This is a genomic window from Stygiolobus sp. CP859M (assembly GCF_037389975.1).
In the GTDB taxonomy this organism is placed as follows: domain Archaea; phylum Thermoproteota; class Thermoprotei_A; order Sulfolobales; family Sulfolobaceae; genus Stygiolobus.
The window spans coordinates 56812-268421 of the sequence record NZ_JBBHKS010000024.1; the positions used below are offsets into that span (position 1 = coordinate 56812).

263 protein-coding genes, 17 tRNA genes, 1 other RNA gene and 6 pseudogenes are annotated in these 211610 nt (G+C 36.8%); 173 read left to right on the forward strand and 114 right to left on the reverse strand.

The window, feature by feature from the left end; translation table 11 throughout:
* Positions 1 to 29 precede the first annotated feature (29 nt).
* Positions 30 to 119: transfer RNA gene (locus WIW72_RS11620), tRNA-Cys, on the reverse strand.
* A gap of 65 nt (positions 120 to 184) precedes the next feature.
* Here WIW72_RS11620 and WIW72_RS11625 point away from each other — a divergent pair.
* Positions 185 to 745: a nucleotidyltransferase gene (locus tag WIW72_RS11625; RefSeq protein WP_337699664.1), complete on the forward strand. Its 561-nt coding sequence runs from the start codon at positions 185 to 187 to the stop codon at positions 743 to 745.
* Here the strand turns inward: WIW72_RS11625 and WIW72_RS11630 are convergent.
* A complete protein-coding gene (locus WIW72_RS11630) occupies positions 742 to 912 on the reverse strand; it encodes a 50S ribosomal protein L40e (RefSeq protein WP_156004993.1) in 171 nt (56 codons plus the stop codon). The genes WIW72_RS11625 and WIW72_RS11630 overlap by 4 nt on opposite strands.
* Positions 913 to 980: 68 nt before the next feature.
* Here WIW72_RS11630 and WIW72_RS11635 point away from each other — a divergent pair, with 68 nt between their 5' ends.
* Both WIW72_RS11635 and aspS read left to right on the forward strand, forming a co-directional pair.
* Positions 981 to 1487 (forward strand): transcription elongation factor NusA, encoded by a 507-nt coding sequence (locus WIW72_RS11635; protein ID WP_156004994.1) that lies wholly within the window; start codon positions 981 to 983, stop codon positions 1485 to 1487.
* Between the two features lie 3 nt (positions 1488 to 1490).
* Complete coding sequence (aspS, locus tag WIW72_RS11640; protein WP_337699662.1) at positions 1491 to 2780, forward strand: aspartate--tRNA(Asn) ligase; 1290 nt, start codon at positions 1491 to 1493, stop codon at positions 2778 to 2780.
* Here aspS and truD read toward each other — a convergent pair.
* Positions 2777 to 3898, reverse strand: a complete 1122-nt coding sequence (truD, locus tag WIW72_RS11645) for a tRNA pseudouridine(13) synthase TruD (protein ID WP_337699660.1) — start codon at positions 3896 to 3898, stop codon at positions 2777 to 2779. The two genes, aspS and truD, sit on opposite strands and share 4 nt — an antisense overlap.
* Before the next feature lie 8 nt (positions 3899 to 3906).
* Positions 3907 to 4272 (reverse strand): peptidyl-tRNA hydrolase Pth2, encoded by a 366-nt coding sequence (gene pth2 / locus WIW72_RS11650; RefSeq protein ID WP_337699658.1) that lies wholly within the window; start codon positions 4270 to 4272, stop codon positions 3907 to 3909.
* 51 nt (positions 4273 to 4323) lie between these two features.
* Here pth2 and WIW72_RS11655 point away from each other — a divergent pair, with 51 nt between their 5' ends.
* The 5 genes from WIW72_RS11655 (at position 4324) to fen (ending at position 8490) form a co-directional block, all read left to right on the forward strand.
* Complete coding sequence (locus WIW72_RS11655) at positions 4324 to 4521, forward strand: zinc finger domain-containing protein (RefSeq protein ID WP_156007908.1); 198 nt, start codon at positions 4324 to 4326, stop codon at positions 4519 to 4521.
* Between the two features lie 12 nt (positions 4522 to 4533).
* Positions 4534 to 4809, forward strand: coding sequence for an elongation factor 1-beta (locus WIW72_RS11660; RefSeq protein ID WP_337699657.1), 276 nt, complete (start codon positions 4534 to 4536; stop codon positions 4807 to 4809).
* 83 nt (positions 4810 to 4892) lie between these two features.
* Complete coding sequence (locus WIW72_RS11665) at positions 4893 to 7196, forward strand: CDC48 family AAA ATPase (protein WP_443295042.1); 2304 nt, start codon at positions 4893 to 4895, stop codon at positions 7194 to 7196.
* Positions 7197 to 7201: 5 nt separating this feature from the next.
* Positions 7202 to 7432, forward strand: a complete 231-nt coding sequence (locus tag WIW72_RS11670) for a hypothetical protein (protein WP_337699656.1) — start codon at positions 7202 to 7204, stop codon at positions 7430 to 7432.
* Positions 7429 to 8490, forward strand: a complete 1062-nt coding sequence (gene fen, locus WIW72_RS11675) for a flap endonuclease-1 (protein ID WP_337700052.1) — start codon at positions 7429 to 7431, stop codon at positions 8488 to 8490. Before WIW72_RS11670 ends, fen begins: the two co-directional genes overlap by 4 nt.
* 78 nt (positions 8491 to 8568) lie before the next feature.
* On the opposite strand, the gene WIW72_RS11680 is transcribed toward fen, so the two are convergent.
* The 3 genes from WIW72_RS11680 to WIW72_RS11690 all read right to left on the reverse strand — a co-directional run bounded on the left by WIW72_RS11680 (position 8569) and on the right by WIW72_RS11690 (position 10445).
* Positions 8569 to 8671 (reverse strand) — tRNA-Leu (locus WIW72_RS11680).
* 76 nt (positions 8672 to 8747) lie between these two features.
* The gene (locus tag WIW72_RS11685) at positions 8748 to 9512 is read right to left on the reverse strand and encodes a hypothetical protein (protein ID WP_337699653.1); all 765 of its coding nucleotides are present in this window, start codon (positions 9510 to 9512) and stop codon (positions 8748 to 8750) included.
* 18 nt (positions 9513 to 9530) lie between these two features.
* Positions 9531 to 10445 (reverse strand): glycosyltransferase family 2 protein, encoded by a 915-nt coding sequence (locus tag WIW72_RS11690; RefSeq protein ID WP_337699651.1) that lies wholly within the window; start codon positions 10443 to 10445, stop codon positions 9531 to 9533.
* Between the two features lie 14 nt (positions 10446 to 10459).
* Between WIW72_RS11690 and WIW72_RS11695 the strand changes: the two genes are divergently transcribed.
* Positions 10460 to 11515 (forward strand): glycosyltransferase, encoded by a 1056-nt coding sequence (locus tag WIW72_RS11695; protein ID WP_337699649.1) that lies wholly within the window; start codon positions 10460 to 10462, stop codon positions 11513 to 11515.
* Positions 11516 to 11519: 4 nt separating this feature from the next.
* On the opposite strand, the gene WIW72_RS11700 is transcribed toward WIW72_RS11695, so the two are convergent.
* Both WIW72_RS11700 and WIW72_RS11705 read right to left on the reverse strand, forming a co-directional pair.
* A tRNA-Leu gene (locus WIW72_RS11700) sits at positions 11520 to 11620 on the reverse strand.
* Positions 11621 to 11666: 46 nt separating this feature from the next.
* Positions 11667 to 11936: a UPF0147 family protein gene (locus WIW72_RS11705; protein WP_156005005.1), complete on the reverse strand. Its 270-nt coding sequence runs from the start codon at positions 11934 to 11936 to the stop codon at positions 11667 to 11669.
* A 73-nt stretch (positions 11937 to 12009) separates the two neighbouring features.
* Between WIW72_RS11705 and WIW72_RS11710 the strand changes: the two genes are divergently transcribed.
* Entirely contained in the window at positions 12010 to 12366 is a 357-nt protein-coding gene (locus tag WIW72_RS11710; protein WP_337699647.1) for an Sjogren's syndrome/scleroderma autoantigen 1 family protein, read from the forward strand.
* On the opposite strand, the gene tmk is transcribed toward WIW72_RS11710, so the two are convergent.
* The 3 genes from tmk to WIW72_RS11725 are packed head-to-tail and all read right to left on the reverse strand — an operon-like array spanning position 12338 to position 14522.
* Positions 12338 to 12919: a dTMP kinase gene (gene tmk / locus WIW72_RS11715; RefSeq protein ID WP_337699645.1), complete on the reverse strand. Its 582-nt coding sequence runs from the start codon at positions 12917 to 12919 to the stop codon at positions 12338 to 12340. The genes WIW72_RS11710 and tmk overlap by 29 nt on opposite strands.
* Positions 12907 to 13998 carry a Clp1/GlmU family protein gene (locus tag WIW72_RS11720; RefSeq protein WP_337699643.1) on the reverse strand — a complete coding sequence of 364 codons (1092 nt, stop codon included), beginning with the start codon at positions 13996 to 13998 and terminating at the stop codon, positions 12907 to 12909. Before WIW72_RS11720 ends, tmk begins: the two co-directional genes overlap by 13 nt.
* Positions 13995 to 14522 carry a hypothetical protein gene (locus WIW72_RS11725; RefSeq protein WP_337699641.1) on the reverse strand — a complete coding sequence of 176 codons (528 nt, stop codon included), beginning with the start codon at positions 14520 to 14522 and terminating at the stop codon, positions 13995 to 13997. The genes WIW72_RS11720 and WIW72_RS11725 overlap by 4 nt, the downstream gene beginning before the upstream one ends.
* Before the next feature lie 33 nt (positions 14523 to 14555).
* On the opposite strand from WIW72_RS11725, the gene WIW72_RS11730 reads away from it, so the two are divergent.
* From WIW72_RS11730 to WIW72_RS11745, 4 genes are read left to right on the forward strand one after another with little or no spacing between them, the layout of a single operon-like run.
* On the forward strand, positions 14556 to 15095 hold the full coding sequence (locus WIW72_RS11730; RefSeq protein ID WP_337699639.1) for an AAA family ATPase: 540 nt from the start codon (positions 14556 to 14558) through the stop codon (positions 15093 to 15095).
* Positions 15086 to 15583 carry a CDP-2,3-bis-(O-geranylgeranyl)-sn-glycerol synthase gene (locus WIW72_RS11735; RefSeq protein WP_337699636.1) on the forward strand — a complete coding sequence of 166 codons (498 nt, stop codon included), beginning with the start codon at positions 15086 to 15088 and terminating at the stop codon, positions 15581 to 15583. The genes WIW72_RS11730 and WIW72_RS11735 overlap by 10 nt, the downstream gene beginning before the upstream one ends.
* Before the next feature lie 9 nt (positions 15584 to 15592).
* Positions 15593 to 15931 carry a hypothetical protein gene (locus tag WIW72_RS11740; protein WP_337699634.1) on the forward strand — a complete coding sequence of 113 codons (339 nt, stop codon included), beginning with the start codon at positions 15593 to 15595 and terminating at the stop codon, positions 15929 to 15931.
* Positions 15932 to 15952: 21 nt separating this feature from the next.
* On the forward strand, positions 15953 to 16189 hold the full coding sequence (locus tag WIW72_RS11745) for a hypothetical protein (protein ID WP_337699632.1): 237 nt from the start codon (positions 15953 to 15955) through the stop codon (positions 16187 to 16189).
* Positions 16190 to 16208: 19 nt separating this feature from the next.
* Here the strand turns inward: WIW72_RS11745 and mcm are convergent, their stop codons facing one another.
* Together mcm and WIW72_RS11755 are read right to left on the reverse strand one after the other, a co-directional pair.
* Positions 16209 to 18260: a minichromosome maintenance protein MCM gene (gene mcm, locus WIW72_RS11750; protein ID WP_337699630.1), complete on the reverse strand. Its 2052-nt coding sequence runs from the start codon at positions 18258 to 18260 to the stop codon at positions 16209 to 16211.
* A complete protein-coding gene (locus WIW72_RS11755; RefSeq protein ID WP_337699627.1) occupies positions 18250 to 18786 on the reverse strand; it encodes a hypothetical protein in 537 nt (178 codons plus the stop codon). Before WIW72_RS11755 ends, mcm begins: the two co-directional genes overlap by 11 nt.
* A 20-nt stretch (positions 18787 to 18806) precedes the next feature.
* Here WIW72_RS11755 and WIW72_RS11760 point away from each other — a divergent pair, with 20 nt between their 5' ends.
* From WIW72_RS11760 to moaC, 4 genes are read left to right on the forward strand one after another with little or no spacing between them, the layout of a single operon-like run.
* A complete protein-coding gene (locus tag WIW72_RS11760; RefSeq protein WP_337699625.1) occupies positions 18807 to 19301 on the forward strand; it encodes a THUMP domain-containing protein in 495 nt (164 codons plus the stop codon).
* Positions 19302 to 19357: 56 nt separating this feature from the next.
* Positions 19358 to 20608 carry an ORC1-type DNA replication protein gene (locus WIW72_RS11765; protein ID WP_337699623.1) on the forward strand — a complete coding sequence of 417 codons (1251 nt, stop codon included), beginning with the start codon at positions 19358 to 19360 and terminating at the stop codon, positions 20606 to 20608.
* A 26-nt stretch (positions 20609 to 20634) separates the two neighbouring features.
* Positions 20635 to 20847: a hypothetical protein gene (locus WIW72_RS13300; RefSeq protein ID WP_443295078.1), complete on the forward strand. Its 213-nt coding sequence runs from the start codon at positions 20635 to 20637 to the stop codon at positions 20845 to 20847.
* Entirely contained in the window at positions 20844 to 21302 is a 459-nt protein-coding gene (gene moaC / locus WIW72_RS11770) for a cyclic pyranopterin monophosphate synthase MoaC (protein WP_337699622.1), read from the forward strand. The genes WIW72_RS13300 and moaC overlap by 4 nt, the downstream gene beginning before the upstream one ends.
* Here moaC and WIW72_RS11775 read toward each other — a convergent pair.
* Genes WIW72_RS11775 through WIW72_RS11795 form a run of 5 tightly spaced genes read right to left on the reverse strand, consistent with a single transcriptional unit; the run spans position 21274 to position 25908 of the window.
* Complete coding sequence (locus tag WIW72_RS11775; RefSeq protein WP_337699620.1) at positions 21274 to 22593, reverse strand: replication factor C large subunit; 1320 nt, start codon at positions 22591 to 22593, stop codon at positions 21274 to 21276. The genes moaC and WIW72_RS11775 overlap by 29 nt on opposite strands.
* Positions 22594 to 23571 carry a replication factor C small subunit gene (locus WIW72_RS11780; RefSeq protein WP_337699618.1) on the reverse strand — a complete coding sequence of 326 codons (978 nt, stop codon included), beginning with the start codon at positions 23569 to 23571 and terminating at the stop codon, positions 22594 to 22596.
* A gap of 5 nt (positions 23572 to 23576) precedes the next feature.
* Positions 23577 to 24026: a YbhB/YbcL family Raf kinase inhibitor-like protein gene (locus WIW72_RS11785; protein ID WP_337699616.1), complete on the reverse strand. Its 450-nt coding sequence runs from the start codon at positions 24024 to 24026 to the stop codon at positions 23577 to 23579.
* Positions 24027 to 24056: 30 nt separating this feature from the next.
* Complete coding sequence (gene psmB, locus WIW72_RS11790; protein WP_337700050.1) at positions 24057 to 24674, reverse strand: archaeal proteasome endopeptidase complex subunit beta; 618 nt, start codon at positions 24672 to 24674, stop codon at positions 24057 to 24059.
* Positions 24675 to 24723: 49 nt separating this feature from the next.
* Positions 24724 to 25908 carry an amidase gene (locus tag WIW72_RS11795; RefSeq protein WP_337699614.1) on the reverse strand — a complete coding sequence of 395 codons (1185 nt, stop codon included), beginning with the start codon at positions 25906 to 25908 and terminating at the stop codon, positions 24724 to 24726.
* Between the two features lie 214 nt (positions 25909 to 26122).
* Here WIW72_RS11795 and WIW72_RS11800 point away from each other — a divergent pair, with 214 nt between their 5' ends.
* The 4 genes from WIW72_RS11800 to WIW72_RS11815 all read left to right on the forward strand — a co-directional run bounded on the left by WIW72_RS11800 (position 26123) and on the right by WIW72_RS11815 (position 28501).
* Complete coding sequence (locus WIW72_RS11800; RefSeq protein ID WP_337699612.1) at positions 26123 to 27127, forward strand: acryloyl-coenzyme A reductase; 1005 nt, start codon at positions 26123 to 26125, stop codon at positions 27125 to 27127.
* A 25-nt stretch (positions 27128 to 27152) separates the two neighbouring features.
* Positions 27153 to 27767: a hypothetical protein gene (locus WIW72_RS11805; RefSeq protein WP_337699610.1), complete on the forward strand. Its 615-nt coding sequence runs from the start codon at positions 27153 to 27155 to the stop codon at positions 27765 to 27767.
* 12 nt (positions 27768 to 27779) lie between these two features.
* Positions 27780 to 28274 (forward strand): hypothetical protein, encoded by a 495-nt coding sequence (locus tag WIW72_RS11810; protein WP_337699608.1) that lies wholly within the window; start codon positions 27780 to 27782, stop codon positions 28272 to 28274.
* Between the two features lie 127 nt (positions 28275 to 28401).
* Positions 28402 to 28501 (forward strand) — tRNA-Lys (locus WIW72_RS11815).
* Between the two features lie 220 nt (positions 28502 to 28721).
* Here WIW72_RS11815 and WIW72_RS11820 read toward each other — a convergent pair.
* The 12 genes from WIW72_RS11820 to argC all read right to left on the reverse strand — a co-directional run bounded on the left by WIW72_RS11820 (position 28722) and on the right by argC (position 36920).
* Positions 28722 to 29645 (reverse strand): NAD-dependent epimerase/dehydratase family protein, encoded by a 924-nt coding sequence (locus WIW72_RS11820; RefSeq protein WP_337699606.1) that lies wholly within the window; start codon positions 29643 to 29645, stop codon positions 28722 to 28724.
* A 74-nt stretch (positions 29646 to 29719) separates the two neighbouring features.
* Positions 29720 to 29813, reverse strand: a tRNA-Lys gene (locus tag WIW72_RS11825).
* A gap of 122 nt (positions 29814 to 29935) precedes the next feature.
* Positions 29936 to 30217 carry a signal recognition particle subunit SRP19/SEC65 family protein gene (locus WIW72_RS11830; RefSeq protein ID WP_337699604.1) on the reverse strand — a complete coding sequence of 94 codons (282 nt, stop codon included), beginning with the start codon at positions 30215 to 30217 and terminating at the stop codon, positions 29936 to 29938.
* Positions 30214 to 30600: a 30S ribosomal protein S8e gene (locus tag WIW72_RS11835; RefSeq protein ID WP_337699602.1), complete on the reverse strand. Its 387-nt coding sequence runs from the start codon at positions 30598 to 30600 to the stop codon at positions 30214 to 30216. Before WIW72_RS11835 ends, WIW72_RS11830 begins: the two co-directional genes overlap by 4 nt.
* 34 nt (positions 30601 to 30634) lie before the next feature.
* Entirely contained in the window at positions 30635 to 31423 is a 789-nt protein-coding gene (uppS, locus tag WIW72_RS11840) for a polyprenyl diphosphate synthase (protein ID WP_337699600.1), read from the reverse strand.
* On the reverse strand, positions 31405 to 32451 hold the full coding sequence (locus WIW72_RS11845) for an N-acetyl-lysine deacetylase (protein ID WP_337721478.1): 1047 nt from the start codon (positions 32449 to 32451) through the stop codon (positions 31405 to 31407). Before WIW72_RS11845 ends, uppS begins: the two co-directional genes overlap by 19 nt.
* Positions 32399 to 33562 carry a [LysW]-aminoadipate semialdehyde/glutamate semialdehyde transaminase gene (gene lysJ / locus WIW72_RS11850; protein WP_337699595.1) on the reverse strand — a complete coding sequence of 388 codons (1164 nt, stop codon included), beginning with the start codon at positions 33560 to 33562 and terminating at the stop codon, positions 32399 to 32401. Before lysJ ends, WIW72_RS11845 begins: the two co-directional genes overlap by 53 nt.
* The gene (gene lysX / locus WIW72_RS11855; protein WP_337699593.1) at positions 33559 to 34413 is read right to left on the reverse strand and encodes a lysine biosynthesis protein LysX; all 855 of its coding nucleotides are present in this window, start codon (positions 34411 to 34413) and stop codon (positions 33559 to 33561) included. The genes lysJ and lysX overlap by 4 nt, the downstream gene beginning before the upstream one ends.
* A complete protein-coding gene (gene lysW/argW, locus WIW72_RS11860) occupies positions 34410 to 34580 on the reverse strand; it encodes an alpha-aminoadipate/glutamate carrier protein LysW (protein ID WP_156005030.1) in 171 nt (56 codons plus the stop codon). The genes lysX and lysW/argW overlap by 4 nt, the downstream gene beginning before the upstream one ends.
* Before the next feature lie 66 nt (positions 34581 to 34646).
* Positions 34647 to 35069, reverse strand: coding sequence for an HTH-type transcriptional regulator LysM (lysM, locus tag WIW72_RS11865; RefSeq protein WP_337699591.1), 423 nt, complete (start codon positions 35067 to 35069; stop codon positions 34647 to 34649).
* Positions 35069 to 35869 (reverse strand): [LysW]-aminoadipate/[LysW]-glutamate kinase, encoded by an 801-nt coding sequence (locus tag WIW72_RS11870; RefSeq protein WP_337699589.1) that lies wholly within the window; start codon positions 35867 to 35869, stop codon positions 35069 to 35071. The genes lysM and WIW72_RS11870 overlap by 1 nt, the downstream gene beginning before the upstream one ends.
* A gap of 1 nt (position 35870) precedes the next feature.
* On the reverse strand, positions 35871 to 36920 hold the full coding sequence (argC, locus tag WIW72_RS11875) for an N-acetyl-gamma-glutamyl-phosphate reductase (protein ID WP_337699587.1): 1050 nt from the start codon (positions 36918 to 36920) through the stop codon (positions 35871 to 35873).
* 55 nt (positions 36921 to 36975) lie between these two features.
* On the opposite strand from argC, the gene WIW72_RS11880 reads away from it, so the two are divergent.
* Positions 36976 to 37404 carry a hypothetical protein gene (locus tag WIW72_RS11880; protein ID WP_337699585.1) on the forward strand — a complete coding sequence of 143 codons (429 nt, stop codon included), beginning with the start codon at positions 36976 to 36978 and terminating at the stop codon, positions 37402 to 37404.
* Positions 37405 to 37414: 10 nt separating this feature from the next.
* Here the strand turns inward: WIW72_RS11880 and cedB are convergent, their stop codons facing one another.
* Positions 37415 to 39202, reverse strand: a complete 1788-nt coding sequence (gene cedB / locus WIW72_RS11885; protein ID WP_337699583.1) for a DNA import protein CedB — start codon at positions 39200 to 39202, stop codon at positions 37415 to 37417.
* Between the two features lie 54 nt (positions 39203 to 39256).
* On the reverse strand, positions 39257 to 39859 hold the full coding sequence (gene hxlB / locus WIW72_RS11890) for a 6-phospho-3-hexuloisomerase (RefSeq protein WP_337699581.1): 603 nt from the start codon (positions 39857 to 39859) through the stop codon (positions 39257 to 39259).
* A gap of 132 nt (positions 39860 to 39991) precedes the next feature.
* Here hxlB and WIW72_RS11895 point away from each other — a divergent pair, with 132 nt between their 5' ends.
* Both WIW72_RS11895 and WIW72_RS11900 read left to right on the forward strand, forming a co-directional pair.
* Complete coding sequence (locus WIW72_RS11895; RefSeq protein WP_337699578.1) at positions 39992 to 40300, forward strand: hypothetical protein; 309 nt, start codon at positions 39992 to 39994, stop codon at positions 40298 to 40300.
* Positions 40284 to 41084: a hypothetical protein gene (locus WIW72_RS11900; RefSeq protein WP_337699576.1), complete on the forward strand. Its 801-nt coding sequence runs from the start codon at positions 40284 to 40286 to the stop codon at positions 41082 to 41084. The genes WIW72_RS11895 and WIW72_RS11900 overlap by 17 nt, the downstream gene beginning before the upstream one ends.
* Here the strand turns inward: WIW72_RS11900 and WIW72_RS11905 are convergent.
* Together WIW72_RS11905 and WIW72_RS11910 are read right to left on the reverse strand one after the other, a co-directional pair.
* On the reverse strand, positions 41047 to 41916 hold the full coding sequence (locus tag WIW72_RS11905) for an NAD(P)/FAD-dependent oxidoreductase (RefSeq protein WP_337699574.1): 870 nt from the start codon (positions 41914 to 41916) through the stop codon (positions 41047 to 41049). The two genes, WIW72_RS11900 and WIW72_RS11905, sit on opposite strands and share 38 nt — an antisense overlap.
* Positions 41917 to 41919: 3 nt before the next feature.
* Positions 41920 to 42201 (reverse strand): hypothetical protein, encoded by a 282-nt coding sequence (locus WIW72_RS11910; protein WP_337699572.1) that lies wholly within the window; start codon positions 42199 to 42201, stop codon positions 41920 to 41922.
* Between the two features lie 58 nt (positions 42202 to 42259).
* Here WIW72_RS11910 and WIW72_RS11915 point away from each other — a divergent pair, with 58 nt between their 5' ends.
* On the forward strand, positions 42260 to 42487 hold the full coding sequence (locus WIW72_RS11915; RefSeq protein ID WP_337699571.1) for a hypothetical protein: 228 nt from the start codon (positions 42260 to 42262) through the stop codon (positions 42485 to 42487).
* Positions 42488 to 42509: 22 nt separating this feature from the next.
* A tRNA-Val gene (locus tag WIW72_RS11920) sits at positions 42510 to 42599 on the forward strand.
* 296 nt (positions 42600 to 42895) lie between these two features.
* On the opposite strand, the gene WIW72_RS11925 is transcribed toward WIW72_RS11920, so the two are convergent.
* From WIW72_RS11925 to WIW72_RS11940, 4 genes are all read right to left on the reverse strand, one after another.
* Positions 42896 to 42979, reverse strand: a tRNA-Ser gene (locus tag WIW72_RS11925).
* Between the two features lie 67 nt (positions 42980 to 43046).
* The gene (gene rpsJ / locus WIW72_RS11930; protein WP_337699569.1) at positions 43047 to 43355 is read right to left on the reverse strand and encodes a 30S ribosomal protein S10; all 309 of its coding nucleotides are present in this window, start codon (positions 43353 to 43355) and stop codon (positions 43047 to 43049) included.
* Positions 43356 to 43380: 25 nt separating this feature from the next.
* A complete protein-coding gene (gene tuf / locus WIW72_RS11935) occupies positions 43381 to 44688 on the reverse strand; it encodes a translation elongation factor EF-1 subunit alpha (RefSeq protein WP_337699567.1) in 1308 nt (435 codons plus the stop codon).
* Positions 44689 to 44745: 57 nt separating this feature from the next.
* Positions 44746 to 45327 (reverse strand): 30S ribosomal protein S7, encoded by a 582-nt coding sequence (locus WIW72_RS11940; protein ID WP_337699565.1) that lies wholly within the window; start codon positions 45325 to 45327, stop codon positions 44746 to 44748.
* Positions 45328 to 45410: 83 nt separating this feature from the next.
* Between WIW72_RS11940 and WIW72_RS11945 the strand changes: the two genes are divergently transcribed.
* Positions 45411 to 45905, forward strand: a complete 495-nt coding sequence (locus WIW72_RS11945) for a bifunctional nuclease family protein (RefSeq protein WP_337699563.1) — start codon at positions 45411 to 45413, stop codon at positions 45903 to 45905.
* A 99-nt stretch (positions 45906 to 46004) separates the two neighbouring features.
* On the opposite strand, the gene WIW72_RS11950 is transcribed toward WIW72_RS11945, so the two are convergent.
* From WIW72_RS11950 to WIW72_RS11985, 8 genes are all read right to left on the reverse strand, one after another.
* Complete coding sequence (locus tag WIW72_RS11950; protein WP_156005045.1) at positions 46005 to 46448, reverse strand: 30S ribosomal protein S12; 444 nt, start codon at positions 46446 to 46448, stop codon at positions 46005 to 46007.
* An 11-nt stretch (positions 46449 to 46459) separates the two neighbouring features.
* Positions 46460 to 46891: a NusA-like transcription termination signal-binding factor gene (locus WIW72_RS11955; RefSeq protein WP_156005046.1), complete on the reverse strand. Its 432-nt coding sequence runs from the start codon at positions 46889 to 46891 to the stop codon at positions 46460 to 46462.
* Positions 46892 to 46904: 13 nt separating this feature from the next.
* Complete coding sequence (locus tag WIW72_RS11960; RefSeq protein ID WP_337699560.1) at positions 46905 to 47210, reverse strand: 50S ribosomal protein L30e; 306 nt, start codon at positions 47208 to 47210, stop codon at positions 46905 to 46907.
* 5 nt (positions 47211 to 47215) lie between these two features.
* Positions 47216 to 48394 (reverse strand): DNA-directed RNA polymerase subunit A'', encoded by a 1179-nt coding sequence (gene rpoA2, locus WIW72_RS11965; RefSeq protein WP_337699556.1) that lies wholly within the window; start codon positions 48392 to 48394, stop codon positions 47216 to 47218.
* Between the two features lie 6 nt (positions 48395 to 48400).
* Positions 48401 to 51043 (reverse strand): DNA-directed RNA polymerase subunit A', encoded by a 2643-nt coding sequence (gene rpoA1, locus WIW72_RS11970; protein WP_337699554.1) that lies wholly within the window; start codon positions 51041 to 51043, stop codon positions 48401 to 48403.
* Positions 51036 to 54413, reverse strand: a complete 3378-nt coding sequence (locus tag WIW72_RS11975; protein ID WP_337699552.1) for a DNA-directed RNA polymerase subunit B — start codon at positions 54411 to 54413, stop codon at positions 51036 to 51038. The genes rpoA1 and WIW72_RS11975 overlap by 8 nt, the downstream gene beginning before the upstream one ends.
* 5 nt (positions 54414 to 54418) lie before the next feature.
* Positions 54419 to 54673, reverse strand: coding sequence for a DNA-directed RNA polymerase subunit H (locus WIW72_RS11980; RefSeq protein WP_156005051.1), 255 nt, complete (start codon positions 54671 to 54673; stop codon positions 54419 to 54421).
* A gap of 62 nt (positions 54674 to 54735) precedes the next feature.
* On the reverse strand, positions 54736 to 56007 hold the full coding sequence (locus WIW72_RS11985; RefSeq protein ID WP_337700048.1) for an NAD(P)-dependent malic enzyme: 1272 nt from the start codon (positions 56005 to 56007) through the stop codon (positions 54736 to 54738).
* 117 nt (positions 56008 to 56124) lie between these two features.
* Between WIW72_RS11985 and infB the strand changes: the two genes are divergently transcribed.
* Complete coding sequence (gene infB / locus WIW72_RS11990) at positions 56125 to 57930, forward strand: translation initiation factor IF-2 (protein ID WP_337721492.1); 1806 nt, start codon at positions 56125 to 56127, stop codon at positions 57928 to 57930.
* On the opposite strand, the gene ndk is transcribed toward infB, so the two are convergent.
* The gene (ndk, locus tag WIW72_RS11995; protein ID WP_337721024.1) at positions 57920 to 58345 is read right to left on the reverse strand and encodes a nucleoside-diphosphate kinase; all 426 of its coding nucleotides are present in this window, start codon (positions 58343 to 58345) and stop codon (positions 57920 to 57922) included. The two genes, infB and ndk, sit on opposite strands and share 11 nt — an antisense overlap.
* Positions 58342 to 58530 (reverse strand): 50S ribosomal protein L24e, encoded by a 189-nt coding sequence (locus WIW72_RS12000; RefSeq protein WP_337699548.1) that lies wholly within the window; start codon positions 58528 to 58530, stop codon positions 58342 to 58344. Before WIW72_RS12000 ends, ndk begins: the two co-directional genes overlap by 4 nt.
* A gap of 64 nt (positions 58531 to 58594) precedes the next feature.
* Here WIW72_RS12000 and WIW72_RS12005 point away from each other — a divergent pair, with 64 nt between their 5' ends.
* From WIW72_RS12005 to WIW72_RS12030, 6 genes are all read left to right on the forward strand, one after another.
* On the forward strand, positions 58595 to 58846 hold the full coding sequence (locus tag WIW72_RS12005) for a 30S ribosomal protein S28e (RefSeq protein ID WP_221287243.1): 252 nt from the start codon (positions 58595 to 58597) through the stop codon (positions 58844 to 58846).
* Positions 58847 to 58850: 4 nt separating this feature from the next.
* Positions 58851 to 59501, forward strand: a complete 651-nt coding sequence (gene upp, locus WIW72_RS12010; RefSeq protein WP_337721023.1) for a uracil phosphoribosyltransferase — start codon at positions 58851 to 58853, stop codon at positions 59499 to 59501.
* Positions 59502 to 59539: 38 nt separating this feature from the next.
* Positions 59540 to 60967 (forward strand): Asp-tRNA(Asn)/Glu-tRNA(Gln) amidotransferase subunit GatB, encoded by a 1428-nt coding sequence (gene gatB / locus WIW72_RS12015; RefSeq protein WP_337721479.1) that lies wholly within the window; start codon positions 59540 to 59542, stop codon positions 60965 to 60967.
* A 66-nt stretch (positions 60968 to 61033) separates the two neighbouring features.
* Positions 61034 to 61762 (forward strand): phosphoribosyltransferase family protein, encoded by a 729-nt coding sequence (locus WIW72_RS12020; protein ID WP_443295080.1) that lies wholly within the window; start codon positions 61034 to 61036, stop codon positions 61760 to 61762.
* Entirely contained in the window at positions 61759 to 62301 is a 543-nt protein-coding gene (locus WIW72_RS12025; RefSeq protein WP_337721021.1) for an MBL fold metallo-hydrolase, read from the forward strand. Before WIW72_RS12020 ends, WIW72_RS12025 begins: the two co-directional genes overlap by 4 nt.
* A gap of 184 nt (positions 62302 to 62485) precedes the next feature.
* Positions 62486 to 63148, forward strand: coding sequence for a 2,5-diamino-6-(ribosylamino)-4(3H)-pyrimidinone 5'-phosphate reductase (locus WIW72_RS12030; protein WP_337721020.1), 663 nt, complete (start codon positions 62486 to 62488; stop codon positions 63146 to 63148).
* A 39-nt stretch (positions 63149 to 63187) separates the two neighbouring features.
* Here the strand turns inward: WIW72_RS12030 and tes are convergent, their stop codons facing one another.
* From tes to purB, 4 genes are all read right to left on the reverse strand, one after another.
* Entirely contained in the window at positions 63188 to 64936 is a 1749-nt protein-coding gene (gene tes, locus WIW72_RS12035) for a tetraether lipid synthase Tes (protein ID WP_337721480.1), read from the reverse strand.
* 69 nt (positions 64937 to 65005) lie between these two features.
* Positions 65006 to 65950: a thiamine-phosphate kinase gene (locus WIW72_RS12040; protein WP_337721481.1), complete on the reverse strand. Its 945-nt coding sequence runs from the start codon at positions 65948 to 65950 to the stop codon at positions 65006 to 65008.
* A 15-nt stretch (positions 65951 to 65965) separates the two neighbouring features.
* A tRNA-Thr gene (locus tag WIW72_RS12045) sits at positions 65966 to 66063 on the reverse strand.
* A gap of 31 nt (positions 66064 to 66094) precedes the next feature.
* Positions 66095 to 67444, reverse strand: coding sequence for an adenylosuccinate lyase (gene purB, locus WIW72_RS12050; protein WP_337721482.1), 1350 nt, complete (start codon positions 67442 to 67444; stop codon positions 66095 to 66097).
* Between the two features lie 47 nt (positions 67445 to 67491).
* Between purB and WIW72_RS12055 the strand changes: the two genes are divergently transcribed.
* The 5 genes from WIW72_RS12055 (at position 67492) to WIW72_RS12075 (ending at position 73165) form a co-directional block, all read left to right on the forward strand.
* Positions 67492 to 68496: a formate--phosphoribosylaminoimidazolecarboxamide ligase gene (locus WIW72_RS12055; protein WP_337721483.1), complete on the forward strand. Its 1005-nt coding sequence runs from the start codon at positions 67492 to 67494 to the stop codon at positions 68494 to 68496.
* Positions 68496 to 69551, forward strand: coding sequence for a formate--phosphoribosylaminoimidazolecarboxamide ligase family protein (locus tag WIW72_RS12060; protein ID WP_337699529.1), 1056 nt, complete (start codon positions 68496 to 68498; stop codon positions 69549 to 69551). The genes WIW72_RS12055 and WIW72_RS12060 overlap by 1 nt, the downstream gene beginning before the upstream one ends.
* A 143-nt stretch (positions 69552 to 69694) precedes the next feature.
* Complete coding sequence (locus WIW72_RS12065; RefSeq protein ID WP_337721484.1) at positions 69695 to 70708, forward strand: adenylosuccinate synthetase; 1014 nt, start codon at positions 69695 to 69697, stop codon at positions 70706 to 70708.
* A 4-nt stretch (positions 70709 to 70712) separates the two neighbouring features.
* Complete coding sequence (locus tag WIW72_RS12070) at positions 70713 to 72122, forward strand: NAD(P)/FAD-dependent oxidoreductase (RefSeq protein WP_337719941.1); 1410 nt, start codon at positions 70713 to 70715, stop codon at positions 72120 to 72122.
* Between the two features lie 74 nt (positions 72123 to 72196).
* A complete protein-coding gene (locus tag WIW72_RS12075) occupies positions 72197 to 73165 on the forward strand; it encodes an Lrp/AsnC family transcriptional regulator (RefSeq protein ID WP_337721485.1) in 969 nt (322 codons plus the stop codon).
* Here the strand turns inward: WIW72_RS12075 and WIW72_RS12080 are convergent.
* From WIW72_RS12080 to WIW72_RS12105, 6 genes are all read right to left on the reverse strand, one after another.
* Complete coding sequence (locus WIW72_RS12080) at positions 73128 to 73943, reverse strand: prephenate dehydratase (RefSeq protein WP_337721493.1); 816 nt, start codon at positions 73941 to 73943, stop codon at positions 73128 to 73130. The two genes, WIW72_RS12075 and WIW72_RS12080, sit on opposite strands and share 38 nt — an antisense overlap.
* 94 nt (positions 73944 to 74037) lie before the next feature.
* Positions 74038 to 75249, reverse strand: coding sequence for a threonine ammonia-lyase (ilvA, locus tag WIW72_RS12085; RefSeq protein ID WP_337719939.1), 1212 nt, complete (start codon positions 75247 to 75249; stop codon positions 74038 to 74040).
* Between the two features lie 27 nt (positions 75250 to 75276).
* On the reverse strand, positions 75277 to 75786 hold the full coding sequence (locus WIW72_RS12090) for an HIT family protein (protein ID WP_337699520.1): 510 nt from the start codon (positions 75784 to 75786) through the stop codon (positions 75277 to 75279).
* A 59-nt stretch (positions 75787 to 75845) separates the two neighbouring features.
* Entirely contained in the window at positions 75846 to 76817 is a 972-nt protein-coding gene (radA, locus tag WIW72_RS12095; RefSeq protein ID WP_337699518.1) for a DNA repair and recombination protein RadA, read from the reverse strand.
* Between the two features lie 60 nt (positions 76818 to 76877).
* Positions 76878 to 77438, reverse strand: coding sequence for a hypothetical protein (locus WIW72_RS12100; RefSeq protein ID WP_337699517.1), 561 nt, complete (start codon positions 77436 to 77438; stop codon positions 76878 to 76880).
* Complete coding sequence (locus WIW72_RS12105; protein WP_337699515.1) at positions 77417 to 78421, reverse strand: RsmB/NOP family class I SAM-dependent RNA methyltransferase; 1005 nt, start codon at positions 78419 to 78421, stop codon at positions 77417 to 77419. The genes WIW72_RS12100 and WIW72_RS12105 overlap by 22 nt, the downstream gene beginning before the upstream one ends.
* A 5-nt stretch (positions 78422 to 78426) precedes the next feature.
* Here WIW72_RS12105 and cyaB point away from each other — a divergent pair, with 5 nt between their 5' ends.
* From cyaB to WIW72_RS12125, 4 genes are read left to right on the forward strand one after another with little or no spacing between them, the layout of a single operon-like run.
* Entirely contained in the window at positions 78427 to 78981 is a 555-nt protein-coding gene (gene cyaB / locus WIW72_RS12110; protein ID WP_337699512.1) for a class IV adenylate cyclase, read from the forward strand.
* A gap of 31 nt (positions 78982 to 79012) precedes the next feature.
* Entirely contained in the window at positions 79013 to 79783 is a 771-nt protein-coding gene (locus WIW72_RS12115) for an SAM hydrolase/SAM-dependent halogenase family protein (protein WP_337700041.1), read from the forward strand.
* On the forward strand, positions 79738 to 80256 hold the full coding sequence (locus WIW72_RS12120) for a nicotinamide-nucleotide adenylyltransferase (protein ID WP_337700039.1): 519 nt from the start codon (positions 79738 to 79740) through the stop codon (positions 80254 to 80256). The genes WIW72_RS12115 and WIW72_RS12120 overlap by 46 nt, the downstream gene beginning before the upstream one ends.
* 42 nt (positions 80257 to 80298) lie before the next feature.
* Positions 80299 to 81222, forward strand: a complete 924-nt coding sequence (locus WIW72_RS12125; protein ID WP_337699510.1) for an acyl-CoA thioesterase — start codon at positions 80299 to 80301, stop codon at positions 81220 to 81222.
* On the opposite strand, the gene WIW72_RS12130 is transcribed toward WIW72_RS12125, so the two are convergent.
* Both WIW72_RS12130 and WIW72_RS12135 read right to left on the reverse strand, forming a co-directional pair.
* Entirely contained in the window at positions 81211 to 81765 is a 555-nt protein-coding gene (locus tag WIW72_RS12130) for an endonuclease dU (RefSeq protein ID WP_337700037.1), read from the reverse strand. The genes WIW72_RS12125 and WIW72_RS12130 overlap by 12 nt on opposite strands.
* Complete coding sequence (locus WIW72_RS12135; protein ID WP_337699508.1) at positions 81746 to 82936, reverse strand: Cdc6/Cdc18 family protein; 1191 nt, start codon at positions 82934 to 82936, stop codon at positions 81746 to 81748. Before WIW72_RS12135 ends, WIW72_RS12130 begins: the two co-directional genes overlap by 20 nt.
* A gap of 421 nt (positions 82937 to 83357) precedes the next feature.
* Between WIW72_RS12135 and WIW72_RS12140 the strand changes: the two genes are divergently transcribed.
* From WIW72_RS12140 to rnpB, 7 genes are all read left to right on the forward strand, one after another.
* Positions 83358 to 83445: transfer RNA gene (locus WIW72_RS12140), tRNA-Ala, on the forward strand.
* A 57-nt stretch (positions 83446 to 83502) separates the two neighbouring features.
* Entirely contained in the window at positions 83503 to 83868 is a 366-nt protein-coding gene (locus tag WIW72_RS12145; protein WP_337699506.1) for a hypothetical protein, read from the forward strand.
* Complete coding sequence (locus WIW72_RS12150) at positions 83865 to 84071, forward strand: hypothetical protein (RefSeq protein WP_337699505.1); 207 nt, start codon at positions 83865 to 83867, stop codon at positions 84069 to 84071. The genes WIW72_RS12145 and WIW72_RS12150 overlap by 4 nt, the downstream gene beginning before the upstream one ends.
* Positions 84010 to 84318 (forward strand): transcription elongation factor, encoded by a 309-nt coding sequence (locus WIW72_RS12155; RefSeq protein ID WP_156007918.1) that lies wholly within the window; start codon positions 84010 to 84012, stop codon positions 84316 to 84318. The genes WIW72_RS12150 and WIW72_RS12155 overlap by 62 nt, the downstream gene beginning before the upstream one ends.
* Positions 84284 to 85039, forward strand: coding sequence for a geranylgeranylglyceryl/heptaprenylglyceryl phosphate synthase (locus tag WIW72_RS12160; RefSeq protein WP_337699504.1), 756 nt, complete (start codon positions 84284 to 84286; stop codon positions 85037 to 85039). The genes WIW72_RS12155 and WIW72_RS12160 overlap by 35 nt, the downstream gene beginning before the upstream one ends.
* A gap of 2 nt (positions 85040 to 85041) precedes the next feature.
* Complete coding sequence (locus WIW72_RS12165) at positions 85042 to 85224, forward strand: preprotein translocase subunit Sec61beta (RefSeq protein WP_337699503.1); 183 nt, start codon at positions 85042 to 85044, stop codon at positions 85222 to 85224.
* Positions 85225 to 85231: 7 nt separating this feature from the next.
* Positions 85232 to 85545, forward strand: an RNA gene (gene rnpB / locus WIW72_RS12170) — RNase P RNA component.
* Position 85546: 1 nt separating this feature from the next.
* Here rnpB and WIW72_RS12175 read toward each other — a convergent pair.
* Positions 85547 to 86035 (reverse strand): annotated as a pseudogene (locus WIW72_RS12175) (DUF367 family protein); the annotation flags it as partial.
* A gap of 55 nt (positions 86036 to 86090) precedes the next feature.
* On the opposite strand from WIW72_RS12175, the gene WIW72_RS12180 reads away from it, so the two are divergent.
* The 3 genes from WIW72_RS12180 (at position 86091) to WIW72_RS12190 (ending at position 88449) form a co-directional block, all read left to right on the forward strand.
* On the forward strand, positions 86091 to 86342 hold the full coding sequence (locus WIW72_RS12180; protein ID WP_156005087.1) for an Lrp/AsnC ligand binding domain-containing protein: 252 nt from the start codon (positions 86091 to 86093) through the stop codon (positions 86340 to 86342).
* An 8-nt stretch (positions 86343 to 86350) separates the two neighbouring features.
* Positions 86351 to 87631: a TiaS agmantine-binding domain-containing protein gene (locus WIW72_RS12185; protein WP_443295082.1), complete on the forward strand. Its 1281-nt coding sequence runs from the start codon at positions 86351 to 86353 to the stop codon at positions 87629 to 87631.
* Between the two features lie 71 nt (positions 87632 to 87702).
* Positions 87703 to 88449 (forward strand): integrase, encoded by a 747-nt coding sequence (locus WIW72_RS12190; RefSeq protein WP_337700035.1) that lies wholly within the window; start codon positions 87703 to 87705, stop codon positions 88447 to 88449.
* A gap of 139 nt (positions 88450 to 88588) precedes the next feature.
* On the opposite strand, the gene WIW72_RS12195 is transcribed toward WIW72_RS12190, so the two are convergent.
* Positions 88589 to 88921 carry a C2H2-type zinc finger protein gene (locus WIW72_RS12195; protein WP_337699500.1) on the reverse strand — a complete coding sequence of 111 codons (333 nt, stop codon included), beginning with the start codon at positions 88919 to 88921 and terminating at the stop codon, positions 88589 to 88591.
* Between the two features lie 37 nt (positions 88922 to 88958).
* Between WIW72_RS12195 and WIW72_RS12200 the strand changes: the two genes are divergently transcribed.
* Positions 88959 to 89357 carry a hypothetical protein gene (locus tag WIW72_RS12200; protein WP_337699498.1) on the forward strand — a complete coding sequence of 133 codons (399 nt, stop codon included), beginning with the start codon at positions 88959 to 88961 and terminating at the stop codon, positions 89355 to 89357.
* A gap of 43 nt (positions 89358 to 89400) precedes the next feature.
* Here WIW72_RS12200 and WIW72_RS12205 read toward each other — a convergent pair whose 3' ends face one another.
* On the reverse strand, positions 89401 to 89550 hold the full coding sequence (locus WIW72_RS12205; RefSeq protein ID WP_012717009.1) for a ribbon-helix-helix domain-containing protein: 150 nt from the start codon (positions 89548 to 89550) through the stop codon (positions 89401 to 89403).
* A 70-nt stretch (positions 89551 to 89620) separates the two neighbouring features.
* Between WIW72_RS12205 and WIW72_RS12210 the strand changes: the two genes are divergently transcribed.
* The 8 genes and pseudogenes from WIW72_RS12210 to WIW72_RS12245 all read left to right on the forward strand — a co-directional run.
* A complete protein-coding gene (locus tag WIW72_RS12210) occupies positions 89621 to 89944 on the forward strand; it encodes a hypothetical protein (RefSeq protein WP_337700033.1) in 324 nt (107 codons plus the stop codon).
* Positions 89941 to 90144, forward strand: a complete 204-nt coding sequence (locus WIW72_RS12215) for a hypothetical protein (RefSeq protein ID WP_337699496.1) — start codon at positions 89941 to 89943, stop codon at positions 90142 to 90144. The genes WIW72_RS12210 and WIW72_RS12215 overlap by 4 nt, the downstream gene beginning before the upstream one ends.
* Positions 90145 to 90381: a cysteinyl-tRNA synthetase gene (locus WIW72_RS12220; RefSeq protein ID WP_337699494.1), complete on the forward strand. Its 237-nt coding sequence runs from the start codon at positions 90145 to 90147 to the stop codon at positions 90379 to 90381.
* Between the two features lie 128 nt (positions 90382 to 90509).
* Positions 90510 to 90671, forward strand: a complete 162-nt coding sequence (locus WIW72_RS12225) for a CopG family transcriptional regulator (RefSeq protein WP_337699492.1) — start codon at positions 90510 to 90512, stop codon at positions 90669 to 90671.
* Positions 90672 to 90724: 53 nt separating this feature from the next.
* Positions 90725 to 91102, forward strand: a complete 378-nt coding sequence (locus WIW72_RS12230; RefSeq protein ID WP_337699490.1) for a hypothetical protein — start codon at positions 90725 to 90727, stop codon at positions 91100 to 91102.
* Entirely contained in the window at positions 91083 to 93011 is a 1929-nt protein-coding gene (locus WIW72_RS12235; RefSeq protein ID WP_337721486.1) for a helix-turn-helix domain-containing protein, read from the forward strand. Before WIW72_RS12230 ends, WIW72_RS12235 begins: the two co-directional genes overlap by 20 nt.
* On the forward strand, positions 92995 to 93201 hold the full coding sequence (locus tag WIW72_RS12240; protein WP_337699486.1) for a hypothetical protein: 207 nt from the start codon (positions 92995 to 92997) through the stop codon (positions 93199 to 93201). Before WIW72_RS12235 ends, WIW72_RS12240 begins: the two co-directional genes overlap by 17 nt.
* Before the next feature lie 122 nt (positions 93202 to 93323).
* Positions 93324 to 93485 (forward strand): annotated as a pseudogene (locus tag WIW72_RS12245) (putative integrase); the annotation flags it as partial.
* Positions 93486 to 93513: 28 nt separating this feature from the next.
* On the opposite strand, the gene WIW72_RS12250 reads toward WIW72_RS12245, so the two are convergent.
* Positions 93514 to 93599 (reverse strand) — tRNA-Arg (locus WIW72_RS12250).
* Between the two features lie 222 nt (positions 93600 to 93821).
* Between WIW72_RS12250 and WIW72_RS12255 the strand changes: the two genes are divergently transcribed.
* Genes WIW72_RS12255 through WIW72_RS12280 form a run of 6 tightly spaced genes read left to right on the forward strand, consistent with a single transcriptional unit; the run spans position 93822 to position 99419 of the window.
* A complete protein-coding gene (locus WIW72_RS12255) occupies positions 93822 to 95642 on the forward strand; it encodes a ribosome biogenesis/translation initiation ATPase RLI (RefSeq protein ID WP_337700031.1) in 1821 nt (606 codons plus the stop codon).
* 32 nt (positions 95643 to 95674) lie between these two features.
* Complete coding sequence (gene fbp, locus WIW72_RS12260; RefSeq protein ID WP_337699484.1) at positions 95675 to 96835, forward strand: fructose-1,6-bisphosphate aldolase/phosphatase; 1161 nt, start codon at positions 95675 to 95677, stop codon at positions 96833 to 96835.
* A gap of 44 nt (positions 96836 to 96879) precedes the next feature.
* Positions 96880 to 97110: a 30S ribosomal protein S17e gene (locus WIW72_RS12265; RefSeq protein ID WP_337700029.1), complete on the forward strand. Its 231-nt coding sequence runs from the start codon at positions 96880 to 96882 to the stop codon at positions 97108 to 97110.
* A 3-nt stretch (positions 97111 to 97113) separates the two neighbouring features.
* On the forward strand, positions 97114 to 97377 hold the full coding sequence (locus tag WIW72_RS12270) for a MoaD/ThiS family protein (protein ID WP_337699483.1): 264 nt from the start codon (positions 97114 to 97116) through the stop codon (positions 97375 to 97377).
* A 53-nt stretch (positions 97378 to 97430) separates the two neighbouring features.
* Entirely contained in the window at positions 97431 to 97772 is a 342-nt protein-coding gene (locus tag WIW72_RS12275) for a hypothetical protein (RefSeq protein ID WP_337699480.1), read from the forward strand.
* Between the two features lie 48 nt (positions 97773 to 97820).
* Positions 97821 to 99419, forward strand: coding sequence for an ATP-binding protein (locus WIW72_RS12280; protein ID WP_337721487.1), 1599 nt, complete (start codon positions 97821 to 97823; stop codon positions 99417 to 99419).
* Here the strand turns inward: WIW72_RS12280 and thsB are convergent.
* Together thsB and WIW72_RS12290 are read right to left on the reverse strand one after the other, a co-directional pair.
* Positions 99416 to 101077, reverse strand: a complete 1662-nt coding sequence (gene thsB / locus WIW72_RS12285) for a thermosome subunit beta (RefSeq protein ID WP_337699476.1) — start codon at positions 101075 to 101077, stop codon at positions 99416 to 99418. The genes WIW72_RS12280 and thsB overlap by 4 nt on opposite strands.
* A gap of 68 nt (positions 101078 to 101145) precedes the next feature.
* A complete protein-coding gene (locus tag WIW72_RS12290; protein WP_337699474.1) occupies positions 101146 to 101766 on the reverse strand; it encodes a TFIIB-type zinc ribbon-containing protein in 621 nt (206 codons plus the stop codon).
* A gap of 64 nt (positions 101767 to 101830) precedes the next feature.
* Between WIW72_RS12290 and WIW72_RS12295 the strand changes: the two genes are divergently transcribed.
* The 3 genes from WIW72_RS12295 to psmB (WIW72_RS12305) are packed head-to-tail and all read left to right on the forward strand — an operon-like array spanning position 101831 to position 104052.
* A complete protein-coding gene (locus tag WIW72_RS12295; RefSeq protein WP_337699473.1) occupies positions 101831 to 102133 on the forward strand; it encodes a ribonuclease BN in 303 nt (100 codons plus the stop codon).
* Positions 102120 to 103421 (forward strand): histidine--tRNA ligase, encoded by a 1302-nt coding sequence (gene hisS / locus WIW72_RS12300; protein ID WP_337721489.1) that lies wholly within the window; start codon positions 102120 to 102122, stop codon positions 103419 to 103421. The genes WIW72_RS12295 and hisS overlap by 14 nt, the downstream gene beginning before the upstream one ends.
* 37 nt (positions 103422 to 103458) lie before the next feature.
* On the forward strand, positions 103459 to 104052 hold the full coding sequence (psmB, locus tag WIW72_RS12305; protein WP_337721490.1) for an archaeal proteasome endopeptidase complex subunit beta: 594 nt from the start codon (positions 103459 to 103461) through the stop codon (positions 104050 to 104052).
* 27 nt (positions 104053 to 104079) lie between these two features.
* Here psmB (WIW72_RS12305) and WIW72_RS12310 read toward each other — a convergent pair whose 3' ends face one another.
* Positions 104080 to 104466: a DNA-directed RNA polymerase subunit G gene (locus WIW72_RS12310; RefSeq protein WP_337699467.1), complete on the reverse strand. Its 387-nt coding sequence runs from the start codon at positions 104464 to 104466 to the stop codon at positions 104080 to 104082.
* 57 nt (positions 104467 to 104523) lie between these two features.
* On the opposite strand from WIW72_RS12310, the gene WIW72_RS12315 reads away from it, so the two are divergent.
* Both WIW72_RS12315 and tgtA read left to right on the forward strand, forming a co-directional pair.
* The gene (locus WIW72_RS12315; RefSeq protein ID WP_337699465.1) at positions 104524 to 104955 is read left to right on the forward strand and encodes an Lsm family RNA-binding protein; all 432 of its coding nucleotides are present in this window, start codon (positions 104524 to 104526) and stop codon (positions 104953 to 104955) included.
* A gap of 2 nt (positions 104956 to 104957) precedes the next feature.
* Positions 104958 to 106451 carry a tRNA guanosine(15) transglycosylase TgtA gene (gene tgtA / locus WIW72_RS12320; protein WP_337699462.1) on the forward strand — a complete coding sequence of 498 codons (1494 nt, stop codon included), beginning with the start codon at positions 104958 to 104960 and terminating at the stop codon, positions 106449 to 106451.
* On the opposite strand, the gene WIW72_RS12325 is transcribed toward tgtA, so the two are convergent.
* Genes WIW72_RS12325 through WIW72_RS12335 form a run of 3 tightly spaced genes read right to left on the reverse strand, consistent with a single transcriptional unit; the run spans position 106395 to position 108800 of the window.
* Positions 106395 to 107120 carry a proteasome assembly chaperone family protein gene (locus tag WIW72_RS12325; RefSeq protein WP_337699460.1) on the reverse strand — a complete coding sequence of 242 codons (726 nt, stop codon included), beginning with the start codon at positions 107118 to 107120 and terminating at the stop codon, positions 106395 to 106397. The two genes, tgtA and WIW72_RS12325, sit on opposite strands and share 57 nt — an antisense overlap.
* A complete protein-coding gene (locus WIW72_RS12330; protein WP_337699458.1) occupies positions 107113 to 107619 on the reverse strand; it encodes a PUA domain-containing protein in 507 nt (168 codons plus the stop codon). The genes WIW72_RS12325 and WIW72_RS12330 overlap by 8 nt, the downstream gene beginning before the upstream one ends.
* Complete coding sequence (locus WIW72_RS12335; protein WP_337699457.1) at positions 107616 to 108800, reverse strand: proteasome-activating nucleotidase; 1185 nt, start codon at positions 108798 to 108800, stop codon at positions 107616 to 107618. The genes WIW72_RS12330 and WIW72_RS12335 overlap by 4 nt, the downstream gene beginning before the upstream one ends.
* A gap of 69 nt (positions 108801 to 108869) precedes the next feature.
* Here WIW72_RS12335 and WIW72_RS12340 point away from each other — a divergent pair, with 69 nt between their 5' ends.
* The 10 genes and pseudogenes from WIW72_RS12340 (at position 108870) to WIW72_RS12385 (ending at position 116248) form a co-directional block, all read left to right on the forward strand.
* Positions 108870 to 109364: a multiprotein bridging factor aMBF1 gene (locus WIW72_RS12340; RefSeq protein WP_337699455.1), complete on the forward strand. Its 495-nt coding sequence runs from the start codon at positions 108870 to 108872 to the stop codon at positions 109362 to 109364.
* Complete coding sequence (locus WIW72_RS12345) at positions 109361 to 110428, forward strand: GTPase (protein ID WP_337699453.1); 1068 nt, start codon at positions 109361 to 109363, stop codon at positions 110426 to 110428. The genes WIW72_RS12340 and WIW72_RS12345 overlap by 4 nt, the downstream gene beginning before the upstream one ends.
* Positions 110429 to 110484: 56 nt before the next feature.
* Entirely contained in the window at positions 110485 to 110967 is a 483-nt protein-coding gene (locus tag WIW72_RS12350) for a tRNA methyltransferase (RefSeq protein ID WP_337700027.1), read from the forward strand.
* 16 nt (positions 110968 to 110983) lie between these two features.
* Positions 110984 to 111499 carry a transcription factor gene (locus WIW72_RS12355; protein WP_337700025.1) on the forward strand — a complete coding sequence of 172 codons (516 nt, stop codon included), beginning with the start codon at positions 110984 to 110986 and terminating at the stop codon, positions 111497 to 111499.
* Positions 111477 to 112463: a DNA cytosine methyltransferase gene (locus WIW72_RS12360; RefSeq protein WP_337699452.1), complete on the forward strand. Its 987-nt coding sequence runs from the start codon at positions 111477 to 111479 to the stop codon at positions 112461 to 112463. The genes WIW72_RS12355 and WIW72_RS12360 overlap by 23 nt, the downstream gene beginning before the upstream one ends.
* The gene (locus tag WIW72_RS12365) at positions 112435 to 112899 is read left to right on the forward strand and encodes a RecB-family nuclease (RefSeq protein ID WP_337699450.1); all 465 of its coding nucleotides are present in this window, start codon (positions 112435 to 112437) and stop codon (positions 112897 to 112899) included. Before WIW72_RS12360 ends, WIW72_RS12365 begins: the two co-directional genes overlap by 29 nt.
* 12 nt (positions 112900 to 112911) lie before the next feature.
* Positions 112912 to 113000 (forward strand) — tRNA-Val (locus WIW72_RS12370).
* Positions 113001 to 113253: 253 nt separating this feature from the next.
* A pseudogene (locus tag WIW72_RS12375) lies at positions 113254 to 114359 on the forward strand (transposase).
* A gap of 110 nt (positions 114360 to 114469) precedes the next feature.
* The gene (locus WIW72_RS12380) at positions 114470 to 115177 is read left to right on the forward strand and encodes a mechanosensitive ion channel domain-containing protein (protein ID WP_337700784.1); all 708 of its coding nucleotides are present in this window, start codon (positions 114470 to 114472) and stop codon (positions 115175 to 115177) included.
* Positions 115178 to 115237: 60 nt separating this feature from the next.
* The gene (locus WIW72_RS12385; RefSeq protein WP_337700783.1) at positions 115238 to 116248 is read left to right on the forward strand and encodes a potassium channel family protein; all 1011 of its coding nucleotides are present in this window, start codon (positions 115238 to 115240) and stop codon (positions 116246 to 116248) included.
* Between the two features lie 10 nt (positions 116249 to 116258).
* On the opposite strand, the gene ahcY is transcribed toward WIW72_RS12385, so the two are convergent.
* Positions 116259 to 117503, reverse strand: coding sequence for an adenosylhomocysteinase (gene ahcY / locus WIW72_RS12390; protein ID WP_337700782.1), 1245 nt, complete (start codon positions 117501 to 117503; stop codon positions 116259 to 116261).
* A gap of 433 nt (positions 117504 to 117936) precedes the next feature.
* Here ahcY and WIW72_RS12395 point away from each other — a divergent pair.
* Positions 117937 to 118023, forward strand: a tRNA-Ile gene (locus tag WIW72_RS12395).
* A 142-nt stretch (positions 118024 to 118165) separates the two neighbouring features.
* Here the strand turns inward: WIW72_RS12395 and WIW72_RS12400 are convergent.
* Positions 118166 to 118263, reverse strand: a tRNA-Leu gene (locus WIW72_RS12400).
* 171 nt (positions 118264 to 118434) lie between these two features.
* Between WIW72_RS12400 and WIW72_RS12405 the strand changes: the two genes are divergently transcribed.
* From WIW72_RS12405 to spn, 8 genes are read left to right on the forward strand one after another with little or no spacing between them, the layout of a single operon-like run.
* Entirely contained in the window at positions 118435 to 118743 is a 309-nt protein-coding gene (locus WIW72_RS12405) for a 50S ribosomal protein L21e (RefSeq protein ID WP_337700780.1), read from the forward strand.
* A 6-nt stretch (positions 118744 to 118749) separates the two neighbouring features.
* Entirely contained in the window at positions 118750 to 119094 is a 345-nt protein-coding gene (locus tag WIW72_RS12410) for a DNA-directed RNA polymerase subunit F (protein ID WP_337700778.1), read from the forward strand.
* A 33-nt stretch (positions 119095 to 119127) separates the two neighbouring features.
* The gene (locus WIW72_RS12415; protein WP_337700775.1) at positions 119128 to 119769 is read left to right on the forward strand and encodes a DUF655 domain-containing protein; all 642 of its coding nucleotides are present in this window, start codon (positions 119128 to 119130) and stop codon (positions 119767 to 119769) included.
* Positions 119759 to 120418, forward strand: a complete 660-nt coding sequence (locus WIW72_RS12420) for a 16S ribosomal RNA methyltransferase A (protein WP_337700773.1) — start codon at positions 119759 to 119761, stop codon at positions 120416 to 120418. Before WIW72_RS12415 ends, WIW72_RS12420 begins: the two co-directional genes overlap by 11 nt.
* Entirely contained in the window at positions 120370 to 120987 is a 618-nt protein-coding gene (locus WIW72_RS12425) for a HemK2/MTQ2 family protein methyltransferase (protein WP_337700771.1), read from the forward strand. The genes WIW72_RS12420 and WIW72_RS12425 overlap by 49 nt, the downstream gene beginning before the upstream one ends.
* Positions 120959 to 121687, forward strand: a complete 729-nt coding sequence (gene trmJ / locus WIW72_RS12430) for a tRNA (cytidine-2'-O-)-methyltransferase TrmJ (RefSeq protein ID WP_337700769.1) — start codon at positions 120959 to 120961, stop codon at positions 121685 to 121687. The genes WIW72_RS12425 and trmJ overlap by 29 nt, the downstream gene beginning before the upstream one ends.
* Before the next feature lie 37 nt (positions 121688 to 121724).
* Positions 121725 to 122315, forward strand: a complete 591-nt coding sequence (locus WIW72_RS12435) for a 30S ribosomal protein S3ae (RefSeq protein ID WP_337700768.1) — start codon at positions 121725 to 121727, stop codon at positions 122313 to 122315.
* Between the two features lie 7 nt (positions 122316 to 122322).
* Complete coding sequence (gene spn / locus WIW72_RS12440; protein ID WP_337700766.1) at positions 122323 to 123522, forward strand: bifunctional sugar-1-phosphate nucleotidylyltransferase/acetyltransferase; 1200 nt, start codon at positions 122323 to 122325, stop codon at positions 123520 to 123522.
* On the opposite strand, the gene WIW72_RS12445 is transcribed toward spn, so the two are convergent.
* The gene (locus WIW72_RS12445) at positions 123512 to 124714 is read right to left on the reverse strand and encodes a redox-regulated ATPase YchF (protein ID WP_337700764.1); all 1203 of its coding nucleotides are present in this window, start codon (positions 124712 to 124714) and stop codon (positions 123512 to 123514) included. The two genes, spn and WIW72_RS12445, sit on opposite strands and share 11 nt — an antisense overlap.
* A 62-nt stretch (positions 124715 to 124776) precedes the next feature.
* On the opposite strand from WIW72_RS12445, the gene WIW72_RS12450 reads away from it, so the two are divergent.
* The 13 genes from WIW72_RS12450 (at position 124777) to xpf (ending at position 132690) form a co-directional block, all read left to right on the forward strand.
* Positions 124777 to 125427, forward strand: a complete 651-nt coding sequence (locus WIW72_RS12450; RefSeq protein ID WP_337700793.1) for a 50S ribosomal protein L15e — start codon at positions 124777 to 124779, stop codon at positions 125425 to 125427.
* Positions 125424 to 125870 (forward strand): RNA-binding domain-containing protein, encoded by a 447-nt coding sequence (locus tag WIW72_RS12455; RefSeq protein ID WP_337700762.1) that lies wholly within the window; start codon positions 125424 to 125426, stop codon positions 125868 to 125870. Before WIW72_RS12450 ends, WIW72_RS12455 begins: the two co-directional genes overlap by 4 nt.
* Positions 125839 to 126399 (forward strand): RNase P p30-like protein, encoded by a 561-nt coding sequence (locus WIW72_RS12460; RefSeq protein ID WP_337700760.1) that lies wholly within the window; start codon positions 125839 to 125841, stop codon positions 126397 to 126399. The genes WIW72_RS12455 and WIW72_RS12460 overlap by 32 nt, the downstream gene beginning before the upstream one ends.
* A complete protein-coding gene (locus WIW72_RS12465) occupies positions 126377 to 126796 on the forward strand; it encodes an Rpp14/Pop5 family protein (RefSeq protein ID WP_443295055.1) in 420 nt (139 codons plus the stop codon). The genes WIW72_RS12460 and WIW72_RS12465 overlap by 23 nt, the downstream gene beginning before the upstream one ends.
* 93 nt (positions 126797 to 126889) lie before the next feature.
* A complete protein-coding gene (gene psmA / locus WIW72_RS12470; protein WP_337700758.1) occupies positions 126890 to 127618 on the forward strand; it encodes an archaeal proteasome endopeptidase complex subunit alpha in 729 nt (242 codons plus the stop codon).
* A gap of 18 nt (positions 127619 to 127636) precedes the next feature.
* A complete protein-coding gene (locus tag WIW72_RS12475; protein WP_337700756.1) occupies positions 127637 to 128338 on the forward strand; it encodes a ribosome assembly factor SBDS in 702 nt (233 codons plus the stop codon).
* Positions 128339 to 129094: an exosome complex RNA-binding protein Rrp4 gene (gene rrp4, locus WIW72_RS12480; RefSeq protein ID WP_337700754.1), complete on the forward strand. Its 756-nt coding sequence runs from the start codon at positions 128339 to 128341 to the stop codon at positions 129092 to 129094.
* Positions 129060 to 129791, forward strand: a complete 732-nt coding sequence (rrp41, locus tag WIW72_RS12485) for an exosome complex exonuclease Rrp41 (protein ID WP_337700752.1) — start codon at positions 129060 to 129062, stop codon at positions 129789 to 129791. The genes rrp4 and rrp41 overlap by 35 nt, the downstream gene beginning before the upstream one ends.
* A 5-nt stretch (positions 129792 to 129796) precedes the next feature.
* Positions 129797 to 130624, forward strand: coding sequence for an exosome complex protein Rrp42 (rrp42, locus tag WIW72_RS12490; protein ID WP_337700750.1), 828 nt, complete (start codon positions 129797 to 129799; stop codon positions 130622 to 130624).
* A gap of 14 nt (positions 130625 to 130638) precedes the next feature.
* Positions 130639 to 130851 carry a 50S ribosomal protein L37ae gene (locus WIW72_RS12495; RefSeq protein ID WP_156005136.1) on the forward strand — a complete coding sequence of 71 codons (213 nt, stop codon included), beginning with the start codon at positions 130639 to 130641 and terminating at the stop codon, positions 130849 to 130851.
* Positions 130832 to 131380, forward strand: coding sequence for a Brix domain-containing protein (locus tag WIW72_RS12500; RefSeq protein WP_337700748.1), 549 nt, complete (start codon positions 130832 to 130834; stop codon positions 131378 to 131380). Before WIW72_RS12495 ends, WIW72_RS12500 begins: the two co-directional genes overlap by 20 nt.
* Positions 131381 to 131580: 200 nt before the next feature.
* Positions 131581 to 131958 carry a prefoldin subunit beta gene (locus WIW72_RS12505; RefSeq protein WP_337700746.1) on the forward strand — a complete coding sequence of 126 codons (378 nt, stop codon included), beginning with the start codon at positions 131581 to 131583 and terminating at the stop codon, positions 131956 to 131958.
* Between the two features lie 27 nt (positions 131959 to 131985).
* Entirely contained in the window at positions 131986 to 132690 is a 705-nt protein-coding gene (gene xpf / locus WIW72_RS12510) for a 3'-flap repair endonuclease Xpf (RefSeq protein ID WP_337700744.1), read from the forward strand.
* A gap of 1 nt (position 132691) precedes the next feature.
* Here xpf and WIW72_RS12515 read toward each other — a convergent pair whose 3' ends face one another.
* Positions 132692 to 133687, reverse strand: coding sequence for an NAD(P)/FAD-dependent oxidoreductase (locus tag WIW72_RS12515; protein WP_337700742.1), 996 nt, complete (start codon positions 133685 to 133687; stop codon positions 132692 to 132694).
* A gap of 213 nt (positions 133688 to 133900) precedes the next feature.
* On the opposite strand from WIW72_RS12515, the gene WIW72_RS12520 reads away from it, so the two are divergent.
* Entirely contained in the window at positions 133901 to 136114 is a 2214-nt protein-coding gene (locus WIW72_RS12520) for an elongation factor EF-2 (RefSeq protein WP_337700740.1), read from the forward strand.
* A 6-nt stretch (positions 136115 to 136120) separates the two neighbouring features.
* Positions 136121 to 136846: an HAD family hydrolase gene (locus WIW72_RS12525; RefSeq protein WP_337700738.1), complete on the forward strand. Its 726-nt coding sequence runs from the start codon at positions 136121 to 136123 to the stop codon at positions 136844 to 136846.
* Here WIW72_RS12525 and WIW72_RS12530 read toward each other — a convergent pair.
* A complete protein-coding gene (locus WIW72_RS12530) occupies positions 136843 to 138243 on the reverse strand; it encodes a M28 family peptidase (RefSeq protein WP_337700736.1) in 1401 nt (466 codons plus the stop codon). The two genes, WIW72_RS12525 and WIW72_RS12530, sit on opposite strands and share 4 nt — an antisense overlap.
* A 4-nt stretch (positions 138244 to 138247) precedes the next feature.
* On the opposite strand from WIW72_RS12530, the gene WIW72_RS12535 reads away from it, so the two are divergent.
* The 35 genes from WIW72_RS12535 to WIW72_RS12705 all read left to right on the forward strand — a co-directional run bounded on the left by WIW72_RS12535 (position 138248) and on the right by WIW72_RS12705 (position 160413).
* Positions 138248 to 138856 carry a DUF447 domain-containing protein gene (locus tag WIW72_RS12535; protein ID WP_337700734.1) on the forward strand — a complete coding sequence of 203 codons (609 nt, stop codon included), beginning with the start codon at positions 138248 to 138250 and terminating at the stop codon, positions 138854 to 138856.
* 11 nt (positions 138857 to 138867) lie between these two features.
* Positions 138868 to 139881, forward strand: coding sequence for a 3-isopropylmalate dehydrogenase (leuB, locus tag WIW72_RS12540; protein ID WP_337700732.1), 1014 nt, complete (start codon positions 138868 to 138870; stop codon positions 139879 to 139881).
* 59 nt (positions 139882 to 139940) lie between these two features.
* On the forward strand, positions 139941 to 143087 hold the full coding sequence (gene ileS, locus WIW72_RS12545; protein ID WP_337700789.1) for an isoleucine--tRNA ligase: 3147 nt from the start codon (positions 139941 to 139943) through the stop codon (positions 143085 to 143087).
* On the forward strand, positions 143084 to 143848 hold the full coding sequence (locus tag WIW72_RS12550; RefSeq protein WP_337700730.1) for a putative RNA uridine N3 methyltransferase: 765 nt from the start codon (positions 143084 to 143086) through the stop codon (positions 143846 to 143848). The genes ileS and WIW72_RS12550 overlap by 4 nt, the downstream gene beginning before the upstream one ends.
* 56 nt (positions 143849 to 143904) lie before the next feature.
* Positions 143905 to 144939, forward strand: a complete 1035-nt coding sequence (locus WIW72_RS12555) for a 50S ribosomal protein L3 (RefSeq protein WP_337700728.1) — start codon at positions 143905 to 143907, stop codon at positions 144937 to 144939.
* 5 nt (positions 144940 to 144944) lie between these two features.
* Entirely contained in the window at positions 144945 to 145748 is an 804-nt protein-coding gene (gene rpl4p / locus WIW72_RS12560) for a 50S ribosomal protein L4 (protein ID WP_337700726.1), read from the forward strand.
* Positions 145745 to 145993: a 50S ribosomal protein L23 gene (locus WIW72_RS12565; RefSeq protein ID WP_337700724.1), complete on the forward strand. Its 249-nt coding sequence runs from the start codon at positions 145745 to 145747 to the stop codon at positions 145991 to 145993. The genes rpl4p and WIW72_RS12565 overlap by 4 nt, the downstream gene beginning before the upstream one ends.
* A 10-nt stretch (positions 145994 to 146003) precedes the next feature.
* Entirely contained in the window at positions 146004 to 146720 is a 717-nt protein-coding gene (locus WIW72_RS12570; protein WP_337700722.1) for a 50S ribosomal protein L2, read from the forward strand.
* A gap of 40 nt (positions 146721 to 146760) precedes the next feature.
* A complete protein-coding gene (locus WIW72_RS12575) occupies positions 146761 to 147183 on the forward strand; it encodes a 30S ribosomal protein S19 (protein WP_337700719.1) in 423 nt (140 codons plus the stop codon).
* Between the two features lie 3 nt (positions 147184 to 147186).
* Positions 147187 to 147660, forward strand: a complete 474-nt coding sequence (locus tag WIW72_RS12580; protein WP_337700717.1) for a 50S ribosomal protein L22 — start codon at positions 147187 to 147189, stop codon at positions 147658 to 147660.
* Between the two features lie 2 nt (positions 147661 to 147662).
* Complete coding sequence (locus tag WIW72_RS12585) at positions 147663 to 148334, forward strand: 30S ribosomal protein S3 (RefSeq protein WP_337700715.1); 672 nt, start codon at positions 147663 to 147665, stop codon at positions 148332 to 148334.
* 2 nt (positions 148335 to 148336) lie between these two features.
* Positions 148337 to 148585, forward strand: coding sequence for a 50S ribosomal protein L29 (gene rpmC, locus WIW72_RS12590; protein ID WP_337700713.1), 249 nt, complete (start codon positions 148337 to 148339; stop codon positions 148583 to 148585).
* Positions 148585 to 148815 carry a ribonuclease P protein subunit gene (locus WIW72_RS12595; RefSeq protein ID WP_337700711.1) on the forward strand — a complete coding sequence of 77 codons (231 nt, stop codon included), beginning with the start codon at positions 148585 to 148587 and terminating at the stop codon, positions 148813 to 148815. The genes rpmC and WIW72_RS12595 overlap by 1 nt, the downstream gene beginning before the upstream one ends.
* Positions 148815 to 149159: a 30S ribosomal protein S17 gene (locus tag WIW72_RS12600; protein ID WP_337700708.1), complete on the forward strand. Its 345-nt coding sequence runs from the start codon at positions 148815 to 148817 to the stop codon at positions 149157 to 149159. Before WIW72_RS12595 ends, WIW72_RS12600 begins: the two co-directional genes overlap by 1 nt.
* 5 nt (positions 149160 to 149164) lie before the next feature.
* The gene (locus tag WIW72_RS12605) at positions 149165 to 149581 is read left to right on the forward strand and encodes a 50S ribosomal protein L14 (protein ID WP_337700706.1); all 417 of its coding nucleotides are present in this window, start codon (positions 149165 to 149167) and stop codon (positions 149579 to 149581) included.
* A gap of 1 nt (position 149582) precedes the next feature.
* On the forward strand, positions 149583 to 149990 hold the full coding sequence (gene rplX / locus WIW72_RS12610; RefSeq protein WP_337700704.1) for a 50S ribosomal protein L24: 408 nt from the start codon (positions 149583 to 149585) through the stop codon (positions 149988 to 149990).
* Position 149991: 1 nt separating this feature from the next.
* On the forward strand, positions 149992 to 150723 hold the full coding sequence (locus tag WIW72_RS12615; protein WP_337700703.1) for a 30S ribosomal protein S4e: 732 nt from the start codon (positions 149992 to 149994) through the stop codon (positions 150721 to 150723).
* Entirely contained in the window at positions 150720 to 151253 is a 534-nt protein-coding gene (locus WIW72_RS12620) for a 50S ribosomal protein L5 (protein ID WP_337700701.1), read from the forward strand. The genes WIW72_RS12615 and WIW72_RS12620 overlap by 4 nt, the downstream gene beginning before the upstream one ends.
* Positions 151254 to 151258: 5 nt before the next feature.
* The gene (locus WIW72_RS12625) at positions 151259 to 151423 is read left to right on the forward strand and encodes a 30S ribosomal protein S14 (RefSeq protein WP_337700699.1); all 165 of its coding nucleotides are present in this window, start codon (positions 151259 to 151261) and stop codon (positions 151421 to 151423) included.
* A gap of 5 nt (positions 151424 to 151428) precedes the next feature.
* A complete protein-coding gene (locus WIW72_RS12630; protein WP_337700697.1) occupies positions 151429 to 151830 on the forward strand; it encodes a 30S ribosomal protein S8 in 402 nt (133 codons plus the stop codon).
* A 13-nt stretch (positions 151831 to 151843) separates the two neighbouring features.
* Positions 151844 to 152398 carry a 50S ribosomal protein L6 gene (locus WIW72_RS12635; protein WP_337700695.1) on the forward strand — a complete coding sequence of 185 codons (555 nt, stop codon included), beginning with the start codon at positions 151844 to 151846 and terminating at the stop codon, positions 152396 to 152398.
* The gene (locus WIW72_RS12640; protein WP_337700693.1) at positions 152388 to 152780 is read left to right on the forward strand and encodes a 50S ribosomal protein L32e; all 393 of its coding nucleotides are present in this window, start codon (positions 152388 to 152390) and stop codon (positions 152778 to 152780) included. The genes WIW72_RS12635 and WIW72_RS12640 overlap by 11 nt, the downstream gene beginning before the upstream one ends.
* A gap of 5 nt (positions 152781 to 152785) precedes the next feature.
* Positions 152786 to 153241 (forward strand): 50S ribosomal protein L19e, encoded by a 456-nt coding sequence (locus WIW72_RS12645; protein WP_337700691.1) that lies wholly within the window; start codon positions 152786 to 152788, stop codon positions 153239 to 153241.
* Positions 153242 to 153832, forward strand: a complete 591-nt coding sequence (locus WIW72_RS12650) for a 50S ribosomal protein L18 (protein WP_337700688.1) — start codon at positions 153242 to 153244, stop codon at positions 153830 to 153832.
* Positions 153832 to 154476, forward strand: a complete 645-nt coding sequence (locus WIW72_RS12655; protein WP_337700686.1) for a 30S ribosomal protein S5 — start codon at positions 153832 to 153834, stop codon at positions 154474 to 154476. Before WIW72_RS12650 ends, WIW72_RS12655 begins: the two co-directional genes overlap by 1 nt.
* Entirely contained in the window at positions 154473 to 154946 is a 474-nt protein-coding gene (locus WIW72_RS12660; RefSeq protein WP_337700684.1) for a 50S ribosomal protein L30, read from the forward strand. The genes WIW72_RS12655 and WIW72_RS12660 overlap by 4 nt, the downstream gene beginning before the upstream one ends.
* A 1-nt stretch (position 154947) precedes the next feature.
* Positions 154948 to 155382, forward strand: coding sequence for an uL15 family ribosomal protein (locus tag WIW72_RS12665; RefSeq protein WP_337700683.1), 435 nt, complete (start codon positions 154948 to 154950; stop codon positions 155380 to 155382).
* Between the two features lie 16 nt (positions 155383 to 155398).
* Entirely contained in the window at positions 155399 to 156790 is a 1392-nt protein-coding gene (gene secY / locus WIW72_RS12670; protein WP_337700681.1) for a preprotein translocase subunit SecY, read from the forward strand.
* 3 nt (positions 156791 to 156793) lie between these two features.
* Positions 156794 to 157378 (forward strand): adenylate kinase, encoded by a 585-nt coding sequence (locus WIW72_RS12675; RefSeq protein ID WP_156005171.1) that lies wholly within the window; start codon positions 156794 to 156796, stop codon positions 157376 to 157378.
* A gap of 98 nt (positions 157379 to 157476) precedes the next feature.
* Positions 157477 to 157824, forward strand: coding sequence for a hypothetical protein (locus WIW72_RS12680; RefSeq protein ID WP_337721491.1), 348 nt, complete (start codon positions 157477 to 157479; stop codon positions 157822 to 157824).
* A 23-nt stretch (positions 157825 to 157847) separates the two neighbouring features.
* Entirely contained in the window at positions 157848 to 158108 is a 261-nt protein-coding gene (locus WIW72_RS12685) for a 50S ribosomal protein L34e (protein ID WP_337700678.1), read from the forward strand.
* Positions 158108 to 158656: a (d)CMP kinase gene (gene cmk / locus WIW72_RS12690; protein WP_337700676.1), complete on the forward strand. Its 549-nt coding sequence runs from the start codon at positions 158108 to 158110 to the stop codon at positions 158654 to 158656. The genes WIW72_RS12685 and cmk overlap by 1 nt, the downstream gene beginning before the upstream one ends.
* A 26-nt stretch (positions 158657 to 158682) precedes the next feature.
* Complete coding sequence (gene cedA1 / locus WIW72_RS12695; protein ID WP_337700674.1) at positions 158683 to 158916, forward strand: DNA import protein CedA1; 234 nt, start codon at positions 158683 to 158685, stop codon at positions 158914 to 158916.
* A 3-nt stretch (positions 158917 to 158919) separates the two neighbouring features.
* Positions 158920 to 159696: a DNA import protein CedA gene (gene cedA, locus WIW72_RS12700; RefSeq protein WP_337700672.1), complete on the forward strand. Its 777-nt coding sequence runs from the start codon at positions 158920 to 158922 to the stop codon at positions 159694 to 159696.
* A gap of 288 nt (positions 159697 to 159984) precedes the next feature.
* Positions 159985 to 160413 (forward strand): archease, encoded by a 429-nt coding sequence (locus WIW72_RS12705; protein WP_337700670.1) that lies wholly within the window; start codon positions 159985 to 159987, stop codon positions 160411 to 160413.
* Here the strand turns inward: WIW72_RS12705 and WIW72_RS12710 are convergent.
* The 3 genes and pseudogenes from WIW72_RS12710 to WIW72_RS12720 form a co-directional block, all read right to left on the reverse strand.
* Positions 160390 to 160914, reverse strand: a complete 525-nt coding sequence (locus WIW72_RS12710) for an archemetzincin (protein ID WP_337700668.1) — start codon at positions 160912 to 160914, stop codon at positions 160390 to 160392. The two genes, WIW72_RS12705 and WIW72_RS12710, sit on opposite strands and share 24 nt — an antisense overlap.
* A gap of 60 nt (positions 160915 to 160974) precedes the next feature.
* Positions 160975 to 162165, reverse strand: a pseudogene (locus tag WIW72_RS12715) (glycosyltransferase).
* Positions 162162 to 162821, reverse strand: coding sequence for a DUF5752 family protein (locus WIW72_RS12720; protein WP_337700666.1), 660 nt, complete (start codon positions 162819 to 162821; stop codon positions 162162 to 162164). The pseudogene WIW72_RS12715 and the gene WIW72_RS12720 overlap by 4 nt, the downstream one beginning before the upstream one ends.
* Before the next feature lie 207 nt (positions 162822 to 163028).
* On the opposite strand from WIW72_RS12720, the gene WIW72_RS12725 reads away from it, so the two are divergent.
* Both WIW72_RS12725 and WIW72_RS12730 read left to right on the forward strand, forming a co-directional pair.
* Positions 163029 to 163118, forward strand: a tRNA-Gly gene (locus tag WIW72_RS12725).
* 288 nt (positions 163119 to 163406) lie between these two features.
* Positions 163407 to 163496: transfer RNA gene (locus WIW72_RS12730), tRNA-Phe, on the forward strand.
* Positions 163497 to 163760: 264 nt separating this feature from the next.
* On the opposite strand, the gene WIW72_RS12735 is transcribed toward WIW72_RS12730, so the two are convergent.
* The 6 genes from WIW72_RS12735 to WIW72_RS12760 form a co-directional block, all read right to left on the reverse strand.
* Positions 163761 to 163856 (reverse strand) — tRNA-Ser (locus WIW72_RS12735).
* Between the two features lie 38 nt (positions 163857 to 163894).
* The gene (locus tag WIW72_RS12740) at positions 163895 to 164467 is read right to left on the reverse strand and encodes a class I SAM-dependent methyltransferase (protein WP_337700664.1); all 573 of its coding nucleotides are present in this window, start codon (positions 164465 to 164467) and stop codon (positions 163895 to 163897) included.
* Positions 164454 to 165197, reverse strand: a complete 744-nt coding sequence (locus WIW72_RS12745) for an RNA-guided pseudouridylation complex pseudouridine synthase subunit Cbf5 (RefSeq protein ID WP_337700662.1) — start codon at positions 165195 to 165197, stop codon at positions 164454 to 164456. The genes WIW72_RS12740 and WIW72_RS12745 overlap by 14 nt, the downstream gene beginning before the upstream one ends.
* A 43-nt stretch (positions 165198 to 165240) precedes the next feature.
* Positions 165241 to 165492: a tRNA pseudouridine synthase A gene (locus WIW72_RS12750; RefSeq protein ID WP_337700660.1), complete on the reverse strand. Its 252-nt coding sequence runs from the start codon at positions 165490 to 165492 to the stop codon at positions 165241 to 165243.
* A gap of 1 nt (position 165493) precedes the next feature.
* On the reverse strand, positions 165494 to 165784 hold the full coding sequence (locus tag WIW72_RS12755; protein ID WP_337700658.1) for a 50S ribosomal protein L14e: 291 nt from the start codon (positions 165782 to 165784) through the stop codon (positions 165494 to 165496).
* Positions 165785 to 165825: 41 nt separating this feature from the next.
* Entirely contained in the window at positions 165826 to 168561 is a 2736-nt protein-coding gene (locus WIW72_RS12760) for a DEAD/DEAH box helicase (RefSeq protein WP_337700656.1), read from the reverse strand.
* A 40-nt stretch (positions 168562 to 168601) separates the two neighbouring features.
* On the opposite strand from WIW72_RS12760, the gene WIW72_RS12765 reads away from it, so the two are divergent.
* From WIW72_RS12765 to WIW72_RS12775, 3 genes are read left to right on the forward strand one after another with little or no spacing between them, the layout of a single operon-like run.
* Complete coding sequence (locus WIW72_RS12765; protein ID WP_337700654.1) at positions 168602 to 170314, forward strand: ATP-binding protein; 1713 nt, start codon at positions 168602 to 168604, stop codon at positions 170312 to 170314.
* The gene (locus WIW72_RS12770; protein ID WP_337700652.1) at positions 170307 to 170648 is read left to right on the forward strand and encodes an RNA polymerase subunit Rpo13; all 342 of its coding nucleotides are present in this window, start codon (positions 170307 to 170309) and stop codon (positions 170646 to 170648) included. The genes WIW72_RS12765 and WIW72_RS12770 overlap by 8 nt, the downstream gene beginning before the upstream one ends.
* Entirely contained in the window at positions 170645 to 171397 is a 753-nt protein-coding gene (locus tag WIW72_RS12775) for a DNA polymerase sliding clamp (protein ID WP_337700651.1), read from the forward strand. The genes WIW72_RS12770 and WIW72_RS12775 overlap by 4 nt, the downstream gene beginning before the upstream one ends.
* Here WIW72_RS12775 and WIW72_RS12780 read toward each other — a convergent pair.
* From WIW72_RS12780 to WIW72_RS12805, 6 genes are read right to left on the reverse strand one after another with little or no spacing between them, the layout of a single operon-like run.
* Positions 171364 to 172473 carry an amidohydrolase family protein gene (locus tag WIW72_RS12780; protein WP_337700649.1) on the reverse strand — a complete coding sequence of 370 codons (1110 nt, stop codon included), beginning with the start codon at positions 172471 to 172473 and terminating at the stop codon, positions 171364 to 171366. The genes WIW72_RS12775 and WIW72_RS12780 overlap by 34 nt on opposite strands.
* The gene (locus WIW72_RS12785) at positions 172455 to 173114 is read right to left on the reverse strand and encodes a GTP cyclohydrolase IIa (RefSeq protein WP_337700647.1); all 660 of its coding nucleotides are present in this window, start codon (positions 173112 to 173114) and stop codon (positions 172455 to 172457) included. The genes WIW72_RS12780 and WIW72_RS12785 overlap by 19 nt, the downstream gene beginning before the upstream one ends.
* A complete protein-coding gene (gene ribH, locus WIW72_RS12790) occupies positions 173111 to 173581 on the reverse strand; it encodes a 6,7-dimethyl-8-ribityllumazine synthase (protein WP_337700645.1) in 471 nt (156 codons plus the stop codon). The genes WIW72_RS12785 and ribH overlap by 4 nt, the downstream gene beginning before the upstream one ends.
* Complete coding sequence (gene ribC, locus WIW72_RS12795; RefSeq protein WP_337700642.1) at positions 173559 to 174032, reverse strand: riboflavin synthase; 474 nt, start codon at positions 174030 to 174032, stop codon at positions 173559 to 173561. The genes ribH and ribC overlap by 23 nt, the downstream gene beginning before the upstream one ends.
* Positions 174029 to 174688: a 3,4-dihydroxy-2-butanone-4-phosphate synthase gene (locus WIW72_RS12800; RefSeq protein WP_337700640.1), complete on the reverse strand. Its 660-nt coding sequence runs from the start codon at positions 174686 to 174688 to the stop codon at positions 174029 to 174031. Before WIW72_RS12800 ends, ribC begins: the two co-directional genes overlap by 4 nt.
* Positions 174689 to 174728: 40 nt before the next feature.
* On the reverse strand, positions 174729 to 175247 hold the full coding sequence (locus WIW72_RS12805; protein WP_337700638.1) for a hypothetical protein: 519 nt from the start codon (positions 175245 to 175247) through the stop codon (positions 174729 to 174731).
* A 101-nt stretch (positions 175248 to 175348) separates the two neighbouring features.
* Here WIW72_RS12805 and WIW72_RS12810 point away from each other — a divergent pair, with 101 nt between their 5' ends.
* Entirely contained in the window at positions 175349 to 176116 is a 768-nt protein-coding gene (locus WIW72_RS12810; RefSeq protein ID WP_337700636.1) for a DUF2208 domain-containing protein, read from the forward strand.
* Here the strand turns inward: WIW72_RS12810 and WIW72_RS12815 are convergent.
* Positions 176105 to 177397, reverse strand: a complete 1293-nt coding sequence (locus tag WIW72_RS12815) for a cobyrinate a,c-diamide synthase (RefSeq protein ID WP_337700632.1) — start codon at positions 177395 to 177397, stop codon at positions 176105 to 176107. The two genes, WIW72_RS12810 and WIW72_RS12815, sit on opposite strands and share 12 nt — an antisense overlap.
* 35 nt (positions 177398 to 177432) lie before the next feature.
* Between WIW72_RS12815 and pcn the strand changes: the two genes are divergently transcribed.
* From pcn to WIW72_RS12835, 4 genes are read left to right on the forward strand one after another with little or no spacing between them, the layout of a single operon-like run.
* On the forward strand, positions 177433 to 178173 hold the full coding sequence (pcn, locus tag WIW72_RS12820; protein ID WP_337700630.1) for a proliferating cell nuclear antigen (pcna): 741 nt from the start codon (positions 177433 to 177435) through the stop codon (positions 178171 to 178173).
* Positions 178173 to 179147, forward strand: coding sequence for a 5-methyltetrahydropteroyltriglutamate--homocysteine methyltransferase (locus WIW72_RS12825; RefSeq protein WP_337700628.1), 975 nt, complete (start codon positions 178173 to 178175; stop codon positions 179145 to 179147). The genes pcn and WIW72_RS12825 overlap by 1 nt, the downstream gene beginning before the upstream one ends.
* A complete protein-coding gene (locus WIW72_RS12830; protein WP_337700626.1) occupies positions 179140 to 180156 on the forward strand; it encodes a methionine synthase in 1017 nt (338 codons plus the stop codon). Before WIW72_RS12825 ends, WIW72_RS12830 begins: the two co-directional genes overlap by 8 nt.
* A 5-nt stretch (positions 180157 to 180161) precedes the next feature.
* Entirely contained in the window at positions 180162 to 180620 is a 459-nt protein-coding gene (locus tag WIW72_RS12835; protein WP_337700624.1) for a 30S ribosomal protein S15, read from the forward strand.
* Here WIW72_RS12835 and WIW72_RS12840 read toward each other — a convergent pair.
* Positions 180606 to 180959 carry a CbiX/SirB N-terminal domain-containing protein gene (locus WIW72_RS12840; protein WP_337700622.1) on the reverse strand — a complete coding sequence of 118 codons (354 nt, stop codon included), beginning with the start codon at positions 180957 to 180959 and terminating at the stop codon, positions 180606 to 180608. The two genes, WIW72_RS12835 and WIW72_RS12840, sit on opposite strands and share 15 nt — an antisense overlap.
* Before the next feature lie 63 nt (positions 180960 to 181022).
* On the opposite strand from WIW72_RS12840, the gene WIW72_RS12845 reads away from it, so the two are divergent.
* Genes WIW72_RS12845 through WIW72_RS12870 form a run of 6 tightly spaced genes read left to right on the forward strand, consistent with a single transcriptional unit; the run spans position 181023 to position 184597 of the window.
* Complete coding sequence (locus WIW72_RS12845) at positions 181023 to 181664, forward strand: 30S ribosomal protein S6e (RefSeq protein ID WP_337700620.1); 642 nt, start codon at positions 181023 to 181025, stop codon at positions 181662 to 181664.
* An 8-nt stretch (positions 181665 to 181672) separates the two neighbouring features.
* Positions 181673 to 182926 (forward strand): translation initiation factor IF-2 subunit gamma, encoded by a 1254-nt coding sequence (locus WIW72_RS12850; RefSeq protein ID WP_337700618.1) that lies wholly within the window; start codon positions 181673 to 181675, stop codon positions 182924 to 182926.
* Entirely contained in the window at positions 182905 to 183324 is a 420-nt protein-coding gene (locus WIW72_RS12855) for a PIN domain-containing protein (RefSeq protein ID WP_337700616.1), read from the forward strand. The genes WIW72_RS12850 and WIW72_RS12855 overlap by 22 nt, the downstream gene beginning before the upstream one ends.
* A gap of 12 nt (positions 183325 to 183336) precedes the next feature.
* Positions 183337 to 183888: a DNA-directed RNA polymerase gene (locus WIW72_RS12860; RefSeq protein WP_337700614.1), complete on the forward strand. Its 552-nt coding sequence runs from the start codon at positions 183337 to 183339 to the stop codon at positions 183886 to 183888.
* Positions 183888 to 184088, forward strand: coding sequence for a transcription elongation factor subunit Spt4 (spt4, locus tag WIW72_RS12865; RefSeq protein ID WP_156005208.1), 201 nt, complete (start codon positions 183888 to 183890; stop codon positions 184086 to 184088). The genes WIW72_RS12860 and spt4 overlap by 1 nt, the downstream gene beginning before the upstream one ends.
* Before the next feature lie 11 nt (positions 184089 to 184099).
* A complete protein-coding gene (locus WIW72_RS12870) occupies positions 184100 to 184597 on the forward strand; it encodes a GTP-dependent dephospho-CoA kinase family protein (RefSeq protein WP_337721494.1) in 498 nt (165 codons plus the stop codon).
* Positions 184598 to 184661: 64 nt separating this feature from the next.
* Here WIW72_RS12870 and WIW72_RS12875 read toward each other — a convergent pair whose 3' ends face one another.
* Together WIW72_RS12875 and WIW72_RS12880 are read right to left on the reverse strand one after the other, a co-directional pair.
* A complete protein-coding gene (locus WIW72_RS12875; RefSeq protein WP_337700610.1) occupies positions 184662 to 185906 on the reverse strand; it encodes a 2,3-bisphosphoglycerate-independent phosphoglycerate mutase in 1245 nt (414 codons plus the stop codon).
* Positions 185903 to 188158: a CDC48 family AAA ATPase gene (locus tag WIW72_RS12880; protein WP_337700608.1), complete on the reverse strand. Its 2256-nt coding sequence runs from the start codon at positions 188156 to 188158 to the stop codon at positions 185903 to 185905. The genes WIW72_RS12875 and WIW72_RS12880 overlap by 4 nt, the downstream gene beginning before the upstream one ends.
* A gap of 97 nt (positions 188159 to 188255) precedes the next feature.
* On the opposite strand from WIW72_RS12880, the gene rgy reads away from it, so the two are divergent.
* Both rgy and WIW72_RS12890 read left to right on the forward strand, forming a co-directional pair.
* The gene (gene rgy / locus WIW72_RS12885; protein ID WP_443295068.1) at positions 188256 to 191993 is read left to right on the forward strand and encodes a reverse gyrase; all 3738 of its coding nucleotides are present in this window, start codon (positions 188256 to 188258) and stop codon (positions 191991 to 191993) included.
* A gap of 6 nt (positions 191994 to 191999) precedes the next feature.
* Positions 192000 to 192890 carry a carbon-nitrogen hydrolase family protein gene (locus WIW72_RS12890; RefSeq protein WP_337700606.1) on the forward strand — a complete coding sequence of 297 codons (891 nt, stop codon included), beginning with the start codon at positions 192000 to 192002 and terminating at the stop codon, positions 192888 to 192890.
* Between the two features lie 31 nt (positions 192891 to 192921).
* Here WIW72_RS12890 and WIW72_RS12895 read toward each other — a convergent pair whose 3' ends face one another.
* Positions 192922 to 193248: a 30S ribosomal protein S25e gene (locus WIW72_RS12895; RefSeq protein ID WP_337700605.1), complete on the reverse strand. Its 327-nt coding sequence runs from the start codon at positions 193246 to 193248 to the stop codon at positions 192922 to 192924.
* Between the two features lie 52 nt (positions 193249 to 193300).
* On the opposite strand from WIW72_RS12895, the gene WIW72_RS12900 reads away from it, so the two are divergent.
* From WIW72_RS12900 to WIW72_RS12920, 5 genes are all read left to right on the forward strand, one after another.
* Positions 193301 to 194050: a TrmB family transcriptional regulator gene (locus WIW72_RS12900; protein WP_337700604.1), complete on the forward strand. Its 750-nt coding sequence runs from the start codon at positions 193301 to 193303 to the stop codon at positions 194048 to 194050.
* A 35-nt stretch (positions 194051 to 194085) separates the two neighbouring features.
* Positions 194086 to 194235 carry a ribbon-helix-helix domain-containing protein gene (locus tag WIW72_RS12905; RefSeq protein WP_156007926.1) on the forward strand — a complete coding sequence of 50 codons (150 nt, stop codon included), beginning with the start codon at positions 194086 to 194088 and terminating at the stop codon, positions 194233 to 194235.
* Positions 194236 to 194323: 88 nt separating this feature from the next.
* Positions 194324 to 195097, forward strand: a complete 774-nt coding sequence (locus tag WIW72_RS12910; protein ID WP_337700603.1) for a tRNA (adenine-N1)-methyltransferase — start codon at positions 194324 to 194326, stop codon at positions 195095 to 195097.
* Between the two features lie 16 nt (positions 195098 to 195113).
* Positions 195114 to 195443 (forward strand): hypothetical protein, encoded by a 330-nt coding sequence (locus WIW72_RS12915; protein ID WP_337700601.1) that lies wholly within the window; start codon positions 195114 to 195116, stop codon positions 195441 to 195443.
* A complete protein-coding gene (locus tag WIW72_RS12920) occupies positions 195444 to 196424 on the forward strand; it encodes a V0D/AC39 family V-type ATPase subunit (protein WP_337700598.1) in 981 nt (326 codons plus the stop codon). It abuts the gene before it with no gap.
* On the opposite strand, the gene WIW72_RS12925 is transcribed toward WIW72_RS12920, so the two are convergent.
* The gene (locus tag WIW72_RS12925) at positions 196401 to 196736 is read right to left on the reverse strand and encodes a hypothetical protein (protein WP_337700595.1); all 336 of its coding nucleotides are present in this window, start codon (positions 196734 to 196736) and stop codon (positions 196401 to 196403) included. The two genes, WIW72_RS12920 and WIW72_RS12925, sit on opposite strands and share 24 nt — an antisense overlap.
* Before the next feature lie 58 nt (positions 196737 to 196794).
* Between WIW72_RS12925 and WIW72_RS12930 the strand changes: the two genes are divergently transcribed.
* On the forward strand, positions 196795 to 197763 hold the full coding sequence (locus WIW72_RS12930) for an aldo/keto reductase (RefSeq protein WP_337700593.1): 969 nt from the start codon (positions 196795 to 196797) through the stop codon (positions 197761 to 197763).
* 8 nt (positions 197764 to 197771) lie between these two features.
* Here the strand turns inward: WIW72_RS12930 and WIW72_RS12935 are convergent, their stop codons facing one another.
* The 6 genes from WIW72_RS12935 to WIW72_RS12960 are packed head-to-tail and all read right to left on the reverse strand — an operon-like array spanning position 197772 to position 201337.
* Positions 197772 to 198368: an XTP/dITP diphosphatase gene (locus WIW72_RS12935; protein WP_337700591.1), complete on the reverse strand. Its 597-nt coding sequence runs from the start codon at positions 198366 to 198368 to the stop codon at positions 197772 to 197774.
* A complete protein-coding gene (locus tag WIW72_RS12940; protein ID WP_337700589.1) occupies positions 198337 to 198993 on the reverse strand; it encodes a Kae1-associated kinase Bud32 in 657 nt (218 codons plus the stop codon). Before WIW72_RS12940 ends, WIW72_RS12935 begins: the two co-directional genes overlap by 32 nt.
* Positions 198981 to 199982 carry a KEOPS complex N(6)-L-threonylcarbamoyladenine synthase Kae1 gene (kae1, locus tag WIW72_RS12945; RefSeq protein WP_337700587.1) on the reverse strand — a complete coding sequence of 334 codons (1002 nt, stop codon included), beginning with the start codon at positions 199980 to 199982 and terminating at the stop codon, positions 198981 to 198983. Before kae1 ends, WIW72_RS12940 begins: the two co-directional genes overlap by 13 nt.
* Positions 199979 to 200173: a 30S ribosomal protein S27ae gene (locus WIW72_RS12950; protein WP_337700585.1), complete on the reverse strand. Its 195-nt coding sequence runs from the start codon at positions 200171 to 200173 to the stop codon at positions 199979 to 199981. The genes kae1 and WIW72_RS12950 overlap by 4 nt, the downstream gene beginning before the upstream one ends.
* A complete protein-coding gene (locus tag WIW72_RS12955; protein WP_337700583.1) occupies positions 200154 to 200510 on the reverse strand; it encodes a 30S ribosomal protein S24e in 357 nt (118 codons plus the stop codon). Before WIW72_RS12955 ends, WIW72_RS12950 begins: the two co-directional genes overlap by 20 nt.
* A 26-nt stretch (positions 200511 to 200536) precedes the next feature.
* The gene (locus tag WIW72_RS12960) at positions 200537 to 201337 is read right to left on the reverse strand and encodes a sulfide-dependent adenosine diphosphate thiazole synthase (protein ID WP_337700581.1); all 801 of its coding nucleotides are present in this window, start codon (positions 201335 to 201337) and stop codon (positions 200537 to 200539) included.
* A gap of 93 nt (positions 201338 to 201430) precedes the next feature.
* On the opposite strand from WIW72_RS12960, the gene WIW72_RS12965 reads away from it, so the two are divergent.
* Both WIW72_RS12965 and WIW72_RS12970 read left to right on the forward strand, forming a co-directional pair.
* Positions 201431 to 201637, forward strand: coding sequence for a TRASH domain-containing protein (locus tag WIW72_RS12965; protein ID WP_337700579.1), 207 nt, complete (start codon positions 201431 to 201433; stop codon positions 201635 to 201637).
* Complete coding sequence (locus WIW72_RS12970) at positions 201583 to 202227, forward strand: UbiX family flavin prenyltransferase (RefSeq protein ID WP_337700577.1); 645 nt, start codon at positions 201583 to 201585, stop codon at positions 202225 to 202227. Before WIW72_RS12965 ends, WIW72_RS12970 begins: the two co-directional genes overlap by 55 nt.
* Here WIW72_RS12970 and WIW72_RS12975 read toward each other — a convergent pair.
* The 6 genes from WIW72_RS12975 to glyS form a co-directional block, all read right to left on the reverse strand.
* A complete protein-coding gene (locus tag WIW72_RS12975; RefSeq protein ID WP_337700785.1) occupies positions 202190 to 202519 on the reverse strand; it encodes a hypothetical protein in 330 nt (109 codons plus the stop codon). The genes WIW72_RS12970 and WIW72_RS12975 overlap by 38 nt on opposite strands.
* A gap of 105 nt (positions 202520 to 202624) precedes the next feature.
* A complete protein-coding gene (gene endA, locus WIW72_RS12980) occupies positions 202625 to 203185 on the reverse strand; it encodes a tRNA-intron lyase (protein ID WP_337700575.1) in 561 nt (186 codons plus the stop codon).
* A gap of 4 nt (positions 203186 to 203189) precedes the next feature.
* Positions 203190 to 203822 (reverse strand): DUF47 family protein, encoded by a 633-nt coding sequence (locus WIW72_RS12985; protein ID WP_337700573.1) that lies wholly within the window; start codon positions 203820 to 203822, stop codon positions 203190 to 203192.
* Positions 203823 to 203847: 25 nt separating this feature from the next.
* Positions 203848 to 204246, reverse strand: coding sequence for a hypothetical protein (locus WIW72_RS12990; RefSeq protein ID WP_337700571.1), 399 nt, complete (start codon positions 204244 to 204246; stop codon positions 203848 to 203850).
* Entirely contained in the window at positions 204243 to 204608 is a 366-nt protein-coding gene (locus WIW72_RS12995) for a hypothetical protein (RefSeq protein ID WP_337700569.1), read from the reverse strand. The genes WIW72_RS12990 and WIW72_RS12995 overlap by 4 nt, the downstream gene beginning before the upstream one ends.
* Positions 204601 to 206328, reverse strand: a complete 1728-nt coding sequence (gene glyS, locus WIW72_RS13000; protein ID WP_337700567.1) for a glycine--tRNA ligase — start codon at positions 206326 to 206328, stop codon at positions 204601 to 204603. Before glyS ends, WIW72_RS12995 begins: the two co-directional genes overlap by 8 nt.
* 39 nt (positions 206329 to 206367) lie before the next feature.
* On the opposite strand from glyS, the gene speB reads away from it, so the two are divergent.
* Positions 206368 to 207258 (forward strand): agmatinase, encoded by an 891-nt coding sequence (gene speB, locus WIW72_RS13005; protein WP_337700565.1) that lies wholly within the window; start codon positions 206368 to 206370, stop codon positions 207256 to 207258.
* A gap of 549 nt (positions 207259 to 207807) precedes the next feature.
* Here the strand turns inward: speB and WIW72_RS13010 are convergent.
* Positions 207808 to 207966 (reverse strand): hypothetical protein, encoded by a 159-nt coding sequence (locus tag WIW72_RS13010; protein WP_337700563.1) that lies wholly within the window; start codon positions 207964 to 207966, stop codon positions 207808 to 207810.
* Positions 207967 to 208288: 322 nt separating this feature from the next.
* Between WIW72_RS13010 and WIW72_RS13015 the strand changes: the two genes are divergently transcribed.
* Positions 208289 to 208379: transfer RNA gene (locus tag WIW72_RS13015), tRNA-Glu, on the forward strand.
* A gap of 36 nt (positions 208380 to 208415) precedes the next feature.
* Here the strand turns inward: WIW72_RS13015 and WIW72_RS13020 are convergent.
* Positions 208416 to 208505, reverse strand: a pseudogene (locus WIW72_RS13020) (putative integrase); the annotation flags it as partial.
* A 522-nt stretch (positions 208506 to 209027) separates the two neighbouring features.
* Between WIW72_RS13020 and WIW72_RS13025 the strand changes: the two are divergent.
* Together WIW72_RS13025 and WIW72_RS13030 are read left to right on the forward strand one after the other, a co-directional pair.
* Positions 209028 to 209297: a MarR family transcriptional regulator gene (locus tag WIW72_RS13025; RefSeq protein ID WP_337700561.1), complete on the forward strand. Its 270-nt coding sequence runs from the start codon at positions 209028 to 209030 to the stop codon at positions 209295 to 209297.
* A gap of 12 nt (positions 209298 to 209309) precedes the next feature.
* Positions 209310 to 209768, forward strand: coding sequence for a type II toxin-antitoxin system death-on-curing family toxin (locus tag WIW72_RS13030; protein ID WP_337700559.1), 459 nt, complete (start codon positions 209310 to 209312; stop codon positions 209766 to 209768).
* Here the strand turns inward: WIW72_RS13030 and WIW72_RS13035 are convergent.
* The 3 genes and pseudogenes from WIW72_RS13035 to WIW72_RS13045 form a co-directional block, all read right to left on the reverse strand.
* A complete protein-coding gene (locus tag WIW72_RS13035) occupies positions 209755 to 209967 on the reverse strand; it encodes a hypothetical protein (protein WP_009991957.1) in 213 nt (70 codons plus the stop codon). The genes WIW72_RS13030 and WIW72_RS13035 overlap by 14 nt on opposite strands.
* An 803-nt stretch (positions 209968 to 210770) precedes the next feature.
* Positions 210771 to 210998 carry a hypothetical protein gene (locus tag WIW72_RS13040; protein ID WP_337700557.1) on the reverse strand — a complete coding sequence of 76 codons (228 nt, stop codon included), beginning with the start codon at positions 210996 to 210998 and terminating at the stop codon, positions 210771 to 210773.
* Between the two features lie 511 nt (positions 210999 to 211509).
* Positions 211510 to 211610 (reverse strand): annotated as a pseudogene (locus tag WIW72_RS13045) (transposase); the annotation flags it as partial.

Sequence of the window (211610 nt, forward strand, 5' to 3'; positions counted from 1 at the left end):
ACGGCTTACAAAAGTATAAATTTTTTAAAAGCCGGGGGCGGGACTCGAACCCGCGAAAATAGCGGGTGACGGCTGTAAATCTCTGCGGCCCGCCGCCTTAACCGCTCGGCCACCCCGGCATTCAAATTAGGATATGTCATAAAAGTATTTTAAGGTTATTGTGATGATTGATTAACGTGAGATTTTGATAGCGTTTTCGAAAGTCGGAGAAGTTCTTAAAGAAATTAAGGAACTTACTGACTTCGTAATAATCGGGGATACTGTAGTTGATTTAGAATTAGGTAGAAAAGGTACTGAAAGTGATATAGACTTATTTATTCTTTCAGTTAGTGTTTTTATAGACGAGGATAAAATAAGGGAATTCGCATTTGATCGTGGTTGGGACTTTGGAAAAACACCTATTGATACTCCCAGACTAATAGTAGGTGTTGATGACGAGCAACTTCAGGTAGATATGTATGAAAATATTCAAGACTTCTTTGTACCACAAGACATTATAGAAAATGCACAAGAAAGAAAAATTGGTAACGAGTATTTCAAAGTGATCAGGATAGAAGACTATATTTTACTTAAGGCAAATGCTTTTAGAGAAGAAGACGAGGATGAACTGAAGACTTTAGTGTACTTAATAGGAAGTGGAAAAATAGAAATAGATAAAAATTACTTAAAATCACACATTCAGTCTTTTCAAGAAAATGCAAAAAGTATCGAGGATAGACTTAAAAGTATCGGTATTAAGGTCTAACCTTTCTTGGCTGGTAACTCTTTCTTCTTCGGCCTTAGATTTTTACTATGACATCTCCTGCATTTTGTTGCCCTAATTGAGTTTAGAGCTCCACATTCTCTACACACTTTCTTTAAAAATACTCTTTGTTGTACTATTTGTAGCTTCACGGGATCGGTGAGTGGCATTTTTAACCCCAATTCACATATATCAAACGGTTCAAAAAACTTTGTGTTAGAGGCGGAGTTGAATTAAGATGAAGATACCGTTAGACTATATTTGTGTTAAAAGCGGTCTTTTGTGTAACCGTTGCCAATCTATGATTGATCGTGGAGAGGTAGAAAGTTTTGAAGTAGAAGTAATGAAAATTTTGTTAGATTTAGAAGAGACACAATTCAAAGAGCTAAAAGATACTACCTACCATAAGGCGTTTAAATTGAACAACCTACTTATTCTGATAGTAACTAGCGGACCGTCTATGACTTACCAAAAGTGGATAAAAGTTGCTAAGATTCTTCAGGATAAACTTGGCGTAAAAGTGAGAATTTTAGAGAAGAGTAACAATATAAAGTCTACTGCAAGCCAACTTTTAACACCTGCGAGAGTTCTAGGAGTTAACACTGTATGGTTACCAGACGGAACCGTACAGTACGTTGTGAGAGTCTCAAAATATGAGAAGAAGTTTTTACCGGCTGACGAAACTTCCCTAGAAGCTGCACTATCAAAGATTCATTCAATACCAGTTAGAATAAGGGTGGAGTAAAAATTGCTTAAGAACTATTATAATAACCAAATATTACCCGAGTTAGAGGGTAAGGAAGTTGTAGTTGCCGGCTGGGTTCATAACATAAGAGACTTAGGTGGTAAAAAGTTCATAATACTTAGAGATGCTAGCGGAATAGGGCAAGTCGTAGTTGATAAGGACAGTCCGGCGTTTAAAGTAGCTAATGAATTAACTCAGGAAAGCGTAGTGAGGATTAAGGGAAAAGTGAAAGCCGACAAGAGAGCACCTAGAGGTGCTGAAATTCACGCTGAAGATATAGAGATTTTAAGTTTAGCAAAAGTGCCCCTGCCTCTTGACGTAAGCGGAAAGGTAAAGGCTGATATTGACACGAGACTTAGAGAAAGAGTATTAGACCTAAGAAGACCTGAAATGACTGCTGTAGTAAAAATTCAGTCAGTGGTGTTAAGGACTTTTAGAGAAACTTTATACAATGAGGGTTTTGTTGAGATCTTTACTCCAAAGATTATAGCTGCAGCTACAGAAGGAGGAGCCCAGCTCTTTCCAGTGATATATTTTGGCAAGGAAGCTTTCTTGGCTCAAAGCCCACAGTTATATAAGGAACTTATGGCGGGAGTAGTGGAGAAAGTTTTTGAAATCGGACCAGCATGGAGAGCTGAAGAGTCGGACACTCCATATCATTTAGCCGAATTTATAAGTATGGACGTTGAGATGGCGTTTGCTGATTACAATGACGTTATGAATTTAATCGAAAAATTGATCTATAATATAACCCAAAGAGTAAGTGAAGGCTGTAAGGAGGAATTAAAACTACTAAATTACACTCCGCCTACCGTAAAACTTCCTATAAAAAGAATTCCATATAAAGAGGCTATAGAGATACTTCAAAGTAAAGGATTAAACATTAAGTTTGGGGATGATATAGGAACCCCCGAATTGAGAATATTGAATGAAGTAATTAAGGAAGAGTTATACTTCATAACCGATTGGCCCACTATGGCTAGACCCTTCTATACTAAAGTTAAGGATAATGAACCTGAGGTAAGCGAAAGTTTCGATCTTATATATAAATGGTTAGAAATAGCTTCAGGCAGTACTAGGAATCATAGGAGAGAGATACTAGAGGAAGCTCTCAAAAAGAGAGGATTAAGACCAGAGAGTTTTGAGTTCTTCCTTAGATGGTTCGACTACGGAATGCCACCTCACGCTGGATTTGGAATGGGATTTGCCAGGCTTATGGTTATGCTAACTGGAATACAAAATGTTAAGGAGATAGTACTATTTCCGAGAGATAAAAAACGCCTAACGCCTTAGGTAAAGTTCCTAGGATCACCTCTGCTTATTTCTCTAATTACTAACGTAGCATACATACCCCGATCCAAGGAAAACGAGATTTTTTTGCTTTCGTTCTTAAGTTCAACCTTAACGTTTCTGAGCCTCATAAAAGCTTGTCTTTTTAAATCTCTCAAGTTAACTTTAATTTCTGGAATATTAAAAGAATAACCTACTATACCTTCTTCAATAGCTATTTGCCTAATTAAGGGATCCATGGGCTCAACAAACTTCTTCGGAACAGTAAGAATCACGTTATCAGCTTCTCTCCCTCTCAATTTATCCGCCATTAGAGAAAGATACTTGTTAAATAGATAAGATTGGTAAGCTTCAACGAAAAATCCTAGAGGGGTCTTAACCCTTTTAATTGCAGACAAACAGTCTTCCCCTCTAATTAGAGCTTTCAGTACTTCCCTTTCATCCCTGAACTTTTTAGGGAAAAGTTGGAGCGCCTTTTCATAGTCTCCTTTTTCATATGCTAATCTTGCCTCCTTTATTATCTCATGCTCCAATTCAAAAGGATGACCGATCAACCAATTAATTGCCTCACACCATTGCCTTAGAAATAAGTATTTCCCGACCAAGTGCGTATTAGGTCTCCTTGTGCCGAACCTTTGATAACCTATATAAGCAAATAGATATTTCACATTGCTCACAGTTGTCAATCTCTTGGCGAGTTCATTTTCGTCATCACTAACTAATTCTAACTCAAAAATATTACCCGTGTGGTTAAATTTTTCGTCTGAAAAACCAAGAAAATTTACCTCGAACTTTTCCTCCTTGTAATTGTCTATTTCAGGTTTACCTGAAAAGTAGATTATCTGTTGCGTTATTGCGTTAGTATCCTTTATTCCAATATAAATAGGTTTTCTACCGGTTAGTCTAGTTATTTTATCGATAACAGTGAAATGATCTATTCCGATCTTCTTTAATAGATATACAGCATATTTACCCTTGTCCTTTCCTCTCCACTCAGTTACGGGTTTATACGAAATCTCTTCGACTACAATAAATCCATCCGGTCTGGGTATTTTAACGTTTAACGGAGCCCATTCTTCGTTTATGTAATATTTCTCGAGTCCTAAAGAGAGATCTATCAAAGGAGGTGTTACAGTAATTTTAGGTCACCCGTTATTTTATCTATAATCTCTGAAGGAGCAGGCCCTATACCTACGCATGTAATAGTGCCAGGCTCTAATTGAGTCTTACCTGCATCCTGAATCACAACTGTAGGCAAATTGTAATCTTGTGCTAGCTTGGACCTTTTTAGTAATTCTTCAAGACTGTTAACCTTAACCACAATCTTGGGTTGTCCTTCAGATAGCCATTCTTCGAGCCATTCCCTCCAACTTTCTTTTCCTTTTTTTAATATATCCACAACTAAAGAAACCGCAGCGTGAGCTACTTGTGCGGCAGTTTTTCCTTTTCCCATTTCAATATCTGTCCTCACTATTATAACCATTTTAATTGGCATAAGCAAAGAGAGAATTTATAAGGTTATTAAAAAGTATTGTAAGCAATGAGTATTTCATTTAGGTTAAGCTTAAAAGAGGAAATAGAACCACCAGTATGTTCAAGTTGCGGAAAGATAATACATCCCAGAGAGAAAGGCGTAGAATTTCTGTGCCCTAACTGCGGAGAAGTAATTATAAGAAGGTGCTATGAATGCAGAAAGCAAGGCGTCACTTACGTTTGCCCAAAGTGTGGATTTGAAGGTCCTTGAGGTGTAAGAGGAATGGCAGATGTGTTAGTTATTTTGAAGGTATATCCTGATAGTGACGAAGTAAACCTTGACAATTTAACACAACAGATAAACAGTAGATTACCACAAGGATATAAAATAGTTAGAAAAGACACGGAGCCAATAGCATACGGCCTAAAGGCATTAGTAGTATATATACAAATGCCAGAAAATACGGAAGGAGGTACGGAATCCTTAGAGGAAATAGTTAACGGAATAGAAGGAGTAAGTCATGCCGAAGTACTGCAAGTAACGCGTCTAGGTTTTTAAGTATTTCCCTTTTTAATTAATTAAATAATAGTTGATGCTTAAGCTCTTATACCTCATTTTTTATATTACTTAATGGGATTGCGTTGAGTAGTGCTGAATTTACTCCTTCGAAGAAGGAGCTTATCTTGAGAGTTGTTGAAGCTAAGCAAAAAGACGTTGGAAGGGGAAAAGTAAGGATAGACATTGATCTATTATCACAAATAGGCGTTAGCCCCGGAGAAGTAGTCGAGATCGAAGGACAGAGAAAGACTGCCGCAATAGCATGGCCTTTGGCCCCAGAGGATACATTGAATGAGGAAGACAAATACATCATAAGAATGGATGGTATAACGAGAAAGAACGCAGGAGTCGCAATAGGTGACAAAGTAATAGTAAGAAAGGCTAATCCGAAGGTTGCAACAAGTGTCAGGCTAGCTCCTTCAAATTTTTCTATTACGGTTGATCCAGGTTTCATTTCTTATGTTAAGAAAAAACTCAAGGACACCCCCCTAGTTGAAGGCGATACAGTTTTAATACCAGTATTAGGGCAAGCTATTCCATTTAGTGTTATCCAAGTAAGGCCACAAGGTGTAGCAATAGTATCCGACGAGACCAGTATAACGATATCAGAGAAACCGTTCGAACAAGCGAAGTATCCGAGAGTTACTTATGAAGATATAGGAGGGATGAAACATATAATTCAGAAAATAAGGGAGCTTGTTGAGTTACCGTTAAGGCATCCGGAACTATTTAAGAGACTAGGTATTGAACCACCTAAGGGTATTTTACTGTACGGCCCACCTGGAGTAGGTAAAACACTTTTAGCAAAAGCCGTAGCTAATGAAACTGAAGCCTACTTCACATCAATAAATGGACCTGAAATAATGAGCAAGTTCTACGGTGAAAGCGAGCAAAGACTTAGGGAAATATTTGAAGATGCAAAGAAACACGCTCCAGCAATAATATTCATAGACGAGATTGACGCGATCGCGCCGAAGAGAGATGAAGTAATAGGAGAAGTGGAAAGAAGGGTAGTGGCACAATTACTCACGCTGATGGATGGTCTTGAAAATAGGGGTAATGTTATAGTTATAGCTGCTACTAACAGACCTAATGCGATAGACCCTGCTCTAAGGAGACCCGGTAGGTTTGATAGAGAATTAGAGATCCCCTTACCAGATAAGCAAGGTAGACTAGAAATATTACAAATACATACGAGGAGTATGCCGTTATCTAAAGATGTCGATCTACAGAAATTAGCCGATATGACCCACGGATATACTGGAGCAGACTTATCAGCATTAGTGAGAGAAGCTGCTATGAACGCCCTAAGAAGATATTTGCAAATGATAGATTTAAGCCAAGATAAAATCCCACCTGAAATCTTAGAAAAAATGGAAGTTAATATGGACGATTTCCTTAAGGCATTCAAGGATATAGTGCCTAGCGGTCTGAGAGAGATATATGTTGAAGTACCAGAGGTTCACTGGGACGATATAGGAGGGTTAGATGATGTAAAAGAGGAGTTGAGAGAGGTAGTAGAATACCCATTAAAGTATAGAGAGGCATACGAGAATGTAGGTATTGAACCACCTAAGGGTATTCTTTTATTTGGCCCACCTGGGACTGGTAAAACAATGCTGGCAAAAGCAGTAGCAACAGAAAGCGGAGCAAACTTCATAGCAGTAAGAGGACCAGAAGTACTATCAAAATGGGTAGGAGAAAGCGAAAAAGCAATAAGAGAAATATTCAGAAAAGCAAGACAAGCAGCACCAACAGTAATATTCTTCGACGAAATAGACGCAATAGCACCAATGAGAGGACTTTCAGTAGATAGTGGTGTTACTGAAAGATTAGTCAACCAGCTATTAGCTGAAATGGACGGAATAGAGAAACTTGAGAATGTTGTTGTTATTGCTGCTACTAATAGGCCTGATATCTTAGACCCTGCATTACTCAGACCAGGTAGATTCGACAGACTAATCTACGTACCACCACCGGACAAAAAAGCAAGACTAGAAATACTAAAAGTACATACAAAGAACGTCCCACTAGCCGAAGACGTAACATTAGAGGAGATAGCCGAAAAGACGGAAGGATATACTGGAGCAGACTTATCAGCATTAGTGAGAGAAGCTACTTTAAGAGCTATCAGGGAACAAATGTCTGATTGTATGAAAAAAGCTGATGATAACTGTAAGAGAGGAGATAGTGAGTGCAGAGAAAAGATTATAAAAGAATGTATGAGTGGAAAAGGAGCTTTAGTAGAAAGGAAGCATTTCGACTTTGCACTCAGAAAAGTGAGACCATCAGTGACACAAGATATGGTGCAATTCTATCAGAACTGGGTAGATAAAGCCAGACAGCAATTACCCAGAGCTAATGTAAAGCCAAGTACTTTCACGTGAAATATATGTGGAGGGAAATTCCTTTACATTATGTAGTTCTTGAAAGATTAAGAAAACATAATGGACCAGTGACAGATGAAGACTTATACGAAGAAGTAAAAAAGGCAACAAACTATGAAGTACCTTTTTCTGATTTTCTTAAAACACTCATGAAGCTTGAGATGAGAGGTTATATTACGGTAACACTAATAAAAGAGAATGTCAGAATGATCACTTATATAGGTGATAAAGAATAGGTGTAGACTTATCCGAGTTAGTAGAGGATATAAAGAGAGAGCTCAGTTTTGGAGAGTTGAAGGGGAAAAAAATAAGTATTGACGCGTATAATGCTCTTTACCAATTCCTCGCAGCTATTAGACAACCAGATGGAACACCTTTAATGGACTCACAAGGTAGAGTCACAAGTCACTTAAATGGAATTTTTTATAGAACTATAAGTATCTTAGAAGAGGGAGTCATTCCAGTTTACGTCTTTGATGGAAAGCCTCCTGAGCAAAAAAGCGAAGAACTGGAGAGGAGGAGAAAAATAAAAGAAGAGGCTGAGAAGAAACTAGACCAGTTAAAGAAAGAAGGAAGCAGTGAAGCAAAAGAGTTAAAGAAGTATTCTCAGATGTCTATAAGGTTGACTAACGAAATGGCCGGAGAGAGTAAGAAACTCTTAGAACTGATGGGTATTCCGACAATACAAGCTCCGAGTGAAGGCGAGGCTGAAGCTGCTTATGTTAATTCTTTGGGTCTCACATGGGCGACTGGGAGCCAAGATTATGATTCTCTGCTTTTCGGAGCTACACGTTTGGTTAGAAACCTAACTATAACCGGGAAAAGAAAATTGCCTAAAAAAGACGTGTACGTAGAAATTAGGCCAGAACTCATTGAGCTTTCAGATCTACTTAAGAAGTTAGGAATAACCAGAGAGCAGTTAATTGACGTTGCCATACTGATAGGTACAGATTACGATCCTGATGGAGTTAAGGGCATAGGTATAAAGACAGCATATAGAATAATTAAAAAGTATGGTAAGATAGAAAATGCTATAGAAAAAGGTGAAATACCTAAGCAAAAAATCACATTTAATGTTGAGGAAATTAGATCTCTATTTTTAAATCCAAAAATAGAAAAGCCGAATACAGACCTGGAATTGAAAGATTGTGACGAGAAAGGGATCGAGGAACTTCTTATTAAGCAGCACGACTTCAGTGAAGAAAGAGTAAAGAACGCTATAGAAAGATTGAAGAGGGCAAAAAGAGAGGCTAAAGGTGCTGAGAGGCAAAAAGGACTCGATCAATGGTTTTGAGTAAGGACCTTGATTTAACGCATTATTTTCACTCTCTAAGCACGCTTTATCTTCATGTTCTCTTTTTATTGAAGGTTATGCGGGGGGTGGGACTTGAACCCACGCAGGCCTACGCCAGCGGAGCATACTGCTCTGAATGAGTCTCAGTCCGCCCCCTTTGACCTTGCTCGGGCACCCCCGCACTTACATTATTAACTGATATACAATTAAAAGTTTACGATAATAGGTATTTTTATGTATCTCAGATCTTTGATTTTTTAGCTGGGTTTAAACGTTCCTACCTCCTCTGGTTCCTCATACCATTTAACTCTCCTTCCTATCTTAGCTCTCATTTTCCATTTAACGGACTTAGGCTCTTCATCAATTACTTTCCTAAGTTTAATAAGTTTATCAGCGATGCATTTTGGAGGATTAAATTCCCTGAGTAGTTTATCTATGTTATCTGTAACAGTAGTATAAAATCCCCAATCATCAGATAAAACTTTACTAATATATTTAACATCTATTGTCTTTTCATTATCCTTATCTCCAAGCTGTAGGTCATAAAGCAAAGCGAAAATATCCTTGACGTCGTTTTCTGTCATTTTAACTATTTGTAGCTTAGTTAATAGTAAGTCTGAGGGCGGAATCGTAATCTTCATAATACCAAGTCTGTCCTTAAATGACATTTTATGACACATCTCAAATTCATCTAGAAATACATCAACATTAGAATTAAGCTCGGGATCATAAAAGATTAGTCTCCTATCTCCGTGTAATGCATTAAATCTTTTGTTACTTTCCATTCCAAAATTCTCAAGTAATTCCGTTATTTTCTTGCTCTGTTTTGAGAGACCGAAAAAATCAATATCTTTATAATTTCTAGGGAATTTTTCAGCTCCTTTTGGTGCGAGTATAGCTACAGCAGCTCCTCCTATTAATCTCAATAGAATTTCTCGTTTATTTGCCTCCTCTACTATGGTTAGTCCTCTTTGTAATAATTTTTCTTTAGTTATGTTACCTATCCTACTCCACCTTCCCATCTTATTATAAGTTTAATCTTATTTATATCCGTTATACTTCTTCTTTAAACTTTTATTAATAACTGCATAAGCCAGACCGTAGGGTAACCCGAGCACTAAACTCAAACCTGGAATTAAATTAAGAAGATACTTTTTAGGCGATTTGTAATATTTCAGTCCAAATGCTATTACAGGCAAATATAGAAATAAGATTAAAGGAGATGTAAATAATGAAATTATTGGAATTACATAATAGCTTCCGTAATATGTATAACCAGTTAACATTTGAAATTGTGTTAAACCGTCAAGTACTAGCATCATATCATATTTTGATCTCCACAAATTTCTTCTTGCTTCCTTTAGTGAGGACATTAAATTCTCTCTAGCATGAACCTTATTAAGGTGCAAGCACCTACCTTTAGTTGGTTTAACAATATATCCTTCTTTTTTAAGCTTAGCATATAGCCAGACATCTTCATCTCTCTCATATCTCTCGTCAAAGTAACCTACTCTTTTAATTACATCTAAATTAAGTGCTGAACATCCTAGATTCGGGTTTTCTTCAAGAGAATCTGAATCAACTTCTATTTCCTTTTCATCATAAGCATAGTGCATCCAAGTAAACGTGACCCCGTTCTTAAGGTTTTCAATCATTCTCGGAAGAGCTTTTTCAGATGGTATCACATCACTATCCAACATTACAACGTAGCTTTCATTGGCTAACTTAAGCATTTCGTTTCTTAATTTAGCCATGTTTACTTTTTTGAATCTCTTTGCAGTTACATGGTTAACACTATATTGAGAAATAACTTTAGCTAGATCCTCTCTTTCGGAGTTATCGTAAACTATGATCTTGTAATTCAGACTATTAGCCAATGCGGAAACTTTTTTTAGAACAGAGTCCAGCCAATCAGCTCTGTCTCCCGGACCAACAGGTATAATTATTTCAACCACGAGTTTAGACTAAATTGAGTGGGATTAAAAGTATAGCCGTAATAGCTCACGGTTACTCCAATGAAAAATTCTCGGGAGAGGGAAAAGTATATCATGAAGTGATCAGGGCTCTACAAGACTCCAATTTAGGTAAAATACAGTTAGTAACTTTCTCTAAACCTAAGAGATATTTACCTTTCGAGGTGAAATATGTTGTTCCTTTTAGGATCACGAAACTTGACAAATATCAACGTCTTCTAACCCTATGGAAAGCTAGAAGCCTAACTCCTTCGATCTTCGTTAACCTCAGCGGTACGCTGTTAAAGTTATCAGACATAGCACCTCACTTAGCTTATTCTGCGGCACCAGCGTTCACCACACCCGGCAAGTATTCATCTTCTATATTTTGGCGATTATACCTTTACCCATTTGAAAAATATGTGAAAGCTCACTTGGATAAGAACGCTATTATAATATCTAACTCTCACTATTCTGCGAGAAAAATCGAGAGCTTAGGATTAAATGTAAGGACTGTAATTTACCCTCCCGTAGATGTTGAGGAGTTCATCACAAACAAACTTGATTCCAATAAGGAAGAAGCTATAATAACTGTAGCTAGGATAGAGAGAGGCAAAATGTTAGAAAATACTATAAATATAGCTAGATTAACTAAATTAAAAACGTATATAGTTGGTTCTTTAAGTGATAAAAATTACTTAGGAAAATTAAGAGAGATTTCTAAGGGCCTTGAGGTAGAATTCCTTACTGACCTTCCTAAAAGAGAACTGGTGTCACTAATGCAAAGGGTGTCTGTGTATTTCCATCCCACTGTAGGAGAGCACTTTGGTATACCGATTGTTGAGGCAATGGCTTCAGGGACGATCCCGATAGTTCCTTCTGAAAGTGGAGCTTCGGAAATTTTACCTAAAGACTTGAGCTATAGTTCATTAGAAGAGGCTGCAGAAAAGGTCAAAAAGTACGTCAAAGGATGGAATAATCTTAGAAAAGAACTCATAGAAAAATCAATGTCTTTTTCCTCTTCCAATTTTAGAACCAAAATTATTTCGATAATATCTGAGATAATAAAATAAGTTATGCGGGGGGTGGGACTTGAACCCACGCAGGCCTACGCCATCGGGGTACTTACCTTTGGGGTCCTAAGCCCGACCCCTTTGACCTTGCTCGGGCACCCCCGCACTTAATGAAATCGAGTATTCAGGTAAAAAACTTTATGCGAAAAAATTAGTCTTTAACTGTCTCCAACATGGACACAATGTTCCAGATAGAGATGCGAGTATGAGTAGGCATATTAGGATCCTGACTTATTTCCTCCAAAATTCCTATTGCATTAGCTGCCCTAACAGCGGGGCTCAACGTCTGATCTTGTAAGTTCCTTATCGCGTCAGTTGCTGCTCGCCTAATATTCCTTGGTACTCCAGTATCATTCACAATTTTTTGAAGCATAACTATTGCTTGTTTTATCTTAGCCTCGTTGTCGTAAAGTGATGCCATTGAAATCTCACCGATTCAATTATTAGTACTTATGGTTTTTTAGTTTATTACCCATTTTATATTATTGGTTAGTATGACAACCACAGATTCGGTAAAGAAAGCTGCTGACCTCCTGAGACAAGGAGCCACAATGTTAGATATGGCATGCCCTTTATGCCATATGCCTTTATTTAGGCTTAAGAACGGAGATATTGTATGTCCAACTCATGGAAAGGTTTATGTAGTAGAGAACGAGGAGGAAGAAAAGAAAATTACTGGTGCTATAACGTTAGATAAACTGGAAAACACTCTGTATAAGGGAATAGAATTCCTAGACCAACGGCTTAACAAAGATCCTCTTGATATTGATGCTATAAATCAAGTGATAAGATATTTAGAAGCTATTGAAAGAATAAATAGAATTAAAGGGTTAATAAATAAGAATAAATGATTGAATATACTTCTTCGACTACGTCATTTAACGACTTCTCCGCGTTAACCATTACTATGTTTTTCTCTCTTCTAGCAAGCTCAAGATACTTCTCCCTTACTATTGTAAGGCTTTCTATTTTTTCCTTAAAATTGAACTTATCGTTTTTCTGAATTCTTTGCAACGCTTTGTTAGGAGAGATATCCAAAAGGATAGTGAGAACTGGTTTCGGAAACTTTGAATTTACAGTTTCTATCCAGTTCTCCTCTATACCTAGGGCTGACTGATATGCAATAGAGGAATAAATATATCTGTCCATAAGAATAACGTCAGGATTCTGATTTATTAACTCTCTTAAATGATATGCCCTATCCGCAGCGAACAGTAACGTCAATGCGATTGGATCTTTCCAACCACTCTTCTCTATAAGACTTGTAATCTCATTAGTAAAAGGTTCCCTCGTGAGAACTATATTCTTACTACTAAACCGGTTTTTCAACCTCTGATAAACCATATTTGCTACTGTTGTCTTACCTGAGCCATCTATCCCTTCGAACGAGATTATTCTAAGCATTTTCTCACCCTTACTCTACTCTCGGTGAAGTTTTCGTTTAACCTAAATTCCCCCAATATCACCCCATCGAAATTTTCCACTGGTGTAAGAATTTCGACAATACCTAAATCCTCTTTTATATCTTTGATTAAACCAGCTCCTACTGTTTTCCCTTTATACGTTAAGCCCAAATAAAGTCCGAAGAGTTCGGCTCTGTCAACGTATAGCCCTTCACAAGGTTTTTCATCTATTAATTGTACATACTGGTTCCATGCCCTTATTAGGTTCTTAGAAATAGGTGTTCCGACAACTGTTCTCATATCGATCACATTTACTTTAGCGTTACTGAAATAATCTCTGTATTTCCTTGATCTATATTCTCTTCTCTTATTTCTGCTCCGATCTACGTTAAGCGGAAAAGGCTTTAATAACTTGACCTTTCTTAGTAAGTCTCTGGGCATATCTTTAATTATCCTTTGATCGAACGTGAGAATGTAATCTGGATCTATTGTATAGATTAGTTCAAGCTTATGCCTATAAGCGTGAAACCCCCTAACCCATCCATCGCTATCTATGACTACGTTGTCTGAATTGATTTCCTTAAGTGTAAGTAGTACTAGAAATATATGTAATCTCGGATTTGTTGATGGTGTTATACTTCCTAAAAATTCAATACCATCTATTCTACGTTGTGAAAGAAGTAACTTTTTCGAAACATCCTTAGAATATGCAATGAAAGCTGGCAAAAATATTGACGATTGTCCGACATCGGAATCTATTGTAGAACTTCCATATAAGTTTGCTAGAAAATTAGAAAAGTAAGTTTTTCCAGAATTTTCATCACCTAACACTATTATTTTTCCTCCAGATATTTCCTTTGCAATATTATACCATCCTAATGTTTTATATGACTGAATAATCTTACAGTTACTTTCTATCTCTGAGTTAGTTAAAGATGTCACAGTAAAGTAATTATCGGAGTTTATATCTAGCTTATCTCCTGCCCCTAACTCTATCCCTGATATCATTATTTTACCGTCTTTCACGTAGAGATCACAAGGACCTTGTATCACAACATCATAATCCGTTATTATTTTCATGAAGCTGACCTAAGTGCTATGATATAAGCCGCCCTAACATCTCTGTCTTTTATTTTGACAAACGGATTTCCAGAGGAACTACTTTTAGACTCATTAACCATCTTAGCTTGTTCAAAGTTCATCTTTACGATTCTGTAGACTAATTCACCTATTTTGTTACCTCCGCCTATTCCGATCTTAAGAGACTTATGAGGATAAGTTTGTATAATTTCTGATAATTGTTCATTTACATCTATTACATTAGCGTTTCTACTTTCTATTAGTTCACCGTCCCCTATCACTGCAATAGACAATTTATCCTTGTTAGTGTCTATTCCAATAAGTAGTTCATTAAAATATTGCTTACCCTTTATTTCACATAAAATTCTACCTAATAATACGTTCAATGGTACGAAATTAATATCTTCATCCTTAATTATTATTTCTCCGTCATCTGAGATTTTTATTCCCCTCTCTTTAAATACTCTAACTAAATCTCGATATTTCTTAGCATCAGATACCTTTATTGCAACCTTTTTTACCACAATTACTTAATTAATTCAGAGGAATTTAAAGATTTGAAGATTAGCGATTATATTTTCCAGAAGGGAAATATTGTTTCAATATACGGAGAGGCTGGTACTGGTAAGACTATTATAGGAGTACATGTAGCCTTAGAATTAGGAAATAGTCTTTATATTTCAACTAAGGACTCAAGCTATAAAGCAAGAGTGGAAAAATTAAAGGGAAGACCTGATGTTTATTTCACTCAAGCCCCTACCCAGCCTGAAATGATCTCAGCAATATTAAAAGCTTCTCAGCTGGGTTTACAATTAATTGTTATTGATCCCGTAAACTATTTGTATAAGTTATCTAGGAGAAAAAAGGATTTAGAATTACCACTAATTTTATGTCAAGGGTTTAGTAAAAATGGGATTAATAACAATAATAAAGTGTTATTATTATGGGATATTTCAGGAAATAACAGAGTAGCAGGTGAGTTATTTATGAGGAGGTTTTCTGACGAAGTACTGAGGATAACAAAAGGTGAAATCATTGGTAACTTGAGGGTTTGTAAATTTAGGATATTGGACTCTGGTGTTGTAGGGTGCTTATAGCCGCATTACTAGTAGGAATTGTATATTATTTACCCGCATTAGCTGCAAACGGTAGTGCACCCTTCGTCAAAAAGGGTACACCCATCGACTTTAGGAAAAAACTTAATGACGGTAGGAGAATTTTAGGAGATGGAAAAACCTTTGAAGGTTTACTATTAGCAGTCACTTTTGGTACGACTGTTGGAGCAATTATCTCCAGATTTTTAGGAGATGAATGGATATTTATTGCATTTTTTGAAAGCTTAGCTGCAATGATAGGGGATATGATAGGTGCTTTTATAAAGAGAAGACTCGGAATGGAAAGAGGACAGAGAGCTCCGTTACTAGACCAACTTGATTTCTTTGTATCTTCGACCTTAGTCTTAGTCTTAATGCACGTGAAGATCCAGATTGTTCAAATTTTATTTATAGGAATATTAGTAATATTTCTTCATTTATTTACCAACTACGTTGCTTTTCGATTAAAAATAAAAAGTGTCCCGTGGTAATTATTAATCATGCCAAAAAGAGGGAGTGAAAAAACTTATTCCACACTTAATAATGCTTATGTATTAATAATATTGATTGTCCTCATGGGAATCACTATATTAGGAGCGATAGCTTTCCCATATTATATTTCTCCGATAACCTACTCTAATGGAGGAGCTCCTCAGGCTGGTGGGATCGCTGTTCTTGCAGCAATTATAATTATGGGTGCTATTGCAGGTGTTTATTTCATAGAAAACAGAAATTATGAACTTGGTGGAATCCTTTTAATAATGTCACTACTTATCGTAGCAGTTTATGTATGGGTATCGTACGGTTCCAATGCAATTAAATTTATATTTAACATCTGACAGTGTGAAATGTGATTATCAATGGAACCAATAAAAATTACGCTCTCTAGTGGTAGGGAAATTATAATTGATGAAAACGCTGTTAAGATTCTTAATGAATATGTTAGAACACAAATGACACTAGAACAATTAGCAAAGAAATTAAATCTTACTGGATGGGAAGAGGCATACGATCTAATAAAACAGCTCCCATCTCATATAATGTGGACTCCTATATCTATCCTTAATAAAATGAGTAATTCCACAAAAGGAAGCTAAAATCTAACTTGTTTTTGAATCAAACTTTTCTGTAGCACTCAGGTCTTGATTCATATATTAAGCCCTGCTTTCTCATATCCGTAATTAGTTTTTCTATGCTTTGTTTATCTATACCGACGCTTTCACCTTCTTTAATTATATCTTTAACCTTAGCACACTCATTAATAGATAACGTATCAATTATTTCAAGGATTTTCGCCATTTTCTCTCTTGCACTCTTAGGCTTACCAGTCATTATAGTGTCTATATCAATTTTACCTGACTCCACATCTAATCCTACGTTTTCTAAGAAGATTCTCATAATATTAATAGCCCTCTCAGCGTCTTCTTTAGTTACCTCACTTTTCAACGCCATTTTAGCATAGGCCTCGGATATTCTTATTAACGCTTCCAACTGACGGGGTGTAATCATAATTGGGGAATCTACACTTTCTACACTTTTACGTCTCATCTCTACGAAGAAATCTTGCAATAATTTTTTCGCCTCTTCACTTAGCTTTGGTGAGACGTTCTTCCTAGCATAGGCTATATATTTCTTCAATAAGTCTATATCAATTACACTTTGTGTATTGTTTCTATTTCCATGAACATTAAGAATGTGTGATGCTAGATATACATCGGATTCCCCAGGGTTATCAATCAAGATAAATATCAGGTCGAACCTTGAGAGTATCGTAGGAGGTAGATTAATGTTCTCTGATATTCCTCTTTCCTTTATGTATCTTCCTAATTTAGGGTTACCTGCAGCAATAACCGTAGCTCTCGCATTTAACTTTGCTACAATACCAGCTTTAGCGATTGAGACTGTTTGTTGTTCCATAGCCTCATGAATAGCTACTCTATCATCATCTCTCATTTTGTCTATCTCGTCAATTACGGCCACTCCTCCATCCGCTAGGACTAAAGCACCTGCCTCTAAGTAAAAATCCCCGCTATTTTTATCTCTGGTTACAGTCGCCGTTAATCCCGCTGCCGTAGAACCTTTGCCAGTAGTATAAACTGCTCTGGGTGCGACCCTTGATGCAAACTGTAATATCTGTGACTTAGCTGTACCTGGATCTCCTATAATTAAAACGTGAATATCGCCTCTTATTCTAGTTCCGTCATTTAATAGTTTACTAACACCTCCAAATAACGCAAGGGCTATTGATTCTTTTATTTCCCAATGACCATATATAGATGGGGCTATTGAGGATATTATTTTCTCCCTTATCCATGGATCCTTAGCTAACTCCTTAATTTTCTTTTCATCTTCTTCGGATATTTTAACCTCGTCTAGTACTTTTTGAGATATCTCGATGCTATTAACTTTAAGGTAGAAATCAAATACGGACTTGCTTCCTCTTTTTATTTGTGAATCTTTCTTAATCTCTAAAATTCCTACAATTTTCACCCTATCACCTGGTCTTGCTACGTCCACTAAATCGTCTTCAAACACAACTTCCAATTGTCTTGGTAATTGTCCAGGTGGTATTTCTTCTGGTCTTTCTTGTACCACTGCTTTCTGATAATCAATGAAAGTTGATTTGTCTTCAATTAATCTAAATTGCCCAGCTTTACCACATACTGGACATGTGGAAGGTAATTCTATTATTTCACCCATATCGTCATCAGGCCATGAAAATTCTTGCATACAATCAGGGCTTATATGCTGATAAACAGCCTTGCTAAGTCGTTCCTTCACTGGTGTAGACTTTACTAAGATCCCTTCTATCGCGATAAGTTTACCAATATCATTACTTCTTATTTTCCTTAGTTCTACGACTCTAGGTATATTTGTTACCCTAAGGTGAATATTTGATATTTCGTATTGAAATTGCGGATCTTTTTCTATTATGTAATCATAAATTTTTCTTTCTAGAATTGGAATGATCTCTTTAGGAGAAGTTATTAAGAGAGTAGCCAGTTCTTGATTAAAAGAGAATAAGTCTGCAAAATTTACATAGAAGCTTTTCTTTCTATAAGCTATTATTTCATTAATTTGATTTAAATAGGATTTACCTCTGTTGTCCTTAAAGGTAGTAATAAATTCTATGAATAATTCTCCATAGTCAACTTGTTTAGCTTCCAATTATATCACCTATTCCGCGTTCAATTACACTCTTTATTGTTTTATACACTAAAAATTCTTCATTAGTCATTCTATCAATCAAACTTTCATCTGAAATATTGAGAAATGCTAACTGCATAATTTTCCTGATTCTGATAGAGACTATCTCATTTACCACTTGGTCTAATTTTCTAAGTAGCTCTAGTGCTTGTAAATCATTTTTTCTTTTTAATTCATCCCTTAAAAGTTGAACTCGATGATAAAAGTCCTTAGGAAGAGCTGAAAGAGATGCTGGGGTATTTATTGTTTGCTTCTCTTGGAATAGGATTCTGCCGAGTTCATCGATGCTAATCACATCAGTTATTTTAACAACGTTTCTCTCTTGTAATACTATACCTAACCACGTAGATACCTCATCTTCGCTACCTTTTGATAGCATAATTTCTTCAAACCCATTGTCATACGGACCCCAATCATCTAATACTAAGACCTTTTTTTTAGTAAGCATCATAACCCTATTAATAGCTTTTATCTTAGTAGTAATCACAAGTTAAGGTTTGTATAGTAGTGCTTAAAAGGTATACTATTGTGAACCCAGTTCTTTTAGTAACTGCTAGAAAGAACAAGGAAAATAAATGTATTATCGAGATCATGAACAGAATACTAATTAGAGATATAAATGCTAAGATTGAAGAAGTAGTAAAAAATGTGTTTTTAGTGTACTCTAGCTTATCCCCAATGGAGGCATATGGACTTTTATTTTCTGCTCGCCCATCATGTATTGCTAAAGTATATCCAATCCATTTCATGATTCCGAGTACTCAAGAGGAAGAAATTATTCGGAAGACTATTGAAAACGCTAAAAAGATTGTGAAGACTTCGTTTTACGTAGATTGTCACAAGAGGGGAATTGAAGTAAATTGCAGACAAATTGAGATAGGTATAGGGTTAGGTCTAAAGGGTTACGCTAAAGTTGATTTTAAGAAACCGGATTTTATAGTTGTTATTAACGTTATTCCTAATTTAGCTACAGTCTCGTATGTTAAAAATACTTTCGGCTAACTCTCTCAGTTATGAAATATATAGTATTACTCGAAAATTAGATTTAGGTGAAAGTTTTGGTTGACCTCAAAGACTTGATTGAAAATACCATTGAAGGTAGTACAGTGTTTAATAATCTATCAGTTCTTAATCCAGAACACATTCCTGCGAACTTACCCCACAGAGAGACACAAATAAAAGAACTTACTGTTTCGTTTAAAGATCTTATATTAAACCCTGGAGGAACTTCTATAAGGACAGTAATAGTAGGTAGAACCGGTACTGGAAAGACTGTAACCACCAAGAAATTCGGTAAGGAACTTCAAGATATTGCAAATAAAAAAGGGATAAGGTTATTCTACGTTCACGTTAATTGCCATAGGCAAAGAACTCTTTACCTTATGCTAATGGAGATAGCTCAGAGTCTAAGGTTACCATTACCTAACAGAGGGCTTTCCTCGCAAGAAACTTTCAAGTTAATTTACGACTACTTAGAGAGGAAAAATATACATCTACTATTAACCTTAGATGAATTTGACTATTTCATTAGTACATCTCCCGTGGAAGATATATATTTCTTGGTAAGGATATATGACGAATTAAATGTAAACGTAAAAAGACTTCACTATATCTTTATAGTTAGAGAACTGACAAGCCTTTCAAGTCTTGATAAGAGCATTAAAGACCACATAATTAAGAACGTTATAGAGTTTCCACCTTATAGTTCTTTCCAACTTTATGATATATTACAAGACAGAATAGTTAATGAAAAAGCATTTAAACAAAACGCCGTTACTGACGAAGCAGTCAAGTTCATTTCTGACATTCACGGAGCGGATAAAGGAGGAAGTGGAAACGCAAGACTTGCGATAGAAACATTGGAATTGGCTGGAAGAATAGCGGACGCCGAAAGTTCGCCTATAATAACAATTGAGCATGCAAAAAAAGCTAACTCAAAAATTAACCCAGAAATAAGCATTATCACAGATACGATAAGAGACTTGGACTTACATTACTTACTTTTACTAAAAGCAATCTCGTCTTTACATAAAAAATATGAAGAGGACTTCTTCTCTATGGGAAAAGTAGAAGAAGAGTACAGAAATATAAGCTCTTTATTGGGTGAAGAACCCAGAAGACATACACAGTTATTCGAATATATTAGGAGGCTAAAGCTAATGGGACTAATAATAACTCGACACAGTGGTAAAGGAATGAGAGGAAGAACTACACTTATATCCTTACCAGTTCCAGTCTCAGTAGAGTTAGAAAACCTTCTGGATCAGGAAATAAAAAGGAGGTTACAGAAATCACAAGTGAACTCCTAAATTCAGAAATTATAAGAATACTCTTTATCTTATTCAAGGAAGAAGAAACAAGCATAAGTAAGCTGTATAAAAAAACTAGAATTAATTATAAAAAACTAGAAAAAGATTTAGAATTGCTTGAAGACAAACACATCGTTGAGATAATAAAGGGTGATAAGTCTAAAATAATTAGACTGAACTACTCAAACCCAAAAGTGATAATATTAAAAAACTTGTTTGAGGAATTGGAAAATATATGACAGAAGCAAAAATAGTAGACATTTCTAAGAAAGACGTAATCTTAAGGGAAGCTATAGCAGAGGGTTTTATAAAACTTAAGAAGGAGACACTTTCTCTAATAAGAGATAGTAAAGTGGAAAAGGGAGACGTAATCAATACCGCTAAAGTTGCCGGCTTTCTAGCTGCCAAGAAGACTCCTGAATTAATCCCCATGTGTCATCCTGTCCCGCTAGAATTTGTAGATATTGACATAAAGATAGAAGACGAAGGACTAAGAGTAATTACAACCGTAAAAGCCAATTATAAGACTGGGGTAGAAATGGAAGCTCTTACAGCTACCTCGGTAGCATTATTAACTATATGGGATATGGTCAAGAAATATGAAAAAGATTCTCAAGGCCAATATCCAGAAACTCAAATATCTCATATCAGGGTTATTAGAAAGACTAAGATCTACGACGATAATACCTCCTAGTCCCTGTTTTACCCGCTTTTGATCCTGAAGCCTCACTTTCTTCACTAGGTTTCTCGCCCGATAAAGTCAGGATAATCTTCTTTTCTCCCTCTGTAAGTTCTAGTTCTTTATCTATCTTATCCTTATACTTCTTGTAATATTGAACTAAATAAGGTAAGATTCCTTCTAATGTTTTTGTTGAAGAATTATGTAGATGATTTGATATCTTTCTAAGTAGGTTATCTAGATTCTCCCTGTTTTCCTTGCTTTTAGCTAATAACTGGATATATTGTGGAAACTGATACTTAACCCATTTAGCCTTATAAGTAGGTTTCTTCTTTTCTAAAGATGCAAAAGCTACTCCAGGGCCCATCAAATCAAAGACATAAGATAAAAGATCCCATTCACCTTTCTTAGCTCTACTTAAAAATATAGACGCTCTACTAAGAGCGTCATAAGCTCTCCATATGTCTTCTAAAGCCTCATACTGTAAAGGAATGTTTTCATCTAACCATCTCATGAGGAGCTCATAATCAATTTGAGTACTAGTAGCGGCGTTCTTAGCTTGCCAATAATATTTAGCCCAAAATATATCTCTAAGTGCTTCAAAGGGATCAAGTTCTCTATCCTTCTTCCTTACTAATTCTTTTACAGTTTCGGCTGTTACTTTACCGTAACCTTCAGCTACTCCTTGTAACATATTTATTGCGTATCTTGCATCTCCTTCACTTTGTTCTACGATGTAGTCTAGTGCATCATCACTACATTGAATTTTTTCCGCGTCACAAATCTTTTTTAAAATCCTCCTCATGGGATACTTAGTAAGTCTCTTCAGCTCAATCATCTTTACAGCGTTCCTAAGAGGCCTTAGTGACGGATCCCACGGATCATTAGCAGTTAGAATTATAGGATATTTTGTCTTTTGAATTAACTCTAAAATCGCGTCTATTGCGCCAGCATCTTCTCTAGAACTAATTCCGTCAGCTTCATCCAAAAGTATAAGCTTACCTCTTACACCGAATAAAGAACCAGTAGTGGCTGCTTGTTCGGCTATACTCCTTATTTGCATGATGTTTCTTGTATCACTTGCATTCATTTCTATTAATTCGAGTTTGTAATCTCTAGCTAAGGCCTCCGCTATTGTCGTTTTACCTACACCTGGAGGCCCATAAAGTAAGATAGCTTTCGAAGTAGGGTTTTTACTGTTTAACCAACTTTCGATCCATTCCTTAATTTCCTTCTTTGCATCTTCCTGATTCTCTACATCTTGTATAGATTTAGGTCTATATTTTAAAAACCACTGTAAGGGCAATTATGAACCACCGTACTTCTGAGCATATAACGCCATTTTAGCTAGAAACGCATTCAATTGAATTTCATCGTCTGCTCCCTCTATAATTCTAAATTCTACCTCACCAGCGTAATCTACTAGAACTACCTTTAACTCATCAGGTATGTTTATTTCATTACCAGTTAGCTCTCTGTGAATCTGCTTAATAATGTCCTCTCCAGATAGCCCATAATTTACTAACAAGTTCCTTAGTTTCTCTCTGGCTTGCATGAACTTTCCTTGTAGAGCTAAATTTAACATTTCCCTAACTTCCTTAGGTTGTGCTAATCCCAAAACTTTATACACAGCTTCTACAGTCACTTTTCCGTAAGCGGAAGCAGCTTGAAGAATATTGATAGATTTTCTCATATCACCAAGAGTAATATCATAGATAGTTTCTAAAGCCTTCTGTTCAACATCTACTTTCTCGCTCTTCGCTATGTACATTAGCCTGCTTACTACGTCCTCTCTTTTCAATGGATAAAATCTAAATAAAGCCGTCCGTGACTGTATCGGTTCAATTATTTTGCTCAGATAGTTACATGCTAGTATAAACCTAGTAGTTTCTGTATATAACTCCATTGTTCTTCTTAGCGCTTGTTGTGCGTCTGCAGTCATATTATCCGCCTCATCAAGTAAGACAACCTTAAATGGAATTTCCCCAGCTACAATAGTTCTAGCGAACTCCTTTACCTTATTTCTTATAACGTCAATACCTCTTTCATCGCTTGCGTTAAGTTCTAAGAAGTATTGCCTATAATTATCACCATATAGATCATGCACAAGAGCTAATGCAGCTGTGGTTTTTCCAGTCCCAGGTGGTCCGGAGAATAACAAGTGCGGCATGTTTTTTTCTTTTACAAATTTCTTTAATCTCTCTACTATATCTTTTTGATTTACTATGTCGTCTAATGTTCTAGGTCTATATTTTTCAGCCCAAAGCACTTCTTCCTCTTGCATTTATTTCACCTTCTTTTATACTTGCCCATTATAACCCCTTTATCAATTATGTGTCCTTCCATCATACTTTTTAATTCATCAGCAGTAACCCCGTGCTTCTCGGGTAGCTCCACATCTAAAGCGTAAACGTTGAAGTAATATCTATGTGGAGGATGTGTCCTGGGCGGACAAGGACCTCCATATCCAACACGACCAAAATCATTTACCCCTTGAATCGTGGAAGAAAACTTTATCACTTTTGGTATGTTCTTAGGTAATTTATTATCCTTAATATTATAAATCACCCAGTGTATAAAAGTTCCTCCTGGAGCATCTGGATCTTCCACTATTATAGCATAACTTTTTGCACTAGTTACATTATCCCATTCTAGATCAGGAGAAATATCAGAGCCGTCACAAGTATATTCTTGAGGAATCATATCTTCATTTTTAAATGAACCACTTTTGACGTTCATATAGAGAATTACAAGTGCAAAAATAAAACACTAACTCTGCTTCTTGTTTAAGTAAAATTCTTGCTCCTGATGCCCTTGCTTAGTTATTTTTGCAACAATTACACCAGTACCGGTATAAGGATCTCTTTTTAACGACGAGAATATAGCCCTTTTAGCCAGTTCAGCTGCTTCATCTAAAGTGAGATCTTGCCTATAACTATCTTCTATAACACCAATGGCCTCTACGGAGCCAGATCCCGTAGCCGTATAATCTTCTTCTATGAAATCGCCTAGATAGTCAAGGTTATATAGCCTAGGCTTGTCGTCAACCCCTCCTATAAGTATTTGAACTAAGTACGGAAAATACTTAGACGTTGATAGTAAGGTAGCTAAGTATGTAGCTAAAGCCTTAACAGTAATAGGCCTAACGCTTGTTATTTTGTTGTAATGGTACAGATTTTTCAATATATTGTAAATATATTGTAAGTCAGCTACACTTCCAGCTGTTGTAATTCCAATATTGTCAGATATATATAAGACCTTCCTAACGTACTTATGTGCAACATAAAAACCTGCGCTAGCCCTTCTATCTGCAGCTAGGACAACTCCATCTTTAGTCTTTATACCTACTGTTGTAGTTCCTTTCAAGATTTTGTTATGAATATCGATATTCTGAGGCAATCTACTCATTTCACAAAACCCTAATTTTATTCACCTATCAGTTACTAATAAATCCAACAATGCCTAAAATACGTTCAGCGATATCAAGCACTACGCCGTCTTCATAAGGTAAACCGCTAATCATTAAACCTATAGGTAATCCATTAATTCTTTCAACTGGTATAGATATTGATGGAGCTCCCACAACGTTAAAGATTTCTGTATTACTAACCAAAATATCCCTATATTCTAGTTCTCGTCCTACTACGTCCGATATCTTAGGTGCAGAAGCTTTCGTGGTAGGCGAGATCAAAACGTCAACCTTGTTAAACATTTTAATATATTCTTCTATTATAATCCTTCTTATTCTCATAGCATCAACATACTCATACCCGGGGATTACGCTCCCCATCTCCAGTAATTTTTTGACATCGTCAAAGTATCTATTCTTATTTTGATTAAACCAGTTCTTGTGATAAGAATAAGCTTCTGAGAGAGCTATCACTTTCCTCACATAAGGAGAATATTTTCTAACGATTTGACTATCAATATCGACTATGTCATAATAACTGGATAATTTATTTATAAATCTTAGAAGAGTCTTAGATGCTTGATCTTCTCCAAATAGAAACATACCCAATCTGGGCTTTCTCTTTGCTTGATACGTAAAAGGTAGTTTATCCTCAACTACTGAATCTAAAACCTTATAGAGAACTTTCATATCTCTAACTAGAAAACCTATAGTATCAAAAGTCCAACTGAAGGGAATAACCCCGTCAGTCGGAATTAAGCCAGTTGTAGGCTTATACCCTATAACACCACAAAGGGATGCCGGAATTCTAATAGACCCACCCGTATCTGTTCCTACGCCTACGTCAGCTAAACCTAATGCTACGGCTACCGCAGAACCACCACTAGATCCTCCTGAAATTCTTTCAGGATCTATAGGGTTTTTAGCAGGGCCAATGACCGATGATGTGTTAGTTGCACCCATAGCGAATTCATGTGTGTTTGACTTCCCTACTATTTCTCCTCCTTCATCTGAAATTTTCTGTGTTATTGAGGCGTTTTTTGTAGGTATATGTTTAAAAAACCTTGAACCTGCAGTAGTAGGTAAACCTTGAACATTTATTATATCTTTTATTGCAAATTTAAGCCCGCTTAGTTTACCTCTCTCCTTACCCTTGACCCTTTGCAGCGTAATAAAGATATTGTACTTTGAATTTAAGCTTTCTAAACTCATCTTTGGTCACGCAAAATAACGGTTCTGGGAGTTCGATCTCGCTATTATTCTTCATAATATACACTTAATAATTTCCGCTGTGATATTTTAAAAATTTTATGTTGAAAATTTATTGTTTATTATTCACTTACTAATTTTTATTTCATTACATTTAATAAATTAATCTTTATGTGGTAGCTAAATATTTATATTGTTTGTACAATTTAAACTTATCATGAAGGCTATCGTTGTTCCAGGTCCAAAACAAGGTTACAAGTTACAAGAGGTACCAGATCCTAAGCCCGACAAAGACGAAGTGGTAATAAGAGTCGATAGAGCTGCATTATGTTATAGAGATCTACTTCAACTTCAAGGATTCTACCCGAGAATGAAATACCCAGTAATTCTAGGGCATGAAGTGGTAGGAACCATAGAAGAAAAAGGAGAAAATGTAGAGGGATTCGAAGTTGGTGACAAAGTAATTTCTCTTCTATACGCTCCTGATGGTACATGCGAGTATTGTAGAATAGGAGAGGAGGCTTATTGCCACCATAGGTTAGGATACTCAGAGGAACTAGACGGATTTTTCGCAGAAAAGGCTAAAATAAAAGTAACGAGTCTAGTAAAAGTACCTAAAAACGTTAGTGACGAAAACGCTGTGCTAGTACCTTGTGTTACTGGAATGATATATAGGGGAATCAGAAGGGCTGGTGGCATAAGGAATGGAGAATATGTATTAGTAACTGGGGCTAGCGGCGGAGTAGGCATTCACGCAATCCAAGTGGCTAAGGCTCTGGGGGCTAAGGTAATCGGCGTTACAACATCTGAGGAAAAAGCGAAGATAATAAAACAATATGCAGACTATATAATTGTAGGAACAAAATTCGCTGATGAAGCCAAAAAAATAGGCGATGTAACATTAGTAATAGATACAGTAGGAACTCCAACTTTTGATGAAAGCTTGAAGTCGCTTTGGATGGGTGGTAGAATAGTCCAAATAGGAAACGTAGATCCAACACAATCCTATAATCTAAGATTAGGCTACGTAATTTTAAAGGATATAAAAATAGTAGGACATGCGTCTGCAACTAAATATGATGCGGAGCAAACTCTGAAATTAGACGCTGAAGATAAGATTAAGCCAGTTATAGCAGGTACTGTCTCGTTAGAGGAGATCGATAAAGGATATCAGATGATAAAAGATAAAAACAAAATCGGTAAAGTACTAGTAAAACCATAAATGGTATTATAGTATAATCTACAATGTGGAGATAAAATTTTCATCAATTAAAGTACCGTCTAGCTTAATCCCCCATGAAAAGGAGGAAATCGATCAGACTAAACAGATTTCAGAATATATTTACGAAGCAGTCCGCAATTCGGATGTGATTGATTTAGATATAGATGAAAAAACACTTTTTATCTATTCTATATTCACAAGTAAATTAGTAGATAACGTACTCGAGAATTCTTATTCTTACCTTTATGGGCTTAAAGGTTACAAGTACTTGTCTGGCGATATATCCATAGTACTAAGTGAGACTATCACATTTGCTACTCTACATACACTATATGACGTAAAGATCGAAAATATATTGCCTTTTAGAACTGTGAAATATTTAGGGACGATAGCGGATGCCCTTATAGATCTTGAAAAAGAATTGAAATTAGCTAAAGAACTAGAGACGGAGAGTGGACTATTATTTATAAATGTTAGAGCAGCTATGAGCCCTAGGTCTTATTATGTAGTGGATAAAATTTGGAAAAGTATACTCAACTTAGAATTGGTCAGATATCCAGATAATTATGGCTTAATATCATTGTTAACTAGAGATAAAGAAACTCTAAAAGAATCTTTCATATTCATCACACCTCAGTAAGAGTGAGAGAATATGAATTGTAAGAATCTAAATAAGGCTATAGTGATGTTATGGGTAGGAGATTCAAAGGAAGCCGAGGAAGACGCAAAGGAGTGTATGAATTTGTTAAAAGAGGAAATCCCTAATTTAAGAATTCTAATTAAAGAAGCTAAGATAGAAGCCGAAAGTGAATATTTGCTACCTAAAACACTTAGAGAAAAGGGATTAAACCCCGAAGATTTGCTTAAGCTAGCAATGTACGAGTTATCAAGAAGAATATATCTTTTTAGTGGTAATACTAAAAGCAAGGAAAGATCAGGAGTTATATATCTATGGCTAGATTTAGGAGTCAAAAAGATACTTAGAGGTTACTGTGAGGATTGCTATGGATATGTAAGTACATTACTAGGTAGCGGATTTGTAGTGATGGTAGATGGTGTAATCTATGCGGAATTTTTAGGTACTGATGAAGATAAAGCTGTGGAATCCGTATTAGGGGCAATTAAAGGACATAGAAAGAACAAATGAGAGAATGGCTTTAATAGATACTTTTAGTTATTCGAACATATTATCTTAGATAGGAGAAAATTATGTTAGAAAAGGGTAATGTAATAGCGTTTACTTTTTATACTTTCTTTTATGTTTGTTTTTTGCTGGGCCCGTAGCTCAGCCAGGTGGAGCGGCGGGCTCTTAACGAAAAGAGCCAGGTAGAGGGAGATACCCGTAGGTCCCGGGTTCAAATCCCGGCGGGCCCGCGCTATTTATTTTCTACTTAAAAATATTATGAAACCCACGTACGCCAAGTAGCCGAATATGACTAGAATTATCCCAAAATTTATGATTTTTATAAAAATAGGTGAGATATTAAACCCGCCTAAGTTTATTTTAAACCCTAGAAAAATAACTAAAAATGATAAGAATACAATGGATAGAGAAAATACAAATAGAAACAAGCCCAGCATCCTTATTTTAAGTTTATAACTTATATCCATAGATCAGATCCCTCACTGCTAATCTAACTGCTTGAGCTGATGAATAATTAGGCTTCCATCCTAACTGTTTTATCTTACTAATGTCAAGTAGCATAAATCTGACATCACCAACCCAGCCTCTACCCTCTCCTTTATCTATATATTCGTGTACTGGAGTCAGATTCATCTCCTCTTCTACTATTTTCGCAATTTCGTCCACAGTTATCCAATCTTCATTACCTACATTAAATGCATCATATAGACCGTTAAACTTTTTTTCCAGAGTTAGAAATGCGTCTATTACATCAGTTATATATATGTAACTTTTCCTCTGCTTACCATTCCCCAATATTTCTAATTTGTATGGATTTTTTCTTAATTTTTCTACAAAATCCTTTATAACACCATGAGACACCCTACCCCCCGTTACATTCGCCAATCTAATAGATATACCTTTTATTCCGTAGACTCTAGAATAATATTCAAGCAAATGCTCTCCTAAAAGTTTGAATACACCGTAATTAGAAATAGGCTTTAGTTCCGCATTTTCAGGTGTAGGTATTTTGTCTGTCTCTCCATAAACTGTGGATGAAGAGGCAAATACTAATAAACTGACGTCATTGCGCCTTGCCATTTCGAGCACGTTAAATGTTGCAATTACATCTCTACTAAAATGCTCGTAGGAATTAATCATAGACGTCCTAACATCTGGATTTGCAGCCAAATGGTAAAGTATGCTTCCAGCTTGTATTTTTAAACTAGAAGTTGAACTATCTCTTAAGTCGATATTGAGGTACTTAGCCTTCTTATTCACATAATTACCATTGGAAAAGTCATCAATTACTACGATGTCGTTATATAATTTCGTTAACGCATCTACCAAATGACTGCCTATATATCCTGCTCCACCGGTAATTACATAACTCATTTTATTAGCTAATCTAAGATTTAGTGCATTTATATAAATTAATCTTACTTGATTATCTTTGAAAATAAATAGCGCGGGCCCGCCGGGATTTGAACCCGGGACCTACGGGTCGCTTCCCGCGACCCACGGTTAAAAGCCCGCCGCTCTACCTGGCTGAGCTACGGGCCCAGCAAAAAACAAACATAAAAGAAAGTATAAAAGATTTACTTGAACTACTGATGTAAAATTCTACGAGAAATATTTTGACACTTAAAACAATGTTCAAAATTGTTTTACAATTTTTCAAATATTTATTTCAATTTATTAATTTCATCAACTATTAGTTTAATTAGTTTGTATTTTCCATGTTTTTTCTTTACCATGATTAAGCCAACTATACCTGACGCAGGATGGATCTTATCTTGAAAAATTTCCGGTTCTAATTCTAACCTTTTGGTTATCTCATAGATTGTATTAAGATCTATCTTTTTATTAGATAGTTTTCTTATTTTTCTACCTTTTCTTCTGCTTGGAGCTAGAAAATAAGCCAACCATATTGCTACTTTATTACCTTCATAATCTCTTAAACTCATTCTTTGATTAACACCGCATTTATAACTCCGTCTTGTCCAGGTCTAGAAGTCACTTTAGCCTTCCCGAGCTCTGTCTGTATTATGCTACCCTTTACAATTATCCCTCTTCTAGCATACTCTCTATTAGCAGGGGTTTCTATCACGTTTAAGATCTTCGCTTTCTTGACTTTTTTAGTCTGAGGATCAAGTATATTAACATAAGACGCATATGCTAACCTGACTTTAATGTTTCCTCCCATCACCCTTTCTTTTACTCTTACATCCTTATCGCTTAACTTAGTTTCTGTTGGAGGTGAACCTAGTTCAAATTTCCTCTTGTCTCTATGCTTATGCTTTAGTCCGCCAGTTATCTTTCGAAGATCATTGCCTTGGAAATATCCCATGTGGTGATTTATTAAAATATGTCAAATATAAAGTTTAAGCTCCGAAATTCCTCTTCCTTCTTTGATACGATCTAATTGCCCTCCATAGATCAATCTTCCTAAAGTCAGGCCAATAAGCTTCAACGAAAAATAGTTCAGAGTAAGCAATATGCCATAATAAGAAATTACTTATCCTAATCTCACCTGAGGATCGTATAACTAAATCAATATCATCTAACTCACTGTCATATAAATAATTCTTAAAGGTCTCTTCGTTTACATGTTCTGAGTTTATTTTTCCAAGCTTATTGTCTTCTAAGATCTTTTTTACTGCATCTAAGATCTCTTGTCGACCACCATAACATATTGCCAAGGTTAGCTTCCGTTTATTATATGTTTCCGTTCTTTTTCTTAGTTCGTTTATTAAATCTTTAATTTCTTCTGGTGTTTTCTCTAATTTTCCTATAGCTCTTACTTTTACTTCATACTTATATATAATGTCTCCTTCAAGTAATTCTTCTAGGCCAGCTTTTATATATTTAAATATAATAGAAAGTTCAAGATTACTTCGCTTGTCACAGTTTTCTGTTGATAAAGCGAAAACTGTGATATTTTTAACACCCATATCTAATAACCATATAAGTACTTCCCTAAGTTTTTTGTAACCATTTTCATATGCATCATTAATTGAAAGACTGTTTGTTCTCGCCCATCTTCTGTTTCCATCTGGTATTATACCGACGTGGTTTGGAAAGGGGCCGTTTTTTATCTCTTTCCATAGTACATATTCATATATTTTATAAATTGGTAAAAGTAGAAAATTTTTCAATCTTTCTTTGAGCATAATTCTTCTATCGCTGATACATAAGTATTTATTGATATAAATATTTCTTCCAAAGATATACGCTCTTGATCAGTGTGCTCAAGTCTTGAGTCACCCGGACCGTAATCAACAATCTGATTCGAAATTTTATACAAGATGTTCATGTCACTGGTACCGTATTTCCTCACTAATGAAGGCTTAAGCCCTTGTTTTATTAACCCTCTCATAATCACTTTGACTAAATCTGAATTAATATCGACTTTTACAGGGGGAACGTCTTCTACTACTGCGACCTCGCAGTCTTTATATACATCTTTAAGATTAAGTATAATCTCCTGCTTTGAGGATTTTACTGAATACCTAATGTCGAAATGAATCAGCCCACTAGATGGACTTTTATTAATATATTCACCTGCCGTAAATATAGTTGGTATAATAGAAGGAGCTTCGTAAGATTTAGGGAACTTAGTTACTTGTAATAGTCTATTTGCCATGTCTACTATTAGGTTAGAGGTAGCAGAGGAAGAGTGTTCTGATACCCCCTTACACCTTATATCTACATGCAAAACTCCTCTGTATTCCACAACAATTCCAGTAGTGTTAGATGGCTCACCCACTATAATATAATCGTATTTTTTACCACTGTTAACTAGTTCTCTAGCCCCCTTACTTTTATTCTCTTCGTCAGACAATGCGGCGAAGCTTACATTATATCCTTTTTCGTTTAATATATAAGTAGCTAACAACATCGCCACCAAAGGACCCTTATCGTCTATTGCCCCCCTACCGTATATTACTTGATTTTCCTCTTTAGGTTCAATAAAGCCAGGGACTGTATCTATATGAGACACCAATAAAATCTTTGAACTCTCACTACCTAAGTAATAAGATTTAGAAGGAGTAAACTTTAAATTTAAATTTAGCTCTTGTGAAACCTTCTCAAAGAAGGGAAGAGCCTTTTCCTCTTCCCCAGAAGGGGTATATGAACTTAATAATTCAAGGAGATACTCTTTGGCTTTCTGTTTTAAGTAATCCCTGCCTAATTGCATTTGCAGCTTCCTCCATATCCTCTTGAGTAATCACATAAGGTGGTAATAATCTTATTACTGTAGCTCCTGCTTTTAATACTAATACTCCACTCTCTTGTGCTACTTTTAAAGTGATGGATGGTGGAAACCTTGTGTCTATACCGATCATAAGTCCTTTCCCCCTAATCTCTCTAACTGACTTTAAATCCCCCAACTTGTCTCTTAGGATTTTCATAAACAGCTCTCCTTTGTGATATGCCTGTTCATGAACTTTCTCTTCATGTAATACTTTACTTGCAGCAGTTACGGCAGCCATTGCCATAGGATTTCCTCCGTAAGTACTTCCGTGATCACCTTCCTCTAGCTTATTAGCAATCCAATCTGGTAGAAATAACGCGCTAACTGGAAATCCACCACCAATTGCCTTACCTGCTGTAACGAGATCTGGTGTTATGCCGTAATGTTGATAAGCCCATATTTTCCCTGTTCTACCAAAACCAGCTTGTACTTCATCTACAATTAATAAAGCTCCGACTTTTTCAGTGGTTTCTCTTAAGGCTTTCATGAATTCTTCCTTTGCAGGAATAACCCCGCTCTCTCCTTGGACAGGCTCTACTATAACTGCAGCCGTATTGTTATCTATTTTTGACAAGTCGTTAATATCGTTAAAATTTAGAAACTCTACTGGTGAAACTAATGGTTCAAAAGGTTCTCTATACCTCTTGTTCCAAGTAACAGAAAGAGCACCTGATGTCCTTCCGTGAAAGGCGTTCTTAAACGCAACTATCTTTTTCCTTCCAGTTATCTTTCTTGCAGTCTTTAATGCGGTTTCGACAGCTTCTGTACCACTGTTAAGTAGTATAACGTTATCCATAGTACTGGGTTTCACTTTATCTAAAGCATCAAGCATCTCGTCTCTAATTGGTGTTGAAAAAGAATTAGATAAGGTGATTATCTCATTCATTTGCCTATTTAAATAATGAATCACGGTTTTGTTTCTATGTCCGAGAAATGCTACTCCTATTCCAGTATGCATATCTAAATATCTTCTACCATACTCATCCCAAACGTATTGACCTTCTCCTTTAACTATTTTTAATCCTCTATCTCCATATAATTGTATTAATTTCATTTTCTCACCCATTCCGATATTTTCTTAATTAGATATTGTGATACATTGAAGTTATTTACACGAACCGTATTTTTATATTCTGGAACTCCGTTTACCTCGTTGACGATATATCCTCTTTCTTTATCTTCAAAAATATCTATACCGAGGAAAAACCCACCTATCACTTCCTTTACCTTTAGTGCTAAATCTTGTAATTCGTCATCGATTTTTAGAGGTTCAGCTCTTGCTCCCAAGGCTGTGTTTGTCTTCCAATTTTTCTCGTTTATCCTATATATTCCTACGGGAGCTTCATCTCCTATTACGAAGATTCTGATATCCCTATTAGGTTTATTGACAAATTCTTGAACGAAGTATGCGTAACGGTATTGTGAAGTCGTATATTCTTGATATTCTAATAAACTCATAAGAATATCTTTATCATTTGCTTTAGCAATCATTCTACCCCAGCTTCCCTCTATCGGCTTAACTACGACAGGATATCCGAGTTTATCAGCTAGTTCAAGTGTTTTTTCTCTAGAAAAACTTACAAAGGTCCTTGGAACGTTTATACCATGTTTATTTAGCAAGGCTAGTGTGTAGAGCTTGTTCTCGCACCTTATTAATGTAGTTGAATCGTTAACTACTTTGTAATTATATCCCTCAAAGATTAAGGATGTAAGTAGAGCTCTAGAATGACTAGTGTTTCTCTGAATTATGACGTCTGTATCAAGATTTAAACTAGATGAAACACCAAAGAAAGAATAGAAATCCTTAGTAAAAAGAGGGATTATATTATGCCCTATTTTCTTTGCTTCCTCTATTAAGTTTTTCTCTTCCCATCTCAATAGATCATATGATACTCCTAAAATCACTCTCCCCAATCCTCTCCTACTTGCTCAGCTAGTCTTACTGATAGCCTACCGTTATCGTTAAATACCTCTAATTGTGCACCGCACTCATGCTCTATTATTTCTCCAGGCAATGCATCATCTGGTATTTCAACTGGATTACCGCATATGGGACATTTTGCGGTTACCATTTGTGATCAAGCTATTCCATATGAGTTAGAAGTTGATAAGTTTTTATGATAATAACCGGTTTTAAATTAAAACCAAACACGTAATACAATTGTGCTAGTCGTACTTAAAACTCCTTGTAAACTTCTTATCTCATCTATAGTCTTATTTATTGCTGAGATATTGTTTCCTCTTACTAGTGCAAGAATATCATAGTCTCCGGTGGTTTCATAAACGGTTTCTACTCCAGAGATTTTAACGATCTTTTTAGATATTTCTGGGGTTGGAATTTGAGGTGCTGTCTTTACCATAACTATAGCCCTAATCTCGTTCTCTAGCTCATAATCTATCGTAAACCTCTTTATGATTCCAGCCTTAATTAGTCTCTCTATTCTCTTCCTAGCTGCTGCTTCACTTATTTTCAGTTCTCTAGCTATACTTGTATAAGATGTCCTTGAATTTTTCCTCAATATTTCTAGAATTTTTATGTCGTTTTGGTCTATTTCTACCATCACTCGATCACCGTGCCCTTACCGTTGAGTGCATTATTTATTGCATCTTTCACTAATCCATTGGAAATTATAACTTTTTTAACACCTTTTTCTACAGCTTCAGCACTCATTAGAAGTTTTCTATTCATTCCTGGTCCAATCTTTATTGCTAACTCTTTAGCTTCAGTAATTGTTAAATGTGAAATCACGCTATTATTAACTAATACTCCGTCTACATCGGTTAAGATTACTAAGCTGTCAGCTTTTAGAGAGCTAGCTAAACTAAACGCCATTTGATCTCCGTCTACATTTAAAAGAGTGTTTTCTTGAGGGTCATATGTTAACGGAGAGAAAACTATCAAATTAAACGTACTAAATAGGGAATTAATTACTACTGTATTTACTTCTTTGATTTTACCAGTGTACCCACCTTCTATTATCCTTTTTCTACCTCTCTCATCAAGAATTATAATTTTCTTCTTTCTCTCTGCTATTACTGACCTACCGTCTGCGCCAGTAATTCCTATCGAAGGAATATAAGAAGAAACTTTTGAAACTACTTGTCTAGAAATAAGGCTCATTACCATTATAAACACTTCTAATTCCTCTTTAGTAGTATATCTACTTCTTATTCCCTCAGGTGAAGTCACAAATTTAGGTTCTATACCCAACTTCTTAGAAAGCTCAGTAACCTGATCTCCGCCTCCATGAACAAAAATTAACTTTGAGTCCTTTTTAGACGTAACGTAACTTATTATACTTTCTATTAGTCCATCAAAGTTATTTTTAATTACTCTGCCTCCTGCTTTTACCACAATCATTTTACGCAGGCCTCAGAGGAGGCAGTTTAAGTCCCTCTGTTTCATCAAAACCTTGAGATATATTAAAGGATTGGACTGCTTGCCCAGCGGCTCCTTTCATTAAATTATCAATAGCAGAGAACATCGTAATCCTATTAATCCTTTCTTCTATTGCAAAACCTACATCTGCATAATTACTACCAATAACATATTTTGTATCTGGGTAAGGATGTATATTACCTCTAATAATTCTGATAAACTTTCTGTTCTTGTAAAAATCTACCACTTTCTTCCAAAACTCGAGTTCTGGCACTGATGTAGATAACCATCCATGAACAGATGCTAGTGCCCCTCTTACACTACTAACTGCATGAGGAATTAAACTAACTTTAACTTCTCTCTTTGCCAAAATGCTCAACTCTTGCTCGGCTTCAGCTGCATGTCTATGTCCATCGGCATCATACGGTCTTATTGCATTTTGCCTTTCAGGATGATGACTTCCTTCTGTAGGTTTTGCCCCTCCTTCACTACTAGATACCTTTACGTCACTAACTAACTTGTATATATCTAATAACCCAGAAGATACTAAAGGCGCTGCGGCCAAGATAGTTGCAGTTGCATTACAACCCGGAGAAGCGATTAGCTTTGCACCTCTCAATTCCTCGTAATGAAGTTCTGGAATTCCGTAAACTGATTTCTTAAGGAGATCTGGATAAGGGTGTTCATATCCATACCATAGTTTGTATTTTTCTGGATCTTTTAATCTAAAATCTGCACTTAAATCCACTACTTGCAGGCCCATCTCTAGTAGTTTAGGAACATATTCCAAGGATACCTTATGAGGGAGAGCAAGAAAAACTGTGTCAGCCTTATCACTTATCCTATCCCAAGAAAAGTGTGAAAAGTTCATAGAATAAAATCCTCTCAGATTAGGATGAACCAGTGATATGGGCTTTCCTGCATATTCCCTAGACGTTACATATGTTACTTCTACTTTAGAATGAACTGCGAGAAGTCTTAATAATTCCCCACCTGTATATCCAGACCCTCCAATAACTGCTACTCTTCTCATCTACTACTGAAAGAGTAGGATGAATTATAAATATTTCGATTACCAAAAAGAAATCGTGAGTACTAACACTGACGAGCTTAAGAAATTTCTTGAGGCTAAAATCGCTGAATTAAAAAAGGAATTAGAATATTATGAGTATCTATATAGTATTTTGGAAGCTGAAGGGTATAAGAGTATAATAAAGGGAAACAAAGGGACGGCTGACGTTATAAAAAACAGTAGGGGAGAAATAATAGCAGAAATATATTATACCCCACCATTAATGAGGATTCTCTTTAGAGGAAAGATAATAATGAAGAAAACGTATTCTAACGTAATAAATAGAATGTTAGAAATTGAAAAAAATAGAAGTAAAATTGAATACGAAGTATCCTTAGATAAGGACGAATTAAGGGAAATCATTATTAATAATGTTAAGGATGAACTAACGTATAACAAGATAAAGGCTGGATTACAATCAATACTAGAGAGGATAAGTCTCTAAATAAGTAAAGTCAGCTAGCGAAAGTATCAAGCTTTACTACTAACGGTCTCGGATCTCCTATAAATCTTATTACACCCTCTCCTCTTCCTAAGAAGCTTAACTCTCTGTAAATCTCTTCCTCACTAAGATTAGCGAATCTCTTCACTTCAGACCAAAATTTCTTATCTCCGTTATTCATAAAGAGTAATAATCCACTGTTTTCTAAAAAAATATCTGATAATTCACCTAAGTCGTAAAGATTTTGTGTAGCCATCATTAGGATTATACCATAACCTCTACCCCTCTTTATAATATCAGCGACCAGTGAATAGTCCTCACTCTCAGACCTTAATATCGTCCATGCTTCATCTATTACTAGTGAGATTTTCAATTTATCATCAGCTATATTATACTTGTTAATAATCTTAACTAGTATAGAATATATTACGAATCTTTTTAGTTCTTCAGACTTTATTAGTGACAAATCAATAACGTAAACACCCTCTTCAATCTTGTCCACTAAAGACTCATCTGAACTTTCGATGTCTACTGACTTTATTTTATTCACGATCTTTGATAGGTAAATCTTGACTTCCTCTGTCACGTCTAGTTGATTTATCAGCTCGATGATGCTATTCCATGTTGGTTCTTGAAATCTAATGAAAGCTTCCGTAATCACCTTATATAGTATTGATGAGGAATACTTGTCCATTCTAAATGAATTACTAATTATATTTTCTAACTGAGAGACGTATATTCCTTGATTAATATTTTCATAAATCTTCAGGAGATTTATACTGTAAATTAATGGATTTAATACAACTGGTTTTATTCCTTTCCTTCTTAGCCTCAGCCTTATATCATTTTTTACATCAAAGAAAACCACTGGAATATGATACCATGTATTGATTTTAACACCAGTTGAGATTAAGAATTCAGTCTTACCGGCACCACTGGGCCCTATAACTAACACGTGAGGATTCATAGTTTTTTCCAAGTTCCAGAATACCGATCTAGCAGTTCCTATCTCTTTCCCCAAATAAACACCATCTGAGATTATCTGATAAGTCGGAGATTTCGGTATGGAGAAGACTGTGAAGTAGGGAATTTGAGTAGGAAATCCTACCTTTTCCTTCCTTCTAATGTAACCACTGGCAATAAAGTCCTCAACCTCGGAAGTCATAGCCAGCCTTGCTTTTATACCTATACTTTCTAATCCCTTTCTGAGAAGAGTTGCTGATGCTAATGCTTGTTCCCTAGATGGAGAAGTTACCACAAAATATATAATATACTGAAAAGGTGGTTCTCCTTCACTTATCTTCTTTATCATTTCTTGAACCATAAGTAACTCGTTTTTTGCCTTTTCATTAGAAGGATCTGCTTCTGTTATTACTCGTAAATTTTGTGCTCGCCTAAATAAAGATTCTAAAAATTTATTCTTATTTATGCTTTTTTTCCTAAAAATTATGTCTACGTTATCTACTACGTCCAGAACTTTATGAAAAGATACTACTTTAGCTCTAAGTCCCTCATTTGATAGATCCCTATAGTCAAACGGTATATCGTCAACAATCACAAACGCTTTATATTCACCTTTACCTTCTAATATTCCGTCAATCATTCTATATTCATTTTCTACAATTTTTCTATTAAATAATATAAAACCTTTAACTTTACGAGCTAATATATCAATCTTTAGGAAATTAGGTCTTACTAGAATTACAGAAACTGCTGCTAAAATTAAAAATACAAAATTCCTAGAGATTATACCTAGTAATACTAGAAGAATTGATATTACTAAAAACTGCTTACTTTCCATGAATATAATAATAATAAAAGGGTGGCGAGACTAAAACGAAAGTATATATTATAATTATAGTTCGATATTTGCGTGAATCTGCCTTAGGTCTTCCTCTTTTTTACCTAACCTTACCATTAATTCTGCAACTATCCCATCTAAGAATACTTGAGTAGTATCTTCGAAAAGTGTTCCTAATGGTGCTAAAGGCTCCGTAATTCCAAGAATTTGCCTCGCAAAATAATCCTCATTAACAGAGTATTTAGTCCTCCCTGGAACCTCTACTACAATATCTGAAATTTTAGCTATGGGACTGTCAGCGTAGCTTGTAATAGTGATCAGAATTGCCTTAGCTTCTTTTGCTGCCTCTGCAGCGGTCAGAATAAGTTTAGTTCTACCCGAACCAGAAATTGCTATAGCTATATCCTTTTCCCCGATAGCAGGGACTATCGTATCGCCCAAAACATACGCGTTATAACCGAGATGAAGAAGCCTCATAGCAAAAGCCCTGCCTACTAGACCACTTCTACCAGCTCCCATAACCAAAATTTTTCCATTCTTCTTATTATGATACATATCAACTAACACATCAACCATTTTTTCTACTTGTTCATGTTTTATCATTTGAGCGGAGCGGATTATAAACTCAGCTATATCAAACATTGTTTTTATACTCATGGGGGCTTGAAGAAGAGATGAGGATGAGGACAAATTATTTCTCCAAGTAGATTATATGCACAATCACTTTAAAACATTACTTCCGTCAAATGACAGATATTATTTATTTGTAAATGTTAAAACTAATTATACATGTCATCTACAACCAGATGGATTCCTAAATGGAAAATAATCCAGCTTTTGACAGAAAATAAAACTATTGATGTATGCTTCGACGAAATAAGTCAACTGTATGCTTGTCCTATATGCACACCGATATGTAAAAAAGGGGGAATACCAGATTATGGTGCATACTTCTTTACAGTAGATGACTTAAAGAATCATTTAGAAGCTCATAAAGAATCGTTATGGAGTAAGAAGACAAGAAGAGTAGAAGAGGAAGAGGAAGAAGAAAAAGTAAGAGTAGAAGAGGAAGAGGAAGAAGATGAAAATCAAGACTAAAATAGCGATTGTAGGGAGCTTTACAATAGATCTTCTAACAAATAAAGGAGAGCAGTTAGGAGGACCTCCTCTCTATTCAGGATTCGCTATATACATGTTAGGAGGACAACCTATAATACACTCCATGATAGAAAAAAGGTATAAGCAAACTTTACCCTCCTTCCTATCAAAATATAGATTAGAATATGTGAATTCAATTCCAGCATTTGAACTCATATATGACCAAGATGGAACTAGAAAATTAATTCTAAGAAAGAAAAATGAGAAAAATTTAGATATTAGTCTAATAAATTGTGGAGATATAGATGGAATTATTATAAATCCAGTATGTAAAGAACTCAATACCTTACCTAAAATCACTAAGCCAGTAGCAATAGATATTCAAGGATTTGTGAGACTATGCGAACCTAATAAAGAAGTTAAAATAATCCAGCACGACATATCGTCAATATTTACAAAATCTAAAAACTTAGCAATATTCCACGCTAATTATCAGGAAATAGGTGGTTCGAAAATGGATTTGCATAAATTATACGATATGGGATTTAACGAGATATTAATATCTTATGACGAAGATGGATTTATTCTACATTCTAAAGGCTTAACGGTAAATTATAGGCCATCGAGAATTGGAGAGTATAAAGTGGGGACAGGAGACATACTATTAGCAAGTTACTTCATACTAAGACTAAACGGAACCCCAGTATCCAAGGCAGTCGAAGTTTCTGGAAAATTTGTAGAATGGTTTAGCAGTGAAGGATATCGTTTATTGTTTCACAGATAGTGAAATTACGCCATTTACCTAATCTTCCACAGAAATGTATTCCTTCTTCAGTTTCTTCCTTCAATTTGTTATCATGATCATGCTCAAGTATTGCATCCTTTATAACTCTGTACCTAAAACTGATGATATCCTCTTTTTTAAGTATGTTCTTTCTCTTCAAATCTCCATAAACTCTATCCCATGAAGGAATCTTCATAGAAAACGGAACTAGAACATAAACTATATCATAAGAGTTATTTACCCAACTAGCTAAAACCACATGAGAAAACGCCACACCTTTATCTCCATCAACTATTACGGTGTTTTCTGTTTTATCACTTTTGTTAACTAAGAATACTGCCTCTAAGAATCCTACACTCCTACCCTTTTTAATGTTAAGTAAGTAAGAAGGCACTGTAACATATATTTCATCTGCTTTTATCACTATACCGTTACTTAAAATTATCCTCTTATCTCCCTTATACGTGAATGTTGTTGAAAGCCTGACCCTAGTCGTTTTAGATAAACTATCCAAAATTAACCTTAAATTATCTATGTAATACATTTTTTCATTAAATACTAACCATTCGGGGAGGTTAGAAACACCTAATTTTTCTAATAAGTAATTCTCTTTCCTTGAAATAACGTTTAACTCAACCTCCTTATAGTTAAATTGGTTAAATAGATCACACTTACGAGCAGTTAATGGTGGATAAAGAGGAATAGAGAATTCCCCTATATCCTCGTAAGAGAAAATTCCTCCAACCTTATTTTGAGACTCTATAACCATACTGTCTTTTTTACTTGAAGCTAAAAGTAGACCCGCTATTCCTCCTCCTAAGATTAAATTCACACGCTATACTAAGGCTCCAGATGATAAAATTCTATCCCATCTAACCTTGAAAATTTCACTATTACGATCATTTCTGTTATCCTCGCCATCCACTACTTTTCTTATCAGATCATTAATATCGTCACCAGGTAGTACCTTGATTTTTCTTCCGTTATATTCTAGTTCAGTATAGTCACTTAGTAAGTCATACTCGAATGTGAAAAAGATATTATGAGATTTCAAATACTCTATTATTTCCTTGCTTATCGTTATTTCGTCATTATTATTTACTACAATCTTAAGCATGTCACTTTTATCATTATAACTGATTATACTTATAAGGATTGTAAAGGGGTAATATCAAGTGAAATCATTTTTAGGTTCAACAATACTCCAAGGCGGAGGAATAGTAGCATATACTACATCATCCCAAGAAGCTCAGAAGTTAAAGGAAGAATTTAAAACTATTTTCAAAGAGTTTTCGATAAGAATACTGGATTTAAGCAAAACTGAAGAAAGACTTATAGCCATAAATCTTGACCCAGACATAGCAGATTTTAAGGAAGGGTTTGTAGTCGCGATAGGTATATAAAGCAAAACGCATAATTTTTAGTGGGCCCGTAGTCTAGCCTGGTTAGGACGCCGCCCTCACAAGTATATTCTGAGAACGGCGGAGGTCCCGAGTTCAAATCTCGGCGGGCCCATTTCATAGTATAACCTTCCAACTATAACCGCTGTTTTATATTACTAGCCGAGATGAGATTTGACACACGATCGTTAACTTCCATACTTAAGTGTAATAGTATCACTCAATAAATACGACCAAGAAAGTTTTGACTTTTACGAAGTAAGTAATTATTTACCATCGCATGAATAAACAGGTTTCTACTGCATAGATTAATGAGACACTATTATCTATAAACATGTCAAAAACCGTAGGTTTCCTATAAGTATCGAAAGAGAAATTGCCTAAAATTATAATTAAATCCTTAAGAATGAACGCCGGGGGCGGGATTTGAACCCGCGCGTGGTTGCCCACACTGGCTCTCCAGGCCAGCCCCTTAGTCCGCTCGGGCACCCCGGCACGCTATAATTATGATATGAAGAAGCCGTATATAAAATAAATTGTTAATAAGAAATCTTCTCCCCTTTTATATAAGTTGAATCTCAATATATACGTCATCAGGAACTCTTACTCTCATTAACTGTCTCATTACTCTTTCATCTGCTGTTATATCAATGATCCTTTTATGTATTTTCATTTCCCAATGTTCCCATTTTTTCTTTCCTTCCCCGTGAGGCAATCTCATAATGGGAACTTCCATTCTAGTAGTAGGTAAAGGTACCGGACCTCTAATCTGTATTCCAGTCTTTTGTGCCATCGTTTTTATTTGGTTCACTACGAAATTCAAGTTATCAATATTTGTACTCCATAATCTTATCCGCGCTTTTGAGGGCATGAAAATTCACCAAATATAAAAAACCTTATTTAATCTCTATCTTCTTAGGTTTAACGTCAGTTATTACTCCTACTCCTACTGTCTTACCCATATCTCTCATTGCAAATCTTCCTAGTGCTGGGAACTCTCTGAACTTTTCTACACATAGATCCTTGATCGGGGTAAATTTAACTATTGCAGCATCTCCTGCCTTTATGAACTGCGGATTCTTCTCTGCTTCTTTACCTGTCTTCGGGTCTATCCTAGACATAATCTCACTTACCCTACATGCCACACTGGCGGTGTGAACATGTACTACAGGTGTATAACCGACACTAACCGCAGTAGGATGCCATATTACGATTATCTGTGCAGTGAACTCTTCCGCGACGGTGGGCGGATTCTGTACACTACCTACCACATCTCCTCTCTTAATGTCTTTCTTCTCTACACCTCTCACGTTAAACCCTATGTTATCACCAGGCTCAGCTTTTTCAATTTTCGTATGATGTGTTTCGATAGATCTTACTTCACCTACCTTACCAGCAGGCATGAATACGACTTTGTCACCGACTTTTAGTACACCACTTTCTACTCTACCTACCGGCACTACACCTACACCAGAAATTGAATATACCTCTTGAATCGGTATCCTGAGAGGTTTGTCAACGGGTTTAGGAGGTACTTCTAACTGATCTAATAGTTCCTCTAGAGTAGGACCATTATACCAAGGCATATGAGATGATTTCTGAGTTACGTTCTCACCTGCTGGAGCTACCACTGGAACGAATTTTACCTTAGACATATCAAATCCAAAGCTCTTCATGAACTTAGTTACAGTGTCTACGACCTCTTTGTATCTCTTTTCGTCATACGGGGGATCAGTCAAGTCCATCTTGTTTACTGCTACAATCATCTGGTTAATTCCCATTGTTTTCGCTAGAATTATATGTTCTCTAGTCTGACCTTCAGCGCTCATTCCAGCTTCAAATTCACCTTTCTTAGCTGAAATCACAATTATAGCTGCGTCAGCTTGGCTAGCACCAGTGATCATGTTCTTTACGAAGTCTCTATGACCTGGAGCATCAATTACTGTGAAGAAATACTTTCTGGTCTCGAACTTCATAAAAGTTAAATTAATTGTTACACCTCTTTCTCTCTCTTCCTTTAGTCTATCTAGTAGGAATGCATACTTTTCTGATTCTTTTCCTAATTTCTTAGCTGCTTCTTCAGCCTCTTTTACAGTTTTCTCATCTATGAAACCTCTGTCCATTAAAAGCCTGCCTATTAGTGTGCTTTTACCGTGGTCTACGTGTCCTATAACGATTAAGTTAAGGTGGGGCTTTTGTGACATGTCCTTTACCTCTTACACATTAATACCAGGGTGAACATTAAAAATTTAGCTATACTATTACCTTGAGCTTAACGCGATTCTCTCTATTTCTTCTTTTTTCCTAATTGCAAAGCTCTTGGGGTCATTATTGGCTGCAGCAATAATTTCCTCCGCGAGTGCCTCCTCTATAGGCTTAGGATTGTTAAATGAAGCATCTTTAGCTCCAGTTACTATATGTCTCAAAGCAAGGTCAATTCTTCTTTGTGGGGAAACGTCTACAGCTACATAGTAAACTATACCACCGTACATTATACGCGTTACTTCTTCTCTCGGTGCTGCGTTCTCTATCGCTCTTACAAGGACTTGTAGGGGATTTTGCCCTGTCTTTACTGCAATTATATCTAAAGTCGTATTCACTATATTATAAGCGAGCATCTTTTTACCTTTATTTCTACCCGGCCTCATGAGGTTATTTATCAACCTTTCTACTATCGGTAACTTTGCCTTACCGAACCTTCTATGTTCATGTCTTCCTCCAGTGTGCGGTAAATAAACTGGCATTAAGTTAATGTACTTCTTTAGACTCGGGTCTCTAACTTCTACTTTAGTATCCCATTTACCAAAGACCTTTATATCTAAATTTGAAACTTCATACGCCATAGTGGTCTCCTTCAAATTATTTCTTATTTCCTTAAATCTATTTATGAAGGGTTTAATAGAGTTTGTGTATCTATTATTTATTAATGCAAGCAGACACTGATGAGAATCTAATAAGAGTCAAAAGAGTTGATGCATTCTTCTATCCTCTTCACGCAATTCCTACTATGGTGTTATATTTAGAAGATAGTAGAGAATTTAAGATGTTTTATATACCACCCGAGATAGTAATTCTCGTGAATAAACTTCAAGGTAAAAACGAATATGAAGGAATTACTGGAAACGATAATAGAGAGAGTCTATATGATATATTATATGATATAGTCTCTTTCTCTACCGATATAAAGGAAAATTTAAAGAAAATTGTTAACAGGGTAATCATAGATGATATAATAAAGGAAAGTGGAGTATACGTTGCTACAGTAGAGTTCAAGTTCGACGGTGTTATAATAGAGAAAAAATTAATACCAAGTCATGCTGTACTATTGGCTTTGCTTTGCGACAAACCAATATTCGTAAAGAAACAGTTGGTTGAGGAGCAGGAAGCTGAGGAAAAGAAAAGAGGTTCAGACGTGGAATAATTTTTATCTTTCTTTTTAGGATTTGTGAAATTTATTTTATAATACCAAAATAATGCCTAAAATTTATATTTTGTAAGCTAAAAATTTCATTATTACTTATTACCTTACTGGCTTTTGTTTCTTTCCTTTATATAATGCATCCAGAGAGACTCCATTAACCATAATGACTTTGTACCTAACACCTGGTAGATCACCCATTGATCTCCCTAGCGTTCCACCGATACCAGCAATTACTACTTCATCGTGCTCATCAATGAAGTTTACCCCACCGTCTCCTGGAACGAATGCCGTGACAATTCTACCGTTTTTAACTAACTGCACTCTAACAGCTTTTCTAACAGCAGAATTAGGTTGCCTTGATTCTATACCAACTTTTTCTAATACTATACCCCTCGCCATAGGCGCTCCTTCTAATGGATCGTACTTCTCTTTTAGTTTAAGCATTCTTCTCTTGAAAGACCTCTGGTGCCACCTAAACTTCAGTCTTTTTAACTTAAGCTTTCTTGCAGCAAATAACCCTTTAGGAGACTTACTTCCTGCCACATCTTTCACCTTTATACTACAACAACTGAATCAATATCCATATACCTTTTTAATATTAACTTAGCCCTTTCGACATTCCTACCACTTTTACCAATTGCTAAACCTTTATCTTGCGCTTCTACTGTAATATAAACTGTTTTCTTAGAATTCGACTCTACTAACTTTATGGTTTTAACCCTAGCTGGAGCCATAAGGTTTTTTATTAAATCCTCTAGATTATCACTATAACCTACTATTTCCACCGATTTACCTAAAAGTTTCTCTAGCTTCTTTACATTACTTCCATTTTTACCTATAGCTATTCCCATATTTTCTGGGTTTATAAGAAATATAATCCTGTTATTTTTTTCATCAATAATACAATCCCTAGCTGTAACTTTAGTTATATCTTGAAAAAGTGACATATATCTTAATTCTTCTGATGTTAATTTTATCTCAGGCACTATTTAATTCACCTCATTTATTTTGAAAAATTTTTGATTCACCCTCATCAATAACACCTATTGCAGACACAATAAACGGCTTACCACAAAGAGTTCCTAATTCTAACGCACTACCTTTATATTCATAATAAGGTATACCAGCAAGTTTAGCATAATGAATTAAATCATCTTTCAAGTCTTGTCTTAAGGTGCTAGCAATTATTATACCTTTAACTTTTCCTAGCTTTAGCATTTTTAAAGTCCTTTTAGTACCTAGAATAACTTTTCCAGTCCTCAGAAGAGTTCTAAGTTCTCCTTCAAAACTTATACTCTCGGACATCTATATCACCTTACATTAGGTTTCATGGACAACTCCACAATTCCAGTACCCAATCTTATCGGTTGCCCGATTATAATGTTTTCTACTACACCTTTAAATTCTTCGACTTCACCCCTGGCTGAAGCGTCAAGTAAATGTTTCACCGTGACTTCGAATGCAGCCCTAGCTAGTACGCTACTTTTTTCACCAGTTACTCCATGCCTACCTATCTGTCTTACTGTACCCGTTCTAGTCATTACATCGGCTACTAGCAATATGTGTCTCATATCTACGTCCAAACCTTGTTCATCAAGTACTTTCTTTATTTCTCTAGCTATTAGCTCCCTTGCAGCTTCAATACCAAATATCTCCGCTATTTCATGAATGTTATTAGTTTGTAACTTTGAAATGTCTACCCCCTTAATACCTGTTAGCCCCTCAACATTAGAACCGTCTGTTATTATAACATATTCATCGCCCTTTTTCTGAACGATGGCTCTTTTTATACCTTTAACTCCCTTAATTTTGGAGTTCAGAATCTTCTCTCTCATTTTAAATAATCCGGTTATACTATCTATTTCTTCGAAGTATATAGTGAACGTATTCTCATCGATGTCTTCAGTTCTAATTTTTCCTAGTTTCAGTTTGTAAATTGTCTTCTTTACTTCTTCTGCAGTAAGCCCTTTATCTCTTAACATATCTTCATCAAGCTGTAAAGTAATTGACATAGAAGATATATCTAAACTAACTGACGCTATAACATTCTCTACTCTTGTATACTCGATTTTTCTCGCTATTTCTAGTGCTTTCTCCTTGTCATATTTGTACTCATCTGTTAAATAAATTGTCATTATTGGAGTTGAAGGAGTCTTTCTTACGTCCACTATTTCTATTAATCTTGGTAAGCCTAGTGTAACGTTGAGTTCTCTTATACCAGCATAATGGAACGTTCTCAACGTCATCTGCGTCCCAGGCTCACCTATCGATTGGGCAGCTACCACACCTACGGCTTCACCAGGTTCGACCAATGAGGACTCGTACTCCTTAATAGCTAATTCAATTATACGATCTACTTCATCTTGACTCACTTCGATTTCGAGTTTGTATAAAGTATCTCTCAGATCTTGGATTACTTTATCTGGTAATTTTGATTTAACCTCTTCTAATTTTTTATCAATATAGTTCTTCATTTGTTCGGATACCATGATAAATCACTTCCTCCAACCTATGACCCTTTCAACTATTCTATTTATATCTACCGACTTACCATGAGCACTATACATTGGATGGACTTCATCATCACCATAAGATACTTCCATTACTTCACCATATAAAGATCTTACTGTTCCGTCGTATTCAACTCTTAAGTCTGATAGTGCGTTTATAAGTCTTCTTTGCATGTATCCGCTTTGCGAAGTCTTCACTGCAGTATCTACTAATCCTTCTCTACCTCCAGCAGCATGATAGAACATTTCTATTGGCGTTAATCCTCTAGTAAATGAGTTGTGAACGAAACCTCTTGAGTCTGGCGAAATGTCGCCAGGCTTGAAGTGAGGTAAAGTTCTGTTCATATACCCTCTCTTTAATCTTTCTCCTCTAACCGACTGTTGTCCTAACATGGCAGTCATCTGTGTAATGTTTAACTCGCTACCCCTAGCTCCAGTTATGGCCATGATGTAGGCATTATTAAACGGATCTAGATACTTAGTAGCAATTTCACCTGCTATTTTTCTTAATTTGTCTAATGTATCTAGTATATAATCCTCCAGGCTTTCCTCTAACGTTCTGCCGGGAATTGGTTCTAGCTTACCTTCATTATATTTCTTAATTAATTCGTTAACTTGGTTATATGCATCAGCTGTACTCTGATCTATTTCTTTTAACGCCTCTGGTGGAATTGTTACGTCATCCAAGGTCATAGTAAATCCTCTTAACTCTATATATCTTATAAACATCTTGAAGACGTTATCCATTATCCACTTACCATATTCTGTACCATATTCTTTAATTAACCAATGCAGAACGCTTTCTGGCTGCTGATTACCTATAGCTTTCTTATCTAAAACGCCCTCCAGTAGAATTCCGTTCTTAACTACAATATATGAATCGTGAGGACATACCTCATTCTTACAAGCTCTAACTCCCTTTGATATATTAGCTACTCCATGGAAGTTAAAGTCTTTAGGTAGGAATAAGCTTATCACTTGTTTTCCAGTATAATACTGCTTAGGTGACAGAATCGCAGGTTCTCCTAGATCGCCATTGAAGTCTGTAACACCTAGTATTGTGGCTACTTCCTCTTTAGTTAGTAAAGTAGTTTTTACTGACAATAAATAAGCACCGCTTATATAATCTTGACCTCCTCCCATTATAGGTCCTCCATACCTTGGAGTAATGATGTTCTTGTGAACCAGCATAATCTCTCTAGCTTCTGCTATTGCTTCTTCGGACTGAGGCACATGCAAATTCATCTCATCTCCGTCAAAATCAGCGTTATAAGGTGGACATACTAATACATTTAATCTGAATGTTCTACCGGGTAATACTCTAACTCTATGAGCCATCATTGAAATCCTATGTAGAGACGGCTGCCTATTAAATAGAACGGTATCACCGTCTACTAGATGTCTCTCTACTATGTAGCCCGGAGTTATGCTTGCGGCAAGCTCCTTTCTGTCTTTAACATACCTTAGGTCGATTCTTCTACCGTCGGTTCTAATAACATAATTCGCTCCAGGCCACTTATCTGGTCCATTTATTATATATTGCCTTATTCTTTCAATGTTAAATTTAGTAACTCTTTCAGGAACAGTTAAAATCTTAGCTATTGTCTGAGGAACCCCTACCTCATCAATACTTATACTTGGATCAGGCGAAATTACTGTTCTTGCTGAGAAGTCTACTCTTTTACCAGATAAGTTACCTCTGAATCTTCCTTCCTTACCTTTTAACCTCTGAGCTAAAGTTCTCAAAGGCCTCCCAGATCTATGTTTAGCCGGAGGAAGCCCGGGTATTTCATTATCAATATAGGTTGATACATGATATTGTAATAAGTCCCATAAGTCTTCTATTATTAGTTGAGGAGCTCCAGCCTCCAAGCTCTCTTTTAACCTCTCATTTATTCTCACTATATCAACTAACTTATGTGTAAGGTCGTCTTCAGCTCTGATACCACTTTCTATTGTAATTGAGGGACGTATAGTAATCGGAGGAACTGGCAATACTGTAAGAATCATCCATTCAGGTCTTGCAGTTTTAGGGTCATAGCCCATTAATTCTACATCTGAATCTGGTATTCTCTCTAAACGCTCTCTAATTTCTGATGGAGTTAATCTCACTAAAGATCCGTTTCTTTCTTCATTAAAATAATAAGGCTTGTCAAGTTTGATCTTAAATTGATGCTCTCCACAATGAGGGCATTCCATGTTTTTCATAGCTACTTTTTTGACATACTCAACTAACCTTCTAGCTGCTGAAGGCCATCTATCTTTAATTGAATTATAAATTCTCCTATATCTTTCCAAATCTTCTTCTTTTATCTTAAGCCTACCACAATGCCTACACGTTGCCCTGAGAAAATCATAAACGTGCTTTACATACCCGTAATGAAGAACTGGCTTAACTAATTCTATATGCCCAAAGTGACCAGGGCAAGCTGAAAGTGTGTTTCCGCATACTGGGCATTTTTGACCAGGCTCTATAACCCCGAGTCTAGGATCCATTACCCCTCCTTCAATAGGCGTACCGTCTTCGTCATAAACTTCAGGAGTTATAATTGCGGTAACCGACATCTGCCTAATTTCATTAGGCGAGAGAATACCGAATTTTATTCCTTTAATAACCTTTTCACTCATTTGAACCACCTAAAGCTATTTTATCACCTAATATAAGTTTCGGGGCTATAACCATACTCATTAACTCTTGTAATAATAGTTTAAAGGCGTAAGATACCGTGACAGGATGTAAAGTAGTTTTATCCCCATGAATAGGACAAACATACTTATTCTTATTCCTATCGTACCAACCTATATAACCACACTGGTCGCATACATACACCGTTACTTTGTCTGAATTATCTAAAAGTCTATCCTTAATTAGCATAGCTGTTCCGAAGCCTATTAGACAGTCCCTCTCCATCTCTCCAAATCTTAGACCTCCTTCTCTTGCTCTTCCTTCAGTAGGTTGCCTTGTTAGAATCTGTACCGGCCCCCTAGCTCTTGCATGCATTTTATCAGCTACCATGTGATGAAGCTTTTGATAATATACTACTCCAAATAACACTCTGTTCTTTACTTTTTGCCCAGTTCTTCCATCATATACTACTTCAGTACCGTCTGGTAGAAAACCAGATTCCAATATACCTTTCTTGATCTCATTTATCTTCGGGGTCTCAATGAATGGAGTCGCATCAGCAATCTTGCCCGTTAGTGCTGCATATTTTCCTGCTAATGCTTCCATAATTTGACCTATTGTCATTCTTGATGGTAATGCATGAGGATTAAGTATTATATCTGGGACAACGCCCTTGGGAGTATAAGGCATATCTGCTTGACTAATCAACATTCCTATTACCCCTTTTTGACCGTGCCTTGTAGCAAATTTGTCTCCGATCTCTGGAATTCTTAAATCTCTTACACGTACCTTAACCAATTTGTTACCCTCTGCTGTCTCCGTAACTAAGACGAGGTCAACTGTTCCCATTTCCCCGTGCCTTGTGACTATCGACGTATCCCTCTTGGCTTGCTCAGGAGCTAATTCTTTAAACTCTTGTAAGAATCTTGGTGGACTCACCTTACCGATAAGCACATCTCCCCCTTTAACGTCTACCTCTGGAGGAACTATACCGTTATCCTCTAATAATCTGTAATAGTCCTTACCCTTGTATCCCTTAGTACCTGCTTCTGGAACCATTATTTTATCTTCTTGTCCACCTGGGTACTTTACCTCTTCAGTAACATATAATCTGAAGAACGTTGACCGGTACATTCCTCTTTCAACTGACGACTTGTTCATTATTATAGCGTCTTCCATGTTATATCCAGTATATGACATAACAGCTAAGATAGCGTTATTTCCAGCAGGTCTCTCATTATATCCAATCACATCTAGCATTCTAGTTTTCACTAAAGGCTTTTGCGGATAGTGAAGCAAGTGAGCCCTAGTATCTGTTCTTATCTGATAGTTTGCTGCGTATAGCCCTAGGGCTTGCTTAGCCATAGCAGATTGATAAGTGTTTCTAGGAGATTGGTTATGTTCAGGGTATGGTATGATTGAAGCAGTTATTCCTAAGATTGCTGGAGGCCATATCTCCAGATGAGTATGCTCTTTAGTTAGGTCTTCAGGATTAAGTGCGATATATGCATTTTCTTCTTCTTCAGCGTCAAGGAATTCTATTTTCCCTTCCTTTACTAGATCATCAAAGGTTATTTCTCCTTTAGATACTCTTTCTATATCTTGTTCTGTCACCAGAGGTTTACCGTCTTTAACTACTATTAGAGGTCTTCTTACCCTTCCTGAATCGCAATTTATTCTTACTTCGTTAATATACTCAGTTACGATATGCGCAACGTTAATTTCATCACTTAACTTATTACTCCTTCTCGCTTCTCGTATCTTTTCCGCTAACTCCTTACCGTCGGGATAATATCCTACTAGTCTCCCGTTAATGTAAACTTTACTCCACGTGAGATATTTCTCTATATCTTCTCCTTCTTCTGTAACTTTTATTATAATATCTTCTACTTTCAGTACACCTTGATCATATACGAATTTCTCTACGGTAGATTCGTTTATACCTACTGAGATTTGGGCTAATAAAGCAAGATTTTTGACCAGACCGCTGTTAGGACCTTCTGGAGTTTCAAATGGGCACATCCTTCCCCATTGTGTACCATGTAAATCTCTAGCCTCAAAGTTAGGTTGGCCTCTAGCAAGTGATGAAACTATCCTTCTTAGATGGCTTAACATAGAGAGCCAGTTAGTCCTATCTAGCAATTGACTAACTCCGGTTCTTCCTCCTACCCAATTTCCAGTGGCTAATGCATGTCTTACCCTCTCAGTTATAATATCCGCTCTAACGAGAGCTGTTAGAGATAATCTTCTTCCTCTAACCTTTGATTTTTCAAGTTGGTAAACCAAATCTTTCATAAATGCTTTGAATGCAACCCTGAATAAACTTGTAAAAAGATCTCCAGCAAGTCTCACTCTCTTATTAGCGTAATGATCCTTGTCATCTGGCTCTCTCCTTCCAAGGTAGAGTTCGAGTAACTTATTTACAGCACTAGCTAAATAGTAACCCTTTTTCTTTCTATCTTCTGGCGAAGTTCCTAAGTGAGGTAAGAAGTATTTATCAATTACCTGCTCAGCCTTTTGTATTCTGTTTTCTCTCTTTTGACCTACAGCGACTCTGTTACCTATAAAATCTAATGCGTCTTCTACTGTAGTTATTGAACTCGCTTGCTCTAATGAAGGTAATAACTCGTTTTGAATCTCTGGATCTAATGACACAGCATATACTATATCACGATCTGTAGTAAATCCCAGAGCTCTCATTAAAATTACAAAGGGAATCTTTCCAGGTACTGTAGCGAAAGATACCTGAATCGTACTGTCCTTTAGCCTTTCAATTACCACTTGTACTCTATATCCAGCAGCTGCAGAGGTTACTTTAGCTACATGTGTAATGTTACTACCAGATTTTCCATAATCAACTAAAACTCTATTAGTCGCTAAGTCTTCCTGAGCTACAATCACCTTCTCTGTTCCATTTACGATAAAGTACCCGCCCGGGTCTTTTGGATCTTCTCCGATCTCAATAAGTTTTTCAGGAGGTAGTGTTGCCGTAGGATCTGCAATTGACTTAAGCATAATGGGTAGATCTCCTATGTAGACCTCGACCGGTTCCCCCTCTATATTATTCTCTATTGGGATCATTGTCAAGTACAATGGAACAGAATAAGTTAGATTCCTTAACCTAGCCTCCATAGGTGTTATTTCTCTTAGAGGTCCTCTGTCAGTCTCTCTTATACCCGGTTTATCGAATCTAATTTTCCCTAGCTTTATCTTTAACCCAGGTATCTCAGTAGTTATTTCTCCTTGCTCATCTATGACTTCTTGAAGTTTATTACGTAGGAAATCGTTGAACGAATCTAAGTGCTGTCGTACTAACCCTCTAACTTTAAAGAAAGACTCTGTTATCATCCACCGTTGTTCTGTTGTTAACAAATCGTTCACCCACTTATCACATATCTATAACTTACACTTTCTCCAGTGAATGGACTTTTCCTAGTTATTCTAACTATGTCGCCAGGCTTTGCACCTATAGCCCTTGCAACGGCATCTGAAGCTCTAATCCAAGGTAATTGTTCTGGTCTTACTCCAAGCTCTTTTAGAACCTTATAGGCTTCTTCGAGAGATAGAACTTCATGTTTCGGAACGAGATTATACTGAAGGGGATCAACTTTCTTTTTCGATGAAGAACGCATTTTAACTTTCACCACTAGAATTTACGTGTAATATGACAATACAAGTTACCAATTTAAAAAAATTACGTTAGTGATGCAAGAAGCTTTCTCGCATGTTCTATCATTGTTTTAGCTGACTCATATAACTCTTCATAAGATAGTTTAAACCTAGCTACACCTTGCTGCATTGCTTTCATACCTACAGCTGCTGCAACTTTAGGATAGACCTCCCATTCGGTCATTTTAGGGATTATGTAGCTCTCATTAGTCCCTCTCTGCCTAGCGAAAGAAGCTAATTCTCTTGAAGCTTCAATTACCATTTCATCAGTTATAGTCTTAGCCCTTACGTCAAGAGCACCTCTAAATACAGCGGGGAAAATTAACGAGTTATTTACTTGATTAGGCAAGTCACTTCTACCAGTTGCAACTATTTTAGCTCCAGCCTTTTTGGCCTCCTCAGGCCATATTTCAGGCGTGGGATTCGCTAAGGCGAATACGATTGAATCTTTACTCATTAGTCTTATCCATTCGGGCTTAATTACTCCAGGGCCAGGTCTGGAAGCAGCAATTAGAACGTCAGCTCCCTTAAAAGCGTCCTCGAGTTTCGTAACACTATCTTTGTTTGTCTTTTCTAGAAGTTCGTATTTCCACGGATTTTCTAACTTCATTTCATCCTCATCTTCCCTACCTTTATACAAGGGTCCACGAGAATCTATTACTATCATATTTTCATAAGGAATTCCGTATTTATATAAGAGTCTTGCCGTCGCTATGTTTGCCGCACCTGCACCGTATAATATTACTTTTGTATTTCTAGTCTCTCTTCCAGTAAGTTCCAGAGCTATTATTAAACCAGCTAATGTTGCACCAGCTGTCCCTTGCTGATCATCATGCCATACCGGTATCTCTAATTTTTCCCTTAATTTTTCTAGTATATAGAAACATTTTGGTGATTCTATATCCTCTAAGTTAATCCCTCCGAAAGCCGGTTGTAAAATGGTAACAACCTCAACAATTTTGTCTGGGTCTTTAGTGCCTACAGTCAGAGGTACTGCATCTACTCCACCTAAATACTTGAATAATAGCGCTTTACCTTCCATCACTGGCATCGCTGCCTCTGGTCCTATATCTCCGAGTCCTAATACTCTCGTTCCGTCCGTTACAATTGCAATGGAATTCCATCTATACGTATACTGGAATGAGAGATCCTTATTCTTAGCAATTTCTTTTGAGACTGCAGCAACGCCGGGCGTATATAAAACTGAGAAATCATCTAAGGACTTTATAGGAACCTTAGGGAGAATTTGTATCTTTCCTCTATATTTTGAAGAAATTTCTATAGCTTTCTTATCCAGTTCACTCAAATGAATAGCCCCATTATCCTACTTTTTAAAAAGATTAAATTTTTTCGAGCTATATTACCGCTACTTTAATTAGTCAATAGAAGGTTAAACCATTAAAGGTGAATAAAAATTACCCAACAATTACAAAAGAAACTGAGACAACCGATAGTAGTGGTACTTGGCCACGTAGACCACGGTAAGACAACATTACTAGATAAAATCAGAGGTACAGCCGTAGTTAAAAAAGAGCCTGGAGAGATGACGCAGGAAGTAGGAGCAAGCTTTGTTCCAACCAGCGTAATTGAAAAACTAGCAGAACCACTAAAAAAGATTTTCCCTATAAAACTAGAAATTCCTGGATTATTATTTATAGATACACCCGGACATGAACTCTTTAGTAATCTAAGAAAAAGAGGAGGGAGCGTAGCAGACATAGCCATATTAGTTGTAGACATAACCGAGGGATTTCAAAAGCAAACGATTGAATCAATAGAGATATTAAAAAATAGAAAAGTTCCGTTTTTAGTTGCGGCAAACAAAATAGATAAAATCCCAGGGTGGAGAGTTCAGAACACATATTCGTTCTTAGAGAGCTTCTCTAAGCAGAGAGAAGATGTAAAAAATTATTTAGACGGACTAGTTTACAACTTAGTTTCACAACTAGCAGAACAAGGATTTAGTTCGGAAAGATTCGACAGAATAAAGGATTTCACAAAGACTGTAGCTATAGTCCCAGTATCTGGAAAAACAGGAGAAGGAATAGCTGAACTTCTAGCTTTACTTGCTGGGCTTACTCAAAACTACATGAAAAACAAACTGAAGTTTGCTGAGGGACCAGCAAAAGGTGTTATACTTGAGGTTAAAGAAATTCAAGGTTTAGGACATACTATAGATGTAATCATTTACGAGGGAGTACTCAAAAAGAATGATATAATAGCATTAGGAGGTATAAATGGACCAATAATAACAAAAGTTCGTTCTATCTTAGTTCCCAAGCCTTTACAAGATATAAAAGTAGTTAAAACTGACTTAACTGCTATAGATGAAGTCTACGCTGCGGCTGGCGTTAAAATCTATGCTCCTGATTTAGAGAACGCATTAGCTGGCTCTCCTTTATTCGCAGTAGATGATGAAAGTAAAATTGAGGAATTCAAGAAAATCATACAAGAGGAAATATCCAGTGTAAGGTACTATAATGCAAGCGTAGCAGGGGTTGTAGTTAAGGCAGATAGCTTAGGTAGTTTAGAAGCTATAATTACGGCGCTCCAGCAGAAGAAGATACCTATAAGATTAGCAGATATTGGACCAATTAGTAAAAGAGACATTACGGAGGCAGAATTAACGAGCCAAGAAGCAAAAGAATACGGATTAATTGCTGCCTTTAGAGTTAAACCTCTACCTGGAATAGAGATACCTACTAAAATTAAGTTAATTTATGGTGAAATTATCTATCAGTTAATTGATGACATAGAAAAATATATTATTGATGTAAAAGAAAGCGAAAAACGTAAAACTTTAGACTCTTTAGTTCTGCCTGGAAAGTTCAAGATTTTACCAGGGTATGTCTTCAGGAGAAGTGACCCTGTAATCGTCGGAGTAGAAGTATTAGGAGGGATCATAAAACCTAAATCTCCTTTAATTAAGAAAGATGGTAGAAAAGTAGGAGAGATCCAGCAAATCCAAGATAACAAGAAGACAGTAGAGAAAGCCACGAAAGGAATGGAAGTAGCAGTTTCTATAAAAGGTAATGTTATGGTAGGACGCCAAATTGAAGAGGGAGACGTATTATATACTGACGTGCCCAAAGAGGACTTAGAAATTCTGCTAACTAAATATAAGGATATTATAACAGACGATATGAAGGAAGTAATAAAAGAGATAATTAATATTAAAAAGAGTTCCGATCCAACATACGGATTGGGTATTACATTATAGCAACAATCTCTTTTTCTGCAAAGAATATGCTCATTTCTCTTTTAGCCTTTTCTTCGCTGTCCGATGCATGGATTACATTTTCTGCTTTCGTTAAAGCATAATCCCCCCTTATAGTACCTGGTGGTGCCTCTTTAGGGTCAGTGTTCCCAATCATTTTTCTTACAACAGTTACAGCTTCTTCTCCCTCAACTACCATACATACTACCGGTCCAGATGTTATGTAATTTATCAATTCTTCAAAGAAAGACTTCCCCTTATGTTCTTCATATAATCTTTCTGCTGTAGTTCTATCTATATGAACCATCTTCATTGCTACTATATTAAAACCTCTCTTCTCAAATCTGGAAATTATCTCGCCTACTAGTCTTCTCTTTACACCGTCTGGTTTAATCATTACAAAAGTCCTCTGTTTCACTTAGCCCCACCTATGTAAGCCTTGGTCCACTTTAACTTCTTAGGATCCCTATGTAACTTTAGCATAGATTTTTTGCACTTGTTAGAACAAAACCACAATATTGAACCGTCGTTTCTGACGTACATTAATCCAGTACCAGGCATTATTTCTTTTCCGCAGAAACTACACTGCCTTATTGAAACCATGATTGATAATACACATAGTGAAGTATTTAAGTGAATTGGTATTGTGATCTTTTGGGTAATAAGAGTGAGCGAGAAAGCGAAACAGTCAACTCAATCACCAATAATAGAAGAATTCGGCTTTCCGGCTGAAGTAATACAGATTTTAGATAGAACAGGGGTTACAGGGGAAGTTACTCAAGTTAGAGTAAGAGTTCTAGAAGGAAGGGACAAGGGAAGAATACTAACAAGAAACGTTAAAGGACCAGTAAGACTTGGAGATATCCTCATACTTAGGGAAACTGAAAGAGAAGCGAGGAAATTAAGCAGTAAGAGGTAAAGCTATGCCTTTATTTTTGCTTTCTAAGCCAGTTACTCTTCATTTTTTAACTCAACTACGTTCTAAAACGACAGATCAAATTAACTTCAGAAAAACAATGGTTAGATTAGGTAGAATTATCGGTTATGAGCTTTTAAATACGTTAGATTACGAAACAGTTGAAGTTGAAACACCTTTAGGAACAAAAGCTAGGGGCATTAGAATTTATGATTTAGAGAATATAGTAATAATAAACGTTCTAAGGGCAGCTACGCCGCTTGTGGAAGGACTTTTAAAAGCTTTACCGACAGCTAGGCTAGGTGTAATCGCTGCTAGTAGAAAGGAAAAAGAAGTCAAGGAAGAATTTCCAGAAGAAATGGAGGTTGAAATATTCTATTCAAAGATACCTAATATAACTTCTAAAGATAACGTCATAATAGCCGACCCAATGATAGCTACTGCAAGTACTATGAAAAAAATAATAAGCATTATTAAAAATTATAGTCCAAAAAGAATCTATATAGTTTCCGTGATTATATCTGAATATGGAGTCAGAAAACTTCTAGCAGAATTCCCAGATATCTACTTGTTTACTATCTCAATAGATCCAGAATTAGACAATAGAGGTTATATAATACCAGGTTTAGGTGATGCTGGAGACAGAGCGTTTGGATAAGATAAAGTATAAATGGAGATTTTCATAACGTATTAGCTATGGTAAAAATAGGCTTAGAAGTTCACGTTCACTTAACGGCGTTAAAAACCAAACTCTTTTGCTCTTGTCCAACGGACTACATAGATAAAGAACCAAATACTGTCGTATGCCCTGTCTGTCTAGGCTTACCGGGAGCTATACCAATAATCAACGAGAATGCCTTAAAATACGCAATAATGGTATCGTTGGCACTTAATGGGGAAGTTGCTGATAGGCTATCTATGGTAAGAAAACATTATTTCTACCCAGATATGGCGAAGAATTATCAGATCTCTCAGTATGATGGTCCCGGAAGTATTGCAATAAGTAAAGGTGGTTTTGTAAAACTGAGAGATGGTAAAACTGTAAGGATAAGGAGAATAAACATAGAAGAGGATCCGGCAAAAATTATTTATCCAACCGGGTCTATGTTGACCAGCAAATACACTCTTTTAGATTACAATAGGTCTGGTATGACATTGCTCGAAATAGTAACTGAGCCTGACATGACAGAACCTAGAGAAGCGAGAGAATTTCTAGAAAAACTACGATCTATACTAGAGCATTTAGGTGTATGTAATTGTGACTTAGAAGGGGCTATGAGGGCTGATGCTAATGTATCCGTTGAGGGAGGAGAAAGAGTGGAAGTAAAGAATATTGGATCACCAAAAGAAGTTGAAGAAGCAATAAAATACGAAATAGCTAGGCAAAGAGCCGCAATTGCTCAGGGACTAAAAGTGGAGAGAGAGACTAGACATTGGGATGCACAAAGGAAAGTAACAGTACCAACTAGAACTAAAGAACAAGAAGAAGATTATAGATACTTTCCTGACCCAGATTTACCACCCTATCCTATAAGCAAACAACTAGTAGAAGAAATTAGAAAAAGTCTCCCTGAACTACCAGATATTAGAATACAAAGGTTGGTGAAACAATACGAAATAACTGAATATGATGCAACAGTTTTAGTAACGGATAAAGTGCTAGCTGACTTATTTGAGGAGACGGCTAAGAACTACTTTAACTACAAGAAACTCGCTAATTTATTAATTAACGACTATCTAAGGTGGCTAAACGATAAGAACCTGAGGCCGTCCCAATCGAAAGCCACACCATCACATCTAGTAGAGTTACTTAAACTTCTCGATGATGGTGTAATTACAATAAAGATAGCTAAAGAAATCTTACCTGAAGTAGTTTTAGAAGGTAAAATGCCAGGTCAGATAATTAAAGAAAGGGGACTTACGGCAGTAAAGGACGAGGAATTCCTCGTCCAGATAATAAGGGAAGTAATCAAAGAGGAGCCAGATGCAGCTGAAAAAGCTAGAAAAGATCCTAAAGTGATTAACTACCTAGTAGGGAAAGTTATGAAAAAGACGGGTAAAAGAGCCGATCCACAATTGACCAACGAACTCATAAGAAAAATTCTTAGTGGCGAGAGTAAGTAATCACGGCGTGGGTTTATCTTCACCATTCAGTTCTTAAGACCGCGTTCATCTAAATATGAATACATGGTGGTGATATTTATTTCCACTTACTCGAAATACAAGGAACTGAGAATTAGACTACTTGTGGTTGATTTGCTTAAGGAGCTGAAGAACGCGTATACCTACAAGGAGTTATCTAAATTACTTAATATCCAGGAAAGTTTACTATGTAGGTATGTCAATGGTAATACCATACCTAGTGAAATACATTCAAAGGAAATTCTCGATAAAATTAAGAATGAAGAGTTCCTACTAAAGTTCTTTTACAACAAAATCTCATTTTATGAAGATGGATTTGTAGATACTTCTTCACTACTATTTTATCCTAACATGTTAAAAATGCTGGTAGAAATTTATTATCAGAAATACATTGGAAATAAAGAAGTAAACAAAATAGTTACTATAGCTGTAAATGGAATTCCGTTTGCAACACTTGCAGCTTCGGCTTTAGCTAAACCATTACTAGTTATGAAAAAACACAAGGATTCTATCCACTTAGAGTATATAGACGAAAACCTTAAAGAGTCAGAGGGAATGGTAACGACCATATATCTAAGAAAAGATTATATTAATAGAGGAGATAAGATTCTGCTTATCGATGACGTGATAAGAACTGGAACTACTATTTATGCAGCTTATAAATTGCTAAATAAGAGCGGAGCTGAAGTCGTAGGTGCTATAACTATTGCATCTGTTGGCCGAGAATGGATTAAACACGTTAACACTATAAATATCTACCCTATTTTTAGGCTATGATAAGCAAGCTAGTCAATAACGTATACGCAATAAAAGGAAATTTCCTAGTTTATTTAATAGACATAGGAGAAAGTTTTATCCTGATAGACTCAAGTGATGGGAGTGACTCATCTATAATTATAGATGGAATTTATGAGATCTTAGAAAGAAATTCAAAAAAGTTGAAATGGATAATATTAACGAGTTATAGACGTGAGGTAGCAGGAGGAGCTAGTGTACTATCGAGGTTATTCTCTGCATTAATTATATCTAGTAGAGAAGTAGCTTCTCTACTGAGAAAAGGAGGTGATAAAAATAGTAATTATGAGCCTTTGAACGTAACCGTCGAATTATCTGAGTCAAACTTGAAATATATGAACGAGATTTTAGGTGTAGATCCTCGTCACAAAATTACCGTTATTAAGAGCAATACCCCAGTTAGTGGGTCAATATTCATAATGTTCGATTCTATACTGTTTACTGGAGCTAGTAGAACCAGCGGCATTAAGAATAAAATTAGTTATATATGTAATGCTTACAATTTTGAAAAAGTGATTTAACATGGTATTCGAAGAGAAATGTGACAGTTGTGGAAGATTTCTTCAAGTTAGATATTGTAGTATAAGAAAAATTAATGTGTGTGTAGACTGTTGCCTATTATGCAAGCAAAGAGCAACTTGTAAAATAAGAGTTTGGTCATTTAACTTATTACCAAAGAAGCAGACCGTTAAATTAGCATGAAACATGGTAGATAGACCTTACATTATAATATTCAGCACTATGAGTATAGATGGTAGATTAGCTTCAAAAGACAGATATAGCCAATTAAGTTGCCCATCTGATAAAAGGAGACAACATATCCTTAGAAGCGAAGTAGATGCAGTATTAGTGGGAGCTGAAACAGTAAGAATTGATAATCCTAAACTGACACTTAAATATGCACATGGAAAAAATCCTATTAGAGTAATAATTTCAAATAGTTTAAGATTTAATGTAAATAATACAATTTTCACAACTCCTCCTCCTACAACAGTTTACACATCTAAACTAAATGAAGAGAGTTCTGAAAAGAGACAGATAATTCAAGCTTTAATTCAAAAAGGTGTTGAAATTAGATACATAAATGATATGTCAATTTGTTCTATTATGAGAGACCTTTACATAACTAAGAACGTTAAAAAAATTATGGTAGAGGGCGGCGGAACTACAATTTGGAACTTTATTAAGGAAAATTGTTTCGATGAAATTAGAATCACAATCTCTCCTATAATTTTCGGAAACGGAATATCTTTCGCTCAAGGAGAAGGTTTTACAGGTATTAGCGCACCCAAGCTACAATTGGTCAATGTAAAACTATGTGAATGTGGACAAGAAGTCCATATTATATATAGAAAAATTAGTAATTAAAAATACATTATAATATAATTTTTAATTTAAAATAAAAAATTATTGTATAAAAGGCTTGTAGGTTGCCTTATATACTTCTCCTTCTTCTAACTTACTCGCTATTCTTCTATACTTCATTTTATCTCCTATGCTATCTTCTCCATGGACTTTCTTCCATTCTTCTATAGGTATCTGGTATTCCTTTAGCACTTTGTCTCTGTATAAGTCATTTAATACATTATATGTGCAGAACGGTATTACTCTACCATCAGGAGTAGTATAGTGTATATCGCATCTCATTACTCTTTCGACATCATAGTTATATAGATCCATGAAGTGCATAGTCCCTAAGAATAACGTCCTATAGTGCCATTCTCCTAACGCTTCATAATTATGGTTGACGATAATATTACGTAGCATTTCATAAACGTCAAAGTCTTTAGGTCCTTTCTCCTTATCAATAAACTTCCTCAAGTTATATAATAGTTTTACACCTATCCAGACCTTATTTCCTCCTTCTTTTAACTCGTCTGTTTTCTCTCTTAGATACTCCAGTAAACCTTCTAGGTCTATAAACTTAGAAAGCGGTATGAAATGAGGTTCTCCGTTTCTCCACTCTACGAATACGTAAGTTCCGGCTCCGCAGCTTGGATGATTAGCCATCTCAAATTGCTCTTTTCCAGTTATTGCCTCTACTAGCTTAGAGAATACAACAGAAGTTCCTATAGGATACCAACTATCTCTAGTAATCTCTCCATTTGTCTGCTCCTCTATTGCCTTTAAAACCTCAGGAATCGTTATTCTGAACTTATTTCTCATATTGCGTTTCATCATTCCGGTTAAGCTGACAGGTTGGAAGTTAATTGCCCTTACTACATCCATGTTATATGCTGCGAATTTCACTATATTCCCTAAATCTTGATCGTTTACGGTTCTGATAACAGTAGGTACTAGAACTACGCTGGTCATTCCGGCTTTTCTGAAGACCTCTAAAGTGTATGGGACTTCCCAGTGATTCTTAGTATTGGTTCTTCTATTTACACCATCAAAACTCATGTATATGGTGTTAACACCAGCCTCTCTTAACTCACGAGCATACTTTATTGCGTATTCTGGATCTTCGAGGTACATCTTAGCAAAAGTTCCGCCCCAAGTGTTAAGCTGTATGTGTTTTACACCGCTCTCTCTCATAATTCTTACGATTTCGATCAAATCTTCACGTAGTGTAGGTTCTCCACCAGTTAATTGGATGACGAGAGTAATATCTTGCCTTTTCAATTGTTCTACCATGAACTTTATCTGTTCTCTAGTGGGTTCGTATACGTAACCGGCCTTTTCAGCGAAGAAGAAACAGTACCAACAAGATAAATCACATCTGTTCGTAATTACCATGTTTACAAGAGCTGAGTGCTGATGATGCATTGGACAAAGCCCACAGTTAAAAGGACAAGGCGATTTAAGATCTACATATGGAACCTTAGGTCCCTTACCTTCATATTCCCAATAGTCGAACTTGTAGTATAGATTTACATCACCATAATATAGATCTTCAAATTCACCGTGATCTGGACAGACTTTTCTTATGTATAATTTGTCTTCTTTCTCAAATATTACGGCAGGTAATAGTCTATAACAGACCGGACATAAGGAACTAGTAACTCTCACCAATTTTTCATTTTCTGCAATCTTAGGTAAAGGGCCTCCTATCCTAATTTCCCTATCTCCAAATTTAACTACCCCGTTATCAAATTTAGACGGAGCTGGTAATAGTCTAAATCTTTCCTCGCTCTTCTGAACTGTTTCTGTCATTTTTTATCTTCATAAAGCATATGAGTAGCCTACTTATAAGCTCTTTCACCATTATAACTGCATATTTGGTTAAAACCATCCTAAGAAATTATCCCATCCAGTATTTTCTACAACTTCTCCCTTGTATAATACATTGTTCTTCCCTTCAGAGTTTTCATTTTTAATTACTTCTCCTATAACTATTGGGTTTAAACCATATTTTCTCATTTCTCTCATAACTTCCTCTACTACGCTTTTTCTAACAACTAGTAATGTCTCGAACTCTTCTCCCGAATACTTTAGGATATCTTTGATTTCGACACCTAAGGAATCAGTCATTTCTTTTACCTCTGGGTCTATGGGTATTTGCTTCAGTTCTACTGTTACATTCTTTCTTTTTACGATATTGTACAAGGAGACAATGAGACCGTCGCTGACATCAGTTGAATACGAAATATTTGTACAATATTTTTCAATAATTTTAACTATACCTTTATTAACAATAGGATGACGAATCTTATTGATCACTTTTTTAGGTAAATAAATATTCCAAGAACGAACATAAGATAGAAAAACTAATGATGTGTATCCTATTGAATTAGATATAATTACTACATCACCGTCATCTATGTCCTTGTTAGAATTACACGTAGACAACCCAATCCCCATTATATCGATCCAACCGCTTCCGTCACTGGAATTAAGATCTCCACCTACATACTTGCCATGGTAATACTTAATAGCGTCTGCTATACCTTCAATTAAATTCTCAAGTTTATCCAACTTTGATTTGGGTATACCAATCGATGAGAAGAATAGACTAGGAATTCCGCCTTTAGAGATAATGTCGCTTACGGTTGAAATTACCGCTTTCCAACCTAAATCATATAAGTCCATGAAAGAAAAAGTATAAGATAATTGAAAACCGTCTATTTTGTAGATCAGACCTTTTTCAGTGTATACATCATCTCTTATAGAATTAAAAACCACATACTTAGATATTATATTATTTATAAATTCATGTTCTGAAAACAACTTTAATCACCAAAAAGCCGCCGCGGGGACTTGAACCCCGGACCACCGGCTGTACCGGATCCTGCTACTATACCTTACGAGGCCGGCGCTCTACCAGTCTGAGCTACGGCGGCATATATTTTTTGTATCTAAGCTTTTTAAAATTTAAATACAAGACGAGATTACTTTCATGACGTAGTCTTTAGTTCTATCTATTAGAATACTATATGAGCCTAAATACCGTTTAGGATCTAGAACTTGTCTCAAGTCTTCTTCGGTCATATACTGTCTAACTATTTCGTTTTCTAAAGCCACCTCATAGAGAGACTTATTCTTGGCTTCAGCTTCTCTAGATATATTCATCGAAAGCTCATGAGCCGTATGTCTGGGAAGACCTCTTAAAGTTAAATTAACCATTAGACTCTCCGCCATTATAAGACCTTTGGTCAAGTTTAGGTTTCTTTCCATATTTTCTGGAAATATTCTTAATGTTCTCATCAATTTGATCGTACTATCTAACATTTCATCAATTGTAAGGAAGGAATGGGAAATAATTATACGTTCGGAAGAGCTATTAGTTAAATCACGCTCGTGCCATAATGGTATGTTTTCGAGCTCCGCTATAACGAAACCCCTTAAGACTTTTGCTAACCCACTTATCTTCTCAGCTGTTACTGGGTTTTCCTTATGAGGCATCGTACTACTCCCTACTCTCTCTACGGCCTCTCCCTCTGCAAGTTCCAAAATTTCTGGTCTCATAAGTTCACGTATTTCTAAGGCAAACCTATCAAGTTGAGAACCTAATATCGCTAGATCTGAGATCAATTCGGCAAATGCATCTCTCGGTGCTACTTGAGTTGAGATTACATGAGGAGGTATTCCAAGATTTTCTGAAACGTACTTCTCGATTTCCACCCCTTTATCTCGCCAAGCTGCCATCGTACCTACGGCTCCCGCCATTTTTATTTTTACTAATCTCTTTTCCAGCTCACATAATCTCTCTAATGACCTAGAAAATTCATACGCGTAATTAGAAAACTTAAAACCTAAAGTAATCGGAAGGGCGTGTTGCCCGTGAGTCCTTCCTACCATCACTAGGTCTTTGTATTTTGATGAGTAGTCAAGTAGGATTTGGAGAATATTTCTCAGTTTCTGTTTAATTATATTCAATGCCTTTGAGAAAATTATGGCGTATGCTGTATCTATTATATCATAACTGGTTGCCCCGTAATGAATGTACTTAGCCCCTGAAAGTTCGGCCAGATGAACCGTTAAAGCCATAACATCATGACCTAATTTTTTCTCTAATTCGTTGATTCTTTCTATATTTATTTTTTCTATTACTTCTTTTACCCGCTTTGACTCATCCTCATTAATAACTCCAGCTTTAAATAAAGCATATAATAATGCTACCTCTACTTCTGCCATGGTTTTAACTATGTTTTTTCTTGAAAATAAATCTCTCATTTCTTTACTTCCATATCTCCATTCAAAAACACATATTTCATTACTCATAATTTTAAAAAGACATTTATTAGCGTATTAAGTCTTCGTATATTGAAATGGATACAATAATAACAATTGGCAGTCATTCATCACTACAAATTCTTCACGGTGCCAAAAAAGAAGGTTTCAAGACAATACAAATAACACCAGAAAACAGAGTCAAATTTTATTCGCAATTCCCGTTTATTGATAAGGTAATCGGGTATAGGAACGAAGACGAGGCTGTGAATTATATTAACAAATATACTGATAACGGAATCTTGATTCCTCATGGAAGTCTCGTAGAATATATAGGTAGTGAGAGAGTAAAGAAAATCTCTACTAAGATCTTCGGAAATAGAAACTTGTTCGAATGGGAAGCAAATCAAAGGAAGAAAATGAGCTTGCTAAAAATGTCCAATATACCAACTCCCATGGATTTTGAAAGTCCTGAAGACGTAGATAGAATGGTAATCGTAAAACTACCCGGAGCAAAAGGAGGTAGGGGATATTTTGTAGCAAAAAATAAGTCCGAAGTTAAGGAGGGCTTAAACAAATTACTCTCCGCTAAACTGATTAAATCTATCAACGAAGTAATAATCCAAGAATATGTTATCGGAGTACCAATGTATTTCCAATTCTTTTACAGTCCTATTTTAAATAGATTAGAAATAACGGGTATTGATATAAGATATGAAACTAACGTCGACGGGTTGAGAAGACTTCCTTTCAACTTAAATATCGAACCAACATTCGTAGTAGTGGGCAATTTACCTGCTGTTGCAAGAGAGAGTTTATTACCTAAAGTGTTTGATTACGGTATGTCATTTGTTAATACAATAAAAGAAAGAGTCCCGCCTGGAATGATAGGGCCTTTCTGCTTGGAATCTGTCGTTAAAGACTCAGGAGAAATAGCGGTATTTGAATTCTCTGGGAGAATTGTAGCTGGTACTAATCTGTATATAAACGGAAGCCCATATAGCTGGTTATATTGGGATGAACCCATGAGTGTAGGCAGAAGAATAGGAAGAGAAATCAAATTAGCTTTAAACGAAAATAGGCTCAACGAGGTGTTAACTTAATGGATAACGTGATGCAAATAGCTGCTTTAGCAAGCCATTCAGCATTAGACGTTTTCGATGGGGCTAAAGATGAAGGGTTTAAAACAATAGCATTATGTAAGAAGGGTAGAGATAGAGCTTATAGAGAATTTAAAAGAATAGTAGATAGATGTATAGTTTTAGATGACTTTAAGGAAATATCGTCTGATAAAATTGACTCGATGCTTCACAGCGAAAATGTGATCATGGTTCCTAACAGAAGCTTAGCTGTTTATGTAGGTTACGATAACTTAGAAAGAATGAAGACAAAATTCTTTGGTAATAGAAGAATGCTCAGATGGGAGGAGAGGAGTGGGGATAAGAATTACTATAAATTACTAGATGAAGCGAAAATAAAAAGACCTAGAACGTTAAGACCTGATAACATAGACGTTCCAGTAATAGTCAAACTTCCAGAAGCAAAAAGAAGAGTAGAAAGAGGGTTTTTCATTGCTGTAAACCAAAAGGATTTTGACAACAAAATAGATGAACTGAGGAAAAATGGGATAATAGATGATGAAAGTATAAACTCGATGGTTATTGAAGAATACATATTAGGAGCTCATTTTAACATTAATTACTTCAATTCACCAATTTATGACAGAGTAGAACTCTTAAGTGTCGATCGTAGAATTCAAAGCGATTGGGATTCATTTTACAGATTACCCGCTGAAATTCAATTGAAACTAAATAGACTACCAAGATTTATAGAAGTGGGCCACGAGCCAGCAACTATAAGGGAAAGCTTACTGGAGAAAATATTCGAAATAGGTTACTCTTTCGTAGAAACTACGAAAAAGCTGGAACCACCTGGTATTATAGGACCATTTACTTTACAGTTAATGGTAACGCCCGAACTCGATTTGATAGTATTTGATGTAGCTCCTAGAATAGGAGGAGGGACTAATGCCCATATGGGAATAGGAAGCCAGTACTCTAAACTATATTTTGGCAAACCTATGAGCGTAGGAAGAAGAATAGCTTATGAAATAAAAGAAGCTATTTCACGTAACTCGATCGACTTAATTATAACTTAAAGATTTTTAGGTGGATTTTTTATAATTATAGATTGACGTAAGTGCTGATTATAAATAGACGGATCTTTTACCAGATTATAATTATAGATTGACGTAAGAAATATTTAAATATCATACATCAATATTTATCAAAACGGTGTTTAATGCTAACTATTTTAGCAGGAGGATTTTTTGGAGACGAAGGAAAGGGTAAGATAGCTGCATATATAGGAATTAATGATTCTCCAAAACTCGCAGTCAGAACTGGATCCATTAACGCTGGGCACACAGTAACTTATATGGGGAAGCAATGGAAAGTTAGAATTATTCCATCAGCCTTTATAAATAAGTCATCTAAATTAGTTCTAGCTCCAGGTGCTCTCACGTCTATTCAATTACTATTTAATGAGGCTAGAGAAACCGATAGTACGGACAGACTATTAGTAGACGAGCACGTAGGGATCATAACCCAGGAGGAGATTGACGAAGAAAGGAAAGATGAATATTTAATGAAAGTAATAGGAAGCACCGGTCAAGGAGTGGGATATGCTGAAGCTAAAAGAATCTTAAGAAAATTAAAGCTCGCAAAAGATTATGAAGAACTTAAACCATACTTAACTAAAGTTCCTAATTTAGTGTTAGACGAATTAGGTAAAGGTAACGACGTATTAGTTGAAGGTACACAAGGACATTACTTAAGTCTTTATCACGGAGAATATCCCTATGTAACGAGCAGGAATACTACGTCGTCTGGAATCCTAAGCGAATTGGGAATAGGACCTAAGTACGTTGATCACGTGATAATCGTATTCAAATCCTATGTCACAAGAGTAGGAGGAGGTACTTTAGAAGGAGAAATACCTTGGGAGGAGGCTGAGAAAATGGGAATAGCTGAAACTGCAACTGTTACTGGAAGAAAAAGAAGGAGTGCACCTTTCAATGTGAAGTTGGCTAAAGAAGCAATAAGGATAAATTCAGCAACCCAAGTAGCAATAACCAAACTAGATTCTCTTTTTAAGGAGGCAAGAAATGTAAAAGAGTTTAATAAACTACCTAGAGAGGCTAGAAAATGGATAGAGGATCTAGAAGCCGAATTAAAAGCACCAATTACGATAATCGGAACTGGTGAAGACACATTAGCTACAATTGATCTAAGACGAGAGAAAATAGGAGAGTGAGAATATGGTTTACGACATAGTTATAGTGGGAGCAGGACCGGCTGGACTGTTTGCTGCTTACGAACTGGCAAACTTAAAGAATTCCGAAAACGGCAAGGACCTGAAGGTCTTATTAGTAGATAAGGGTCTAAGACCTTTGAAAAGGACGTGCCCATTACTGACTCCTAAGGAAAAGTGTACCTTCTGCGATCCTTGTAATATAACTTACGGTATAGGTGGAGCTGGAACTTATAGTAGTGGAATAATAAACCTCAGACCGGATATTGGTGGAGAACTTCATGAAATATTAAGGAGTTGGGATAAGGCACAAGAGTTAGTAGATTATGTAGACGAAGTTTTAGTAAAGTTTGGAGCACCTAAGGATAGGTTCTTCGAACCCAACATGGAAAAAGTTAAGGATATTCAAAGAAAAGCAGCTAAGGTAGGTGCGGAATTTATACCTATTAGGCAGAGGCACATAGGAACTGATAAAACTCCTTTAGTTATAGAGAATATTCTCAACTACATAGAGAAGAGTGGCGTAAAAGTAGAAGAATTAACAAACGTGCTAGAAATACAAAAGAAGGGTGATCATTTCCTTCTCAAGACTAACAGAAAAGAGGAAATAGAAACTAAAACCCTGCTTGTAGCACCTGGTAGAGCTGGTGCTAAGTGGTTCTTAGAACAAGCTAGGAACTTAGGCGTTGATATGGTACCAGGACCTCTCGATATTGGCGTAAGAGTTGAGGTAGAATCCTTTGTAATGGAGGAACTAACTTCAGCGGTATGGGATCCTAAAGTAGTACTATACACCAAAAAATATGATGATAAAGTTAGAACTTTCTGTGTAAATCCAAGAGGTTATATTATGAAAGAAGTTTACGATGACGGTACTATAGGCGTTAACGGGCAAACCTTCGCTGATAGGAAAAGCAATAATACGAATTTTGCCTTCTTAACTACAATAAAACTTTCTGATCCTCTGGAAGATACAATTGAGTACGGAAAAAGCATTGCGAGACTAATGACCAGATTAGGCGGAGAGAAACCAATAATACAGAGACTCATTGACTTCGAAAAAGGAAGAAGAAGTACGTGGGAAAGAATTAACAGATCTACAGTAAGGCCTACTTTAAGAGACGTAACTCCAGGTGATATAAGCATGGGACTCCCATATAGAGTAGTTAGTAACTTAATTGAAGGTCTAGAGAGACTTGACAACATTGCACCGGGGTTATATTCTTCTAACACCTTACTATATGCACCTGAAATAAAGTACTATAGTATGAAAGCTGTAGTAGATAGTAATATGGAGACTGTAGTAGATAACTTGTTTGTTGCTGGTGATGGAGTAGGTTTATCAAGAGGAATAAATATTGCGGCAGCTACTGGTATACTTGCAGCAAGAGGTATAACTAGAAAGTTAGGAATTTAATCTTTTCTCCCAGATTTAATCAAATTTTAGAAATAATAAAAGAGTTTTTAGCTTCTGTGTTTACTTTATCCTATATGAACAACTTAAACGAGATTGAACAAAAAGTAATAATGGAGCTTGAATATAACTTTCCTTTTAATGAGAAACCCTTTCAGTTAATTGGTGAAAAACTAGGGATTAGTGAGAGAGAAGTCATAGAAATAGTAAAGGGTCTTATAGATAGGGAAATTGTCAAGAGAGTAGGAATGTATGTCAGCTTTAGAGCTAAGGGGATGGAGAGTGCGTTAATCGCTGCTGCAATTCCTCCCGAAAATTTAGAAAAGTTTAGAAAAATAGCGTTAGGAATAAGAGAACTCACTCATAATTTTATTAGAAATCATCCCAGATACAACGTATGGTACGTATTAAAAGCTGAGGGTAAAGAGTCTTTGGACAAAAAGATTGCCGAATTGATGAGTGAAGTAAAATGTAAGGAATACGTAGTTTTGTATTCTAAAAAATCTTTAAAATTAAGTGTTAAATACGACGTTATAAAGGGGGTCTCGTATGCTGATAACCAGCCGGTTCACGAAAAAATTCCTACTGCAGAAGAATTAGGAATACAGAAGGAGTTATTGAAAGACCTCTCTTATCCGTTATCTATTTCTGAAAGACCTTTTCAAAAGATAGCAGAAAAGTATAACATGAAAGACAGTGAATTGGTGGAGCTTATTAAAGAGTTATACGAAAAAGGTGTGATTAAAGATTACGGAGCTACAATAAACGGGGAAAAAGTGGGTATAACTGAAAATGCAATGATGCTGATTAACTCAGAGGATACAGAATCCTCATGTTACAACATCGCAAATAAGCTAAAAGAAGCCACTCATGTAGTACTAAGGGAATCCAACACGAAATGGGATTACTTATGTTATGCGATGATACATGCAAGGTCGAGGGAAATTATATCAGAAGTCGCAAAAAAAGCTGTGACTTTGGCAAATGCTAAGAGTTATATGCTACTATTCAGCCTAGAAAATTTGAAGCCTGGTATTGTAATCTAGAATAAGAACCCTTTATTTTAATATTAGTTACTACAGCGTTAAGCTCTTCTAACAAATTAATTGTCTTTGAGTTCCTTAACTCTCCTTCAAACTCTAAGTAGAAGTAATATTGCCATGGTATTACTTTAAGAGGTCTCGAATATATCATAGTTAGGTTTATGTTATATTTGTAGAATTTTTCTAAGGCTCTATATAGGGCGCCAGGCTTATGAGGAACATTAAAGAATATCATAGTTCTCTCTCCGCTTGTAGTGAGACTCTTAGATATTGTAACGAACCTTGTAATATTCAAATTGTCTTGTATATCATTCAACAATATTTTAAGGCCGTAGACTGAGGCTGCATATTGTGAGCATATTGCTGCCCCGTAGTTGTCTTTCGAGGCATATAAGGCGGCTGCAGAAGTACTTTCTACTGGAATTATGTTTTCAATTTTAAGCTTTTGTAAAGTCTCTCTGGCCTCTTGTATTGCATGGTTATGAGAATATAATCTTTTTATTTCTTCTATTCGTTTTACGTTGGTATTAACAGCTAAAACTAGCTTTATTTCCTTTTCTACATAGGAATTTACATAGATTTCATCATATTTGTATAAGTTATCTAAAGTCTCATGAACAGGACCTTCTATACTATTCTCTATAGGAACTACACCTATCGCGTTATTATCAGTATAAACCCTACTAAATATCTCTGATATTGACCTTAGCGGAATTTTGTTTCCATTTACCATATTTGCTACTTCGTTCGAAAAGCTCCCTTCAGGGCCTAAATAATAAATTCCATTTGGATCGACGTTTAAATGGTAACTCTATCTTATAAAGTTAAGTAGAAATTATGATAATATTCAGAGATTATTAATACTGACTACTCTTTTACTCAACTAATGTGGCTTCAATACCGTCTAATGCTAATGCATATAGAAAATCAGACAATGCATCTCCTGAAGGAATCTCAAACATGACATAGATTTTAGTGTATCCTGGTTTTACGTCGCTACTAATTCTATCATGAATTACGTCAATTACGTTTCCCCTTATTTGGGCTATTCTGCTTAAAACCTTATTTAGATAACCTGGTTTATCGGGCACGAGGACTTTAACTTTTACTATTCTCTTTGTTTTGTATAACATCTTATCAATGATTCTTGCCAATAAGGAAAGATCTATATTCCCACCACTTATTATTGGGACAATTTTCTTTCCATGGTAACTAACCTTACCAGAAAGTAATGCAGCGACTGTAGCTGCACCAGCTCCCTCAGCTACTGTCTTATTTCTCTCTAGTAAGAACATAATCGCATTAGCTATTTCGTCATCATCAACTAGAACTATATCGTCAACTAATTCATTTATAATTTTATAGGTTAACTCTGAAGGTGATTTAACTAAAATCCCATCTGCTATCGAGAACGAAGGTTCTATCTCAACTAATCTACCTAAATCTTTAGAGACCTTTAATGAAGGAGAAGCTGATGATTGGACCCCAATTATTTTAACGTTAGGTAACTTAGACTTTATCACTAAGGATATGCCTGAGATAAGCCCACCTCCTCCTATGGGAACTATGACCACATCAGGTTTCAAATCCAGTAATTCTAACCCTAAAGTTCCCTGCCCTAATATTACATTCAAATCACCGTAAGGATGGACTAATATTGCTCTTGTTTCTCTAATAATTTCCTCTGCTTTTTTCATACCTTCATGAAGAAACTTTCCATATAATATTACATTTGCCCCATAAGATTTAGTAGCTAAATACTTAGATATTGGAGCAGTTTCGGGCATTACAATTGTTGCCTTAATTCCTAAAGCTTTAGCGGCATAAGCTACACCTTGTGCGTGATTACCAGCAGAGACTGCTATTACACCTCTTTTCCTCTCTTCTTCCGATAATCTAATTAACCTAGAAAATGCACCCCTTACTTTAAACGAACCAGTCTTTTGTAAGTTTTCCATTTTTAGATATACGTCTGCATTAGTGGCCCTTGATAAGGTATTGGAATAATCTAAAGGGGTCTCATGAATATACTTTCTGATTAGCTCTTTGGTCTTAACAATTTCATTAAAATATTCATACCATGTCATTCAGGCAAACCCTACCCTCATCATTTTTCAGCGATCGAAGGCCTCATCCTCGTTATTGAACTCCTTGTATAACTTATTAAAGGTATCTTCTAATAGTTCTGGAAGTACCTTTATCCCACCTATCACTGGCATGAAATTAACATCACCGTTCCATCTTGGAACTATATGAACATGAACGTGCTGATCTATACCTGCTCCGGCTACCCTCCCAATATTTATACCTAGATTAAATCCGTCTGGGGAATATACCTTCCTAAGGATTTTTATGGCTCTTTTTACTATAGAGAAGAGCTCTAAAGCCTCTTCATTAGATAATAACTCAATACTACTAACATGCCTATAGGGAACTACCATGATATGACCTGGATTATATGGGTAAGCGTTCAGTATTACAAAATTAAATTTGCCTCTATAAACTATTAAGTGTTCTTTATCATTAGTTGATTTTGGAAAATCACAGAAAATGCAAGAGTCGTCCTTCTTTTTAGAAGCTTCTGAGATATATTTTGATCTCCAAGGAGCCCATAATACGTCCATACTTACCTAAACAATAAAAAGTAACGAGTAAATAAATAGTTAAACCTTAATTTTGTAGTTCATTCCTCAGCATCTCTTATTCCTTCTTCAGTTATGGCAAATACAACTTCTCCTTCAGGCAAATGAGGAGCGTCAACTACTCTAGCTATTCTCTTATTTCCTCTACTCTTCTTTATTTGAATTCTGATACCTGGAACATGATATAAGGTATGACCTCCAACAGCTACAGTCGGGTCTCCGTAAAACATGTCTGGCCTCGCCATAACTTGGTTTGTAATTATTGTAGCTATATCATACATTTCAGCTAACCTAACTAGCTGGTGTAAGTGTTTGTTAAGCTTTTGCTGCCTTACAGCCAAGTTTTCTCTACCCGGATACTCAGCCCTGAAATGTGACGTTACCGAATCCACAATTACCAATTTGATTGCTGGTTCTTTTGTAATCAGTTCTTGCAAATCCTCTACTATAGCCATCTGATGATCTGAATTAATAGCCCTCATGTAGTATATGTTATTCATTGCGGTATCCGGATCCAATCCCACTGCTTTAGCCATAGCCTCTATTCTCTCCCATCTGAAAGTACCTTCTGTATCTATGTATACAGCCTTGCCGTTAAGACCGCCTTTTTCGGGCGGTAATTGAACATTAACACTAAGCTGATGACATAATTGTGTCTTTCCAGAACCAAACTCTCCAAAAAATTCCGTCATAGTTCTTGTTTCTATTCCTCCACCCAAAAGTCCGTCTAGTGCTTGACTGCTTGTTGTAATTTTCTTAGTATTCATTCTTTCTTTTTTAACCTCAAGAGCTGTCTTGAATCTAATATCTAATGCTTCTCTAGCTTCTTTTATTATTCTTTGTGCTGTAGTTTGTGGAATTCCAGCAGCTACGCTTAAGTCTTGGGGTGATGCTACTGCTACTGCTTCTAGTGTGGAATAACCCGCCTCTATCAACTTATTGAGTATACTTTGCCCTATTCCAGGTAAATCGGATAGGCTCTTTACTTTCCTTCCATCACCGTTTGTTGACATATACCACATCACCAACTGTAAAATCTAAAATATACACTTTCCACCGATACCTAATAAACATTATTTTCCCTCTCTTAAATACCAACCTATATCTAAATCAGGTATTATCTCTACGAATTTTTTCTTTATTTTAACCCTAGTAAAAGCTACAAATATAGCGTCTTCTGAGTATATTAAATATTTTTTATTATCAGACAACTCACAAGTTGTTTTAACATCTCTAAAATCAACTAATACAGATTTACCGTAGGTAAGTTTTTCTACTAACTTTGAATTATTTAAGAAAATTTTATTTTTACAAACTTGCGATAAATACTCAGAAATGGGTAACAGCGGATACACCTTTCCTTTCAAGATCTTTACAATGGGCTCTCCTATTGAGTAAGGATATAGATTAATTTCCCTAAGTTTAGTAAGAATTTCATTTAATTTATCATTGTTTTTATTAGAAAAAACCTCTATCTGATCAAAGCTAGAGGAAAAGAGAAATATTTCCTTGTCCCTAAATAGCTGAGAGAACCCTTCAGTATCGCAATTATAACTTACAAGGATTTGTTTTACTATGGAAAGAAACTCGTTAAGAGAAATACGCTTATAGTCTAGCTTTTTCTTAGCCTGCAAACAAAAAACCCCTCTGTACGTGATTTATGCGGGTAAAACCTTATACATTTTTTAACTTCAGAGCTGAATTTTACATACATAAACTCTTCTAATCCAGGCTGAGCCGGATACCCTTCAATTTTATCCGTCTTCATCCCTAGCTCTTCAATGGCAAAATTTACTACCGCCTCATCCTCTTCAGGAGCTATACTACATGTGGAATAAACTAATGTACCTTCTTCCCCTAGAAGTAAATAAGCAGTTGTAATAAGCTTAAGTTGCTCCTCAAAAAAGATTTTCAGGTCGGACATACTCGTTTTTGTCTTTCTTCTAGGATCTTCAGGAATTAGACCCTCCCCACTACAAGGAGCATCCAGTAATATTTTTGAAAATTTCATTGAAGTTTTAACTAGGTTTTTAGAATCTGTTCGAAGTAAAACAACGTTCTTAGCCTTCATTCTATTAATATTAGACATTAAGCTTCTAATCCTATCTCTAGATTTTTCTACTGCTAGAATTAATCCTTTGTTCCGCATCAATTGTGATAATTGTGTTGTTTTACTCCCCGGTGAAGCAGCCATATCAAGAACTAGATCATTTTCACGTGGAGATAACACGTAAGGTGGAACCATTGAAGCTAAACCTTGTATATAATAATAACCGGACAAGTATTCTATTGTAGCACCTAGAGAAGGAGTTTTTGGCATTTTTATAACTTTATAACCATGTGGTAGCCATGTAACTTTCTCCAACATAAAGCCCTTATTTTCTAATCTTGATACAAGTCTCTCACAGTCTATCAAAATATCATTACATCTAATACTCTTTATAAGCGGGACGCTACAATGATATAGAAAGTCTTCTAACTCATCCTCCATCATATGAATATATCTTTCGATCATATAATCCAGAAAGCCATACTTTCTAGCTAGTTGTTTCGCTCTAAATGATGGTGAAACTGTGAATAGTTTCTCATACTTTTTTATATACTCATTAATATTCATTTTTGATGACACACATAGAACGGGAAGTCAAAATAAAATTATTCAGCCCACCTTTAAGTGTCTTACTAACCAAATTAAAAAACAAGTACACTTTTCTAGGAGAAGAAAGCCAGAAAGACATATACTACAATAGTCCAGTTAGAGATTTTCGCCAAACTGACGAGGCCTTAAGAATAAGGAAAAGTAACGGAAAGATAGAACTTACCTATAAAGGACCTAAAATATCCTCACAAAGTAAATCCAGATTAGAAATAAACGTCGAGATCTCTAACCTTGAGGATATGGACAGAATTTTACAGAATTTGGGATTTAAAAAAGTAATAGAGTTAGAGAAAACCAGATGTAACTTTAAGGTAAATAATTACACGATTTCTCTTGATAGTGTCAAAGGATTAGGAGATTTTTTGGAGATTGAAGGAATTGACGTCGACGAAAAGAACTTGTTAAACTTTGTTAATAATTTCTTATCCGAAAACGAGATAAAAGGGGAGTCTACACTCAAATCTTATCTTGAACTTCTGGTGGAGAAAATTGAGAAAACAAATAGCGATCCTAACTGACTTTGGAATTTCCGATAACTATAATGGAGTGATGGAAGCAGTAATTAGAAAGTTTAACCCAGAGATAGAAATTACTTATATTACTCCTAACGCAAAGGAATTTAACATTTATAGCGGGGCGTATTTACTCTATACCGCATATAGATACTTTAGGAGAGGAACAATATTTCTGGTAGTCATAGATCCTGGTGTAGGTACATCTAGAAAGCCTCTTATTATTAAAACTAATAACTACTTCTTTGTAGGACCGGATAACGGAGTGTTATTTCCTGCAGCTAATGAAGATCGAATAAAATCGATTATATGGATAAACAATCCCAGATCGTATCTCTCAAAGAGAATTTCTAATACTTTTCACGGCAGGGATATCTTTGCAGTAACGGCAGCTCTATTGTCCCTAGGAGTTGATATGAACGTATTCGGAGATGAAATAAGTCAAATTACAAATCTAGATTTTGAATATAAATTAGAGAAAATAGCTGAAAATAAATTGAAAGCTTGTGGAAAAGTTATTTACGTGGATCATTTCGGAAATGTCACTACATCAATAAGAATAGATAAAGATCTTCTACTAAACACGAATGGAAAACTAATACTTAAAGACGGGCAGGAGTACGAATTACACCAAGTAAAGACTTTCGGAGAAAGTTATGGACAAGAACTTTTGGTATATAAAAACGGGTACTCATTTATTGAGATCGGAATTAATAAGAGGAGTGCCTTTTATATTCTTAACTTACGAGAAGGTGATGAAGTCTGCGTAGAGGTCTTTACCCAGGGAGATTCCAACCCTTCCACTTAGGACATCTCCAAGTGGTTAAATGGACACTTCAAAGAGTCGACGAGCTGATAGTCGTTATTGGTAGCGCTCAGGAAAGCCACACACTCTCTAATCCTTTCACGGCTGGAGAGAGAATGGAGATGATAAGGAGAGCCCTAGAAGGGAGTAACATTGATTTATCTCTAATATACTTTGTTCCTATACCGGACATCTTAATGAACAGTGTATGGGTTTACCATGTAAAATCTTTCTCCCCTAAATTCGATGTTATTATAAGTAGGAATCCTCTAGTTATGCGACTATTCAAAGAAGCTGGTTATGAGGTTATTGAACCGCCTGCATATGACAGGAAGATATATAACTCAACTTTTATCAGAAGGTTAATAATAGAAAACAACAACGAATGGGAGAAACTAGTTCCAGCTGAAGTATCTGCTTACATTCATGAGATAAGAGGAGATGAAAGATTAAGGTCTATTGCGGGTTTCTCCTAATCCTTATATACACCGGTAAGAACTATGAAAATGGGAATCTGAATGTATAAGATTGAAACTTATTATAACGTTTTCCCATGGCATGCAAATCATTTCGGAAGCTTACACGGTGGCATATATATGAATTGGTTAATCGACACTAGCGGGCTCTTAATGTCAAATGTGAGCCGCGGTAATTATTTACTTGCATCTGTCGATTATATTTATCTATTTAAACCTGCAAGAGTAGGGGATGTTATAAGAGTAGTAGCCGAGACTACAGCAGGTTGGGAGAGCTCTGTTGAAATTAAAGTTAAAGCATGTATAAAGAGGGGAGAAAAAGAGGAATTAGGAGCACTAGGGCTCACTACTTATGTAGCTGTTGACGAGAATGGTAGACCTAGAAAGTTGCCTGTGAAAATAGGTTCAGACGAAGAGGCAAATAAAAGGAGGGAGAAGAGAATAGAGAAAAAGAAGAAGGACGTTTTAGATCAAGAGGATTTGTTACCTGGAATGTCTTTCGGTAAAAGCTATATAAGAACAATATATCCAGAACACGGATTCGGAAATGGAATACTTTATGCAGGTAAAATGTATACAATGTTGGATGAGGCACTTGCAATAGTAGCGAAACTTTACACCAGAGGAAATGTATTCACTGGAAGTGCAGGAGCCGCAAACTTCTTGTCCCCCGTTAGAATAGGGGATATATTAGAGATTCAGGCTGCTATAGAGTATACTGGAAATACATCCCTTGATGTAGGTGCTAAGGTTTTCGCCATAAATCATTATACAGGTGAAAAAAGATTAGTCACGAGAACAGTATTCTCATTTGTAGCCATAGACGAAAATGCCAAACCTAAACCTATCCAAAAAATAACGCCCAGTACTGAGAAAGAAAAGAAAATATTTGAGGAAAGACTTAAGGAAAGAGAGGAAAGGATAAAACTGTCAAAGACTCTTCAAGAAACAGAATTATGTCAATAAATTTTTAGTAAGAAGAAACCTTGAAAGAGAACTAGCAATGGTATGTGCTGTCCTAAGCGGCTCCGGCTCTTTAACGTAAATTTGATAATAGTTAATCAATTTAGAAGCATACTGTAAGCTAAGATTAGTGTCAACATATACGTTTCCTTTTTTGGTAGGTAGTAGAACTAAATTTTCTAAAACATTTAAAATTATACTAGTCCTTCTATCACCGCTAAAATGCTTTAAGAGTGCGTGTTCCACGTCCTTTATATCAGGTATCTTAGAATAAAATATTATGTAATTTATACCATAATTCCTTAATTCCTCTGGATCCACGTAATTAAACCCGCCTACAGTTATCCCATCTGTAAAGACCACTTCACAATCGTCTAAAATATTCCTAAGTTTTGATGTCGCATCATCACCATCAACTAAAATCAAGTCAAAATCAATCCCTATCAACAGTTTATCGTTATACTTTGAAGATAAAAGCACAGTTTTCCCTTTACCACCCTTAAACTTAAGCGGAAAATAACCATCATCAACTCCACAAACTTGCAATTCTCTCATCACTTTCTACAATAGCTTTATAAATAATATCTTCGCTGACAGCCAGGTTTATTTCCTTAGTTTTACCGTATCTCCCTCTATTAACTACTTTAGCTGTAATTATCCCTACCATATCTAACTCATTTAGAATATCACTTACTCTCCTTTGGGTTACGTTTTCTACCCCTATCTTATTTGCTAACTTAAGATATATCTCATAAACTTCACCAGTAGTCAAGGTAGATTTACTCTTCAACCCCTTCAGAATAGCTGTCAGGACTAATTTAGAATGAAAAGGAAGAGTAGAAAGAACTTCATAAACTCTATCCCTCTCTATTTCCACTCTAGCTTTTTCAACCTCAGCAACCGTTATTTTATCTTTACCTTCTCTTTCTGCTATCTCTCCTGCAACCCTTAGAAGGTCAAGAGCTCTTCTCGCATCACCGTGATCTCTAGCTGCCAAAGCTGCACAAAGTCTTATTACGTCATCATTTATAGCTTCCTCGTACATGGCAAATTTGGCTCTTTGTTTAAGAATATCTTCTAATTCTTCTGCGTTATAAGGAGGAAATACTAACTCTTCTTCACTTAAACTGCTTTTCACTCGTGGATCCAATGTTTCAATAAACCTAACATCGTTAGTGATCCCTATCAATGATATCAATGACTTACCGAGTTCGTTATTAGCACGTGTAAACCTGTAAAGTATGTCATCACCGTGCTTTTTTACCATTGCATCGATCTCATCAAGTACGATTACTACAATGGAATCAATGTCATTTAATTTTTTTAATAATCTTCTAAAAAGTTCAGCTGTAGAAAGTCCGGTAAACGGTACCTTGCTGTTTAAGCTTTCTAATATATCCGCTAAAATTCTATATGGAGTATCGCTTTGCCTAGTATTTACATAAACATAAGTGAAGTTAGACGGAAATCTCTTGTGCAGATTTTTTAATACGAACTTTGTAACAGCAGTTTTACCTGTTCCTGTTAAACCGTATATAAATATGTTACTAGGCCTTTCAGACCTGACCAAAGGAGATAATATTTCTACTAATTTTCGTATCTGATTTTCTCGATGAGGTAAAGTTTCGGGAACGTAATCTGGTAGGAGTAGTTCTCTGGCTTTGAATACCTTGCCCTTCCCTATAGATGATAATATTTGGTCGATTATATCACTCATTATTTACTAAATTATATTAATATTTCTTTTAACCTTTAACTCCCCGGTAAATCACCCCACTATTTCCACTGGAGATAATAACGTATTATGATAAACATCTCCCCCTCTATTTCCACTGGAAATGAAGAATAATCTAAAGTATTATAATCACAAGACGTAGACAACAGTAGTTTGTATAATAAGATTAACTTTTACACTGATTTTTGCTTTAGAGATAAAATATAGTATGTCCAGTTGAAACAAAGGGGTGACTTGGCTTCATAGTTAATAATTCTAATAAAACACGTAAAGTTGTATTGTTTTCACATTTATTATCAATTTATTTCCTTTGTTTTTCAATTCACCTTGTTACTAGACGGTCAACTTTATGACGAGGTTAAGGAAGAAAGATTTAATTATTAAGATTAACACTTTTGATAATGGGCCGGTAGCTCAGCCTGGAAGAGTGCTCGGTTGGCATCGATAAGCCAAAATCCGAGAGGTCCCGGGTTCAAATCCCGGCCGGTCCACCTTTTATCTAAATCATGTAACACATAAATATAATTACCGTCGTCAGAATAATTATAGTGAAAAGTTTAACAGTAAAAGCAAAAGAAGCTGCTCTTATAGAGAATAGGATTATTAAAATAAGTTTAGTGAATTCATTGTTTGCTATATATGTATTCATGGGTAAGGATAAGGATTATATACTATCCGAGAATTATTGCTCTTGTCCTCACTTCTATTACCGCATCTTTAGAAAAAATCTTGTTGCAGAAAAACGAGTGAATGCAGAGAGCACAAAATGTTATCATTTACAAGCATTGGAATTGGCATTAGAAAAAGATAAGGCAAGATCTATTTACGTCGATCTAGTTACTATGAAAGAGATTTTATTAGAGATTTATAGCATGGATAAGTCATTTATACTAAGAAAGCTAGTTATGAGATGAGGTTATATATCTTGGCTTTATCTCCGTTAGAGTTAGCATATCTTGGCGTTATAGGTACGTTAATAGCAGGGATTGCATATGTTATCTTTGTAGAAGTGTTTAATACTGGAATTAGGATAAAGATAGGTGGGGAAGGGAAGAGTGGGAGGAAGAAGGAAAAAAAGAAAGCAACTCCTTCAAAAGCCAAAACCAAAAATACCTGATATCTTTGAATGCCCCAGATGTGGAAAAGTAGCTCTCAGCGTTACAATCAAAGATGGAAAGGCTAAAATAAAATGCGGTAGTTGCGGATTACAAGCTGAGTTTGATGTTCCACCCGTTTACGATCAAGCTAATGCATATGGTAAGTTTATCGATTTATATTATGAGGGAAAGATTGAAATTTTATCAAGTAGTAGTGAGGAGAAGACTGAAGATGAGACTAAAGGGGAAAGTGAAGAGTTACATTAGAGAGAAACTTAACGATGGTAAAGTTATTCACTTTTCATTGTTCGATCCCGACAAGGTAGACGAAAACCAAGTTTATTATTTGGGCAAAAAATTAGTGGAAGCCGGAACTGATGCTTTTCTAATAGGAGGTACTCTAGGAGTTTCACAAGAGAAATTAGATAAAATCATATCAAGCTTAACAGAATTTGGTTTACCTACGATTATATTTCCAAGTAACGTAAATCTGATCTCAAGTAAAGCCGATGCAATTCTTTTTATGTCATTACTAAATTCTGATGATTTATATTACGTTGTCGGTGCACAATTAGTAGCTGCTCCAATTATAAAGAAATTAGGACTCGAGGTTTTACCTACAGCATACGTTATTATAGGTCATGGTGGAACTGCTGCACATGTTGGTAAAGCTAGAGTAATACCATATGAGAATACTGAATTAATTTTAGCTTACTCTTTGATGGCCAGGTATATGGGGATGGAGTTCATATATTTGGAAGCTGGATCTGGAGCTCCAAAGACAATCAATCCTTTAGCTATTAAAACTGTGAAAAGCAATGTAGATGATGCTATAATCATAGTAGGAGGCGGTATAAGAGATGAAGAGAGCGGAAAACTTCTAGCAAGCGCAGGTGCAGATATTATAGTTACTGGTAATATTATTGAACAAGATTCAGAGAAAGCCTTAAAAATTATAAAAGAAATCAAAAGTATGAGGAGAAAATAAATATGCCTTCTAGTAAAAAGAGAAGGAAAGAAACAGTGCCTTTGGTTTCAATGGCAGGTTTAATTAGATATTATGAAGAAGAAAGAGAGAAGGTTAAGGTATCTCCTACAATTCTAATTATAGCTTCTATTGCTATAATAGCAGGAGTAATACTGGCGTCAATTTTAATTCCTCCTCCAGTGTAAAATATAAGGGAGCCTACCAGGGGGATACGGGGTAATATACCCTGAGGAAACTCCGGCCTCCAGATCCCCGGGGAAGTCGTATAAGACAAGGGTAGTACCCTTGGCTACGGAACAGAAACGAAACCGGTATAATGGAAGATGAAAATGAGATAACTCCTAGCTTAGGTGACTAAGCTAGGGGCATGAGATCCATTATACCGGTTGAAACGGCCGACCTTCTCGGAGCAAGTAGAGAAGGAGATGAATAGGGGATCCGATCCTTCTCTTGACGCTAAGTCGGATTCCCCCTAAATACAGAAGCCGGGTTATTGGTAGGCTCCCCTAAGATCTTATCTATTATTTCCTTCTCTATCTTAAGTATTTCCTTCTCTTTTCTACCCCTATAGGCTTCAAGTATTTCCTTGTTTAATTCTAAAAAAGTATGCCCCCATTTTATAGTATTTAATAGCTTCATAGCTTCATTTACTTCATCTAGAATATATAGTGCTGCAGCAAGAGCCTCCAACGTGGACAATTTATATGCTATTGCGTAATGAGTGGGGTTTCCTGCGAAAAGAGCAGGTAATCTCCTATGCGTATTTTTCTTTATAAAGGTTTTCTCAGTAATAATGTTCCACGACGCGTCTAAAGCAGTAATACCCTCTTTAAGAGCTAGTACTTTATCATCTATAGATAAAGTTATTCTTGAAAAAGGGTCTAGAACTATTCCCATTTCATGTTTAGTTAACTTAGCAAAACCTAAACGTACTAGTTTTTTACCAGTGCATTTCTTAGGATCATCTTGGCCATAATCTATAATAAATAGCTTCATTAATTGTCATAAAATTATTATAACTTTATTGCTAATAAACCTTCTTGGGTCAAAATTGGCGTCTGCGATAGTTCTCATTAATACGGATGCTGGAGGAGAAGAAGAAGTGTTTGATAAATTAAAAAACATGAAAGAGATAACTGAGGTTCATGTAGTTTATGGAGTGTATGATATAGTTGCTAAAGTTGAAGCTGATTCATTGGATAAATTAAAGGATTTTGTAACTAATACTGTAAGGAAATTACCTAAGGTGAGATCGACATTAACAATGATAATAGTGGAAGGCAAGAGCGTAGTAAAGAAGTAATTGTAGGTATTGATGATCATGATTCTCCAGTAGCAGGATGTACTACACATTTTTCTGTGTTATTAATGCGTTATTTGAGAGAAAAATATAACGTGATTTTTACCGATTTTCCATATCTTGTTAGATTAAATCCAAATATACCGTGGAAAACCAGAGGTAACGCAAGTATTAGACTATCCTTTAGAACTGACATAGACATTGAAGAGATAGTTGAGGAAATTTGGCAAAAATCGTTAGAGTATGTGGAAGAGATATCAAAGGCTGTGAAATTTAATAGGAAACCTGGGATCGCAATTACATATGTCGAGGCTGCTAACTATTTAGGTAAATTTTACGAAAAGGCTGTAAAAGATGTGGTAACGATGGATTTAGCCAGAAAGATTGCCGAGAGATATGGAATAATAGTGAAGGGGGACAGAGGAATAATAGGAAGTATTGCATCTTTAGGTTTTAATCCAACAGTAAGCGGTTATACGTATGAGATATTGACGTATAAGAATGATAACGAGCCTCGTAGAGTTGATGAGAAATCTGTAATAGAATTCGATGAAAAGAATTTTCCTCATACCTTTGCAAATTATGATTATATAGAAAAGACGATTCAAATAGTATCGCACGGTGAGGACCCTGTATTATATGGGGTTAGAGGCACAGATGTTAGAACTCTTATAAGAGCTTTAGAACAAATTAAAGTTTCTAACAAAATTTTTGGAGCTATGTTATTTAAAACAAATCAAGCTACTAACTCCCATATTTCTAGAAAAGGTACCTATTATCAGACTGTACAAGTGTCCGTGATTGTTAAATCGGTTAAAATCTTACAAGGAGGCGACGTTCTAGTTAATACTAATGAGAACATACCAATTATATTTTATAAAGAAACTGGGGAGTTAAATGAGGCTTCCAAACTACTAAGAGAAGGAGACGAACTATTGGTTACAGGTTGCATAAAACCGTCAAGCTATTTTAAAAAGGTAATTGAAGCCGAAAGTATTAGGATTCTAAAGCTCAACTCATTTGAACTTGTAAACCCTAGGTGTCCTAAATGCGGTAGTTCTACGGAGTCTTTAGGAAAGAATAAGGGATTTAGATGCAGAAAATGTAGCTATAAATTTCTTGGAGATAAACGGAAGCAAGATATACGAAGAGGGTTATTAACTGATGTCCTCTATCAATCTAGGAAATATAGACATCTTACCAGACCTATTTTTTTAGAGTCCAGTAGTGATCCTTACGATATTGCCACTAAAAACGATCTCATAAACTATTTATTGTACTATCATAATTAACGGGCCCGCCGGGATTTGAACCCGGGACCACCGGCTTTCTTCGCGTACAAGAGGGCGTAGAACGCCGTAAAATTGCGTTAGTTGCCAATTTACGGCAATACGCGACTGAGGGCAATACGAAGGCGTTCTATGACTATCTCATAAACGAAAGGAAAATAAGCGAAAAAACCGCAAAAGAATACGTTTCGGCAATATCTAAGCCGTTTCGCGAAACTAGAGACGCTGAGAAAGCGTATAGGTTATTTGCGAAATTCTTATCTTCACGCGGGGTAATAAGTGACGATTTCGCCGAGAAGATATTAAAGGTCGTTAAGGTGAAAAGGACTAATGCCGATATTTATATCCCGACGATTGAGGAAATTAAGCGGACGCTCAATTTAGCGAAAGACTATAGCGAAAACGTTTATTTCGTTTATCGTATCGCTCTGGAAAGCGGAAGTAGGCTTTCCGAGATTTTACGCGTACTTAAAGACCCGAGTCAAGACGTATGTGATTCCGGGATATGTTATTATCCGTTGGCATGGCAACGCGGATATAAGAGCGTTTTTTACGTCTTCCATATAACGCCGTTACGCAAAGTCGACATTACGAGATACGCTATAGACGATTTCAAGAGACGTCGTGATGCGTTAGCGATAAAGTACTTCCGCAAATTCGTCGCAACGAAGATGGCTGAACTCGGGATACCTCTCGACGTTATCGACTTTATTCAGGGTAGAAAGCCGACACGCATACTGACGCAACATTACGTTTCGCTTTTCGGCATAGCGAAAGAGCAGTATCGCAAATATGCGGAATGGCTAAGTAACAATTTTTAAAAGGACCTGATATTATTTTTTCAAATTTTCCCAAGTACTGCATGGGAAAAATTTGAATTTTTTTAAGCAGTGTTTGAGAAAAATTCTAACGCTCACTGCATAACCGATACGCTAACTCTGCATGTTGTGATAACCCGGGCTAATCTGGCTTATACGTAGACCTACCGTATTGAAACCACACGTGCTTTTTGCCTATATGGTCCATCAAATGGTCGGTTTTTGCAAACGTTTTTCCGCAATACCGACACGTAGTCTCTTTTTCCTCATATCTCAAATGTACTATAAAGGAATTGTATCTTTCGAAAGGCGTAAGGCAAATAGAACAGACCCATTTATACACCGCCCTGAGTGAAACGTAAAGCGTTAAGTCGTTACTCTCGGGCGTGAATTGAACCTCTATCGCCCGTTTTAAGAACTCCAGAGCGTTTGGCTCTGACTTTACGATTATTTTCGTATGCTCTTTAGTTTTCATCAAAAGCTATATATTTCGCCAAATGATTATATAGCTTATGGAGTCTCACGAAAACACACACTCACAAATTATGGAGTATATTAAGAAGAATCCCGATTTACAAAAGGCGATAGAACTCCTTAGACGCGAAGGGAAAGTAAGTAGGACCGCTTTACAATTCGAGTTTCACTGGACCGAGTGGAAAGCCCGTAAGGTCTATGAGGAGTTACGTTTTATATGCCGTAAAGGTTTGGCGTTTAAAGAAGACGAGAGCCATGAAACGATTTGTAGGGCTTACCACGGCTATGTCGAATTAATCACCGTAGGGCGTGGATTTGACAGTGACATGGAAATCGACGAAGACTTAAGTCAAGAAAGTGAAGAGGAAGGATTTGATGAAGACGAAGAAGAGATAGACGAGACTGAGGAAGACGAAGAAGAGACCGAGTCTAGTTAAACGAAAAAATAACGTAATTTAAGGATAGCTAACGGAGTTTGGGTCACTGTCTTTGTTTCGTGCAGTCAAGTATCAGCATTCTGAGGTATGCACTTAGGCTTAGTCCTTTCTCTTCAGCCTCTTTTTCTAACCTTTCAGCCACGTCTTTGGGCAAATAAACCACGACCCTAGTTGTGTCTTTTCCTACTACCATATAATAAAGTATCACAGAGTGGCATAAAAGTTTATATAGTGACACACTATATATACACTTAGTGACTAAAATGGCACAAGTCCAATTCGGGGATAAATGCGTAAAGGTAAACGAGTCTATTTTTTATCTAACTCCGTACGCGATACAAGTCCTGAAATCGTGGTATGACTGGTCCGTGAACTACGACACTGAGGCGTCTGAGGAGTTTCGACTAGAGGAAGTAGAGTATTTCGCTAAGGCTTTCGAAATGCTAAAGCCACAAAGCCATGATGAGGCGTTTCACTACTTAACGATATTGGAAAACGCGTTTGTACAGACCGACTACGCGATTAAGGAAATCGTAGATAGGGTTTACGCGAATAAGAGCGGTAACGTAATGGTGAGAGAGTTATGACAAGACCGAGTTGGGATTTAATCGAAAAGGCGATAGAGGATATGCTAAACGACCATATGAGGGCATGGGGTTGGTACGACTACTTCGTTATCGACGACGTTACCATATTGGTGAAGGTCTTCGACGAAAATGACGAAGTGAGGTTTACGATTAAGGCAAAACTAAACGGCGAAAAACTAGAGGTCGTTGAGGTGAGCTGAATGATAGTCCCGGTCTATATACATTACCGTGACCTGGAAGAGATGTGTTATTATGACGATTGGGAAAAGAGCGTAGTATGTGACGACTACGACTACGACCACGAGTACACGGTAGACGAAGTCGAATTCGATAGGGCTGACCTGGAAGACATAGTTAATGAGTACTTCGACGACATTATCGATATACTACTAAGGAATCATAGGAAGGAGTTAGAGAAGGCTATGAAACGTTTATAAATGGGTTTTTACTTGGGTGATGAAATAATCATGAGACGAATTGAATTTAAAATATCGAATAAGCTCCACGTAAAACTAAAAATGGCTCTTTATAAAGTCATTTTCAAACTTCTAACACGGTGAAAAACGTGGTCTCAAAAAAGCCTCATTTGTTCCTGAGAATGAGGGAAGAGGACAGAGAATTGATACATAAAATAGCCGAATATTTCGACATCTCAGAGGCTGATGTTGTGAAAATGGCGATAAAAGAATTTGTGAAGAACCATGACCTAGAGGGGGTCTCTTCATAAGTTAATCCGTTTTTTCTCGTCTCGTCACAAATCAGAAAAAAGAGGTGAGTTAAATGGCTCTCTTAAATAAATCTAAATCGAATTCGGATAAAAAGCATGACGACCGCTCAAACGGCGGTCGGAAAAAGGTAAAGTACGTGTATCTCTCGTCGAAAAAAGCGGTATTCCTAGTAACGGGCGTACCGCGTGAGAACAAGTACTCGTACGGCGTGCCGATAATACCACTCCACGGGATTTACTACTCGTCGAAAGATAAGCGTAAATATACGGCGAAAGAACTAAGCGACTATTTCGTCGTGCTGAATATCGACGAAGAGGACGCCGACGCTTTAAAAGGCAAAAAGGTCGTCGTGATGGGCTATAACGATAACGAAATGTTAGTCATAACCGATAACGGGGGTGATGAGAAGAATGGTGATAATAAGGCGTGACGACTTCCTAAGACCGAAAAAGAAAAAATTGCAGAGTAACAGCGAAAAATACAAATCGTCAACTCAAAACCCCCGGGATTCCGGTAAAACCGGTAAAACCGGTAAAAATTTACCGGAAATACCGGAAATACCGGAATCCCCCCGGGTTTCAGTTGACGATTCCAATAAATCTCAATCAAACGAGAAATTTATAACGAGAGAAATAGTGGAAAGTGAGGACGGGCGTTACAAAGTCAAGATAGACGTCTATCGTATCGGCGAAGAAGAGAAAATAGAGGGCGATAAGGTCGTACGGAGAGCTAAGCTGAAGTTCGTGATATGGTATCGTAGTGTCGTTAAAGAGTGCGTCGACGACTGCAGTGAGGCGATAGCTGAGGTCGCGTTTGCGACTGACTATAAAGTGTCAAAGAAGGCGATAAGTGCGAAACTAGCAGAACTAAGAAGAGAGTACGGCGAAATAGAAGAGGTACCGCTTATCGACTACGTACGCAAAAAGTACCCCGACCGTTTAGCAGAAATCGAGAAAGACCCCATAGCGTGGATAATGTCACGTACTAAGGAGATAGTCGGTTACGAAAGGCTCAAGTTGTTGACGTTTCTGTCTATCGTTTCGTCTCAAATGGAAAGAGTAATGGGTATGTCTCGAATACACATAATGTTGGTCGGAAAGTCCGGGGCGGGCAAATCTTCGACAGTAAAGAGCGTAACGCGTTATATCGACAATACGGGTATGTATATCGCGGGGACGAGACTGACTCAGAACGCTCTCGGTTATCTTAATGTTGATTCGTTTGACGGAAAAGTACTCTTTGTAGAGCAAATCGACAGACAGAACATTAATTATATACGCGAAATGATGACCGAAGAGAAGGTTTGTACACTCGTCACGGAAAAGGTCGCCGACGAGAACGGTAATGAGCGTTATGAATCGCATTTACGTTGTATCCCGGGTCAGTCGGCGGTAATAACGACGTCTGTCGCCGACGATATTAACGTCGACCGTGAACAGATTTTCAACCGTTTCCTAAAAGTCTACGTAAGCCCGGAATCTCTTGACGCCGACAAAGTAATTGAGGCGATATGGACGAGAAAGAAGAGCGAATTAAGTGAGGTCGACCGTCTTGTTTTTATGGCGTATCTACTATCGAGACCTAAATTCGCGGACAACGGTAACTTAGTCGACCGTGCTAAGAAATTCTTACAACCGATAACGGGCGTGGCAAGTGAGCCGGTCAATAGAACAGTGGAGGTATTGAGGAATCTCGTTATAGTAACCGCAATAGCCCGCGGTAAAACGAAGGCTGACGATAGCGATTTCGACTTCGTAATGCAGTACTTCCAATTGGACGTTTTATATAACGGTCTCGGGCTGACGGAAAGAGACGTAGAGTTCATAAAGGCGTTACCGGACACGAACGGTCTTAAGTCGTCTGAGATTGCCGACGCGTTGAAAGTATCGAAACAGTACGCGATAAACGTACTGAAGAACTTAGAACGTAAGGGCGTAGTCGAAGGAGTGAAAGATGACGGCAAAACGTTCACCTGGAGTCTAACGGCTCTCGGAAGACGGATAAAAGCGTTAGTAAACAATATCGATAAGGACGTCGTTGAGGTGAGAGACGAGAAGGGCGAAATTGTCGGTATGGTCGATAGCAAATTTCGCCCTGGCGATGACTCCGGAGTCGATAGAGAAAATGCCGTGCCGGGGAATGACGGAAGAACAGTGTCGAGAGGCGACGGCGAAACTAACCGAGTTGCTGAGGCGTATAAATTCTTGAAGGAATATGGCTCAATATCGGCCGCTGAGCTAACGGAAATATTCGGTGACGACATAATCGAAATGCTGAAGGCGAAAGACCTGGTCACTTTCAACATTATCGACGGTGTTGAATATGTTAGGGCGAAATGATTACGAAATAATCGGTTGGGTTTGGCTTACGACGTACGGCGAACTGAAGGCGAACGGCGTCAACGTCAAAAAGGGCGACGGGCAATATTTCATATATAATAATAAGAAATTCCCGCCGGGTATCTACTACCTGATACGTTATCGCGGACGTGAGTATTTGATCAGCGAAAGGACGCTCAAGTCACTTTGAATTTTTCGCATAAATGAGGAATCTTTGCCGTCTTCTTTCAACTCTACGCAAATCACGGCAAAAATTGACGAGTTGCCAATGCTTAAAAACGCGAATTGGCAACTATAATACGGGGCGTGAAAATGACGGAAAAACAACGTCGTTATAAATTCGGCGACTATATTTTACGCGAAAGAAAAGGTCGGTATTATGTCTATAAGTTGGAAACGGTGAACGGTGAGGTAAAGGAAACTTACGTCGGTCCTTTAATTGACGTAGTCGAATCATATCTAAAATTGAAATTGGGGGTCTTAGGGGGTGTCCCCCTAACAGCGGGCCCGCCGGGATTTGAACCCGGGACCACCGGCTTTCTTCAAGTTCCGGAGGCCGGTGCTCTATCCTGGCTGAGCTACGGGCCCAATAATTAATTTTCTAAGAGAAAGTTAATAAGCTGAAGTAAATAGGAAATTTTTTTAAGGATATTGTAAGTGTGATGTTTTGGTGAATAGATTGGTATTTGAAGAGGATTGGGAAGAAGATTTTGACGAGTTTGACGAAGAGGAGGATTGGGAAGAGGAGGAAGATTGGGAAGAGGAAGAGTGGTAATTTCATAATTTTTTATTATCCTATTTTAAGTGGGGATTGTAGTGCGAGTTGCGGTATTAAACTACGATTATTGTAAGCCTGATAAGTGCAATACCGAATGTATTACCTTCTGTCCTATTAACAAATCTGGCAGTAAGGCAATTGAATTATCAGATATCGTGAAAGGAAAGCCAGTAATATATGAAGAAACTTGTATAGGTTGTGGTATTTGCATTAAGAAATGTCCGTTTGGAGCTATTGACATAGTAAACTTACCTAACGAGTTTGGTAAAGAAGAGATCCATAGATACAAGGTTAATGGTTTTAAGTTATTCGGGCTTATCACTCCTAAGAGGGGTTACATAATAGGTCTTTTGGGCAAGAATAGTACGGGGAAGTCTACGATTTTACGTATCTTGAGTGGGGATCTAATACCAAACTTTGGTGATCCACAAGCTAATTTGACTAAAGAGCAAGTGTTGGAGAGATTTAAGGGGAAAGAACTTTACGACTACTTTTACTCTTTATATAACGAGAAACTGAGAGTAATACATAAGATTCAGTACGTTGAATACGCCAGTAAATTCTTAAAGGGAACTGTTAGCTCTCTACTATCTAAGATCGATGAAAGGGGTAAATTAGATGAAGTAAAGAGATTACTAAACCTCACCCCTTTCTGGGAAAAAGACGTGAAATATTTAAGTGGTGGAGAGCTACAAAAGCTCTTAATAGCTGCCGCATTAGTAAGAGAAGCTGATGTTTATCTCTTTGACGAACCTTCCTCATATCTGGACATAAGAGAAAGAATAAACATGGCTAATTCCATTAGGGAACTAACAAAGGGAAAGTACGTAGTCGTAGTTGATCATGACCTTATAGTACTGGATTATCTAACAGATCTAATAAACATAGTATATGGTAAAAGTTCAGTTTACGGTAGAGTGTCAAAGACCTATACCAGCAGAGTAGGAATAAATAATTTCCTTAAAGGTTATTTGCCTGCTGAAAACATGCAAATAAGACCAGATGAAATAAAGTTTAACTTGAAAGAGTTAACAGATTTAGACTTAAACGTTAACGCTCAACCTAAGGTAATTTGGACTAATATGTTTAAGAAGTTAGAGGGATTTAGCCTTGAAGTCGAAGAAGGTTATGCTAGAGAAGGTGAGGTAATAGGCATAGTGGGGCCAAATGGGATAGGAAAGACAACTTTTATGAGAATTTTAGTTTCAGAGATAAATCCCGACGAAGGGCAAGTTCTAACTGAGGGCTTATCATTATCATATAAGCCGCAAAGAATAGCTCCGAATTTTGACGGTACTGTTCAAGAGTTCTTAGAAAATGTTAGGAAGGATGTTCTATCTTCATCTAATTGGTTCTTTGAGGAGGTAGTCAAAAGGCTTAACTTACATAGAATGTTAGAATCTAAAGTCTCAGACCTTAGTGGTGGAGAGTTACAAAAATTATATGTAACAACAGCTTTAGCTAGAGAAGCTGATGTATATGTAATAGATGAACCTTCGTCGTATTTAGATGTAGAGGAACGATACGTAGTAGCTAAGGCAATAAAGAGAGTCACTAGGGAGAGAAAAAGCGTAACTTTTATGGTAGATCACGATCTAGCTCTTCATGACTATATCGCAGATAGAGTAATGGTATTCTCAGGGATTCCGGGTTTGAGAGGGCATGCTAAAAAGCCCCAAAGCCTTAGTTCCGGTATGAATGAGTTCCTTAAAGAACTAGGAATAACATTTAGAAGAGATATGGATAGCGGTAGGCCTAGAGTAAATAAGCCTGGGAGTTATCTAGATAGAATTCAGAAGGAAAACAATGAATATTACTCAATGAAATTAGTTAGAGAGGAAAGTAATACGTAAAGTTTTTTATATTGTTTAAGTATTAAGGCATGATGAGAACTACTATAAGTGTTATAAAAGCAGATATTGGAAGCTTAGCTGGACATCACGTAGTGCATCCAGACACTATGGCAGCTGCAAGTAAAGTATTAGCGGAAGCAAAAGCTCAGGGGATTTTAATAGATTATTATATTACACATGTAGGTGACGATTTACAATTAATAATGACTCACACTAGAGGAGAATTAGACCCGAAAGTCCACGAAACAGCTTGGAATGCCTTTAAAAAAGCAGCGGAAGTGGCAAGGGATTTAGGCTTATACGCAGCAGGTCAAGATCTTCTATCAGATTCATTCTCTGGTAATATTAGAGGTTTAGGGCCAGGCGTTGCAGAAATGGACATTGAAGAAAGAATTTCGGAACCGATAGCTATATTTATGGCTGATAAGACTGAGCCAGGTGCTTTTAACTTACCTCTGTATAAAATGTTTGCTGATCCTTTCAATACACCAGGATTAGTTATAGATCCTACAATGCACGACGGGTTCAAATTTGAGGTTCTAGATGTATATGAAGGAGAAGCAGTAACTTTAACTGCCCCTCAAGAGTTATACGATCTATTAGCATTAATCGGCACACCAGCTAGATATGTAATTAGAAGAATATATAGAAACGATGATAATTTATTAGCTGCAGTAGTAGCTATAGAAAGACTTAACCTGATAGCAGGAAAATATGTTGGGAAGGACGACCCAGTTACAATAGTTAGGTTGCAACACGGTTTACCTGCACTTGGTGAAGCACTTGAAGCGTTCTCATTTCCTCATTTAGTCCCTGGTTGGATGAGAGGTAGTCACTACGGTCCTTTAATGCCTGTATCGCAAAGAGACGCTAGAGCTACTAGATTTGACGGTCCTCCAAGGCTAATAGGTCTAGGATTTAACGTAAAGAACGGTAAGTTAGTAGGTCCGAGCGACCTGTTCGATGATCCTGCATTTGATGAGGCAAGAAGATTAGCAAATGTTATAGCAGATTATATGAGAAGACACGGTCCATTCATGCCTCACAGATTAGAGCCTACAGAGATGGAGTATACAACATTACCTTTAATTCAAGAGAAGTTAAAACCGAGGTTTAAGAAAGAAGCAGACATGTATAAGACGAAAGAAAGTATATATACTAAAGGTAAATCGACTGGAGAAACGCATGATTAACTTTTTCTTTCTTGGTACTTTTTAACACTATGGAGGTAATTAACGTGGGAAATGTTTATACAAAAGACATAAAGAGAGTTGCCCAAGAATTATATGAGAAATTTAAGGATCAAGTTACAGCAGATTTTTACTCAAATAAGAAATTAGTTGACATGTACATAGATGTTCAATCCAAAAAGGTAAAGAATAGAATAGCTGGGTATTTAACTAGATTTGCTAAATTAAGTAAAGAACAAGCCACTAAAGAAGTAGCCGAAGAGGAAAGTGAAGAGTAGAGCATGAACTTAATCATAATTTTTAGGGGACCTTTAGCCATCACTTTAGGTAATGAGAAAATAGAATATAAGGGCGAAGAGAAGTCTATAATTGAGATTATAAAGAAACTAGATAATAATAAAGGTATTTTGTATGATTATAAGTTAAAAAATGTTAAATCTGGATATATTATACTAATTAATGGTAAAGATTACAGATTATTAGAAGATAATAAAATAAAAGATGGAGACATTATAGAAATAATTCCGATTAATCATGGTGGTTAAAAATAACAGTCAAGGTCATTAAATTGAATAGTTCTGCTAACGATGTTAAGTCTTTGGTTAAATATGAAAACGATTGTGTCTCCCAAATATTGCCTTATCTACCTAGCGATATAGAGTTAGAACAAGCTTGTGAGGTATTTATGTACTTGCTATCCAAAGATGAGATAAAGAAAAAATTTAAGTCACTACCACTACTCTTTCTCCTTCTTTTAACTCATGATAGAAATATTAATGAGGCTATAAGTAAAGTAAAATCTGAAAATGAAAAAGTAGAGGTTGTGTATCAAATTATATGTTGTAAGGATAGGGAGAACAAAGAGTTTAAGATACGTTCAAGAGAGGACAGAATAAAATTGTCGATAAATGCAATACATTCAATGGAGTGGCTCTCTTAAATTTTAGCATTCTACATTATGGATAGTAGAGTTTTCTCTCTAGTTCTTATGGCTATGGGTATTCTAATTCTGGTTAATTCACTTCACGTAATTAATATTTCAATAATTTATTTACTACTAATATCTGGAATTGTAGGTATTTTATTGCTAATTACAACTAAAGTGAACTTATATCATAAAGTTAAAGATGTAATAGTTAGAGCTGAAGTTAAAGGCTCCATACAGAGGATTAAGTACAACTCCAAAGAATTCGTTTACGTCCCATTTAAAATAATCGGTAAGGAGACAAGTAATCAGCAGATCGACTACTCGAAAGAGATTTCCCAAGCTATAGAGGTTATTAAAAGACATAAAGAACGTAAGGTTAATGTAGCTATTTTAACTACTCTAGACCCTTTCCCTGGAAGTGGATTCATTTTTTATAGAGAGGTTCAAAACGATTACGATGAAACAGACTTCATTACACAAGTTTTAAGTTTAAAAAATGTAGTAGAAAGCATTGCTCCTCATATCTCCTTAGAACCTGTCTCCATTAACAATAGTGTTTTTTTGCCCTTTCCTAAGGTGATGGGTGGTGTAGTCTTTTCAGGTTATATTTTTTATAAAAGATTTAGCGTTGAAGAATCCGATTTCTTGGATTATAAGTATGATATCGAGATAGGAAAAACGATAGATAATTATCAGATTCCTGTAGGGTTTTTGTCATCAGATGTGTTTAAACATATTGCAATATTTGGTGCTACTGGAAGTGGCAAAACAAACACTGCTTCAGTGATAGCTAAGGAGTTATTTGATAAGGGATTTAATGTAGTAGTATTAGACTGGCATGGTGAGTATAAGAATTACTTATCTGATTTTAACTACTATGGTAAAGATAATATTATTCCGCTTAATCCTATAGCTTATGAAGAGCAAGACACTGAAGATATAATAGAGATAACAAAAGAAGCACTAGAGTTAACCGAACCGCAGACATTTCTAATGTATTTGGTATTAGAGCAGCTAAAGCGAGTTAGAAGGCTTGACTCTACTTCTTTAAAGTTAATTCTAGAATCAATAAACGCTGAATCTTACATGATTAGAGATATAAAATTTGCCTTAGGCAGAAAATTATACGTTTTAACTACTCCACAAGGTAGGAAGTTATTTTCAATAGATGGAGGTGACTCATTTATCGATTTAGGAGAGAGATTAAAGGGAGGGAATATTATAGATCTAAGTACCATATATAACATAAAGTTGAGGAGATTATATGCGTTATATTTAATGAAATTTTTATTCGAATATTACCAGAGATTTAGGAATCCAGACAAAAAAGCTGTTATAATTGTTGAGGAGGCTCAAAATTATTTTAATGGTAATAATGAGATATTGAAAAGGGCATTACAAGAAATTCGAAAATTCAATATAGGCTTATGTATAGTATCACAATCTCCTTCTAGTGTAGATCCAGAGGTTATGAAAAATACTAGTATAAAGATTATTCATTCTATTAAATCCAACTTAGATAAGAAGATAGTATCAGATTCAATAGGCTTAGATAAAGAACAAATTAACACATTAGACAAATTAGATATAGGAGAAGCTGTTTTCATAGCTCCTAATATAAGGAAAAATATATTAATTAAAATTAAAAAAATCGGTTAGTCTTCTTCGGAGGACTTACTTTCTCCTCCTTTTTCTCCTCCTTTACTTTCACTCTTCTTACCAGCAGCTATTAAGTCGTCTATTCTTAAGATTAATGTAGCAGCTTCTGTAGCAGCTTTTATAGCATTAATCTTAACTAGTGCCGGTTCAATTACTCCTAGTCTCCACATGTCTTCTATCTGTCCAGTGTAAGCGTTAATTCCAACCCACTTACTTGTTTCATTCTCGTGAGCACTTCTTAACTTTACTATTAGATCTATTGGATCATATCCACCATTCTCTATGAGTATCATAACTAAGCTCTCTAATGCGTTAGCATAAGCTTCGATGGCTAGTTGCTCTTTTCCGCCAACTTGAGGAGCGTACTTCCTTAATCTCTTTGCTATCTCTATCTCTACTGCTCCTCCACCGGCTACAGCTCTACCATCTCTTATTACATCAGCTACAGTACCTAGAGCGTCTCTTAGAGCTCTTTCAGTCTCATCAACTACTCTTTCTAAACCTCCCCTGATCAATATGCTCACGGCCTTAGGGTTCTTTGCTCCTTCAACGAATACCATTTTATCCTCTCCTACTTTCCTCTCTTCAACAAGTGCAGCATATCCTAAGTCTTGAGGTGTTAGTTCGTCAATGTTAGACACAACTCTACCTCCAGTGGCTCTTGCCAGTTTTTCGAGGTCACTCTTCTTGGCTCTCCTTACTGCCAGAATCCCTTTCTTAGCTAAATAGTGCTGAGCTACTTCATCGATACCTTTCTGACATATAACAACGTTAGCACCAGTCTGGGCTATTTTCTCTACTTTCTCTTTGAGTATGTTTTCTTCTTCTTCAAGGAACTTCTGCATTTGAGTTGGATCATTAATTCTAATTTCAGCGTCAAGCTCAGGCTTTTCGACCTCTAGTGAGGCGTCTAGCAAAGCTATTTTAGCGTTTTCAACTCTCTTTGGCATTCCAGGGTGTACTACTTCTTTATCAACTACAATACCGTACACTATTTGTGTATCATTTATACTTCCGCCGTGTTTCTTTACTATTTGTATGTTATCTAGATCAACGTACCACTTATTTCCTCTTAACTCGGCTACTTGTGTTACAGCCTTTACTACTATGTCTGCTAGATACTCTCTTGCGCCAGCTACAGCCTTACTATATAAAGACGTCATTGCTACCTTTCTTAGGACGTCTGTGTCATTTACTGAGACATTGGTAGCAATTTCTTGTATGGTCTTCAAAGCTTGTTCTTCAGCTTTTTTAAATCCGCTGACAATTATCGTTGGATGAATTTCCTTATATAATAATTCTTCAGCTTTTTTAACTAACTCTCCTGATAATATTACAGCTGTTTTAGTACCGTCTGCAGTTTCCTCGTCTTGTCCCTTTGCTATCTGCACTAGGAGCTTAGCGGCTGGATGTTGTAGATCCATTTTGTCTAGTATGGTAGCACCGTCATTAGTAATTGTTATATCGCCTAGACTGTCTACTAGCATTTTATCCATTCCTCTAGGTCCATAAGTAGTCTTCAAGGCTTCCTCTACTGCTTTTACAGCAGCAATGTTTATTCTTAGTGCCTCTTTACCATAAGTTCTACTTGATCCTTCCTTTAATATTATAACTGGGATACCTTCAGGAGTGGTTGCTACTGTAGCTGTGGATGCCATATCCTTTATCACCTGTTCGTTTTTCCATTAGAAGAGGTTATATAAAAATTTTTCTCAAAGCTATTTCCTTATTGATTGGTTAACCTCTCAGATATCATGCTTTGTTCTGTCTTAGAAAACAGTTCTTCAATTTTACTCCTTATTGTAACACGTTCTTTAGATTTAACGGTAGATAAAATTTTTCTAAAGTATTTCTTACTAATACCAAGCATAGGTTCTATCTTACTAAATAATTCTGTATCATAGAAATAAAGAGCTAGGGCTACCTTGTATTTTATGTGCTTATCCCTAAACTTAGGTATCCGATCAATGAAATCATATACTATAAATAATTTCTCATTATTTTCTATATATTTCAAAGGTATAAGCGAGGATTCTCTTATTATACTTCCATTATAAAATATTAATTTTTCTTCGAATTTTTTTCTAGATTTTTTCACTCTATTTACCTTTATATTTATATCTAATATCTTGTTTGTTTTACTTACAAAATTCAATGATTTATTTAAGAAAATTTCTTGTGGTGTAATGTATTTACTGTTAGATATATTTTCTATTTCATCATTATAATCATTATATACACTTTGATCAAAAATTTGATCCACCACAAGTCCGCAACTACTACACACAATTACGCCGTTCTTATAATCCCATACCAAGTTTTTACTTTTACAGTATGGACATTCCATAGGATATTACATGTCTCTACATTATACTTTTTAGTTGGTTCTAAAACTAAGAATACTGACTCAGATGACAGAAAATAATGATATTGATAAATTTATAGTTATTAATGATTTAAAACAAAGGGGTAAGAAGGGAAAAATTTCTGGAAAATATATCTATTTAGAATCTGGGAGTAGGAAATATATAATTAAGACCTTAAACGAGAATAACAAAGTTAGCGTAAAAGAGATAGAAGATTTTGTAGCATTCTCCTCGAAAGTAGATAAGGAAAGTGTAATAGCTATAGTTGATAAATACGGGGATGTAAGTTACTATTTTTTATCAGAAATAAAATTGAATAAGAAGGGGGGAAGCGTTGATATCATATGAACCTATAAGAGGAATGAAAGATTATTACGGGAAAGAACTAGAGAAGATTAAGTTCATCGAAAATACTTTCAGAGAAGTTGTGACTAAAGCTGGTTACTCAGAAATTTATACTCCAGTAGTAGAAGAGTTTGAACTGTTCTCACTAAAAGGTGGTGAAGAGTTAAGAAATACGATGTACGTGTTCAAGGATAAAGCAGGTAGAGAAGTAGCACTAAGGCCTGAGTTTACTCCTAGCGTAGTTAGAGCTTATCTAAACGGAATGCAACATCTTCCAAAACCCCTCAGGCTGTTCTATATTGGCACAGTATATAGGTATGATGAACCTCAATATGGTAGGTATAGAGAGTTCAGGCAAGCAGGGATCGAACTTATAGGATCTAATAACACATTATCCGATATTGAAGTTCTTAACTTATTGATTCAAGTCTATTTTTCTTTAGGTTTGATTAATGAAATAGAAATTAAAATTAACAATATTGCAATTTACAGAAAGATTTTTAATAAAATGAATATTGACGAAAGTAAACAAGAGCATATTCTTCACTTAATAGACAAGGGTAGAAAAGACGAGGCTGTAAAGGAATTACGTGAATCCGAATTTACAAGTTTAATACAGTATTTATTAGAGCAAAATAAAATGGACGAGAATTCTTATGAAGAAGTAATAAAAGAGGTTTCTAAATATGAATATTTAGGGCTTAAAGAGGAGATAGAAAGAATAAGAGTTATTAATAAAGTAATAAGTGAATTAAAAGTAAAGACAAAAGTTGATTTAGGGTTTGTAAGAGGTTTAGCATATTATACTGGAGTTATTTTTGAAGTTACACAACCTAACGTTCCATTTAGTATTGCTGGAGGAGGACGATATGATGGATTAATAGAACTATACGGAGGAAATGATACGCCAGCAATAGGTTTTGCTGTGGGGATAGAAAGGACATCTCTCGTGTTAAATTCTGTAATATCACAAAAGTTACCTAAAAAAGGCGTATTGATTATACTTTCTGAGGATAGAAGCAGCAATAATTATGACGAAGGCATTATATCTTACGGATTTAAAACTCTTGAAAAACTGAGGCGTTTGGGTCTTGCAACAACGTTAAACCTAAAAGAACAGTCGTTATCTAAATTAATTCCTTCATACCTGGAAGAAGGATATTCTTTCTTGGTAATAATAGGTAGAAAAGAATTTGAGGAAAGAAAAGTCACTATTAAAAACCTAGAAAACAAAACTCAGGTAACGATACCAGAGAGTAACATAGAGGATTATGTTAAGCAAATAATTTAAGTGATAAAAGGGTTTTGTTGAATAGGGTTATTTTGTTATGGAGGAATTACCTGCGACTGCTTTAGGTGTGAGATTAAGTGATAGCATACTTCTTGCAGGAGAAAGAAGGCTGAGTTATGGAAGCTTTGTATTAAGTAGGTCTGCCAAGAAAGTGTTTAAAATAGGTCGTTTTGGAATAGCTGGTGCAGGAATAATAGGAGATGTACAAACGTTAACAAGGATTATGGACGTTGAAATACGATATTATGAAATCTATAATAATAGAAAAATCAGCACTAAAGCTGCAGCTCAATTATTATCAGTGATCTTATACCAGAATAAATGGATGCCATACATTTCAGAACTATTATTTGGAGGGTTTGACGAAGACGGACCGAAAATGTATATACTAGATCCTATAGGGTCATTAATAGAGGATGATTACGCTGCGGTAGGATCTGGGGCAAGAGTAGCGATTGGTGTTTTAGAAAGTGAGTATAAACCGAACCTATCAATAGACGAGGCTAAGGAATTAGTAATAAAAGCTATGAAAGCTTCTATAGAGAGAGATGTAACATCTGGAGACGGTATAGATTTACTTATAATTAAAAAAGGAGAAGTTAATGAAGAATTTATAAAGATAGTGGAGTAAATATCTATCTTAATTATTTAAAAATATTTAGCTTCTCTTTATGCAATAATATACATGATCCATCATTTTAAACAAGTTTTCCTTTATTAAGCCCAAGTTTTTGGAAGAAATTTTAACTATTAATCCGTACAGCGAGATTTGATCTAAAATTGTACCGTCATCTTGTAGCTTCTCATAGAAGAGATAACCGTGAGCACAAAAGTCTTTTTCAGTGTATGAGGGTTTCTCAGTCGATATTTCTACTGTAACTTTTTCTCCCTCCTTGAATAAATTTATTTCCTCTACTATATCAGTCTCAATTACTATATTTTTCTCACATTCAAGTTTTAGAATTAACAAGTTCTTTAGGCTACCAGGTTCAATCCTGCTAGTCGTACAAGAGAGGTACAGCTTACCTGGCTGTATAGACTGCATATTTCTAATTGAAATGCTGGATTAAATATTATTAACCATTTTGAGATACGTATGGATATGAGCAGTAGAAGAGTAAGTGGAGATCTAAATACTTTAATCGATAAAACTATAATTGTAAAACTATCTAATAATAAGACATATTCTGGAGTTTTAAGCTCTTTCGAACTGTCTCCGTTTATGATATCATTAACAAACGCTAAAGATAATGAAAATAACACTTATTATAAAGTAATAATAAACGGTTCATTGATTACTGAGATCTTAGTCAAAAATGCACCGATTTTTGATCCTAGGGAATTTGCTGAACTAGTAGCAAAAGAATTGAACATCAGATCAGCAGATATTAAGGTCTATGAAGAAGCTGGTATAGTGACTATTCTAGATAAAATAAAAGTATCTGAGAACGGAGTAGAAGGAAGTGGACCCCTAGCCCAAAAAGTGTACGACATTTACAATAGTTATGTTGAAAAGAAAAAGAAAGGAGCATAAAGATGGTAGGAGAATTTGAAATAAAAGATGAGGATCTAGCTGGTAGAATAGGAGTACTTAATACAAGGCACGGAAATATTGAGACTCCAGTTTTTTTCCCTGTGATAAATCCTTTAAAATCTGAGATAACAATAGAAGATATAAAGAGTGTAGGATTTAACAATATAATAACTAACGCTTATTTACTTAAGAAGAATTTTAATCTTAAGTCTTCAATTCATGAGTTTTTTAAATTCAATGGAGTAATTATGACTGACTCAGGTGCATATCAGATTTTGCAATATGGTCAAGTAAACGTTACCAATAAAGAAATCGTAGAGTATGAAAACACCATAAAACCAGATATTGCTGTAATTTTAGATGTGCCAACTGGAGATGTAAGAAGTGAAGAAGAGGCTAAGTACACTGTGGAAGAGACTATAAATAGGGTTAATGAGTCCTTATCTTACATAAAGAACTCCTTAGAGGAAATCATATGGGTTTATCCTATCCAAGGTGGTAGATATCTCAACTTGTTATCTTATTCAGCAAGGTATTCTCTAAAGGTCGATGAATTTAAAATTCTTGCATTAGGCAGTCCCACTGTTTTAATGCAAAGATATGATTATATTCCCTTAATAGATATGATATATACTGCAAAGTCAAACGTAACTAGAGGTAAAGTATTCCACTTGTTTGGAGGCGGACTTCCTCATATAATGCCATTTGCTGTCGCATTAGGTGTTGACTCTTTTGATTCGGCTTCATATATTTTATACGCTAGAGATAATAGATACATGACTAGGGACAGAGTATATCGTTTAGAAGAACTAGAGTACTTTCCTTGCTCATGTCCAGTATGTACTCGATACACGCCTAAAGACCTTCTAGAAACTGATCAAAAGTCACGGACTAGGCTTTTAGCTCTTCATAATCTTTACGTAATTAAAGAAGAGATTAATACTATAAAACAATCTATAAAAGAAGGAAGACTCTATGAGTACCTTCAGCAAAAGGCTTTTTCGCATCCAAGGGTTTATGACGCTTTTAAATCCCTATTAAAATATTCCGAATATTTGGAAAAATTTGATCCAAGAACTAAAGGGGAAATAAAGGGTATATTTCTCTATAATAAAGATTCTTTAGAGAGACCTGAAATAAAAAGGCATCAGTTGAGGTTAAAGGAAATTATTTCACCAAAGTTATCAGAGCATAAAAAAATCGTTATAACATGTGAGGATTCTTACAACAGTTCAGATCCAAATATAGAAGTATATTTATTCAATCCTTTCTATGGACTTATACCATATGAATTAAGGGAGACTTTTCCTTATTCTCAACACGAAATACCTAAGCTAATAGATGAGGAAGTTCTTCAAGCTACTAAGAAGAGAGTTAAAGAATTTCTGAATACTTTAAAGGATGAAGACATTACGTTATCAATAGTTGGATGTGAAAAATTACATATAAACTCTTCCAGAGACGTTCCTATTAAGCTCTTTCTGGATCAGTTCTAGTTGTTTTTGAAGTTCTTCCTCTATCTTTTTAGCGTCTTCATATAGTTCTCCTACGTCTATCTTTATATTAAAGATTCTACCTACCTCTTCAACCGCTATAGCCGCAGCTGCAGGGTCTATTCTGTCTCTATCAGCATATGGTAGTAATATAGTAGCGGGCAAATCTTCGATCTCCGAATATATAGTAAATAGCGCCAGTGGTCCGATCATTAATAACTGTTTCTCCATCATCGGGTAAGTTAGGTTTAGCTTACTTTTTGAAGTCTTAAGCCAACGTAAATTACAGTTAGAGGTTCTATATCTTTTATCGAGACCTCCTATTAAGATAACGTTAGTCACGTTTAGTTTTTTCAGCCATTTTACTATTGTTTCTGAAAATTCATTAGCTTCTCTCTGTAAAGGTAATAAATGGCTTAAGAGAACTAAAAGGTGGTTCTTATCATCATAAAATAGTTCAAAAGGGGTAGCTATCCCGTACTCATCTAGAAAAGTGACATCACGTAAATATTTAGTAAGTACAAATCCAACTCTTTTCATTCCTAGTTTTAAGGCAATGTATCTAGTAGCTATATATCCGACTTCTCCTAACGTTCTAAAACCTGTTATGAAGTTAACTCCTTTTAACTGATCCTCATTAATTCCTTTAAGTACAATCTTGATATTATTCATCTTTTACCTCCCTCTTAACAATTACAGCAATACCCCTTTTATAATGTTTTACTTCCTCTCCCGACACTCTCGCTCTTCCGATAGCTAACAGTTCATCATCTTCGTTAACAACGAGTACTTCATCTCCAGCCCTTATACTCTCGTCTGATTCCAATACGAATTTACAGAAAACGTTTCTACCTTCTTTTATGAATTGTGATATATCATTAAGGACTACAAACCTAAACTTAGGTTTATCACTACACTTTTTTATGATTTGTCCGCTTATTTCAGTTAAAGAAAATAAATAATCCTGTGCCCTTAAGACTAAGAATAATCTAAGATTACGATCTAAAATATTACGGATTTTATTCGTAGCGATTGAATACTGTATAAAAAATTTTTCATTAGGCGGAAATAAACAATCTGCTATTGTAGAAGAAAACTGATAAGACGCTATAGTTTTTAACTTTCTAATTTCCGCATAAGATGCTGGCTTAGCCTGTGTTAAGTTAATCATACATACTTTTCAGATCTCTCTGAGATTTTATTTTTGAATCTGCTCTTTTTCACTTTAGTTATTGCACTGATTATATCATTATAAGTTACAAACTTTCTTCCGTCTCGTATAGCATTATACCCAGCCTCGGTACATATGTTTTTAATATCAGCCCCGCTCAAACCTTCTGTTAATTTAGCTAACTCTGAATAATCTATTGTTGAGTCCACCTTCATTTTAGACAAGTAAATCTTGAATATTTCTTCTCTTCCTCTAAGATCTGGTAAAGGAACCTCTATTAGTCTGTCAAATCTACCTGGTCTAAGTAATGCAGGGTCTAATATGTCAATTCTGTTAGTAGCTGCTATTATCTTAACATTATCGAGAGGTTTAAATCCATCTATTTCAGCTAAGAGTTGCATTAATGTCCTCTGAACTTCTCTCTCCCCGCTAGTTCCCATATCTATCCTTTTAGCACCTATGGCATCTATTTCGTCTATAAATACGATTGCTGGTGCTTTTCTCCTAGCTAACTCAAATACTTCCCTTACAATTCTAGCTCCTTCTCCAACGAATTTTTGAGCGAACTCAGATGCAACAACTTGTATGAATGTTGCGTTACTTTCAGTAGCAACTGCTTTAGCTAGCATTGTTTTTCCTGTCCCAGGCGGACCATAGAGTAAAACCCCTTTAGGTGGCTCTATTCCTATTTCCTTAAATAACTCTGGATTTTTTAACGGCATTTCGACTACTTCTCTTAATTCCTGGATTTGGGCCTCTAATCCACCTATATCTGAGTAATGAATGTTAGGTTTCTCAATGACCTCAAAGGATTTTACTAATACATCCTCTCTATTGGGTAAAATTTCAACAATCGCAGATCCTCTTTGAGTTAATGCAACTGATGTGCCAGGCTTTATTTTCTTTATATCTATAGACGAAGTCACATTCACTACTAAATTAGGACCCGAAGAACTTCTTACTACTACTCTCCCATCCGGTAAGACGTCTAGTACAGTAGCTTCAATGTAAGGAGGTGCTAGTAATTTTTCTAACTCTCCTTTATACCAGTTAAGATCTTGCCTTAATTTTTCTAACTCTTTGGTAAGAGATTCTATCTTTTCTTCAAGAAGTCTCACAATGGCATCATCATTATTATTAGAATAATTGCGAGACTTATAGCTATCAATTTCTCCTGACAACTGACCTCAGTATTATTATTGATTAAAAACCCTAAAAATGTTTAAGAGTGGATATTGAGTATAGATCCTATGCAAAGTCAAGCATTAAAATACTGTGAGCTATGCGGATCACCTATTAAAGGTAACGGGATTACAGTGTCTTTTGAAGGGAGTATAATTACAGTATGCCCTACATGTTATGCAAAAATTAAGAAAAGTGCAAAAATTGCAGATTTACCTAAACAGACACAGCCTAAGAAAAGTATAAAACCAGCAGTACCAAAGATAAGTAGTGAAGTGGAGCTAGAAGTAGTAGATGATTATTATAAGTTAATTAAAGAGGCAAGGGAAAAGTTAAAGCTAACACAACAACAACTCGCACAACAACTCAAAGTTTCGGAAAATATAATAAAAAGGTTCGAAAGCGGAAAATTAAAGCCCACGATTCAACAAGCAAAACAATTAGAAAAGATCTTAGGAATTAAGTTGCTAATACCAGTTGAGGAAGGGGGAGAAGAAGAGGAAGAAGGGGACTTCACTCTAACCTTGGGCGATGTTGCACACATTAGAGAGGGTAAAAGTTGAAGGCGATATTATTCGTTAATGAAGAATTTGAAGATGAGGCGGTAGCTCTAGCAGAATCTGCTTTATATGAGATAGCAAAAGTTTATCCTTTGCCAAGGAAACCTAACCCAGTTTTTTATTTACAGAAAGATAAACTTGAACAAATAAAGAACGATAATAGTATAGAAGCTATAATAATTTTTGATTTAGTAAAATCGAGGCAATTCATAGGGCTGTATAGGGAGATTCCTTCCAAAAAAGTTCTTGATAAAGTAGTATTATTATTAGAGATTTTCGCTTTACATGCAGGTTCGAAAGAAGCAAAGCTTCAGATAGAGCTAGCAAAATTACGTTATGAGTTACCTATAATCAAAGATATGTATAAAAAGACAAAGATAACGGAGCAACAAGGACCACTAGGAGCTGGAGTTTACGGTGTAGAAGCGGCGATCAGATTATACCTTAGGAGAATAGTTAAAATAAGGCAAGAATTAGAGCAGTTACGTAAGGTTAAAGAAGAGCAGATTAAAAAGAACGATTTCAAAAAGATAGCCATAGTAGGATATACTAATGCCGGTAAAACAACACTTTTCAACGCTTTAACTGGCTTAAGACAAAAAGTTGACTCCTCTATGTTCACTACAACATCTCCTAAGCGTTATTCCATCCCTATAAAACTTGACGGTAAAAAGGAGAAAGTGATGCTAATAGATACTGTAGGGTTTATAAGGGGAATTCCTCCACAAATAGTAGAGGCTTTCTTCGTCACTTTATCTGAAGCGAAATATGCTGATATTCTCGTCCTAGTATTAGACGCATCAATCAATGATAGTATGCTAATAGAAATGCTTACAAGTTCAATCGAAGTATTACGTGAACTAGGAATATCAGGTAAACCTATGCTTATAGTCCTTAATAAGGTAGATCTAGTCCAGAAAGAAGACGTAGAGAATAAGATAGCTATAGTAAAGAAAATAAGCGAGAATCTCTACTCCCCGATAGAAGATATAATTCCAGTATCAGCTTTGAAAGGTATTAATCTTAACTATTTAAAGGAGAAATTAACCCACATGGTATGGGCGTAGAACTTAAAGATATTTACGTATTAAGACTTGGACACAGACCTTTCAGAGATAAGAGAATAACAACTCATGTAATTTTAGTTGCTAGAGCGTTTGGCGCTAAAGGAGTTTTCGTTGAGGGAGAAGATTTTCAATTAGCTAAGACGATATATAATGTCTTGGAAGAATGGGGAGGAAAATCTTACTTTAAGTTAGAGTTTGTGTCTAATCCTAAAACTTTGGTCAAAAACTGGAAAGAAAAAGGAGGTAAGGTAGTTCATTTAACAATGTATGGACTAAATCTTACTGAAAAAGTATCAGAGCTCGTTCAGATTAAAGTTCCCTTATTAGTAATAGTAGGCTCAGAAAAAGTAGAAGGATGGTACTATTATAACGCTGATTATAATATAGCAGTAGGTAACCAACCTCATTCAGAAGTATCTGCACTGGCTATCTTTTTAGACAGAATATATAAGGGTGAGGAACTAAATATATCATTTAGTGATGCTAGACTTCTTGTTATTCCAAAAGAAAGAGGAAAGGAGGTGGTAAGACGTGAGTGATAAGACTGATACCTTAATCTTACAATTAGCGAAGGAATTGGTCGGTGAAGATGCGGCTGATTTATTAAAGTACTTACTAAAGAAAAGAACGGAAATAACTGATGAGGAACTGGCTAAAGAACTTAACGTTAAACCTAATGAGGTAAGGAAAAAACTCTACTTACTCTCTGAGCAGGGTTTTGTTGCTAGTAGGAAAACAAAGGACAAGGACTCCAGCTTATATATTTATTATTGGAAAGTAAATCTAGATCAGATAAACGATGTTCTTTTGAATAGAAAGAGGATGATACTTGATAAGCTAAAGATCAGGTATGAACAAGAAAAAGACTCATTATTCTACTTCTGCCCCCAAGATAATATAAAGTACACTATGGACGAGGCCTTAGAGAATGAGTTTAAGTGTCCTAAATGCGGAAGTGTTCTTCAATATTATGAATCAGAAAAAGCTAGGCAGTTTTTAGGACAAAAAATTAAACAGTTAGAAGATGAAATAGAAAAAGAGACAAAACGTGGGAAAACTAACGGTAGTTGATCTATTTTCAGGTGCGGGAGGTTTTTCTTTAGGTTTCAGGAAAGCTGGATTTGAAATCAAAGTAGCTATAGATATAAATCATTCGGCAGCAAGGACATACTCGGCTAACTTTCCTAACACAATAATTATTGAAGATGATATACGTAACATATCTGGTGACGATATAATACATTTAGTTGGAGGAGAGGTTGATATAGTTATAGGTAGCCCCCCTTGTGAACCTTACACTGGAGCAAATCCGTTCAGAATGAAAGAGCCTCTTGATAGACTTTACTTAGACGAAAAAGGAGAACTAACTCTTGAGTACATAAGACTCGTAGGAGAGCTTTCGCCTAAAATATTTATAATGGAGAACGTTCCATCAATTATTAATACAGAAAGCTTGAAGGATGCAATTAGGTTGGAATTTAGGAGAGTTGGTTATGAGAAAATATTCTTTAACTATCTAAATGCTGAGGATTATGGAAATCCATCAAGAAGAACAAGGGTATTTATTTCTAACATACCGTTGGATCCTCCTAAGTCGAGTAGATACGTTATGGTATGGGATGCAATCAAAGATCTATCCGATCCTAAAACCTATAACGAAGTTCCTAATCATGAAGTTCAGGAGGTTAATGATAGAAAACTTAAGGAAATCGCAAAGACGAAAATTGATGATTATCTAACAATGTTCAGAGGGAGTTCTGGTAGGAATATCCCATTATACATAAGGCTTAACCCTAATAAGCTAGCTCCTACTGTAATGGGTAATTCCAGATTTATACACCCATATGAGAACAGGTTTTTAACGGTCAGAGAGCAAGCAAGATTAATGAGCTATCCTGATTTTCACGTGTTTCTTGGAAGTAGGGATGATCAGTTTAATCAAGTAGGCGAAGCAGTAGCAGTAGCCTTATCTACTGCGATCGCGCGACAAATAATGAGTGAATACTATGCCCGAGATATTCGTAGTTCTGCATAATGTAAGTAGTGTTCAGAAATTATTAGATTTCGCAAAACTAGCGTTTAATTTAGAAATTAAGTATGTTATAGTGACTAAAATAGGTGGGGTAGCCGCTCAAGCAGGAGTAGCAGATGCAAGTAAATTAGCTTTTAAATTAAACAAATCGTTTATAGTACTACCAGACTTAAAGGATGCTATAGAGCTTTTCTCACCAGATTCAATAATCTTAATTTCTCAACAAGCAGATAAGGTCTTTTCTCCATCAATGATTACCAACAAGAAGAGAATAATGTTAATCTTTTCAGGCGTGGAATCTGGATTTAGTAAGATAGAGCAAAGTTTGGGAGACGTTTATAAGTTACCTGTCTTTAAGGGTGAAGTTCCACCCGTTGCTTCATTAGCTGTAATTTCATATATGTTGAGTGGAGAAGAATTTAAAAAAGATCAAAGCTAAAAAAGTTGTAGTGGGCCCGTCGTCTAGCCTGGTTAGGACGCCGCCCTTACAAGCTCTGCTAGGAGAGGCGGAGGTCCTGGGTTCAAGTCCCAGCGGGCCCACTTTTATTTTAAAATAAAATTTTAGGTGAAGTATGTAAGAAATTATCGTGCTACTTTTTTGTTCATAAATTTAAATTCACGTCAATTGTTTTTCTAAACTCGAGAGTTTTTACTTATTACCATTTTAGTTTCTCAATTAGTTCCTCGGCAGTTTTAAATATTTTACAGCAGTTATGGGAATCTTAGGGAGGTAATACCAAGAAGTCGGTATTAGCGAGAAGTTTTTAATTTTAGACGTCTTCATACTGAAAAGATGTCAAACGGAAAAGGACAAATCGAGTTAGCTAAGGAGAAGTTGATCAAGGCAGTGAACAAAGTCCTGGGCATAGTGAGGAGGAACGGGAGGAGCAAGAAGGTCGAGTTAGCACTAGTCCTCATGACCCTGCTAGGTGGTAGGGCCAGCGTGAAGAATGCTGCTGAGACGTTCGGGTTGGACTACGCAAACCTGCTGGAGGCGTTGGGAGAACTCGAAGACGCGTGGAAGGACTACTTAAAGGTACTGTCGGGGCTGGTGAAGGGTGAGGTAGCTGTAATCATAGACGACACCGTGGACCACAAGGAGTACTCCAGAGGAAAGGACGTGAGCCCCCACGGGAACTACTGGATCTACTGCCACACCCACGGGAGGTTCGAGAGGGGCGTTCAACTCCTCACGGTCGCCATAGTAGACCTCTCCACGGGCAGGGCGTTCATGGTGGGAGCCTTCCCCTACGCCGTGAGGAAGATGTTGGACTTGGGGATGGTCACCGAGTTCAAGACCAAGATCGACTTGGCCAAGGAGATGTTGGACGTGCTCAAGGGGTACTTCCGCGTGTCCAGGGTAGTCTTCGACTCGTGGTACTGGTCGGAGAAGCTCGTGACGGACAACGTGGTGTCTGAGCTCAAGTCCAACCAAGCTCAGGGTCGAGTCGGCCCGGGGGGACCCTCGAGGAGGTGGAGGGACACCTCCGAGTGGGAGACCTACCCCCCGGAGTCTACTACGCCGACCTAACCCTGGGAGACCGAGTGATTACGGTAAAATTGCTAGTCCAAGAATATAAAGGTGACTCCGGTACACACGTCAGATACCTCTACACGACTGATCTCTCGCTCAGTGAGGAGGAGATCGAGGAGGCATGGAGGATGAGGTGGGAGATCGAGAAGCTTCACAGGGACGTGAAGGCCTTGGGACTGGAGGACTCTTCGTTCTGGAGGAGAGAGAGGCTTCAGGGTTACCTCACGATCTTCACCATCATGGTCAACGTTGTCAGGGAGCTGGTGGGGGCTCTTAACCTGAGGAGCGTGGAGGCGTTCCTCAGGTTCGTTGAACGTTATTTAGGCGGACCACCTGGGCTGATGAAAATCTTTAAGTTACGTTAAAGTCCCATAACTGCTGTTATATGATTAAAAATATGGTAATGAGTAAAAAACATAGAAAATTATTTTGAGTAGTGATAATTTTATATTTTTGAGAAATATCAGATCCAATGATGAAAGACGAGGAAATAACTGATATTAAAGAAATAAGGAAGAAAATAGGAGAAACAACTGGTAAATTAATTTTTTATATAGTGCTCTATGTGGTAGTAGAAGCGATAATCAACAACCTAGTTTTTCCCTTTTTAGAGAAAATGATTACCTCACTACCTAGTATACCTTATATCAGTTCGTCTAGCAGTTCTACCAACGCCTCTGCAAGTACACAATCGATAGCCGGCTACGAACCTTACGTAAATATTCTAATATCGCTATTATTTGGATACTTTATAGTTCAAGCATTTGCTAATGTTTTATACTGGAATTTGAGATTAAAGTACGACCATTCGACCGCTGCTTCAATGAGAAGTGTTTTTAGACTAATAGGAATTGGAGCACTAGTAGCTGCAATAGCCGGTGGAACAGCTGGAGGGGCCGCAGGTGTAGCATTAGGTGGTTTTATAGGAATTGTAATAGGTTTTGCATCACAACAAGTTCTAGGCCAAGCAGTAGCTGGCATGTTCATCCTTCTAGCTAGGCCATTTAGGATTAAGGATCATGTTAATATACTTAGCGAAGAAGGAATAGTTGAAGAAGTTAGTACATTATTCACATATCTAAGCAAGCCAGACGGAACAACAGTGTTAGTGCCAAATAACTCTATAATAGGAAATAAGATCTATCTACTACCTAAATCGGGACAACAAGAAAAGAAGAGTTAGTTACTTTCTGAGTTCCATTTTTTAAAGCCTTTTAATACTCAGTAATACTTAACGTAATTTGTGGATAGAATAAAATTTTGGAATAAGTTCGTCTTACGTTTTTTAGAGATTTTTGCTGCACCATACTCAGTTCTTAGAAAAATATACCCTCAATTAGCAATTCTATCAATAGTAGTTTACGTAATAGCACTAGTATTCGTCTATTATCAACATCTCGACTGGATTTCAGCAATTTATGCTGCTGTAAACGTCATAACTACTGTAGGTCTTTACGCTCCAGACATCAACACAATGCCTAGTAATGAGAAATTGTTCTTAACCGTACTGATCTTGTTCACTGTAGGTCTTTTTGCATCTATGGTTCAATCTTTAATTGGAACCCTTGTAAATAAAAATATATGGATAGATGCCAGAGCGAGATGGAGAGGACAACATATGGTAAACCACATAGTCTTGATAGGAAATGCTGAAAGCATAGTTTCAGCTGCCAGAAAGTTACAGCAATTAGGAAGGGATTACGTAGTTTTAACTTCGTCTAAAATTCTTTATGAAGAACTAAAAGGGGATAATGTAATACTGGGAGATCCAAAAGAAGAAAATAATCTAATATCAGCAGGAGTTGAGAAGGCGTCAGCAGCGATAATTGCAATGGACGACGATTCCGAAACACTTCTAGTAACATTAAGAGTTCAAAAACTAAATCCTCCTTTAAAAGTAGTTACTATGGTTAAGGACATTTCAATGATAGATATTGTGAAAACAGCTGGTGCAGATGTGGTTATACCCTATGAGGATATAATGGGAAGAATGCTAGCATTTGCCTCACTTTCTAACTCCTTTGCAGGTATTATCTACTCAAGCAGAGAAAAAGAGTACTCAATAGGAGTGTTCGACGTTAAGAAGAGAATAAAGCTAAAAGATCTTCCTCCCAAGGTAATTCCGATCGCAATTCTTAGAGACGGTCATTTAGATCCCTATTTCGATAAAGAAACTGAAGTGAAGCCTGGGGAATCCTTGTTCGTTTTAGGAGATCCTTCAGCGTTTAAAGAAGTTGAAAAACTTCTGAGCTAAAAAGATTGTTTTAAGTTCCGTATCTCCACTGCTTCATATATTCTATCTGCTCCTTGGTCATGGGCTCTAACTCTATTCCCATTCCTCTTAGTTTTAGCATAGCTACAGTTTCGTCAATCTCTTGAGGAACATTATACACTTTCGGCTCCAACTTGTCTTTATTCTCGATAAGGTACTTCACTGACAAGGCTTGATTAGAGAAGCTTAAATCCATAACTTCGCTCGGATGTCCTTCAGCCGCCGCAAGGTTCACTAATCTACCGTCAGCTAATAAGTATATTCTTTTACCGTCATCTAGCGTATACTCCTCAAGGTAAGGTCTTATAGTCCTCACTTGCTTTGCTATTTCTCTCAACCATTTCACATTTATCTCCACGTTAAAATGACCTGAGTTAGCTAATATCGCTCCGTCTTTCATTTTCAGAAAGTGTTCCTTATTTATAACGTTAATGTTTCCAGTTGCTGTTACGAATATCTCTCCGATTTCCGCTGCCTTACTCATAGGCATGACGTCAAAACCATCCATTACCGCTTCTAAAGCCCTTAAAGGCGATACCTCAACGACAATAACCCTAGCTCCCATACCTCTAAGCCTTTGAGCTATACCTCTACCTACCCATCCGTAACCTGCCACCACGGCAACCTTACCAGCTATCAAAATATTGGTAGCCCTCAAAATTCCATCGATAGTGCTCTGTCCAGTCCCTATTCTGTTGTCGAATAAATACTTTGTAAATGCATTATTTACTGCTACCACGGGGTATTTCAACACTTTCTCCTCTTCCATAGCCTTTAGTCTGATAACTCCTGTCGTTGTCTCCTCAGTTCCTCCTATGATTTTCCCTGAGTAATTCTCGTGTATGTAAGCATGTAGGTCACCACCATCGTCCATAACTATTTGAGGCTCGTACTTCATTATCTCTTTAATGTTATTGTAATAATCATTCTCGTTCTCGCCTTTCCATGCGAAGACGCGTATACCTTCTTCAACTAAGGCCGCAGCAACATCATCTTGTGTTGATAAAGGATTACTTCCAGCTAAAGCAACCTCAGCTCCTCCGGCTTTTAGCGTCTTAACTAGCGCAGCTGTTTCCTTAGTCACATGAAGGACTGCACTTATTCTGATCCCCTTAAGAGGTTTTTCCGCTTCGAACTGGTTTCTGATCTCCATTAAAGCTGGCATGTGAAGTTCTGCCCATTCTATTTGCTTTTTACCTTGCTCTGCGAGTGAGAGGTCTTTAACCTTATAGTCCATATTTTAACCTCCTTTGCTTAATCTTCACATGGAAATTTAAGTATACCTACGGCGAATTTGTTAAAGAGATGATTTAATGGATAACAATGTCTCTTCCATACTTTGATATGTCAATAATGGTCATAGCTACTTCCTAGGTGCTCTTCCTATAACCCTATCATCATATTAGATAAGGAAAATCAATTTAGATTGGGGCTCTCCCATTTCGAGGTCAGATTCAATTAGAATGTGTGCGATTTACTAGGAAAAACGAAAAGTTACAGATAATTTTACAAAGATGTTAAACTCAATTCCTTTTCCTTATGGATTAACTTAGTTAACTAATTCTGATAGTGTGCAGTATTGAGGGAGAGATGGGATTCCTCTGTTAGGTTTAATTGGTAAAAACGACCATAACATTTTTAAAACATTCCTTAACACTATTATAGTGTTAGGGCCCGTAGCTTAGCCCGGTAGAGCGCCCGGCTCATAACGTCTTTGAGAGACCGGGTGGTCCGGGGTTCAAGTCCCCGCGGGCCCACTGGTTTTCCTTGGTTAGTTTAATAAACATGACGAGTCTTATATGCTAAAAAGTAAAATGGTTATGAAGAGCTTTTCTTAAGGATTTGCTCTCCTGACCGAAATGCAATTTAACGATAAAGAAAATAGGAATATGAAAAGTATGCGGGGGGTGGGACTTGAACCCACGCAGGCCTACGCCAGCGGATCACTTCCGCGGAGTCTTAAGTCCGCCCCCTTTGACCAGCTCGGGCACCCCCGCGCAAGTATTTCATATTATGTCTGACTTTATATTTCTTTCCCATGCTATTAAGGATTTATTTTACCCGCCTATACGTGAACTTAAATGATACAATGAACAGCTTAGAGATTGTAATAAAAAGCAAAAATCTTAATTTATACTCTGATTGTAGTTTTTAGGGGTAAATATAGTATGGTTGCTCACTCTAAAGGTTATAGGACTAGGACTAGAAAGTTACTAACAAAAAGCGTTAGGGAGCGTGGTGCTGTACCACCTTTAAGTTCTTTAATGTATGAGTATAAGGAGGGAGAATACGTAACAATAAGAATCAATCCCTCTATACATAAGGGGATGCCCCACAGAAGATATCATGGTAGAGTAGGTATAATAGTGGGAAAGAGAGGAAAGGCTTACGAGGTTAAAGTAACCCTTGGTGATAAGGAGAAGGTAATTATCGTCAGACCTGAACATTTAGAACCTTTTAATGGCGTTAAAAGGTGAAAATTTTTGTCCTATTCCATTCGAGTTATAGAAGAGCATCATATTCCTTATTCTGTAGCTAAAAAATACCTACAAGATTTAATAAGTAATGGTAATTCATCGAATCTACTTCAGAGGACGTTCGATTACTTAAATTCTATCTCAAAGTGTGATAGTAAGGGAGCAGAACAAATAATGGAGGAGTTAAAGGAAATAGTTAAAAAAGAAGAACTTAGGGCTATGATTGCTAGCCTATGCCCTCAGACTATAGACGAGGTTAGAATTATTTTGGCAACTGATACTTCCACAACTTATACTACAGAACAAGTCCAAAAGATTATTGAAATAGTTAAGAACCATATGGAGAGTTGAGGTTTTTACTTTTAAAATTATATAATACAGTGTATGCAAAGGAAAAGACCAATTAAGGAGCGGATGGAGAAAGCAGTATACGTGCTAGACTATCTAAGGGAAGGTAATCCTCTTGACAAACACACTGTACATAAAAACAGACCAGTACTTCAACTAGTAGGAGAAGATTATTTCATGCTTATGGAAGCTTCTCCTCTTAATTCCCACCAAGACTTTCAGTTGGAGCAGAGAATAGAGTTAGTAGACAACTCTTATCTGAAGATAGACTTTCACATCACATATGAGGATCTCACGTCTGTTGCTAAGGATGAACTAGTGAAAGTACTGAGATTAATAGTAGAAAATAAAGCCAAGTTGTTTACGGAGTTTTTCAATAAAGCTGAGCCTTTAACGTTAAAATTACACGCACTCGAGCTATTACCTAATATTGGGAAGAAGACGTTGAAGACAATCTTAGAAGAACGAAAGAAAGAACCCTTTAAAGATTTGCGAGATATAGAACAAAGAGTCGGGATAAAGGACGTTATCGGAATAATAGTAGAAAGAGTAATAAAGGAAATACAAGGAGGTGAAAAATACTATCTCTTTGTATATCCATTGGAAGAGAAGAAAAAACCTACAGAACACTTCGTGTATTTGGGCTATTTGGAAAGATTGAGTAAAGATGCCCAGTAAGGGTCAACATTTTTTAATAGATTTAACAGCCATAAATAAAGTAATTTCTTACGTTGATTTTTCCAAGAGACCTATTATCGAAGTAGGAGGAGGAAAAGGTGCTTTAACTACATTACTAAAACCGGACTTAACTGTTGAAATTGATAATTCATTAACTAAGTATTTGAAGGATTATAACCTCGTAATAGCCGATGCTGTAGCTTCGCCTTTTTTTAGGGGTCAGGTAGTATCATCACTTCCTTACTATATAACTTATGATTTTATGAGAGAAATGGTAAAAAATTCTAGGATATTTAGACTAGTTCTTCTATTACAAAAAGATTTTATAGAAAAAATTTTCAACAAGGCTACATATATATCATTTACACTCCACTATCATTTTACCATCCATTCTAAAGATATAATTCCTCCGAGAGCTTTTTCACCTAGACCTAGAGTTTATTCTCAAATAGCAATCTTCGAGAGAGTTAGAGATTATAATCGGCATGTGGACGAAGTTCTAAAGTGTGTTAGTTCGTATAAGAATAAAAAACTCAGTTCAGTAGCTAAATTGTGTGGATTAAAGGTCACTTCAGATAGGAGGATAAGGGACTTTAAACCATGTCAAGTAATAGAGTTATTGAATTTTCTGGGTATAGAATATGTATAAATGAAAACGTGTATGAACCAGGTGAAGATACAGAAATACTCCTAGATCTTTTGAAGATCAATCAAGGAGACAAAGTATTAGACATGGGATCTGGAAGCGGCATTCTAGGTTTCTATGCGGTAAGAAAAGGGGCTAAGGTTACGTTTATTGATATAAATCCTTATGCAACTGAGGCAACTCTATGCACCCTTAAACTAAATAACGTGAACCCTGAGAAATTTGATATAATTAACTGTGATCTTCTCTCTTGTTTACGTAAGGATGTAGCTTATGATGTAGCTATTTTTAATCCACCTTACCTTCCTTACGAAGAGTACAATTCTTGGATAGGGTATAGTTGGTCTGGAGGTAAGAATGGGATCGAAGTCCTTCTGAGATTTCTTAATAGTATTAGAGCTAAAAGAATATATATTGTATTCTCCTCTTTATCGGATTTTGACAATTTACTTATAGAAATTGAACATATAAATTATAAAATAACAGATAAGAGGGAAATAACAATAGGTTATGAGACAATTATGGGATTGGAGTTGGTAGCTAATGATAAGGCTCATCGTCGTGGAACCTGAAGGAGCATATAACGTAGGTTTTATAGCTAGACTTGTAAAGAATTTCAGTGTAGATGAATTCTATTTAATTAATCCTAAATGTAACATGCAGGAAGCAATTAATTTCTCTGCCCAAGGTAGGGAGATATTAGAAAAGAAAGTCGTTATAGTTTCCAATTACGATGACGCGATTGAAGACCTTGATATAAAGATAGCTACCTCAAGCATAGCAGATAATGAAGGAGATTTATTGAGAAAGTCGATTAAACCATGGAATCTGGACAGATTTATTGAGGATAACAAGAAAATAGGGTTAATATTTGGTAGAGAAAGCGTAGGGTTAACAAGAGAGGAGATCATGAAGGCAGACTTCTTACTACATATACCTGGAAATCCTGAATACCCAGTCTTGAATTTATCCCATGCAGTCGGTATAATTTTATATGAAGTTTTCAAGTTACGAAACGTTAAAAAGGCAGAAACAAATGAGGGTGAGAGAATTTCGAGTGAGTCCATCAAACTCCTAGATTATTACTCTAAAAAAATAGTAGATATGTTAAAACGTAGTGAAGGAGACGAGTACATGTATATTTCCCTCAAGAGAGCTCTTCTAAAAGGTATCTCTAATGAGGTAGAAGCAAGGACGATTATAAGGCTTTTACGAAAGGTGTACGTAAAAGTTAGCATTGCTGAGGGAAAGAGTGAAGATGAAATAGAGTGAAAATTTTTTATAAAGGTTGTTGGATTAAAAGTTAGTCATGTCATCAAAAGCTAGCTCGACGATTAAGGACAAGTGGAAGCTTAAGAAGTGGTTTACGATCCTAGCACCTAAAGTATTTGGGGAAGTACCCTTAGGTAGTACTCCAGCTTTCGATGTCTCGCAGACGATTAACAGAAAAGTTGAGGCAACACTTTATGATTTAACCGGAGATTTTAGTATGGTTTATGTGCACTTATATTTTAAGATAGTAGGGATTGAAGGAGAAAGAGTAGTAACGAGATTCGCAGGTCATGAGTTATCCAGAGACTATATTAGGTCTTTAATTAGAAGAAAAAGTTCGAAAATAAACGCAATAACAGATGTAACAACTCAGGACGGGTATGTAGTTAGGGTTAAGGGACTAGCTCTTACTACATATAGGGCTCATAGGTCACAAAAAACAGCTATTAGGAAGATAATGGCTGACATTGTTACAAAGAAGGCTGCAGAATCGACATTTGATCAATTTGTACAAGACGTTGTATTTGGTAAACTAGCTAATGATATATTTCAAGAGGCTAAGAAGATATATCCTCTTAGAAAGGTAGAGGTCGAGAAAACTAAAGTAATTAAAGTTCCTGCATCATAACATTTTTATGAAAGCTGTAATATTAGCTGCAGGTCAAGGTGAAAGATTAGAACCTATTACTCATACTCGTCCTAAACCTTTTATTCCTATCTTGGATAAACCTTTAATTCTTGATATAATAGAGCAGGTAAGGAAGTATGTAAATGAGGTTTTGGTCGTAATAAGTCCTGATCATAAAGAATATTTCGAAAAAAACATAAGTGGTGTAGCACTAATCGAACAGAAGGAAGGAAAAGGAACTGGAGCTGCACTGAAAGCTGTATCTTCAGTAATTAAGGATGACTTTATCTTGATTTACGGTGACGTGTTTATAGGAGATAAGAGTGTTCTTAAGCAATTCTTAAGCGAAAAAAACGCAATCCTTGGCGTAGAGGTGAAAAATCCTAAGGATTACGGAGTTCTGGTAATGAACAACGGTAACTTATCAAAAATAATAGAAAAACCAGAAATACCGCCTTCTAACCTTATCAACGGAGGGATCTACAAGTTTTCTCCTGACATATTTGCCTACCTGGATAAAATTTCCCTATCCGAAAGAGGTGAGCTAGAACTTACTGATGCCGTGACGATGCTAGCTAAAGAATCGCAAGTCAAGGTTATTAGATATCAAGGATTTTGGCTAGATATAGGGAAGCCGTGGAACATATTAGATGTGAATAAATGGGTTTTAGACAATTTACCTTCCAGTGAAAATTTCGGTAAAGTAGAAGAAAATGTAAAAATTAAGGGAAAGGTTGTCATTGGAGACGGAGTAGAAATAAAATCCGGTACATATATAGAAGGACCAGTTTTTATAGGGGAAGGAAGCGTTATCGGTCCCAACTCTTATTTACGTCCTTATACTGTTCTAGTAAAAGATAATAAGGTAGGAAATGCTGTGGAGATAAAGGAGAGCGTAATCATGGAAGAAAGTAAAATCCCTCATTTAAGTTATGTAGGGGACTCTGTTATTGCTGAAGATGTGAATTTTGGGGCTGGTACTCTAATAGCTAACCTGAGGTTTGATGAGGATGAAGTAAAGGTTAATATCAAAGGCAAAAAAGTAGGAAGCGGACGAAAAAAACTTGGTGCTATAATAGGAGGTCACGTGAGAACGGGTATAAATGTTACAATTCTACCCGGTGTTAAGATAGGAGCTTATGCTAGGATATATCCTGGGGCTGTGGTAAATAGAGATGTAGGGCGTGGTGAATTTTTCAGGGCTTAGCAGTAGATGAAACTATTTTTAATATATCGTTATTTTGTAACTTATAATCATCTCCTACTCTCATTTTGTTTCTAACATTTATTGCATAGAGAAAACCTTTAGCAAGCTCAGAGTGTATTTCTTGAGCTAAATCTTTCGGCGTGGATCCTTTTCGTATTAATATCGCGTCCGGAAGTACGTTACCATTATGGTCTGTCAACTTTTTCTCGTCCTCTACGGGATAAACCACTATCATTCCCAGAGCATCAAATACAGCTGAGTTTATCGCCTGCTGAACTCCGGTGCTCCCGTACTCTTCTAAAACGTTTTTCTTTATATAATCTAATGCGTCTCTCTGTTTTTGAGGGAGTTGTTTTAGCACCTTAAAGTCTCTTTCACCTGGGATATATTCTATCAAGCCGCTCTTAGCAGCTTTTCTTAGAGCTAATTCTGCCTCTGCACTAGTTGGTATTACCCACTTGTATTTTTTAGTAAGTTTTTGGATAAATTGTTTTGCTTCTGGTATATCTGACTTATTTGCTGCTATGATAATAGGTTTAGAAATTTTCCTAAGTTTTTTGCTAAAATTTCTGAGATCTTCTTCGCTCCATTGCATTAATTTTAGATTTTCTAACTTTGTTTCTCTGAGTGTTTCTATAATGTGATATTTGTTAATTGATAGCCCTGAGAGCTTAGATAAAAGCTCGTCCACGGGATCTCTGTTAGTGAGATCGACGGTTCTTGCAAACTTTTGCCAATCTTTAGATATAATAGAAAAGAACCATTCCTCAATTTCTTTTTCTATGAAACTTATATCTTCTTCAGGATCCCTTATACCCGGTTTTACTGGAATTCCTTCTTCATTTGTACTTCCGCTAGCATCTACTACATGAATTAACACGTCAGCTTTTCTTAACTCATCAAGGAATTTATTTCCTAAACCTCTTCCCTCATGGGCACCTGGAATTAATCCTGCCACATCTACTAGTTTAACTGGAATAAAGCGATAATCGTTGATGCATATTGAATTTCTGGGGTTACATTTAACATTAAACTCTTTATGTACACAGAGTTGTTTTACGTATGCAACACCCACATTAGGTTCAATAGTTACGAAAGGTCTATTAGCTATCTCTACATCTAACATAGTTGCAGCAGCAAAAAATGTACTTTTCCCTACGTTCGTTTTTCCTATCAGTCCTACAGTTATCATTCAAGATATTATCGGACAAATGAGTTTATTAATTAGTTGTTAATTAAGTGAGTAGAAGAATTATGGCATCATCAATGTATAGTTACATAGAAGCGACATGGCAAAAAGAGGAGTGGAAAAAGAGTGTGCTGAGGAAAAGGTTAATAGAATGGAGAAGAGATGAAGCTATTGTAAGAGTAGAGAAGCCGACTAGATTAAATAGAGCGAGGGCTTTAGGTTACAAGGCTAAGCAAGGTTTTGTAGTAGTCAGAGTTAGAGTAAGAAGAGGAGGTTTAAATAAGCCTAGACCTAACAGCGGCAGGAGACCCAAAAGAATGGGTGTTTATGGATACTCCCCATCTAAGGGGTATAGGTGGATTGCCGAAGAAAGAGCTGCAAGAAAGTTCCCCAACTTAGAAGTCTTAGGTAGTTATTATGTCGGAGAGGACGGTTTGTATAAATACTATGAGATAATAATGGTCGATCCAAACCACCCAGTCATTAAGGCTGATCCTAACTTAAAGTGGTTACAAGACCCTGCTAATAGGAAGAGGGTATTTAGAGGTTTAACAAGTGCTGGAAAGAAAGCTAGAGGATTAAGGAAGAGTAGAGGGTTAAAAGGAACGATATCACATAAGTGGAAGAAGAAACAGAAAGAGAGAGAACTAAAGAAAAGACACGAAGCTTCAAAGTACTATAGATTACAGAATTTCAATAAGATACCTGGGAAATGAAGGTAGCTTTTGTTTCAATTTCTGTATTTTGTCACGAAACAGAAGATAGAAATAAAATACTTAACTCATTAGAGTACTTTTTTAGCTTAGACAATGCCGAAGTTAAGGATAGCGTAGTTCAAGGTCACTACGGCAATAGAATTGAAATTATAGAATACAAAATGAAAGGAAGAGAGGCTCAAAATGTTTTCGAGAAGATTCTTAACTCATTAGACAAGATGGATCTAATTTTATTAGCGTCTACTTTGCAGGCAAGGACTGACAAAGGAAAATTACATTTAAGGATAGATAAGCAGAGATTTATAGAGGAAAATAAGATTTTCCTAAGAGACGGGGATGATGTTATAAAATTAGTAATATCCTTTAAGAACTTTAGGAATACAGATGAAATTGTTGAAGAGCTGAAATATCTTGTTAGTAGAGACCTGCGTAAAGACAATTGAATTAAGAGAGTATGCCAAAAAACTGGGCTACGATGAAGTTCTTTCAGAGGATAAGTACGACTCCAGATATAGACTTTCTTTGGAATTAAGTTCTAAAGAGGAGTTAGCTAAGTATATACGTAAGATTAAAGATAATAAGGTAATCTTGTTCGTAAAGCCGCTATCATTTGAGGCTTTTAAGTATTCTTTACAATCTCCCAAAGTAGCAGCTTTGATATTAGACAGAAAAAACATAGGACTAATTGGTAAGAAGGGTAGTTTGAATTTAATAAGACAAGCCAAGAAGCCGGTTGAAGTGCAGTTAAAAAACCTAGAGGTAGACGTCATCTATAAAGTAATCCAGTGGAATAAGTGGATTGAATATCCTATTCTCTCATCGTGTGCTTCGAAGTTTAATGAAATATGGTCTCCATTATCTAAATTTTCCCTCTTAGTAACATTGGGTGCTAATGAGAGCGACGCGTTAAAGTGGATTTATAATAACCCTACATTACTAATTGGTAATTATGATAGGACAACTACTTATTGATGTCGTTATATTTATCTGGCTTGTCATTCTCACATTATATTCAGTTAGGTATAAGGTGATATATTTCAAAAAATTGAGGGCTGGTAAAAACGTTAAGGTGAAAAGATATATCGTATTCGAAATGATCCCTACCCCTTTTCCACAAGCTGAATTAGAATCGGCAATTCGTAATGCTGTAAAGGAATTAGGAGGTAAGGCTTGGCTAGAGATTTCTAACCCAAAAGTAATATTAACTTACCAAAATTACGGGGTTATATCGAGTACTAGAGCTGGATACAAAATAGTTATCGCTAGTCTACCTCTCGTAAAGAGCATCAACGGGCAAGAAGTTTTACTAGTCCCCAGAAGAACTACAGGAAGCTTAAAAAGGGCAAAGAAATTAATAGGTATTAGATGATGACGCCGTCCCAGACTGTAAGAATGATGTGTACGCGACGAGCTGAATAACACTTTTTTACCTAAAGTATGTACTCATAATTGGGAGAAAAAATTGGCATTTGGACCAGCGGCAATGGGATATGATAGAGCCATAACCATATTCTCTCCAGATGGCTCATTATACCAAGTAGATTATGCATTTGAAGCTGTAAGAAAAGGATGGACTACTTTGGGAGTTAAAACAAAGTCTGCAGTAGTACTATTATCAGAGAAAAAGAAAGCAACACAATTATTAGATGTTGACAATATAGAGAAAGTTTATCTGCTAGATGATCATGTAGGTTGTAGCTTTGCCGGATTAGCTTCAGATGGCAGAATTTTAATTGACTATGCTAGGTCTCAAGCACTACAACATAGGTTAATTTATGACGAGCCTATAAATATTGACTATTTGACCAAACTTGTGGCTGATATAAAGCAAGCCTATACACAACATGGTGGAGTAAGACCATTTGGTGTAGCACTGATAATTGGCGGAGTTGACAAAGGGGGAATACCAAAATTACTTATGACAGAGCCTAGCGGACAGTTCATGCCTTATTATGCAGTAGCAATTGGACAAGGAGGTTCTGTGGCAACTGAGTATCTAGAGAAGAATTATAAAGAAGATTTATCAGTAGAAGATACAATACTTTTAGCACTCAGGGCTTTAGCTTCTACATTAAAACCTGGTGAGAAATTAACTTCCTCTACAGTAGAAATAGGCTATGCCTCTACAGATGTCGGAATTTTCAGGAAGATGTCGGTTGAGGAAAGAACTTCTATTTTACAGAAGTTATAGGGGGGCGTTAAAAAATATATGACGAAAAAGGAGGAAATGGTTATTGCTAGATACGAACACGGGGGAGAAAGGTTTGAAATATTAGTGAGACCGAAAGAGGCTATGGATTTAAGAAATGGGAAGAGTGTTAGCTTGTCTGACGTAGTCGTTTCAGATACTATTTATAAAGATGTTAAAAAAGGTTTGAAAGCATCACCTTCTTCCCTAAAGAAAGTATTTGGTACTACTGATTTTGAAGAAGTGGCTAAACAGATAATACTAAAAGGTGAGATACCGCTAACGGCAGAACAAAGAAAGGAAATACTAGAGAATAAAAGAAAACAAGTGATAGATTATATAGCTAGGAACGCGATAGATCCAAAAACTAATTTACCAATTCCTAGAACTAGAATAGAAATGGCTATGGAACAAGCTAAAGTTCAAATCGATCCAAATAAGGACGTCGAGGGACAAGCATTACAGATTGTAAAGGAAATAGCTAAAGTAATTCCTATAAAGATAGCTAAGGCTTTAATTGAGATAAAAGTAGATCCTAAATACAGTTCAAAGGTTAAGTCTCAGTTACATAATTTGGGAGAGGTAAAGAAGACTAATTGGTTGGGAGATGGGACATTAGTAGCTGAAATAGAGATACCGGCTGGTGCTCAACAGGAAGTTATAGATAAGCTAAATTCTCTAACTAAAGGAGAGGTTGAAGTGAAAATTGTCCAGGTGAAATAGATGGTAGAAAATTCAGGTTCTAAAATTTTCTATCAAGATAGGAGTATTGTCACACCAGGTGATTTGATAGCTGAGGGAGAATTCCAAGTTCCGTGGTCTCCTTATTTTTACAAGATAGGTAATAAGTATTATTCGGCAATTACGGGACTTCTCAGCGTGAAAGAAGGAAATATTTTCGAGGTAATACCTCTTGAGGGTCAGCGTTATTATCCTAGAATTGGGGATACAGTCATAGGTTTGATCGAAGACATAGAAATATATGGATGGGTAGTCGATATTAAATCTTTTTATTCTGCATATTTACCAGCGTCTTCCTTGCTAGGAAGGGCAATAGCACCAGGAGAAGATCTGAGGAGGTTTCTAAACATAGGTGATTATATATTAGCAAAGGTTGAAGCATATGATAGGACAATTAATCCAGTTTTAACAGTTAAAGGTAAAGGATTGGGTAGAATATCTTCTGGGGTTATAGTGGAGATCTCTCCTGCTAAAGTACCAAGAGTTATAGGTAAAAATAAGAGTATGTTAGAGGTTTTAACATCAGAGACTGGTTGTGATATCCAAGTAGCTCAGAATGGTAGGATTCTCGTAAAATGTGCAAATAGCTTAAGTGAAGAAACGGCAATAAGTGCCATCAACATCATTCAATCAGAGTCGCATATAAAAGGCTTAACAGAAAGAATAAGAGCTTATTTGAGAGAGAAATTAGGTGGGAGTAAAAATGATGCAAGTGCAGAAGCCAAGACTAATACTTGAAAATGGGCTAAGGACTGACGGTAGAAGACCTGACGAAATGAGGCCTATAAAGATAGAATTGGGAGTATTGAAAAACGCAGATGGTTCGGCTATTTTTGAAATGGGAAATACCAAAGTACTAGCGGCGGTTTATGGACCAAAGGAGATGCATCCAAGGCATTTAGCTTTGCCAGATAGGGCATCTTTGAGAGTAAGATATCATATGACACCTTTTTCGACAGATGAGAGGAAGAATCCTGCACCCAGTAGACGTGAAATTGAGTTATCTAAAGTTATAAGAGAGGCTTTAGAGTCTACAGTGTTAACTGAATTATTTCCGAGAACAGTTATAGATGTCTTTATGGAAGTCTTGCAGGCAGATGCAGGAACTAGGTTAGTGTCTCTTATGGCAGCGTCGATGGCTTTAGCTGATGCTGGTATACCTTTGAGGGATTTGATAGCAGGAGTGGCAGTAGGAAAAGCTGATGGAATAATAGTTTTAGATCTTAATGAGCCGGAAGATATGTGGGGAGAAGCTGATATGCCTGTCGCAATGCTTCCCTCTCTAGGACAAGTAGCTTTGCTTCAACTTAACGGTAATATGACTCCTGAAGAGTTTAGGAAAGGTCTTGAGCTTGCTCAAAAAGGGATTAATATTATTTATAATTTACAAAAAGATGCTTTGAGGAAGAAGTACGCAGAATATAGGGAGGAGTAAAAGAAATGTCAGTTACACCTTCTAATCAAAATATAGTCCCGTTTGTTAAAAAGGAGAATATACTAGCAGCATTAGATAGAGGAGTCAGGATAGACGGCAGAAAGTTGAACGAATATAGAAAACTTTCGATAACTTTGGGATATGCAAAAAAAGCTGAGGGCTCGGCTCTAGTTAAGTTAGGTGACACTACTGTTTTAGCTGGTGTAAAACTAGAAGAAGAGGAACCATTTCCAGATACTCCAAATCAAGGTAATTTGGTCGTTAACGTTGAGTTATTACCATTAGCTTATGAGACTTTTGAACCCGGCCCACCAGACGAGAACGCTATTGAGTTAGCAAGAGTAGTTGATAGAAGTTTAAGGGATTCCAAGGCTGTAGATCTATCAAAATTAGTGATTATACCTGGTAAAAAAATATGGACAGCATGGGTTGACGTCTATGTACTTAACTATGACGGAAATATACTTGATGCTTGTACTTTAGCTTCAGTAGCCGCGTTGTATAATACAAAGTTACCTAAGATAGAGGTAGAGGGAGAGAATGTTCGTATTATAAGAGAGGAAAAAACTGATATTATTCCAATTAATTATCCAGTTGTTACTGTAACTGCAGCGAAAATAGGAAACCATATTATTGTAGATCCGAACATTGATGAGGAAAGTATAGCTGATGTGAAGTTATCAATCTCATATACTAGAGATGGTAGGATAGTTGGTATGCAGAAGAACTTCAGTGGTAGTCTAACTTTGCAAGATGTAGATATGATGGAGAATATAAGTAGGAGTGCAGCTCAATATTTACTCGAAGAACTTAAAAAGTACCTTAACCTTTAAGAGTGTGAAGAACTATGGGGAAAGTTACCGGAATAGCAGGTAGATTTGGACCGAGATATGGATCATCGCTGAGGAAAAAGTGGAAAGAAATAATGGAGAAAAGGTATAAAGATCATCAATGTCCTGTGTGTAAAACTACCGGTAAGGTAGTCAGGTTAGCGGCCGGTATATGGTATTGTGAGAAGTGCGGCGCAAAGTGGGCGGGGCTTGCCTATACGCCGTACTAGAGTTATTTTCACGTCTACTAGAGACGCCCCGGTTAGAGTTAGATCGTTTTTGAATGAACTCGAAGATATTATACCTTTCTCAAAGCGTATAAACAGAGGTAGACAAAGCCTAGATGCAATTCTTAGGAAAGCCAAGTTTTTTCAAGCATCGTATCTTGTGGTTGTTGGGATAAGAAAGGGTAATCCTTGGTTTTTTCTAGTTTATGATCTTTATACCTCTTCTCTAAAGTATAACCTTAGAATTTTGGGAGTAACATTGAGGAAAGAGATACTAAAGGTCGAAAAAGATTCAAAAAAAGTAAGAAAAGGATGTATAGGGTCAATAGAACATGATACAATAAAGAAATTGTTACTAGATTTAGGCTATTATTCGATATCTTCATGTGATGCATATGCATACGGCGAGGCGATTATCACTGAAGGTAATAAGAAGTTGTATCAAGTAAAGTTCTTAGATAACCAAAATAATATTTTAGGTCCCATAATTAGGTTTGATTATAATGAAGGTATTGATCGAAATCAAATTTGAGAATGTAGATGACAGCTTGAGGAAAATTTTGTTTAATTCGATATTATTGGAGAAGGTAGACCAAAGAGTAGTAAATATTGACAAGGATAAAAGTCTTATTATAATAAGTGCTAATTCGATAAGTAGGGGAAGAGCTATAATGAACTCTTATATATCCTGGATATACACAATAATAGAGACATTAAACAAGGTGAAAAATAATGACCGAAAGAATACCCCCCGAGCTTAAGGCTGAGATTGTAAAACTTCAGCAATTACAAGATCAACTTAATAGAGTATTAACAGAGAAAAGTGTTATAGATAATCAATTACGTGAAGTAAATAAAGTTTTGCAAGAATTAACTCAGCTACCTTCCGATGCTATAGTATATAAAATGGTAGGAAACTTATTAGTTAAGGTCAATAAAGACGAGATTCAGAAAGAACTAGACGAACAGAAGACTATACTTGAGTTAAGGTCAAGGACTTATCAGAACCAAGAGGCTAAGTTGAGAGCACAACTCGAAGAGAGGCAAAAGAAGGTCAACGAATTAATGGCTAAGTATTATCCACAAGGCAGTGGAGTACCAAAGGCTTAAGTAGTCATTACAACGATTTTTTATACTGTGTTACGCATTTATGCAGACTATAGGGAAAAGGAAAGTGGGATTCCAGATCTTCTTAAAGATTTTGGTGTGGTTGTTGTTTTAGAAAATTTAAGCGTTGCAGATTATGTGATATCCGAGAGGATCGGGGTAGAAAGGAAGTCGGTTTCTGACTTAGTAGCTTCAGTTTATGACAAGAGGTTTTTCGACCAGTTGTCAAGGCTGAAGGAAGCTTATGAAGAGCCCTTCTTACTCGTTGAAGGGAAGCTAGATTATGTGAGAAATATTACGGATAAATGGGACGCGATAAATGCTGCCCTTATATCTGCATTAGTGGACTACGGAGTTAGGATTATCTATTCTACGAGCAAAAGAGATACTGCTTATATTCTATATAAACTAGCTGATAAAGTAGTAAATCATCAAGATAATGGATACAGAAGTATTATCAATCTTCATGATAAGCCTAAGTTTGAGAGCTTGAAAGATATACAAATATACGTCGTGGAGTCTTTGCCTCATGTAGGTAGTAAATTAGCGCCTAAGCTTTTAGAAAAATTCGGTTCAATAGAAGGATTATGTAAGGCCTCTATTGCAGAACTGGAAAAAGTCATAGGGAGCAGAAAAAGAGCTGAAGAAATTTACAGAGTTCTTCATACAAAGTATGTTGCTGACAGCGAAAATAGGCAGGAGAAAAAATCAGGAGGGATATTAGATTTTCTCTAAGTTACAATCTTAATTGCATACTGAATTTCTTTTTCTCGGCCTTCCAATCAACATTGACCGGTGGTAAGCCAGATTTACTCCTAAGATAATTGTATGCCGATAAGGCTGCCTTAACTCCCTCCGCTGCTGCTACTACTGCTTGTTTGTAGGGAGTTGATGTCACATCACCAGCCGCAAATACACCCTCCATACTTGTTTTTCCTAGCTCATCAACTATAATTTCTCCTTTATCATTTAATTTCACTAAATCTTTTACAAAGTCAGTTCTCAGCTCATAACCCATCTCGATAATAACTCCTTCAACCTCTAACACCTCAGTCTTTCCGTCTTTTAAGTTACTTATCACTATTCTAGAAACTTTCTGATCTCCTTGTATTTCCTTTACAGTATACCCTAAATATAACTTTATATTATTGTTACTAAGTACACCCTTAACTAGATTTTCGTCTGAACCTACTAACACTGCGGATCTAGATATATAATAAGCTGGCTTTGCATATCTGGAAAGTAACTCTATCGCCTCTAACCCCGGTTCTCCTTCACCTACTACAGCCGCAGGTTTGTCTTTAAAGAAAGCGGCATCGCATATTGCACAATATGACACACCTTTTCCTTTAAATTCTTGTTCTCCTTTCACATGGAGTTCTCTAGGAGTTTTACCGAATGCAAGGATCAAAGTCTTTGCTATATACTCTCCTTTTATTCCCTTTACTAAGAAAATATCTCCCTTTTTCTCGATCTTATTTATTTCTTCTCCGTAAATAAACATAGCTCCGAATTTTTTAGCCTGCTTCTCTACTTTTTGAGCTAAGGCAAGTCCGGTAGATGACTCTATTGCGGGATAATTCTCTATAAGTTCGGTCAACGTAAGTTGTCCTCCTAAATCTTTTGACACTACTAATGTCTTCATTTTCTGTCTTGCTGTATAAAGGGCTGCACTCAAACCTGCTATTCCGGCTCCAATTATGATCACATCATATACAATATTTTCGCTCATATATTGATTAAGTAAGTTCTTATAATAAAAATTTAATTTATGAAACAATCTTATTGGATATTTTCGCTCATATATTGAGTAAAATTGATAATCAATGAACTTTAATTAATTATTCTCACAGTTGAGAAAGTTATAAACTATCGTAAGTATAACTCCCAATACACTTTAATATTCAAACTCATTACTTACTAACTAAATACGGTGATATAAGCCTTGCCACGTTATAAGACAGTAGAACAAGTACTGTCTTTAATGAAAGATGTAACAAGAGTTAGAAATATCGGTATAATTGCTCATGTAGATCACGGTAAAACTACAACGAGTGATACATTATTAGCAGCATCAGGAATTATTTCCCAGAAAGTTGCTGGTGAGGCATTAGCGTTAGATTATCTATCTGTAGAGCAACAAAGAGGTATCACAGTAAAGGCTGCTAACGTCAGCCTCTACCACGAGGTTGAAGGTAAAGGTTACGTAATTAACTTGATTGATACACCAGGTCACGTAGATTTTAGCGGTAGAGTAACTAGAAGTCTTAGAGTTTTAGACGGATCCATTGTTGTTGTTGACGCAGTAGAAGGAGTAATGACACAGACAGAAACAGTATTGAGGCAGAGCCTCGAAGAAAGGGTAAGACCTATTCTATTTATAAACAAAGTAGATAGATTGGTAAAAGAGCTAAAACTTAGTCCTCAAGAAGTTCAGAAGAAACTTACGGATCTGATAATGGAAGTCAACAACTTAATAGAGATGTATGCTGAACCAGAATTTAAAGAGCAATGGAGAATTAGACCAGAACTAGGTAACGTGGTATTTGGTTCAGCTAAGGATAAGTGGGGATTCACGGTCCCCATGGCAGCTAAAAAGGGAGTCAAATTCAGTGATGTAGTAAACGCTTACTCGAGCGGAGATAAATCAAAGATCGAAGAATTAAGTTCAAAATCTCCCATACACGAGGCTCTTTTAGACACTGTAATTAGGTTAGTTCCGAACCCGAGAGAGGCTCAGAAGTATAGAATTCCGAAGATATGGAAAGGCGACTTAGACAATGATTTAGTAAAGGCAATGCTCAATGCAGATCCTAACGGACCTATCGTACTCATGATCAACGATATGAAAGTTGACCCTCATGCTGGTCTTGTTGCTACTGGTAGAGTGTTCTCAGGAACTTTGAGAGCTGGAGAAGAAATCTGGCTTGTGAACGCTAAGAAGCAGCAAAGAGTTTTACAAGTAAGCCTTTACATGGGTGCAACGAGGGAATTAGCCGAAGAGATTCCAGCTGGTAACATTGCAGCTGCACTAGGTCTTGACGCAGCGAGGTCAGGTGAGACAGCAATAGATGTGAGGTTCAAAGACACTAATTTTGGAAGCTTTGAGAGCCTACACTACGTTTCAGAGCCAGTAGTAACTATTTCAGTAGAACCGAAGAATCCGAAAGACTTAACTAAGATGATTGATGCTTTAAGAAAGCTAAGTATTGAAGACCCTAATTTAGTTGTAAAAATTAATGAGGAGACTGGCGAATACTTGCTTTCAGGTATGGGATTCCTTCATTTAGAGGTATCGTTACAGCTACTGAAAGAGAATTACGGTGTAGACGTAGTAACAACACCACCAATTATAGTTTATAGAGAAAGCATAAGAGCTAAGAGTCAAGTGTTTGAAGGTAAGTCGCCCAATAAGCACAATAAGTTGTATATAAGTGTAGAGCCGTTAAATAATGAGACTATCGAGCTTATTGCGAACGGTACAATAAAGGAGGATATGGACAATAAAGAGATGGCTAAGATATTGAGAGATAATGCTGGTTGGGACTATGACGAGGCTAAAAAGATAGTGGCAATTGATGAAAACATAAACGTCTTCGTTGATGCAACCAGTGGTGTACAACACCTGAGAGAAGTAATGGACACTATAATCCAAGGATATAGACTAGCCATGAAAGAGGGTCCATTAGCATTTGAACCCGTAAGAGGGGTAAAAGTAGTGCTTCACGACGCAGTAATACATGAAGACCCAGCCCATAGGGGCCCAGCTCAGTTATACCCAGCAGTGAGAAATGCGATTTTCGCGGGCTTCCTAACCGCTAAGCCCACATTGTTAGAACCTTTACAGAAGCTTGACATAAGAGTACCAATGGAGTACGTAGGTAATGTATCTGGAGTTATAACTAGGAAAAGAGGAAAAGTACTTGACATGACTCAAAGTGGAAACGTTGCCAGAATTACCGCTGAGATCCCAGTATCAGAGTCTTTCGAATTAGCCAGTGAATTGAGAGCAGCAAGTGCGGGTAGAGCATTCTGGGGAACTGAGTTTAGCAGATGGGCTCCAGTTCCAGACAGCTTACTAACTGATATCGTTATGAAAATAAGGGAGAGAAAAGGAAAGCCCAAGCAATTGCCTAAAGTTGAGGACTTCTTATCGTGATTTTATATGGAAGAGATTAACGTTTTTAGAAATACTAATGCTATTTTTTTCGACTTTGATAATACATTGGTTTCTTTTGAGGAAAAATCACACGAAGCATTACAGAAAGTAGTAGATGATATTTACAATTACGTAGTAGAGAATTATTCAAATAATAAGCTTGAAAAAAATGAGATTAAGAAAGTTGTTTTTGAGATAGCTAAGTCTTTAGATGAAGAAGGCGTTTATGACAGAAAAATATGGTGGCAGACAGCTTTAGATAGGTTGGGAATCAAAGCAGGGATGGAGGATTTATACGAATGGACGCAAATTTATTGGAGCGTTGCATCCAATAACGTGCCTTACGAGGATGCATTAGACCTTATCGAGTACTTAAAGAGGAAAGGTTTCAAACTAGGCATAATAACAAATAGTGATGGAGAGTGGGGAGATAAGAAATCAAGGCTTTCAAAGTTTCCTCTAATTTCTTATTTCGACATAATCATCATAGGAGGAGAAAATAATATCAAGCCTAAGCCTAATGTAGAACCGTTTATAGTTGCTTGTGAAAAGATGGGCCTTAATACTAGTTCATGTGTTATGGTAGGCGACGATCCAGTGAAGGATTGTTTAGCAGCTAAAAAAGCTGGATTAAGAGCTATACTTGTTGATAGAAATGGGCGAGTTAAATACGCCGAATTATATGCGGATTACGTCGTAAACAATCTAAAGGAATTAGAAGAAATATTCTAAAATATATCTGATAATAGAGCGTAGAATTTTTTAGTCTCTTCTCTGTATAGACGATTTAAATACGTGAAATAATTGACCTCGTTAGAACATTCCTTGTGTTCTATTTCTCCAAAGTCTTCTAGTGCTATATAAATATCAAAGTAACTTTCTTTTATTCCCTTAAGCGTGTGGAAAATTGTGGTCATTATTTTTCCGTTAGAATAGAGGATTGATTTATAAAGAGGAAGGATTGTATTATAATCAAATCTTTTACCTTCAATGTTAGTAATTAGTGTTTTAATTTCTACCGGTAACTCAATAACTTGGTTTTTAATATAGTTCATAAAAACTTCCAATGAAGTTAGCCTAGTATTCCTTAAGGTGTTTATTATCAAAGGGATAATATTTTCCTCTATTATTTTAGCCTCCTCTACTGTCAATATATCGTGACTAGAATGATAATACTTGTAATTTATGGAATGAAAGGATATGGTTGGGATTCCAGCACTTAAGAATCTATAACTATCTGTGTAAGGCGACGGATAACTCACATCTGTGATGTTATTAGAAAGGGGTATAGACAATATTGGCGTGTAGTATACATAGAGAGAGTCGGCTATATTATCAAGCGAAAGAACAAACTTTGTACCTTCAAGTCTCTTCGCATTATTTTCCACGAACGTTTTAGATCCACATGCCCACGAGAAACTTTCAAAATAACAACCGCTCTCTTCTGCAGTAAATGATATAGCATGGATTTCGTTATCATACTTTTCATTCATGAGTTCGGTCAGTAACGCTACTCCAACGAGATCGTCATGCTCGCCGTAAAACCAATGGTCGTGATGCGCAGTAACATATATTTTTTCATCAGTCTTTCTGTTAGATATGCCTTCTATACTGTAACCAATAGAATTTTTAAAGATATTCTCAGTATAGAATCTGCATTTACCTTTAAGAAATTTAAGCGCATTTTGGGTTACGAAAAATGCTGGAGTATATGGTGGAGGTTGAGGAGAATTCTGGAGTAATATTCTATTTTTCAAAACTACCTTTCGTAAAGTATCATCGTTTAATGTAAAAATTAGTACTTTTCCTTCGTTACCAAGTAATCCGTATTTTACGTTTAGTTCCGTCAAGTTATTCAAACTAATTATCTTATAGTTCTCAGTCTCGAGATCAGCTGAAGGCGAGTAAGGTAGTGTAACTATATCGCTTTTAGGAACTTTTCCCCCCTCACATTCTATTTCTAGTTCCTTATTAGACCAACTAAGGACTTCAGTCGGGTATATCTTAATTTCATCGAAGTGGGGCTCGAACTGAGCCTTAATTTGCTTTACAAGATATTTTTCTTTCCTATCTCCGCTAACTACTTCCCCGTATCGTGAAAGCTCTTTTACCTTTTCATATAATCCCATATTTATGAGTGTAGTTGAAGATTACATAAATAAGGTATTCCCTCACAATGGAGTTTTTGAGATCATACTCGGAACCTCAGGTATATCTGAAAATCTTTCTCCTATCGGTATAATTAGGGACGGAAATAATTACTTTTCAAAAATTTTTAGGAATACGTTAACTTATTATAATCTAAAAGCCAGAAACTCATGCATAATTAACGTTACTCACGATCCTATGATTTTCTACAAACTTTTATTTGACGAAAACAGTCCTGACTTAGGGAAAAAAGTATACGACGGTATCCCTTACTTAGAAAATGCCATAAGTATTCTTTCTAACTGCGAAGAGGCGGAAGTAAAAGAGGAATTCTCTATTTTCGAGCATAGATTTGTAAAAATAGTTAACGAAGGAGTTATCTATAAGGCGTTCAGCAGGAGCGATTCACTATTTATTGATTTACTTGTGCATGTAACGAGACTCGATATTTACTCGAAGGAGGAATTGGAAACGTATTCAACAGTGATACAATATGAAGTGAAAACTATAGCCAGGCTATCGCCTAATCTTTTGGAAATTCTTAGGGATCTTGTCGCATTAATTAATGCTAAAGGGTTAAAAATCAGTTTATAATGCTTATTATGATGAGCTTCACAGTAGCCCTTATTCAAGGAGATGGGATAGGTCCAGAAATAGTGTCAAAGTCAAAAATAATCTTAGCTAAACTCAATGAAATATACAGCTTACCTATAAACTATGTAGAGGTAGAGGCCGGTGATAGGGCTCTAACTAAATACGGGGAGGCATTACCTAAAGAAAGTCTTAAAATTATAGATAAGACTGATATGATCCTTAAGGGACCTGTAGGGGAGTCAGCTGCTGATGTTGTTGTAAAACTAAGACTTATGTATGATATGTACGCCAACTTAAGGCCTGCTAAGTCTCTACCAAATGTTGAAAGTAAGTACTCGAATGTAGACATTTTGGTTGTGAGAGAAAACACAGAGGATCTTTATAAGGGCTTTGAGTATATTGCGGCTGACGGGGTAGCGGTAGGTATGAAAATAATTACATGGAAAGCCTCAGTAAGAATAGCTCAAATGGCGTTAAATGAAGCTTTAAAAAGAAGGAAGAAAGTAACATGCGTTCACAAATCTAATGTAATGAGGGTTACGGATGGTTTATTTGCAGAGGCATGTAGAAGTGTGCTAAAGGGTAAAGTCGACTATTCTGAGATGTACGTCGATGCGGCTGCCGCTAATTTGGTGAGAAATCCTAATATGTTTGATGTAATTGTTACAGAGAACGTTTATGGGGATATACTAAGTGATGAGGCTGGACAAATAGCTGGAAGCTTGGGTATATCTCCTTCTGCAAATATTGGGGATAAAAAGTCTTTATTCGAACCCGTTCATGGTGCCGCTTTCGATATTGCTGGCAAAAATGTAGCAAATCCTACGGCATTCTTGTTGTCTGTGGCGATGATGCTAGATAGGATGTATGATTTATCTAAAGAGGATAGATATGCAAAAGCTGCAGATGCTCTGCGTAATGCCATTTATAAAGTATACGAGGAAAAGAAACACCTAACCCCTGATGTAGGGGGTAACAGTACCACGGACGAGCTGGTAAATGCGATTTCCCATTATCTAAGTTAATGCTTAAATAACGTTAGTTAATAATTCAAGTAAGGTGATGTAAATTATCTCAGCGTCAGATAAGACCCCTAAATTCTAAATTTGATCCTCAAAAAATGGAGGATGAAGTATTAAAATACTGGAATGATAATAATATATATAAAAAACTTAAAGAATATAATAATAAATTACCTAGAAAGTTTCTATTCATAGACGGACCTCCTTATCCTTCTAGCCCCATTCCTCACATAGGTACGGTATGGAACAAAGTGATAAAAGACTGTATATTACGTTACGAGAGACTAGCTGGTTATCGTACTTACGACCAGCCAGGTTACGATACTCATGGTTTACCGATAGAAGTTGCTACCGAAAAGCAATTAGGTATACAAAAAAAATCAGACATTATAGAAAAAATAGGGGTTGCAAACTTTATAAATAAATGCAGGGAGCTAGCGTTAACTAACGCCTCAGCCTTAACACAGAACTTTAAGAACGTGGGAGTCTTCATGGATTGGGATAACCCTTACTATACTCTGGACAGCACGTATATTTCTAACTCTTGGGCAGTAATAAAGAAGGCATATGAAAGAGGACTTCTATATAGAGATGTCCACGTCTTACATTGGTGTCCTAGATGCGAAACTACGTTAGCGGATTATGAAGTTTCTGAGTACAGAGACCTCGAGGATCCCTCTATATATGTAAAGTTTAAGGTTAAAGGAACACCGAATAAATATCTACTCATATGGACGACTACGCCATGGACGATCCCTGCTAATGTATTTATCATGATAAATAAAGAGTTTGAGTATGCCGAGGTCGAAGTAAAAGGCGAGATTTTGATCATCGCAAAGGATAGAGTGAGAGAAGTTATGAAAGACGCCGGAATAACAGAGTATAAGGTATTAAGGATATTTAAGGGAGATGAATTAATAGGGTTAGAATACGAACACCCTCTACGAGATATAGTACCAGCACAATCTAAAGCTGAAGGATATCATAAAGTTGTTGATGCAGGCGAGAATGTAACCTTGACTGAAGGTACTGGATTAGTTCATTCAGCACCAGGTCATGGTGATGTAGACTTTGAAATAGGCAAAAAGTATAACATGCCCGTTCTCATGTTTGTTAATGACCAAGGAATCTACACGGAAGAGGCTGGTAAGTATAAGGATAAAAAGGTAAGGGAAGTTGCGAATGAAATAATAAATGACCTGACGGATAGAAACGCTTTACTATATGCAGGTAAAATCGTTCACAGATATCCAGTATGCTGGAGATGCAAGAGTCCATTAATACTAAGAGCTATAGAACAATGGTTTATCGGCGTTTCTAAACTCAAGAACGAACTTATGTCAGAAATTGATAACGTGAATTGGGTTCCTGAGTGGGGGAAGACTAGGATAGGAAATATGGTTAAGGAAATTAGAGATTGGGTCATAAGTAGGCAAAGATTCTGGGGAACGCCCTTACCTATATGGGTATGTCAGAAATGCGGAAATACAATAGTTGTAGGTAGTAAGGAAGAGCTGAAGAAAGTTGCAATAAACGACGTACCTGAAGACCTTCACAGACCTTGGATAGATAATGTTAAAGTTAGGTGTAATAAGTGTGGAGGAGAAGCTGTAAGAGTTCCAGATGTTGCAGACGTATGGTTTGACAGCGGTGTAGCATTCTTTGCAAGTTTAGGCGAGAATTGGGAAAAAACCTGGCAGGAGATAGGTCCCGTAGATCTTGTGTTAGAAGGGCATGATCAGCTTAGGGGTTGGTTCTTTAGCCTCTTAAGAGCTGGAGTTATATTATTGGATAAAGCTCCTTACAAATCGGTTTTAGTTCATGGGTTTATGCTTGACGAACAAGGTAGAGAGATGCATAAGAGCCTTGGGAACTATGTTGAGCCTTCTCAAGTGATCAGTAAGTATGGTAGAGACGTTCTGAGACTATGGCTACTGAGAAATACTACTTGGGAGGACGCTAAATTCTCGTGGAAGTCTTTAGATCTTACTAGGAGGGATCTTAACGTAATATGGAACGTTTACGTGTTTGCATCCACTTATATGAATCTTGACAACTTCGATCCGAGTCAATATACATTTGAATCACTAAAGCGGTACCTCAAACCAGAAGATAGATGGTTATTATCTAGGTACTACAGAATGCTAAGGGAAGTTACAGAAGCAATGAAGAACTACAAAGTTCATGAACTGGCTAATAAGGTTACGACGTTTATAACAGAAGATGTAAGTAGGTTCTATCTTAGGTTAACCAGAAAGAGAGCATGGAATGAAACTAATGACCCTGATAAGATAGCGATGTACTATGTGTTGTATCAGGTTCTCAAAGGTTCGTTAATATTGCTATCTACAGTAACTCCCTTTATAGCGGAGAAGATTTATCATGACTTCGTTGTTGACGGATTGGAGTCAGTTAGTATGGAGAGAGTACCAGAGGTAAAAGAAGAGTTTATTGATAAAGAGATAGAGGAGGCATTTGAACTGGCTAAAGAAATAGCTGAAGCTGGTCTTAATGCTAGAGCCAAAGCTGAGATAAAACTAAGGTGGCCGATAAAAGAAGCATATGTATTCTTAGTTTCTGAGCAAGATCGTAGGTTAGTTAGTAACATAATAGGTGTATTAAGGTCAATGCTTAACTCCAAGGAGGTTAAAGTAGAGGGTATTGAGGGCTATAAGAGATTTAGTAAAGTAAAGGCACTTCCTAATAGAGGAACTATAGGTCCAGAATTTAAGAAACTTTCAGCTAAAGTAGTGTCCTATATAGAGGAGAACGGAGAAGATGTTGCTAACGATATTGTAAACAAAGGAATACATGAAACAGTAATCGAAGGACAACCCGTCCAAATAAAAGTAAATCACGTCAATATTATAGAGGAAACTCAGCTTGGGTATGTTTCTGCAAGGTTCAACAAAGGTGTAATTGTAATCAATAAAGAAATTAGTAAAGAGGAAGAAGAGGAAGGAATAATAAGAGACCTTGTAAGGAGAATACAGTTCATGAGGAAGGAACTATCCCTTAATGTTAACGATTATATAAATCTTACAATAAAAGCACCTGAAGAGAGAGCGTCTATAATTAAGAAGTGGATTAATTATATAAAAGAAGAGACTAGAGCAAAAGAAATAACAATCGGTGAAGCCAAAGGAGAAGTAGTTAGAGATTGGGAAATAGAAGACGAAACATATACGATAGGAGTAAGCAAGGCTTGATTTTTCCCTACCCTAGAAGGAAAAAGTTAATTGTTACACTCTTTATCTCAATTTTAGACGTAGAGAGCTCACTGAGCGAAATTACCATAAAACTATCTTACGTATTGAGAACTCTAGCCGAGTTCAGAGTAAGCGAGGTTTTATGGGTATATGAGACCGAGAAAGAGAGGAAAGGCTGGAAATTGATTAAAGAAATTTCTGATTATGCACTTACACCTCCTTACTTAAAGAAGTACATTCCTAAAAGAAAGTCTCTCTCTAAGGTCGGACTTCTTCAACCTCTCAATATTGCGTCTCACCAAGTTTCGCCAGAATTTATTGAAGGAGAGATCCGTCTGGGCAAAAAGGGAGATTTCGGGCTTAGGTTCTCCTATGATTATTTTCATTCCGATTATGTTATAGTAAGTGATAGCTTAGCAAAGAAGGTTAAACCTTACTCCTTTTACCCTTATTATAAAGGGTTTACTTCTAGATTGATATCCTATCAAAAGATGCTCGAAAGAGTGACTCATTCAGATAATGTAATTATAGCCAGTAGATCTGGAGCTAATCTAAGCCAGGTTGAAGGCAAGATTAGGGAGGTATATGAAGAGAAAGGATTATACTTAGTAATTGGCCCTCCTAAACACGGGGTTTTAAGGGATTTGCACGATTTTAAGGGGTTTATAGTAAATTTTATACCGAAACAAGGAGTTAAAGACGTGAGAGCTGAAGAAGCTCTCCAAGCCTCCTTAGCTTTACTTAACTTCATACTGAATTAAAATAGTTACACTTATAAGCTAATGGAATTTAAGAAAGAGGGACTGAGGGAAATTTAATGGGTCATCGTAAGTTATCCTCGCCAAGACGTGGATCAGCAGCTTTGCGTCCCAGAAAGAGGTCTAGAGAGTTCCTTCCAACTCCTAAGAGCTGGCCTATAATTCAATCTAATGAGCCTAAGCTACTCGGTTTTATTGGTTACAAAGCCGGAATGACTCATATTTTCATGATTGATGATAAACAAACTTCCCCAAATTACGGAAAGGAAATATACGTTCCAGTTACTATATTAGAAACACCGCCAATTATACCGGTTGCCTTGAGAGCTTACTACATTAACTCAAAAGGAGAACCAGCTGTTCTCACTGAATATTGGGGGGACATTAATGATAAGCTAATGAAGATATTGAGCGAGAGAAAGATAACTAATCTGAAATTAGATAAGGAAAAAATGAAGGCTAAACTTGATGAAATAACAAATAATCTGGATAAAATAATAGCCCTAAGAGTTTTAACTGTAACACAGCCTTATTTAGTTCCCTCTTTAGGGAAGAAAAAGCCCGATGTAGCTGAGATACAGATAGGTGGAGGTAGCGGTATAAAGCAGCAACTCGAGTATGCTCTATCAATACTAGGTAAGGAAGTACCGGTGAAAAATGTGTTCAAGGAGGGACAGTTGATCGATATTATTGGAGTGACAAAAGGAAAAGGATTCCAAGGAGTAATAAAAAGGTATAGTGTTGTTGAGTTACCGAGATGGCATAAGCACAGAAAAGGAAGCAGAAAAATAGGTGCTAGAGGTCCTTCAATATCAACCCCAAGTTATACTCCTCAACCCGGTCAGATGGGCTTTCACAGAAGAACTGAGTATAATAAGAGGATACTTAGGATAGGAGAAGATCTCAAAGAGATAAACCCAGCAGGAGGATTTGTTAATTATGGTTTAGTAAGGAACACGTACTTAGTGATCGAAGGATCCACCATAGGCAGTAAGAAGAGGCCGTTATTCTTGAGGTATCCTATAAGACCTACTTGGACTCCTCAGTCAGCTCCTAAAATAACTTATGTAAATCTGACCAGCCAACAAGGGTGAAAATTATGTATTTAGAACTTGTATCTAAAAAGGTTCCAATCCTAGATCTTCAAGGTAATAAAATAGAGGAGTTAGAATTACCAAGTTTCTTTAGTTACCCGGTTAGAAAAGATCTAATAAGAAGAGTGTTTATCTCAGAATTTACGAAATCACTTCAGCCCAAAGGAAGAGACCCTATGGCAGGGAAGAGAACAAGTGCATTAAGCTTTGGAATAAACCTAGGATTAGCCAGAGTTCCAAGAGTTAAGCAGAGCGGGGAAGCCGCACTAGCACCGAACACCGTGGGTGGAAGGTTAGCATTTCCTCCTACCACAGAAAAGAGAATGATAGAGGAAGTTAATGAGAAGGAGAAAAGATTAGCAGTGATAAGTGCACTTGCAGCTACCGCACTTCCTGAATTCGTAAAAGCTAGGGGTCATAGGTTTTCAGCACAAGAACTCCCAATAGTTGTAAGTGATGATTTAGAGAAGGTAGATAAAGCTAAAGTATTAGTTAACGAGGTATTTCCCAAACTTAGCGTTTATGAAGATATTGAGAGAGTTAAAGATAGAGTGAGAATAAGAGCGGGCAAAGGAAAAATGAGGGGTAGGAAATATAAAAGAGCTAAGGGTCCTCTTATAATTGTTTCAGACATTAAGGCTCCTATTGTAAAAGCTGGCTCAAACATAGAGGGAGTGGATGTAGTTGCGGCTAATTTAGTAAGCGTTATTCATTTAGCTCCGGGTGGCCATCCAGGTAGGTTAACAATATATACGAAGTCATCTATCGATATTTTGTCTAAAAGATTACAAGGGAGAGTGGTTTCATGATAGTGAAAGAGTTTTTAGCCACAGAAAAAGCTATTAGACTACTTGAGTCTCAGAATATCCTGACAGTTATAGTTGATAAAAATGCTACAAAACCTCAAATTAAAAAAGAGATCGAAAATATGTTTAATGTAAAAGTAGAAAAAGTAAACACACTCATTACACCGCTTGGAGAGAAAAAAGCATATGTTAAACTTAAGAAGGAGTTTAATGCGAGTGAAATAGCCCACAAATTAGGTATACTGTAAGGTGATGTAAATGGGTAAGAAGTTACTCCAACAAAGAGCAGGACGTGGAGGAATTAATTTCAGAAGCCCAAGTTGGAGGAGAGTAGGTCCAGCAAGGTATCCCAACATTAATGGAGATCATAAAGGCAAGGTAACAAACATAGTACATAATCCGGGGGTAAATGCACCGGTTGCACAGATTAAGTTAGATACTGGAGAAACGTTCTTCATTCCTGCTGTTCAAGGACTCACAGTAGGTCAAATAATCCAGATAGGAAGTGATGCTCCAGTTAGTAACGGTAATATAGTTGAAGTAGGCAACTTACCAGAGGGAACGGTAGTTTGTAATGTAGAGAAGACCAGGGGGGATGGCGGTAAATTTGCTAGAGCTGCTGGTGCTTACGCAACTATAATAGGAAGAAGTGGAGATAAAGTCTTGATAAAGCTTACCTCAGAAAAAATAGTTCAAGTAAGTGCATCTGCAAGAGCGGCTATTGGTGTAATAGCCGGGGGAGGAATTACAGAGAAACCGTTATTAAAAGCTGGAAATAATTATTGGAAATATAAAGTTAAGGCTACTAAATGGCCACATGTAAGGGGTGTTGCTATGAACGCAGTATCACATCCACACGGTGGTGGATTACATCAGAGCGTAAGCAGGCCATCAACTGTTTCAAGGAATGCACCTCCAGGTAGGAAAGTTGGTCACATAGCAGCTAGAAGGACTGGAAGGCGTGAGGGAGCATGATTTTTTATTTAACTTTTAAATATGAATTTGGGGTGATTACGTGTCAATAGAATATCCATCAGAGTGGAAAAAGTTCAAATATAGGGGTAAGACGTTAGACGAACTTGTAAATATGCCTATGGATGAATTTATAAAGCTCTTACCCGCAAGGCAAAGAAGGTCTCTAACTAGAGGATTTTCAGATAGGCAAAGAAGACTTCTAGAAAAGATAAGAAAATATTTAAGAGAAGGAAAATATAATAAGGTAATTAAAACTCACGTAAGAGATATGATAATATTACCCGAAATGGTAGGTTTGAAGTTTGCAGTTTATAATGGTAAGGAGTTCGTTGAGTTTCAAGTAACGCCGGAGATGATAGGTCATTACCTAGGTGAATTCTCGATAACTACGAAGAAGGTAGAACACGGTGAACCTGGATTAAAGGCAACTAGATCAAGCCTATTCCTAGCTATGAAGGGATGAAATATGGCTTCATGGACTTATCCTCAATTATCTATACCCGAAGATAGAGTAGCCAAAGCTGTAATAACAAACGTGGACTCTTCAATACGTGATTTATATAATGTTTGTAAAGCTGTAAGAGGTATGAAATTGAATGAGGCTAAAGCTTTCCTAGAAAGAGTATTAAGGCAAGAAGAAGCGTTACCTTTCTGGAGATATTCTCATGGAGCATCCCATAGATCGAACATATCAGAGAAATGGAAAGTTAAGAGCGGTCGATACCCCAAAAAAGCAATAAAGTATGTGCTTAAAGTCTTACAAAATGCCGAAAATAATGCAACCGTAAAAGGGCTAGATATTGATAATGTAAGGATAGTTCACATAGCTGCGCATAGAGGAGTAACTATAAAGAGGTATATGCCTAGAGCCTTTGGCAGAGCAACACGTAAGTATAAATACACTTCTCATATTGAAGTAGTTTTGGCTGAGGTAGAGTAAATATGGTTTTGATAAAGAAATATTTCCTACAAAAGTCTATGATTAAGGTTAAGGTAGACGAATACTTAGCAAGGCAATTCTATAATGCAGAGTATGCGGGCGTAGATATAATAAAAACTCCTATTGGGACTAGAGTTGTTATATATGCTGGGAGACCTGCTTTCATTATAGGGAAGCAGGGTAAGACAATTAAGCAATTAGCGCAGATTTTGGAAAGACTGTTTGGGTTAGAAAATCCGCAAATAACCGTAACTACAGTTGAGAATCCAGAACTTAACGCGAGAGTTATGGCATTTAGATTGGCAATAGCTCTAGAAAAAGGGTATCATTTCAGGAGAGCTGCGTTCATAACAATCAGGAGAATTATGAAAGCTGGTGCTTATGGTGCAGAAGTTGTAGTTAGTGGAAAGTTAACATCTGAAAGAGCAAAATATGAGAAGCTTAAAGAAGGGATTGTATATAAGAGCGGACAGCAGTTAGAAAGGATTGTAGATAGGGCAATAGCAATCGCGATGTTAAAACCTGGTGTATACGGTGTTGAAGTCATAATTACAAAGCCCATGAAGAGTGTGGACAAGATAGAACTGAGAGAAAAACCAAAGGGAGGCGAAGAAGGAGGAACTGTTACAGTTACGAATGTGAGTTTCATCGACGAGAACAAAGGAGGTAGTTAAAGATGCCCTTAAATCCAAAGGAACTTAGAGAAAAAAATGTGAAAGAGCTACTCGATCAATTAAAAGAGTTACAGTCACAGATGTTAAAACTGAGGGCTGAGGCGAGATTAGGAACTTTAAAGAATACAGCTGCTATTAGAAATACAAGAAAGGATATAGCAAGAATATTAATTGTTTTAGCTGAGAAGAAGCAAGGGAAAACTGAACAAGCTACTTCTCAGTCTTCTTCTAAACAGGGGGCCAAACAATAGTGGATTTAATTGGTGGAAAAGTTACTATTTTATCTTATCCTGATTCTTCTCTGCTCAATAAATCTGGAGTTATAATAGATGAAACGTATAAGACTTTGGTTATAGACGTCGGTAAAAGGAAAGTTAGGCTCTTAAAAGAAAATGGAATTTACGCGATAATTTTTAAAGGTAGATTTTTTGTGGTATCTGGGATTAAGTTAGTTGGTAAACCCGAGAAAAGGTGGATATGATGGGTAAAAAAGGTCAGCTGATTAAAAGCGTAGGTATAGAGGGTGTAGAAGCTCCTTCGAAAGCTTGTGATGATCAAAACTGTCCGTTCCATGGGAGTTTAAGAGTAAGAGGGTTAATACTAGACGGCATTTTAATAAAGTTTAAAGCTATGAGGACGGGAGTGGTTGAAAGAGAGTATTTATATTTCAACACTAAGTACAAGAGATACGAAAGGCGTAGAAGTAGGATTCATGTTCATATACCTCCTTGCTTAGATGTAAAGGAAGGGGATAAAGTTATAATCGGGGAGACTAGACCAATAGCTAAGTCAGTATCATTTGTGGTCTTGGGAAAGTCTAGGTGAGATATATGCCTGAAAAGTTAAATGTTCTAGGAAGTAGAAAAGGCTTCACTCCTGCACTACAACATTACAGTAGAGTAGTTGTTGCAGATAACAGTGGCGCAAAAGAAGCTATGATAATCGGAGTTTATGGATATAGAGGAGTATTAAGGAGAGTTCCTTTTGCTAACATAGCTGATCTAGTAATGGTAAGTGTTAAGAAAGGGACTCCAGAAGTAAGGAAACAGAAGTTCAAGGCAGTTGTAGTTAGGCAGAGAATGCCCTTTAGAAGACCTGACGGAACGTGGATATCTTTTGAAGATAACGCTGTAGTAATTGTAAACCCTGATGGAACTCCTAAAGGTACGGAAATTAGAGGACCTATTGCTAGAGAAGCTGCTGAGAGATGGCCTAAAGTAGCAAGCATAGCCACTATGGTGATTTAAAATGGTTTCATCTAAGCCGGTTAAGCAAAGACGATTAATAAGAGAGCCACCCAAACATCTAAGACATAAGTTACTAACGGCTAAACTTTCAGAGGATTTAGAGAAACAATATGGAATTAAAAGATTGCCAGTAAGAAAAGGTGATACCGTGAAAGTTATGAGAGGAGACCATATAGGATATGAGGGTAAAGTCATCGATGTAAATACTAAGACTGGGAGGATTGTAATAGAGGGTTTAACTAGGAAGAAGGCGGATGGAACGCCGGTTTTCATTTGGGTTCATGCCTCTAAAGTCATGATAACTAAGCTAGATACTAGTGACAAAGAAAGAATCGCTGCTATTGATAGGAAAAGAAAAGCTAGAGAGGAGTATCTGAAGAGAAAAGAGGATAAAAAGGAGGGAAGTTGAAATGACACACATTACACGATTTGAAGCTCCTTGGTTCTTAAAGGCACCTAAAAAAGAGTATAAATGGATAATAAGGACTTCAGCTGGTCCCCATAAACTGTCCGAAAGCATACCTTTAGCTCTTCTGTTAAAATACTATCTAAAAATAGCTGAGACTACGAGGGAGGCAAAAAGGGTAATTTTTGATGGTAAAGTACTTGTAGACGGTAGAGTTAGAAGGGATTATAAATATCCAGTAGGTTTAATGGATGTAGTTGAGATACTATCGGCTGATATAAGAGTGAGGCTTATTCCGAATAATTTAAGATTCTTAGATATAGTAAATATTAGTAAAGAAGATGCTAGATATAAATTTGTTAGAATTTTGAATAAGACCACTCAAAAGGGTGGAGACATTCAGCTAAACCTTGAAGATGGTAGGAATGTGTTGATACCTAAAGACAAATTGAAAGACTATAATTTATCTACTTTAGATACATTAAAAATAGAAATACCTTCGCAAAACATCATTAAGAGTTATTCGATAAAAGAAGGAAACTATGCCATAATAACGGGAGGTAAAAACGTCGGTATCGTAGGTAAAATAAAGAGTATACAATGGGCTAAATATAAAAGAAGAGTATATAGTATAGTGACTCTCGAATCCAGTAATGCAACCTACCAGACTAATCTTATAAATGTGATGGCCTTAGGAGAAAACGAGTTAGATCCAAACGTAGGGGTGAAGTTATGACTGAGCAGGCAGTTCAAAAAAACTTTATGAGAAGGATTATTCTTGATAAAGTTACAGTAAATATAGGCTTAGGGGAATCAGGGGAAAGATTACAGAAAGCTTATCAATTACTTCAAGATTTAACTGGAGCTAAGCCTGTATATACTAAAGCTAGAAAATCAATAAGAGAATTTGGTGTAAGAAAGGGAGCACCAATAGGAGTTAAGGTGACCCTGAGGGGAGAAAAGGCTGTAGAATTTCTTAAGAAAGCATTAGCTGCTGTTAACTACAGAATTAAGGCATCGAGTTTTGACGATTATGGGAATGTAGGTTTTGGAATTGCTGAGCACGTTTTAATACCAGGTACTAGGTATGATCCTGAGGTTGGTATATTTGGTATGGATGTCATCATAACTTTGATAAGACCTGGCTATAGGGTGATGAGGAGGAGAAGAAAGTATACAAGGATACCTAAGAGACATAGAGTAACTAAAGAAGAGGCAATGGAATTCCTTAAGCAAAACTTTAATGTGACAATAATAGAAGGGTGATGGATATGGGTAAGTATAGACCTCCAGCTGAGAGAAAGCATGGTAGAGGAGTTCAAGTTTGCCAAAGATGTGGTAGTAGGGACTCTGTAATTCAGAAATACGAAATGTACTTGTGCAGACAATGTTTTAGGGAAGTCGCATATAATATGGGGTTTAAGAAAACGAGGTGACAGTTATGCCTTCCTTAAATCCTCTCGCAAATGCGTTAACTACACTTTATAATAATGAAGTAAGGAGGAAGAAGCAGGCAATAATCATGCCTGCATCAAAGCTAATAATAAATGTGCTCAGAGTGCTCCAAAAGGAGGGCTATATTGGTGAGTTCGAATATATTGATGATGGTAGAGCAGGTAAGATAACAGTGCAATTACTGGGTAGAATAAATAAATGTGGTCCTATTACACCTAGATACCCCCTCACTTATAAAGACTTGTTAACTCTCCCCGACTATGTTAGAAAATACTTACCATCTAAAGAGATAGGAATACTAATAATATCAACTCCGAAAGGAGTGATGGCTCATAAGGAAGCTTTGAAAGAAAGGATAGGTGGAGTTGCACTTGGGTATGTATATTGAGTAGGGTGGTAGGATGAAGGCAGTGTATTTATATGAGGAGATCCAGATTCCTGAAAAAGTGGCAGCAAGGTTAGAAGGCACTACTTTGGTAATAAAAGGTCCTAAAGGAGAGATCAAAAAAGATTTCGGTTATGCAAAAGGGATTCTAATGAGGCAAGAGGGTAATAAGATAATTTTAGAGACTACATTTGCGGATAGGAGAAAGAAGTCTTTATTCTACTCGATTAAAGCGCATATGGAAAATATGATAACGGGTGTTACCAAGGGCTATAGGTACTACCTTAAGATAATATATACTCACTTTCCAATGACGGTAAAGGTAGTTGGAGACGAGGTTCAAATAACGAATTTAATAGGTGAGAAAAACGTAAGAAGGGCTAAAATTCTACCTGGTGTTAAAGTAGCTGTAAAAGGAGAGGACATTGAAGTAGAAGGTATTGACGTTTATAATGTCTCCCAGACTGCTGCTAACATTGAAAGGGCTGCAAAGATAACAGGTTACGATAGAAGAGTATTCTCAGATGGCATTTTCATGTATAAGAAAGAGGTGATTGGCAATGAGAAGTAAAGAAATTTATAAAATTAAGGAAAAAATAGAAAAAATAAGAAGCTCAAAGCCAGATTTCTATAGATATGATTGGGATAAGTATTATAGGATAGGGAGGCAAGAGACATGGAGGAGACCAAAGGGAATAGACAACGCAATGAGATTAGAGTTAAAGGGATATTCTCCAAAAGTAAAAATTGGATATGGTAGTCCTAAGGATATCAGAGGTCTACATCCCTCAGGGCTTATTCCCGTATTAGTTAGTTCCGTTACCGACTTAGAAAAAATAAAGGACAAGAAGGATAAGGTCATCGTTATTTTAAGTAGCAAGTTAGGGTTAAAGAAAAGGTTAGAGTTATTAAAGAGGGCCGACGAATTAGGTATTCGTGTGTCTAATAGGTGATAACTATGCCAGAATTGGCTTTACAGAGGAGGTTAGCTGCTCAAATAAAGAAAGTTGGAGAGAACAATGTCAAATTTAACCCAGAGTACCTTGATGAGATCGCGGAAGCTTTAACAAGAAAGGATGTGAAAAAGCTAATAAAAGATGGTAAGATAATCATAGAAGAACGTAATGGTATTAGTAACGGTAGACTCAAGGAGAGAAAAGAAAAAAAGAGGAAAAGAGGGGAAAGACGTAAGGAAGGTAGTAGAAAAGGTAAAGCCGGTGCTAGGAGAGGTAAGAAAGAGCAATGGATTTCCAAAATAAGAAAGATAAGAAAATACCTCAAATGGTTGAGGGATAATAATGTAATCGATAAAAAGGCCTATAGGCTAGCTTATAAGAGAGCAAAGGGGAATGCGTTTAAGAGCTTGAATGATGTTAAAACGTTCCTAAATCAGTTAGGTTATAAGGTGGAGTAGATGGCTCACGGTTCAAATTATAAGGTTAAGTATAGAAGAAGGAGAGAAGGTAAAACCAATTATTATAAGAGATATATATACGTCATCAGTAACACAATAAGGTTTGTACCTAGAATAACTAACGAGTATGTAATAATTAATGTTGCTAAATTCGATCCTAAGGGGGACGTAATGTTAGCTGTAGCTCACTCAATAGAACTAGTGAAGAAATACGGATGGAAGGGAGATACTAACAATACACCTGCAGCTTATCTTACGGGCTATTTAGCAGGGTTAAGGGCTCTTAAAGCTGGAGTCAAGAATGCGGTTGCTGATATAGGCTTATTTGTGCCGACGAAAGGAGGAAGAATCTTCGCAACAATAAAAGGTGCGATAGATGCAGGTTTACAAATTCCGGTAGGAGATATAGGAGATATTGAAAAAAGAGTAAAAGGCGTGCATATATCCGAATATGCTAAGAAATTACAAGCTGAGAATCCAGAGTTTTATAACAAATTATTCTCAAGATATTTGGCTAGAGGCTTAGATCCTCAAAATCTTCCTCAACATTTTGAGGAAGTCCTCAAGAAGATAAAGGAGGTGGGTTCATAATGGCAGAAGAAGTTCCAGTTTTAAACCCAGAGGAGTGGAAACCTAGGACTAAGATAGGGCAGATGGTTAAAGAAGGGAAGATAACTTCAATGAAAGAGTTATTCGAAAAGAATTATCCCATTGTGGAGCCAGAAATAGTAGACATTTTATTACCCAAATTAAAGTATGAAGTTTTGGACATAAAGATAGTACAAAAGCAAACTGATGCCGGAGAAATATCGAAGTACAAGGTACTTATAGTAATGGGTAATATGGATGGTTACGTAAGCTATGGCACAGGGAAGGCTAAGCAACTGAGAGTCGCAATCCAAAAGGCGGTAAGAAATGCAAAACTTAATATTATCCCAGTAAGGAGAGGATGTGGTAGTTGGGAATGTACGTGTGGTGAATCTCATAGCCTTCCCTTCAAAGTTTATGGTAAAGCAGGTAGTGTGGAAGTGTTCCTGTTACCTGCACCGAAAGGAACAGGCTTGGTTGTAGGACCTGCTCTGAAGACATTGTTAACTTATGCAGGAATAAGGGACGCTTGGTCGCGTACTAGGGGTTCAACGTTTACAACGGAGAACTTTATTAAAGCTGGTTATAATGCTTTATACAATACTTACAAGTTTGTAACTCCGACTGATTGGGGGAGAAAGAAATGACTGAGCTTATTGGTATCATAAGAATAAGAGGATGGGCTGCAACACCGTGGTACATTCAAGACACTCTAGAGATGTTAAGGCTAATACGAAGGTTTAGCGCAATGATCTATCCGAAGAGCTCGGCATTGGAGGGGATGTTGAAATTGACAGCTCCCTATATAACTTGGGGAGAGCTAAATGATGAAGGTTTAAACTTATTGCTAACAAGGCTGAAGACTATTGACGGGAACAAGGTAAATGAGGAGTTTGTGACTAAGGTTATGAAGCTAAGTGGATACACAGAGTTTGTCAAGAAGGTAAAAGAGGGCGAACTGAAATTAAATAAGCTGGATAATTATTTTAAGCTTCCAATCACTTTGCATCCTCCTAAAGGAGGATTTAAGGGAAAGGTTAATAGACCTTATGGTTCAAATGGAGAGTTTGGGTATAGAGGAGAAAAAATTAATGAATTGATTAAGAGGATGGTGTAAGATGGTAGTAAGAAAAGAAAAGAAAAGTAGGAAGTATAGGGGATACAGAACACATGGATGGGGAACAAAAGGACAGCATAGGGATAGAGGTGCGGAAGGTGGAAGAACTATAGGAATGCATAAGGAGAAATGGTCTTGGTTAGTTAAGTACGGAGAAGGCTGGTATGGTAAACATGGATTTAGGAATCCTACATCTAAAGTTATTAATTCAATTAACTTAAGAAAACTTCAGACTTTAATAGACAATGGGACAATTAGACCCACAGAGGAAAATGGTAAGCAAGTAATAGATTTAGAGAAATATGGATATGAGAAGTTACTTGCTGGTGGTAGTTTAACTTCTAAGGTTGTAATAAAAGTTAAACACGCTACGGAAAAAGCTGTCGAAAAGGTCAAACAATTAGGAGGAGAAATTATATTAACCTCAAAGGAGTAAGGCTTTTTAGATTGCAATGGGTTTTGTTGACTTCTTAGAAAAATTAGGGGAATACTTACCAGCAGTTACTAAACCTGAGCAAAAGCCTTCTTTGAGCCAAAAGTTAATGTGGTCATTTATTGCTCTTATAGTATATCTAGTAATGTCATCAATCCCCTTGTATGGTGTCTCATCTACAAATTCTTTTTTAAGTAACTTTTTAGCTGAACAAATAATATTTGCATCTTCTCAAGGCACTTTAGCCCAATTGGGAATAGGTCCTATAATTACGTCAGGACTTATAATGCAAATTCTTGTTGGTTCTAAACTTATAGAGATGGATTTAGCAAATGAGGAAGACCAGATTAAGTTTACTGAAGCTGAAAAGGGATTAGCTTTCATATTCATTATCGTAGAGTCAGCTCTTTTCGGATATGTATTTACAAAAGCTACTAATAGCATACTCTTGGCAACAATAGTGACTACCCAATTAATAGTAGCAACATACATAATTTTGCTCTTAGATGAAATGATTCAGAAAGGTTGGGGTTTAGGATCAGGGATAAGCTTGTTCATTCTTGCTGGTGTAACAAAAATAATGTTCTGGGATATGTTTGGAATAGCTAATGTTCAAAACCAAGATTTACCAGTTGGATTTTTCCCAACTTTAGTATCGTATATTGTATCTGGAAAGAATTTGCTTAACTTAATTGTAAACACTAACACAACAACACCATTTCAGCCGGATCTAGTAGGGTTAATATCAACTATTGCATTAATTTTGCTAATAATTTATTTAACTAATATTAATGTACAAATTCCCGTTACTAGTCCTAGACTTAGGGGTATAAGAAGTACCATTCCTTTAAACTTCTTGTATGTTAGTAGCATTCCAGTTATATTTGTAAGCGTTCTGGGAGCTGATTTTGAATTATTTGCCTCAATAGCCTCTGGGGTATCTTCTGCTGCTGGAACAATACTAGGAGATATAGCTAATGCTTTCTTCTTCCCTCCTTCAAATATACCTCACAGCGTATACGCTTTAGTTCTAGATCCGGTAGGTGCAGTAATATATGCTGCTGTATTTATAGTCCTATCGATAGTTTTCGGAATACTATGGATAGATGTTGCCGGGTTGGATCCAGCCACACAAGCTCAACAGATGGTCGAAGCTGGAGTAGAAATACCGGGTATGAGGAATAATCCGAAAGTTATTGAATCTATCTTAGCTAAATATATTTACCCGTTAGGGTTCTACAGCTCACTCATTGTGGGTGTAATAGCTGTGTTAGCAACATTTCTAGGCGTATATGGAACTGGGGTAGGATTGTTATTAGCTGTCACTATAGCGGTTCAATACTATAATTTATTAGCCTATGAGAGGACACTAGAGATGTACCCGTTATTAAAGAGAATTATTGGTGAGTGAGAGTTGAAAATAGGTATAGTAACTGGTATTCCGGGCGTAGGTAAAACCACCGTTCTACAAAAAGTCAAGGAAATTTTAGATAAAGAAGGTATAAATAACAAGATAATCAACTATGGTGACTTCATGTTAAAGACTGCAATAAGCCTTGGTTATGTAAACAATAGAGATGAGATGAGAAAACTTCCAGTAGAGAAGCAGAGGCAACTTCAAATTGATGCAGCTAAAGGCATTGCTAAAGAGGCAAAAGAAGGAGGAGATGGTATGCTATTCATCGACACTCACGCTGTCATTAAAACTCCTTCAGGTTATCTGCCTGGGCTACCGAAATACGTAATTGAAGAGATAAATCCCTATATTATATTCCTACTTGAAGCGGAACCTAGGTTAATACTTGAAAGACAGAAAAGGGACACCACGAGAAGCAGGACAGACTACAGCGATGAGAAAGTAATTATTGAGACCATAAACTTTGCTAGATACGCTGCTATGGCCTCAGCTGTGCTAGTGGGAGCTACTGTGAAGGTGGTTATTAACGCTGAAGGGGATCCGAGCATAGCAGCAAATGAAATAATAAGGTCGATGAAGTGAATTGCTAGATGTTTTATACAGTTTTAGAAATACTTTTAATATCTTTTTTATTTAATTTTATCCTCTATCTGTGGTATAGGTTCTATTTAAATCCAAAAATGACCAAAACAATATTGTTAATAAGAAAGTACGAAGATAGAATATCTTCTATCACCTCTAACAAAAGGAGAAACAAAGTAATGAGAGCCGTATCTTCTGAAGTCCAGACTTATACTAACAAGTTGAGAAATTATATGTTCATCCAATCATTAACAGTCATAACGGTCTATATGGTAGGTTTAGTAATAGTTCTAAACTATATATATCCTTCTTATGTTTATTTTCCATACTCTACCATACTCACTCCCCCAATCAGCGGTAAGCCCGAGATAAATAACTTGTTCGTTTATATTCTGTCATTCTTGCTGTTTACGCCCTTGTCGTTAAGGAGACCAAAGCTTTTATAAACTTAGGATAAATTCATTTAAATATGCCTTCTCCTCAGCAAAGGTCAAGATCGTTGAGAAGGGTTCAGGTTAGAACACCTTCAGGAAGAACGGTAACTCATTATGAAGATAAGAAAAATTCACAAGCCTTGTGTGCAATATGTAAAAAGCCTTTAAGAGGTGTAAAAACTAATAAGATTCATAAGTACAGTAAAACTGAAAAGAGGCCTGAGAGACCTTTTGGAGGCTATTTATGCCATGATTGTTTAGAAAGATTAATAAAATTAGCAGTAAGAGGGTTTTGATGTTAATAATAATAAGTGGCCCTCCAGGTAGTGGTAAGTCATCTGTAGCTAAGATTTTGGCTAGTTCTTTAAAGATAGAATATGTTTCAGCAGGAATGATTTTCAGAAAGATGGCAGAAGAGAAAAAGTTATCACTAATCGAACTGAATAAAATGGCTGAAAAAGATTTTAACATTGATAAAGCTGTAGATATGGAGTTATTTAACATAATAAGAACAAGCAAAAACTTAGTAGTTGAATCCCATATTGCAGGATGGCTATTTCATAACTACTCGGATTTAACCGTGTACTTAACAGCATCCCTACATACTAGGGCTCAGAGAGTAGCCAAAAGAGATAACATGACAGAAGCCGAAGCTCTGGATCAAATAATAAAAAGGGAAGAAAGTCATAGGGACCGTTTCTTACGATATTATGGTATAGACATGATGGATCTCTCTGTTTTTGATTTAGTAATAAATACAGAAAACATTACACCGCCATCTATAGTTAATGTAATAGTTGAGTATCTAAAAGGAAAACAAATTCAGTTATCTCCCTCACGTTAAAATAAAGTAATATTTTCGACTAAGAAATGACGTTAGAAGCTTTTATAACAAACTTAACTGGAACAGTAACCGAAATAGGCTGGAGTATCTTCATATTAGCGTGGGCTGTTGGGTGGGCCCTCAGGGGTTCGCCAATACCTATATTTAGGATAAAAAGAGGAGGACAAGATATTCTTGAAGATGCTATAATAGCCGCCTTCTTCTTAGCAATAGGGAGTACTGTGTTCTATCTAATATCATATGTGGCCTCGCAGGTGTGAGAAATGTACAATATATTTGACATACTTTATTATGCACAACTTCTTGCTACTTTAACCTATTTTTTAGGTTCCTTAATTTACGGCCTTCCTATTCCTATATATGGAGTGAAAAAATGGGCTCCCAGACTTATAACGGATGCTATCTACGTGATAGTATGGAATAGCATTTACTTAACAGTCCTTTCCTTCTTAACTCAATTACTAGACATGTTAGGGGTTAGTTGGTCTAATTATGAGATATGGTTAAACCAAGTATTGAATTTTGAGGAAGTGTTATATGCTGTTTTGAAGGTATTAATATCGACTCTAAATGTTACCGAGGCAGGTATGGTTTTGACAATCCCTTTAGGCCAACTTATGTCTATTCTACTTACAATTATCACTTACACTGAAAGTTTGATTTCAATATCGAATTTGATATATCAGTATGTAGGGGTTCTAATAGCTTTAGGAATACTGTTCTTAGCAATTCCATTCAGGATAGGACGGGGCGCAGGCGGTGCTATGATAGGAACTTCTATAGTATTTTACGTAGGTTTACCTTATTTACCCCAGTTCCTTGATAACTTAGGGCTTGACCCGTTAAACTATTCTGTATCTCCATCGAGCCAAAACGATATGTACTCATACTTTTACCAGCAGGTATTACCTCATTTAATTACTTCGCTGATTCTAGGTCCTTCAATTTATATATTTTTACTGCTGGCTTTTAGTGCGGGTTTATCTAATCTAATATCTGGATATGGTAGTAGATTACCTTTACCTATAGACTTATACTGAGGTGTAAGAAGTGAAATCATATGAGTTAGTTAGTATGTTATTAATCATAGATTCTATGATATTTTATATAAATGATCAAAAAAATTTTTGTATAACGTTCTTTGGAATACTGATATCACTTGCTATTTTATTTTCTCTGAGATTTATTTACCGCCGCTTTGTGAAGTAGTAGTTCCCTTTTTACCCTCTTTCTTGACCTCTTTATTCATAAAAATTGTAGTTCTTTGCCTACCTCCCATTTAATATCAGTTAAAGTTAAAGTTTTACTTCCTTTTAATTTCTTGGGTTATGTCAATCGGTAAAAAATACGAATTTTTTGATCACACTGCAGACATAGGGATTAAGGCTTATGGAAGGGATCTAAATGAGGCCTTTGAAAATGCTGCTCTAGCTGTGTTTGAAGTAATGACAGACACTTCTAAGGTAGAACCTAAGGAAAGTAGGGAAATAGAGATTGACGGAATGGATCTTGAAAATTTACTTTATAGATGGATAGAGAGTTTATTAGTTTATTATGATTCCGAACTACTTCTTTTTGGAAAATTTAAAGTAAAAATAGATCTCGAGAATTTAAGACTTAATGCAATAGCGTGGGGGGAGAAGTTTAACCCCGATAAACACGAAAGGAGAACAGTTGTAAAAGCCGTGACCTATCACGAAATGAGCATAGTAAAGACCAATAACGGTTATGAACTAACCTTTGTCGTTGATATTTAATAACAAAGCTGTACATTTAGGACAAAAAACATAACCTTTTTTGTCTATATCCTCAACTGAATTCACCTTATTCATAACACAGCTTGGAGTTGAACAATCATTTAGTCCTAACGTATGTCCTATTTCATGTACTATCTCTTTTTTAACTCTAGATACAAACTTATCTATACTCCCTTTTTCATCCTCGTATTTATAAGAAAAAACAATACCTATATTTTCTTTGTGCAGTCCTACAACGTATTTCTCGTTATTTATGTATGCATTTAAATGACCAATAGCTATGATTGAGTCATAAGGAAAATTAGAGAATCTTTCGGATAAATAATTTATAATTTTTTCAGCATCATACTGTAGTCTGTCCCAGTTAAACATAAACATGTTAAGGTGCAAGACTTCATTGAGATAATGAACTTCGAAACCTAATTTCCTCAAGTGACATATAACCTCTTTAAGTATTATATGATCAAATGTAGTAAGCTTTACCAGCAATACCCTATACATTATTACCTCTTCCTAAGTGATCTAAATAATAATAAGAAATTAATTAGTGCTAAAATCAAGTTAAGCCCCTAGAGTAAGAGTGGCTACCATTAAATAGTCCCTGAGCTCCCTAGTTATGAGGAAGTTTCTGCTTACATGTTCTCTTCCAGCCCTTCCCAACTTCTCTCTTATATCCTTTTGCCTTATTAGATATAGTGCGTAATGCGCTGCTTCCTCCGGAGTATTTACAAGATATCCGTTCACGCCATGAATTATTTGTAAGGGTATACCCCCGGTATTACCACCTATTACAGCCTTTTTCTTCCATAGTGCTTCGCTAACAGTCAGACCAAACCCTTCCTTAATGGACTTCTGCATGACTACAATTGATCCCCTTTGGAATGCATTAATCTCTAGATCGCTATTAGGAGGTAGCATTAGAAGCTTAATGTCTTTATCATCTCCAGCGGCTTGAACAGTCTCTCTATACACGATCTCCCCTTCAGGATCATCTGCTGCTGGACTACCTACATAAGCTAGCTGTACATCTGCATGCTTCTTAACTAATTTATAAGCCCTTATAACACCTAACGGGTCTTTTGCTCTATCAAATCTTGATACTTGAGTTATAATAGGGCGATCTGGATCTAAGTCGAACTTATGCAAGATTCTCTTTACTGTAATCTCTGGAATGTCTCTATTCTTTATACTCAAGGGATCTATAGATGGAGGAATTATAAACTGGGGATTCTTTAAGTCGTCCCTCGCAAATACGGCTGAAGATACTATTACTGAATCATATTTCTGTATATACCCACGTAGGAAGTTCCATACTGGTTGATACGGGTTTGATATATCAATATGGCATCTCCATATCCATTTGCCTTTCTTTCTGAAGGTTATTAGCCCGGCTGGTTGCGGGTCGTGAATAAACACTACATCGTAATCTAAATCAAGTTCGTTACCGTTTATTTCTGCCATTTTCTATAAATCTCAAATGTACCTTGTGATAGCTCTCCTAATCCGTTTTGTAAGGAGTTATGAAAGGACTTAGTGACTTTAAAAACTCAGGATCCCCTCTTATAATCTTCCAATCCGTGTTAATTCCTAACTCTTTCATCAAGGGAACTAGCTTACTTAGAATCTCCGCTACTCCTCCTCCAGCTGGAGTAGAATTAACGTGAAAGATTGATAAACCTTTTAGTTTTTCGGCTATTTTAAAAATATTATCCAATCATTTTCTCTTATAATCTCTGCGTATCTCTCTATCATTTTGACAACATCTCCTGCTCAAATATTTTTAGAAGATCTCCCCTTAACATCTCCTCATCAGTATAGGTCTGTGGGTCGAGTGAACTAAGCTTCTTTGATAGTTCAGTCAATCCATAATTATCTTCTATCCATTTTGAGAAATCATTCTTATCTTCGTACCCAATAATACGCCTAAATATAAAGTGATAGGCAATAGACCTAATACTTATTGAAGCGATTATGTCAATGAACTCGGCCAAGCTCTTTGCTACTCTCTCTGTATTATACACTACTGGTTTACAAGTTATGAAGTAAAATTGTTTATTAGCTGTTCTCGAGATCCTCGCCCCGGATAAAATTTTTATTAAATCTTCCCTTACGTTTTCAACAGTCCTTGGCTCTTTTCCTTCTATATCGGATACTTCTTGAGCTAAAAGTCTATCACCTAGTTCATCTCTTATCCATGTTGCAAAGTCGTTACTCATATCTTCTGGTACTACATGGCTCGAAAACAGAGGGTGAAATACGTGATAAAAGATTGAAAACCCGTCAACCTTCTTTATACCCTCTATTAGTTCGTCAATAGTTGTAGCCTTAAAGCCTGCATAAATCGGCGGATAGTAGGCTGCATAAAACTCAAACGGTTTATTGGCAGGTTTTTCAAGGATCTCATACATGTCAATCAGAATATATTTGTTTTAATTATACAAAAACATTATTCCAGCTTATTATACACAAGTAGGAAAAATCAGATTTTTATAAGGGACTAGGAGGGAAAATAGTGCCCATGAGAGAGAAATCAGCATTTCCAGCGTTAGCTCACGGATCACACGACCCTCTTTTCATCATCAACTTTAAAATCCACCTCTTATATAATTAAAATTGCGGCCGTCGTCTAGCCTGGATTAGGACGCTGGCCTTCCAATGAGCTAGAGGAAAGCCAGTAATCCCGGGTTCAAATCCCGGCGGCCGCACTTAATTATAATATATTATTATTACAACTCTTTTCACATCACACATATAGTATATAATTCGGTGCATTTGAGATTTATTAGACCTTTTCTTACCTATTTGAAGCACTAACTAAAGTATTATATTCATCATGTAATACCTAAAATTCATTAAAAATAGTGCTTGTAGGGACCTCTGGAGACTCTGTATCATCGTAACCCCAAACTTGGGGAACTCAACAGAGTGTCGCCCGGTCCCAACAGAAACATTAACCATTAAACCTATAAATTCATTCTTCATAAAATAATAATGCCGCCGTAGCTCAGCCCGGGAGAGCGCCCGGCTGAAGGCCGGATCACGCAGGGACCGGGTTGTCCGGGGTTCAAGTCCCCGCGGCGGCATTACTTGGATATGGATTATCCCTGCATATGCTGCGTAACTTACTTAGAAAATTTTCTGCGAATATTTAGAGCTTCAACAAATTAAAACTTCCATTCTGATAGTTTAATTATAAGGTCTTAATATATTAAGGAAAATAATTATTTATATTATAAAAAACTAAAAGAATACTTGAAAGTAGTTCGAAGTGCTATTTGTTCTTGTTCTATCTAATAGCTAAATGACAGTCTTTGTTAGCAAGTATTGCATTTTTAAGGAGATAATAACGCCGGGGGCGGGATTCGAACCCGCGCACGGTGACCCGTACTGGCTATCCTAGTAAGCTCTCAAGGCCAGCCCCTTAACCGCTCGGGCACCCCGGCAATCATCATATTTTATTTTATTCCTTTAATACTTAACTTCAGTCTTTCCTTACAATTATAATCGAGTATCCCTTAATCCTCTTATAAACCTCAACGTTTTTGAATTTCTGGCTAAATAAATTAATCACGTTTTCTTCACCCTTGTATACTACGAGCTGTATTAGTCCACCTTCGGTAACTCTGTCGTAGCTAGTACTTGCTAGTCTCTCTATGAATGCTTTTCCAGCCTTTAAGGGTGGATTAGAGTAAATTGCATTAAATTTAATCTCTGATGGTATGTTTTCAAATATATCACTTTGGATAACGTGGACTCTGTTTTCAAGTCCGTACCTACTAACGTTTTTTCTGGAATAATAGACGGCTTTCTTATCAACATCAAGCATGTAAACCGTAAGATTAGGGTTTTTTAATGCCAAATAAATTCCTATTGGACCATAACCACAACCTACATCGGCAACTACCCCGCTCTCGGGTATTATTAGGTTCTCTAGCATTACTTTAGTACCTAAGTCTAGTTTATCCTTAGAAAATAGACCATAAGAACTCTCTAAAGACAAGGGTATACCGTTAACTACATCGTTTACAAAAATTATTTCTTTAATCTTTTTCATTCTTTTTCCATCCCTTCGGATAAACGTCTCTTTCCATTAAGACTCTCTTAGGTTTTACTACAATTCCTTTCTTCATATTTTGTATTTCGTTGCTGTTTATGTTACTTTCCCCTATTGCTACAATTTCTCCTTTTAGTGTCATTATGGCCACATTTTCACCTCTCTTAAAGTTCTGAAATGCCACTACACCCGGTGCATTTAATGTAGCACCATAAGTAATGGCATTGACCGCGTCATCATTGATTACCACTTTCGGAATTCCACACACTGCAAATTCCATGGGGAGCAAAACTCTTCTTAGGTCACTCTCATCTTTGCAGTGTTTATACATGTACAATGCCTCTGAGATCTCGTGGAGAGTAACTAAGTTTGAATCCTCGGTGAATATTCCTGATCTCGTTCTTCTTAGTTCTCTCATGTGAGCTCCGCAACCAAGTAATATCCCGATATCATGACATATTTTTCTCATATAAGTACCAGGCTCAGAGGCTATTTTCATGAGTACCAATCTTCCTTCAGTCTCAAGAATGTCTATACTGTATACTCTTCTTTTTCTTGTCCTTCTCTTCACTGAAGATCTTACTGGAGGCCTCTGATATATTTCACCAATGAATTGGTTAACTATCTCTTTGAGCTCATCCATTTCGTAATCGCAGTGTACTTGCATAATGCAGACATATTCTTTACCAGCCTTACTAATAAGGCTCATCAGTTTTGTTGCATTTTCCATTCCTATTGGCAATACTCCCGTTACTTTTGGGTCTCCCCGCACGTTAAACGTGCTCTAGGGTCCCCCCATGGCCTACTTTGTTCAAGTTAAACATTTTCTTAACCCAATATGCAACTTCATGACTTGTAGGACCCGCTGGCTTATCTAAGTTTATTATTGCGTTTCTTATCAGGGCCTCTATAGGTCTTTTGTCGGGATAGAAGCCGTATTTATCATCTGTTTGAGCTTCTCGAAGTATATTCCAACTATTACTGTAATTACAAAAATAATCTATCTTTTCTAAAAATTTATACATATTAAATCACAGGTATCTTAGGTTTTATTGTTTCCTTCATGTAATCCATGAGACCCGCTTCTTGTAGTGCTTTCTTTACGTCTTCATCATTTGCTCCTTTATTTATGTTTATCTTTTTGTCTGTTGGCTCTATATGTAATATATTAACTCTTCTTCTCTTTACTCCATTTACATCTTTAGGTCCAGTTACTAGTACGTAATTCTCGTCAATTATATCAACTATTACACATTTCTTACCGGCTTCCCTTCCTCTGGTCTTAACGCAAATCCTGCCTACCTCTATTATCGACATAAGGATTACCTATGAATCAAAAAATAAGGATGGATTTAAACCTATTGCCAGTATTTTCTATTCTTTAAAAACTTTCTTTCTTCATCAAGTAAAGCTTCGTAAAACTTTTCCTCCCCATATTTGAGCTTATCAAGGGCTTTTCCCAAGTTACTAGCACCTACTCCTCTTGCACACATTCCTATTGCCACATACTTATTATAGATCGAGTACATTGATGCTAAGTTTCTCAGGGCTTCTAGCCTCTTAGCTTCCTTTTTATTGATTTTCTGGTTCTCTCTAATTTTCTTAAGGATTTTTAAGTCGTCGTCATTCTCAATTATCGTTAAGAAGATAGAACCACATTTAGGGCATTTTTGTGGCGCCGAAGAAGAGGTTACTTTCTGATTCCAATTACATAATAAACAAGAAATCCAAACTTCACAGTTGTTAAGTTTACGCTTGAATATCTCTAGCATAGCTCCTTTGTCGTCCGAGTGGGATAAGACCAGAAGCTTGTTCAAGAACTCTTTAGCGAGAGGTGAGAAGCTCGGCACTTGTAAAATTTTCCAGGAAATGTGTTTGAGATCGTTAAAGATTGTTAAGTCGTAATTCTTATATACTAATTCCTTTACAGCTTCTTCCCCAACTACTGTATCTGCGAAAGCCTTAAGGACAGTTTGCATAATTTGTAGGTCTGAGATCTTCTCTCTATCTATCACACCAAACCTCTCGGCTTCTACTAAAAGTTTCCACTTAAATTGAGGACTATCCCTTACAGCCCTCCCGATCAAGTCCTTAAATTCATCAATAGTAATGTTATTTAATATAGAAATAGCTCTTTTAACGTCATTTTCACTTAAGGGGATCACGGATGCTATAGCTATGTGATAAGCATCAGCTCTGTAGTTAGTCTTCACTCCCTTTAGATTAGTTAGTAGCAACGACAGAACCGCACCTAAAGTGTTGTTCCCTCTAGTACCTAAAGCTACGTGGACTACAATTAAGTCATTGTTTATTTCTACCAAGCTTGTACTCCTAGAGGGTAGTGGGTATCCTCTCTTCTTCTGTTCTTCCACAAGTGTTCTTAATCTATCAATCACGTTCTCAGGTAGTTCTAAACCTTCACCATTTTCGAGTTTCTCAAGATATTCGTACACCTTCAAAGCTACTTCCTTTTCTACCGGAATAGACTCCCCGAACCAGTTCGGTAAGACGCCCGATTTTAGAGACGTTTGCTCTACGTATACTCTATTCTCTTCTATCGAAACGATTTTCCATAGTCTTCCCCCTAAGACTATAACGGAATTCTCGTCGAGCGTAGCTACGAACTCGTAATCTAGAGACCCTATTTTTGAGTTGTTAATATGATCTATTACGAGGTAATCTCTTATTGAATCCGGTATCATATTAGTTGTATAGTAATATCTCCATGCCCTATATGAGGGAAGGACGTTTTCTTTATTCCTCTTTATAATTCTAGCCGACTCGAGGATACTGAGGATTTTTTCAAACTCCTCCTCTGTTAAGTCAGAGAATAAGAACGAGGACGTTACTATCTTGAATATTTCCTTTTGGTCTGTTATTCCTTCGAGTACCATACCAGCTATTTCATGAGCTACTACGTCGTAGGGTTTTGGTTCTACTATAGGACTTTCAAGATAACTTTCCCTTAAGCTATCGAGTATGCTTTTACACTCGAGGATATCATAAATATCTCCTGATGGCATTAAGTATCCTCGCGAAATTTTATCTAGAGAGTGGCCGCTTCTCCCTATTCTTTGCACTAATCTTATAACTTGTCTGGGCGACATATACTGGATTACAGCGTTAATTAAACCAATATCTATACCTAATTCAAGGCTTGATGTCGCAACTAAGGCGTCTATTTCTCCTTTTCTGAATCTGTTTTCAGCATCTATTCTAATTTCCTTTGACAGAGAGCCGTGGTGAGTAAGGATCTTTAAATCTGTTAGTTTTGTCAACTCGTTAGCCAAGAACTCCGTAGTTTCTCTTACGTTAGTGAATATCAGAACTGGCTTTTCCTCTTTAATTATTTTCTCTAAGGCTTTTATCCTAGATAAGGTCTCTGGGTTTAGGCCGGTTTTCACTGAGAGGTCTATGATCTCTTGATCGATGCTAGGTATTACTAGGGTAATTTGCATATCTTTTCTCTTATCAATCTTAACTACCTCTACTTCATCACCTAAGAACTTCTTAGCTATGTCTACGTCTCCGATTGTAGCAGATAATCCTATCATCTGCGGTTTTCTTTGGGCAGTAAGGTGTTTCAACCTTTCCAGGACAAGAAGTAATTCATATCCCCTTTTCTCATCCAACATTTCTTGTAATTCGTCTAAGACTATCCAACGTGTGTTCTTTAGTAATTCTCTCATATCTTTATTTATAATCAGGTACATTAAAGTCTCTGGAGTAGTAAGGAGTACGTCTGGAGGATCCTTTATTACGTTCTTTCTTTCCGACTGAGAGGAGTCGCCGTGCCTTACTGCTACTTTAACTCCTAATGCTTCTCCTAATCTTTTTAACCTATTTTCTATGTCTCTGTTTAGAGCCCTAAGAGGTGTAATATAAATTGTTGAAATCCTGGGTGGGGTCTCTTTTAGTATTTTATAATAAATCGGAAATATCGCTGTTTCGGTTTTACCGAATCCAGTTGGGGCTATAACTAATGTGTTTTTTCCTTCTAAAATTTTCGGAATAGCTTTTTCTTGTATAGGGGTAAGACTCTTATATCCTAACTCGTATAACTTCTTGTAAAAACTCTGAGAAACGTTTATCATGAAGCCATAAAATCTTGTGATTTGGTGCTTAAAATAAAATATGCTTAAAAAGCACGCTATTATGACATCTTTGATAGTTCTTGAATTTATACTCATTAAGTATGCAATTCCTAATTTAATTGTAATTCCGTACTATATTTACCCAGCTGTGGAGTCTGCTGAGCTTTTGGTGATTTTCTTCCTTGACGGAATTCTAGTTGAATTTATATTTACTTCTTTAGTTATGGTAATTTTATATTACCCCCTTATCCTCTTTACGTACTCTTTATTTCAACAACAGTCCCTATCCTTTTTCTTTCTTCTTGACTTGCTTACGTTTTCGTCTACCTACTTTATTTCTGCCTTATTCATAGGTTTTATAGGGTGGTTTATTAGAAGAAACATGTCAGATACTTGGTTCGAACAATTATCCCTTTTTGGATACAAGTTCAAGCCTAAAATAGCCCTCATCGGGTTCACATTAGTAATAGCTCTCTATTTTTTTCTTTTTTACGGGAACTTGCCTCTCATAGCTGGTAGTATGTTAAATGTTATAGGTATTTCTCTTTTCGGGGATTACTACGACCTACCTTTAATATTACTCTCATGGTTTGCAACTCCTTATTCTCTAACTCCAAGAGGGGAAATCAGTAAACAAGGTATCTGCCTAGGAAACATCGTAGGAATACTAAGTAAGTCCGGCATAATAGACTCAAGTGTAATAAGGGTTAACAGTAGCAGAAAGTATAAATGGTCAGGTATCAAGGCTAATTATTGTATTGACTTTTCGAAAACTAAGAACTATAATATTATTGTAGTCGGCACCAGTGGTTCTGGTAAGTCCAATTTTGCTAAGCTCTTAGCCTCTAAACTTAGTGTTAATTTCCTCGTATTTGACTTACACGGAGAATACTACCTAAATGAAGTTAAGAGAGTAGACGTTTCTCAGATTTCGGTAAATCCCTTGAGTCTCTTTAATCGAAATCCGAAGGAGAGAGCATTAGAGATCGCATACATGCTTAAGAGTTTATTTAATCTAGGAAATATTCAAGCTATTGAGTTAACTAACTTAATCGTTGAGGCTTACGCCGAAAAAGGTCTAGACCCAGACGACCCTTCTACTTGGTCTCAAAACCCTCCTACTTTTAGGGACGTATTACTACTCCTTGAGCGTCACAAGAAGAACGCTTTGAGTGCACAAGAAATTAACAAATATCAATCTCTAGAGCCATATCTACAGTATTTATCTTCAACAGTTTTTCAGTCTAACAGTATTAACTTCGAGGAGTTACTTAACTCTTCTTATATACTAGACTTTTCTAGTGTTCCTACAAATGAAGTTAAATATATTATAATGGAAACAATTCTTAAATCAATACAAAGTTTAATGTACTCTCGTAAATCGAGTAAGATAGAAAACTTAGTAATAATAGATGAGGCACCTTTTCTACTTAGTAAGGAGTCAGGCAAACAATTGATTGAAAGGCTTTTAGCCGAAGGTAGAAAGTTTGGATTTGGTTTTCTGCTAATATCACAAAGCGTGGATTATTTGAAGGAAGTTATTCCGAATGCTGGTCTATTCTACGCATTTAATATAGTTGAGCCTGGAGAGCTTGAGTATATCAGTAAGTTTTTTGGAGGTTCTGATTTGGATATGTATTACACATTATACGAGACTTTTCCGAAACTGCCTAGAGGGGTATTCGTGACTAGAGATTTATTAGGGAGATTCATATATTTAGTTCAGTTTTACGAGGGTGATGTTCATGTTTGACGAAGACGAGGAGGGTAAGGAGGAAAAAAGTGAGGAAGAGGAGAAGTTAGAAGAAGAAATAGCTCCGAAAGAGGAAGAAGAATCAGAGGAGAAAACAAGTGAAAGTGGTGAGGAAGAAGAATTCGCCTCCATGACAATTCCTGATATAGAGTTGCTGATGAAAAACACCGAGATATGGGATAAGTTATTGGACGACAAAATAAGCCTTGAGGAAGCAAAGAAAATGTTTAATGAACTGAAAAATAGATATTCTGCTAGAGATAAAAAGAAAAGAAAAGTGGCAAAAAAGTCTAAAAAAGTTAAAGCCAAAAAAACATCTGAGGAAGAAGAATGATCAAAGTTGTTTATTCTAATGCTAAAGATTTTTATTCACTATTAGCAGGGTTGAACGAAATAGCTGATGAAGTAGTTTTAAATTTCATAGAGGATTCGATTTATTCTTCTTATTTAACGGACGATAAGTCCTTAATGGGAGTCCTCGTTATATCTAAGGAATACTTAGAGGATTACTCAATCGATAAGCCAGTCGGTGTAAAAATCAACTTAAATGAGGTAAAGAAGATTCTAGGTAAAGCTAAGAGCAAGACTACCTCAGTAATGATAGATGAAACTGACGCTGGATTAAAAATAACTTTAAGAGACGAAAAAAGTGGACTTAGAAGCAATATTTATGTCAAGGGCGAGAAAGTAGAAACACAACGCTTAACTGAACCTAAAGTCTCACTTCCGGTCTCCTTTTCGTTAGACGGATCAATCCTGAAGAAGATATTGTCTGATGCCAGTATTGTAACAGAGGAAGAAATTCAAATAAGTACCACTGACGATAACGGGATTGAGTTCTCTGCAGAAGAAAGTGGTAAATCTTATAAAGCTAAGCTACGCCAAGATAAACCCCTAAAGTCTGTAACTATAGAGGCAGAGAGTAGATCATTCTATAAGATAGAAGTACTAAAGACAGCTTTTAAGGCATTAGCATTCTCGGAGGACGTTACCGTAAGCTTCGGAACTAATGTGCCGTTAAGGGGAGAAGCTACTACTGAATCTGGAGGTCATTTGAGGTTTTGGATAGCACCAAGACTATGAGAAACTAGATTAGAACCTCTTTTAACGATAGCAGAATAAATATTGTGAGCCCAACTTAATTCATCCTTTTTTAGAAGGACTACCAAAAACGTTTTACCTTCTTCTACCCCGTAGTTTAGATTAAATATTCCGTAAGCAGTTGTTGTCGCTCCTTTCAGAATTTCCTTCGAAAAATCCGTAAAGGGTCTTTGAACTCTCGATAAGAGATACGCTAACTCAAGGTCTTTCCATAAATTATAATCTATCCATGCACCATTATCTGTACCGAAAAGTAACTTTACATCTTTTTCTATTGCATCAGCTATCCTAGGTATACCAGCTGAGAACCATAGGTTGCTTCTAGGACAAACTACTAAGGGAATATCCGAAATCAACTCGAAGTCAGGCTCATTTAAATTAGTCCCGTGAATCAGGAGAGTCGGCTTATAATAACTTAGTAAGTACTCGAGGTCATCCCTTAAGTAATGTCTCTTAGTCTCGGAAACATGAGCACCTCTAATCTTATCTGAAAATACAGTGCTGATTTTAGCTAATTCGTCTTTACTATTACTATTCACAGAAGGTAACCCGTAGCCATGAGATATGCTGTGTAGTTTAATTAATTCTTCCTCTGAAAAAACGTCAAGTCTTCCTAGAAGTATATGGTTAACTTCCGCCACAATTTTGTCCGCTTCTAGAGCTATTTTTATTCCTTCAATACCCTCCTCTCTAAAATCTACTATTGTAAATATTCCTAGACTCTTGGAATATTTCAAAAATTGTGCAATTCTCTCGACTATTTTACCTCGATACTTCTTAAAATACTCATATTTTACACTTTTTGGATCGCCTACAAGTTCCTTCAGGCTTTTTGTTATTTCTACTTCGGGAAATGTGAAATCCGCTGTGTGCGCATGAGCGTTAACTAGAGGAGGGATAGCAACATAACCTCTTAAGTCCTTTCCCTTATAGTCGTAGCCCTTCCCTATATGAGTTATTCTTCCAGTATTTTCGTCAAACTCTATGTTTATTTTCTCAACATAATCTAGTTCTTCTCCGAGTAAAGCTCCTCCGAGGTTTATCCTATTATTTTCCATTTTTCTTCCCTGAATTTTCTAATCTCGTCCAATGCCTCAGTAGCGTTTCTTAAAGCATCTCTAGCTTTTGAACCGATACCTATCCCTACTTTAACATCATTTAACTCCTTAACTACCTTTATGTGTGCTTCAACAGTGTCCTCAGAGCAGAACAGCCCCAAGTTATCACCACCGAAATATTGGTCTATACAACCTAGCCTTTTTCCTACCGCTTTTATGTAGTCCATCAAAAAATCTATTTTTTCCATCGATTGTTGTATATTAAGTTTAGTAATTCCATCAATGTCGTAATGTGCAACGAGTATTCTTTCATCAGGTACCTTGTCTAAATCGATTTCTTCACAAGAAAACACTGAAAGGATAGGCTTTTGATGATAACCTTTACATAGTTTAATAGAAGTCGGAGAATGAGTATCTATTTCTTCTATTACTTTTACTATATCTTTTTCCTTTACTCCATCGGCTAATATAACGTGAATATCATAACGAAATGGGATAACGTAACTTCCAATTTCGGCTAATTTGTTGTAGAGTAAGTAAGAAAAGTAGTGTTGGAAAGCTTGAATTTTCCATTCTCTGTCGACTCCTAAACTTTCAGTCCACTGCTTATAACCCTCCATTATGAGCTTTACTGTTTTCACTCAATTACCACCGTCGCATCCCCACTTAACTGTAACTCCTTCAATTTTCTTGCCCTTTTAACTAGCTTTATTGCAGACTCCACAGCCCTAGTTGAGTACTCCTCAATTCTTTCTACAGCTTGTTCATGTGTGACTCCATGTCCAATAATTCCTAACGTTACAGGTTTGCCGAATTCTACTGAAAGATCCATTAATTTTCTGGCAGTCTGTGTTGCTACTATTTCGTCATGCTTAGTTTCTCCTTTAATTACAGCACCTAAAGTCACTACTGCGTCTATTTCGTCTCTCTTTAGTAATTCCTTGACTATCATGGGCATGTCGTAACTCCCGGGGACTTTCACTACTACTCTAACTGTAGCTCCTAAGAAGTTGGCGTGGGATATTGCCCTTTGTAGCATTAAGTACGTGATATCGTAGTTAAATTCAGCTACGACTATAGCTAAATTAATCTTCGAGTTCTCTTGCATGTGTATACCCCTGCCTAAGACCTTTACCAGCATACTTAGTTAAAGCTGATCCTCCTTCTTTGACTAACTTAACAAGGTTTAGAGCGTGTTTTGATGCCCTGTCTTTCGCGATCTCAACGAGTTTTTCCTCATCTTCAGATTCGTCTTCATGAACAGTTACGTCAATTACGTGTTTAGAAGTTAATATCTGAACCATGATCAGTCCAATACTTGTAGCCAGATAGCTGTACTTATCTAACATAGTCTTTCCTACCCACCCTAAAGTAATAACACCGTCACATCCTTGATCTAATAACTTCTTTGCACCGACAGGCAAGTCTTTTATACCGGGGACTGTATACCTTACAATCTCAGCTTCTGGGTCCTCTTTCCTTATCACGCTTATGGCTATTTTTCCCATGTCTACTCTAGAAAAGGTCGTATCTACAACTCCGTATTTACGTGAGGTCATCTAATCACCTCTAACACAATTTCCTTACCCTCTATGAAAAGGAATCCGTTATTCTTAGCATAGAGTATAGCTTTCTCTTTAGAGAGGCTCTTACCATCTCCCAGCATTTCAGCTATAACACCACTTCTTTCTAATCCTATATACTCTAGTAGAGATGTACTCAATTCCGTATGACCCTTTCTGTTCTTTAATCCTCTTGAAATTAAAATTGGGACATGACCCGGTGCATAAAACTCTGTGTAGAATTTATTCCTAGCCTCATCCTCCCTTATCTTTATCATGCTAACTGTCTTATGTAACTCGGATATTGTTTTAGCCCGGTCCTCATCGTTTATTCCGGTTCGGGTAGAGATGTGGTTAACCCATAATGCGAAGGCAGGTTCGTCTCCGTAAGGAGGTTTCTTATACAATGGAGGGTACTTCTCTTTCACTATTTCCGTCATAAAAGTTATGCCTAACTTTTTAGCCTCATTATCACCAGTTACGTAGCAGATGAGTCCTCCTGCATCTTTTCTTAATAAGTTTATACTTTTCCATGTCACCGCACCTGCATAAAACACCATGTCAACTTCTTCTTCTCTTCCGTCAAAATCATAAATTAAAATCGGTAGTCCAGATTCTAAGTTTCTCTTGATTTCTTCCTTAGGGGGTAACATTGCAAGATAACATACTTTTATAAATATTTAAGTGTATTTACTAATTTCTTTTTTTAAATCTTAGAGTTACAAATACAATTATTCCTAGAATAGAAATAATTAAGAATAAGACTGTAGTTGATTGAATAAAAGGATGGTTATTATTTGAAGTTATTGAAGAAGAAAGAGTTGAGAAAAAAGTTTCTGACAAGTTATATACTTCTTGTACTAGCGATACTACTATAGTAGCATTTTGAGAAGAATCATACAAATTTATTGTAAAATATGAGTTGTTATAAAAATACATCAGCAAATAGCTGGATGGAATGATAATTTCTGTACAGTTGATTGTTTGAGAAACTACATAATGTAGGGTGCTAGGCAACCTCAGTTTTAAGGCTGAGGCATTATCCGTTACATTAAACGTTAACTGAAATCCGTTAAAATTGTACGTTATGTTTAACTGAGAGTTAACGTAATCCTGAATAACGCTTATCTTTATTTCTAACGACGGTAGGGATATTGTAGAGCTAGTGGAACTCTGGAACCCCGAAAAGACCGTTACTTTATTCACTGACAATAGGATTAATGTAATAAATAGCGCACTAATTACTAAACGTTGTGTAAGAGACATGTTACAACAGATATTTATTACCCCACATTAATAGAGTATGATTAAGTATGTCTGGTTATCCTCAAGGATATCCCAATCCCTACAACTGGAAGATGATACTGATATCGCAAGGGCTAATGATTTTAATGTCTTTTGTTCTATCTCTTTATCCTCAATACTTCTTGCCTGTTTATGTCCTTTATATTGTCGTGATAATGGGGATATCCAGCGTTATGATGGCTAAAAGTAACCCTATGTTAGCGGAGAGAAAATATATGGGTGAGATATACAAGTCAAATACATTGTTTGAAGAGAAGAATGCCGGAAGTCTCATACAGAAGGATATGGAGTATGTTCAGAAAATGCAACAACTTGCCGTAGCTAACTTTAAGTCGTTCGGTATAATGATTTTGTACATAATAATAATATTTCTATTTTATGACTATGTATTATTAAAAATTGTAGATAGTGTAGCACAATACGAGAAATTAGCAATTTACTTAATCTACTTTGAAGCTCTGTATCTTTTCAACATGTTCGTCTATCGTAGACTGATAAAAATCCAGATGATGGACGCTATGGCTCCCTCAAGTTATAAAGTAACAGAGAAAGGAATATTATCCACAGATAAAAGCGGCGTATTCTTACATTCGAGGCATTTGGTCAACGCTGAAATAATAGAGAACAGGGAGAAGAAATATGTAGAGATAGATTCTAAAACTTCAAAGCTTCCATACAAAATAAGACTTTACACAAATGATATAGATAGACTCTTGGAAGTTCTTAATAGAGTTAAAAGAATGGAGTTAAAGAGACAACAGACTTCAAATTCGTGAAAAGTATAAGTGAGAATACAATCCTATAGTGTTTTCATATAATACACCATCTTTTCCCTCCCATATACCTTTTCCGATCTTATTTCTGAACGCAAACTGAACATCAGTTCCTACTTGAGTTGGCTTAGAGACGTGAAACTCATGTCCTTTGATTGTGGAAGATGATAGATAATTAATCCTAATCGGCTCTAACTCAGTATAACCTATAGTCAGCCTATCCTTAGTCTTTATCGATATATCGAATACGTTAACCATACGATACGACCTTCCTTGAGCATCGATCAACTCTTTAGAAAGATACATGAGTCCTCCACATTCACCTAGTATTTTAACACCTCGCTCAGAGTTTCTCTTTATCCATTCTTTTGTCAAAGCAGAATTCTCTAACTCTTCTAGATGTAACTCGGGATAACCGCCTCCGATATATATAAAGTCTGGAGTTTCTGTAGGTCTGTCGTTATTTAGAGGGCTAAAGAACTCGAGCTTATATTTTTTCCTTAAGAAGTCTAGGTTAGCTTCATAGTAAAAGTTGAACGCGGAATCCAGTGCAATATAGGCGATTCCCTCGTGTTTAGATTGATCCTCAATAGTCACTTCATTATCTATCGGCTTTGTATCTTGTGAAATTTCTACCAGTCTATCTAAATCTACGTTTTCTTCTACAAGTCTGGAGGCGTAGCTAATCACTTCTTCAGCTTTGTTGAAGTCTTCGGTTGTGTATAGACCTAAATGCCTTGATGGAATTGTAAGTTGTTTATCGAAGTTTATATAGCCGAGAACCTCGATGTCTTCTGGAACTGATCTTTTACAATAATTAAAGTGAGTAGTTGAACCTACTTGGTTAAATATTACTCCTTTTACATTAGCGTTTCCATACTCTTTCAGTCCTTTTATTATAGCACCTGCCGTGCTAGCTAGGCTACTACAATTTATTACCAGAACTATGGGCGTATGGGTTATTTTGGACAGCTCGTAAGTGCTGTATCTAGTATCAACTCCATCATATAGACCCATCACTCCTTCAATTATACCAAGATTGTAACCCTTGCTGTATTTTGCTAGTGTCTGCTTTACTCCATCCTCTCCCATGAGCCAAATGTCTAGATTGATTGCTGGAGAACCGGTAGCTATTTTTAAGTACTTAGGGTCTATGAAATCCGGTCCAGCTTTAAAAGCCCTCACTTTAAACTTTTTGGATAGTGCTCTGGCTATCCCAGAAGTTATTAGCGTCTTACCTGAGTTACTTCTGTCTGAAGAAATGATTATACGGGGTAGGATCACGCAAAAAATAAGAGCTAAATAACTTAATTTATTTTATGCATGTATATTACGATGATGCACGAGACATAAAGGCTATTATACAAACTCTCACTAAGTTGGTTGATGAAGCTCTTTTCGAAATCAAACCAGAAGGTATAAAATTGACTGCTGTAGATAGGGCAAAAATATCTTTAATTAATATTGATTTACCTGCAGAAATGTTTAAAGAATATGAAGTTCAGGAAGAATACAAATTCGGATTTAACACTCAGTATATGTCGAAACTGATGAAAGCTGTGAAAGGAAAACAAGCAATTTCATTAGATGCAGATAACGAGGAGGTAGTAAAGTTGACTATTATAGGTGCTATAAATCGTGATTTCAATATAAGGAATATTCAAGTTTTACCCCCTGAAATACCAGAAGCCAATTTTGAGTTCGATGTAAAAGCTTCAATTTCCTCGAAAGGTCTGAAAACCGCTATCAGTGAGGTTTCACAAGTTAGTAAAGACAGTGTAACGATATATGCAACTGAAGAAAAGGTAGTAATCAGAGGAGGTGAAGAGAGTAAAGTAGAAAGTGAGTTTACAAAGGAGACCGGTGCTTTGGCTGACATAGAGTTTACTAAAGAGGCAACAGCTACTTATGACATTAATTACATTGACAACGTTTTACAGCTAACTAAATTGTCAGACTATACTAAGCTAGCCTTTTCGGATCAGAAACCTTTGCAAATGGAATTCAGCATGGAAGGAGGGGGGAAAGTTACTTATTTGCTTGCTCCTAAACTATCTTGATGGAGATCTATACAGCACTGGTGGGTAGCTATCCTAGATCTATAAAGATAGCCAAGATAATAACTAGATATAGAAACGGTAATGTCGAAGAGTCTAAAGTAATAGAAGAAATAGATAAATTTCAGAAAGATTTCTTCGGACTAATGGAGGAATATAAAGTAGACTATGTAACAGATGGAATGGTAGAATGGGACGATATAGTAGACTTAACCTACTCTTTTCTCAAGGGTGTTGAAAAGGGAGCGTTAGATAGATTTTTCGATAACAACTTCTACTATCGCCATATTGTAATTAAGTCTAAATTGGAGTACAGAGAATCTAATGATTACGTTAAGTACATGGAATTAGCAAAGAAGAATGTAATGAAAAGTCTGAAATTAAAGGCTGTTATATTAGGGCCGCTGTCATTTACGTATATGTCCAAGAACGTGCACTATAAAGGCAAGACAGAAGATTTAATGATGGATTACTCCTACGTAGTAAACTCTTTACTTAAGGATACGGAGAAATACTATGACGCCGTGGAAATACATGAGCCTTATTTCTTTCAAGATAGAGTTAGAAAGCAAAGATTAGAGAACTTAAAGGAGTACTATAAGACAATGTTTAACGGAATAAATAAAGAAAAACACATTATCACATATTTCAACATAAAGTTCGACGTCATTGACGACTATTTTAAGTTACCAGTAGATGTTTACGGCTTTGATGTAACAGAGGATAACAAACCCATGATTGGAATGCTATACAATATCAGCAAAGATAGGCAAGTGTATTTCGGTGTTTTGGACTCAAGAAACACTAAGTTAGATAAGATCTCTACAATAAAGAGGATTGCAAATAATGCTAAAGAGAAGGGTATAACTAAATTAATCTTGGGGAATTCTACCTTCAACGATTTAATACCTGAGCTCATAGTAAAGAGAAAGTTTAAAATATTACAGAGGGCGAAGGAGATGATACTAAATGGATGAGCTCCCTATTTTACCAACTACGGTAATCGGTAGTTATCCAAGGCCCAAATGGTTAAGAGAAGCTATAAGACTATATCATCAAGGTAAACTTAACGAGCAAGATATGAAGGAAGCGTTTAATGATGCTGTGATAGCAGTGCTCAGAGACCATCAAAAAGCAGGAATAGATGTTCCTACAGATGGTGAGATGAGAAGAGACGAAATGGTAGAGTTCTTTGCAGAGAGACTAGGCGGTTTTAGGTTTTACGGCTTCGTTAGGGTATGGGGTGATCATTACTATAGGAAACCATCTGTAGTAGGTAAGATAACGTATAAAGAGCCTATGTTACTCGAAGAAGCCCTATTTGCTAAGGAAGCCAGTTACACTCCTTATCTGAAAGTAACGATTACCGGTCCTTATACAATAGCCGAGTGGTCTTACAATGAATACTACAAGAGTAAGAGAGATCTGGCATTCGATCTGGCAAAAGTGCTTAACACTGAAATGAAAAAGCTAGTGGAGGCTGGAATAAAGGTCATCCAGGTTGATGAACCTGCTATCCACACTAGGAAGGATGAAGTAGAATGGGCAGTAGAAGCTGTAAATGAGTCTATTAAGGGAATTGGTGTTAAGGTCGTTATGCACGTGTGTTACGGTGAATATTCGTATCTAGAGCCTTATTTGGACAGATTAAAAGTTGACCAAATTAACCTAGCTCTGAAAAACTACAATTATGAACCAGTGAAACTTTTCGAGAAATGGGATGGTGAAATAGGAGTAGGAGTAATAGACGTTCATAACAGAAGGGTGGAGTCGCCTGAGGAAGTAGCTAATGATTTAAGAATGTTATTGGAACACTTTAAGCCAGAGAGAGTGTGGGTGAACCCCGACTGCGGACTGAAGCTTTTGCCTAGGTCTATAGCTTTTCAAAAGATGGATAACATGGTGAAGGGTACATTAATAGTGAGAGAAGAACTTAAAAGAAAGGGTTATACTACTACTAATCTGAAACCATTGTTTAACAGGTGAATGACGTGAATAAGAAACGAGCTCATGGTCAAAGTCACTCTACTAGACCCGTCAGGACTGGAGCTCCTAAATGGGTTAGGTTCACTAGGGAAGAAGTGGAGTTACTTATAGAAGAACTAGCTAAGAAAGGATATCCTCCAAGTATGATAGGGCTCATATTGAGAGACCAATACGGAGTACCACTAGTTAGGCAAATAGCTGGTAAAAAAGTAGTTCAGATATTAGAGGAGAAAGGTTTAGCACCTAAGATTCCAGAAGATTTATACAATTTAATAAAGAAGGCTGTTAACATAAGAAGACACTTGTTTGAGCATCCTAAGGATAAGAAAGCCAAGAGAGGGTTAGAGGAGACTGAGTCTAAGATAAGAAGATTAGTAAGGTACTACGTAGAGGTAGGTAAGTTACCTCAAGGATGGAGATACGAGCCTGAGAAAGCAGAACTTCTCGTTTCAGGAGCTCAATGATTTTTCCACTCTTTCTTTGAGAATTTCTGCAACCCTATGGTCTACTCCTATTGGCTCAGCGACTATTATTTTAACTTTATTTGACACTGATTGAAGCTGTTTAGGAATATCCCTCTTAAAGTGCGTTCCCGCAGCAAAAAGCAGTGGGACTACAACTATACTATCTACACCTTTTTCAATAAGCTTCTTAGCTGCGTCGGTGATACTAGGTTCGTTAAACTCGATGAACCCGTACTCGACTACTGAAAAATACTTTCTAAGTAAGTCAGCATACTTTATTGCAACTTCTTTCCACTCACTAACTTTACTTCCGTGTAAAACTAGTAATACGCCAATCATAGGTCAAATTATTAACTTCGATTTTATATACTTGTGTTTTGATTTAGCTTAAAGGGATAAAGAGTGCCTGACTTCAAGATTGTCATATCTGACCCGCAAACAAAAGAGCCTAACACAGCTAAGGTTAAAGTTAAAGTATCTGATGCAGTTCAGGTTAATCAGGGAGAGAAGGACGGAAAAGCAATACCCTCGGCCAAACTGAATGAGAAGACTAAACAAGATCTCGGTTTAGACCAGTTCGTGACAGTCGAGATAGAAAAGCAGGAGGGAGATAAAAAGTTAAAAATAAAGGGTCACTTTAAGGTCGAGGTAGATAACTCCGTCCCCCAAAATGAGATATGGATTTCCCAGCAGATGGGAGAGAGATTCGGTGCTAATGAGTTTGAAGCAATAGCTTACAGAACTAAAGCCTTCCAGGTCTCAGTAGATCAATCAAAAGTCCCCAGTTTAATAGGGGCAAAAATAGGGGATGTCGTTGACGTAAACATATCCGGAGTACCCCTGAAACTTAAGATAACCGGTGGGTCAGATAACTCAGGCTTCCCGATGAGATTTGACGTTCAAGGTGGTGCTAAAAGGAGGCTGTTACTGAGCTCCCCTCCCGGTTTCTATCCTACTGAAGACGGTATGAGAAAGAAGAAGACCGTTCGCGGAAATATGATCACTGCTGAAATAGTTCAGATTAATACTATATTAGTTAGGTGAAAAAACTTTTGCCTTGGCCACAAGTTCAGCCAGAGGTAAACATAGGTGTAGTAGGTCACGTTGACCACGGTAAGACTACTTTAGTTCAAGCTATTACTGGAATATGGACTTCAAAACACTCAGAGGAATTAAAAAGAGGAATGACAATCAAGTTAGGTTACGCTGAAACGAATATAGGATTTTGTGAGAGTTGTAAAGTCCCAGAGGCGTATGTTACTGAGCCCTCATGTGCACATTGTGGTAGTACTGAAGAGCCTAAGTTTCTGAGAAAAGTTTCTTTCATTGACGCTCCAGGTCACGAAGTCCTAATGGCTACTATGTTATCTGGAGCGGCTCTGATGGATGGTGCTATTTTAGTTGTAGCTGCAAACGAACCTTTTCCTCAGCCTCAAACTAGAGAACATTTTTTTGCGCTAGGTATTATAAATATTAAAAACCTAATTATTGTTCAAAACAAGGTCGATGTAGTACCTAAGGAGGAGGCTATAAAACAATACAAGCAAATCAGGGAGTTCCTTAAGGGGACATGGGCGGAAGGTGCACCAATAATACCTGTTAGTGCTCTTCACAAAATAAATATTGATGCATTAATTGAAAGTATACAAAAATACATACCTACACCAGAGAGGGACTTATCTAAACCTCCTATAATGTTAGTAATAAGGAGTTTCGATGTTAATAAGCCTGGAACATCTTATAATGAGTTAAAAGGAGGTGTATTAGGAGGCAGTATAATACAAGGTAAATTAGAGGTAGGAGACGAGATAAAAGTATTACCAGGTGTTAGAATAGAGAAGTCTGGCGGTAAAGTAGAGTATCAGCCCTTGTATTCAAGAATAACTTCCATTAGGTTCTCAGACCTTGAAGTAAAGGAGGCAAAACCAGGTGGATTGATGGCAATAGGTACTGAATTAGATCCCTCTTATGTTAAAGCCGATAGCTTAGTTGGAAGCGTTGTAGTGAAAGCCAATCATAATGTACCCGTACTTTTTGACATGGTCATTGAAGACTATCAGCTTTTAGAACGGGTAGTAGGTAGTAAAGAACTGATAAAAGTAGATAATTTAAAACCGAAGGAAACGATCATGATCACTATAGGTTCTTCAACTACACTTGGTGTAATTAAGTCCATAAAATCGAATAGGATAGAAGTTGAGCTTAAGAGACCTATTGTGGCGTGGGATAAAGGTCTTAGAGCTGTGATAAGTAGGCAGATAGGAGGAAGATGGAGATTAGTGGGATGGGGTCTAATCAATTTCTGAAGATTCTCGTAGATACAAATATTCTGTTATATGTTTACGATAGGTTTGACCCATTTGAAAGAGTTGTTCGGTTTTTAGATTATAAACCGGCTTTTTATCTAACTAAATCTGTCTTAAAAGAGTTAAGAAAATTAGCCGAAGTAGGCGGTCCTTTAATGCAAATGAAAGTTCAAGTTGCGTTAAAGTATCTAGACGCGTATAGAAATTATTGGAGTGAGCTAGATGAGGAGGACAATAATATTGACGTGGATACTCACTTGCTAAAGGTAAGCAAGAAATATGATATGGCGATATTTACGAACGATTTATCTTTAAGACGAAGAGCGTTAAAAATGGGTATAAAAGTTTTATACCTTAGGCAGAAGAGTAAAAATATAAGTCTTAGTTTTATTATCTAGTCTGATACCTCTATGTTTAAACTCATTAAGGCCAAGGGTATCGTTAGAATACCTCCAGACTACTTCGGTCAGCCTATCGATGATGTCGCGTTACAAATTCTGAGACAAGAATACCAAGAAAAAGTATTAAAGGATATTGGACTTGTACTTGGCGTGTTTGATGCTAAAGCAAACGAGGAAGGATATATAATCTTCGGAGACGGCGCAACTTACCATGAGGTAGAGTTTAATATGTTAGTTTATGCACCAATGATGCATGAAATAGTTGAAGGTGAGGTGAATCAAGTAGATAACTATGGTATATACGTCAATATAGGTCCGGTTGACGGTCTAGTTCATATATCACAAATAACTGACGATAACCTGAAATTTGATCAAAATAGAGGTATTCTTATAGGAGAGAGGTCTAAGAAGGTCATTCAGAAGGGAGATAGAGTGAGAGCACGGATAATTAGTATATCAGTAGGAGGTTCTAGAATGCCAAGGATAGCTCTAACAATGAAGCAACCATTCTTAGGTAAATTAGAGTGGATAAACCAAGAACTCTCAAAGGCGAGTAAGTGATGCCAGAAAAGAAGATATTCAAGGCTTGTAAAAATTGTAGAGCATTAGTACCCTTGGAGACAGCTACATGCCCTATCTGTAACTCAACGTCTTTCAGTGAGGATTGGAGCGGGATGGTTATTATAATAAGCCAAGATTCTGAAGTAGCAAAGGTCTTTGGGGCATCGACACCGTGGAGATACGCGATTACAGTCAAGTAGATTATTGTTTTATTTTACCTCAAGAACTAAGAAACCAATTGGCAAAACCGTACGGTATTCTTTTCACAAACAATGCCGAACTTCTCCACTTTCTTAAATCTAGGAGAAACTCGAGAATAATAACAGTTGGTGATGTTGTAACTAAGACTGTATTAGACCTTAACTTAACTCCTTTTCTGTCATTAGTAGACGGAAAAACTAGGCGTAAGTTTAATATTGAAAAGAGGACAGTCATGGAAAGGGTAAAAAACGAAGCCGGGCTGATAAGGTTATCAGCAATTTCGAAAATTAAAGAACTGCTTGAGATTGACTCGGGTACTAGTAAGGTCGTGTATGTGGAGGGTGAAGAGGATTTATTAGTAATTCCAATAGTAATTTACGGAAAAGACGGAGATATTATACTTTATGGTCAACCGTATGCAGGAGCCGTTGTCCTAATAATAGACGATCTAATAAGAAGAAGAGTAATGGAAATCTTCACCAAGTTTAGGATAGTTAAGTGTGAATAAAAACATCCGACCTGCGCGGGCTCATCATTTGTCAGCCCTTTCGAGCTTCTTCATCTTTGTTTCTTTACGCACCGTATTTTTCTGCTCTATAAGAGTAGTTAAGTAATAAGTTCATTACATCAAGCCCCCTTATTCTTAGAGTTCCCTTTCGAGCTTCTCTTTCATTGAAGTCCTTAACGTCATCGAAGACTAAATTACTATATGGTATGTAGAGCATAAACGGTACTGGATCCCCCGTGTGTTCTCTAACTTCTACTGGTGTGGCATGATCTCCAGTTATTGCAATTACTATCTCACTTCCAAATCTATCAAGAATCTTTCCGATCATTTTGTCAATCATCTCTATAGCATATTTTTTACCTTCCACATTTCCGTCATGAGAAGCTGCATCCGTAGCCTTTAAGTGCAAAAAGACGAAGTCGTAGTCGTTCAGCAATTTCGCAGCCTCCTCTGCCTTACCGATGTAATTGGTGTCCAATCCTCCGGTGGCTCCAACTGGGGTCACTACTTTCATTCCTAACTGCTCGCATATTCCCTTAATTAACGCAGTTGCAGAAACTGCTGCAGCCTTCAGCTTAGTGTAGCTTTCGAACGCGGGTAATTCTTCGTACTCCGAAGCTCCTCTTAGTAAGATAATATTAGCCGGTAGTTCTCCCTTTTCTATTCTCTTCTTGTTATACTCAGATTGTGAAAGGACTTCGTAAATCCTCTTCGTAAGTTTATTTACTATCTCGGCTGTCCTTTTTGCTGCATCACTATTTGTTAGTGGGCTGCTATCAAGAACTTTTTTACCGACTTCATGGGGGTCTGTGTCGGATATTTTATCGCTCAGACCTTTACCTCTCAATACTACAGCTACTCTATGTTCTGTACCGTGGAAGAACTTCACTTCAACTCCATCGATCTCTTTTATTTTCTCGTTGAGCTCTCTTACGAGGTCTTCAGCCTCTTCTATCTTTCTACCAGCCCTCCTATCCTTAACTACGAACTCATTGTCTACTGTTGCAAAATTACCCCTAAAAGCTACATCTCCTCCTTTTAACCTAGCCCCAGCCCCTATAGCTTCAAATGCTCCTCTTCCTTTGTAGAACTTTTTTGGATCTAGGCCAAATATAGAAAGGTGGGAAGTGTCACTTCCTGCAACTACACCCGGTGAAATAGGATCCATCAGACCGACCAGTGAAGATTTAAGCAACTCCCTCACAGTAGGTTTGTCTACAGCTTCTAAAGGTGTCTTATAATTTAACTTACTTACTGGTCTGTCACCTAATCCGTCGGCAATGAAAAGAAGAATCTTGTAGTGTTTCATGCTATCGACCTCTTCAATTCCTTAGCCATTCTCTCATATCTTTGTATATCAGCTTGGGTTACACTAGCTCTCACTATCTCAAGTGCCTTCATGAAATCTGATTTAGTTACTTTAACTTGTGCTTTATTATTCATACATTCTCTCATATTCTTTAAGTAACATTCTTCACTATTATCTTTACCTTGGCAAGAATTTCTAACTTGTTGGTCACAATCTCTATAAGCTTGCCTCATGGCGTTAATAGTAGCTTCTCTTACTAAAGCCTCTAAGTCTGCTCCAGTATATCCTTCCGTTTTTTCGGCTATCTCCTCTAATGTTACGTCTTCGGCTAGTGGGACGTTCTTTGTGTGTACTTTTAGTATTTCTAGTCTTGCTTTTTTGTCTGGTGGTGGTACGTAGATTAGTCTGTCGAATCTACCTGGTCTGAGTAATGCAGGGTCTAAGATATCAGGCCTATTAGTAGCAGCAATAACAACAACCTTATTGAGTGGTACGATACCGTCCATTTCAGCTAATAGCTGATTGACTATTCTTTCAGTAACACCACTGTCGTGAGCAAATCCTCTCATTGGTGCTATTGCGTCTATTTCGTCGAAGAATATTACTGTTGGTGCTGCTTGTCTTGCTTTTCTGAATATTTCTCTTATTGCTTTTTCGCTTTCTCCTACCCATTTTGATAGTACTTCTGGTCCTCTTACTGCTATGAAGTTTGCTCCGCTTTCTGTTGCTACTGCTTTTGCCAGCATTGTTTTACCAGTCCCAGGTGGGCCAAATAAAAGAATACCCTTAGGCGGAGTTATACCGCTCTTTGTAAATAACTCTGGGAACCTTAGAGGCCACTCGGCAGCTTCGCGGAGCTGTTGTTTGACATCGTCTAACCCACCTATATCTGACCATCTGACCTTCGGAACTTCTACGTAAACCTCACGTAATAATGAAGGCTGTATACTTTTCATTGCATCTAAGAAGTCTTGCATTGTCACTTTCAATTCCTTTAATATATCAGCAGGAATAGTTTGCTGTTCTAAGTTTAGTTTCTTCTCTTGTATAAATCTTCTCAAAGCTGATATAGCTGCCTCCTTAGCTAATGCTGCTAGATCAGCTCCAGTATATCCGTACGTCATTTCAGCTAACTTATCAAGGTCTACATCTTCTCCTAAAGGCATATTTCTGGTGTGTACTTGTAATATCTCCTTTCTTCCCTTGGTATCAGGTGGTCTTATTTCAATCTCTCTATCGAATCTCCCAGGCCTTCTAAGAGCTGGGTCAATGTCGTCTGGTCTGTTAGTAGCTCCAATGACTATTACTTTTCCTCTACCCTTTATTCCGTCCATTAATGTCAGAAGTTGTGCTACTACTCTCTTTTCTACTTCTCCGGTCACTTCTTCTCTTTTAGGTGCTATTGCGTCTATTTCATCAATGAATATAATCGCAGGTGCGTTTTTCTCAGCCTCTTGGAATATTTCTCTTAATCTTTGTTCGCTCTCGCCATAGAACTTACTCATAATTTCAGGCCCGTTAATAGTAATAAAGTAAGCTCCGATCTCGTTGGCTAATGCCCTTGCTAGTAAAGTTTTTCCTACACCTGGAGGACCGTAAAGAAGAATTCCTTTAGGTGGTTCAATACCTAACCTCTGGAATAGCTCAGGATGTCTCATAGGCCACTCGGCAATTTCCCTTATCTTCTGCTTAGCTTCTTCTAAATCTCCTATATCTTCCCAAGTTACTCTAGGATAACTTATACTCCCTTCTTTCACCGGTTCTTCCTTAATTTCTACATTCGTGTCAGGAGTTATGTGCACATAATTTGATGGTTGCGTATTTATTACTACCAACTCTACGATTCCAGTGTAAACAGGGATAGGAATTATATCACCTTTAGTTACCGGTTTGTCTGTTAATTGATCCTTAACATACTCTACAAAACTATAGTCGAAACGTATGGGTTGGGTTGGTGCTAAAACTACTTTATTTGCAGGTGTTACATTAGCCTTTCTTACTATAACTTCATCCCCAATCCCCACACCAATATTCTTTCTGACATATCCGTCGATCCTGATTTCGTCATCGTCAATATCATCAGATGCTGGAAAAGCTTGCATTACGGTAGTAGCGTTAGGGCCTGACACTTCAATGTAATCACCGAACTGGACTCCTAACTTTGCCATAGCCCTTTCTGATAACCTAGCGATCTTCTTTCCTACGTCTCTCTGTCTCGCTTCGCTTACTTTAAACTTCAAACTTTGGCTCATATTGTGATGTGATCATATTTTCGTTATTAAATAAGCTATCTGTGCCTTTAAGGCACTAAGTAGTAGATATTTAAATATCTAACTAATTTAGTGAATAATGAGTATAAACTTGAGGGAGATTCCCCCATCTATATATAAGTCGAGTTGCCCGAATTGTGGAGGAGCTATTTCATCTTCCAGACTGAGTAAAGGTTCAGTATGTACTAGGTGTTTTTCTGATGATGAGGCTGAATTTCACAGCCTAAACGACTTGATAAAAGCTCTGAAAAGTGCTGGTACTTTGAGCAAGCTTTCAAAGGAAAGTGAGATTCTGTCCGAATTTAATGTGTTTAGTGAAATATTCAGAACGGCCATAGGTTATCCCCCTTATGGTCCCCAGAAGAGTTGGATCATAAGGCTCTTACGAAATGACAGTTTCGCAATTATAGCTCCACCAGGTTTAGGAAAGACTACCTTCGGTCTAGTCGCTTCATTATATTATGCAAATAAAAAGAAGAAATCCATAATAATATTTCCAACCAAGAGTCTAGTTAAACAAGCACTTGATAAACTGTCGACTTTTTCCTCTAATTCTGGTATAGAAGCAAAAATAATATATTATCACTCAGGTCTTACAGAGTCACAAAGGCAAGAGCTTAATAAGAGTTTGTATTCGAATGAGTTCGACATTTTCATCTCAACTAATCGTTTTGTGATAGATCATATAGATAGTTTATCTAATCTAAAATACGACTTTCTATTTGTAGATGACGTTGATACTGCACTGAAATCTAGTAAAAGTGCACAAGCGGTTTTACGTCTTGTGGGATTTTCGCAAGATGCAATGGACAAAGTCAGGGAACTGATGAAAGTTAAGGATACAGACATTCTGTTCTCTGAGGTAGAAAAAATCAGGAAAGGAATTGTAGGAAACAAAACTGTGGTTTTCTCTTCAGCAACACTAACTAAGGGTAACCCCGTTTTCTCCCTACTTATGGGTTTTAAGCCTGGAAGCTCAGTAATATATTTGCGAAAAATAATCGATGCTTATACTGAATTACCCACTAACGATAATGAAGTTATAAGATTGTTAAAAGAGTTATTATCGAGGCTCGGCAGTGGTGGTCTTATATTCGTCCCAGTTGATAAGGGTCAAGAATATGCTAAGTTTTTAGAGGAAAGTCTTTCAAAAGATTTTAGCATAGCAGCGGTTGCTTCATCCAGCACTTCTAAAATAGAGGAATTTGCTGAAGGTAAGATTGATATCCTTATAGGCTCAGCAACTCATTATGGTATCCTAGTAAGGGGAATTGATTTACCGTGGAGAATTAAATATGCAATATTCGTAGGAATTCCGAAATTTAAGTTCAGAATAGGAGAGACTGTAAATCTAGTTACTTTAAGTAGAATTCTAAGTATAATTGCTCTCATTACTAAGGATCAGGAGATCATTAGACTAGCTGGTCGCGTTAGAGGAAAGATCAGGAGATTATCTCCAGCAGCTCTCGCATTGTTAAGTCAACAAGCCAGAGAGGGAAAACTAGAGGATGACACACTAATAAAGGCTTATGGGATTGTTAACTCTTATCTCCAGAACGAGGATATTCTTAAGAAAATAAGTGAAACGGGAGATTTTGTAATCTCGAACGGAAATATATTAATTCCAGATTACTTGACTTATATACAAGCTAGCGGGAGAACATCTAGAATTTACGGTGGAGATCTGACAACTGGCCTTTCAATACTACTAGTAGACGATAGAAACTTATTTGAAATATTTAATAGAAAGATTTCCTTAATACTAGATGAAATAAACTGGAAGGAACTTGACTTAAATTCATGGAAGATAGGAAATGTAGAACTGTCTGAGATCATTAATGGTATTAATGAAGAAAGAGAGAAGATACTCAAGATCAAGAAAGAAGGAGGTATTACTCCCTTACTCGGTAAGGTTAAAACAGTACTATTAATTGTGGAATCGCCGAATAAGGCTAAAACCATATCTAATTTCTTTTCAAGACCCAGTACTAGGCAAGTAGGAAATCTTAGGGTTTACGAAACAGTTCTAGAGGATAAGGTTCTAATGGTAACCGCGTCCGGCGGACATGTTTACGATCTCACAACTGACGACATAGGAATTTATGGAGTAGATGTCAAAATAAGTGAAGATGGTTCAGCGCTATTTCTACCTTACTATAACACAATTAAAAGGTGTAAAAACGGTCATCAATTCACTGATTATGATAAAGGTGGTAAGTGTCCTAAATGCGGGACTACTGATATCATTACGGATAAGACATATACAGTAGAAAATCTAAGAAAACTATCTTTAGAAGTTGACGAAATATTAATAGGAACTGATCCTGACACAGAGGGAGAGAAAATAGCTTGGGATTTGTACTTAGCGTTGAGACCTTATAACAATAATATTAGGAGAGCTGAATTCCATGAAGTTACAAGAAGGGCTATTATTCAAGCTATATCTAGCCCTAGAGAATTTAACGTGAACCTCGTGGAGTCTCAAATAGTAAGGAGAATAGAAGACAGATGGATAGGATTTAAACTTTCTCAAAAGGTTCAAACTGAGTTCTGGCCGAAATATTGTACAGAAGAAAAAGAAAGAGCTAGAAGCAAGTACTATAATCAAAGTACAGATTGTTCAGAGAACAGAAACTTAAGTGCTGGCAGAGTTCAGACACCAGTACTTAACTGGATAGTAACTAAATACGATGAGTATAACAAGACTAAAACCAGGGTCTATTACGGAAGAATAAGAGGGCTCGAGGATATAACTTTCTATGTCCAAAGGCAAGAAGGAGTTAGAAAGAACAACGTCGTTACAGTAACATTTAAGGAAATAAGTGAGGTAATTGAGGACTTCGGACCTTTACCCCCCTATACTACTGATACTCTACTTTCAGATGCCAACAATTTCTTTGGGCTATCTGCTCCAGAAACAATGAGGATTGCACAAGACCTATTCGAACTAGGTCTGATAACATACCACAGAACCGATAGTACAAGAATCTCTAACGTAGGAATATCAATAGCTGAAAACTATCTTAAGCAAGTTCTAGGTCAGAATTATGAAAAGGTATTCAAACCGAGGACTTGGGGAGAAGGCGGCGCTCATGAAGGAATAAGGCCAACTAAGCCCTTAGATGTGGATCAGCTTAGACTCATGATTGAGGATGGAGACTTAGAGTTAGCTAAACCCCTTACGTCTAACCATTTCAAGGTTTACGATCTTGTGTTCAGGAGGTTCATATCTAGTCAAATTGTCCCCTTAAAAGTTAGAAAAGAGGTTGTAAAGTTTGAAATTAAAGATGAAGAGGGGAATCCCATACCACTAGAACAGAATTATGTGGAGTTAGTTACGAGTTACTCCCTTCCAGTACAAATAGATAATATAACGAAGTTTATCTATCAGCCTGTAAGACGCCTATCTAAGTCATTGGTTTCAAGGTTGAAAGATCTTGGCTGTGAATCATTACCTTGTGATTTCGGTTTGTCTTTAGAAGGTTCGTTCTTGAGGAGCAAGGTAAATTTATATACTCAAGCTGATTTGGTCATAGAAATGAAAAATAAAGAGATCGGAAGGCCTAGCACTTATGCAACGATTATTAATACGATTCTTAAGAGGCGTTATGCGATAGAAAGTAAAAAAACTAAGAAAATGATTCCTACATCTTTAGGTAAGGCCGTAAATAAATATTTAAATGAAAAGTACGGTAAGTTTGTATCAGAAGAGAGAACAAGAAAGTTACTTCAGCTGATGGATATGATTGAAGCTGGTAAAGAGAGATATGACTATGTACTAAAACAAATATATGGAGAGATAAATGAAATTAGGTGAGAATAAATGCTTATAGGGTTATTACACCTTAAGCTTAAAGAGGCTAGCAAAAAAGCGAACGTCGAAAAGGCAAAGAAACTGATAAAGGAGGCGAAGGAAAGGGGTGCTAAATTAGTTATCTTACCCTCTTTATTTCCAGTAGGAAACATTTTTGAAATTTATGAAAATGATAAGAAGTCTAAGAGTATTATAAGGAATCTCTCGGAAAAAATTCCGGGTACTATTACGGATACGTTGATAAATTTAGCCACCGAAGGCGAAATCCATCTAGTTGCAGGTCCAATTTTAGAACAGGCAGGTCCAAAGGTATTTCTTACCACCCTTATCATCTCACCCCAAGGTGAGATAATTGGCAAGTATAGGAAGGTAATTATTTCCGAAAAAGACGTGAGACTCGGGATATCCTCTGGAAAAGAGCCTGTATTCATGTCTTTAGACAAAAGATACGGGATTTTAGCTGAAGACGATATTTTCTCTCCTGAAATTAACAGAGTTTTAGCTCTTGGTAATGCGTCTGCTATTATCGGGTCGATAAAGGCGTATGCTAGGAGTCCAGATATAGTTAAGTACGTTGCCATAGCTAGAACCTTAGAGAATGGCATGCCGTATATACTGGTTGGTGAGGTAATAGAGGACGAAAACGGTGAAATAATAGGCTCGTCACCTACTTTTGTAACTAGTACTAACTCTCTAATCTATAAACAAGCTGAGGATGAAGACACCGTACTATATGTAGAGACTACTGTGCTAATGCAAGAGAGTTCTAAGGAACGTATAGGCAAGATAAATAACATTGAGACGATATTACAAGGACTGTGTAAGAACATAAAGAAAATGAAAGCTATGGAAAGGAAAAAGATAAACCAAGAAGACAGACACGAAAAAGAAGAAGAGTAACTTTTATGCTCTTTAGTAAAAACATGTGGTTTTAAGAGCTAGTTATGTAAACTACTGTCCTCCTATTTTTCACTACTTGTGATATCATTCCTTGTCTCTCGAGTTCCTCTAATATCTTCTTAGCAACGCTTATGTTGACATTAATCTTATTTGCAAGAACATAAGGTGTGATTATTTTTTCCTTCTTTAATTCCTCTTGAACTTTATTTATAGTATCCTTATCAACTGTGGTAGCCTTAGAGGTAACTTCCTTACCGGTCTTGCTTGTTTTCTTCTGAGCTTTCTTCTGGGTTTCCTCTTGTTGCTTCTTTAATCTCTTCTCTATATTGCTAATTGGTTTCTTGCTCGCACCACCCATTGGATTCCCACTAAATTTAAGTTAGTAATTTGAGAGTATTAAACGTTACTTTATGGGACAAGACTTACCTATTGATGATATAATAGGCCGTATTAGTAAGTTGGCTTCTGGGCTAGGGATAAGTAGAAATGAGCTGAAGGTTTACTTCCTACTCCTTATTAACGGTAAGATGACAGCTAGAGAGATCTCTGATAGGATCGGGATTTCGTATACGAAAATTTACCCAGTATTGTCTAGACTAGAGGGGAGAGGATGGATTAAGAGAGTAGGTAAAAAGCCAGCTATGTTTGCGGCTAATTCTTTGGTTGACGTATGGTCTACTGTAAAGAAGAACATTCTTGAATCAGTAGAGAAAATAGAGAAAGAAGTTATAACCCCGCTTTCATTACTGCTATCTACTCAACCGTCGTTGTACAACATAATGTTAATACCTCCTGATAGCGTGCAGATGAGTTTTCAGCAAACTCTCAAAGAACAATCGTCAATATATTATCTAGCAATATCTTTCGACGAACTTTTAACAGAAGAGGTAATAAAGCTTCTAGAGGCTAACGCTTATAAGAGTGACGTCAAGCTAATACTCATAAAACCCAGAGAAATCCCTCCGATAATTAACTTCAAAATCGCTGAATCAATGTTCGGTAGCGGCATTATAACAAATAGATCCATAATGTTAATAGTAAAATCCTCTGAAAATATCCTTTATGGCTTGTACTCAACTCATGTGTACTTCATAGAGATCGGTAAGGTGTACTTTAATTATTTGTGGGAAAGGTCAGGTAAACAAGGGAATAATGCTTAAAAATTATCTCACAAAAACCATACTAATTGACCGTTATGAGAATAATAACTGTAAAACTACCCGAACAATTCTTAGAAGCAATAGATGAATTAGTCAATACCGGAAGATATACTTCTAGAAGTGAAGTAATAAGAGCAGCTTTAAATGACTTTATAAGAAAAGAATTGTGGATAGAAAACGGATGAACATATGATGAAAGCTGGTATTTTTGAAAAGATGAAATGCGACATCAGAGCTGATTTTTAAAACCTTACATTCTTTTCTTACTTTAACATGCCAATAAAAGAAGGTGATTCAGTAGTCATATGGGTTGACCCAAAAAGAGTGTTTCTAGTAAAGGTAGAGAAAGGAAAAAAATTCGGCTCAGATAAAGGTACCCTAGACTTGTCTACATTAATAGGAAAGGAATATGGTTCGACCGTTTCTCTCTCGACTGGTGTGCAAGCTTATTTGCTTAGGCCTACACCTTTAGACGCTTATAATGGGTTGAGAAGACCTTCACAAGTACTATACCCTAAGGATATATCTTACATGATTTATGTGTCTGGGATTAAAGAAGGGGATACTGTTATTGAAGCTGGCACTGGATCCGGTTTCCTGACGATTTCCTTAGCATATACGGTAGGAGAGAAAGGTAGAGTTATTACTTATGACATAAGAGAAGATATGCAGGAAACAGCTAGAAGGAACTTATCGTTTATGGGACTATTAGATAGAGTAACTTTCAAGCTCAAGGACATAAGGCAAGGAATAGATGAAAGAGATGTAGACGCTGTATTCCTCGATATGCCAGACCCTTGGAATACGATAGAATATGTCCACGAGATCCTTAAACCTTCCGGTTCAGTAGTAATCTTTGTCCCTACAGTTAATCAAATAGAGAAAACTGTGCTTAAAATCAGAGAATTTGACTTTGTAGATGTGCATGCTGAGGAATTAATCGTTAGAGAATATCAAGTGAAGGAGAACGCGACAAGACCCAAAAATATAGGTGTAGTTCACACTGGTTTCATTATAAGGGCAAGGAAATCAATAAAAGGGGGCTAATAAAATATTAAACGAAATGTCCTCAAAACTAGCCACTTACGCGAACCTCATAATAAAGTATGAAAACCAATTGAAAGACGTGGAGAAGAAGACTGTAGAGGACGGTAAGAAAATTGTTTTAATGGCGGACTCTCTCTCCTCACAGTTTAGAGATGTTGCGGAACAAGTTATATCACAGATTTTTAAAGAAATTGATCAAACTTATTCATCCCAAATTCAACAACTATCCAAGAAGTATACTGAAGAAAGGGAGAAAGAGATCGAAAAGATTAGAAAGCAAGCTGAGAAAAACGTTGATAAAGCAGTGGAATTAGTAGTATCCAAATTATTGGAGGTATATAAGTAAATGAGCTTCGCGTACGCTACCGCATTAGCAAGAGTATATAAGAGCCAGATACTAAGTACAGGTACCGTAAATGAGTTATTAGAGTCAAGTAGCTGGAAGGAAGTTGCCAACATATTGAGAGAAAAGGGTATAATATCTGAAGTCCCGCAAACTATCACGGATTTCCAGACATATATGAAAAATAGAGCGCTACAGATTTTATCTACTGTAAGGAATTATACTTTATCCTCTAAAATCGCTTCGTCTATCGTAGATTTGTATAAATACGTCGTAGAGTTAGATGACATAGAAGCTATAGTATCTGCTGCGTTGTCTAAGACTCCTTCCTTTCGTGTCTATCTTTTGAAAGTCCTGGCTGATATAAAGCCTCAATCCCTTGAAGACGTGTTATCTTCTCTAAACGGAATTGAGAGGGAAGCTTTGGAATTCGCCTTAGAAAAAGCCAGTAATAAGTCAGCTGCCGTAATTAACACTTATTTAGAGTATTTCTTTATCAGTAGATTATCGGCGATTGTAGATACGTTTAAAGGAGACTGGATCTCAAAAGCCAGAGAGATAATATGTGGTTACAAGGATTACTATTCATCTCTTATCGCGTATAAAATGCATGAGCAAGTTCCAGATACATGTAAGATGAGCAAGGAAACTGTGAGGGACATAGCTAACTCCTCTTCTAAGGAAGAAGTTCTAGACATATTATCGAGGTCACCGTATGGTAAGGATATAACTGCAAATGATGTTTATTACTCGTTCGCTAAGTTTAAAAAGATAACTAGGGCTCAAGCTAGAAAAGCTTCTCTAAATGCCTTTATGGGTTCACCTTTCACACCTGTTACCGTTATGGGTTTAGCAGAACTGATTAGGTTGGATACGGAAGATATTATCACGATCGTTAACGGTTTAGCTTTAATTAGAAACGAAGAGAATAAGCAAAAGGTTGTTGAAGACATAAAGTCGCTACTTTCCTTTGAGCTCATCTAAGATTTTTTTGTCTATTATATATCCTCCGTCAGCATCTCTAATAATTGTATAATCAGGAATTTCTGGAGGGTCTGGCATACCTATAAACGGCTTCTCTTTACCCAGATATATCCATTTGAGCCTACCACCGAACTTTTCTAGTTTATACCAATACTTCCCTATGTAAACGTATTTTTTACCGTTTTTGTAGACTAAGTGATAAGGCTTTAAATACACTCCGTACTCCTTTATTTTACTGTTGTACTCATAAACTCGCAATTTTAATTTAGAAAGAACCTCATCAAACACTTTTTCTGGTACCTTTACTAACATTAGTAGTCTATTCTTTTTTACTCTCAAAAATCATATCTACTTTTAGACGGGTATTAGTATGAAGCTAAGACGCGTTAATAATACGTTAGAAGTGTCTGAAATAGGATTAGGCTTATGGAGTATCGTTACGGACGAGTGGGGAAGTGATATAAACAAAGCGGAAGAACTTTTACGAAAGGCATATGATGTCGGCATAAATTTCTATGACACTGCTGACGTTTACGGAAAAGGGCTAGGTGAGAAAATAATAAGTAAAGTTTTAGGAACTAAGAGAGATAGAATAGTCATTTTAACAAAAATAGGACTTGATTTTTACCATAACACGAGACCCGTAGGGAATTACGACATTGAGTACTTGAAATTTGCGTTTGAACAGAGTTTAAAGAGGTTGAACACCGACTACGTGGATATACTCATGCTGCATAATCCCAAGGCTAATGTGATCAGGGATAAGAAGGTACTTAATTTCTTTCAGAGCTTAAAGAAAGAAAGAAAAGTAAGAGTTATAGGCGTTGCTCTGGGACCTACACTGGGATGGGGAGAGGAAGGAATAGATGCGATCAAAATGGGATATGAGTCTTTAGAGTACATATTTAATCTCATAGAGGTGATGCCAGGTATAGATTTCTTAAAATATAACATAGGTCATTTTGTAAGAGTCCCTCACGCCTCAGACGCGCTTAACGAGAATAAATGGCCGATAGAATACGATCATAAACTTCACAGACATTTTAAAGATATCAACTGGATTAATAGGGCGATAGAGAGATCTAAAGAATTAATACCTTTTGCAAACAAGAAGGGTATAAAGCTCTCTCAATTAGCTTTGAAGTTCATACTGTATAACAAGAGGGTATCGTCTGTAATCCCCAATATTACTAATGAAAGAGAGTTACTTGAGTTTGTTAAGGTCGAGGACTTACCAGATTTGACCGAAGAAGACTACAATTATTTAATCTCGTTCTACGAGAGGAACTTCAAAGAACTTAACAAGGAAAGTATTGAAGAGACTAAAAGGTACAAGTAATCCTTTGTTCAAGTTTTTCTTTCACTCAGGTAGTAATTTAGAAAGGACATGAAGGCTTTAGCCCTATGGGAGTATTTGTTCTTCTCCTCCGTACTCATTTCGGCAAAAGTTCTTTCCTCGTTTTCCGGAATGAATATAGGATCGAAGCCGAAACCCTTTTCACCTTTAATCCTCTCACTTATCCTTCCGGTAACCACACCCGTGAACAGATTTATCTCTTTATCGCTAACGTAACACATGACAGTCTTAAAGTAAGCAGAACGATCCTCTACGCCGTTTAAAAGTTTCAATATACCCTCTAACCCTAATTTCCTCCTCACGTAATTCGTATAAGGTCCAGGGAAGCCGTTTAAAGCGTTTATGAACAGACCACTATCCTCTACTATCAACGGTTTTCTTACCACTTGGTATATGGTAATTGCAGAGTATCTCACTATTTCCTCAAGATTATCCGCTTGTATCTCGAATTTCGGTATGTTTAACCACTCTATTTTGATCCCATGACTTTTTGCGACCTCAAATATCTCCCTGAACTTATTTTCGTTAGAAGTAACTAAAAGTATCTTATCATTACTATTTACTCCCCCTTCTTCTCTCTTCGACATATCTTCCCCTCATTCTGATTTCCTTAACCTTCTCTAAAATTTTATTAGCATCAACGAATTTCTTGTAACCTTCCAAGAACCCTTCAAACAACACCTTTTGATATTTATTATGTGTACTTTCAAGTGACCGTAAAAATACGTGAACATCTACAGCAAGGTCTTCTTCCCCCTCTGTCTTTTTGGCAAGTCCGAAATCTATAATGAACATCTCGTTCTCCTTAGTTAGGATCATGTTATTAGTAGTGGGATCACCATGAGCAATACCTAATTTATGGAGCCTTCCTAATATTTCTCCCATTTGTTTACCCACAAGTTTAAGGTTTTCCTCACTACCACTATAAGACAGTAGATAGTCCTTTACAGTAACACCCTCAATATACTCCATAACAATTAAAAACTCGATAGGGTCTACTAGAAGGAGTGCAGGAACGTTCACACCATTTATAAGTGAGGTATAAATTAGCCTTGCTTCTAACTTAGTCCTATTACTGTTTATCTCATAGTCCAACTTGGGATGCCTATAACTCTTTCTAATTCTCTTTTTAAAAATAGAATGTATCCCGGCAAAATATCCCTCGTAAATAACAGCTTCTGCCCCTCTTTTTATTTCCTTTAACCTCTCCATGGTATATCAACTTTGTCAATTCTCCACCTAGGCCTTACAATACTCTCCTCTACTGATACGGTTACATTACTCTTAGCCGCGAGTAATCCAGTATAAGCTATCATTGCTCCATTATCCCCTGAGTACTCGGGGGGTACTATTTTCACAGTAATCCCCCACTCTTCTTCAAGCCTCCTTAATTTCTCTCTTAAGCTAACGCTCGCCGCTACCCCTCCGACTATTAATACCTCTTTCTTTCCGGTTAACGCTATGGCTCTCTCCGTAGCTTCTAAGAGCATGTCAAAAGCGTTCTCTCTCAAACTGAAACAAACGTCTTCTAACTTATTCTCCTTCACAGCCTTCAGTGCTGCGGTTAACAACCCAGAATAAGACATGTCCTGCCCCTTTACAACATAAGGTAACTTAATGTACCTTTCGCTCTTCTCCGCGCAAATATCTATCTGATGAACTCCGTTAACTACGTAAGGAGGTGCCAGACCCACTTCCCTAACAAAAGCGTCCATCATATTTCCCAAGGCTATATCAAGGGTTTCCCCGAATACTCTATATCTACCGTCTACAAACACAGTGATTATAGTATTACCTCCCGAAAGGTATAATATAAGGGGGTCTTCAGCTTTTGTAGTGAACCTACCTATTTCTATGTGTGCGATCCCGTGGTTTACTGGTACTAACTTTTTACCGAAAGCTAGAGCTAGAGCTCTCGCTACTGTAGCCCCTACTCTTAGTGCTGGTCCTATACCTGGTCCTAAAGCTACAGCAATATAATCAACGTCCTTTATACTCACTCCTGCTTTATCTAATGCCAATTTAACTATTTCAGGGGCTACTTCAGAGTGATGTTTACCGAGGTCAGAGGGCTTCATTCCACCTTCTTTCGGTACAAAAGTATCCCTTACGTTAGATAAAATCCTGATTCCGGACTGGTCTTCCTGAACTATTCCAACTCCAAAAGTGTGAGCTGTACTCTCAATCCCTAAAACGATCATCTCCCTTTACCTAAAAACTCAGTGTAACCACACTTTCCACAAGCCCACCTCTCTACGGGCTTCATATGATGTGCCATAATGCTTCCGCATCTAGGACATTTTTTATTCTTTAACTTAATTTTATCTCTTTCAATCACATAATAAGTTCTTACTATCGCCTTAGTCCCTTCATTACCCTTGCTTTGCGGCATTCTTACCACCTTTCTTTACTTTTTGCCCAGTATCCCTTCCTATTAAGTGTTTTGGCTCAACTTTCTCCAAATCTTCCTTGTTTTTGTATATGTTAACTCTGACTAAACTGATACCTCCCCCGTAAATTGTCTCCACGCTCTTCACCACTATTAGGTCTTCTTTTGCACCATAGACAGCAGAGAGTGCTGATATTATTTCTTTTCTGGAAGGAGTTCCAGTACCTATGTGGAATATTTTTAAGGTCAACTCCCTTCTGTTAAAAACGTTATTTTGAACGTCTTTTTCCACTACCCCTTCAGCCTTCTCCGATACCTTAATCTTTAACTGCTGTGCCATTGGAGTAAAAATATAACAACAAGGCTTTAAGAGTTACGCAAGTCTCTTATTATATCTTCAGCGACCTTCTTTCCAGAGAGAACCATTACCCCGAATATCGGACCCATTCTGGGTAGACCTTTAACTTCAGTCACTGCCATTCCGGTAGCATATAGTCCAGGGGCTACCATACCCGTGTTTTCTACAGTTAGCTTTTCAGCTACCTCACTGTAGGCTGACTTCTCACCAGGTATAGTAATCCCTAACTCAGGAATCTTTCGTGAGGCCACAGAGATCACCTCTGCATCGTGTCCAGTCGCATCAACTACAGCTTTTGCTGATATGAAAATCGGGTCTACGTGAAGACCCGCCATTTGCGTGGCGGTCCATTCTACTGCAACTCCTGCAACCCTCAGTGGGTTCTCCCTGAATATCACGTCATCTACGGTAATCCCATGAATTATCTTTGCCCCGGCTGAAATTGTCGATGCTGCTAATTTAGCCATAAACTCAGCAGTGTCTACTATGTATACCCCCTCTTCCACCTTGATCAGCTTGATACCCATTTCTCTTAGTATCTCATCTGCAGGACTCTCTATGACTATTTTATGGAATAACATCGCTCCTCCGCCTATACCCCCACCAAAACTCAGTTTTCTCTCGAATACTACCGTCTTAAGACCAGCCTTAGCCAAATAATAAGCTGCAGCCATTCCGGACGGTCCGGCTCCAACTATTACCACATCATTTTGTATAAGGTCTAACCAATCTTTCATAGTGTACTCGATTATGTATCTGCTTATCTTACTTTCCTCGACCGATTTGATCTGGATTGAATCAGATTGCACTGTTTCCCACTCTCACTTAATCTACTTATTAATTTACTTAAATACTATTATTATAACAAACTTATTTAATATAGTCTTTCAGGAGATAAAATTATGCCAATGCAATTAGACGTTCATACTAACGCATTAAGGTGCAGTTGGTGCGGTAAGTTCATTCACGGAGAACCAATAACCGTAAAGACTTGTTGTAATAATAAACCTTGGGTGTTTTGTAGCAAACAATGTTATAACATGTGGGTGAGGGAATGGCTAAAGAGGCAAGAACAGAGGACTGGAGAAAGAAGAAAAATCTTATTATAACAGGTATTTCAGGAGCTAGCGGTACAATATACGCTATCCGCTTTCTGAAAGCCATTAAAGAGATGGGGTTTGACTCAGAGGTAATCGTCACGAAAGGTGCCGTAAAGGTCGCTGAGAAGGAGTGCGGTATTGATCTTATATCAGAGATCGAGAAATTTTCATTCTCAGTTTATTCAGAAGAGCAGATTGAGGCTCCGCCATCCAGTTCAAGTCATACGGTAAAGGCTATTGGGATGGCAATAATCCCGTGCAGTATAAGGACTTTAGCCGAGATCGCTTCCGGTATTGCCTCAAACCTTTTAGTTAGGACTGCCTTAAACTTCCTCAGAACCAGAGGTAGGTTAGTTCTATTGGTGAGGGAAACACCACTAGGGGTAATTGAGCTTGAAAATGCTCTCAAAGTAGCTCAAGCCGGTGGTATTATTTTACCGGCTTCACCGGGTTTTTACCACCATCCTAAAAATATTCAAGATATAATTGACTTTGTAGTAGGGAAAGTCCTCGATATGTTAGGGATAGAGAACGAGTTATATACTCATTGGGATGAAAAGTCTACAACAAGTCAAGGTCTTTGCGACCATACTTCTTAGATAGAAGCTCTTTCACTTTATTGTCGTACTCATCCCTTTTCAACTCTTTCTCCATATCCTCAGTATCCCCGTTCTTCTTGTTAACCGCAAACGCGCACTTGTTCCCAGGTAGTAAAGCCCTCTTCTCACAATACGCATACTGACATTCTCCAGTGATACATACATCCCCTACCCACATACAGTAGCCGATTTTTTGAGGTGTTCCTTTTATGTACTTCTTCTGTATGCTCAGAGCCTTTTTATTACACCTGAAGAAGGGGCATAAGTAATTACATTTATCGCCTAGTGGCATCGGTTTAGGTTCGTCGAGACTAAAGTCTTGTTTGCCACGTCTTAGTTCCCTTCCGCTCAAACCGTGAATCACCCAATTTTTTAACGGTAGGTATTTAAATTAGAATTAGATTTTCAGCCATTTAAATATTATGTACCTAATATTCCTCGTGACGGGATTTACAATACCCAGTATAAGTTCTTTCCTAGTGCTGTGAGATACCCTACCGAAGCCTAAAATCTCGTTCGGTGAGATCTCCTCGTCTTCTCTGAGAGTGATGATCAAGTAAGGAGCATGTTCGATTCCCGGTCCTATATTATAAACTGCGAAGTCCGCCCCATACTTTATACCTGATCTAACCACGTAATTTTTGTCCCTCAGATCCTCATAAACGGTGTAAAGAATATTAAACCGAGGTAGTAAAGTAGTTCCCAAATTGTATAATTCGTCGTAAGTAAAGTTCTTTTCAGCACCATCAACGTTTGTGTAAACGCTTATTAAACCTTTCTTTAAAAGATAGGTAGCTTCTATTATCGACAGAATCAAGGGGCTTTTTATATCTTCAGGACTTTTAGGCTTAGATATATCTAACGGTTTGCCGTAATAACCCATCCTATAAACTTCTCTAGCTTCTTCCACATTCTCGATAACGACTTTATCCTTCACCAATCTTCCTTTGGGCGACATATTTTTACTCCCTTAAAAAGCTCAAGTACATTATATCATTAGCTGCGTCCCTGAGCAAATCCGCGCAATCCTCGAGTCTGTCTGCTACGTCCTTACTTAACATTAAAAACGCCATATCTCCGTTTTGTTTTTCAAATAGTTTCAGCTCAAAATTCCTATAAAGGTCATCGATCTCTTCCTCTATTTTTATTACATTCCTAGCCTTTTCCGAGGACTTCTTAGCATTAACAGATAGTAATCTAACGGACTCTATAAGGTTCGTAGTAGCTGCAATTAGTTTTTCAACCATCGATATTGATAAGTTCAATAAGATATGGTCTTGGCTCTTTACTCTGCTAATTAGCACACCGAATCTGTATGATGCTGCACCTATATTTTGTGAGACTTTCTCGAGTTGCATTATAATATCTAAATACAAATTACTGTAAAGCAAACCCTCGCTTACTTTGAGCACATACTCTCCTATTTTATATCTTAAATCCTCTACTGAAGACTTTATACCGTCTATCTTAGAATAGGCTTGCATGTGGTTCACATTACTTTCTGTAAATTGCTGGTATAGTATCCTAAGTTGGTCTAATATCGAGTTAGTCATGCTTTGTATCTGTTCTTCAATGTTAAGTTCAGGAACACCCATTGCTATGATAGAGGTGTTGTCATGGTTAATAAACGAATTTCAAAATTAATGAACGTATTTTAGATATAATTTCTAGGTCTCTATTTATTTCTTCAGCTAGATTCGTTTCTTTTTCTTTAGCTTTTATCAAAGCTTTTTCATCGTCATTAAGCCCGACTATGTAGAAATAGTTTAAGAGCCCTAATGCTTCCTCCTTCATTTTGTTATTCGTCACGTTATTGACGTGGTTAACTATAACCTGAATTCCGTTAAGCAATTGCCTCCTATTCCTCCTCAGCCTCCTTAATAATTTCTCCAACTTCTCTTGTTCGATTTCTGGGAACGTTAAGTAATTCTCAAGCTCCTCTAAGGTGAGATGGTACTCCTCTACTACTTGCTCGAAATGAAGTAAAACCCTTCCTATTTCGATTTCGCTCTCATTCATTGAACCGCCCTAACGCTCACTGTACTATTATCTTCTAAGCCCAGCTTCAGCATATCCTCTGCGTTACCCCAGATCTCGTTGTCAGGTAACCCGTCCTGAATAATAACCTTAAATTTGCTTCTCCTACCTTTTACCGAAACTTCAGCCTCATCCTTAATGTTCAGCTCTTTAGCCAGTTTAGCAGACATCAGTATTAATCCTTGGTCTATATCAGCCCTCTTCTTCATTTTAACTCTCTTTTCCTTAATTTGTTTAGTATTTTTCTTTAGGGCTGACGCAGGAGGTATAATACTAACTAATGACTTTACGTCTACCTTTTTCTCTTCCTCCTGCTCAGCCTCATCTGGTTGCTCCTTACTCATTATTATCAACTACTCTTCCTAACTTATTAAACTCTTCACCTTTGAACAGTTTTTCTATTACCTCATCAAGCCTTTCAATCTCAACCCTTATTTGATTCCACGTGTCTCTATCCCTTATAGTTACCGTATTATCAAGTAGTGTAGTAGGGTCTACAGTAATAGAGTAAGGTACTCCGATCTCATCCACTCTAGCATACCTTTTCCCTATACTCCCTACATCGTCGTAGATAACATCATACTTTTCTTGTAAATGATTATAGATCTCTTTAGCCTTCTTAATTAACTCGTCCCTTTCAAGTAATGGGAACACAGCGAGGTCGTATGGGGCGAGCTGCTTTGGTAATGACAAGACAATCCTACCCTCTTTTTCCTTATATGCGTTAAGTACTGTTAAGTATAAACACCTCTCGACTCCGAAAGACGGTTCCACTACGTGCGGAATGAAGTGGGCTCCACTAACCTTTTCTTCTCTCTCAAGAACCTTAACGTATTTCGATATCTCTCTGTCATTAACTTTCACCCCTTTATTAATCATTTCCTCGATTTCCTCCGGCGACTTACCGTTTATGAACTGCATAAAAGTCTTTACGAACTCCTTCCCTTCCTTGTTAAGTTCGTCCCTATTAATTATTACGGTCTTCTTCTTTACTATTTTGGGCGTATCATATTTTTTGAACACCGTCAAGTCCTGCCCGCTAAACTTCATATGCCTCGATAAGTCGTAATCAGATCTATAAGCATGCCCCGAAATCTCTACCTTTTCTTCCCCTATCAGAACCATTTGATCGAAGGTCTGCTTCGAATAGTGAGCCCTCTCATGAGGCAGTTTCTCTTCAAAATACGTAGAAGATTGGGGTATACCGAGGGCGGAGACGAACTTAGTAGCAACTCCCATCCAATACGCCATCCACGGGTTTAGTATTACCTTCTCTTCCACAGCCTCACGGAGTTTAAATTGCACGGGCTTCTCTCCTTTAACCTTTTCCTCTCCCCTGAGGATGTTGACACTAAGCTCTCCTACCTTATCTAGGGGAACTTCACCAGGTGACTCAGGGTCGAAGAAGAACTCCACTTCCATTATGGTGAACTCCCTCATCCTTATCAGACCTTGTCTCGGCGAGATTTCATTCCTCCCTACTCTACCCACTTGTGCGATCCCCAAGGGAAGCCTCTGCCTAAAGGACTCATAAACCCTCTTAAAGGAGGTGAACATGCCTTGTGCCGTCTCAGGTCTTATAAACCCCTTATTTCCGGTGTAAGGTCCTATGTTAGTTTCGAATAAGAGGTTAAACAGCCTAACCTCACCTAACTCTCCACCACACTTAGGGCACTTTATCCCTTTCTCCCTGATTATCTTGTCCAGTTCCGACGGCTTTAACCCCTCTACATTCACCTTAGCCATCTCCTCTATTAAGTGGTCGGCTCTGTAAACGTTATGGCATTTGGTACACTCAACGATAGGGTCGGTAAAGTTTTCCACATGACCGCTTGCCTCTAACACTTTATAAGGAGTCACTAAGGGAGTCTCTATCTCGACCACGAATTCGTCATTATCTTTTATGAAATACTTTCTCCACAACTCGACTATTCTGTTTTTAATCCTAGTACCTATAGGACCAATGTCATAAAGACCGGCTACTCCTCCATAGATCTCGTAAGAAGACCAAAATATCCCCCTTCTCCTAGCCAGTTCCATTACCTTAGTTTGTAGATCACTCATACGAGATAAGCATATAAACGGGATAAAAAACTTCTACTCATGGCTGACAGTAGACTATTATTTCTCAACGAGAACAGCAGAACCTTTGCGGGGTTTAACAGACCCGCATCCCCCTTTGTGATCGTAGGGCTTCCCATGGACACCACCAGTAGCTTCCGACCCGGCTCTAGGTTTGCACCATCAGTGATAAGAGACACAGCACAGTACATAGAGTTCTACTCCATAAGGAGCGGAGTCGACATGGGGGAGATAGGATTTAACGACGTAGGGGACGTAATACTCCACCCCTCAAATAATGAAGAGAACGTGAGGAGAATAAGTGAAGTAGTCTCCTACTTTACCGAAAAAGGGAAAGTAGTCGTAGGTATAGGAGGAGAGCACACCGTAACAATAGGTACTACTAGGGGGATAAGACCCGATTGCTTGGTAAGTGTTGACGCTCACTTAGACTTAAGGGACGACTACATGGGGTATAAGTATGACCACGCGTGCGTGATGAGGAGGATCTCCGAGGACGGGGTAAAAATAATAGAGATAGGGACTAGGGCTGTGTCAAGGGAAGAGATCGAATACGCTAACGAAAGGGGAATAAGTTACTTCACACCTAAGCAAGTAAAGCTGTTAGGAGTTAGAGAAGTTGCACAAAAAATAGTAATGACTCTCAAGGAGTGTAATAAAGTGTATATTACGTATGACATGGACGGGATCGATCCCTCCTACGCCCCGGGAGTCGCCACACCGGAGCCGGAAGGATTAGACCCTACCACAGTGTTAGACATAATGTCCTTAGTAATCGATAAGAGGGTCGTAGGCTTTGACGTTGTAGAAGTATCGCCTCCTTTTGACCCCTCCGGGATTACCTCAGTATTAGCAGCGAAGTTGATTTTGGAAACGGCAGCGATGGTGTGGAAAGCCAGACAGCAATCTTAATTTCAAGAAACTTTTTACGTAAACATTGTTTATGATCAGCTGAACTGGTATATTCATGCCTAGAATGTTGAGTAAGAGTCTTTCCGAGATATTACTTCGCGTTCATTCTCTAGTTATTACGCTAGCTTGTCACAATAACGTCGTTACGAAATCTTAGACTTATGCGAAATTCTAGGTTAGTACCACCATGAGTACATATTTTCCGTCTTTTGACACGACTTCACTTCATTGAGCAATCGTCGATACTTAATTATTATTACATCCACACGATACAAGCCACGAGCTTCAAATCTCTACGACTATATGTTTTGTCTCCTAATTCTCCTTATTTCTTCCACTAAACGCCTTGTCAACAGTTTCAGATAAACCGTGAATTTTATGTCATTTGATATCATTCAATATTCCTAATCCCTTTAATGCTATTAAGTAAGCTGAGGCTGTATGCCTATCGAAACCCTTCTCCCTCATCATCCTATCATGACCCTCAGAATTTGTAGTACCCTTTGGATTAACTAGATATCAATTGCTTCCTTAGAGCCAATTAATTTACTAATCATCTGGTAGGATAACAATTACAATAACCTCCTTTTCCATCAAGCCCTTAATCTTCTCATGAACGTTCTTAGGAACGTATATTGCGTATTTCGGGTCACCGTACTTATCATGACCCATTGAGGAGATCTTTGAGTGAAATGTAACTTGAACCATATGTTATTAGTTACGGAAATATTTATAAATGTTTCCGTTAACATTAAATTGGAGGGTGCCACTGTGAAATCTATGAGCAATGTGAGGGGGAGGAAGGTGCCCAATGAAACTCCCCATGTCCTTGAAGGGAGTGGTTTAACTACCGCTCCCGTAGACGGCATGGGGAGGGAAATAAGGGGAATGAGGACGAGAGGTTGAATACAAATTCATGAAACCTCAATGAAAGTCCGACCCCTAGCTCAACCTCTGGAAAGCATTAGCAAATAACTGAATTGCTCCTCCTTACGTAAATCTTTTAAGGTCGTTAATATAAGATATTAATGCCGCGGTAGTATAGCCCGGTCAAGCTCTACGCGCCGACAGTATGCAGGCCTCTCAAGCCTGTGGCCCGGGTTCAAATCCCGGCCGCGGCACTTCATATCGTAATATTCCTTTACGATTTGTTCTAAAGAACCTATGTAATGGTCTCTTCTCTGACCGCCATCACCGTTCTCTATTAAGTAAACATAATACTTCCCCTTAACCTCACGAATCCTAATATCACCAAATGTGAAAACTTTATTACCCGTACCTTCAGCCTATTTATATTTATCACGTAGGGCTATTTAAGGAATGATAATTATCATATCATGCGTGAGATTGAAAGAATCACGATAACAATCCCTTAGTTATGCAAAAAACTGAATTTTGTGAAAATACAACAGTTAGAAAATTCAATGAGTCTCATCTAAGGTTTTCTTACTAGCTCAAAGTCTCAGGAAGTATAGGTAAAAATCGTTATTTGTAATATGCTGAACCATAACTAGGAATATTAACAGTACTTAATATAAGATGTGTAGAGTTCATTGGAGTTTTAAAATAATTCCTTAAATTTGCTTAGCATACTTTAGACTTATCTTATCAGCATGCTCACGTGCTAATTTCTTAATCTCACTAACTTGTTTAGTAACGCATTTTGTTGAAGCTGTTAGAGAACTAATGAAGTCATACATGGAGGATAAGGTAAGTATTTAATTTTCATAGTAGTAATAGCATCACTTCTGATAAGATTAGGATTAAAAATGGAGTGCCTAACGGAAATGCAACAGAGGGTGTTATTAGCCCTATATGGAAATGATAAAGCAACACTAAGGAAGTTGATAGAACTTACAAAAAGTTCAACAGCTCCGGTAAATAATGCTGTTAAAAGCTTAAAGGAGTGGGGAGTAGTAGAAGAGATCGAGGAAACTAGAGGCTTTCCTAAAAGGAGGTATATTAAATTAACAGAAAAGGGTAAAAGGGTAGTTGAAAAGCTTAAAGAATTATATAGTTTAATAGAAGCCAGTAGTTAAGGTCGACTTTCTATGGAAAGAAAGTTAATGCAGATCTTAACAGGACTACTGAACGAGTTCGAAGAGTGGAGAAGCAGAAAAGGTGATATAGAGCCTACTATAATAAAAATTCACTACAGTATAATCAGAAGTGATCCTAATACCGAGCAGGGAATAATTAACTTAGACGTTATAGGTATCGCGATTTATTCCGCAATAGAAGACTTAAATAATTATAACGATATTAGTAGGAGTTTAGCAGTATTAACATATCATCTAATAACTTCTCACCCTTTCGTTGACGGCAATAAGAGAACTGCTTTCGTATTGTTATTAAATATCTTATACGAATTGTTTAACAAGGAAATTCCACAAGATTTAGAAGAAGAGTTAATTAAGACCTTAGTTGAAGTTGCCGATAACCCACCAGAAGAAGATGAGTATGCGATAAATAAAATAAGGAAAATTATACGGAAAATTATTGAAGATTAAACCGTTTATCCTCATTTTCTTGATTATTATATTTTCTCACATAAAGGACTTTTCCATGAATTTTCAATACTCCAGTTCTATCAAATTCTGCTAATGCATCTAAATATTCCTTGTGAGCTTTGATGATATAGTCTATTCTACTTTGCATTCTCTCTAGGATCTTTTTCTGCTCGTCAGTTAACTTATGTGCTATCACCATTTTGAATCCCCTATTAACTATACTGTTGAACTACTTATAATGTATTCGTGCCATATATACCACGTACATATGCTATATTATAGGTCTTGTGATATGAAATATCATATAGAGCAAACATAATTTCCACATAAATCCCAAAAATCCGATTAAAGGTTAGATGTTTTTACGTATTATCTGAGGGCATAATCGTTTCAGCGTATATACGATGAAAGTCCAGGCTAACCTAGTACATTATACAATGCTAGCGCTAGACCCAGTCAGCCTAAAAATCACTAAGGCTTCCTGCGATTGTGAAAGGGTTTACTTTCAGAGGAAAGCTGTCATATCGAAACACTAAAGCAGTTAGCTAGTACTGAACTAAGGAATGAGATAGTGAAAGTAAGGCGGGAAATGATGCAAATAGAAGAAATCACTTCGCGGGGATGAGCCACGCAAGTCCAGGGTGATAAGTTATTGGAGCTTTTGGAGGCTTTATACCACATCAACGATGCTATGAAGATTATGGAGGGCTATAATTCGGAAATTTTAAATAAGCTGGAGGAGCTAGGAATTCTCTAGTCCAGTACTTACATTATTTAGAGGTGAAGGACTATGAGTGAGGTACTACAAACTCAAAGGAATTTAGAAGAGTTAGTATAACTGCTGAGGGTATACTTCCAGCTAGATGAAGTGCTTAGCTTCGCTACTTTTGAATTCCAAGATGACGGGATAGTTGCGGAAATTTCTCAAGTTAAGGACAGAGTTAGAAAAATGATTGAGAAGTTGATAAGCTGAATTTTTCTTCACTAAACTAGGGAGTTTTCCTATTTAACCTTCCTCTCCAACTCCTCGACCCTCCTCTTCAATTCTTGCAGTTCCTTAACTATTTCTTCCAAGCTCGTTCTATTTCCTTCCTTTTCCTTCATATAACACTCAAAAGCGTCCTTCAGCACTTCATAAACGCTTACTTTCCTTTTCTCAGCCTCATCAACTATCTTCTTCCACAACTCCTCATCCGGGAAATATACCGATTTATAGCCGGGTCTGGGCATTTTACCTCAATATACTTTATTGTACTTCAATATAAAAACCTTATTGTACCGCAATGTGTTGAGCGTATTGTATTATGCTATAATGAAGTCTTTGTCAGATTAAATTGGGCTTCGGTTGCTAATAATGAGAGTCCTAGACTTTGTATGTGACGAACATTAATTTACATCTTGTTTTGGTCACTCATTAAACATACTGTTTGCAAGGTAAACACTCTACCGCTTATAACTGCTCTATCACAATATCCAATCTAGATAAAAACACAGCTATTTCTCTGAAACTAGTCATTGAACTACTGTTTTCCTATAAAACAGTTGTCTCGCTTATCAAGAATATTACGCATTCAGTAGTTTAAAATTTTTTAATAACCTAGTCGTACTACAAATACATTTTTAATTATTCTTACAGTTCTATGGCGAAATTTTAGTGCTACTATGTGATCATATTCCAGTTGTTATGGATATACACACCTTCGATACTGCATATCTAATTAATTACAGCAGTTATGGGACTTTAACGTAACTTAAAGATTTTCATCAGCCCCGGCGGTCCACCTAAATAACGTTCAACAAACCTGAGGAACGCCTCCACGCTCCTCAGGTTAAGAGCCCCCA

Coding starts and splice junctions, on each gene's coding strand:
- WIW72_RS11630 (WP_156004993.1), bottom strand. CDS start 912: ATGCCACTCACCGATCCCGTGAAGCTACAAATAGTACAACAAAGAGTA.
- WIW72_RS11635 (WP_156004994.1), top strand. CDS start 981: ATGAAGATACCGTTAGACTATATTTGTGTTAAAAGCGGTCTTTTGTGT.
- pth2 (WP_337699658.1), bottom strand. CDS start 4,272: ATGCCAATTAAAATGGTTATAATAGTGAGGACAGATATTGAAATGGGA.
- WIW72_RS11660 (WP_337699657.1), top strand. CDS start 4,534: ATGGCAGATGTGTTAGTTATTTTGAAGGTATATCCTGATAGTGACGAA.
- WIW72_RS11670 (WP_337699656.1), top strand. CDS start 7,202: ATGTGGAGGGAAATTCCTTTACATTATGTAGTTCTTGAAAGATTAAGA.
- WIW72_RS11685 (WP_337699653.1), bottom strand. CDS start 9,512: ATGGGAAGGTGGAGTAGGATAGGTAACATAACTAAAGAAAAATTATTA.
- WIW72_RS11705 (WP_156005005.1), bottom strand. CDS start 11,936: ATGGCATCACTTTACGACAACGAGGCTAAGATAAAACAAGCAATAGTT.
- WIW72_RS11710 (WP_337699647.1), top strand. CDS start 12,010: ATGACAACCACAGATTCGGTAAAGAAAGCTGCTGACCTCCTGAGACAA.
- tmk (WP_337699645.1), bottom strand. CDS start 12,919: ATGCTTAGAATAATCTCGTTCGAAGGGATAGATGGCTCAGGTAAGACA.
- WIW72_RS11720 (WP_337699643.1), bottom strand. CDS start 13,998: ATGAAAATAATAACGGATTATGATGTTGTGATACAAGGTCCTTGTGAT.
- WIW72_RS11740 (WP_337699634.1), top strand. CDS start 15,593: ATGCCAAAAAGAGGGAGTGAAAAAACTTATTCCACACTTAATAATGCT.
- WIW72_RS11745 (WP_337699632.1), top strand. CDS start 15,953: ATGGAACCAATAAAAATTACGCTCTCTAGTGGTAGGGAAATTATAATT.
- moaC (WP_337699622.1), top strand. CDS start 20,844: ATGACAGAAGCAAAAATAGTAGACATTTCTAAGAAAGACGTAATCTTA.
- WIW72_RS11780 (WP_337699618.1), bottom strand. CDS start 23,571: ATGCAAGAGGAAGAAGTGCTTTGGGCTGAAAAATATAGACCTAGAACA.
- WIW72_RS11785 (WP_337699616.1), bottom strand. CDS start 24,026: ATGAACGTCAAAAGTGGTTCATTTAAAAATGAAGATATGATTCCTCAA.
- WIW72_RS11795 (WP_337699614.1), bottom strand. CDS start 25,908: ATGAGTTTAGAAAGCTTAAATTCAAAGTACAATATCTTTATTACGCTG.
- WIW72_RS11800 (WP_337699612.1), top strand. CDS start 26,123: ATGAAGGCTATCGTTGTTCCAGGTCCAAAACAAGGTTACAAGTTACAA.
- WIW72_RS11810 (WP_337699608.1), top strand. CDS start 27,780: ATGAATTGTAAGAATCTAAATAAGGCTATAGTGATGTTATGGGTAGGA.
- WIW72_RS11820 (WP_337699606.1), bottom strand. CDS start 29,645: ATGAGTTATGTAATTACCGGTGGAGCAGGATATATAGGCAGTCATTTG.
- WIW72_RS11830 (WP_337699604.1), bottom strand. CDS start 30,217: ATGAGTTTAAGAGATTATGAAGGTAATAAAGTAGCAATATGGTTGGCT.
- WIW72_RS11835 (WP_337699602.1), bottom strand. CDS start 30,600: ATGGGATATTTCCAAGGCAATGATCTTCGAAAGATAACTGGCGGACTA.
- uppS (WP_337699600.1), bottom strand. CDS start 31,423: ATGCTCAAAGAAAGATTGAAAAATTTTCTACTTTTACCAATTTATAAA.
- WIW72_RS11845 (WP_337721478.1), bottom strand. CDS start 32,451: ATGCAATTAGGCAGGGATTACTTAAAACAGAAAGCCAAAGAGTATCTC.
- lysJ (WP_337699595.1), bottom strand. CDS start 33,562: ATGAAATTAATACAATTATATGGAGATAGAGGATTAAAAATAGTTAAA.
- lysW/argW (WP_156005030.1), bottom strand. CDS start 34,580: ATGGTAACCGCAAAATGTCCCATATGCGGTAATCCAGTTGAAATACCA.
- lysM (WP_337699591.1), bottom strand. CDS start 35,069: ATGGTAGAAATAGACCAAAACGACATAAAAATTCTAGAAATATTGAGG.
- WIW72_RS11870 (WP_337699589.1), bottom strand. CDS start 35,869: ATGATTGTGGTAAAAGCAGGAGGCAGAGTAATTAAAAATAACTTTGAT.
- argC (WP_337699587.1), bottom strand. CDS start 36,920: ATGAGAAGAGTAGCAGTTATTGGAGGGTCTGGATATACAGGTGGGGAA.
- cedB (WP_337699583.1), bottom strand. CDS start 39,202: ATGGAAAGTAAGCAGTTTTTAGTAATATCAATTCTTCTAGTATTACTA.
- hxlB (WP_337699581.1), bottom strand. CDS start 39,859: ATGAGTATAAAAACAATGTTTGATATAGCTGAGTTTATAATCCGCTCC.
- WIW72_RS11895 (WP_337699578.1), top strand. CDS start 39,992: ATGTCATCTACAACCAGATGGATTCCTAAATGGAAAATAATCCAGCTT.
- WIW72_RS11900 (WP_337699576.1), top strand. CDS start 40,284: ATGAAAATCAAGACTAAAATAGCGATTGTAGGGAGCTTTACAATAGAT.
- WIW72_RS11910 (WP_337699572.1), bottom strand. CDS start 42,201: ATGCTTAAGATTGTAGTAAATAATAATGACGAAATAACGATAAGCAAG.
- rpsJ (WP_337699569.1), bottom strand. CDS start 43,355: ATGCCCTCAAAAGCGCGGATAAGATTATGGAGTACAAATATTGATAAC.
- tuf (WP_337699567.1), bottom strand. CDS start 44,688: ATGTCACAAAAGCCCCACCTTAACTTAATCGTTATAGGACACGTAGAC.
- WIW72_RS11940 (WP_337699565.1), bottom strand. CDS start 45,327: ATGGCGTATGAAGTTTCAAATTTAGATATAAAGGTCTTTGGTAAATGG.
- WIW72_RS11945 (WP_337699563.1), top strand. CDS start 45,411: ATGCAAGCAGACACTGATGAGAATCTAATAAGAGTCAAAAGAGTTGAT.
- WIW72_RS11960 (WP_337699560.1), bottom strand. CDS start 47,210: ATGTCCGAGAGTATAAGTTTTGAAGGAGAACTTAGAACTCTTCTGAGG.
- rpoA2 (WP_337699556.1), bottom strand. CDS start 48,394: ATGGTATCCGAACAAATGAAGAACTATATTGATAAAAAATTAGAAGAG.
- rpoA1 (WP_337699554.1), bottom strand. CDS start 51,043: ATGAGTGAAAAGGTTATTAAAGGAATAAAATTCGGTATTCTCTCGCCT.
- WIW72_RS11980 (WP_156005051.1), bottom strand. CDS start 54,673: ATGCGTTCTTCATCGAAAAAGAAAGTTGATCCCCTTCAGTATAATCTC.
- WIW72_RS12000 (WP_337699548.1), bottom strand. CDS start 58,530: ATGGTTTCAATAAGGCAGTGTAGTTTCTGCGGAAAAGAAATAATGCCT.
- upp (WP_337721023.1), top strand. CDS start 58,851: ATGCCTTTATTTTTGCTTTCTAAGCCAGTTACTCTTCATTTTTTAACT.
- gatB (WP_337721479.1), top strand. CDS start 59,540: ATGGTAAAAATAGGCTTAGAAGTTCACGTTCACTTAACGGCGTTAAAA.
- WIW72_RS12025 (WP_337721021.1), top strand. CDS start 61,759: ATGATAAGCAAGCTAGTCAATAACGTATACGCAATAAAAGGAAATTTC.
- WIW72_RS12030 (WP_337721020.1), top strand. CDS start 62,486: ATGGTAGATAGACCTTACATTATAATATTCAGCACTATGAGTATAGAT.
- tes (WP_337721480.1), bottom strand. CDS start 64,936: ATGACAGAAACAGTTCAGAAGAGCGAGGAAAGATTTAGACTATTACCA.
- purB (WP_337721482.1), bottom strand. CDS start 67,444: ATGAGTAATGAAATATGTGTTTTTGAATGGAGATATGGAAGTAAAGAA.
- WIW72_RS12055 (WP_337721483.1), top strand. CDS start 67,492: ATGGATACAATAATAACAATTGGCAGTCATTCATCACTACAAATTCTT.
- WIW72_RS12060 (WP_337699529.1), top strand. CDS start 68,496: ATGGATAACGTGATGCAAATAGCTGCTTTAGCAAGCCATTCAGCATTA.
- WIW72_RS12065 (WP_337721484.1), top strand. CDS start 69,695: ATGCTAACTATTTTAGCAGGAGGATTTTTTGGAGACGAAGGAAAGGGT.
- WIW72_RS12070 (WP_337719941.1), top strand. CDS start 70,713: ATGGTTTACGACATAGTTATAGTGGGAGCAGGACCGGCTGGACTGTTT.
- WIW72_RS12075 (WP_337721485.1), top strand. CDS start 72,197: ATGAACAACTTAAACGAGATTGAACAAAAAGTAATAATGGAGCTTGAA.
- ilvA (WP_337719939.1), bottom strand. CDS start 75,249: ATGACATGGTATGAATATTTTAATGAAATTGTTAAGACCAAAGAGCTA.
- WIW72_RS12090 (WP_337699520.1), bottom strand. CDS start 75,786: ATGGACGTATTATGGGCTCCTTGGAGATCAAAATATATCTCAGAAGCT.
- radA (WP_337699518.1), bottom strand. CDS start 76,817: ATGTCAACAAACGGTGATGGAAGGAAAGTAAAGAGCCTATCCGATTTA.
- WIW72_RS12105 (WP_337699515.1), bottom strand. CDS start 78,421: ATGAATATTAATGAGTATATAAAAAAGTATGAGAAACTATTCACAGTT.
- cyaB (WP_337699512.1), top strand. CDS start 78,427: ATGACACACATAGAACGGGAAGTCAAAATAAAATTATTCAGCCCACCT.
- WIW72_RS12115 (WP_337700041.1), top strand. CDS start 79,013: ATGGAAGCAGTAATTAGAAAGTTTAACCCAGAGATAGAAATTACTTAT.
- WIW72_RS12125 (WP_337699510.1), top strand. CDS start 80,299: ATGTATAAGATTGAAACTTATTATAACGTTTTCCCATGGCATGCAAAT.
- WIW72_RS12135 (WP_337699508.1), bottom strand. CDS start 82,936: ATGAGTGATATAATCGACCAAATATTATCATCTATAGGGAAGGGCAAG.
- WIW72_RS12150 (WP_337699505.1), top strand. CDS start 83,865: ATGAGGTTATATATCTTGGCTTTATCTCCGTTAGAGTTAGCATATCTT.
- WIW72_RS12160 (WP_337699504.1), top strand. CDS start 84,284: ATGAGACTAAAGGGGAAAGTGAAGAGTTACATTAGAGAGAAACTTAAC.
- WIW72_RS12165 (WP_337699503.1), top strand. CDS start 85,042: ATGCCTTCTAGTAAAAAGAGAAGGAAAGAAACAGTGCCTTTGGTTTCA.
- WIW72_RS12195 (WP_337699500.1), bottom strand. CDS start 88,921: ATGAAAACTAAAGAGCATACGAAAATAATCGTAAAGTCAGAGCCAAAC.
- WIW72_RS12200 (WP_337699498.1), top strand. CDS start 88,959: ATGGAGTCTCACGAAAACACACACTCACAAATTATGGAGTATATTAAG.
- WIW72_RS12205 (WP_012717009.1), bottom strand. CDS start 89,550: ATGGTAGTAGGAAAAGACACAACTAGGGTCGTGGTTTATTTGCCCAAA.
- WIW72_RS12210 (WP_337700033.1), top strand. CDS start 89,621: ATGGCACAAGTCCAATTCGGGGATAAATGCGTAAAGGTAAACGAGTCT.
- WIW72_RS12215 (WP_337699496.1), top strand. CDS start 89,941: ATGACAAGACCGAGTTGGGATTTAATCGAAAAGGCGATAGAGGATATG.
- WIW72_RS12220 (WP_337699494.1), top strand. CDS start 90,145: ATGATAGTCCCGGTCTATATACATTACCGTGACCTGGAAGAGATGTGT.
- WIW72_RS12230 (WP_337699490.1), top strand. CDS start 90,725: ATGGCTCTCTTAAATAAATCTAAATCGAATTCGGATAAAAAGCATGAC.
- WIW72_RS12235 (WP_337721486.1), top strand. CDS start 91,083: ATGGTGATAATAAGGCGTGACGACTTCCTAAGACCGAAAAAGAAAAAA.
- WIW72_RS12240 (WP_337699486.1), top strand. CDS start 92,995: ATGTTAGGGCGAAATGATTACGAAATAATCGGTTGGGTTTGGCTTACG.
- fbp (WP_337699484.1), top strand. CDS start 95,675: ATGAGAACTACTATAAGTGTTATAAAAGCAGATATTGGAAGCTTAGCT.
- WIW72_RS12270 (WP_337699483.1), top strand. CDS start 97,114: ATGAACTTAATCATAATTTTTAGGGGACCTTTAGCCATCACTTTAGGT.
- WIW72_RS12280 (WP_337721487.1), top strand. CDS start 97,821: ATGGCTATGGGTATTCTAATTCTGGTTAATTCACTTCACGTAATTAAT.
- thsB (WP_337699476.1), bottom strand. CDS start 101,077: ATGGCATCCACAGCTACAGTAGCAACCACTCCTGAAGGTATCCCAGTT.
- WIW72_RS12290 (WP_337699474.1), bottom strand. CDS start 101,766: ATGGAATGTCCATACTGTAAAAGTAAAAACTTGGTATGGGATTATAAG.
- WIW72_RS12295 (WP_337699473.1), top strand. CDS start 101,831: ATGACAGAAAATAATGATATTGATAAATTTATAGTTATTAATGATTTA.
- psmB (WP_337721490.1), top strand. CDS start 103,459: ATGGAGGAATTACCTGCGACTGCTTTAGGTGTGAGATTAAGTGATAGC.
- WIW72_RS12310 (WP_337699467.1), bottom strand. CDS start 104,466: ATGCAGTCTATACAGCCAGGTAAGCTGTACCTCTCTTGTACGACTAGC.
- WIW72_RS12315 (WP_337699465.1), top strand. CDS start 104,524: ATGAGCAGTAGAAGAGTAAGTGGAGATCTAAATACTTTAATCGATAAA.
- tgtA (WP_337699462.1), top strand. CDS start 104,958: ATGGTAGGAGAATTTGAAATAAAAGATGAGGATCTAGCTGGTAGAATA.
- WIW72_RS12325 (WP_337699460.1), bottom strand. CDS start 107,120: ATGAATAATATCAAGATTGTACTTAAAGGAATTAATGAGGATCAGTTA.
- WIW72_RS12330 (WP_337699458.1), bottom strand. CDS start 107,619: ATGATTAACTTAACACAGGCTAAGCCAGCATCTTATGCGGAAATTAGA.
- WIW72_RS12340 (WP_337699455.1), top strand. CDS start 108,870: ATGCAAAGTCAAGCATTAAAATACTGTGAGCTATGCGGATCACCTATT.
- WIW72_RS12365 (WP_337699450.1), top strand. CDS start 112,435: ATGCCCGAGATATTCGTAGTTCTGCATAATGTAAGTAGTGTTCAGAAA.
- WIW72_RS12380 (WP_337700784.1), top strand. CDS start 114,470: ATGAAAGACGAGGAAATAACTGATATTAAAGAAATAAGGAAGAAAATA.
- ahcY (WP_337700782.1), bottom strand. CDS start 117,503: ATGGACTATAAGGTTAAAGACCTCTCACTCGCAGAGCAAGGTAAAAAG.
- WIW72_RS12405 (WP_337700780.1), top strand. CDS start 118,435: ATGGTTGCTCACTCTAAAGGTTATAGGACTAGGACTAGAAAGTTACTA.
- WIW72_RS12415 (WP_337700775.1), top strand. CDS start 119,128: ATGCAAAGGAAAAGACCAATTAAGGAGCGGATGGAGAAAGCAGTATAC.
- WIW72_RS12420 (WP_337700773.1), top strand. CDS start 119,759: ATGCCCAGTAAGGGTCAACATTTTTTAATAGATTTAACAGCCATAAAT.
- WIW72_RS12425 (WP_337700771.1), top strand. CDS start 120,370: ATGTCAAGTAATAGAGTTATTGAATTTTCTGGGTATAGAATATGTATA.
- trmJ (WP_337700769.1), top strand. CDS start 120,959: ATGATAAGGCTCATCGTCGTGGAACCTGAAGGAGCATATAACGTAGGT.
- WIW72_RS12435 (WP_337700768.1), top strand. CDS start 121,725: ATGTCATCAAAAGCTAGCTCGACGATTAAGGACAAGTGGAAGCTTAAG.
- spn (WP_337700766.1), top strand. CDS start 122,323: ATGAAAGCTGTAATATTAGCTGCAGGTCAAGGTGAAAGATTAGAACCT.
- WIW72_RS12445 (WP_337700764.1), bottom strand. CDS start 124,714: ATGATAACTGTAGGACTGATAGGAAAAACGAACGTAGGGAAAAGTACA.
- WIW72_RS12450 (WP_337700793.1), top strand. CDS start 124,777: ATGGCATCATCAATGTATAGTTACATAGAAGCGACATGGCAAAAAGAG.
- WIW72_RS12455 (WP_337700762.1), top strand. CDS start 125,424: ATGAAGGTAGCTTTTGTTTCAATTTCTGTATTTTGTCACGAAACAGAA.
- WIW72_RS12465 (WP_443295055.1), top strand. CDS start 126,377: ATGATAGGACAACTACTTATTGATGTCGTTATATTTATCTGGCTTGTC.
- WIW72_RS12475 (WP_337700756.1), top strand. CDS start 127,637: ATGACGAAAAAGGAGGAAATGGTTATTGCTAGATACGAACACGGGGGA.
- rrp4 (WP_337700754.1), top strand. CDS start 128,339: ATGGTAGAAAATTCAGGTTCTAAAATTTTCTATCAAGATAGGAGTATT.
- rrp41 (WP_337700752.1), top strand. CDS start 129,060: ATGATGCAAGTGCAGAAGCCAAGACTAATACTTGAAAATGGGCTAAGG.
- rrp42 (WP_337700750.1), top strand. CDS start 129,797: ATGTCAGTTACACCTTCTAATCAAAATATAGTCCCGTTTGTTAAAAAG.
- WIW72_RS12495 (WP_156005136.1), top strand. CDS start 130,639: ATGGGGAAAGTTACCGGAATAGCAGGTAGATTTGGACCGAGATATGGA.
- WIW72_RS12505 (WP_337700746.1), top strand. CDS start 131,581: ATGACCGAAAGAATACCCCCCGAGCTTAAGGCTGAGATTGTAAAACTT.
- WIW72_RS12515 (WP_337700742.1), bottom strand. CDS start 133,687: ATGAGCGAAAATATTGTATATGATGTGATCATAATTGGAGCCGGAATA.
- WIW72_RS12525 (WP_337700738.1), top strand. CDS start 136,121: ATGGAAGAGATTAACGTTTTTAGAAATACTAATGCTATTTTTTTCGAC.
- WIW72_RS12530 (WP_337700736.1), bottom strand. CDS start 138,243: ATGGGATTATATGAAAAGGTAAAAGAGCTTTCACGATACGGGGAAGTA.
- WIW72_RS12535 (WP_337700734.1), top strand. CDS start 138,248: ATGAGTGTAGTTGAAGATTACATAAATAAGGTATTCCCTCACAATGGA.
- leuB (WP_337700732.1), top strand. CDS start 138,868: ATGAGCTTCACAGTAGCCCTTATTCAAGGAGATGGGATAGGTCCAGAA.
- WIW72_RS12555 (WP_337700728.1), top strand. CDS start 143,905: ATGGGTCATCGTAAGTTATCCTCGCCAAGACGTGGATCAGCAGCTTTG.
- rpl4p (WP_337700726.1), top strand. CDS start 144,945: ATGTATTTAGAACTTGTATCTAAAAAGGTTCCAATCCTAGATCTTCAA.
- WIW72_RS12565 (WP_337700724.1), top strand. CDS start 145,745: ATGATAGTGAAAGAGTTTTTAGCCACAGAAAAAGCTATTAGACTACTT.
- WIW72_RS12570 (WP_337700722.1), top strand. CDS start 146,004: ATGGGTAAGAAGTTACTCCAACAAAGAGCAGGACGTGGAGGAATTAAT.
- WIW72_RS12580 (WP_337700717.1), top strand. CDS start 147,187: ATGGCTTCATGGACTTATCCTCAATTATCTATACCCGAAGATAGAGTA.
- WIW72_RS12585 (WP_337700715.1), top strand. CDS start 147,663: ATGGTTTTGATAAAGAAATATTTCCTACAAAAGTCTATGATTAAGGTT.
- rpmC (WP_337700713.1), top strand. CDS start 148,337: ATGCCCTTAAATCCAAAGGAACTTAGAGAAAAAAATGTGAAAGAGCTA.
- WIW72_RS12600 (WP_337700708.1), top strand. CDS start 148,815: ATGGGTAAAAAAGGTCAGCTGATTAAAAGCGTAGGTATAGAGGGTGTA.
- WIW72_RS12605 (WP_337700706.1), top strand. CDS start 149,165: ATGCCTGAAAAGTTAAATGTTCTAGGAAGTAGAAAAGGCTTCACTCCT.
- rplX (WP_337700704.1), top strand. CDS start 149,583: ATGGTTTCATCTAAGCCGGTTAAGCAAAGACGATTAATAAGAGAGCCA.
- WIW72_RS12615 (WP_337700703.1), top strand. CDS start 149,992: ATGACACACATTACACGATTTGAAGCTCCTTGGTTCTTAAAGGCACCT.
- WIW72_RS12620 (WP_337700701.1), top strand. CDS start 150,720: ATGACTGAGCAGGCAGTTCAAAAAAACTTTATGAGAAGGATTATTCTT.
- WIW72_RS12625 (WP_337700699.1), top strand. CDS start 151,259: ATGGGTAAGTATAGACCTCCAGCTGAGAGAAAGCATGGTAGAGGAGTT.
- WIW72_RS12630 (WP_337700697.1), top strand. CDS start 151,429: ATGCCTTCCTTAAATCCTCTCGCAAATGCGTTAACTACACTTTATAAT.
- WIW72_RS12635 (WP_337700695.1), top strand. CDS start 151,844: ATGAAGGCAGTGTATTTATATGAGGAGATCCAGATTCCTGAAAAAGTG.
- WIW72_RS12640 (WP_337700693.1), top strand. CDS start 152,388: ATGAGAAGTAAAGAAATTTATAAAATTAAGGAAAAAATAGAAAAAATA.
- WIW72_RS12645 (WP_337700691.1), top strand. CDS start 152,786: ATGCCAGAATTGGCTTTACAGAGGAGGTTAGCTGCTCAAATAAAGAAA.
- WIW72_RS12650 (WP_337700688.1), top strand. CDS start 153,242: ATGGCTCACGGTTCAAATTATAAGGTTAAGTATAGAAGAAGGAGAGAA.
- WIW72_RS12655 (WP_337700686.1), top strand. CDS start 153,832: ATGGCAGAAGAAGTTCCAGTTTTAAACCCAGAGGAGTGGAAACCTAGG.
- WIW72_RS12660 (WP_337700684.1), top strand. CDS start 154,473: ATGACTGAGCTTATTGGTATCATAAGAATAAGAGGATGGGCTGCAACA.
- WIW72_RS12665 (WP_337700683.1), top strand. CDS start 154,948: ATGGTAGTAAGAAAAGAAAAGAAAAGTAGGAAGTATAGGGGATACAGA.
- secY (WP_337700681.1), top strand. CDS start 155,399: ATGGGTTTTGTTGACTTCTTAGAAAAATTAGGGGAATACTTACCAGCA.
- WIW72_RS12680 (WP_337721491.1), top strand. CDS start 157,477: ATGACCAAAACAATATTGTTAATAAGAAAGTACGAAGATAGAATATCT.
- WIW72_RS12685 (WP_337700678.1), top strand. CDS start 157,848: ATGCCTTCTCCTCAGCAAAGGTCAAGATCGTTGAGAAGGGTTCAGGTT.
- cmk (WP_337700676.1), top strand. CDS start 158,108: ATGTTAATAATAATAAGTGGCCCTCCAGGTAGTGGTAAGTCATCTGTA.
- cedA1 (WP_337700674.1), top strand. CDS start 158,683: ATGACGTTAGAAGCTTTTATAACAAACTTAACTGGAACAGTAACCGAA.
- cedA (WP_337700672.1), top strand. CDS start 158,920: ATGTACAATATATTTGACATACTTTATTATGCACAACTTCTTGCTACT.
- WIW72_RS12705 (WP_337700670.1), top strand. CDS start 159,985: ATGTCAATCGGTAAAAAATACGAATTTTTTGATCACACTGCAGACATA.
- WIW72_RS12710 (WP_337700668.1), bottom strand. CDS start 160,914: ATGTATAGGGTATTGCTGGTAAAGCTTACTACATTTGATCATATAATA.
- WIW72_RS12720 (WP_337700666.1), bottom strand. CDS start 162,821: ATGTATGAGATCCTTGAAAAACCTGCCAATAAACCGTTTGAGTTTTAT.
- WIW72_RS12740 (WP_337700664.1), bottom strand. CDS start 164,467: ATGAAAAAGATTAAAGAAATAATTTTTGTAAACGATGTAGTTAACGGT.
- WIW72_RS12745 (WP_337700662.1), bottom strand. CDS start 165,197: ATGGAAAATGCAACAAAACTGATGAGCCTTATTAGTAAGGCTGGTAAA.
- WIW72_RS12750 (WP_337700660.1), bottom strand. CDS start 165,492: ATGTATAAATTTTTAGAAAAGATAGATTATTTTTGTAATTACAGTAAT.
- WIW72_RS12755 (WP_337700658.1), bottom strand. CDS start 165,784: ATGTCGATAATAGAGGTAGGCAGGATTTGCGTTAAGACCAGAGGAAGG.
- WIW72_RS12760 (WP_337700656.1), bottom strand. CDS start 168,561: ATGATAAACGTTTCTCAGAGTTTTTACAAGAAGTTATACGAGTTAGGA.
- WIW72_RS12765 (WP_337700654.1), top strand. CDS start 168,602: ATGCTTAAAAAGCACGCTATTATGACATCTTTGATAGTTCTTGAATTT.
- WIW72_RS12770 (WP_337700652.1), top strand. CDS start 170,307: ATGTTTGACGAAGACGAGGAGGGTAAGGAGGAAAAAAGTGAGGAAGAG.
- WIW72_RS12775 (WP_337700651.1), top strand. CDS start 170,645: ATGATCAAAGTTGTTTATTCTAATGCTAAAGATTTTTATTCACTATTA.
- WIW72_RS12780 (WP_337700649.1), bottom strand. CDS start 172,473: ATGGAAAATAATAGGATAAACCTCGGAGGAGCTTTACTCGGAGAAGAA.
- ribH (WP_337700645.1), bottom strand. CDS start 173,581: ATGCAAGAGAACTCGAAGATTAATTTAGCTATAGTCGTAGCTGAATTT.
- ribC (WP_337700642.1), bottom strand. CDS start 174,032: ATGACCTCACGTAAATACGGAGTTGTAGATACGACCTTTTCTAGAGTA.
- WIW72_RS12800 (WP_337700640.1), bottom strand. CDS start 174,688: ATGTTACCCCCTAAGGAAGAAATCAAGAGAAACTTAGAATCTGGACTA.
- WIW72_RS12810 (WP_337700636.1), top strand. CDS start 175,349: ATGTCTGGTTATCCTCAAGGATATCCCAATCCCTACAACTGGAAGATG.
- pcn (WP_337700630.1), top strand. CDS start 177,433: ATGCATGTATATTACGATGATGCACGAGACATAAAGGCTATTATACAA.
- WIW72_RS12825 (WP_337700628.1), top strand. CDS start 178,173: ATGGAGATCTATACAGCACTGGTGGGTAGCTATCCTAGATCTATAAAG.
- WIW72_RS12830 (WP_337700626.1), top strand. CDS start 179,140: ATGGATGAGCTCCCTATTTTACCAACTACGGTAATCGGTAGTTATCCA.
- WIW72_RS12840 (WP_337700622.1), bottom strand. CDS start 180,959: ATGATTGGCGTATTACTAGTTTTACACGGAAGTAAAGTTAGTGAGTGG.
- WIW72_RS12855 (WP_337700616.1), top strand. CDS start 182,905: ATGGGGTCTAATCAATTTCTGAAGATTCTCGTAGATACAAATATTCTG.
- WIW72_RS12860 (WP_337700614.1), top strand. CDS start 183,337: ATGTTTAAACTCATTAAGGCCAAGGGTATCGTTAGAATACCTCCAGAC.
- spt4 (WP_156005208.1), top strand. CDS start 183,888: ATGCCAGAAAAGAAGATATTCAAGGCTTGTAAAAATTGTAGAGCATTA.
- WIW72_RS12875 (WP_337700610.1), bottom strand. CDS start 185,906: ATGAAACACTACAAGATTCTTCTTTTCATTGCCGACGGATTAGGTGAC.
- WIW72_RS12880 (WP_337700608.1), bottom strand. CDS start 188,158: ATGAGCCAAAGTTTGAAGTTTAAAGTAAGCGAAGCGAGACAGAGAGAC.
- rgy (WP_443295068.1), top strand. CDS start 188,256: ATGAGTATAAACTTGAGGGAGATTCCCCCATCTATATATAAGTCGAGT.
- WIW72_RS12890 (WP_337700606.1), top strand. CDS start 192,000: ATGCTTATAGGGTTATTACACCTTAAGCTTAAAGAGGCTAGCAAAAAA.
- WIW72_RS12895 (WP_337700605.1), bottom strand. CDS start 193,248: ATGGGTGGTGCGAGCAAGAAACCAATTAGCAATATAGAGAAGAGATTA.
- WIW72_RS12900 (WP_337700604.1), top strand. CDS start 193,301: ATGGGACAAGACTTACCTATTGATGATATAATAGGCCGTATTAGTAAG.
- WIW72_RS12905 (WP_156007926.1), top strand. CDS start 194,086: ATGAGAATAATAACTGTAAAACTACCCGAACAATTCTTAGAAGCAATA.
- WIW72_RS12910 (WP_337700603.1), top strand. CDS start 194,324: ATGCCAATAAAAGAAGGTGATTCAGTAGTCATATGGGTTGACCCAAAA.
- WIW72_RS12915 (WP_337700601.1), top strand. CDS start 195,114: ATGTCCTCAAAACTAGCCACTTACGCGAACCTCATAATAAAGTATGAA.
- WIW72_RS12920 (WP_337700598.1), top strand. CDS start 195,444: ATGAGCTTCGCGTACGCTACCGCATTAGCAAGAGTATATAAGAGCCAG.
- WIW72_RS12925 (WP_337700595.1), bottom strand. CDS start 196,736: ATGTTAGTAAAGGTACCAGAAAAAGTGTTTGATGAGGTTCTTTCTAAA.
- WIW72_RS12930 (WP_337700593.1), top strand. CDS start 196,795: ATGAAGCTAAGACGCGTTAATAATACGTTAGAAGTGTCTGAAATAGGA.
- WIW72_RS12935 (WP_337700591.1), bottom strand. CDS start 198,368: ATGTCGAAGAGAGAAGAAGGGGGAGTAAATAGTAATGATAAGATACTT.
- WIW72_RS12940 (WP_337700589.1), bottom strand. CDS start 198,993: ATGGAGAGGTTAAAGGAAATAAAAAGAGGGGCAGAAGCTGTTATTTAC.
- kae1 (WP_337700587.1), bottom strand. CDS start 199,982: ATGATCGTTTTAGGGATTGAGAGTACAGCTCACACTTTTGGAGTTGGA.
- WIW72_RS12950 (WP_337700585.1), bottom strand. CDS start 200,173: ATGCCGCAAAGCAAGGGTAATGAAGGGACTAAGGCGATAGTAAGAACT.
- WIW72_RS12955 (WP_337700583.1), bottom strand. CDS start 200,510: ATGGCACAGCAGTTAAAGATTAAGGTATCGGAGAAGGCTGAAGGGGTA.
- WIW72_RS12965 (WP_337700579.1), top strand. CDS start 201,431: ATGCCAATGCAATTAGACGTTCATACTAACGCATTAAGGTGCAGTTGG.
- WIW72_RS12970 (WP_337700577.1), top strand. CDS start 201,583: ATGGCTAAAGAGGCAAGAACAGAGGACTGGAGAAAGAAGAAAAATCTT.
- WIW72_RS12975 (WP_337700785.1), bottom strand. CDS start 202,519: ATGCCACTAGGCGATAAATGTAATTACTTATGCCCCTTCTTCAGGTGT.
- endA (WP_337700575.1), bottom strand. CDS start 203,185: ATGTCGCCCAAAGGAAGATTGGTGAAGGATAAAGTCGTTATCGAGAAT.
- WIW72_RS12985 (WP_337700573.1), bottom strand. CDS start 203,822: ATGGGTGTTCCTGAACTTAACATTGAAGAACAGATACAAAGCATGACT.
- WIW72_RS12990 (WP_337700571.1), bottom strand. CDS start 204,246: ATGAATGAGAGCGAAATCGAAATAGGAAGGGTTTTACTTCATTTCGAG.
- WIW72_RS12995 (WP_337700569.1), bottom strand. CDS start 204,608: ATGAGTAAGGAGCAACCAGATGAGGCTGAGCAGGAGGAAGAGAAAAAG.
- glyS (WP_337700567.1), bottom strand. CDS start 206,328: ATGAGTGATCTACAAACTAAGGTAATGGAACTGGCTAGGAGAAGGGGG.
- speB (WP_337700565.1), top strand. CDS start 206,368: ATGGCTGACAGTAGACTATTATTTCTCAACGAGAACAGCAGAACCTTT.
- WIW72_RS13010 (WP_337700563.1), bottom strand. CDS start 207,966: ATGGTTCAAGTTACATTTCACTCAAAGATCTCCTCAATGGGTCATGAT.
- WIW72_RS13025 (WP_337700561.1), top strand. CDS start 209,028: ATGGAGTGCCTAACGGAAATGCAACAGAGGGTGTTATTAGCCCTATAT.
- WIW72_RS13030 (WP_337700559.1), top strand. CDS start 209,310: ATGGAAAGAAAGTTAATGCAGATCTTAACAGGACTACTGAACGAGTTC.
- WIW72_RS13035 (WP_009991957.1), bottom strand. CDS start 209,967: ATGGTGATAGCACATAAGTTAACTGACGAGCAGAAAAAGATCCTAGAG.
- WIW72_RS13040 (WP_337700557.1), bottom strand. CDS start 210,998: ATGCCCAGACCCGGCTATAAATCGGTATATTTCCCGGATGAGGAGTTG.